The organism is Galbibacter kalidii (assembly GCF_026241135.1).
Classification (GTDB): Bacteria; Bacteroidota; Bacteroidia; order Flavobacteriales; family Flavobacteriaceae; genus Galbibacter.
This window is the reverse complement of the sequence record NZ_JAPFGA010000005.1, coordinates 57,672-233,958: the sequence shown is the minus strand read 5'-3', so window position 1 is coordinate 233,958 and position 176,287 is coordinate 57,672. Positions and strand designations below refer to the sequence as shown.

At 38.9% G+C, this 176,287-nt stretch carries 141 protein-coding genes and 6 tRNA genes; 53 read left to right on the top strand and 94 right to left on the bottom strand.

Features of this window, described 5'->3' with window-relative positions; translation table 11 throughout:
* Nucleotides 1–449 precede the first annotated feature (449 nt).
* Both OOZ15_RS07750 and OOZ15_RS07745 read left to right on the top strand, forming a co-directional pair.
* The gene (locus tag OOZ15_RS07750) at nucleotides 450–2,012 is read left to right on the top strand and encodes a Fic family protein (protein ID WP_265955573.1); all 1,563 of its coding nucleotides are present in this window, start codon (nucleotides 450–452) and stop codon (nucleotides 2,010–2,012) included.
* 230 nt (nucleotides 2,013–2,242) lie between these two features.
* Complete coding sequence (locus OOZ15_RS07745; protein WP_265955571.1) at nucleotides 2,243–2,455, top strand: T9SS type A sorting domain-containing protein; 213 nt, start codon at nucleotides 2,243–2,245, stop codon at nucleotides 2,453–2,455.
* Nucleotides 2,456–2,831: 376 nt separating this feature from the next.
* Here OOZ15_RS07745 and OOZ15_RS07740 read toward each other — a convergent pair whose 3' ends face one another.
* The 14 genes from OOZ15_RS07740 to OOZ15_RS07675 form a co-directional block, all read right to left on the bottom strand.
* Nucleotides 2,832–5,309 (bottom strand): glycosyl hydrolase 115 family protein, encoded by a 2,478-nt coding sequence (locus tag OOZ15_RS07740; protein ID WP_265955569.1) that lies wholly within the window; start codon nucleotides 5,307–5,309, stop codon nucleotides 2,832–2,834.
* Nucleotides 5,310–5,750: 441 nt separating this feature from the next.
* Nucleotides 5,751–7,124, bottom strand: coding sequence for a DUF4998 domain-containing protein (locus OOZ15_RS07735; protein ID WP_265955567.1), 1,374 nt, complete (start codon nucleotides 7,122–7,124; stop codon nucleotides 5,751–5,753).
* Between the two features lie 60 nt (nucleotides 7,125–7,184).
* Nucleotides 7,185–8,942, bottom strand: a complete 1,758-nt coding sequence (locus OOZ15_RS07730) for a RagB/SusD family nutrient uptake outer membrane protein (protein ID WP_265955566.1) — start codon at nucleotides 8,940–8,942, stop codon at nucleotides 7,185–7,187.
* A gap of 24 nt (nucleotides 8,943–8,966) precedes the next feature.
* Entirely contained in the window at nucleotides 8,967–12,131 is a 3,165-nt protein-coding gene (locus tag OOZ15_RS07725) for a SusC/RagA family TonB-linked outer membrane protein (RefSeq protein WP_265955564.1), read from the bottom strand.
* Nucleotides 12,132–12,152: 21 nt separating this feature from the next.
* On the bottom strand, nucleotides 12,153–13,610 hold the full coding sequence (locus OOZ15_RS07720) for a fasciclin domain-containing protein (RefSeq protein WP_265955562.1): 1,458 nt from the start codon (nucleotides 13,608–13,610) through the stop codon (nucleotides 12,153–12,155).
* Nucleotides 13,611–13,708: 98 nt separating this feature from the next.
* Nucleotides 13,709–15,400, bottom strand: a complete 1,692-nt coding sequence (locus tag OOZ15_RS07715; protein ID WP_265955560.1) for a fasciclin domain-containing protein — start codon at nucleotides 15,398–15,400, stop codon at nucleotides 13,709–13,711.
* A gap of 11 nt (nucleotides 15,401–15,411) precedes the next feature.
* Nucleotides 15,412–16,905: a RagB/SusD family nutrient uptake outer membrane protein gene (locus OOZ15_RS07710; protein WP_265955558.1), complete on the bottom strand. Its 1,494-nt coding sequence runs from the start codon at nucleotides 16,903–16,905 to the stop codon at nucleotides 15,412–15,414.
* Nucleotides 16,906–16,918: 13 nt separating this feature from the next.
* Nucleotides 16,919–20,200: a SusC/RagA family TonB-linked outer membrane protein gene (locus OOZ15_RS07705; protein ID WP_265955557.1), complete on the bottom strand. Its 3,282-nt coding sequence runs from the start codon at nucleotides 20,198–20,200 to the stop codon at nucleotides 16,919–16,921.
* A gap of 1 nt (nucleotide 20,201) precedes the next feature.
* Nucleotides 20,202–22,436, bottom strand: coding sequence for a fasciclin domain-containing protein (locus OOZ15_RS07700; RefSeq protein ID WP_265955556.1), 2,235 nt, complete (start codon nucleotides 22,434–22,436; stop codon nucleotides 20,202–20,204).
* Nucleotides 22,437–22,502: 66 nt separating this feature from the next.
* Nucleotides 22,503–22,763 (bottom strand): hypothetical protein, encoded by a 261-nt coding sequence (locus OOZ15_RS07695; RefSeq protein WP_265955554.1) that lies wholly within the window; start codon nucleotides 22,761–22,763, stop codon nucleotides 22,503–22,505.
* A gap of 54 nt (nucleotides 22,764–22,817) precedes the next feature.
* Nucleotides 22,818–25,814 carry a glycoside hydrolase family 2 protein gene (locus OOZ15_RS07690; protein ID WP_265955552.1) on the bottom strand — a complete coding sequence of 999 codons (2,997 nt, stop codon included), beginning with the start codon at nucleotides 25,812–25,814 and terminating at the stop codon, nucleotides 22,818–22,820.
* Between the two features lie 273 nt (nucleotides 25,815–26,087).
* Nucleotides 26,088–26,336: an SDR family NAD(P)-dependent oxidoreductase gene (locus OOZ15_RS07685; protein WP_265955550.1), complete on the bottom strand. Its 249-nt coding sequence runs from the start codon at nucleotides 26,334–26,336 to the stop codon at nucleotides 26,088–26,090.
* Between the two features lie 93 nt (nucleotides 26,337–26,429).
* Nucleotides 26,430–28,253 (bottom strand): rhamnogalacturonan lyase, encoded by a 1,824-nt coding sequence (locus tag OOZ15_RS07680; protein WP_265955548.1) that lies wholly within the window; start codon nucleotides 28,251–28,253, stop codon nucleotides 26,430–26,432.
* A gap of 203 nt (nucleotides 28,254–28,456) precedes the next feature.
* Nucleotides 28,457–32,131 carry a hybrid sensor histidine kinase/response regulator transcription factor gene (locus OOZ15_RS07675; RefSeq protein ID WP_265955546.1) on the bottom strand — a complete coding sequence of 1,225 codons (3,675 nt, stop codon included), beginning with the start codon at nucleotides 32,129–32,131 and terminating at the stop codon, nucleotides 28,457–28,459.
* Nucleotides 32,132–32,804: 673 nt separating this feature from the next.
* On the opposite strand from OOZ15_RS07675, the gene OOZ15_RS07670 reads away from it, so the two are divergent.
* The 19 genes from OOZ15_RS07670 (at nucleotide 32,805) to OOZ15_RS07580 (ending at nucleotide 54,065) form a co-directional block, all read left to right on the top strand.
* Nucleotides 32,805–33,071 carry a hypothetical protein gene (locus tag OOZ15_RS07670; protein ID WP_265955545.1) on the top strand — a complete coding sequence of 89 codons (267 nt, stop codon included), beginning with the start codon at nucleotides 32,805–32,807 and terminating at the stop codon, nucleotides 33,069–33,071.
* 33 nt (nucleotides 33,072–33,104) lie between these two features.
* Nucleotides 33,105–33,410 (top strand): helix-turn-helix transcriptional regulator, encoded by a 306-nt coding sequence (locus OOZ15_RS07665; RefSeq protein ID WP_265955543.1) that lies wholly within the window; start codon nucleotides 33,105–33,107, stop codon nucleotides 33,408–33,410.
* A 188-nt stretch (nucleotides 33,411–33,598) separates the two neighbouring features.
* Nucleotides 33,599–35,014, top strand: a complete 1,416-nt coding sequence (locus tag OOZ15_RS07660) for an aspartyl protease family protein (RefSeq protein ID WP_265955541.1) — start codon at nucleotides 33,599–33,601, stop codon at nucleotides 35,012–35,014.
* A gap of 16 nt (nucleotides 35,015–35,030) precedes the next feature.
* Complete coding sequence (locus OOZ15_RS07655; protein ID WP_265955539.1) at nucleotides 35,031–36,419, top strand: SMP-30/gluconolactonase/LRE family protein; 1,389 nt, start codon at nucleotides 35,031–35,033, stop codon at nucleotides 36,417–36,419.
* Nucleotides 36,420–36,428: 9 nt separating this feature from the next.
* Nucleotides 36,429–37,373 (top strand): YybH family protein, encoded by a 945-nt coding sequence (locus OOZ15_RS07650; protein ID WP_265955538.1) that lies wholly within the window; start codon nucleotides 36,429–36,431, stop codon nucleotides 37,371–37,373.
* Between the two features lie 25 nt (nucleotides 37,374–37,398).
* The gene (locus OOZ15_RS07645) at nucleotides 37,399–38,025 is read left to right on the top strand and encodes a dioxygenase family protein (protein WP_265955536.1); all 627 of its coding nucleotides are present in this window, start codon (nucleotides 37,399–37,401) and stop codon (nucleotides 38,023–38,025) included.
* Between the two features lie 71 nt (nucleotides 38,026–38,096).
* Nucleotides 38,097–38,672 (top strand): DUF1579 family protein, encoded by a 576-nt coding sequence (locus OOZ15_RS07640; protein WP_265955534.1) that lies wholly within the window; start codon nucleotides 38,097–38,099, stop codon nucleotides 38,670–38,672.
* A 13-nt stretch (nucleotides 38,673–38,685) separates the two neighbouring features.
* The gene (locus tag OOZ15_RS07635) at nucleotides 38,686–39,270 is read left to right on the top strand and encodes a hypothetical protein (RefSeq protein WP_265955532.1); all 585 of its coding nucleotides are present in this window, start codon (nucleotides 38,686–38,688) and stop codon (nucleotides 39,268–39,270) included.
* An 8-nt stretch (nucleotides 39,271–39,278) separates the two neighbouring features.
* Complete coding sequence (locus OOZ15_RS07630) at nucleotides 39,279–40,223, top strand: alpha/beta fold hydrolase (RefSeq protein WP_265955530.1); 945 nt, start codon at nucleotides 39,279–39,281, stop codon at nucleotides 40,221–40,223.
* Between the two features lie 97 nt (nucleotides 40,224–40,320).
* Entirely contained in the window at nucleotides 40,321–40,830 is a 510-nt protein-coding gene (locus OOZ15_RS07625) for a DinB family protein (protein WP_265955528.1), read from the top strand.
* Nucleotides 40,831–40,841: 11 nt separating this feature from the next.
* Complete coding sequence (locus OOZ15_RS07620) at nucleotides 40,842–41,768, top strand: hypothetical protein (RefSeq protein WP_265955526.1); 927 nt, start codon at nucleotides 40,842–40,844, stop codon at nucleotides 41,766–41,768.
* Nucleotides 41,769–41,788: 20 nt separating this feature from the next.
* Complete coding sequence (locus OOZ15_RS07615) at nucleotides 41,789–42,547, top strand: LytR/AlgR family response regulator transcription factor (RefSeq protein WP_265955525.1); 759 nt, start codon at nucleotides 41,789–41,791, stop codon at nucleotides 42,545–42,547.
* The gene (locus OOZ15_RS07610) at nucleotides 42,544–43,617 is read left to right on the top strand and encodes a sensor histidine kinase (RefSeq protein ID WP_265955523.1); all 1,074 of its coding nucleotides are present in this window, start codon (nucleotides 42,544–42,546) and stop codon (nucleotides 43,615–43,617) included. The genes OOZ15_RS07615 and OOZ15_RS07610 overlap by 4 nt, the downstream gene beginning before the upstream one ends.
* A 366-nt stretch (nucleotides 43,618–43,983) precedes the next feature.
* Nucleotides 43,984–47,226 carry a SusC/RagA family TonB-linked outer membrane protein gene (locus tag OOZ15_RS07605; RefSeq protein WP_323053822.1) on the top strand — a complete coding sequence of 1,081 codons (3,243 nt, stop codon included), beginning with the start codon at nucleotides 43,984–43,986 and terminating at the stop codon, nucleotides 47,224–47,226.
* Nucleotides 47,227–47,250: 24 nt separating this feature from the next.
* The gene (locus OOZ15_RS07600) at nucleotides 47,251–48,963 is read left to right on the top strand and encodes a SusD/RagB family nutrient-binding outer membrane lipoprotein (protein ID WP_265955522.1); all 1,713 of its coding nucleotides are present in this window, start codon (nucleotides 47,251–47,253) and stop codon (nucleotides 48,961–48,963) included.
* Nucleotides 48,964–48,992: 29 nt separating this feature from the next.
* The gene (locus OOZ15_RS07595) at nucleotides 48,993–49,886 is read left to right on the top strand and encodes a hypothetical protein (protein ID WP_265955521.1); all 894 of its coding nucleotides are present in this window, start codon (nucleotides 48,993–48,995) and stop codon (nucleotides 49,884–49,886) included.
* A 67-nt stretch (nucleotides 49,887–49,953) separates the two neighbouring features.
* Nucleotides 49,954–50,727 (top strand): hypothetical protein, encoded by a 774-nt coding sequence (locus tag OOZ15_RS07590; protein WP_265955503.1) that lies wholly within the window; start codon nucleotides 49,954–49,956, stop codon nucleotides 50,725–50,727.
* A gap of 24 nt (nucleotides 50,728–50,751) precedes the next feature.
* Nucleotides 50,752–51,114: a VOC family protein gene (locus tag OOZ15_RS07585; RefSeq protein WP_265955501.1), complete on the top strand. Its 363-nt coding sequence runs from the start codon at nucleotides 50,752–50,754 to the stop codon at nucleotides 51,112–51,114.
* A gap of 824 nt (nucleotides 51,115–51,938) precedes the next feature.
* Nucleotides 51,939–54,065: a Tex family protein gene (locus OOZ15_RS07580; protein WP_265955500.1), complete on the top strand. Its 2,127-nt coding sequence runs from the start codon at nucleotides 51,939–51,941 to the stop codon at nucleotides 54,063–54,065.
* Nucleotides 54,066–54,708: 643 nt separating this feature from the next.
* Here OOZ15_RS07580 and OOZ15_RS07575 read toward each other — a convergent pair.
* The 3 genes from OOZ15_RS07575 to OOZ15_RS07565 form a co-directional block, all read right to left on the bottom strand.
* Nucleotides 54,709–58,065, bottom strand: a complete 3,357-nt coding sequence (locus OOZ15_RS07575; RefSeq protein ID WP_265955498.1) for a DUF5107 domain-containing protein — start codon at nucleotides 58,063–58,065, stop codon at nucleotides 54,709–54,711.
* A complete protein-coding gene (locus tag OOZ15_RS07570; protein ID WP_265955496.1) occupies nucleotides 58,049–59,470 on the bottom strand; it encodes a sugar porter family MFS transporter in 1,422 nt (473 codons plus the stop codon). The genes OOZ15_RS07575 and OOZ15_RS07570 overlap by 17 nt, the downstream gene beginning before the upstream one ends.
* Nucleotides 59,471–59,708: 238 nt before the next feature.
* Nucleotides 59,709–62,579: a DUF8487 domain-containing protein gene (locus OOZ15_RS07565; protein ID WP_265955494.1), complete on the bottom strand. Its 2,871-nt coding sequence runs from the start codon at nucleotides 62,577–62,579 to the stop codon at nucleotides 59,709–59,711.
* Between the two features lie 237 nt (nucleotides 62,580–62,816).
* Between OOZ15_RS07565 and OOZ15_RS07560 the strand changes: the two genes are divergently transcribed.
* From OOZ15_RS07560 to OOZ15_RS07530, 7 genes are all read left to right on the top strand, one after another.
* Entirely contained in the window at nucleotides 62,817–63,704 is an 888-nt protein-coding gene (locus tag OOZ15_RS07560) for a helix-turn-helix domain-containing protein (RefSeq protein WP_265955492.1), read from the top strand.
* 56 nt (nucleotides 63,705–63,760) lie between these two features.
* Entirely contained in the window at nucleotides 63,761–64,756 is a 996-nt protein-coding gene (locus OOZ15_RS07555; protein WP_265955490.1) for an alpha/beta fold hydrolase, read from the top strand.
* 159 nt (nucleotides 64,757–64,915) lie between these two features.
* Nucleotides 64,916–66,481, top strand: coding sequence for a carboxylesterase/lipase family protein (locus OOZ15_RS07550; RefSeq protein ID WP_265955488.1), 1,566 nt, complete (start codon nucleotides 64,916–64,918; stop codon nucleotides 66,479–66,481).
* 49 nt (nucleotides 66,482–66,530) lie between these two features.
* On the top strand, nucleotides 66,531–67,565 hold the full coding sequence (locus tag OOZ15_RS07545; RefSeq protein WP_265955487.1) for a glycoside hydrolase family 53 protein: 1,035 nt from the start codon (nucleotides 66,531–66,533) through the stop codon (nucleotides 67,563–67,565).
* A 75-nt stretch (nucleotides 67,566–67,640) separates the two neighbouring features.
* Nucleotides 67,641–70,082 (top strand): glycoside hydrolase family 2 TIM barrel-domain containing protein, encoded by a 2,442-nt coding sequence (locus tag OOZ15_RS07540; protein ID WP_265955485.1) that lies wholly within the window; start codon nucleotides 67,641–67,643, stop codon nucleotides 70,080–70,082.
* Between the two features lie 29 nt (nucleotides 70,083–70,111).
* The gene (locus tag OOZ15_RS07535) at nucleotides 70,112–73,081 is read left to right on the top strand and encodes a glycoside hydrolase family 2 protein (RefSeq protein WP_265955483.1); all 2,970 of its coding nucleotides are present in this window, start codon (nucleotides 70,112–70,114) and stop codon (nucleotides 73,079–73,081) included.
* 198 nt (nucleotides 73,082–73,279) lie between these two features.
* Nucleotides 73,280–74,848, top strand: coding sequence for a 3-keto-disaccharide hydrolase (locus OOZ15_RS07530; RefSeq protein WP_265955481.1), 1,569 nt, complete (start codon nucleotides 73,280–73,282; stop codon nucleotides 74,846–74,848).
* Nucleotides 74,849–74,991: 143 nt separating this feature from the next.
* Here the strand turns inward: OOZ15_RS07530 and OOZ15_RS07525 are convergent, their stop codons facing one another.
* From OOZ15_RS07525 to OOZ15_RS07410, 24 genes are all read right to left on the bottom strand, one after another.
* Nucleotides 74,992–75,549, bottom strand: a complete 558-nt coding sequence (locus tag OOZ15_RS07525) for a dihydrofolate reductase family protein (protein WP_265955479.1) — start codon at nucleotides 75,547–75,549, stop codon at nucleotides 74,992–74,994.
* On the bottom strand, nucleotides 75,542–76,021 hold the full coding sequence (locus OOZ15_RS07520; protein ID WP_265955478.1) for a GNAT family N-acetyltransferase: 480 nt from the start codon (nucleotides 76,019–76,021) through the stop codon (nucleotides 75,542–75,544). The genes OOZ15_RS07525 and OOZ15_RS07520 overlap by 8 nt, the downstream gene beginning before the upstream one ends.
* 198 nt (nucleotides 76,022–76,219) lie before the next feature.
* Complete coding sequence (locus OOZ15_RS07515) at nucleotides 76,220–76,348, bottom strand: nuclear transport factor 2 family protein (protein WP_265955477.1); 129 nt, start codon at nucleotides 76,346–76,348, stop codon at nucleotides 76,220–76,222.
* Nucleotides 76,349–76,386: 38 nt separating this feature from the next.
* Nucleotides 76,387–76,776 (bottom strand): VOC family protein, encoded by a 390-nt coding sequence (locus tag OOZ15_RS07510; protein ID WP_265955476.1) that lies wholly within the window; start codon nucleotides 76,774–76,776, stop codon nucleotides 76,387–76,389.
* A complete protein-coding gene (locus tag OOZ15_RS07505) occupies nucleotides 76,773–77,207 on the bottom strand; it encodes a hypothetical protein (protein ID WP_265955474.1) in 435 nt (144 codons plus the stop codon). Before OOZ15_RS07505 ends, OOZ15_RS07510 begins: the two co-directional genes overlap by 4 nt.
* A 1-nt stretch (nucleotide 77,208) precedes the next feature.
* Complete coding sequence (locus tag OOZ15_RS07500) at nucleotides 77,209–77,730, bottom strand: dihydrofolate reductase family protein (protein WP_265955473.1); 522 nt, start codon at nucleotides 77,728–77,730, stop codon at nucleotides 77,209–77,211.
* Nucleotides 77,731–77,748: 18 nt separating this feature from the next.
* Nucleotides 77,749–77,913, bottom strand: coding sequence for a hypothetical protein (locus tag OOZ15_RS07495; RefSeq protein ID WP_265955471.1), 165 nt, complete (start codon nucleotides 77,911–77,913; stop codon nucleotides 77,749–77,751).
* A 5-nt stretch (nucleotides 77,914–77,918) separates the two neighbouring features.
* Nucleotides 77,919–78,473 (bottom strand): dihydrofolate reductase family protein, encoded by a 555-nt coding sequence (locus OOZ15_RS07490; RefSeq protein WP_265955470.1) that lies wholly within the window; start codon nucleotides 78,471–78,473, stop codon nucleotides 77,919–77,921.
* A 49-nt stretch (nucleotides 78,474–78,522) separates the two neighbouring features.
* Nucleotides 78,523–79,131, bottom strand: a complete 609-nt coding sequence (locus OOZ15_RS07485; RefSeq protein ID WP_265955469.1) for a dihydrofolate reductase family protein — start codon at nucleotides 79,129–79,131, stop codon at nucleotides 78,523–78,525.
* Between the two features lie 114 nt (nucleotides 79,132–79,245).
* Nucleotides 79,246–79,482, bottom strand: coding sequence for a methyltransferase type 11 (locus tag OOZ15_RS07480; RefSeq protein WP_265955468.1), 237 nt, complete (start codon nucleotides 79,480–79,482; stop codon nucleotides 79,246–79,248).
* 160 nt (nucleotides 79,483–79,642) lie between these two features.
* The gene (locus tag OOZ15_RS07475; protein WP_265955467.1) at nucleotides 79,643–80,140 is read right to left on the bottom strand and encodes a DUF1440 domain-containing protein; all 498 of its coding nucleotides are present in this window, start codon (nucleotides 80,138–80,140) and stop codon (nucleotides 79,643–79,645) included.
* A 124-nt stretch (nucleotides 80,141–80,264) separates the two neighbouring features.
* Entirely contained in the window at nucleotides 80,265–80,906 is a 642-nt protein-coding gene (gene msrA, locus OOZ15_RS07470; RefSeq protein ID WP_265955466.1) for a peptide-methionine (S)-S-oxide reductase MsrA, read from the bottom strand.
* A gap of 144 nt (nucleotides 80,907–81,050) precedes the next feature.
* Nucleotides 81,051–82,475 (bottom strand): SusD/RagB family nutrient-binding outer membrane lipoprotein, encoded by a 1,425-nt coding sequence (locus OOZ15_RS07465; RefSeq protein ID WP_265955465.1) that lies wholly within the window; start codon nucleotides 82,473–82,475, stop codon nucleotides 81,051–81,053.
* 10 nt (nucleotides 82,476–82,485) lie between these two features.
* Nucleotides 82,486–85,716 (bottom strand): SusC/RagA family TonB-linked outer membrane protein, encoded by a 3,231-nt coding sequence (locus OOZ15_RS07460; protein ID WP_265955464.1) that lies wholly within the window; start codon nucleotides 85,714–85,716, stop codon nucleotides 82,486–82,488.
* Nucleotides 85,717–86,306: 590 nt separating this feature from the next.
* A complete protein-coding gene (locus tag OOZ15_RS07455) occupies nucleotides 86,307–87,404 on the bottom strand; it encodes a helix-turn-helix domain-containing protein (protein WP_265955463.1) in 1,098 nt (365 codons plus the stop codon).
* 782 nt (nucleotides 87,405–88,186) lie between these two features.
* Nucleotides 88,187–88,528 carry an L-rhamnose mutarotase gene (locus OOZ15_RS07450; protein ID WP_265955462.1) on the bottom strand — a complete coding sequence of 114 codons (342 nt, stop codon included), beginning with the start codon at nucleotides 88,526–88,528 and terminating at the stop codon, nucleotides 88,187–88,189.
* Between the two features lie 2 nt (nucleotides 88,529–88,530).
* Nucleotides 88,531–89,853: an L-fucose:H+ symporter permease gene (fucP, locus tag OOZ15_RS07445; RefSeq protein WP_265955461.1), complete on the bottom strand. Its 1,323-nt coding sequence runs from the start codon at nucleotides 89,851–89,853 to the stop codon at nucleotides 88,531–88,533.
* 15 nt (nucleotides 89,854–89,868) lie between these two features.
* Nucleotides 89,869–90,651: an L-fucose dehydrogenase gene (locus tag OOZ15_RS07440; protein WP_265955460.1), complete on the bottom strand. Its 783-nt coding sequence runs from the start codon at nucleotides 90,649–90,651 to the stop codon at nucleotides 89,869–89,871.
* Nucleotides 90,652–90,662: 11 nt separating this feature from the next.
* Nucleotides 90,663–91,997: an alpha-L-fucosidase gene (locus OOZ15_RS07435; protein ID WP_265955459.1), complete on the bottom strand. Its 1,335-nt coding sequence runs from the start codon at nucleotides 91,995–91,997 to the stop codon at nucleotides 90,663–90,665.
* A gap of 13 nt (nucleotides 91,998–92,010) precedes the next feature.
* Nucleotides 92,011–94,419, bottom strand: coding sequence for a glycoside hydrolase family 95 protein (locus OOZ15_RS07430; protein ID WP_265955458.1), 2,409 nt, complete (start codon nucleotides 94,417–94,419; stop codon nucleotides 92,011–92,013).
* Nucleotides 94,420–94,492: 73 nt separating this feature from the next.
* Nucleotides 94,493–95,305, bottom strand: coding sequence for an amidohydrolase family protein (locus OOZ15_RS07425; protein ID WP_265955457.1), 813 nt, complete (start codon nucleotides 95,303–95,305; stop codon nucleotides 94,493–94,495).
* Nucleotides 95,306–95,351: 46 nt separating this feature from the next.
* Entirely contained in the window at nucleotides 95,352–96,206 is an 855-nt protein-coding gene (locus OOZ15_RS07420) for a fumarylacetoacetate hydrolase family protein (RefSeq protein WP_265955456.1), read from the bottom strand.
* A gap of 17 nt (nucleotides 96,207–96,223) precedes the next feature.
* Entirely contained in the window at nucleotides 96,224–96,997 is a 774-nt protein-coding gene (locus OOZ15_RS07415; protein ID WP_265955455.1) for an SDR family NAD(P)-dependent oxidoreductase, read from the bottom strand.
* Between the two features lie 81 nt (nucleotides 96,998–97,078).
* On the bottom strand, nucleotides 97,079–98,698 hold the full coding sequence (locus OOZ15_RS07410; protein ID WP_416337312.1) for a UxaA family hydrolase: 1,620 nt from the start codon (nucleotides 98,696–98,698) through the stop codon (nucleotides 97,079–97,081).
* A gap of 256 nt (nucleotides 98,699–98,954) precedes the next feature.
* Here OOZ15_RS07410 and OOZ15_RS07405 point away from each other — a divergent pair, with 256 nt between their 5' ends.
* Nucleotides 98,955–99,803 (top strand): AraC family transcriptional regulator, encoded by an 849-nt coding sequence (locus tag OOZ15_RS07405; protein WP_265955453.1) that lies wholly within the window; start codon nucleotides 98,955–98,957, stop codon nucleotides 99,801–99,803.
* A gap of 161 nt (nucleotides 99,804–99,964) precedes the next feature.
* Here OOZ15_RS07405 and OOZ15_RS07400 read toward each other — a convergent pair whose 3' ends face one another.
* The 8 genes from OOZ15_RS07400 to OOZ15_RS07365 form a co-directional block, all read right to left on the bottom strand.
* The gene (locus OOZ15_RS07400; protein ID WP_265955452.1) at nucleotides 99,965–100,525 is read right to left on the bottom strand and encodes a GNAT family N-acetyltransferase; all 561 of its coding nucleotides are present in this window, start codon (nucleotides 100,523–100,525) and stop codon (nucleotides 99,965–99,967) included.
* A 225-nt stretch (nucleotides 100,526–100,750) separates the two neighbouring features.
* The gene (locus tag OOZ15_RS07395; RefSeq protein WP_265955451.1) at nucleotides 100,751–101,812 is read right to left on the bottom strand and encodes a sulfatase-like hydrolase/transferase; all 1,062 of its coding nucleotides are present in this window, start codon (nucleotides 101,810–101,812) and stop codon (nucleotides 100,751–100,753) included.
* A 22-nt stretch (nucleotides 101,813–101,834) separates the two neighbouring features.
* Complete coding sequence (gene rfbD, locus OOZ15_RS07390; protein WP_265955450.1) at nucleotides 101,835–102,665, bottom strand: dTDP-4-dehydrorhamnose reductase; 831 nt, start codon at nucleotides 102,663–102,665, stop codon at nucleotides 101,835–101,837.
* A 2-nt stretch (nucleotides 102,666–102,667) separates the two neighbouring features.
* Nucleotides 102,668–103,219, bottom strand: a complete 552-nt coding sequence (rfbC, locus tag OOZ15_RS07385; RefSeq protein WP_265955449.1) for a dTDP-4-dehydrorhamnose 3,5-epimerase — start codon at nucleotides 103,217–103,219, stop codon at nucleotides 102,668–102,670.
* A gap of 173 nt (nucleotides 103,220–103,392) precedes the next feature.
* Nucleotides 103,393–104,262, bottom strand: coding sequence for a glucose-1-phosphate thymidylyltransferase RfbA (rfbA, locus tag OOZ15_RS07380; protein ID WP_265955448.1), 870 nt, complete (start codon nucleotides 104,260–104,262; stop codon nucleotides 103,393–103,395).
* Nucleotides 104,263–104,322: 60 nt separating this feature from the next.
* Nucleotides 104,323–104,676 carry a four helix bundle protein gene (locus tag OOZ15_RS07375; RefSeq protein ID WP_265955447.1) on the bottom strand — a complete coding sequence of 118 codons (354 nt, stop codon included), beginning with the start codon at nucleotides 104,674–104,676 and terminating at the stop codon, nucleotides 104,323–104,325.
* Nucleotides 104,677–104,853: 177 nt separating this feature from the next.
* Nucleotides 104,854–105,954 carry a dTDP-glucose 4,6-dehydratase gene (gene rfbB, locus OOZ15_RS07370; RefSeq protein ID WP_265955446.1) on the bottom strand — a complete coding sequence of 367 codons (1,101 nt, stop codon included), beginning with the start codon at nucleotides 105,952–105,954 and terminating at the stop codon, nucleotides 104,854–104,856.
* Nucleotides 105,954–106,250, bottom strand: coding sequence for a GIY-YIG nuclease family protein (locus OOZ15_RS07365; RefSeq protein WP_265955445.1), 297 nt, complete (start codon nucleotides 106,248–106,250; stop codon nucleotides 105,954–105,956). The genes rfbB and OOZ15_RS07365 overlap by 1 nt, the downstream gene beginning before the upstream one ends.
* 215 nt (nucleotides 106,251–106,465) lie before the next feature.
* Between OOZ15_RS07365 and prmA the strand changes: the two genes are divergently transcribed.
* Together prmA and OOZ15_RS07355 are read left to right on the top strand one after the other, a co-directional pair.
* A complete protein-coding gene (gene prmA / locus OOZ15_RS07360; RefSeq protein WP_265955444.1) occupies nucleotides 106,466–107,299 on the top strand; it encodes a 50S ribosomal protein L11 methyltransferase in 834 nt (277 codons plus the stop codon).
* A gap of 15 nt (nucleotides 107,300–107,314) precedes the next feature.
* Complete coding sequence (locus OOZ15_RS07355; RefSeq protein WP_265955442.1) at nucleotides 107,315–107,590, top strand: ATP-dependent Clp protease adaptor ClpS; 276 nt, start codon at nucleotides 107,315–107,317, stop codon at nucleotides 107,588–107,590.
* A 4-nt stretch (nucleotides 107,591–107,594) separates the two neighbouring features.
* Here OOZ15_RS07355 and OOZ15_RS07350 read toward each other — a convergent pair whose 3' ends face one another.
* The 6 genes from OOZ15_RS07350 to OOZ15_RS07325 form a co-directional block, all read right to left on the bottom strand.
* On the bottom strand, nucleotides 107,595–107,783 hold the full coding sequence (locus OOZ15_RS07350) for a YgaP family membrane protein (protein WP_265955440.1): 189 nt from the start codon (nucleotides 107,781–107,783) through the stop codon (nucleotides 107,595–107,597).
* A 181-nt stretch (nucleotides 107,784–107,964) separates the two neighbouring features.
* Nucleotides 107,965–109,374, bottom strand: coding sequence for an MBL fold metallo-hydrolase (locus OOZ15_RS07345; protein WP_265955439.1), 1,410 nt, complete (start codon nucleotides 109,372–109,374; stop codon nucleotides 107,965–107,967).
* A gap of 105 nt (nucleotides 109,375–109,479) precedes the next feature.
* Complete coding sequence (locus OOZ15_RS07340) at nucleotides 109,480–110,280, bottom strand: sulfite exporter TauE/SafE family protein (protein ID WP_265955437.1); 801 nt, start codon at nucleotides 110,278–110,280, stop codon at nucleotides 109,480–109,482.
* Entirely contained in the window at nucleotides 110,280–110,693 is a 414-nt protein-coding gene (locus OOZ15_RS07335; protein WP_265955435.1) for a DUF6691 family protein, read from the bottom strand. The genes OOZ15_RS07340 and OOZ15_RS07335 overlap by 1 nt, the downstream gene beginning before the upstream one ends.
* Nucleotides 110,693–111,253 carry a YeeE/YedE family protein gene (locus OOZ15_RS07330; RefSeq protein ID WP_265955434.1) on the bottom strand — a complete coding sequence of 187 codons (561 nt, stop codon included), beginning with the start codon at nucleotides 111,251–111,253 and terminating at the stop codon, nucleotides 110,693–110,695. Before OOZ15_RS07330 ends, OOZ15_RS07335 begins: the two co-directional genes overlap by 1 nt.
* A gap of 69 nt (nucleotides 111,254–111,322) precedes the next feature.
* Nucleotides 111,323–111,955, bottom strand: coding sequence for a Crp/Fnr family transcriptional regulator (locus OOZ15_RS07325; protein ID WP_265955432.1), 633 nt, complete (start codon nucleotides 111,953–111,955; stop codon nucleotides 111,323–111,325).
* Nucleotides 111,956–112,089: 134 nt separating this feature from the next.
* On the opposite strand from OOZ15_RS07325, the gene OOZ15_RS07320 reads away from it, so the two are divergent.
* A tRNA-Arg gene (locus OOZ15_RS07320) sits at nucleotides 112,090–112,163 on the top strand.
* Between the two features lie 519 nt (nucleotides 112,164–112,682).
* Here the strand turns inward: OOZ15_RS07320 and OOZ15_RS07315 are convergent.
* The 4 genes from OOZ15_RS07315 to OOZ15_RS07300 form a co-directional block, all read right to left on the bottom strand.
* Nucleotides 112,683–113,111 carry a nuclear transport factor 2 family protein gene (locus tag OOZ15_RS07315; RefSeq protein ID WP_265955430.1) on the bottom strand — a complete coding sequence of 143 codons (429 nt, stop codon included), beginning with the start codon at nucleotides 113,109–113,111 and terminating at the stop codon, nucleotides 112,683–112,685.
* Nucleotides 113,112–113,240: 129 nt separating this feature from the next.
* On the bottom strand, nucleotides 113,241–114,287 hold the full coding sequence (locus OOZ15_RS07310; protein ID WP_265955428.1) for an AraC family transcriptional regulator: 1,047 nt from the start codon (nucleotides 114,285–114,287) through the stop codon (nucleotides 113,241–113,243).
* Nucleotides 114,288–114,385: 98 nt separating this feature from the next.
* On the bottom strand, nucleotides 114,386–116,773 hold the full coding sequence (locus OOZ15_RS07305) for a TonB-dependent receptor (RefSeq protein ID WP_265955426.1): 2,388 nt from the start codon (nucleotides 116,771–116,773) through the stop codon (nucleotides 114,386–114,388).
* Between the two features lie 133 nt (nucleotides 116,774–116,906).
* Entirely contained in the window at nucleotides 116,907–117,965 is a 1,059-nt protein-coding gene (locus OOZ15_RS07300; RefSeq protein WP_265955425.1) for an AraC family transcriptional regulator, read from the bottom strand.
* Between the two features lie 171 nt (nucleotides 117,966–118,136).
* Between OOZ15_RS07300 and OOZ15_RS07295 the strand changes: the two genes are divergently transcribed.
* Nucleotides 118,137–118,739, top strand: a complete 603-nt coding sequence (locus OOZ15_RS07295) for a nuclear transport factor 2 family protein (RefSeq protein ID WP_265955423.1) — start codon at nucleotides 118,137–118,139, stop codon at nucleotides 118,737–118,739.
* 1 nt (nucleotide 118,740) lies between these two features.
* Nucleotides 118,741–120,909: a DUF5916 domain-containing protein gene (locus OOZ15_RS07290; protein WP_265955422.1), complete on the top strand. Its 2,169-nt coding sequence runs from the start codon at nucleotides 118,741–118,743 to the stop codon at nucleotides 120,907–120,909.
* A 522-nt stretch (nucleotides 120,910–121,431) separates the two neighbouring features.
* On the opposite strand, the gene OOZ15_RS07285 is transcribed toward OOZ15_RS07290, so the two are convergent.
* Nucleotides 121,432–125,097: a metallophosphoesterase gene (locus OOZ15_RS07285; protein WP_265955421.1), complete on the bottom strand. Its 3,666-nt coding sequence runs from the start codon at nucleotides 125,095–125,097 to the stop codon at nucleotides 121,432–121,434.
* Between the two features lie 199 nt (nucleotides 125,098–125,296).
* Between OOZ15_RS07285 and OOZ15_RS07280 the strand changes: the two genes are divergently transcribed.
* The gene (locus OOZ15_RS07280; protein WP_265955419.1) at nucleotides 125,297–126,490 is read left to right on the top strand and encodes a Pycsar system effector family protein; all 1,194 of its coding nucleotides are present in this window, start codon (nucleotides 125,297–125,299) and stop codon (nucleotides 126,488–126,490) included.
* Between the two features lie 105 nt (nucleotides 126,491–126,595).
* Nucleotides 126,596–128,944 carry a GAF domain-containing protein gene (locus tag OOZ15_RS07275; protein WP_265955417.1) on the top strand — a complete coding sequence of 783 codons (2,349 nt, stop codon included), beginning with the start codon at nucleotides 126,596–126,598 and terminating at the stop codon, nucleotides 128,942–128,944.
* A gap of 87 nt (nucleotides 128,945–129,031) precedes the next feature.
* Here the strand turns inward: OOZ15_RS07275 and tpiA are convergent, their stop codons facing one another.
* From tpiA to OOZ15_RS07255, 4 genes are all read right to left on the bottom strand, one after another.
* Complete coding sequence (tpiA, locus tag OOZ15_RS07270) at nucleotides 129,032–129,781, bottom strand: triose-phosphate isomerase (RefSeq protein WP_265955416.1); 750 nt, start codon at nucleotides 129,779–129,781, stop codon at nucleotides 129,032–129,034.
* Nucleotides 129,782–129,889: 108 nt separating this feature from the next.
* Entirely contained in the window at nucleotides 129,890–130,978 is a 1,089-nt protein-coding gene (locus OOZ15_RS07265; RefSeq protein ID WP_265955414.1) for a BT_3928 family protein, read from the bottom strand.
* Between the two features lie 127 nt (nucleotides 130,979–131,105).
* Nucleotides 131,106–131,462 carry a four helix bundle protein gene (locus tag OOZ15_RS07260; protein ID WP_265955412.1) on the bottom strand — a complete coding sequence of 119 codons (357 nt, stop codon included), beginning with the start codon at nucleotides 131,460–131,462 and terminating at the stop codon, nucleotides 131,106–131,108.
* A 48-nt stretch (nucleotides 131,463–131,510) separates the two neighbouring features.
* On the bottom strand, nucleotides 131,511–132,050 hold the full coding sequence (locus tag OOZ15_RS07255) for a DUF1599 domain-containing protein (protein ID WP_265955411.1): 540 nt from the start codon (nucleotides 132,048–132,050) through the stop codon (nucleotides 131,511–131,513).
* Between the two features lie 219 nt (nucleotides 132,051–132,269).
* On the opposite strand from OOZ15_RS07255, the gene folP reads away from it, so the two are divergent.
* Nucleotides 132,270–133,058 (top strand): dihydropteroate synthase, encoded by a 789-nt coding sequence (gene folP, locus OOZ15_RS07250; RefSeq protein ID WP_265955580.1) that lies wholly within the window; start codon nucleotides 132,270–132,272, stop codon nucleotides 133,056–133,058.
* Nucleotides 133,059–133,100: 42 nt separating this feature from the next.
* A complete protein-coding gene (locus OOZ15_RS07245) occupies nucleotides 133,101–133,886 on the top strand; it encodes a diadenylate cyclase (protein WP_265955410.1) in 786 nt (261 codons plus the stop codon).
* A gap of 23 nt (nucleotides 133,887–133,909) precedes the next feature.
* Here the strand turns inward: OOZ15_RS07245 and OOZ15_RS07240 are convergent, their stop codons facing one another.
* On the bottom strand, nucleotides 133,910–135,679 hold the full coding sequence (locus OOZ15_RS07240) for an ABC transporter ATP-binding protein (RefSeq protein ID WP_265955409.1): 1,770 nt from the start codon (nucleotides 135,677–135,679) through the stop codon (nucleotides 133,910–133,912).
* Nucleotides 135,680–135,682: 3 nt separating this feature from the next.
* Nucleotides 135,683–136,426, bottom strand: coding sequence for a tRNA pseudouridine(38-40) synthase TruA (gene truA, locus OOZ15_RS07235; RefSeq protein WP_265955407.1), 744 nt, complete (start codon nucleotides 136,424–136,426; stop codon nucleotides 135,683–135,685).
* 119 nt (nucleotides 136,427–136,545) lie between these two features.
* Here truA and OOZ15_RS07230 point away from each other — a divergent pair, with 119 nt between their 5' ends.
* Both OOZ15_RS07230 and OOZ15_RS07225 read left to right on the top strand, forming a co-directional pair.
* Nucleotides 136,546–137,043 carry a metallophosphoesterase family protein gene (locus OOZ15_RS07230; protein ID WP_265955405.1) on the top strand — a complete coding sequence of 166 codons (498 nt, stop codon included), beginning with the start codon at nucleotides 136,546–136,548 and terminating at the stop codon, nucleotides 137,041–137,043.
* A gap of 105 nt (nucleotides 137,044–137,148) precedes the next feature.
* The gene (locus tag OOZ15_RS07225) at nucleotides 137,149–137,868 is read left to right on the top strand and encodes a DUF4197 family protein (RefSeq protein WP_265955403.1); all 720 of its coding nucleotides are present in this window, start codon (nucleotides 137,149–137,151) and stop codon (nucleotides 137,866–137,868) included.
* Nucleotides 137,869–138,040: 172 nt separating this feature from the next.
* On the opposite strand, the gene OOZ15_RS07220 is transcribed toward OOZ15_RS07225, so the two are convergent.
* From OOZ15_RS07220 to OOZ15_RS07090, 27 genes are all read right to left on the bottom strand, one after another.
* Entirely contained in the window at nucleotides 138,041–138,355 is a 315-nt protein-coding gene (locus OOZ15_RS07220; RefSeq protein ID WP_265955401.1) for a DUF3467 domain-containing protein, read from the bottom strand.
* A 456-nt stretch (nucleotides 138,356–138,811) separates the two neighbouring features.
* A complete protein-coding gene (locus tag OOZ15_RS07215) occupies nucleotides 138,812–141,136 on the bottom strand; it encodes an FdhF/YdeP family oxidoreductase (protein WP_265955399.1) in 2,325 nt (774 codons plus the stop codon).
* 301 nt (nucleotides 141,137–141,437) lie between these two features.
* Nucleotides 141,438–145,739, bottom strand: coding sequence for a DNA-directed RNA polymerase subunit beta' (gene rpoC, locus OOZ15_RS07210; protein WP_265955397.1), 4,302 nt, complete (start codon nucleotides 145,737–145,739; stop codon nucleotides 141,438–141,440).
* A gap of 89 nt (nucleotides 145,740–145,828) precedes the next feature.
* A complete protein-coding gene (gene rpoB, locus OOZ15_RS07205; protein WP_265955578.1) occupies nucleotides 145,829–149,638 on the bottom strand; it encodes a DNA-directed RNA polymerase subunit beta in 3,810 nt (1,269 codons plus the stop codon).
* 137 nt (nucleotides 149,639–149,775) lie between these two features.
* Nucleotides 149,776–150,153: a 50S ribosomal protein L7/L12 gene (rplL, locus tag OOZ15_RS07200; RefSeq protein ID WP_265955395.1), complete on the bottom strand. Its 378-nt coding sequence runs from the start codon at nucleotides 150,151–150,153 to the stop codon at nucleotides 149,776–149,778.
* A 56-nt stretch (nucleotides 150,154–150,209) separates the two neighbouring features.
* A complete protein-coding gene (gene rplJ, locus OOZ15_RS07195; RefSeq protein WP_265955393.1) occupies nucleotides 150,210–150,731 on the bottom strand; it encodes a 50S ribosomal protein L10 in 522 nt (173 codons plus the stop codon).
* 26 nt (nucleotides 150,732–150,757) lie between these two features.
* Complete coding sequence (rplA, locus tag OOZ15_RS07190) at nucleotides 150,758–151,450, bottom strand: 50S ribosomal protein L1 (RefSeq protein WP_265955391.1); 693 nt, start codon at nucleotides 151,448–151,450, stop codon at nucleotides 150,758–150,760.
* Between the two features lie 19 nt (nucleotides 151,451–151,469).
* Nucleotides 151,470–151,907, bottom strand: a complete 438-nt coding sequence (rplK, locus tag OOZ15_RS07185; protein WP_265955390.1) for a 50S ribosomal protein L11 — start codon at nucleotides 151,905–151,907, stop codon at nucleotides 151,470–151,472.
* 81 nt (nucleotides 151,908–151,988) lie between these two features.
* Entirely contained in the window at nucleotides 151,989–152,540 is a 552-nt protein-coding gene (gene nusG / locus OOZ15_RS07180) for a transcription termination/antitermination protein NusG (protein ID WP_265955389.1), read from the bottom strand.
* 19 nt (nucleotides 152,541–152,559) lie between these two features.
* Nucleotides 152,560–152,745, bottom strand: coding sequence for a preprotein translocase subunit SecE (gene secE / locus OOZ15_RS07175; RefSeq protein WP_265955387.1), 186 nt, complete (start codon nucleotides 152,743–152,745; stop codon nucleotides 152,560–152,562).
* A gap of 20 nt (nucleotides 152,746–152,765) precedes the next feature.
* Nucleotides 152,766–152,836: transfer RNA gene (locus OOZ15_RS07170), tRNA-Trp, on the bottom strand.
* Between the two features lie 69 nt (nucleotides 152,837–152,905).
* Nucleotides 152,906–154,093 (bottom strand): elongation factor Tu, encoded by a 1,188-nt coding sequence (gene tuf, locus OOZ15_RS07165; RefSeq protein WP_265955385.1) that lies wholly within the window; start codon nucleotides 154,091–154,093, stop codon nucleotides 152,906–152,908.
* A gap of 56 nt (nucleotides 154,094–154,149) precedes the next feature.
* Nucleotides 154,150–154,221, bottom strand: a tRNA-Thr gene (locus tag OOZ15_RS07160).
* Between the two features lie 251 nt (nucleotides 154,222–154,472).
* Nucleotides 154,473–154,545 (bottom strand) — tRNA-Gly (locus OOZ15_RS07155).
* A gap of 62 nt (nucleotides 154,546–154,607) precedes the next feature.
* Nucleotides 154,608–154,690 (bottom strand) — tRNA-Tyr (locus tag OOZ15_RS07150).
* 417 nt (nucleotides 154,691–155,107) lie between these two features.
* Nucleotides 155,108–155,181 (bottom strand) — tRNA-Thr (locus tag OOZ15_RS07145).
* Nucleotides 155,182–155,270: 89 nt separating this feature from the next.
* Nucleotides 155,271–155,573, bottom strand: coding sequence for a ribosome hibernation-promoting factor, HPF/YfiA family (hpf, locus tag OOZ15_RS07140; RefSeq protein WP_265955383.1), 303 nt, complete (start codon nucleotides 155,571–155,573; stop codon nucleotides 155,271–155,273).
* A gap of 36 nt (nucleotides 155,574–155,609) precedes the next feature.
* Nucleotides 155,610–156,503, bottom strand: coding sequence for a tyrosine-type recombinase/integrase (locus tag OOZ15_RS07135; protein WP_265955381.1), 894 nt, complete (start codon nucleotides 156,501–156,503; stop codon nucleotides 155,610–155,612).
* 110 nt (nucleotides 156,504–156,613) lie between these two features.
* Nucleotides 156,614–156,808 (bottom strand): 30S ribosomal protein S21, encoded by a 195-nt coding sequence (gene rpsU / locus OOZ15_RS07130; protein ID WP_265955379.1) that lies wholly within the window; start codon nucleotides 156,806–156,808, stop codon nucleotides 156,614–156,616.
* Between the two features lie 118 nt (nucleotides 156,809–156,926).
* The gene (locus OOZ15_RS07125) at nucleotides 156,927–158,066 is read right to left on the bottom strand and encodes an acyl-CoA dehydrogenase family protein (RefSeq protein ID WP_265955575.1); all 1,140 of its coding nucleotides are present in this window, start codon (nucleotides 158,064–158,066) and stop codon (nucleotides 156,927–156,929) included.
* Nucleotides 158,067–158,101: 35 nt separating this feature from the next.
* Nucleotides 158,102–158,947, bottom strand: a complete 846-nt coding sequence (locus OOZ15_RS07120; RefSeq protein ID WP_265955375.1) for a ComEA family DNA-binding protein — start codon at nucleotides 158,945–158,947, stop codon at nucleotides 158,102–158,104.
* A 31-nt stretch (nucleotides 158,948–158,978) separates the two neighbouring features.
* Nucleotides 158,979–160,631: an alanine/glycine:cation symporter family protein gene (locus OOZ15_RS07115; protein ID WP_265955370.1), complete on the bottom strand. Its 1,653-nt coding sequence runs from the start codon at nucleotides 160,629–160,631 to the stop codon at nucleotides 158,979–158,981.
* Nucleotides 160,632–160,794: 163 nt separating this feature from the next.
* Nucleotides 160,795–161,022 carry a PspC domain-containing protein gene (locus OOZ15_RS07110; protein ID WP_265955367.1) on the bottom strand — a complete coding sequence of 76 codons (228 nt, stop codon included), beginning with the start codon at nucleotides 161,020–161,022 and terminating at the stop codon, nucleotides 160,795–160,797.
* A 35-nt stretch (nucleotides 161,023–161,057) separates the two neighbouring features.
* The gene (locus OOZ15_RS07105) at nucleotides 161,058–162,326 is read right to left on the bottom strand and encodes a DUF2851 family protein (RefSeq protein ID WP_265955364.1); all 1,269 of its coding nucleotides are present in this window, start codon (nucleotides 162,324–162,326) and stop codon (nucleotides 161,058–161,060) included.
* Nucleotides 162,327–162,609: 283 nt separating this feature from the next.
* Nucleotides 162,610–162,924, bottom strand: coding sequence for a rhodanese-like domain-containing protein (locus OOZ15_RS07100; protein ID WP_265955362.1), 315 nt, complete (start codon nucleotides 162,922–162,924; stop codon nucleotides 162,610–162,612).
* Nucleotides 162,925–163,013: 89 nt separating this feature from the next.
* Nucleotides 163,014–163,628 (bottom strand): thioredoxin family protein, encoded by a 615-nt coding sequence (locus tag OOZ15_RS07095; protein WP_265955360.1) that lies wholly within the window; start codon nucleotides 163,626–163,628, stop codon nucleotides 163,014–163,016.
* 18 nt (nucleotides 163,629–163,646) lie between these two features.
* Nucleotides 163,647–164,198 (bottom strand): TlpA disulfide reductase family protein, encoded by a 552-nt coding sequence (locus OOZ15_RS07090; RefSeq protein ID WP_265955358.1) that lies wholly within the window; start codon nucleotides 164,196–164,198, stop codon nucleotides 163,647–163,649.
* 215 nt (nucleotides 164,199–164,413) lie between these two features.
* Between OOZ15_RS07090 and OOZ15_RS07085 the strand changes: the two genes are divergently transcribed.
* The 13 genes from OOZ15_RS07085 to trpA all read left to right on the top strand — a co-directional run bounded on the left by OOZ15_RS07085 (nucleotide 164,414) and on the right by trpA (nucleotide 175,552).
* Nucleotides 164,414–164,863 carry a MarR family winged helix-turn-helix transcriptional regulator gene (locus OOZ15_RS07085; protein WP_265955356.1) on the top strand — a complete coding sequence of 150 codons (450 nt, stop codon included), beginning with the start codon at nucleotides 164,414–164,416 and terminating at the stop codon, nucleotides 164,861–164,863.
* Between the two features lie 50 nt (nucleotides 164,864–164,913).
* Nucleotides 164,914–165,546, top strand: a complete 633-nt coding sequence (locus tag OOZ15_RS07080) for an NAD(P)H-dependent oxidoreductase (RefSeq protein ID WP_265955354.1) — start codon at nucleotides 164,914–164,916, stop codon at nucleotides 165,544–165,546.
* Between the two features lie 137 nt (nucleotides 165,547–165,683).
* Nucleotides 165,684–166,256 (top strand): YceI family protein, encoded by a 573-nt coding sequence (locus tag OOZ15_RS07075; RefSeq protein WP_265955352.1) that lies wholly within the window; start codon nucleotides 165,684–165,686, stop codon nucleotides 166,254–166,256.
* A gap of 339 nt (nucleotides 166,257–166,595) precedes the next feature.
* Nucleotides 166,596–167,789 carry an NHL repeat-containing protein gene (locus OOZ15_RS07070; protein WP_265955350.1) on the top strand — a complete coding sequence of 398 codons (1,194 nt, stop codon included), beginning with the start codon at nucleotides 166,596–166,598 and terminating at the stop codon, nucleotides 167,787–167,789.
* Nucleotides 167,774–168,163 carry a DUF1573 domain-containing protein gene (locus tag OOZ15_RS07065; protein ID WP_265955348.1) on the top strand — a complete coding sequence of 130 codons (390 nt, stop codon included), beginning with the start codon at nucleotides 167,774–167,776 and terminating at the stop codon, nucleotides 168,161–168,163. Before OOZ15_RS07070 ends, OOZ15_RS07065 begins: the two co-directional genes overlap by 16 nt.
* Nucleotides 168,164–168,426: 263 nt before the next feature.
* Nucleotides 168,427–169,890: an anthranilate synthase component I family protein gene (locus OOZ15_RS07060; protein ID WP_265955346.1), complete on the top strand. Its 1,464-nt coding sequence runs from the start codon at nucleotides 168,427–168,429 to the stop codon at nucleotides 169,888–169,890.
* A 73-nt stretch (nucleotides 169,891–169,963) separates the two neighbouring features.
* Nucleotides 169,964–170,599, top strand: a complete 636-nt coding sequence (locus OOZ15_RS07055; RefSeq protein ID WP_265955344.1) for an anthranilate synthase component II — start codon at nucleotides 169,964–169,966, stop codon at nucleotides 170,597–170,599.
* Between the two features lie 125 nt (nucleotides 170,600–170,724).
* The gene (gene trpD, locus OOZ15_RS07050; protein ID WP_265955342.1) at nucleotides 170,725–171,717 is read left to right on the top strand and encodes an anthranilate phosphoribosyltransferase; all 993 of its coding nucleotides are present in this window, start codon (nucleotides 170,725–170,727) and stop codon (nucleotides 171,715–171,717) included.
* Nucleotides 171,718–171,788: 71 nt separating this feature from the next.
* Nucleotides 171,789–172,148 carry a four helix bundle protein gene (locus tag OOZ15_RS07045; RefSeq protein WP_265955340.1) on the top strand — a complete coding sequence of 120 codons (360 nt, stop codon included), beginning with the start codon at nucleotides 171,789–171,791 and terminating at the stop codon, nucleotides 172,146–172,148.
* A gap of 48 nt (nucleotides 172,149–172,196) precedes the next feature.
* Nucleotides 172,197–172,982 carry an indole-3-glycerol phosphate synthase TrpC gene (gene trpC, locus OOZ15_RS07040; RefSeq protein WP_265955338.1) on the top strand — a complete coding sequence of 262 codons (786 nt, stop codon included), beginning with the start codon at nucleotides 172,197–172,199 and terminating at the stop codon, nucleotides 172,980–172,982.
* A complete protein-coding gene (locus tag OOZ15_RS07035; RefSeq protein ID WP_265955336.1) occupies nucleotides 172,979–173,596 on the top strand; it encodes a phosphoribosylanthranilate isomerase in 618 nt (205 codons plus the stop codon). Before trpC ends, OOZ15_RS07035 begins: the two co-directional genes overlap by 4 nt.
* Entirely contained in the window at nucleotides 173,593–174,774 is a 1,182-nt protein-coding gene (gene trpB / locus OOZ15_RS07030; protein ID WP_265955334.1) for a tryptophan synthase subunit beta, read from the top strand. Before OOZ15_RS07035 ends, trpB begins: the two co-directional genes overlap by 4 nt.
* A gap of 16 nt (nucleotides 174,775–174,790) precedes the next feature.
* Complete coding sequence (gene trpA, locus OOZ15_RS07025; protein WP_265955332.1) at nucleotides 174,791–175,552, top strand: tryptophan synthase subunit alpha; 762 nt, start codon at nucleotides 174,791–174,793, stop codon at nucleotides 175,550–175,552.
* Here the strand turns inward: trpA and OOZ15_RS07020 are convergent.
* Nucleotides 175,549–176,214, bottom strand: coding sequence for a uracil-DNA glycosylase family protein (locus OOZ15_RS07020; RefSeq protein ID WP_265955330.1), 666 nt, complete (start codon nucleotides 176,212–176,214; stop codon nucleotides 175,549–175,551). The two genes, trpA and OOZ15_RS07020, sit on opposite strands and share 4 nt — an antisense overlap.
* Between the last annotated feature and the right edge of the window lie 73 nt (nucleotides 176,215–176,287).

Here is a 176,287-nt window from a genome sequence, read left to right as displayed (position 1 = left end):
TGTTCGGCATCCCGAAGGGCTCGGCCTTGCAAATGCGGTTGGCGTGTGGCTACCTTTGCCAATGGTTTGGGATGCATTGCTAACAATTGGCAAAATTAAAGGGGTTTAAATGGAATTTATGGGAAGGGATAAATAAAATAGAGAAGCACCAAAAGCAAGTAGTTATAATTCATGAAAGAATCAATAAAATAAATGTTTTTCATGAAAAGTAATTGGTTTTCATGCTATCCTATCAAAATAATCATTCCTTATATATGTTTGTAGGTAACTTTATATTCAGCCTTTAATCCTTGTTAAATTTTGTGCTTTCCAAAGCATGCCGATTTATATTTACTAATTTTATCACGCTTATGTTTACTAGATTTAGTACATTTGATCTTGCTAAGATTAGCACAATAGGAAAAACTGATTTTAGCCCAAAGAAAAAATTGATAAGTAAATACAAAAACATGGCAACACCCAGAGAACGATTTGTAGAAGCCCTTACCTTTCTTAAAGGGATACAGGATCAAGGCATGGTGGGAATACATACTGATGATATTCCTAATGTTAAACATCGCCAGTTGCTTGTTAAAAATGGTTTTATACGCGAAGTTACCAAAGGATGGTATATAGCCACAGATCCCAATGAGAAAGATGGTGAAACCACTGCATGGTACAGTTCATATTGGGAATTTATAGCACGGTTTCTTCATCGGAAATATGGAGGCGATTGGTGCCTTTCGGCAGACCAGTCCTTGCTACTTCATGCAGGAAATCGAACAGTACCACAGCAATTATTTGTACGGTCGCCTAAAGGTAATAATAAATCAACTCCGTTACCACATAATACCTCCCTGTTCAATTTGAAGACCGACATTCCACCTGCTGAACAGACCATAACAGAAGAAGGTATCCGTATGTATAATTTACAGGCTTCCCTCATCTATGCCGGGGCACCGGTGTATGTACACAACGCGATCGATGCCCGTACCACATTGTCCCTGATAAGGGATGCTTCGGAATTACTGCCTATACTATTAGAAAATGGACATACCACATTGGCTGGACGGCTGGCAGGGGCTTTTCGTAACATCCAACGTGACAGGATAGCTGATCAGATTGTGGAAACCTTCAAACAGGCCGATTATGATATCCGTGAAGAAGATCCTTTTGACATGAGATTGGAATTAAAATTGTCCCCAAGGGAGCGTTCGCCCTATGCCAACCGTATCCGCTTGATATGGTTACAGATGCGTGAGGTAGTAATAGCCAATTTCCCCCAAGCCCCAAGTATACAGACCGACCATGAATCGTATATGAAGGACGTGGACGATATATACGTAACAGATGCTTACCATTCGCTGTCGATTGAGCGATATCGGGTAACCCCCGAATTGATTAAAAAAGTGAGTTCGGGTGAATGGGACACTAAGGAAAACGAAGCGGATCGGAAACAACGTGATGCTATGGCTGCCCGGGGTTATTATCAGGCATTTCAATCTGTAAAGGAGAGCATCAAAGCAATATTGGGAGGCGCAAATGCAGGGGCACAGGTCGATAAAGATCATGCTGTATGGTACAGACAGCTGTTTGACCCAAGTGTAGTGGTAGGTTTGTTGAAGGCTTCCGATTTATCCGGATACCGCAACCACCAAGTGTATATCGGTAATTCCAAACATGTTCCATTAAATGTGGATGCCATGCGTGATGCTATGCTTATCTTATTTGAATTGCTAGAGGAAGAGTCTGAGGCTTCTGTACGTGCTGTACTGGGCCATTTTGTCTTTGTTTTTATCCACCCGTATATGGACGGTAACGGTCGTATGGGCAGATTCCTGATGAATACAATGTTGGCTTCAGGTGGCTATCCATGGACGGTGATCCCTGTAGAGAATCGAGACGAATATATGCAAGTATTGGAAGAAGCCAGTGTGGAACAGAATATCGAACCGTTCGTAAAGTTCTTGGGACATTTGGTCAGCGAAAGAATGAAAGGTAAAAACGCAGCGGAATTACCAAACAAAAAATAGCCGTATAATATTATTTGAAATCATTTGATTAGATTTGTAACATAGAAAGCGTAAAACGCTCTCGTTGATGTCTTAATTGATGTCCTATTTTCAAAATAAAGACATAAAATACTGGTATAGAGAGGGTTGTATTTAGAGTTTAAATCCTGTCATCCCGACCAAGAAAATCCAATCGCGAAAGTGGTTGGATTTTTTATTTTTAGGGTGTAGTACTGCCAAGTACTTAAGCGATGAAAATAAAAAAGACAGTCAGGCGATTGCCTGATGGATTTTCAGGAAACGAAACGATTAGTATAATTGATATAACAGGGAAAAGAAGAATGATAGTGTCCGCAACTTCTCATAAAACAGTTGTAAATATAAACTTTTTAGCTGTGGGTGTTTATATTCTAGAGATTAATAGAGAAAAAGGGAGAGAAGCACAGTTATTAGTAAAGAAATAATTTTTTGCAACTAGAAACGAAACTCTCAAATAGAATTAGAGGTTATTCCTAATCATAGGGGTAACCTCTAATTTGTTATAGGGAAGAGCAAGAAGGTAACACGCTAAAGCGATATTACTGATTCTGATTTCTTCGAAATCCCCTTTGTTCATATAGATTTCGAGACTTTCAGTAATTTATCAATGTAACGTTTTTTGATTTATTTTTGACTAAAAAGCCTAGGCAGCCCAGTAAAATCAGGGCATTTTTGACTAAAAAATGGGATTTATAGCTTTTGTATTACTGTGAATTTTAGGTCTACAAAAGAAGATTTATCGAAATGGATTTGAGCAATTTTGAGAAGTTTTTCACAGAAAAATGAATAGGAGGCCTAAAATTATATGCCCTGTTTAGAAATTATCAACTTTCCAATGACCAACCCCGGATCAAGCAGGTGCAACTTGATTTGTTGTTTTCCTACTTTGGTTATGGTAAACGAACTTTTTTCAGATGAATAACCTCGCAATACGTTTGCGGACCATTCCCTGGTCTGACTGCGACTGTGGACATCTTTTAATTCGGTTTTATTCCCATTTACAGCTACTGCATAAGTCAAGTTGAAATTCTTGTTGATTTTATGAGTTGGCAGGCATCTTACTTCTAATTGATAGGTTCCAGGATCGAGATTTACCTCATAGGTTGCAAAAGGCGCCTTGTCCAATTCTTCTTCCTTGTACGACTCACCAAGCAGATCTGTACGCGTTATGGCTGCTTCTGCCGGTCCTAGTTCTTTGATAATTTCCAGTTGATCTGATTGTGCTACCGGATTATTTACATTTACCACAATTGTTTTAGGGGATCTTTTAACCTCCCCTCCTTCAACTGTTTTTTTAATATCTCCTTCAGAAGCAACTTTAGGCATTTTGAAAACCCCAAGGTCTCGTGGTTTCCAATCCATTATGCCATTCCACTTCCCTCCTGCTATTTCTTCGTTATAAACTCGCGTCAATCTTTTGATCTCTTCAAATGCTGTTTCAGCTTTTTGACTGTATTCTATAGCAGTATCGTCTCCCTTGGCGGCCAAGTCAAGGCTTTTACGAGCGTAAAAGATTTTTTCATTCATCAATCTTGCACCATGAACAGGGTAGTAGATTAACTGAAAATAGGCATCTTGAAGTCTTTCAGGAATATTATTTTTAAGTGTATCCACCCGAGCAGATAGTTCTTGATATCCTACAAGTCTTTCTTTGGCTTCCTCTTTGGTAAATTCCAAATCGCCCAAATGTTCCGGTTTTCCTGCTTGTGCCAACCGGTAATAATCTCTTTTTATCCCGGATATCTGTTCAGCATATTGCGCTCCGAAAGTCCGTTTTGCCCATTCTAATGTATATTGATGTGCCCTTTTCGGACTCCATTTGTCTACATCCCAGGCTAAATCTAATGCAAATTCCATTTCCAATTCGGCTGGCTTGATATCCCCCACATTAATAACCCATAACCTGTCGGCTCCATAGGTATAAGCTTTGGTCATTTCATAAGAAATCAAACTTGGGGAAATGCTCGACAACCATAAATAATCCCTTGGTCGTCCCCAATAGGAAAGGTGATAATAAACCCCACTTTTACCACTTCTCGCCCGTTCTTCCGGTGTTGATAACTGACGGATATAACCATGGTTATCATCAGCCCAAACAATAGTGATATCTTCAGGTAAATCTAATCCGGATTGGTATAATCCCAGCACCTCTTTATACGGACAGAAAATCTGGGAAATTTTCCCGACTTCCTCTTTAAATTGATCGAGAAAGATACTGCGCTGATCCTGTATCACTTTTTCAAGCAGTTTGATCTTTTTATCCCGGTTTTTTGGTCCGGGCATACTACCATCGTGAATACCGCGCATACCAATAGTGTAAACCGATTCAAAACCTTTTGATTCCTTGGCCCTGTCCTCCCAATATTCATGAATCTGCTCTTTATTCAGGTCATAGCGCCATTCTTTAGGCTTGTTTCCATATTCATTTTCATAGTTCTTTTTCCATTCAAACACATTATTCCTCAACATAGGCTCACAATGGCTTGAACCAACAACAATGGCATATTTATCGGCTACCACAGGATTTTCTTTGTAATAATAAAATGCCCTAGTACTGGGGTGCATTGCCGGCCAGATATAGTTTCCTTTTAACCTTAACAGCAATTCAAAAATACGTGCATAGGTTTTAGGACCAATATCTTTTACATCGGTATCCATATTCTTCGCCGCCCAGGGCTGAAGCCCCCAATCTTCGTCGTTTAGGAAAATCCCCCTGAATTTTACAGAAGGGGTTTCCGATGTATAGCTCCCCGCTGTGAGGTAAAGTTCGTTTCGTTTTTCCGGTAAAACATCTGCCCACCAAACTAAGGGGGAAACTCCCAGTATTTTAGAAAGATGAAACACCCCGAAGGCCGTTCCCCTACGGTCGCTACCCACAATAACAAGCGCTTTTTTTACTCCTCTTATTGGCTTATCTACCGTGATGAGCTTAAAATTTTCCCAGTTTCCTTTAATATCGGTTACATCAATCTTACCTGAAGCCACCATTCTGTCTATCCATTTGGATTGCCCCAAAGTGCCGATAATGAGTGATGTGCGCTCCCCTTTTTTATTTTGCTGATTTACGGCAGGTTTCTTCCCGGTAATCAATTCAATGTCTTTTGCAAGTGCTTTAGAAGCAATCCCCACCACCTCAGCATCAGAGCCATCTATAAAAATGGCTGTGGTTTCCGACGCCGTAACCAAAGGAAAATCATTTTTCTGCTCACTTAGTTGAATGCTTTGGGCAAAAGTTAAACCGACCCAGAAGTTACATAGTATAAAAAGTATGTTTTTCATGTGTGTATTTTATTTCTTTTCAAATGTTTAAAAACAGTGAAAAAGTAGTTATTATCTCACTTTTTCGTATCCTGCTCTATCCTTGTTAACAAAAATTCCCCTATCTAGTAAAGGATTTTAAAATAATCTCGTTAAAAAAAATGATATCTTTAAAAGAACTGCCCATATCTTTTACGGTATGGGCAGTTTTTGAATACCTCTGTGGTTCCATGTCCACAGAAAATTTAAATTAACCAAACTGCATGGAATGTTTTTTATATCTCTTATTGATTGATATGCCAGATATTAAGCTGTATCCCTAAGCCTACCAAAGTATTTTTCAATATTTGAAACTGCTGTACATTGAAATTACTTCAAGCAGGCATTCAGGATAACAACTAAATAAAAAGCTAACTAACAATCAAGTTCAATTGATTTTTAATTAATAGCCCGGGTTTTGCTTTAAAACAGTTCCAGCATTCTTTTGATTTCATTAAGGTAAACCTGCTTTGTCTCATCAGTAAGCTGCCAGTAGTAAGAAGCATCCGTATCAGCTCCAAAACCAAAGTAGGTTCTGGGTCCGGCAGGTGCATCACCAGCTCCTGTATAAAACTCTGTCCCTAGCTCGAAGCGCACAAACAGCATAGCTCCGCCCTCTTCACTCTCGGCATCGCCGGGAGCGCCTACTGCCAAAACTTCTCCATTGGTTGGAGTTGTACTATCAACGTATAGCAAGTTTACGGGTGTATTTAACCATGGCAGTAAATTATTATCAAGGGTAACACCTTCAAAAGCTATATCGCCCGGTTGCTGAATTTGGGCTCGAACAATAGCTCCTCCTCCGGGGTCATAAGCTGCAGGGTTCCCATCATTATTAAACCAGTTCATCCGATTATCCCTTGCTGCCCATTGGCTGTTCAGGATAAGGGGAACTGTTAACGCATTCCAGCCTGTTTTTTCCTCTCCATCAAAATCCCCTGAGTTACCGCTACGTCCAATGATAACCAAATCCACAGCGTTTAACATATCAATATCTTCCTGGGGAGCAGAGCCAAAGGAGGAATTATAATAGGTGGTCACATGAAAGCCTTGTTCCCGCAACCATTCAATTTGCTCATTATCATTGGAATCATCCGTTACAAACACCAGCTTAGGCATAGGAACCGGTGTAGATTCAGCATACTCACTATAAATCGTATCTATGGCTAAAAGTGATGGAACAAAAAGTGAACGGTATTTATAAGACGACCCGCTTTTAAAATCGGAAATGGAAATAGAATTATCATCAGGACCTAAAAAAAGTTCCTTACTTTCTCCGGAGGTGTTTTCATAAATAAATTTTGTACCAATAATCCCACTGGTTTTATCAGCCAGACTATAAGTAACATCAAGGAGGCTATCGACTAATGCATTCCCAAGCACCTCTCGATTCCCTGCATTATTGACAAAATCAGAACCAAAAACCTGTGCCCCTGCTGAAACAACTTCAGAAGATTCACCTGCATCGTTAAAAGTCTGAGCTTCAAAAATATAAATTTTCTCCTCCAGATTATCAATTATTTCTTGTATTGTGTCTACTTTGCTAGAGGTGCTCACAGGAACAACAAGAGATTTTGATCTCCCATTCCAATAGATCTTGACCTCTGAAACATTTGGGTCTTTTACCACACCCTTCAACAGAACCTTATTGAGGCCGGACCTGATTTCCAGGGATTCTAATCCACCTAAAGAGGTTTCCTGATTATTCAACACAGGGTATTCATCCTCACAGGAAAACGTACTGATTAATAGAAAAAACAGTAGTAATTTTATTAAATGCTTTTGTTTAGGTATCATTGTTTTATCATTTTAATGTAATTGAAATAACTGATTATTGCTGTGCATGCATATTTTTCATCACTCTACTCCCCATTCAAATGGTAAATACCAGTTTTCAGGATTCATAAGTTTAGACCTAACTGCACTTGCGTTAGAATTTCCTTCACGGCTTAATTTCTGATATATTCTGTCTGCCAAAAAGGAGGGATCATTTCTTCTTCTTGCAATACGTACTAGATCGCCCCAACGGTTACCTTCGAAAGCCAACTCCTTGGCAGATTCATTGATAAGGTTACCTTCTATAGAAATCAAACTATCCCCTACTACTTCTGTACGCTCTAAATATGCACGTCCCCGTATACCTCCATTACGATGCCAGTCTGCCCTATATCGTGGGAAATCCCCATTTCGGGCATCAAAATCATAAGGGAATGGCAGATGTGTTTGCTCTATATCTGTTTTATCGGTTTCTCCTTCAACGGTATAAGCAGATCGAACTCCATAGTTCAATAAGGCATCTGCAATTTTGTGTTGGTTGTCGCGATTTGCTGCTTCAGCATATCGTAAATGTAATTTAGCAGCCCGGTATAAAAACCAGTCTCCTGCAGTTTGGAATTCATCAACAGGTAACTGACTAATTGGATCAAGGTGCTTAAAGAGATATTTCATGATGACCGGTTGATCATTAATCATATTATAAGAGAATTTCTTTCCCCTGGCGTCATATGGAACACCATTTTGCTGCACTTCCTCTTCCCATATGTCCATAGCATGTTGTGATGGCTTTAATAAATAATCCCCTCCACTGTTTGAAAACAAATTAAGGAATGGATTCTTTGGGGCAAAATTACTATCAAATGGTAAAGACCATATCCACTCTGTATTCCATAAGCGATCTTTCTCCCTTGCAAACATCGATCTCCAACCTTGGGTATTGTTATTGACCAATGATGAAGCATCTTGTTCAGCAAACCTGGTATATCCAACTGCAAAATCGTTGTGGTTAACAACATCGGCATATTTGATACGATAAATATCAAAACGGTCTGAATCATTACCGCTCGAACTTGCTGTTTCCAATACGGTTTTATAGTGTGATGCTGCTTGTAAATAATTACCATCCCATAAATAAATATCTCCCAAAAGACAATTTTTATTGATAAAAAACTTAGCAGTATTATACCCATCTACATCAATAACAAGTGTGCTATTAGTGTTGTAAGGATCAGTGTAAGGAAGGGATTCTATATAATCGACAAGTTCTTCAAGTAACTGATCAAAAGGAATTCTCGGATATTGGCTTATGTCTTGTACATCATCAATGTTTTCTACCGGTTCAGTAATATAAGGGATTTCCCCGTAGTGCATGCCCAATTGTAAATAAAGCCAACTGCGTAAAGTGCCTATATCGGAATAGCGTTCATTAAATTCACTGATCTCCATTTTGTTTTCTTCAACCATAATCTTAAAATTCTCAAGTGCATCATTACAGTTGTTGATTACTTCGTAAAAATCCTTGGGATTGGCATAAGTGTTATTTTTACTAACCGAATGCTCATTCAATTCCCGTAGGTATCCATCGGCATTATCAGTTGGGCTAACTAAATCTGCCCTTAATTCGTTAAGGATAATGTGTTTTTTGGCCAGTCCCATAAATTTACCATAAATACCAACTACGATTGCATCTGCATCAAAGATGTCGTTGTAAACCTGGTCTTCGTTCAATTTGTCTTGGGGCTCTACTTCAAGATACTCTTGGCAAGAAGTAAAACATAAAAGAACTGCTAAGGCTCCTAAAGCAATTTTATTCCCGGTATTTTTAATTATTGTCTTCATCTTTTACTCTAAAAATTTAAATTATTATAGTCCTAAGCGTAACCCCAGTTGGATGGTCATAAATTGAGGCATAAGCCCCAGATCGGCTCCTTGTCCAAAAATAGACGATGTGGCACTAAACTCAGGATCGTAACCTAGGTAATCTGTCAGGGTAAATAAATTATTACCACTGGCATAAAGTTTCATGTACTTAATATGGTTTAAGTCTACATCAACATCATAAGACACTACAAGTGTTTTTAACCTTAAGTAGGAGCCATCTTCTATCCATCTGCTGGAAAAAGAAGCATTCCCCAAAGGATCGCCCCAAGTTGCTTTTGGGATTGAAGTTTGTTGCCCTTCAGCCACCCAACGGTTTTTTACAGCATAACTCTGGTTTTCATAACCGCTCATTTGCTCTAAATTACGGCGTACACCATTGTAGAGGTCGTTTCCAACTGAAAAGTTGAACAAACCTGAAATACTCAATCGTTTATAACTGAATTTAGCACTAAAGCTTCCTGTAAAATCCGGATTGGGATTACCTATAACTTTGCGGTCGTTTTCATCAATTATTTTATCGCCATTTAGGTCTTCAAAAATAATATCACCACCTCCAAATGGCATTAAACTTCCATTTTCCATACGACGTAACAAGCCAGCCGCATCAGCTTCAGCAGTTGTGCTGTAAACACCCTTGGCTTGATGACCGTAAAATAAATTAGCATCTTGCCCTTCTTGGGTTATGTAGGTAGCACCTCCAAACTCTGTCAATATTCGATCGTCTGGAATACTTCGGATTTCATTTTTATATCTTGCTATATTAACGCCCAGGTCAAAACTTATATCAGCTGTGTTTAGCAGCCTGCCGTTAACACCAAAATCGTAACCGTGGGTTATCATACTACCACTATTAGACACTACATAATCAAAACCACTTATTGAATTTGTAGACGCATATGTAATCATATCTGTAGTTTTGTTTTGGTAAACATCAAAAGTAGCATTGAGGCGCTCGTTAAATAAGGCTATATCGATTCCTAAATTATATTTGATAACATCTTCCCATTTTAATTCCGGATTCCCGATGTTATCCCTGACCAAACCTTGGAGGCCCAATAGATTTTGAGATACATAAAGTTGCTGTGCTGTATAGTTGCCTATATCATCATTGCCACTTACTCCAATACTAGCTCTTAGTTTAAATAAATCTATATTGGATGCATCCTTCATAAAATCTTCAGAGGACAGTAACCAAGCTCCCGATAACGATCCCAAGCCTGAAAAACCAATTTTTTCCCCAAAACGGCTGGAACCATCATAGGCTGAGTTAAGTGTTAAGTAGTACTTGTTTAGGTAGTTGTATTCTGCACTCAAATATCCATTAATCCATTTCCACTCTCCTATAGCACCTCCGACAATTCTTAAAAGGTTGCTTCCGGAACCAACAGTGGTAAAGTCATCTGTAGCAGAGTTAAAGCCTAAACCAAGATCACTCTCAGACTCGTTTGTTTGTGTACGTAGGCCAAGACGTACATCAAAATTATGTTTGTAATCTAAACTGCTCTTGCTATAATTTAAATATGCATCAGTAAACAGCGAATAATAACGTTGTGTTTCACTACCACTACGGTTATTTGCAATTGCTGTAGGCAGTGTAATATCTGCAATACCAAAATCCGGAATAAAAAACCGCTCACGCTCCTTATTATAAGTCAATCCTCCTATAAGGTTTGCTGTAAAGGAATCACTAAAACTATATTTAAAATTCAAATTTCCGCTAAAACGGTAATTTTTGTTTATCCCTATACCGTTTTCAATAATAGCAATAGGGTTTCCTATATTAAAAATATCGACGTCTGATAAATTAGGGGATACCTGACCACTGCTGTTTATAGCATTTGTGTGAGTGAAAGGGGATTTGGTGAGTGCCAGATACATAGGACTGGTCTTATATGCGAGCCCTTGGTTGTATTGGTTCTCTTCGTTATAAATAAAAGAGAGGTTAGTATTTACCAAAAGTTTTTCACTAAGACGTAAAGCAGCATTAAGTCGTGTATTATATCGCTTTAAGCCTGAATCACCTATAACTCCCTCACTATTAAGGTACCCCACAGAAAGACCGAATTTAGCAATATCATCCCCACCTCTGACTTTTAAATAGTAGTTTTGGTTGGTACTGCTTTTAAATACTTGGTCTTGCCAATCTGTATTGTTGTGGTACTGATAGAAAGATTCACCTAGACGGCTATCATTCATCCAGGGCATATTGGCAATTTGCTCTTGGCTATCCCCCCGGGTAGCCAATAATTGTGATAAATAAATCCTGTGTTGTGCCGCATTCAATAATGGCAATTGTTGCGGATCTTCATTGATACCACCATACATGGTAAAATCAATTTTTGTACTTAATTCAACTGGACGTGTAGTAGTAATTATGATTACACCATTGCCCCCTTTTGTACCATAAAGGGAAGATCCGTCTTTTAAAACTGTAATATCTTCTATATCTTTTACGTCTATCATAGATAGAGGGGAAGAACTGTTATATTGAAGAATACCTGAACCGTAATCTTCTTCATCATAGACCATCCCATCAACTACTATTAATGGTTTGTTGGTTGCATAAAGCGAGTTAAAACCCCTTATTGTTAAATAAGCCCCGGCTCCGGGAACACCGGAATTCCGAACACTATTAAGGCCGGCCATACGGCCTTGTAAAAAGGGCGCTATTGATTGATTAACAGGATTTCCCCATTGATCTTCCTCTAAATTTGTAACCTTAACTGCATTTGGTGTGGTATATTGTAATTGCTCTTTACCGGGCAGCGTAGCAGTTTGATAAAATTGAGAATAATTCTCTTCAAAAAGGCATATTTCAATACCGCTTTCTCTATTATTTAAAGGGAAAACCTTAGTTTGATAGCCTTCACCACTTACTGTAAGTAGTACATTTAAATGTGGGACATTTATAGAAAAATTCCCGTCGTCTTCTGATATTGCCGCAGAAAAATCCTTTACAGAAATATTAATCCCTGAAATCCCTTCACTTGTCTTAGCACTTTTAATTAGTCCTTTAACTTCTATACCCTTATTGGATTGAGAATTTATCGAGGTAGAATCTGAAACATTTTGAGCATATAGATTCGAACCGGCACTACCGATTAGCAGTATGCAAAATAGACCGGTTAGTTGTAATATTTTGAACATAATAGTTGGTTTAAAAGACATTTATTTAATAACTGGAACTAGTTTCAAGTAATCCAAGGTTAACGTATTATCGCCATTACTACCCGTGTTGGCAGCAATGAGCGATATTAGATCCAGGTCGCCTGATTCTTCCAGGGTAAATTCTCCTATAAAAATTTCGTCATAGACATCTGGCCCTACATCAGTATAATCCAATGTGGCAATAGGATCGACAACCTCTCCTTCTAAGTCAAAAGTTCCTCCAAAGCGCAAACGCTGTTCAAATGTATTTTCCTGAATATCGTTAATCGCCCTCCAGTATACTTCATACGTTGTGCTGTACAGGTCCCTTGTATTGTAATAAATTGCAAATTCCGGCTCACCGTGATTTTGAACCATGATATCATAAAAAAGAATACCATTTAAATCTTCTTTTTCCCTGTAATAAGTATTGCCCCGTTTATCACCATGACTAAAGCCTTCCGGATCTTCACCTTCAATTTGTGTAGTGAGCAATCTTGTTTCAAGGGGTACATCCAAAGTACTCATAACGTAAACAACACCATTACTTAAATGTACTTCTTCTACAATATTATCGGTATCAATAGGTACTTTAACCCCAAAGCGCGACTCAAGGGTGTCAGGAAGGTTTTCACGGGCTATGGCCTTATGAAAAACATAATCCCTTGCTGTAAAATAACTAGTATAGGTTGTAGTGGAATCTTCATTGCTCTTTATTAAATAAGGTTTTAGTTTTTCAACTTCTGCATCGTAGCCATCATCTTCCAATAAGAAAAAGGTGTACTTATTTTTCTCATTGTTAAGGTTAAGAACATTTTTTAAATATGAATTAGATAATGAATCTGCATATAAACCGGGTTCTGACTTAGCCCTGACCTTAGCTGTACTATCTGATTGGTAAATATTGAATTCATCAAGGGACAACAGATAGGAACTCATTTTATTACCTGCGTTACTTTTTAGATATTCCCAAACATTCTGTTGTGGCACCAATGCCTTATCTATAACATGGTATAATCCATTTGAAGCATATTGATCTGTCGTAATCACATTAGCATCAAATATTACAGCACCGTTTTTAAATTCTAAATACTTATTGGAAAGCATTTGCACGGTAACTGTATCTTGTTCTGAAACGGATGAAAAAGCCGTTAATGTTATATGGTTTTGTACAAACAGCTTTTTACTTTTCATGTCACTAAGCGCCTCTTGAGGCACGGATGCAAGAGCTTCATTGGTCGGAGGCCAAACCGTATAGGTCTTTGAACCTGACAATATGCGATCGTAACCGGTTTCTTCAAGTAGTTTTCCAAACTCCGTGGTTTGAGAGTCATTTGTTAAACGATCACCTAAAGTTTGTTCGATGTTTTCATCGGAATTTGCGGAATGATCGTCCCACGGATTTGAACATGAAACTACAGTCAGAAGGGTCATACCTGCCAACATCGCTTTCGAATATTTGTTTATTGATATCATCATCCTTGATGGAATATGTTTAATATTTGGTTTCATCTCTTAATATTTATCGTTTTTTCAAAGGACAGGTGCCTGCCTGTCGGCAGACAGGAAATTCACATTTATTCTTCTCCTTCATAGATAAGTCCGTCCCCTCCAGCTTCAAATTTTGGATATAATTGATCCATATCGATAGGCCTAAACTCTATAACATCTATCCAGCTATTACCTCCGGAACCTGTTAACGACTCTAGCCTAATCTTATGTCTTCCTGTTGTTTCAACAGTTATAACACCTAGTAATTTTGAGTTGTATCTAGTTGTGTAAGGCGTAATGTGGCGTTTATACCCTTGAGATTCTAAAACACGTTCAGGGGTCTGACTATCACCCCACTCCGTAAAGTCAAATAATCTTGCTAAGGGTTCATCGTTAAAATATGTACGGACTGAACTCGGCGCTTTACCATTTCTACGATAAGATATCCAAACTTTGTATTGGCCTTTAATAATTACCGGTGTTGTAAATTCTATGTTGTTTATATACGAATCGCGTAAACGAAGTATGTCAAATACGTCACCGTGCCATGCAGGTCGGCTAGAACTACTAAGATCAAAGCATTCATAAGTAACACTAGGGCTTCCTTCCCATGTAACATCGGCCAGTTCATCATCTGATAGAGATGCAGACATCCCCGGAACCCCATAGACTGAACTCAACTGCCTGAACTCTGGTTGATCACTCGGTTCAAAATAAACGGGTGCCGGTAATCGTTTCTTAATAAAAAAGTTGTCTTTAACGAAGTGAACAACCCCATTAGAGGCAGTTACGTCACTAGGAGGTCTGTTTATTTCAACTCCTTTTTCAAATACACCATTAAAAGTTTCTTCATTAATCAAGAGGGAATCTGAAGCAAGTTTGATACTTATTACTTCAAGTGGTGCTTTTGTAAGCATTGTGGGTGTTACAGCCAAATCGGCTAAATAATTTAATCCCGGCAATATACGGTAAGCTACATATAGGTTTAAACTGTCTTCCGGATTAGTGGGCTCATTTAAATGGCTATAACGTGCCTTTAATTCTTCAAAATTATTAAAACCGGCTTTCATAAAGACTTCGTCTGTTTGTGCTATAACACTTAAATGACTGGAAACACTATCCTGGTCATAAGTAACAGGTTGATTTAATTTATCATACCATCCGGTTGCTTTTATCGCTTCTGTAAAAATGGAAAGCGAGGCATCACTTTCTATGGTTTCTGTCAGGGTTTTTACTGCAACCCTTAATGTTTTGTCTATTACATGTATAATACCATTGCCCACTTCTATATTAGACTGGGTTATTAAAGCTTCTTTGTTTACTGTAATACTGGAACCTTCACTAGTGTTTGTTGCACCGGTAATTATGAATTGTCCTTGCATACTGGGAGTGGCTATTTTTCCATCTGTAAACGATCTGGTTTCAAATTTTTCAGCCAGGATATGTAATTTTGCCAATTCTTGTAAATCTTCTAACGGAACGTCCTTAAGTGAGCTTACGCCTATGTCTGTCATGTAGTTGTCAACAGCCCCATTTGTAGGCAAAAACAAAGTGTAAGTGCCATACGTATTCATAAATTCAGAATACCCTGTAATATCTAAAATTTCAAGAAATAACGAGTATTGGTCTGTATTGTCCTTTAGATATTCAGTAATATTTAAGGTTTCATCTGTAGACTCTTTATATGTTTCCGGGGAACAATTATTAAAAATCACAACTGCCAAAAGAGTCAAAAACATAAGTCTCAATAAACCGGATAATTTGAATATTTTTCTCATGACTTAATTTTTTATTTGTAAAATGGGTTTTGCTCAAGAGCTTTATTGGTATACAGCTCATATTCATTTATTGGAAGGTAATGGCTGTTAGGATCCTGAAGTTTTGCAAGAATACTTTGTTGCTGATTGGGAGGAGCACTTTGAAGCGCTACACCTAATATAATATCAATATTGGCATAATTATCTTTACGGGCATTGCGCAAAACATCGAACCAACGTTTTCCTTCAAACGCCAATTCCCTTGCCCTTTCTGCAAGGATATACAGCCGTACCCCATTTTTTTCATTGCCGGATACTGGTTCTTCGGTTAATTCGATAGCTTCCCTGGACTCGCGTATTTGGTTTACTATTACTAAAGCTTCATCTCCCCTGTCCAATTCGTTAAGTGCTTCTGCCTTCATTAAAAGCACGTCTGCATAACGGTAAATGAACCAATGTGTGTCAGATTCTTCTAATGACTTTCGGTTATCTTCATTAAGTCCTGTAAACTTGTAGATTTCATTAGTCCCCGGTACCAATGAAGCCCGTTCTCCACGAATATCCTTATTTTCAGGATCATTAAAATCAATCCCGAACACTTGATCCAAAACTGAGGCTTCAGCTATAAACTGAGGCCGTTGTAAAAAGATAGAATAGAATGGTCCCCTGTTTTCCGGAGTATATTGCAACTCGAAAATACTTTCTGTTGAATTTCCTCTTGCAAAAACAGTAGTAAACCATTGAGGGCTGGCATCTATGAGGCTATATTTACCGGTATTGATTACTTTGTTTGCTGCTTCAAGTGCTGCAGTATAATCTTCCATCCATAAATACAGGTCTGTTTGCATGGCATTTATGGTACTTTTTGTAACTCGCCCTTTGTTATGGGGTATAGACCCATAATCTTCAACAGCATGGCTTTCTGCTTCTAATAAATCTGTAGCTACCTGCTCAAAAATTAGGGCTTGGGGCGAGGTAGGGATTTGAAAGTTATCTTCATCAGATAATGTGGCATCCAACTTTAAAGGTACATCCCTAAAGGTACGTGCCAGTGTAAAATACAGATAGGCACGGATGGCCAAAGCTTCAGAAAGGTAATTGTTTAGCTGTTGTTGTGTAAATGTAGGATCCAAGTTCAAAACATCGGGAGCTAGATCGATAACCGTATTACAATAGTTGATAACACGGTAAAAAGCCCTCCAACTTGTTACCCCATTAGATGATAGTATATTGGTGGTTATTATATCTCTTTGATCATTACTTGAAAAAGTACCGGGTGAAACCATTCCACCCCTAAGCTCACCATACATAAACAGGTATTCCGGAAGAGTTAAATCTGATTCAGTAGGAGGTGTATTCAGTAGTGCTGAGTAAATGCCTGTAACAGCAGCATGTACATCCTCTTTGGTTTTCCAGAACTCCTCACGGATAGTACCATCTTCTGGTTTTAGATCTAGATAATTGTCGCAAGACTGTGTTAGTAAAGCAACGATTAAGACTAGTTTAAATATTATTTTAGTTTTCATAATTCTAATTTTTTTAAAATCTAATTTGTAAACCTAAAGAGAAACGACGGGTAGGCGGTGTACGCGAATAATCTATTGCAATACCAAACGGATCTCCACTGCGCATATTTACTTCCGGATCCTGTCCACGATACTTTGTGAAAGTTGCAAGATTATCGACTGTAATGTAAGCGTTTACATCATCCAGCTTTAAACTTTTCAAAAGACTTTTGCTAAAATTATAGCGGAATGTAACCGATCTAAGCCTTAAAAATGATGCATCTTCTACATAGCGGCTAGAACCCAACCAGTTGTATCCGCCCCTGTATATTGCCCTGGGCATATCTGTTTGATCCCCCGGATTTCTCCATCTGGACAATACAGCTTTACTTTGGTTGTCAAAACCATACATATTGGTAGTTAACATGTCTGTCCCGTTTATAATATCGTAATCTATACGATAGGTAAAGAACACTAGCAATTTAAACTGGTCGTTATAGGTTATCGTCGATCCAAAACCACCGGTGAATTTTGGGTTACTATTACCTAAATAAACTACATCGCGACTGTCTATGTTTCCATCTTTATTAACGTCTTCATACATCGCATCACCGGGTTGGAAAGTATAATCTGTATTTGGATAATTAAACCGCATATAAACAACCTCACCACTAGGCCCGGTAATTATATTACCATTTTCATCACGTGCCTGTGTGGATTCTAAGTCAGGGTATACCCCCAAAAACTTATAACCATAGAAAGAACCAAATGGGTTGTCAACTTGCAAAAAGCGTTTGTATTCCCCATTTCGATCAACATTTCCATTTTCATTTGGATAAAATTCTGAAATTTCACGTATAATGTTTTCGTTGCTGGAAATGTTAAAGTTGAAGTCTACTTTCCACTTTTCAGACCTGAACGGCGTTGTATTCAGTCCTATTTCCCAACCCTGATTATCTAAAACCCCGACATTTTTATCAGATAGTTCAGAATAACCTGAAATTGTTGTTAAATCAATGTTTCTGAAAAGAAGGTCTTCGGTACGGTTCTGATAAAGATCGACATCAAGCATAAAACGTTGCCTAAACATTCGAAGGTTAAAACCTAAGTTTTTCCCCGTAAGTGTTTCCCAACGTAGATTGCTTAACAGAATGTTTTGGGGATACACCCCGTTTGAACCTAAATATTCGGTGTTATAGTTGCTATAAATATTAAAATAGCGATAATCGTAACGCGGTGCTCTACCTGATTTTCCGTAACTGGCGCGAATACTGAAATCATCTATAAAATCGTATTGTTCCATAAACTTTTCGCTGGATACCCTCCAACGGGTAGAAATAGAAGGAAACAGTGCATAACGGTTTTCCGGACCAAATTTGGAGTTACCATCGGCTCTCAAACCTACATTAATTAGATAGCGGTCTAAAAATCCATATTGTGCATTGATCAATGCAGCTGCACTCCTTGATTGACTATTATTTGTATACAGCCTTAATCCCGAATTTTGGGTTCTAGAAGGAACAGAAGGATCAGTCAATAGATAAGAAGCTGTATTTGAGGTAAGTGCTTGATGGGATTCGTATGTGTAATCATTGGTCTGAAACGATAGAATTGATTGTAAACTATGTTTATTGCCTAAATCAGGTGTATAAACAAAATTTGTTTTAGAGGTTATACTTGTCGCATCTATATCGGCATCAGAAGCGCGGTTTACAACTGTTTCTGTAAAAGGCCTACCGGTAGCATTTTGTGGTAAAAATGATTTGACTTTTGTACTGTTAAAATCAAACTGAAGGTCGAATGTGGAAATTAACCGGTTTGGGATTAAATCAATTTTTAAATTAAAGTGCGGCACAATACGCTCCCCTATTTGATTGTTTGTAGCAAATTCGGCCATGGCAACCGGGTTATAGGTACTGGAGTATGACCCTTGAATGTTTTCGGCCGGTGAAAAATAATTAGGTGTAAGATTGCCCATTTCATCATATTCATAAACACTCATATTAGGCATTTTTGTATAAGCAATACTTCTTAAACGATCCCTGTCTCTTGTGCCAAAGGTGTTTACATAATTCCTGTCAGTATTAGAATGTGTATAAGAGATATCCGTTCTAAACCGGATACGGTCTGATACTACATAATCCAAGTTTAACCTACCATTGATACGTTCATAACCGGTCCCTTTGGTCACCCCCCGTGAGTTATAATAACCTACAGAGGTAAAATAACGTGCTTTTTCACCACCTCCTTGTAAAGAAAGGTTGTGTTCTCCGGTAACACCTGTTTGTGAAATAGCCTCTACCCAATCGGTATTATTACTATAATTTTTGTAATAGTAAACTTCTTGTGGGTCGTACATAAACTCTTTAACATCAAGTGTGTTTAGTGGAGTTCCTGTTCGATTCATATAGGCTTCCGGAATCAATTGTGAATATTGATCTCCGGTCAGCATGGGTATCGCATTTGGAAGTTTAGAAAAAGTTCCTCTAAAAGTATAGCTGATTTTGGGTTTTCCTACAGCCCCCCTTTTGGTATTAATAATCAGAACCCCGGCGGCTGCACGAGCTCCCCACATAGCAGTAGCAGCAGCATCCTTTAATATAGTAATACTTTCAATATCTGATGGTGCAATGTTTAATAAGGCTGCATAACCTTGTTCGTCTGCCGTACCAAAGTTAAAATCTTCCGGAATGGATGTTTCATAGGGCATACCATCTACTACTATAAGCGGGTTTGACGACCCAGTAATGGAAGAAGTTCCTCTAATACGTATTTGCATGCCGGCACCCGGATCTCCGGAATTAGCCACAATATCAACCCCGGGCACTCTTCCTTGAAGTGCTTCATCTATAGAGGCTGCTTGAGTGGTTTCCACATCTTGGGCTTTAACGGTTACGGCACTGGTGGTTAAATTACGTTCGGCTATGCCCATCAACCCATCATCTGTTGATTTTTCTGCCATAATTACAACTTCATCCAGGTCTTCAACAGAAGAAACCATTTTCACGTCGATATCTTCTTGGTTATTAATAGGTATGGTTTGTGTCGTGTAGCCTATAAATGAAATAACCAATCTATTGTTAGGGTTTTTTATGCGAATAGCGTAATTCCCATCAAAGTCGGTTGTAACACCGGTTACAGTCCTGTTTTCTGCATCCTGTTCTATTACGGTTGCCCCGGGAATTGGTTCGTTGGTCCCTGCATCGATCACTAACCCTCTTACAACTCCACCAGATGTTTGGGCCGATATGTTGAAAGAAGTTAAGATTGTCAATACAGTAAATAAACAAAGTAATTTGGTATTAATATGTTTCATTTTATTCGGTGTATAAAAGATAGTTGTCTACTAAGTGTATAAGAGAGCGATCGGCAAGGTGGTTGCTTTGTTCAGGAATATAAACAGCTTCCCTTTGTGATTCACCAACAAAACTAAGTGCTCCGGGTGCTGAGATTACAGAAACATAAGTTTCATCACCTAACTCTGTTTTACGTAAAGTTTCTGTTAAACCGGTTATCAATCCATCATCAGAGGCTGTACGGGTAGCTAGGATATGGTATTTAATAAAATTTGCTACTTGCCCTTGTTCCAAGGTCGATTCTAATGTAAAATTGGGTTCCCCTGTTAATGGATCACCGGGAAGCATTCCGTCCATAACAGCTTGACTAATGGCATCGTTATTTGGTATAACAAATGTGTAGAATGTTCCTAATTCTACACCGTCAATAGCACCGGAATCATCATCATACATACCGGAGCTCCTTAAGAACTCAAAGAAATAAAGAAATTGAGAATCTGGTTCTGAAGCAAGTTGGGACAAGTCAACTCCTTGGAATTCTTCACTAAACTCCAAAATGTTATCAATATAGTAGGTACGTCCGTTTTGTCGATCTTCGTACCCTAAAATATTCACACGATTTTCCAACACTTCGTTTCCTGCGGCAAACACTTGGTTATTTTCCCATTTGATATATTCACCGGGAAGGGTAAAATCACCTGAACGGATGATACCGGATCCGGATAAGTCATTTAATTCGAGGTCTGGTGTAGAAATAATACTGTTATACAAAACCCTTAACAAACGGGATCTTGCTAAAGTACCCCGCACGGTATTTCCGGTTTCGGGAGAGGTATATACCCATTCGGAACGATCTATATCGTAATCATACCCTAAGTCCATTAAAACTTCGTCTGAAGGAAGAAACAATGTATAATTGTTGTAAATATTGCTTATAATCTCACGAAACCCTGATCCGTCATTAAAAAGACGTGTAGCTAAGGTAAATGCCGGATCCAAGTAAGCAGAAGTATAAACACTGTAAAATAAATTGGAAGCCTGTATTTTGCTTGTTCCAAAAAAGAATCCGTTACTTAAAATTTCAGCTTCTATAACGTCAGTTCCCATATCTATCCGGATATCCTCTTCCAAAGCATTGCTGTAACCTCCGGCTTTAGAAGGCCAAACAGCATTCGGAACCATATGGGCATTAAAAAAGTCTTCGAATACATATTTGGGCAATTTATCCAAAGAAGGATAATTTTTTAACAGAACCTCATCTACAAATGTCTGAAAGGCAGCATTTTCCGGAACAATTAAAGTATAAGCATCTATTTGCCCATCGTTATCTTCTTCCTTTAGGTAGTTTTCGTTATTAGGAGAGAATGACAACGCCGGATCATAAACTTTAACATAAACTTCATCTGACTTTTTAGTGAAATTTTGATAGGTAGTCGTAGCCTCTTCATCAAAAACATAATTGACCAAATTGGCTTCCAACATATCCCTAAAGAGACTGTAATCAGGGCTTTCTTCAAGCTTTTGATCTAAATTTATTGGTGGGAGGGATACTTTGTCAACTTCGTGAATGATCCCGTTTTCAGCTACAATGTCTGCTTGAACGGTTTCGGCTCCTAGCACATTAAACCCTGTATAGGCTGAGTTAGGGAAAAAATAGTTGTAATCAGAACTCCCGACCCCTAAAGCAGCCATATATTCTTCCGTAAAATAAGTAATGTACTTGTTGTTGTTGTCTCCTGAAATATAGGGATCGCCTCCAAGAGAATTATTGCGGTTTGACCCCACAATAACCATGGGACTACCGTTTATGTTTTTGGTTTGAAAACCATCGTAATAAGCGGTTCTTCTTCTAAAGGCCAAATCTTCTACCCAACCAATAATAGACTGATAATCTGAAAGTCTTTCTGTACGGAAGGCATTGTATATAAGTGCATATTTCACAATTTTGGAAGCCGTTAGGGAATCGACACTCGACGCATCTGAAATTCCTTGTTCTTGAAAGAATTGGGTAAATGCTTCATCATTTGGTGCCATCATGGTCCAATAACCGGCTTTTCCCAGTATATCTTTATATCCTGATTTGTCGATGAGGGTAATTAAGTTGGTAAAATTGCCCCTTGCATCTAACTGTTGATAAATAGGAGCCTCAAGATCGTCAGGTCTCGAATAATATTCTTCAACTTCATCATTACTACAACTGGCCGTAAAAAAAATCAATGGCAGGAAAAGTAAATAGTAGCTTATCTTTTTCTTCATTATATTAGATTTAGTATTTTTTTTAACATAATTTTTTGATAAAATTAACATAACAAAAATGAGACTCTATCCTGCCGCATCCTGTTTTATTGAATTATTTACATTTTTTTCAAATATTTGTTGATGAAATAAAAGTAAAGCGCCATAATTTTTATCAAAATAACTTTTAGTGGCATTAGAGGTGTCTTTGACGTAAATACCGGCACCTAATGGCAATCCATTGTCAACTGTTACCCTACCGGATATTTCTTCCGTTTGCCCATAACAAATGCTTGTAAGCATCAGAATGAGCAACAAACTGCATTTAAAAATATATTTGTCTTTCATAAAATAATGGTGTTGGTTAAATTAATCAGTTAGTTTATCTGTTTATCTCTGTTTCTATTCTCCTACATCGCTAATAGAATTTGAAACGGGTTCATAAAATTCTATCTCGATAATTCGCAACTTTCCGGTAGTCCTGTCTCTGGACTTTAATCCGGCCTGATCCACTTTTCCGGTAATCTCTATTATGTTGATGTTGTCGCTATCCTGGGCACGACCAACCAATTCTACGCGAACTCTTTTTCCTGTAGTTGGTGGAAAAGTAAAGGTGACATAACCTAAGCTAAGCGGACTCATCCCATGATATACTTCCTTATCGTCTACATAAATTTTTAACGGGTAGCTTCTTCTTCTCCAACCGGCAAATTTGATAACCGCTTGATTGATATCAGCTTCCCGTTCCAGTTCATATTCAATTACAGCATTTTTATTGCCTTCGTTACGCCATTCGGTAAACTCATTGTCATCATAACTTTTATCAACATCAGATACATGGGTTACTGTTTCTGCTCCCACTATTTTAATCGGTGTTCTGCTTACTTGATATGATGGAATTGTCGGGGTAGGTCCTTTCTCCAAATTGGATGGCAGCTCGTCATCGGGCATTACTTCTGATAGTTTCTGAATATCTGTTTCAATCGTTTTAATGCCTATTTCATCACTTTTAAGTCCTTCAGAAGTAGCTTTCACCTTGATCTCCCCTACTTTTTCCGTAGACCTTACAAAAATGCGGTTAACACCTGCTTCCACCGGAAGTGATTCTGCTCCTACATAATTATCAGGCCCTTGTGCTATCCCACCTATAAAAACCCCTTCACCTTCAACATCAAAATCGATCATATTTAATGCCGTTGGACAACGGTTTCCGTCTTTGTCTACAACTTCAACCTGTACAATAGTCAGATCACTGCCATCGGCCAACATTCCTCCGGGTCTTTCGACGGACGTTAGCTTAACACCATAAGGCGCCCCTGAAGTTGTTTTTCCTGTTTCACAAACGACCTCTCCTTCTTTGTCATAGCCTACGGATTTAATACTTCCCGGCTTAAACGCTACATCTTTGAATGTAAACAGGAAGCGTTTGCTTTGTTCTCCTTTGCCAAGGCTTTCATTATTGACAAACAGTTCAACCTCATCTGCAGTAGAAACTACTGTGATATCTTTGACAACCCCGGCTTCATAATTCCAATGACCTATAATGTGTATATTGGGCGTATCGGTATCTACCCATCCATCCCAAATCACTTTATGGGCAAAATAATTTTCCTTCGGAATCCGCATCGGGTCCACTTCCCCACTTCTACGGTAATTTTCTTCTCCCCTGTGATGAGTATTGGTATCACTAAATATAATATTAACTCCTCCGGAACTTACCCGCTCTCCGGTACCGGGTCTCATTTCCCAGTAATCAAACCAACGAACCACGTCCTCAATCGCATGGGAATCCTGATTTCTATTATAGATTGATGCATCCTCTCCTTTGTATAATGGTCCATCGCCATCTTTATGGTACGGGGGCGTAAATTCGTCCCAATACTTACGTAGCCCTTCATCCCTGCTGTATTCCATAGCCCAAAACGGGATGTCGGCACTCTTGTTGATGTAAAGCATTTCGCCTCCATATTCAGCAACTTCACTATCCAGCATCTCCCTGCTACCAATGGCTCGTCCGCCATTTGAATCGTATTGATTCCGAATTTCCCGCATTTCGCTCATATGTTCTTCGGAAATACTTTCATTCCCACATTCATAGAAAAGGATACTCGGATTGTTCCGGTTATAGATGATGGCGTCTCTCATCACCTCTTTTCGTTGTTCCCATCTGCGGCCTTTTACATCCCCTTCAGAATCTCCCGCGGGCATGGCTTGTATCAAGCCCACCCTGTCACACGACTCAATATCTTGTTTCCATGGAGTGATGTGCATCCAGCGAACCAGATTCGCACTACTCTCAATCATCAATTTGTTACTGTAATCGCTCAACCATGCCGGAACAGACATCCCTACTGCCGGCCATTCATTACTTGTACGCTGGGCATATCCTTTCATCATTATTACACGATCGTTGAGCCATATCATTCCGTCTTGAAATTTGGTTTTTCTAAACCCGGTGCGGATTTCCACCCTATCTACAAGCTTATCATCTATCAAAAGTTCTGAATACACATTGTAGAGGTAGCCATATCCCCAACTCCAAAAATTTAGATTTTCTACCGAAGAAGAAGCCGTTAAGTCCATGATAACATCCGGATCCATCGTATATGTTTCCCCGGGAAAAGAACTTACTGTGTTCCCTTCCATATCCTCTATACTGATCCTTAACTGTGCGTCAACAGATTTTGAGGATTCGTTTTTAACCTGAGAGGAAACATTCACTGTCGCCTTTTTTTCTTTTATATTGATATCTGAGGCATATACATAGGTTCCCGTGGTTCCCAATGCTGAATACAATGGCAGGGTTTGATATACCTTAGGCGTAATATGCAGAAAAACATTTTTGGGGATGCCACCGTAGTTCACATTGAAGTTTCTGTCGCTCCACTGAAACCCCGACCCGCTACTTTTTTCCTTATAACCCCAATCATTATCTGTTTTTACAGCAATTATATTTTCATGAGGATAAGGTTTCACATGGGGGGTTAAATCAAAACCAAAAGCCATTACCCCGTTTTCACTTCTACCTACAAATTTCCCATTCACATATACTTCTCCCATCTGCCGTACGCCTTCAAATTCTATAAAAACCTTTTCTTCGGTAACCCCTTCAGGTAATTGAAAGGTTTTTCGGTACCAGGCTATCCCGGTTGATAGGTCTCTTATATCCAATTTAAATGCCTCTGATTGGTTCCAAGCATAAGGAAGGTTTATATCTGTCCAACCAGTATCATTGTAATCGACGGATTTTGCTTCTGCCACATCCCCTATATGCAATTTCCAGCCATGGTTAAAATTAAACTTGTCCCTCTTGTTTTCCCCATCAGGAAAAGAAAAAGAACATCCATATATTAAGAATGCTAGTCCACAAATGATTAAATATAATTTTTTGATTTTCATTTATTAATTTTTAAATGTTTGTTACTTGATAAGATCTTATTGAGGATCATTTAATGCTTTCAAATTTAATTTCTATCCTTTCTTTTTGGTTATCAATAGCTGCTAATGTTTATCATAGTTTGACATGGCAGGATATGATATGTTTTGGCAGGATATGACAACAATGCCCAAGACCTTGTCTCTGTGGAAACAAAAAAGCTGCCTTAAAAAGACAGCTTTTTTTAGTTTTATATACCCCTTGAGGGTTCAGAACCCTCAAGGGGTCGGCTCTTATTATTGACCAATTGCACTTTTCCTAATCCCCAATACCAAACCTCTCAGTTCAGCCAATCCCCTTAACCTTCCTATGGCGGAATAACCGGGATTGGTTATTTTATCTGCCAATGTATTGACTTTATCTAAATTCCGGCCTAAAATGGCTACTTTGGCTCCCTTCGAGGCCAAAGCCCTGGTTATGGTTGAACTCAAAACTCCCGTTCCACCGGTTACAACTATTACTTTGTCTTTTACTCCTTTGAACATTATTTATAGCTTTAATTTTTATGTTTTTCAAAAGTAATTTTCCATTCTTTTTCGGCATTATCAATCATTGCCAATCTTTACAAAATAGCTGGATTAATCGTTTTGTTCATTACTTTCCCCAATAAAAAAGTCTGGATGTGGAGGTTGATTATAAGCAACATTTTGCCAAGCTATACTTAAACGGTATTGCGGATTGTGCATTAACGTATATAAGCAGTGATTGGTATAAAACACAGTTGAATATAGACGAAGGGATTGATTGTCTTTAGACCTAAAAATAACCTCTTCCCTCCAATCTCCAATAATATCCGCACTAAGTGCCGGTGTGGCTTTTGTACCATTATTGGAAGTAGCTCCTTCAGCAACCAACATTTTTTTTACTTTTTCATCTTTATAATTCCATTTATAAATGGTGTTCTTATCTAAAAGCTCCCTAAGCAAATCCCCATCCCACCAAATAGCAAAATTCATAGGTAACCTCTCATTCGATATTTTTTCACCTGAAGCATTATGCAAACCACCTACAGCTCCCCACATTTCGTTTCCTTCATAACGCGGATCTACATTTGCAGATAGACCTCTACCAACATCTCCTCTTGCTTTAACACCCCACAGCGTTTCACCGGTATTCGCGTCTCTTAACCAAAGACCATGACCTCTATAACTACTTCTGTCTTCTTGAGCCGTCCAGATCTCAAGCCCTTCTCTTTTCGGAACCAAATCCCCAACATGCATAGCATCTCCATGACCCAAACCGGATGAATATAATCCAGTCCCGTCATCGTCAATAGTCATGGCTCCATAAACAACTTCATCTTTACCATCGTTATCAACATCTGCTATAGCCAACTGATGGTTCCCTTGACCTGCATAAGCTTCATTCCCTTTATCGTTACTATCAAATTTCCAACGTTGATGCAGTTTCCCGTTTTTAAAATCCCAGGCTACCAACACACTGCGTGTATAGTAACCTCGTGCCATTATTAAACTAGGCTTTTTTCCATTAAAATAACCTACACCAGCTAAAAAACGATCTACTCTATTACCATAACCATCTCCCCAAATTTCTTTCAGCTGTCTTGCATCAGGGTTTTTTATTTTCGGATGCCTTGACGGTATATAGTCAACCGTTGATAAAGCTACACCTGATTTACCCTCAAAAATACTGAGATACTCTTCACCTTTTAAGATTCTTCCCTCTTTATTTCTATAATCAAGTTTAGGATCACCTATTGCATTTCCTTCTCCATCTATAGTACCGTCGGCTGTTTTACATGCAACTTCGGCAAAACCGTCCCCATCAAAATCATACGCAATAAACTGTGTATAATGAGCCCCAGCTCTAATATTTTTACCCAAATCTATTCGCCATAATCGGGTCCCGTCAAACTCATATGCATCCAGAAAAACATTTCCGGTATAACCTTCGTGGGAATTATCTTTAGCATTGGTAGGATTCCATTTTAATATTATTTCATACTGTCCGTCCCCATCCAAATCTGCTACACTACAATCATTGGCTGTATATGAATATTCAACCCCATCGGGGGTTTTACCACCCAGTGGTTGTTGAATGGGTATTTCCAAATACGGTTTACTCCAAACCTTTACCGCTTTGGAATTTGTAACCCTGTCATTTTCTATAGCCTCAATTCTGTAGGTAGTATCTTCTTTGGTTTTATCAATAAAATTTGTAACATTAGCAATAGGTTCCTCGTTAAGTTTTTTTGTCCCCCTGTAAATATTGAACTTTGTGTTTTCTGAGTCGGTACCTAAAAGTCTCCAGCTAATAAAAACTTCTTCTTTATCCTTTCTTATAGCAACTGTCCCGCGATCTAAATCTTCCATCAACCTTTGAGCACCGCCTGAAAAACCATAAAGGGCGACGATAAAGAATGCTAAGATATTTCTAATCATTATTTGATTTTTTTTCATAGTGTGGTAATTATGTAAAACGTTAAAAAATAAGTTTTAGGTAGTTTCTATTTGTTTGAATTTTATCTTTCCCAAAAGTAAGCTGTAAAGCTCTTCACCACATTATCAATCATTGCCAATCTTTATCAAAAACTGTCATTCTACGGTATAGTTATACAAAATCAGACCTTTTAACGAAATTGTTATCAGACAATTTTACCTTTTACATATTGGGAAGGACTGCAACCAAAACGCTTGGAAAACGTTCGGGAAAAATTAGATGGTTCAGAATATCCAACCTTATATGCTACTTGGGATACATTCATATCTGAATTCAAAAGCAGGTTTTCTGCGTGATCCATACGAACCCGGGTGATATATTCGTGAACGGTGCTACCACTCACGGCTTTTAGTTTTCTGTACAATTGCCGTTGACTTATTCCCAGAGTTTCAGCCAACTTTTCAGCATTAAAATCTATAACTTCCATACCTTCTTTTATGCGCTCAGTAACTTTTTTGAGAAAAACGGTATCCAGATCGGTAGTTTCCTGTTGAAGTTGATCTATTGAAGTTATTTTGGAAAGTCGCTGTTCCAAAAGCATCCTGTTTTCAAGCACACTGTGAACCTGAGCCTTTAAAATCCCTACGTTAAACGGTTTTGTTACATAGGCTTCCGCTCCATACTTATAGCCTTTAATCTGATTTTCATCAGAATCTTTTGCCGTAAGAAGGATAACCGGAATATGACTGGTTGCTTCCTTTGTTTTAATACTTTTACAAAGGTCTGTCCCTTCCATAATGGGCATCATGATATCAGAAATAATTAAATCCGGGATATTACTTACGGCCGACTCCAATCCCTTTTTTCCATTGTACTCCTGAAGTATAGAAAACTCATTGCTTAACTCTTTGCTTAGGTAGGTCTGTACATCGGGGTTGTCTTCCACAATAAGAACAGTTGGTTTATTCGCCTTATTGACCACCTTCTTTTCATCTTCATTAAAATAGTGTTTGTAGGTAGCTTCCTGTTGAATTTTACTAAGGGTTTCTTTTTTGCCTTCTATATATGGAAGCTTAATGGATACCTTGGTTCCGATATTTGGAAGACTATCTATCGATATTTTTCCTTTTAATAACTGAATAAGGTTTTTGGTGAAAGACAATCCTATTCCCGAGGAGTTCCCGTGAAAAGGCCTCGAACCTACATTATTAAACGGTTTAAATATCTTTTTTAGTGCCTTTGCTTCTATCCCTACACCATTGTCTATAATCCCTATTTTCAGATAGGTCTTTTTTGAATTCAGTTTTGCTGATAAGACTACTTTTCCACCATTTGAGGTATATTTAAAAGCATTGGACAGTACGTTCATTATAATCTGTTCGGTTTTTTCCAGATCGAGGTAACAATATAAGGGCTCGTCATCCACTTTAAGATCAAATTGAATGTCTCTCTTTATGGCGATAAACTTAAACGATCTATAACAAGCCCGTACCAATTCATTAAAATCCCATGAAGTAGGATGTGATTTCAGTTTTCCTTTTTCCGACTTACGGAAATCCAATATCTGATTAATAAGTCGCGATAAGTTTTTAACATTCCTATTGATGATGGAAAAATAGATTTCCCTGTCATCCTGCTTTAAATCCCCACTCTGAAGTCGGTATAAAGGATCGGAAATCAAACTCAAAGGAGTTTTTAGTTCATGGGAAACGCTGGTGAAGAATTCCAGTTTTTCTTTTTTCAGCTCTTCATGTTTTTCAGCATTCATCCGCTCCATTTTGATTTCGTTCTTTAAACGTTCCCTAGAGAGTATTTCCCGGAGTATCAAATACAAAACACCCAAAAGAAATACCACATAAACAACAATGGCTAAAGGCGTAGCATACCACGGGGAAAGAATATTTACCCCCAATGTTACCACAGAGGTTCCTGATCCATTTGGGAAAACGGGTCTGGCTTTAAAAGTATATGTCCCCGGGGGCACTTTGTTATAGGCCACTTTACTCCCAAAAACTTGATTCCAAGTATCTTCGTGCCCTTCCAGCATATATTCAAATATCCCTTCTCCATCATCGATATAATCAAGTAAGGATAACTCTATAGCAAAGTTCCGGTTTTGGTAATCGAGCTCTATCGATTTGGTTAGCAGCAAGGATTTAGTCAATATTGGCTTGTTCTTGATCTTTTTCATCGGAACTACCTTTTCGTTGGATACATAAAGTGATTTTAACACCAGCTTATCATGGTTTGAAACCGCTTTTATCCTTTGCGGATCAAAGGATACATATCCGTTTTTAGCGCCAAAATAAATCTTGCCATTTGTCGTGTCTTTATACAAAGCCCTTTCCATAAATGTCCATGAGCTTACCTGATCCTTTATATGATAATTTGAAATTTTTCCTGTCCCGGCTTCAATCACAGTGATTCCCCTTTTGTGTGACACCCATATATTTCCATCGTTATCACCTGTTATAGCCGAAATATAAATGTTAGGCATATCGGGAATTAGAGGTGTTTTGTTAATCTGAACGGAAGTTCCTTTTGTTTTTATATTGTTGAGTCCTTCACTGCTTCCCATCCAAATAGCACCTGTTTTATCCTGATGTAAAGCATAAATCATATCTCCGGAGATTTCATGCATCCCTGTTTGAGAAGTATTAATTAATGATCTGTCTGAAATGTCACCTTTAGTATTGAACATCAACCGAACAATACCATTACCCTCTGTTGCTAACCATAATTGATTATCGTCAACAACCAATATATCCATGATACTTTTATCGTTAACTTCTTTCGATAGATTAAAGAACTTAATGCTATAATCTGTTAAACTGATTCTGGCCAGTCCATTATACAAGCCTATCCAAACAGTATTTTCTCTGGACGATTTTATGGCATAAACAGACCAAATCTCTAAATCAGGATGCAATTTCCTCGATATATAGGTCTTACTTTCATTGGTTTCTGCGTTGTAATACTCAAGCCCTCTTACACCGCCTATCCATATCCCTCCTTTACTGTCCATTAGCAAGGTGCGCACCTCTGTGATTTCACTATTCGAGCTATAAAACGGATGATCTTTTACCAATCCATTATTGTTGTAAATCAGTATTCCTTCGTTTGTACCCAACCAAATTTTATCATCCACTTTAAGAATAGCCCTTACGGATGCCAATTTGGTTTTCTCATTTTCCCTACTGTATCCATAATACAATTCGAAGGGATTTCTGTTGGTATTTACTTTATAAATATCCCCACCACGGGTTCCCAACCAAAGTATCTGTTCGTCATCAATAAAAAAAGTGGTAATATAATCGTCCAACAATCCACCGGGGCGGTTCATATTTGCCGTGTATTGATAGGTTTTTCCGCTCTTTATATCCCTTTCCCTTAGATGATGGGATGACAGATAATACTCTTTTCCGTTTAGATTGTTATTTCGGTTCAGCTTGTTGGAATCATTACCTAATTTAGTTATAACAATTTCAGGAACCAGATCATCATTTACAATCTTAAAATTGTTCAGACTATAATTGTATTTTACATATTTCCAATCGAAAGTGAGCAACCAAAGACCGTATTCTTTATCAGAAATGATATTACGGATACGATTGTTGGGCAGTGAGGTGTTGTCGTTGGAATCGTGATAATAAAAATCGAAGGTTTTCCCGTCATACCGGTATGCTCCGTTCCAACTCCCAAACCACATATATCCGGTAGAATCTTTGGCTATACCATGAATAGGCGTAACCGGGTTTATCTTTTCCCCTGTTACCTTTTCAAAAAAAAGATCCTGTGCGCTGCATACCCCACAAGACAACAGCACAACAAACAAGTATAGCATATAAGGTAGTCTAAGCACCTTGTCAGCTTCAATCATCTTTTTATGAACATTCTTCTTCAATTTAACATACTTATGTTATAAATTAACTACCAACACCCTATTATTAATAATAATAATGATTTTAAGTCAAAATATTATTAGATTATGATATATTAGAATTTAATTCATTATATACTTAGATCCTTCATGGCAATTACCTTAAAATTATGTTCAGACATATATTTCAAAAGTTCCGACAGTAATGTCTTAGTAAGGTAGAATACCCTGGGTTATAAGATCCTAAACGCCATGAAAAGTAAGCATTATATCCCTTCATGCTGTCCTGTTCTATCCTGAGGGGAAAGATTAATTAAGAAGCTCATGGTACTTAAAACACCTGTTGCGTATTTTAAACAATGCTGATTTAATATTATTGAATTTCTATTGAAAATGAATTTATAGATGTACTGAATTACAGTAAACACCGTTATTTTTGGCAACACCCTTGTTTTGAATCCCCTTAACTCCAGAAACATAACACGAAAAAAGAAAACAGTATAGATAAACATTCAATTTTGTATCTTTACCCTAGGAAAAGCTTTCCATATCCCAACGGCTAGAAGCCCAATACCAATCAGAAAAAAAATATCTTGCCCTTAAAGCTGCCCAACAGGAAGCAACCTTTACAAAAAAACTAAACCGTTATTATTTTATTTTAATAGCGGCCGGGGTGTTAGGACTGTTTTTCCTGTTTCGTTCCTATCATTTTAAACTAAAAGCATCTCAACAGCGACACTTATTGCTTGTTGGTGAAAAAAATGAAGTAGAACTGCAAGCCAGCCTTAAAGTTGAAGAAACTGCACGCTTGCGCGCCGAACGCAAACTTATGCGAGAACGTCTGGATCGGTTGGAGAAAGAGCTTTTGGCAGGTACCCTTCAAGTGGAAGAGAAGAACACGCTTTTACAAGATCTTAAAGAAAAACTTGATTCACTGTAAAGTAGTGATCCGCTACATCGGCAAATTAAACGGTTGATATCCAAAAGCCATGAGGTCGATAAAAGCTATAATGAAATAAAAACAAAGTTTGCCGAAATACGTCCTGAGTTTATCGCCAGACTTCAACAAAAAGCAGAAAACAAGCTTACCCGTCTTGATTTAAAATATTGTTCCTACATCCTTATGGAACTCACCAATAAAGAAATGGCATCAAAGTTAAATGTTGCCCCAAAAAGTATCCGTATGGCACGCTATAGGCTTAAACAGAAGCTGAATCTACAAAAAGATGAAAACCTTGATAAGTTTATCAACAATTTAGGAAGTAATAAAGTTAAATAGTTACCTCCCTCCTCTTTTGTTAATCATTGTAACTCTTAACACCTTGTTAAAACCAAGTTTGTTTTTAACGTTTCAATAACAATCCTTGGTTTAAAACATTTTTATTTACTTCAAAATATATGATATTCACTTCAATTAAAAAGTGATTAACTGCAAATTAGAACGTTGGAAGACATAGCAAGTTATATTTGATACTAGATCAAAACCTTCCAAAATGGGTTCTTGAAATAAAGAAACAAGAACAAAGTATCAAAGTGGAACGCTCCTGCATAAAACATATATTTGTCAACACATTAATTACTATAATGTTATCCTGTTCGTTTTCATACGGACAGGACAGTTTTATAATAGCTGATGGTAAGCATTCTGAAAAATTGCGCTTCGAGTTTATCAACAATCTGATAATTATACCTGTCGAAATTAATGGTGTCCCGTTTTCCTTTATTCTCGACACCGGGGTGAGCAAGCCCATATTGTTTAATCTCGCAACTGATTCACTTCAAATATCCAACGCCCGCGAGATCATTATCAAAGGTCTTGGCGAAGGCGAGCCGGTAAAAGCCATCCACACCAAGGGAAGCACCATGAAAATTGGCGGACTTAGTAATAAAAACCAAGATTTATACATATTGTCCAACACCGATTTTAACCTGTCGTCAAGGATAGGTAAAGACGTGGACGGCATAATGAGCTATGAGTTGCTGAAGGGTTTTGTGGTTAAAATCAACTTTCCGCGCGAGGTAATGAAGTTTTACAATCCCTCAAGATACAAGTACAAAAAATGTAGAAAATGTGAAACAAAAACGCTTGCTTTAGAGCAGGACAAGATCTACATAAAGGCCATGGTTACACAACATCCAACAAGCAAGCCCAAAAAAGTAAAACTGCTTCTCGATACCGGCAGTAGCAATGCCATATGGCTTTTTAAAAACAAAAAATACAACATTGCCGCCCCCACTAAGTATTTTGAAGACATCTTGGGTGTTGGCTTAAACGGGAAAGTATCAGGCAAAAGAAGCCGTATTGAGCAGTTAGTCATCGGAAAATACAACCTACAAGACGTGAAAGTGGCTTATCCCGATTCTTCTAGTTTACAATACATGCCACCAATTAGAGATCGTAACGGGCCGATAGGTATGGAAGTTTTAAAACGGTTTCACTTAATATTAGATTATCCCAATAATCGAATTACCTATAAAAAGAATTATCTTTATGACAAACCGTTTAAATACAACATGAGCGGTATCGACTTAAGACACAACGGACTACGGGCAATAAAAGACTTGGTTGGTGGACTTAACGATGTGACAAGAAAAGAAGAAGGTAACCACAATGGTGTGGAAATCATGATGCAAAAAAGCATTCGCTACGAACTCCTCCCCGCCATAGAAATTGCTGATGTGCGCGACCAAAGCCCTGCCCACAAAGCCGGTTTGCAAGAAGGCGACATTGTGTTAAAAGTAAACGGCAAGGAAACCCACAAATATTCGTTGCAAGAAGTCACCGAAATACTCAATGAAAAAGTAGGCAAGAAAATAAAGCTGATTATTGAACGTGGGGGCTCTGAATTGAAATTTTCGTTCGTGTTGAACAAGGTTCTATAACATAAAAACCACAAGCATGCATAAATCTACATTTTTAACGAAAGGCTCTTTAGCCCTATTCTGTATTGCTTTTATGGTTTCAGGGTATTATGTCATGGCTCAAAGCGAGATTAACATTCAAGTAAAAACCTTGTTTGAGCTCAATGCCAGCGGTGGTGTTACGGCCGACAAATACGGCAATATCTACATCGGCGATTTTGGTAAATATCTCGAAAAATTTGAAAAGCCAACCAAAGTGTACAAATGGAATCCTAAAACAGAAAAGCTTACGGTTTTTGCTAAAGGTTTTAAAGGGGCTTCAGGGGCTTGTTTTGATTCCAAGGGAAATTTTTACCAATCCAATAACGCCGGAAATGCCGTGAGTAAGGTTGACACCAATGGGAAAGTAATTCATAAATGGGTTCACGATACCACCAAGATTAAAACCCCCATTGGCCTTGAAGGAGATAAATCGGGAAACATCTACGTGGCTAACTGTGGGAAAAACGAAATTGGTAAAATTTCCCCGGACGGGAAGTATCAAACCTTTGCCCAATCGGAACATTTTATGTGCCCCAACGGGCTCACTCAAGATGATAAAGGAAATTTATACACCTGTAATTTCAGCGATGGTAAGATACTAAAAATAACACCCGATGGTGCGGTATCGGTTTTGGCGGAATTGCCTACATTAACCCTAGAGTCGAGGACCATTGGCAACGGACATTTAATCTATTCCAATGGTTGGCTGTTTGTGGTTACCATTGGTCCGGGCAAACTCTATCGTGTGGGTCTGGACGGTTCCGTTTTAAAAATAGCCGGCAAACATTCCGCTTTTAAAAACACTGACGGCGATGCCAGTACAGCCACTTTCAACAAGCCCAACGGCATTGCCACAAGCAAAACAGGCGACACCTTGTATATTAATGTGTATAAACCTATTTGGAAAAAAAGACCAATAGTGCTACATCCGGGCAAGGTAGTAATGGTTATGGGAATTCTGTCCTTGCCAGACACTCAAAACAATTGGTCAAAACAACAGGAAGAAATCATAGAAACCATTAATAAATTTTCCCAAACCACTACCCCCAATGGTAAAGGCGCCGATGCTTATGCAGGGTTTCTAACAGAAGATTTCAGCCGATGGACCATAGGAAGCGATTCCATTGACAATAAGAAGTCGTGGGTCGAAGGCGTTCGCGGTTGGTTTGATGACGGCTGGCGGGTATCTAACAGGGGCCAACAAATCATTTCTATTGATATTGAAGATAATGAAGCCTTCACCCGGAGAATCGTCTCCGAAACCTATACCGGACCTGACGGAGAACAATCAACTTCAAAAGCCGGGATTTCTGAAGTTTGGGTAGATAAAAACGGGAAATGGTTGCTTTATCGGGTAACGGTAAAAACCTTAACAAACGAATAAACTTTTATTATGAAAATCATATATATAAAATCTCTTCCTACCCTCATTTTAATATTGGGTATTTTATCGTCCAACCATTTAACCGGTCAGTCCACATGTGACTCGCTCCCGGAATACCGAGCCTTCGATTTTTGGGTGGGGGAATGGGATGTCTATCTAAACGATGAAAAAATAGCGGAAAGTACCATTTCCCATACTAGTGGTAACTGTGGAATAATAGAAAATTACCGCCCCCTCAATCGAGCAGGGGGAAACTCCATCAGCTATTATGATCCCGCAGCTAAAAAATGGAAACAGGATTGGGTTACGGTGGGCCAGGTATCGCACTATGTAGAACCGGATGATTATACCGAAGGTGACATGCAACTCATAGCCCGACATCATACCAAAGAAGGGGATCCATTTCTATTGCGTATGATCTACTATGCAGATGAAGTCAATAATACAGTTCGACAACTTATGGATAGATCCGATAATGAGGGGAAAACATGGAAAACTATTTTTGATGGATTGTATAAGGCCAAAACCTCCGAAAACAAATCATCAGGACAGGCTGAGTCCACCATAAGACAAATCCAAAAAGACTTTGTCAACGGCTGGAAGACCATGGATGAAGAAAAAATTATGGCCCTGATGGATAAAAATGCGAGACTTCACCCCGATGGGATAAATCCTATAACAGGCAATGCTGATATACGCGAGTATTGGTTTCCAAAAGACGGCTCAAAGACCATCATCAACGAATATAATACAGAAATTTTAAGTTTGAATATCCTTGATACCTTGGCAGTAAGTACCCAAAAATCGATGCTTGACTGGACATACGAGAAAGACACGATTCGCTTTAGCAGATTGCAAAAAGGAATCGGGTCGATGATATACAAAAAACAACCCGACAACAGCTGGAAAATCTGGCGGTCGATCTGGATGAATCTATCTATGGAAAAGAAATAACATCAACAATGAAAAACACAATACCATGAAACCATTAATCACAACCATACTATTAAGTATCTTATTTGCATCCTGTGCTAATTCCCAAAGGCAGCAAAAGACACAATTGGTGGGAGGCGGCGAAGGAACCGAAGCTATTCTTGAATTTGGCGACAGGCCATTGACACCCACAGATACTTTGCCCGATTTTCACGATCGCGGTATCCAAATAAAAGTACAGGGAAAGGTCTATCAACAGGATGGTAAAACACCGGCAGAAGGTGTGATACTTTATGTGTACCACACCAATCAGGAAGGCATCTACGCCCCAAAAGCAGATTCAAAAGGCTGGGAAAAACGGCACGGCTATATCCGCGGCTGGGTTAAAACAGATAAAAACGGGCATTATGCCTATTACACACTGCAACCCGCAGCCTATCCCAGCGGCAGAGAAGCGGCCCATATCCATTACACCATTTTAGAGTCCAATGGTAAATATTACTGGCTCGACAGTATCGTGTTTACGGGTGACCCGTTACTAACGGAAAACGAAACCAATCCTGAAGCGCCTCGTGGTGGCACGCCCCGCTTGCTCGACTTAAAAAAAGAAGGCGACCTGATGGTAGGAACAAAAGATATTATTTTAGGTAAAAATATTCCCGGGTATAAATAGTAAAAACATTAAGGAATTAAGAATAGTTAAGATAGCTCTTAATATCTTAATGGTTCATAAAAACAACAACCATGAAACAACAAATTCAAATTTTTATTGCAACAATGATTTTCACAATAACTGCGTTCTGTGCATCTGTACAAGCACAGGAAACGGTCGACTTACAAGGCGATAATCCGCCCTGTTTGCAGGCAGAGCATAAAACACTTGGGTATCTGGAAGGAAATTGGTTTGTGGAATCTAAACAAAGAGTAGATTTTACAGGCAACCAATGGGAAGAATCCGTTGGAAAATCAATTTGGACACCCATTATTGGCGGATGCGTCTTTCAGGAAGAATGGTCTGGCACTATTGACGGAAAAGAGCTGGAGTGGATTCAAATTCTTTCTTTTGACAATCGGGAGGAAAAATGGGAGCTTGCAATGGTTGATTCAGCTCATGGTAATTTAATTACCTCAGAGGGTCACCGGGAAGAAAATAAGCTGGTGTTCTATTCACCTCAAATGCGAAAAGGCAAATTACTGATTGATAAAACAACTTTCGAGAAAATTGATGACAACCATTTTCTATGGTTTTTAGAAACTTCTTTGGACGGAGGACAAAGCTGGTTAAAATTCTGGGAAATGAAGTACTCTAAACAAAAATAGAATGTACAAAACCATGAAACAACAAATTCAAATTTTTATTGCAATAATGATTACAATAACCGGGGTCGGTACATCTGTATATGCTCAGAAAAATTTACCCTATCGGGAATTACCCAATCATCCCGACACCTATACCGCAGGCAGTATGGCTTCGCGAATGGTGGACGGCCTGGGCTTCCGGTTTTACTGGGCGACTGAGGGATTACGTAAAGAAGATTTGGTTTACAGTCAAAGCAAAGAGACCCGCAATGTAACGGAAACCATAGACCACATCCTGTTTATGACTACCATGCTCGTAAACTCAATCAAACAAACTGAGGAACGCCCAAAAGAAGGTCTGTCGTTTGACGAAAAAAGAGCTATTGTACTCAACAATTTAAAAACAGCAAGTGAAATATTGCGAAAAAGTGATGTAGAAGACCTGGAAACCTACACCATTGAATTGCGCAATGGCGAAACTTTTCCGTTTTGGAATTATATCAACGGTCCCATAGCTGATTGTATCTGGCATTGCGGACAGATAGCTTCGTTCAGGAGGTCGTCGGGAAATCCGTTTAATTCAAAAGTAAGTTTATTAAGAGGAACTGTAAGAGATTAAATAAAATCATGAAACGACAAGTTCAAATTATATCTACGCTAATTTTTTTCCTGCTCATTGGAAACTACAGTTTTTCACAGGAAAGTAATGAAAATTTCAGAACTGTTTCAAATTCCGGTTTTGCACCTTCAAAAGGTGTCAATATCCATTACCGAATTTTTGGCTCAGACCAACCGCTCTTGGTCATCAACGGTGGACCGGGTTTTAGCAGTAAGGGATTCACAAAGCTGGCCAAGCAACTGGCTCAGCGCTATCAGGTGATTTTGTACGACCAACGCGGTACGGGAAAATCGAAAATGACAGACATAGACAGTACCAATATGACCATGGATTTCATGGTGGAAGATATGGAGGCCCTGCGAAAACATTTGAACCTTTCAAAATGGACAATCCTTGGCCATTCGTTTGGTGGTATTATGGCTAATTATTACACGTCAAAACATCCCGATTGTGTATCTGGCATAATCGCTTCATCCTCTGGCGGGGTGGATTTGGAACTATTGGATTATTTCGACATAAGTCAACAGCTTTCACCCACAGAAAGCGACTCGCTTAACTACTGGATCAGCAAAATCAATAATGGAGATACATCAACCTATGCTGATAAAAAGCGAAGGGAATTTTTTGCCTCGGCCTATGTGTACAACGATAAGCACATACCAGAAATTGCAGAGCGCATGACCCAGAGCAACCCCACAATCAACGGCTTGATCTGGAATGACTTACGAAGGATTGGATATGATGTGTCTGAAGAGCTTTCAACATTCGAAAAGCCCGTCCTTATTATGCAGGGCAAACAGGATATTTTACAGGAACGCACGGCAAAAAAAAACCATAATGTTTTCCCAAATTCCAATTTGGTTTTGCTCGATGCGTGTGGCCATTACGGCTGGTTAGATCAACCTGAACAATATTTTAAAGAAATTGATGCCTTTATGGAAAGTATCGAATAGTTCACCTAACAGTAAAGTATTTTCAAAAAAACACAACCATCAACAGTAATTGTGAAACATCATCAATCAATAATAAATCATTTAAAACAAAAATGTAATGAACTACATAGCTATTATAAATCAACTGTCTAAAAACAAGGCGGTTTTTAAAGACCTATTGTCGGTAGTGGACGAGGATATGGCTTTGTGGAAACCAACCCCCGAAAAATGGTGCCTACTTGAAGTAGTATGCCATTTGTACGATGAAGAACGTGAAGATTTTAGGGCAAGAACCAAGCATGTGCTTGAAATACCCACTGCGCCTTTGCCCTCTATAAACCCTCAGGGTTGGGTAACACTAAGGAACTATATTGGACAAGATTATAATCAAAAATTAAACTGTTTTTTAAATGAACGGGAGCAATCCGTGCAATGGCTGAACAGCCTTAAAAACGTCAATTGGCAAAACGCCTACGAGCATTCAAAATTTGGCGATATGACCGCCCAAATGTTTTTGTGCAACTGGCTGGCGCACGATTATTTTCACATCAGGCAAATCAACCGGCTCAAATATCAATATCTAAAGTACCTAACCAGCGAAGACCTACAATATGCCGGTAATTGGTAATAACTAATATCATGAAAAACACTTTTACAACAATCGCACTTTGCTTTTTACAAGCCTTTGCCTTTGGACAAAACAAAGCCCAAGTAAAACAGTTCGACACCGGTCTCGAACCGTACATAAACATACGCGACTTTTGTATGTCGCAAGATAAAACCGAAGCCTATTTTTCCGTACAAAGTCCCATGCAGAATGTTTCGCAAATCGCCTATATAAAAAAAGAAAATGGAACCTGGACAGAACCCCAACTAATGCCTTTTTCTGATCAATTTATGTACATGGAGCCTTTTCTTCATCCCAATCAAAACACGCTTTACTTTGTTTCTGACCGTCCGCTTAACGAAGCTAAAAACAAAAAGAAAGACTTTGACATTTGGTATGTTACCCGAGAAAACAAAACCGCAGCGTGGTCCAAGCCCGTCAACATGGGTGCACCTATAAATACTGAAAGCGACGAGTTTTACCCCACCATTTCAGAACACAACAATTTATACCTCACCAAAGTAGCCCCCGACGGTATGGGCAAAGACGATATTTATGTTTGTAAATGGCAAAATGGCACATATTTACCGCCCGTTCTGCTAAGTGAGCATATCAACAGCCAGGGTTATGAGTTCAATGCCTTTATTTCAAAGGATGAATCGTTTTTGCTCTATTCTAAGTACAATGCAAAAGGAGCACAAGGCAGTGGTGATTTGTTTATGGCCAAAAAAGACAAAACCGGACAATGGCAAAAAGCCGTTAATCTGGGCGACCAAATAAACACAAAATACATGGAATATTGCCCGTTTTATGACGAACAGAACAAGGTGTTGTACTTTACAAGCAAGCGAAATAGTCTTAAAGGCAAAAAAGTAAAATCTTTGGCTGAACTTCAGCAATACATCGCCACAGGTGAAAACGGATTGAGCAAGATTTATTACAAATTCATTACATTGTAACGTCTATACAACACACAACGATGAAATACAAAACCATACTTGTTGACGACGAAGAACTGGCACGAAAACGCATTGCCGATTTGTTAAAAGGCAACCCCGATTTTGAACTTGTAGAGCAATGCAAAAGCGGGCAGGAAGCCATAAAGTGCATTAACAGCACCCAACCACAGGTCGTTTTTTTGGACATCCATTTAAAGGACATGAACGGTATTGAGGCCCTAAACCACCTTACCGTTAAGTCCTTGCCCATAATCGTTTTTATTACCGCATACGACGAGTACGCCGTACAGGCCTTTAACCTCCACGCCATAGACTACATTTTAAAACCCTTTAAAAACGAACGTTTTTTTGAATGCCTCGACATCCTTAAAACCAAACTCAGCAACAATTACGAACAAAAACTGAACGACGTCATGGCACTTTTGGAAAAAAAGCCCAAAGGCAACGACAAACTGTTGATTACCCAAAACAACAAAACCCTGTTTGTTGATGTATTAAAAATAAAGTACATACTGTCCTCAAGTTACTATGCTGAAATCTATACCGATGATGAAAAAAAGTACGTGATACGCGAATCCTTAAAAAACCTGATTAAAAACTTGGATACAAGCATATTCCATAGGATACACCGTTCGACCATTATCAATATAAATTTCGCTTCTGAACTCTTACACTCGGGCTTTAACGAAACCGACATCCGCATGAAAGACAACAAAGTGTTCAGGATAAGCAAATCGCACAAAACAGACTTTTTAAAAAAAATAGGAGCAAAAGAATGAAGAGACTATTCAATAAATATTTTGAACCCGGGTTGTTTAAAAAAATAGCACTATTCTATCTCGGCATCAGTATTTTGATGGTGCTCAGACACCTTTATATGTTCAAATCCGCTGGGCGTGAGATGCCTCCCTTTGGAGAAATGTTCACGGTATATACCATAGATTGGATATTTGTGATAAGTTTTATGCTCATTGTTATGATGCTTACAAAATGGTTGTTGGAAAAAGAAGTTAAATGGCGGTATATTTTTTCTATACACCTGTTGTTGGCTCTAACACTCTCGTTTTTGGCCGGGGTTATTGCCCCTTTAGTAATACCAACTAACGAACCATATGCCTTAGAAAGTGTTATGTATTATTTTGTGCTTAACATTCATTTGAATATTTTAATTTATACCAGCATCGCCCTAATTACCTATAATTATTTCCACCTTAGGAAAATAAAAGAAGAAACAGCCCGAGCCGAAGCCTTGGAGAACACCTTGTTGCAATCCAAAATAAAAGTCTTGGAATCACAATTGGAGCCTCATTTTCTCTTCAATACGCTCAATAGCATATCCAGCTTGATAACCCAAAACCAAGTAGGGGCCCAAAACATGGTGGCTGATTTGAGTAGTTTTTTAAGAAAAGTACTTGAAATGCGCAATTTTGAAATGATTACTGTAGAAAAGGAAATGACCATTTTGGAAGATTATATGGCGCTAATCTTAAAACGCTTCCGCGACGATTTAAAGATAGAAACACAAATAGATCCCGATACCCATCAGGTAAAAATCCCCGGGATGCTCGTACAACCTTTAATTGAAAATTCCATCAAGCACGGCTATTCGTTAAAGCACAGCCTGTTGAAAATAAAATTAAGCATATTCAACAAGGTGGACAAAACCCATATTGTAGTTGAAAACGATGGAAAAAAGATGCCCAATACCGGTTTAAAGGGGTTTTCCGGCTTTGGACTCAGCAATGTTCACAACCGCTTGCAGGCCTATTATAAAGAAGATTTTTCGTTGGAAATAAAAAATGTTGACGGCGGCGTGAAAACGGAAATCGTCATTCCCAGCAAAACCTGAAGGTTCGAAAAGTGAAAATGGTCTTCGCTTTAAAAATAATCTTTTTCACTTTATATCAAAAAAAAGCCATTCACATCAAATTTAGTTTGGTTGGCATCATTTTACCACAAACAAGTATGTTTCCGTTTTACATTTGGGTTAACAAATAGTTGTTCAAGGTTCCACTAAACTTTGATCTCATTATGACAATTATTTGAGATTAGCCAAAAAAGCAGTACTCGTGAGTACTGCTTTTTTTTCAAAAACCTGTTTTTTTTAATTCATAAAATAGGGTGTTGACTTCTAAATACAGCCGATCCACATCATTATATCCGATAAAGCAGTATAAGAAACTACATTTGATTTGTTAACTAAAAACTAATTTATATGAAGATGGGAACAATAGTGAAACTGTTCTTTTCCGTGCAACTTCTATTCATGTCGTATTATGGGTTTGCACAAGAAAAAGAAATTACTGGTGTGGTTACAGATAGTGAAGGTCTGACCTTGCCTGGTGTAAACATTATTATTAAGGGTACTACAGGGGGTACCCAAACAGATTTTGAAGGGAATTATAGTATCAACACAGCTGTTGGCTCAACCTTGGTGTATTCGTACATTGGGTTAACAAGTGTCGAACGAGTTGTGGGTTCCGATAACATTATTAACATTCAAATGCAAGAAGACGCCCAAGCTTTGGGCGAAGTTGTAGTAACAGCTTTAGGTATTCAAAAAGAAAAGCAAGCATTGGGATATGCTGTTTCAGAAGTTACATCTGAAAGCATTGAACAACGTGCGGAAGGTGATATTGCTCGTGTTCTTACAGGCAAGGCTTCCGGGGTACAAATAAACCAACAAAGTGGTTTGTCGGGGTCTGGGACCAACATTATTATTCGAGGACTTAACTCGTTTAGTACCAGCAATCAAGCATTGTTTATAGTAGATGGTGTGCCGTTTAGTGGGGATACCAACGCACAAGGTAATTTTATTGACGGAAACAATGGATCAAGCCGGTTTTTGGATTTGGATCCTAACAATATAGAAAGCGTGAACGTTTTAAAAGGCCTTGCTGCTGCAACATTATATGGATCGCAAGGTAAAAACGGAGTTATTTTAATTACTACAAAATCTGGTTCTGCAAAAAAAGGAGCTAAAAAATCTGAAATCACAATCAACAGTTCAGTATTTTTTAATGAAATAGCTTCCTTGCCGGACTATCAAAACGAATATGGTAACGGATTTGACCAAGCCTTTGGTTGGTTCTTCAGTAATTATGGACCAAAATTTGAAGAAGAAGGGGTGGCCGGTTACGGCAATGATCCTGCCATTGACGGAAATGCAACTTTACCACACCCCTATTCAACCGCGGCGGCGGCTACAGGAATTCCTCAGGCCTTTCCTGAATTTCAGGGAGTACGCTATAAGTGGCAGCCGTACAACAGTGTAGAAGATTTTTTTAGAATGGGTACTGTTTTAAGTACTTCGATCAACGCTAAAGGTTCATCAGACAATGGAAAAATATCGTATAATGCTAACTATAGTCACTTAAATGACGAAGGGTTTACCCCGGGGAATTCCTTAACAAGAAACACACTTTCAGTAGGTGGTAATGCGGAGTTAAGCAATAGTTTTACCATCAATGGAACCTTAAACTTTTCCAGAACAGATTTTGTCTCTCCACCAGTAGCATTAAGTCAAGGTAATGGAGCAACAGCAGCCGGCTCGTCTATTTTTGGCGATCTGTGGTTTACCCCCAGAAGTATCGACATCCAGTCGTTGCCCTATGAACATCCCGTAACGGGAGGTAGTGTTTACTACCGTCAGGACAACTCGATTCAACATCCCTTATGGACTATACACAATGCAGGCTCCAACCAATTAACCAATCGGGTGTTTGGGCAATCCAGCATCAACTATAGTATTACAGACAACTTAAACTTGACCTATAGGGCTGGAATTGACGTGTATAACGAAGCAAACGTAAACTACCAAAACAAAGGCGGTATAAACAGCAACAGCGGCGATGCCAGATTAGCCAGTGGTATATATTCCACTTGGAACAATACCAATACCATTTGGGACCACAACTTAGTGTTTACTGGCGATTACGATTTGACTGATGCCGTAGGGTTTTCGTTTAACGTTGGTGCAACGTCAAGAAGAGAGGTTTTTGAGCAAAACGGTGTTGCAAGTGATGGTCAACAGGTGTTTGGTGTATTAAAACATTTCAATTTCTTAAATCAAGATGAAATTGAGTTGTTTACTGAAAGAAACATTGCAGGAGTGTATGGTCAGTTTGATTTTGATTACAACGGGTACTTGTACCTTACCTTAGCGGGGAGAAACGATTGGGTGTCAAACTTCTCGGTTGACAACCGTTCAATCTTCTACCCGAGTGCCAGTATATCCTTTATCCCTACTAAAGTATTTGAAGGTTTAAAATCAGATAAAGGGATTAACTATTTAAAACTACGGGCTGGATACGGTACCTCAGCTGGGTTTAACACATTTAATCCATTTCCCATCGCTTCTACCTTAATCTTAAACACACAGGATTTGCAAGACAGAGGTGGTAGTAATGTGGTTACCAATACTACCGGACAGGCATTGGGAAATCCGAATTTAAAACCAGAAACTGTTTCCGAAATTGAAGTAGGACTGGAATCCGCTCTGTGGGACAACAGGATTACGTTGGATTTATCACTTTACAAAAGAATTACTAACGACTTAATTGTAAGTCGACCTTTGGATCCTTCAACAGGATATTCAAGCACAGAAACCAATGTTGGTGAAATACAGGGTAGAGGGCTCGAAGCTGATTTAGGCCTAAACTTAATAAAGAGTGAAAGCGATGGTTTTAACTGGAACACTAATATGAATTTTACTACATATGAAACAGAAGTAACAGACCTTGGCCTTGATACAGAAAGGGTTATTTATGCCGGATTTATCAACTTAGGTAACGCAGCCATTGTAGGTGAACCACTGGGTGTTATATACAGTACTGCTATTGCAAGAGACCCTGATACAGGAGAATATCTTGTGGATGCACAAGGTAATTATCTGCAAGATCCGGAAGATCAAGTAATAGGCGACCCCAATCCCGATTGGACGGCTAACCTAAGTAATTCTTTCTCTTTTAAAAATTTCTCGCTTGGTTTTCAATTGAATTATGTTCATGGTGGCGATATCTACTCCAGTACCATATCCACCCTCTTGGGGCGTGGGCTTATTCCCGAAACCCTGAACAGGGAGGCCACTTACATCCTTGATGGTTTGGGCCCCGACGGGCAACCAAACAGCATACAAATCAATAACTCAGATTTCTATTTTACCAATGTACTGTTTGGCCCGAGTGAATTACAGGTTTATGATGCAACTACTATTAGGTTACAGGAACTGTCACTTGGATACTCATTACCCAAAAAAATCTTGGAAAAAACACCTTTTGGAGAGCTGTCCTTTAAAATATCTGGGAACAACCTCTGGTACGATGCTGTAAACACTCCGGATGGAGCTCGATTTGACCCAAATACATCAGGTACAGGGGTAGGTAATGGCTTTGGTTTTGATTTCTTGAACGGGCCAAGTTCAAGACGATACGGTTTTAGTGTTAAAGCTACTTTTTAATCAAAAATTTGAAAAATGATAATCATGAAAAAACATATAATGATCGCGGTTTTGTCCGTTTTGGCATTGTTTACCTCGTGTGAAACAACAGACTTGGATAAAACACAAAATCCCAACGCATTAACCCCTGAAAGTGCTAATACTGATTTCTTTTTAAATTCCATTCAAGAAGACTTTGTAAGGCAACTGGAAGGTGATGCAGATAATGATCCTAATGACAATTGGCCATCAGGTGGAGCGGTTAATGGTGATGGGTTTTCCATATTTGGTGCCCAACTTACCCGTATGATGGCAATGACAAATACGAACTCTCAAAATTATGCCGCTACCTTCCAGCCAACTGATTTTGATGACGAATGGCTAAATGCATATACCGGCATTATCAAGGACATTAGAACGATGACTCCCTTGGCAGAAGAGGCGGGACAAACAAGACATATTGGTATAGGTCAGTTTATAGAGGCATATACTATGGTTACCCTAGTTGATTTCTTTGGAGATGTGCCTTATTCTGAAGCGTTTCAAGGTGAGGAGGCAATACTTAATCCTAACCTGGACAGTGGCGCCGATATTTATGATGCAGCCTTGGTATTGTTAGATAATGCCATTGCAAATTTCACAGGTGGAGTATCCACAGAACCCGCGCTCGATGTTTTTTACGACAACGATTATTCAAAATGGGTAAAAGCGGCTAATACGCTCAAAATGCGTATATACTTACAACGTAGACTGGTTGACCCAAACGCCATGTCCAGCTTTAATGCTATTGTAAATTCGGGGAATTACATTCAAGATACTTCCGATGATTTTGAGTATCAATGGCCAGGGACAAATGCTTCTAACCCCGATTCGAGACATCCTAGGTATGGTTTGAATTATACCGGTGTAGGAGTAGCTGATTTTCAATCCAATTGGTTTATGAACCTAATGGATACCACAGACGATCCTCGTATCAGGTATTACTTTTATAGACAGGTCAATGCTGTACCAGGACAAGAAATACCATCAGATCAGTCACTTATCAGGTGTTCTACCCAACAGGCTCCTCAACACTATATTGATGGGGGTTACGTATTCTGTAACCTGCCTAACGGTTATTGGGGTAGAGATCATGGGCAAAACGACGGTCGCGATCCCGATGCGTTTCATGTAACTGCACACGGTGTATATCCGGCGGGTGGCAAGTTTGACGACAATAGATTTGAAGGTGTTAGCCTTGTTACAGGAGGGCAAGGAGCCGGTATAACGCCAATACTTACCGCTGCTTGGGTCGATTTTATGAAAGCTGAAATGGCTTTAGCCAATGGTGCTACTCTGCCTGCAAAAACAGCGATGATGGACGGTATTTCAAAATCCATCACAAAAGTACAGTCATTTGGAGCATTAGATCCTGAAGCAGACCTTTCTTTTGAACCTTCAGCCACTGATGTAAGCGATTATATAGACGCTGTGTCAGCCAATTGGGATGCGGCCAGTACAGCTGGTAAATGGGATGTTTTAGCTGAACAGTTCTTTATAGCTACATATGGTAATGGTGTAGAATCCTATAACTTTTACAGAAGAACAGGTTTCCCCACAACCTTACAACCCAATCGTTCCCCATCACCGGGTACTTTTGTAAGGTCAATCTATTATCCGGCAATTGCTGCTACCACAAATTCAAACATACAGCAAAAATCAGATCAGACGCAACCTGTATTTTGGGATAGTAACGCTCAACCGCCGGCTGCTAATTAATATTAACTGTGGAATTAAAATATAATAGTATGAAAAAAATTATAAGATATAGTTTATTGACAGTAGTTGCATTGATTGTAAGTTCGTGTAGTACCGAAGATAAAACAGTAGATGATGTAATCGAAAATGTAGAACGAGGTGCCTTTTTAAGAACCATAGCAGTTAACAACCAAACTTTCGACTTTAACGATACTTCTTCCATGTGGTCTATTACTGTCGAAGAACAAGATCAAGAAAATGGTGCATTGCTTGAAGAAGTTGAAGTGTACGCCATGCTTATTGCCGCAGACGGGAACAGCTCAGAAGAGCTCGTTAAAACCATTCCGGCCTCACAGTTTAGCCCTGGTCCGTTAGAGCTACCTCGTGCAGACATTGAAGTGGCTTTCTCAGAAGCCCTAAGTGCTTTGGGGCTACAGTCTGGTGATTTTGAAAGTACAGACCAATTTAACATCAGGTTGAATTTAAAGCTTACCGATGGTAGGTCTTACACCCAAGGCGATGCCAACCCTAACATTACTGGCGGGCAATTTTTTCAATCGCCCTTTGCGTACCGGGTACAGTTTTTCTGTGCGTTGGCAGACGCCTCATTATTTTCTGGCTCATACACCGTAACAGCCGATGCCTGGGCAGATTACGCCCCGGGCGACCAAGTGCCTGTTGTTGAGGGCGACGACCCATATACGTTCAGGATTTTATCGACCAACAATCCGTTTATCAACAATACTGATACATCTTATATAGAAGTAACCATCAACCCCGACGATGGGTCTGTAACAGCAATGGCTAACGAAGTTTTCGATTATGGAGTACCTGTTACTGTGTCAGGCTCTGGAACGGTAGGCACCTGTACCGGCGATATTAACTTGATATTGGATTTTGTTCCCTTCGCTACAGATCAATTGTTTACTTTGACTAAAAATTAATGTTGATCTTTAAAATTAAAAAGGGCCTCTTTCTGGGGCTCTTTTTGTTTAAAAAATTTTATAGAACATGAAAACCTCAACACCATATTCAAAACAAAGGTTTGTCTTAGGCCTGATACTGTTTTTTACGACCATGACATCAAGTCAAATATCAAAAAACTATGGTCAACGACTGGACAACACCCAATATGCAACCTCAGCTGCCGAGGCCGCCCTCTCTGAAATGTTTGTACAGGGTCTTGGCAAAACAAGTGAAACTCTTGAATTAGAAAACATCAATGGGTCACCTTATTTAAACGAATCCTTTACCAAAGGGAAAGTGTTTTATAAAGATTCTTTGATGGGAGAACATTTTTTGCGCTACAATGCCTACAGCGACGAAGTAGAGTTAAAAAGAACGGTCTTAAAAGAAGAATCGATCAAGGCCTTGCTAAAGGACAAATATATTTATTGTACAATTTCGGGAGTTCCCGTCGTCTATACATCGTATAGCAACGACAAAGAACAAATGCTTAACGGTTACCTACTTAAAATAACCGAGGGCAGTCAGTACAGCCTATACGTTAAAAAGACCAAAATATTTAAAGAAGGAAAAATATCAACCAACTCATTGGCACAGAGTATTCCGCCAAAATTTGTTGACGAAACGGAATATTATATTGGAAAGCATCACGATAATATCAAAATACATCTACCTGTAAAAAAAAGAAAGCTGTTGCAGGTTTTTAATATTGCACTACGCCCCAAAATAAAAAAGTATATAAAACAACACAAAATTAAACTAAAAGATAAAAACGAATTGGTTAAACTGATAGCCCATGTTAATACACTGCATTTGTAGCACATTAAGGACAAATCAAAAAATATGAAAACTAAATTCTTTGAAATATCACCTGTTTTGCCAAGTCAAGACATAGACAGAGATGTCGATTGGTACGAAAGAAAAGTAGGATTTAAGCTTTTGCATAAAGACAGTATGTATGCTGTCTTGAGAAGAGAAAATCTCTGTATCCATTTACAGTGGCATGCTGATACAGAAGACGACCCACTTCTCGGAGGTTCGGTAATAAAGATTTTCTTAAAGAACTTAATGCCGATTTTTGAGGAATTAGTGGAAAGGGGAACTGCAAAGAGAGATAAATTAAGATTAAAAACAGCTTGGAAAACTAACGAATTTGGGGTTCATGATTTGAATAATAATTCTATATTCTTTGTTGAAGACTTGTAAGCAGGCAAGATTGAAGGTATTTCAGAGAGTTTGATGGAGGTTCAAGAGTCTTGAAAAGGTAAATAACATGCTACAACAGAGTGTAAAAATAATTGATTGGTTCTAGCCTACTCTGAAAATCCTGTTTATTGTTATATTTAAGAGTATGTTTCTGCCTATTAGCATCCGGATTAAGCCCTAGATAAGTCCATACATGTATGAAAAGAATGTGTATTTATCTAAAAAATATCCGTGAGTTACACCTTACAGGAAAAAGGTTTATGTAAATTTGGGGCTTATAAATTGTTTTGATTTTTTAATCCTACTATATTTGCGTTACCGGAATGATAGCAATTTCCTTTGGAGGTTCATTTACTTTGTCGTCAACAAATCGGATAACAAATTGTTTTTTAATTTAACAATCTACTGATATATAATAAGTTATAAGAGTCAGGAGTCATCCTGTCATCCCGACCAAGAAAATCCAATCGCGAAAGTGGTTGGATTTTTTATTTTTAGGTTAATGACATATGACAGAAATATTTCATCATTCACTTTTAAATATTCCTGTCCTATATAAACCATGCAACATCCAAAAATACTTTTCACGCATTTCCCTCCCCTCTTCAAAATTGTGTCAAGTCTTATCAAATTAAAGTAAAAAGCCATTAATTTTATCACTATAGAATTTCTTTTGTACAGGACAATAGGTTTACTTTTAAATATTTCAGCATTTTTGTGCTTGGATATAATGGTTGTTGGTTGTATTATTAACGATTTTTGATTGATGATTAACAAAACATAATTCTTAACCAGCTATATCATTGACACATTAACAAATTCATATGAAACTATTAGAATACATTATAAAGCACTCCAAATTGCCCGAAAAAGGGGTGATCAATACTATAAAGTTACTCAACGAAGACAGTACCATTCCGTTTATTTCTCGTTACCGGAAAGAAATGACCGGAAACCTTGATGAAGTACAGATAACCACTATTGCGAAGCTACAACAAACCTTCGAAGAGCTTGAAAAAAGGAAACAAACCATCTTAAAAGCCATCGAAGAACAACAGGCGCTTACACCAGAACTCCAACAAAAAATTGAACAAAGCGAAACGGCTTCGCAACTGGAGGATCTCTACCTTCCGTTCAAAAAGAAAAGAAAGACCAAGGCCTCTACAGCAAGGGAAAAAGGTTTAGAACCGCTGGCAAAGATCATCATGAAACAGCATGATGACGATGTCGGTCTAACTGCCAAACGCTACCTGAACGATAAAGTGAAAAATGTGGAAGAAGCACTGCAGGGTGCCCGCGATATTATGGCCGAATGGATAAACGAAAACCAGTGGGTACGTAACAAACTCCGCCGTTTGTATTCCAGAAAGGCTGTTATAAAAACCAAAGTGGTCAAGGATAAAAAAGATACCGAAGAAGCCCAGAAATTTCAACAGTATTTTGACTGGAGTGAACCTTTGTCCAAAACACCTTCGCATCGTTTATTGGCAATGCTGCGTGCCGAGAATGAAGGCATTGTTCGTATTAAAATTGAAGTTGACAAAGACGATTCCTTGGACATTATTGACAATATCATTATTAAAACCGATATCCAAAGCAGTACCGATCAGGTTTTTATAGCTATTGAAGATGCCTACAAGCGTCTGCTCGATCCGGCTATCTCCAACGAAGCTCTAAAAGAGGCCAAATTCAATGCCGATGAAGCTGCCATTAAAGTGTTCTCTAATAATCTCCGTCAGTTGCTTTTGGCTGCTCCCCTGGGCGAAAAACGTATTCTTGCCATAGACCCGGGATATAAAAGTGGATGCAAAGTGGTTTGTTTAGATGAGAATGGCGACCTGAAATACAACGAAAACATATACCCACATCCACCCCAAAGACAAACAGGACTAGCAATCAAGAAGATAAAAACGCTGGTCAGTGCCCATAAAATTGAAGTCATTGCCATTGGTAACGGTACAGCATCCAGGGAGACGGAAGCTTTTATTAAAAAGATTGCCTTCGACAGGGATTTACAGGTCTTTGTAGTGAATGAAGCCGGGGCTTCAGTATATTCAGCATCTAAAATTGCACGAGACGAGTTTCCAAATTACGATGTCACCGTACGCGGGGCAGTGTCTATTGGTCGCCGTCTGGCTGATCCCCTGGCTGAGCTCGTAAAAATAGATCCGAAAAGCATTGGTGTGGGGCAATATCAACACGATGTGGATCAGACCAAACTCAAAGAAGAGCTGGATATGGTGGTCATGAGTTGTGTAAATAGTGTTGGGGTGAATGTAAACACTGCCTCTGCTCCACTGCTGAGTTATGTTTCTGGTATTGGTTCAGGCTTGGCAGAAAACATCATAAAATACCGCACCGAAAACGGAAGCATTCAATCGCGGAAGGATTTATTGAATGTCCCCCGATTGGGTAACAAAGCATTTGAACAAAGTGCTGCATTTCTTAGAATTACGGGTGCCGATTATCCTTTGGATAATTCGGCAGTGCACCCTGAGTGTTATAAGCTTGTTGAGCAGATGGCAAAAGACCAAAAGGTGTCTTTAGAAAAACTTATCGGCAACAAAGAACTTATAAAGCAAATAAACCTCAATAATTATACTACCGACACCGTCGGGCTTCCCACACTAACCGACATTGTAAAAGAATTGGAAAAACCGGGATTAGATCCACGGAAGAAAGTCAAAGTTTTTGAGTTCGATCCGGCTTTAAAGACCATTGAAGATGTCAATGCCGGTATGAAAGTACCCGGTATTGTAAACAACATCACCAATTTTGGGTGTTTTGTAGATATAGGCATTAAAGAAAGTGGATTGGCACATATCTCTAAACTCGCCAATGAATTTGTAAGCGATGTCAATGCTGTAGTACACCTACACCAGCACGTCATGGTAAAAGTCATTGAAGTTGATCTTTCCAGAAAACGGATTCAGCTTTCGATGATTGATTAGTAAGAAGCATATTTTTTAAAGTGAACTATTATGACCTCCTCTGATGAATTGTAGGAGTGCTAGCTCAGCTTTGGCAAAAGGTAATATGGCCTAACCCAAACCATTTGCTATCAGCATACACTAAACTAAGTACTTTCAGAAGTAAGCCGATTTTATATAATTCGTTTTTAGTAATAAGAGCATTTATTAACTTTTCATTTCCACTGTTCAAATTTCCCTCTCTTAAATTCAAATATTTTTTCCGAGACTAAATGATCTCCTGTTTCATTAATTTCGCGAATGGTATTTTTTAATTTCTCAATATTTTCTTTATCGTTTGTTCCAGATGTCAAATAAAATTAAACTCACCTCATAATCTCCACCAGAAGTCAACATGAAATAACCATTTTCTCCATGTCTTTCCATTTTTGAAACGACAGAATTTAGGCTTTCAATCGCTTTTTCTTTTAGCTTATCAAGCCCGATGTATTAGTTCTTCAAACTTTCCTTGGCTAAATGGAACGTGCAGTCTTGTCAGCGAAGGAAACCGATCAAAGGATTATGAAAGGGATTACAGGAAAACAGTCCCTTTACGATTTATCCATTTCTCATGGTATAGTCGCAAATAAAAAAACTATAAAATTACGGAAAGGGACTGTTTGCTTTAAATTCCAAAATCAGTCCGGTTTTTCAGGAGAAGGACTCCCTCTAAAAAGGATCGCTTTGCCAACAGGTTTAAATGTATTCTGGCCCCTGTATGAGAATTATTCATCTTCAGGACATGCTCCATATGCCTTTTTGCAGTATCCCATTGTTTCAGGCCCATATTCCCCAGACCTTCCAGATAATGACTGTGAGCCCGATTCTTCTGATCGAGATCTTCCTCAAATATCAATAGGTCTGGCAAAGACACAGCAAAGTAATCTATTTTTACGGTATCATTCCCATGGTCTTTCCCATAAGCGATCAACTTTTCAAATCGCTCCCGGGCTTCCCTTTCACTACCCAGTTTAAGTAGGGCCAGCCCTTGGTAGAATATTTTATCGGGTTGCTGGTCATTATAGAACGTTGCAGGGCTCGGATCACTTAAGCCAACAGAGGCCGTTCTAAAATATTCTGCCGCCCCGGATGTATCCCCGAGCTTTTCACAGGCAATTCCGAGCCAATAATCAATGTCGTTTTCCTGAGTTCCGAACAATTTACCCTCGCCCAGGTTTTCCGGATATATCTTTGCTGTCTCCAAATGTGCAATAGCCTCCTGATAATCTCCACGGATAATGAGTTTTTTTGCTATTTCTATTTTTGCCGTTACGTATTGAAACGGTACCTTTCCTTCCCCTCCTTCCCACGGATGGAATTTTCTCGATTCGATAAGATGTAACGCCCGCTCACTATCATCGAGAAGATTGTGCAAGGTGGCAAGCTCCAGATAGGTATCGTCCCTTGAATTGCAGAGTTCCCTGTGCTGTTCAAACAATTGCAGCCGCGTTTTAACGGAAATGTTTCTCTTTTTATAGAGCTGGTCCAGTTCCATGAGTATCCTTGCATTTTTTTTACCTATGGAAAAGGCTTCTTCCAGATGTGTCTGTGCCAAATCCTTCTCATCGGTCTTATTATAGTATAAAAGGGCCAGGTTTCGGTGACAAATGGCATTGTCTGGATCTAACCGAATCGCTTTTTCCCAGGCTTCCCTGGCGTGATCGTACTGTCTCGAAGCATACCAGAAATTTCCCAGATAGTAATGGGAATGACTGTCCTCCGGATTGTCCTTTATAGCGGTTTTGAGCACAACCACCTCCTCCAAACGGTTCGGAAAGCAATAATCCACAGGCATTTCTACTGCGATTTTATAATAGGCATCGGATTTCTCCCGTTGCCCTGTTTTAGCGTAGAAATAAGCCATAAAATAGGCTGCCATGGGGTAAAACTCCTTTTTTCCGTCGGAATACAATTCAAGTACTTTGATCGCCGAAAGATACTCCCCGGCCTCAGCATAGTCGATAGCCAACTCTATGTAATTGTGAACGTAATCCCTCATCATCGATTTAAAATATTCCAGATCCTGTTCCGCAAGGCTCAGCAGGTACTTTTCGAAAAGCATTCCAAAATTGAACCGGTCTATTTTCAGGGATTCACTGATCAGTTGTTCGATGGCCTTCGATTGGCCAAGTTTTCTCAATATAATGGCTTTAAGGTGACGGGCTTTGTGATTGTGCCAGTTCCTAATAAGAGATTTTTGTACCAGTTCCAGCGCCTTTTCTTCCCTGTTCCTACAACAGATCTGTGCAAGATTAAAGTACCCTGCATCCTGCCATGCCGCATTCCAGCAGGATTTGAAAAAGGCTTCGTAAGATTTATCCAGGTTCCCTAAAAATTTCAGGCACATCCCCTTGTTAAAAAATGCCTCCCCGTCATAAGGGTTCGGATTTCTGTCTGTGAGTGTTGCAATGGCCGTCTCAAAGAATTTCAATGCCTTTCTAAAGCGCCCTCTCCTGAGATACCAAAGTCCCATTGCATTATTGTTTCTCACATCCCCGGGTTCCCTGGACAGAGCTTCCTTATAATAATCCTCTGGATTATAAGTGGCATGACGGTATTGTTCAAGATGTAATCCGGTTAGATATAATTGTTCTGTTGATACAATATCACCGGGAGCTTTTGCAGCTTTGGCCGCTTTGGGAATTGCAATCTTTTCTTCAGGTTCGGGGACCCACGTAAGGAGTATATTACCATGGTCGTCCCTAAGACAGAATTCAAGTTCTTGAAATTTGTATCCCCGAAGGTTTATCATGACCTGATATCCTTTTTCCGGTCTCAAATCTGTCCGCTCCCTGTAAAGGGTTTCCTTTTTGGCTGAGAGTACTATATCACTATCAGGGTAAACAGCTGTTACGTATATTTTTAAAACTACTTTATCACCTTCCTTTTCCATGTTCACCAAGGCATTCTTTGTGGCATTTTTAACGACTCCCACACTGTGATAAGGCATAAAATATTGACGAAAGCTCTTTTCCTCATAGGGATGCAACCAGGAGAAGTCGGGTTGATTGTCGGTATAGACCCCGCACATGAGCTCTATATAGGGGCCGTCTGTCTCTGTGAGGTTTCTGTCCCAGGCATGCCCGAAATCTCCATTACCCCAGGTCCACTGCTTTTTACCGGGTGAAATATGGTGATCTGCAATATGTAAAAGCCCTGCTTCGGTGTCATTTTCGTAGCCCCCCACAAAATCGTATTTGGATGTAATGGCCATATAGGAAGTGGGGACAGGAATATTTTTATACCGGGAGATATCGGTTCCAGGAGAATAATCCACTTTATAATATTCCCCACTAGCTATCGGAAATTCGGAAACGTCACGCTTACCGTGATCAAATACGGCATGAACATCCGGAGGAAATACCGATTGATAATGATCGTTGACCGCTACGGCCGGATTGGCCCACCAAAGAAAGGTCTGGGGGTGCGGTGTGCGATTGTAAACCCGCCCTTTTATTTCCAGATAAGCTTTGTCCGGGTACAGGGTAAATCCGGCCATTCCCTTCGTCCTAGACATGCGTTCGGTCTCACTCACCCAGACCGTCACACTACCGTCGGTATTTTCCTCAATACAGGAGTCAACGGGTTCATAGGTACTGGGACGGTGGTGTTGCGGCCAGTTAAATTCTATTCCCCCAGAGATCCAGGGACCCGTCAATCCAACCAGGGCAGGTTTTATAACATGGTTGTAGTACACAAAGTGCCGTTGCTTTATTTTATCAAAAGCCATTTGAATTCTCCCACCCAACTCCGGCAACACCATGATCTTCAGGTACTGGTTTTCCAGGTATATAACATTCCACTCTTTTGCTACAGGATGATCGGATATCTGTTCTATTACCGGGTTCGGATAAACAACCCCGCTACTCCCCTGGTACACTCTTTTTTCCAGAAAGAAAGGGTATTTTTCAGGGGATCCCGTTTCATAAGTAGGAATGTTAATTTTCGCTTTCCAGGCTTTTACTTTATTTGCTGTTCTCATTTTTTCCAGTTAATTCAATCTCTATTTCTTCGAGGCTTTTTTCTTTGGTTTCGGGAAGCTTCCTTTTGATAAAAACATATCCTCCCAGGCATATGAGGCTGTACAGCCAAAAGGTACCATAAGATCCCAGTCCTTTATTCAGTACCGGGAATGAAAAAGTAAGTGTGAACGAGGCCACCCATAGTGAAAAAGTAGCTATGGACATGGCCAGTCCCCTTAAACGATTCGGGAAGATCTCCGAAAGGATCACCCAGGTGATCGGTGCGAGCGACATAGCATAAATGGCTATGGCCACTATCACCAAAAGCAATACGGGCCATCCGGAAAATCCGAAATAATACGCACTGCCGAGCATGGCATATACCAAGGTAAGTCCTAATGCCCCGAATAGCATTAACCTCCGGCGCCCCCATTTATCAACGGTATTCATGGCCACCAATGTAAATACTAGGTTAACACTGCCGGTTATGACAATATTAAACAGCATATCTCCCACATTGTAACCTGCGGCGGCAAAGATCTCATCGGCATAATTAAAGATAACATTGATTCCGCACCACTGCTGAAAAAAAGCCAAGATCACCCCTATGGTCAGGATGGTTAAAAGTTTAGGTTTCTTTAGTTCGGAAAAAGTAACCCTCCGGTTGTTTTTTTCTTTGACAAGTGTTTTCTTCATGTTGTCCAGTTGTTCCCTTGCATAATCCGCGCCGCCGATCCGCGTTAAGATGTGCCCGGCTCTCTGATACTGATGATGTTTGACCATAAACCGGGGACTTTCCGGAACAAGCAGCATGGTGAAAAGAAAGACAGTGGCAGGGATCATTTCCGCCCAGAACATCCATCTCCAGCCCTGTTGTCCGTTCCAGGAAGAAAGGAGGTCGGCAGCTTCGAAATCCGCAGGAACAGGTTCGGCAATCAGGTAATTTACGATTTGTGCAAGCAATATCCCTATAACAATAGTGAGCTGATTTATGGAAACAAGCCTTCCCCTTCTTGCGGAAGGTGCAATTTCAGCAATATACATGGGTGACAAGGTAGAGGCCAAGCCTATTCCCAGCCCCCCGATCAGGCGGTATATGATAAATACAGTAAAGCCATCCGCATAACCCGAACCAAATGCGGAAACCAGAAAAAGCAATGCAGACGCCATCAATGGCCATTTACGACCTATGGTGTCCGAGACCACCCCCGAAACCATGGCCCCGAATATACACCCTACCAATGCGCTGCTGACTGCCCACCCCTGTAAAGTAGCGGACCCCGTAATACCAAAAAACAATTCATAAAAGGGTTTTGCTCCTCCTATCACTACCCAGTCATATCCGAAGAGCAGCCCCCCCATCGCAGAGATAAGGGCAAGGGCATAAACATATTTCAGGTTGAAATTTCGATTGCTTATAGCCATTTTATTAAGCGTAAAATTGACAGGGAGCCGTTGAAAAACTCCATAACAGTATCCCCGGTATACTACTTTTTATACCTGCTAATTTAAACTGTTCGGAGTTCTCTATACATAGAATATCCTTTTAAAATAATGGATTATCTTATATCGAATTCCAGTACAGTTATTCATATTTGGGAAAATACAATAAATAAATTTGAGGGTACAATTACCAATCCGGATTTTGCTCGATCTGTTGATTTTACTTTAGAATTGATTTGACCTTATCAAAGGCTATCTGCGTTTCAGGAGTGAACGCATCACTGTTCATGTAGCGTTCCAGACTGTATAACAACTGCCTGGCTTCCGGCCGGCTCTGTTGATCTTTCATAAGGTCTATACCGGAAATAAGCAGTTTTCCCTCGCCTACCTTACATTCTACCAGCAATCCGAGTGATTCGGAGGTGAACCAATCGTCAATTACTCTTAGAACAGGTTTAATACCGTTGCTTAAATGGTCCAGCCGGATAGCATTTGAATGACTCATGGCATCCCACCATTGCCAATTGCTGTGGTTTTGCGTAGGGAAATAGGCGAACGCCGGATGTTCCGGGTCGCAAAGGATACCCAGGGTATGAGGGGCCTGTCCATTGGTCCAGGCCGTATTCCAGAATATACTGGAAAACCCGACGGCGATATCACCACCGGCTTCATATTTCAGGCTTCCTTTCGGGAGACTCAGAAGCAATGTGCCCCCGCCTTCGAGATATTTTTTCTCTTTTGCACCCAGTTGCCGGGCTATACGAACCTTACTTTCTCCCTGTAAATCCTGCTTTTCGGGATAGACCCATATGGTCCAGGAATTCACAAAATCGTTGACTGATACTTCAAGGGTAAGCATTTCCGGTTTCTGAATACCGGATAAGGAATGACGTATTTTCCCCAGAGAAATTCCATTTCCAAGAGGTATATCCGTTTCCGGTAAATCGCCTCGGGCAAAAACCACTCCATCGGAATGTTTTATTTTCCACTTCGGAACAATGGCATTCAAAGCCTTTTCCCCAAAATGTGCAACTTCTATTGCAGCATCAAGGGATTCACTATTGACAAAAACACGTTGGGATAACCGCACCAAAGGAACTGTAGAGTTACAAAACCTGCTATACTCTTCTGCACTGATATATCCCTTTTCTTCCCAGAACGGGTCCAGCACACCAACAAGTGCGGTTCCCTGCCCGGGAAAATCGTGTAAATCGAGTAGCTGAAAACCGCCAAAACCCGGAGTTCGAAGTGCTGCTTCTATATCGGCCTTATAACAGAGCACCTGTAATTTTCCGGAAGCCATTAAAAAGTCCTTTTCCATCCCACCCAAGCCGTTTTCATACAACCGTTCCTTAAATATTTCGAAATTCTTCGGTTTGAGTACGCCGGTATATTTCGATATTTCCTCAAAATTGGGATATACGCACCACTGCCCTATTTCATGACTAATGGTCGGTTGTTCCCATTGCGATGTGATGGTGCTCCAGTCATAATCCGTGCTGGGTGCTTCTTTATTGATAATACTGTTTAGTCCCTGACCCCATCCCTGAATACGCGGATCTGAAGTGCTGTTAAAATCATTTTGATCGATCACAGGCCATCCTGCGGCTGTCGTATATAGTCGCCGGGGATCCTTTATTTTCCAGTACTCTACAAAATCTCTCAGATACTCCTTGTGGTGTTTTCCTCCCGGCTCATTGCCATAGGCCATAAAACAAAACGACGGATGATTTCCGTAGGCCTTTATTATACGCTCGCTTTCCTCCATGATATAGGTGTCCAGGGGAGAGCCGTCGCCGATGGTTGTCGAAAAATTTGCCCATGAGCTACATTCTACCTGGAAGTAGAATCCGAGTTCGTCTGCTGCATCAAACGCTGCTTCGGGAGGACACCAGGAATGAAAGCGCATATGATTAAGTCCAAAGGACTTGCATACATTTATGATCCGCTTCCATTCCTCCTTATCCGTAGGCGGGTAACCCGTTTTCGGGAATATGGCACATTCCAGGGTGCCCCTCATAAATGTAAGCCTGTTGTTTATGGTAAACCGGGAGCCTTTGGTTGCAAATTTTCGCATCCCGAATTGCTCTTTCCTGATGTCTTCAAAACCATCCCCATTTAATTGAACGGACATTTCGTATAAATTGGGAGTGAACTCATCCCATAAAGCCGGGGAATCGCCCATGGCATAATTCAATTCAAAATTGTTCTTTCCCTTTTCTAATGCGATTTCCGCTTCTTCCCTCGGCTGGTTTTCTTCTCTGCCGGTAACTTTAAACAGCGCCTTAACGGTCTGCTTGCTACTCGATCCATTGGCAATGATAAGTTTTACATTCACTTCCTTTTTATCTACATCCGGGTATAGGGTCATTTCCTCGATATGGACAAGTGGTTTTGCTTTTATGGAGAGTTCCCCCACCATACCATTCCAGTTGGATTGTGTGTGGTCTGAGATACTGTGGGAGTTAATGCCTACATCAATATCTTTGACCCGGTTGTCCACTTTAACAGATAGCGTATATGTTCCGGGGTCCAAATTTCCCGGGAGCTCAAATACCTGAGGTGTTCCCAGGCTATTTTCAGTTCCCAGGAGTTGATCGTCCAGCCATACCATGGTTTCCCAATGACCCCTTTCTATTTTAAACTCCAGGGATTTTCCTTTCCAGTCGGAAGGGATCTCAATTTGTTTCTGATACCACGCCACCCCTTTGTAATATTTTTCGGGTTGTAACCAAAAAGGCACCTTTATATTTCCCTCTTGCCTGTATTTTTTATAGGAAGCAGCTTTAAAATAGGAGGAATCCAGAAAAGATCCCGTCCAGGGCGTGGAAAGTCCTATATCATTCCCTTTTCCGTTGGTGGTCATGGAGCCTGGAAGGGTTACAACATCTTCGAATTCCTGATTAAACCACTGCTGATCGGTCCCCACATCCGTGGAATCAATCCTGAATGCCCATTTTCCGGATAAATCCAGTTTTGATAATGTGTCCGAATGCCTCGTGTTGCAGGAAAAAAATAATACTGAAAAGCACCATATCAGCAGTAAATTCCTGATATCATTGATCCTTTTTTGTCGATCAGGTGTTATCATAAGTTTGTTTTGGATTAGTTAATTACAGTATTTCCTCAACTGTTTAGCTAACAAAATTAACGGCATTCCCTTCCCGTCAACATGGATATTCATAGCAATTAAATGGATTATTTTACGATTTTATTATTTTTTAGCTTTTATATTTTAATTTCAATCAAAATCAATGATCTTATTTTAACAAATAGCAAATTTTCCGTAGCTTGTACAAATAAATCCAACTGTCAAGTACCCTTAATTATGGACAATGAATCCCTGAAGATCAAAGAAGGTTTTGTAGGTCAAAGGATGATCGTCTTGCCTCCTGATGTAAGGAAGAAAATTGAAGTGAACCCGATTATAAATTCCCTGTATATAACCGCTATCGGGTACTACCCTTTTGCCAATTATCACGACCGTGAAAGAAAAAAAGGGTGTGACGAATATATCCTGTTATATTGTGTGAAAGGGAAGGGAGTTATTTTTATCGGGAACGAAGAATTAGAACTTCAACCTAACGAGTTTTTTATTATTCCCGTTGGCATTCCACATCATTATAAAAGTTCCCTATCCAATCCATGGAGTATTTACTGGATTCACTTTATCGGAAACAATGCTGATTCAATATACGAAAGGTTATTGAAATACAATTCGGAAAAAACGATCAAAATTCCTTACGACGAGCAGAGAACAGAATTGTTCTTAAAAATGATCAAACTTTTGGAAAACAGCTTTGATGACGCCTCTCTGGAGCTCTCCAACATATATCTTTTACATTATATAAGTTCCTTTATTTATCAATCCCGGACCAATGATCCGACAGAGCGGAAAAACCCGGTGAATGAATCCATAAATTTCATGAAAAAGCATATTGACAAATCGCTTTCCGTCAATGACCTGGCGTCTGAACAGTTTCTATCGGTATCACGTTATTCGGAGTTATTTAAAACAGCAACCGGAACATCTCCGATCAAATATTTTATCCATCTGAAAATTCAGAAATCCTGTCAGTACCTGTACTTTACCAATATGAATGTAAAGGAAATTGCCAATGCCCTGGGATTTACCGATCCCTTTTATTTTTCCAGAATGTTCAAACAGGTTTTGGGACTTTCACCTTCAAAATATAAAAAAGACTATAAGAGATAATTCAAGTGAACAATGTTTATACAATTAAATTAAAAAAGCAGAAAGGAGTAATTAATATGAAAAAAGCAAAAAAAATCTACATCTACTTGCGAATGTTGGGTCTATTGATCCTGTTACCTGCCATTGCAAACGCCAAGGATACCCCGGAGATCCCTGACGGATGGTCGGACGGCTATGTGTACGCAAACGGAATTCGCATCCACTATTACCATGCCGTTCCGGCACCGGAAAAGCCGGTTATCGTGATGGTTCATGGCGTTACGGATATCGGACTTAGCTGGACCACGCTTACCTGGAAGCTACAGGACTCATACAACATATATATGCTTGATGCCCGGGGGCACGGTCTGTCAGATCCATTTACCCCTGCCGATGACGGTAACACGTTGGTAAAAGACGTGGTAGGGTTCGTGCGTGCGATGAACTTCGAAAAGCCTATCCTGATGGGACATTCCATGGGCGCTGCTACGGTGATGCGGGTTGGTGCAGAGTATCCTGATTTGGCGAAAGCAATTATCATGCTGGATCCCGGTCTGGGGCCCAGAGGTCCACGCCCACGGCGAAATACGGAAGAACGCGATACATCGGATAAGGAATCCGAAAGCAATGAGGCAAAAAGTGAGAAGCAGGAACCGGAACCCCTTTCAGTAAGTATGTTTGGCCCTCCTGAAACCTTAGTAGCGCAAAATAATTACAATTATGAAAAACTGGTAGAGACTTGCAAAATCAACACACCAAAATGGGATTTGGTGGATTGCCAATATTGGGCGCTCTCAAAAAAACAATATCACGGCGCCTATTCAGATGAAACATGGCAGGCCATGTCGGGAACGATGAGAACCGGCGAATCGCTGGCAAAGATCCTTGTACCAGCCCTTATTCTTAAAGCTGACGCCTCGCCAGAGCAGCGCAAAGTACATAAGGAAGCGGTCAGTGTGATGCAGAATGGTAAGCTCGTACACATCGATGACGCCGGACACAATCTGCATCATGATCAACTGGAACGAACAGTAGAAGTTTTAAATGGGTTTTTGTACGGATTAAAGCAATAGTGCTTTGCTCACATTAAAGATTGAAAGAAAAAAAATGAAACGACCATGAACTTTTTTAATCAAAAATTTCACGCAGAGTGATGATTAAAATAAGTTCATGAGAGTTCCTGAATGTATTTAAATTTTTTGAACATTCAGAAATCAAAAAATTTTAAACAGATGAAACGAGGAAGTCTATTATTTTTATTAGTTGTATCAGTATCTGTATTCTCTTGTTCAACACAGCATCCTGCCCAGGTTGAAGTTGAAGAGGGAATTTTACAGGGAACATTAGAAAATGGTTTACGTGTTTTTAAAGGCATTCCATTCGCGGCTCCCCCTGTTGGTGACCAGCGCTGGAAAGCCCCGCTTCCTGCTGAAAAATGGAAGGGAGTAAAGCAGGCGACGGAATATGCTCCTTCACCCTATCAGGGCGGTAATCCACGATCTGGTAAAAGCGAAGATTGCTTATACCTGAATGTATGGACACCGGCAAAATCGGATCAGGAAAAGCTGCCGGTAATGGTATGGATCTATGGTGGTGGATTTTCTGTTGGAACGACAGCAGATCCCGTTTGCAGTGGCGTAAAACTCGCAGAAAAAGGAGTTGTAGTGGTTACAGTAGCATACCGCGTTGGTCAACTTGGTTTTTTGGCCCATCCTGAATTAAGTGCAGAAAATGCTAACAAAGTATCAGGGAACTATGGTTTGCTCGATCAGATTGCAGGTCTTCAGTGGATACAGAAAAATATAGCTGCTTTTGGCGGTGATCCCGACAAAGTGACCATTTTTGGTGAATCAGCTGGCGGAATATCCGTGAGCATGTTGTGTGCATCACCTTTGGCCAAGGGGTTATTTCAGGGGGCTATCTCTCAAAGCGGTGGGTCGTTTGGCCCTACCCGTCCAACCACTTATCCCGGAGAAAACATGAAAACACTTCAACAGGCTGAAGGCGATGGGGAATCATATCTTCAAAAAACAGGGTTTTCTTCTATTACAGAATTGCGAAAGTTACCACCGGACAGTTTGCCAATGGGGTTTGGTATGGGAGGCGGGTGGCCTATTACCGACGGCTATGTAATTCCCGATGTTCAGTCCAAACTATACGAAAATGGAGATTACAATGACGTTCCTGTAATGATTGGATATAATTCAGACGAAGGGATCAGTTTTACCCGTACTAACTCACCTGAGGAATTTGTCGCAGGTGTTCAAAAGCGTTATGGGAAATTTGCGGACACACTATTATCTGTTTATCCAGTTGGTAAAGAGCGTATTCCCAAAACAGCTCGTGATTTAAACCGCGATGCTGCCTTTGGATGGCAAACCTGGATTTGGGCACGTTTGCAGTCTCAAACGGGAAAGTCCAACGTTTTTTATTACTATTTCGACCAGCATCCGGAATACCCCGAAGATTCTCCAAAGCATGGTATGGGATCACCTCATGGACAGGAGGTTGCTTATGCCTTTATGACGCTGGACACCCTAAAGCCTGACGATCTCACCCAATCAGATCTGGATCTTTCTGAAATAATGGGTACCTATTGGACCAACTTTGCCAAATATGGCGACCCAAATGGAGAAGGGGTGCCAGAATGGCCACCATTCAGTGATGCAAACCCTGAAGTAATGTATTTAGATGCAGACCCTCATGTGGGACCTGTTCCAAGTGAGAAATCGATGAAAGTCTTGGATGCCTATTTCAAATGGAGGTTGACTCCCGAGGGTAAAACCTGGGCCAATTAACCTTTAGAAATCAGTAGCAATTCCAAGCCTAATGCTAAATTTTAAACACATGAAATATAAACACTATTTATTTATCGTCTTAATCTTATTGACAGGGCTTCTTCCGGTCAATGCCCAGGATTATGCCATTGGCGCTGACCTCTCATTCTTAAAAATGTCAGAAGACAATGGTTCTGAATTTAAAGAAAACGGAGTAACCAAACCCGGCCTTGAAATTTTCAAGGACCACGGGTACAACTGGATACGTTTGCGCTTGTTCCATTCACCGGACAGGCTTCCTAATAATCTTGAGTACACCATAGCATTAGCTAAAGAAGCCAAACAAATGGGATACAAATTCTTGTTGGATTTTCACTATTCCGACACCTGGGCTGACCCAAGCAAGCAGTACCTTCCTAAAGCTTGGCAGAACCTGCCATTTGATGAACTGGTGAAAGCAGTTTATGATTACACACTGGAGACCATGACCGCTTTTAAAGATTCATTAGTCTATCCCGATATGGTACAGGTTGGTAATGAAATTAGTAATGGTTTTTTGTGGCCTCATGGAAAATTACCCGATAACTGGGACAACTTTGCTCAACTCATGCAGGCTGGTGTCAACGGTGTTTTAGCAAGTTGTGGTGACCAGCCATGTCCACGATTAATGGTCCATATTGATAGAGGGGGAAATAAAGAATTTACCAAAAACTGGTATGACAAATTTCATACGTATAATATCCGGTATGATATAATAGGTCAGTCGTATTATCCCTGGTGGCATGGCTCATTACTTGATTTAAAGGAAAATATGTATTTTATGGCTACTGAATATAAAAAAGATATCATCTTAGTGGAAGTAGCATATAATTGGGCACCGGCCGAGTATAAAGAAAAAGCGGCTCCCTTCGAGGAGTCTCCGGAAGGGCAAAAAGAGTTCCTGGAGGAGGTTAACGAAATTGTCCTGAATACTCCTGACAATAGAGGCAAAGGCATTTTTTGGTGGGAACCTGCCGTTGGCCGATGGGGCACCAGGGGCTTCTTTGATAAAGAAGGTAATGTCCTGCCTGTTATTACGGTTTTTGATAAATACACTCGTCATTGACCGGGGTTTTTGACAGAGATGTTGCTCATAGGGTAATCATTTTTGCAAATATATGGTTTTAAACAATTTAAGCTAATGGAATATAAATATCAATTGCTTTTTTTAGTAATTATCTTGCTTTTTTCCTACCGGTCTGTTGCTCAGGTTTCTTTTGGTGAGCCGGTTAATATCAATGATCAATGGAAGTTCGAGCTCAACGATGTGGAGGGGGTGCAGGAGGTAGATTTTGATGATGAAAAGTGGCAAAGCATAGATTTGCCTCATGACTGGAGTGTTGAGCAACATTTAAGCCCCACATTGGCCAGTGCCATGGGTTATCTTCCCGGGGGCATAGGCTGGTACAGAAAATCCATTAACATTCCCGAAGAAAGACGGGGAGAAAAGGTGTTTTTATATTTTGAAGGGGTCTATAATCGTAGCGAAGTTTATATCAATGGTCACCTGTTAGGGAAACGTCCTAATGGATACATCTCCTTTATGTATGATGCGACACCCTATATAAAACCGGGCAAGGATAATGTCATAGCAGTTCGGGTAGACCACAGCCGTGACGCAGACTCACGATGGTATACCGGATCTGGCATTTACCGGGATGTATGGATGGTTTATGCTAATCCCGTTCACATCGCACAATGGGGCGTTTTTGCTTATCCTGAAAATGTTAATACCAAACAAGGGACCCTGAAATTAGCGGTGGAGATAAAAAATGAGTCAGAGGAAAACAGCAACCTGATCGTGAGGCATGAACTCGTTTCTCCGGAAGGAAAAGTAGTAGGTAAAAGTGATGATAAACTTTTGGTACCGGCAAGGGAGGAAAGTAAGGTTTCGCTAGATATAAAAGTAAGAAATCTACAATTGTGGAGTATCGACAGCCCTGACCTTTACCGTCTGAAAACGTCATTGCTTAAAGATGGAAAAGTGATTGATGAAACGATAACAACAATGGGGTTCCGGTCACTCACTTTCGATCCCGATAAAGGTTTTGCCCTTAACGAAAACTGGATGAAGGTCAAAGGAGTATGTCTTCATCACGATGCAGGGGTGCTAGGCTCGGCTGTACCACGCGAAGTATGGAAAAGGAGACTGCTTACCTTAAAGGAAATAGGAGTAAATGCCATCCGCACCAGCCATAATCCGCAGGCGCCAGACCTTTATGAGTTGTGTGATGAGCTTGGAATGCTTGTTTTAAATGAAGCCTTTGATGAATGGAAATTTCCGAAACGGAAATGGCTCGAAGGTTGGAATGTCGGTACACCAGGATTTGAGGGCTCTTTTGATTTTTTTGAAGAATGGGCAGAGCAGGACCTTGCGGACATGGTCCGGAGAGACCGCAATCATATTTCCATTTTTGCCTGGAGCATCGGCAATGAAGTGGATTACCCAAATGATCCTTATTCTCATCCCGTGTTAGATGGTAATGTAGAAGACGGTTTTACACAGCCGATTTTTGGCGGTTATAAAAAGGATGCACCGGACGCCACGCAGCTGGGGACAATTGCCAAAAAACTGGTAGCCGTAGTGAAAAGCCATGATACTTCCCGCCCCGTTACAGCTGGTTTAGCGGGTGTAGCCATGTCAAATGAAACCGAATATCCTTCCGCATTGGATATTACCGGCTACAATTACACGGAAAAGCGGTATGCATCAGATCACGAGAAGTATCCCGGACGAGTGATCTTTGGAAGTGAAAACAGACACGATTTAAAAGCATGGGAAGCGGTGACAGAGAACGATCACATTTTTGGTCAGTTTCTCTGGACAGGAATCGATTACCTGGGAGAGTCCGGAAGGTGGCCATCCAGAGGGTTTTATTCCGGATTACTGGATTTTGGCGGCTTTATTAAACCGAGGGGCTACTTCCGGCAGTCTCTGTGGTCAGATAAGCCAATGGCCTACATAGGTACTTATCCGGCTAGTGCCGCAAAAGGGAGGAACAGGCTTTCAATTGACGCATGGCCTATCTGGAATTATGATGAAGATCAAACCATACGGGTAGTATGTTATACGAATGCATCAAAGGCCCGGCTGGAGTTAAATGGTGAGGTGGTCGGAGAAACGAAAAATTATGATCAGCAAACGGGAGTGATCCATTGGGATATTCCTTTCCGTCAGGGAAAACTGGAAGTAATCGGTCTTGATGAAAGTAACAATGAAATAGCACGATACGCCATACAGACTTCACAAGCTCCTCATGCAATTTCCATTATCAGCGGAGAGAAAGAGATTAGCAAAGATGGAGGCCTGGCGCAAATAGCAATCCAGGTAGTAGACGAGAACGGTATTCCCGTGATGCTGTCGGATAATGAAGTTGCCTGTCAGATCGATGGTCCTGCAGAGTTGCTTGGTCTTGAAGCCAGCAACAACCGGGATATGAGTGACTACACCGATAATGAACACCGGGTTTATCACGGAAGGATGCTTGCTTACATCAAAGCTACCGGAGAAGAAGGAAAGGTGAATGTGAAGTTTACTTCTCCCTGGCTTGAGCCGGTGGAAATGACCATTGATGTCCGATAGTTGCCATGAGTCTTAAAAAAATAAGTTTGATGAGAATTGAATTAATCACAGTATTTATTTGCCTTTTCACTATTCAAGGCATATCACAGAGCATTCAGGAAGAGCCTCTGCGTAAAAAGTATAATTTCAATTCGGAATGGAAAGTCTACGTTGGTGATCCTGAAGACGCTGAATCAATCGATTTTGACGACAGCCAGTGGGAAAACGTGACGCTTCCATACGCCTGGAATGAAGACGAGGCATTTAAAATAGATATCCACCACCTCAGTACCGGGATTGCATGGTATCGCAAAACGTTTACTGTACCTGAACACTATAGTGGACAGAAGATTTTCCTGGAATTTGAAGGCATCAGGCAGGGAGGCGATTTTTATCTTAACGGCAAGTTCATAGGCCATCATGATAATGGCGTCATGGCTTTTGGTTTTGACATCAGCGAATCGATAGCATTCGGTTCCGGGGAAAATACCATCGCCGTCCGGATAGACAATTCCTGGGATTACCGTGAGCTTCATACCAACACAAAGCACCAGTGGAACAATGATAATTTCAATGCCAACTATGGCGGAATTCCCAAAAATGTGTACCTGCATGTTTCAGACAGACTGTATCAAACACTTCCTCTTTATGCTACACTAGGGACAACCGGGGTATATGTTTATGCCCGGGATTTTGATATTCCAGGAAGGAAAGCGCTGATAACGGCGGAATCGCAGGTGAAAAATGAGTATCCGGAAGCCAAGGCGTTCCAGTACGAAGTGGAGATACGCGACATGGAGGGGCAGATCATCAAGGTTATGGAAGGAAACAATGTCACCGTTTCACCCGGAGGTATGGCAACTGCCAGAGCTGAAACTGAAGTAGAAGGGCTCAACTTCTGGAGCTGGGGGTATGGATATTTGTATGATATATATACCAGGCTGAAAATTGATGGAAAAGTCGTCGACGAGGTAAAGACGCGGACAGGTTTTAGGAAAACGGAATTTACCCATGGAATGATAAAGCTGAACGACCGGGTGATCATGATGAAAGGGTATGCCCAGCGTACCAGCAATGAATGGCCTGCCGTGGGTATGAGTGTGCCTGCCTGGCTGAGCGATTACAGCAATAAGCTTATGGTGGAAAGCAATGCCAACCTCGTAAGGTGGATGCATGTAACACCCTGGAAGCAGGATGTCGAATCATGCGACCGGGTGGGACTTTTACAAGCCATGCCTGCGGGGGATGCGGAAAAGGACGCCAGTGGAAGACAATGGGAACAAAGAGTTGAGCTGATGAGAGATGCCATCATCTATAACAGGAATAATCCAAGTATTATTTTTTACGAGGGGGGCAATGAAAATATCAGCGAAGCACACATGCAGGACCTTAAAAATATTCGGGATCAGTATGATCCGTATGGAGGCCGGGCGGCTGGTTGTCGTGAAATGCTGGACAGTGAAGTAGCAGAGTACGGTGGGGAGATGTTATACATCAACAAAAGTGCGGATATACCTATGTGGGCTATGGAATATTCCAGAGATGAGGGGTTGAGAAAATACTGGGATGAGTATAGTCCACCCTATCACAAAGATGGGGATGGGCCGTTTTATAAAGGTAATGAAGCCAGTGAATACAACCGGAACCAGGATTCCCACGCGATTGAAAATGTAATACGATGGCATGACTACTGGCGGGAAAGACCCGGAACGGGCAAAAGAGTGAGTTCCGGTGGGGTCAATATTATTTTTACCGATACCAATACCCATTACCGGGGCGCTGAAAACTACCGGAGAAGCGGTGAAGCCGACCCGATGAGGATTCCAAAAGACGGTTTTTTCGCGCATCAGGTGATATGGGATGGCTGGGTAGATACGGAAAATCCATCTGTTCACCTGTTGGGACATTGGAACTATAAGAAAGGAATCGTAAAAGACATGTTTGCTGTGTCCTCAGCTGACAGTGTGGAGCTGTTTGTCAACGGTCAGTCGCAAGGATTTGGTGAAAGAAGTTATCACTTCCTGTTTACATTCAAAGACATCAAATGGGAATCAGGTGCTGTCAAGGCAGTAGGTTATGACAAATCGGGCAAAGTAATCTGCGAGGATGAAAATGTTACAGCAGGCGAACCAGCTGCTATTCGCTTAAAAGCGATAACGGATCCTAATGGATTCAAAGCGGATGGGGCAGATATGGCGCTGATTGAAGTAGAGGTTGTGGATAAAGAAGGCCGCAGAAATCCTGTTGCTTTTAATGAGATAGACTTTACTTTAGAAGGTCCTGCAGAATGGCGGGGAGGTATTGCCAAGGGGCCGGACAACTACATTCTGGCCAAAAACCTTCCGGTAGAGCTGGGCGTGAACAGAGTGATAATAATATCTACTACTGAGTCTGGTAAAATAACTTTAAAGGCTAAATCAAAAGGACTTAAAAGAGCTTCATTAGAATTGGAGACGTTGCCAATACCTGTCGATTTTGGGCTTTCTGAAATGATTCCAGGGGAGAATCTTCCTTCCAATCTGGATAAGGGACCTACACCTCAGACTCCTTCTTATACAGTCACCCGAAATCCGGTAAACATCGTTTCAGCTACAGCCGGACTAAACAGTGATCAGGCTCACATGAGTTTCGATGACAATGAAATGACCAATTGGTCCAATAATAGCATTGTTGAAAAAGGATGGATAAAATATGATTTCGACTCCACCTATCAGGTAAGTGAGGTTGTCATGAAATTGAATTCCTGGAGACGCAGAAGCTATCCCGTCGAAATAAAAGTAGACGATGAGGTAGTATTCAAAGGAAAAACCCCGAGAAGCCTGGGCTACGTAACCTTCCCTTTCGAACCTGTCTCAGGTAAGAGCCTTACAGTGAAATTGATAGGGACGACGATCAATGAAGACGCCTATAACATCGTGGAAATAACCGGGCAGAAAGATTTTGTAAAGGATGGTTTCAGAGAAGAGGAGACGCCTGAAGGCATATTGAGCATTGTTGAAATTGAGGTATATGAGAAATAATTCCTTTATTCCTGTGCTGAAGGATGTAAATGGCGATTCCCATACATGTAATCAATTGTAAATAAAACAAGCAGATGAAAACAATATACTTAAGCACCGTATTGTTAGTCCTAAATAGTTATAGTAGTTTTATCTTGATTTACCTTCACAAGACCAGGATAAGATTTACTCTCATTAACAACAAATAAAAAAACTGATATGCGTAAAACCTGTAAAATTGTGCTTACACTTTTAATTGTGCTAAGCACCTGCGATATTTTACTATCACAAAATCTCGCAACCGACAAATATGAAGTAGTTTTGTCAGCCATTAAAGGTTCTGCAAGCCGACCCGATACGCTTCTTCTCACTTCCGAGAAAGGAAAGGTAGGCATTAGTTCTTTGCAGATTAAAAGTGATAAAGACAATTTCTTTAGGATACTTTCCAACAAACCTCAGCAGGTGACTGCCGGGAAAACGGAAGCTGTTGTGATAGTTTTTGAACCTTCTGAACATTTTATTGGGAGGGCCGGGGCTGTTTTAGAGATTGAAAGCAGAAACCAAAAACTTCCCATAAGGCTGACAGGACTTAGCACAAAGGGACTGGAAGGTGAAAATGAAGCACCTTTGGCCGATATAGTGGATGCTTTGGGGTATAAAATTGATGTTGGATGGACCACATTGGCAAACCAGCTTCGGCCTGAATTACAAGGAGAAGAGCTGGCGCCAACCTTATTTAAAAAGGCGGGCGCAGGAAGTGTGGAAATGATTCCCGTTGCGAGATATTCGCCGGATTTTCCGTTAAACTTTGGGTATTACACCCAGGCGAAAACCGGTCCTGTTCAGCATCAGTTAGGAATACTGTCTAAGGCCAATGATTTTCCCGAGCACCAGATACTTTTTCCAACCGTTGCCGTGGGTCGGACTTCTTTTGACCCCGGAGTTGATAAGTTTGGTTTCTATGCCATTAGTCCAGGACATTCACTATATTCTGAAGACATTTGGAATATTTTATTCCATCCCGAAAATGCTGCACACGCTATGCGTATTTATCCGGTTCGTACCAAGCAGGATGTATTGTTAAATAATACTTATCTGGTTTGTATGGAAGAAGCAGCCAATGGTGACTACAATGATTATGTTTTTCTTGTCAAGAACGTTGAGCCGGTTTTCAATGAAAAGGAATATACTTCTCTTTTCAATGGGGAGGACCTTACCGGGTGGTACTCATGGCTGGAGACCAAGGGGAAAAATAACGATCCGGAAAATATCTTTACAGTCAAATCAGATGGTATTTTGCGCGATTTAGGGAAAGAACTTGGGTACATCATGACCGAGAGGAGCTTTGGTAATTATGTTTTCGAACTGGAGTTTAAGTGGGGTGAAAAGAAATGGCCTCCTCGTGATACTATGAAGCGGGACAGCGGCATTTGTTACAACATACCTGAAGATGAAAAGGACGGAATATGGCCAAAATCTGTCGAATGTCAGATTCAAGAGGGTGATGTCGGAGATTTCTGGCTGCTGGGATACAGTACCATACAGGTAGATGGTAAACAAAATCCACCCTATGAACACTCTCAGATCGTGAAGAAGAAAGACGCTGAAAAACCTAATGGGGAATGGAATAAAGTTGAGGTAATTTCATTTAATGGTAAATGCGTGCATATTGTCAATGGCGTGGTGGTGAATTATGGTGAGAACTCAAGCCTGATAGGAGGAAAAATCCTTCTGCAATCCGAATATGCGGAATTGTACTATAGGAATATTAAGATCAGGGAATTGTAAAAAAAGGATCAACGACAGAAACGGAGATGATTGTTCAAAACATATTACTCTTTTGCCCTCTTCTTTAATGCCCAGCACTTTAACATGACAGGAAAATCAGTTTGTTATTTTGACTTGAGATAGAGATAAATTATCCAACATTTTTATTTCTTACTATATATCAATAATACAACCCCTGACTTTGATTTTTTTGTTTCAATTAATTCCAAGCCAACCTGCTGAGTAATGTCTTTAAAAAGTGGTATTCCATTTCCCAGAATAACCGGTTGAATCGAAAGTCTGTATACATCGATCAAACCTAAATTGATAAATGTGGTAATCAGTTTCCCACCACCGTAGAGCCAAATATTTCCTTTCTGGTTCTTTTTTATTTCTAAAACACTCTTTTCAATATCAGACTTGATGAATATAGCATTTGTATGATCACTTTCCATGGTTTTTGAAAAAACATATTTGGTTTTGCTATGCAATAAACCATAAGCCTCTTTTAATTTTGCACTTGCTTGTTCCGGTGGCTGATAATTTCCCCAAAGTTCATAACTTACCCGCCCATAAAAGATGGCATCAATACCAGATAATATTTCGGACAAAATATCTCCGAAATCCGTACTGTCATCTTCCACAATCCAGTCGATTTCACTATCTGGTCCCGAGATATACCCATCTAAAGTCGTCGTTAAATCCAATATTATTTTACTCATTATTTTTCGGTTTTTGCCATCTTACTTTTATTCCGTTAATATCATTTTTTTTCGATTGAATACCCGGTACTATTTCAAAATCGTTCTTTTTATAAAAGCCGGTGGGAGACTTGTAGTTTTGCCCGTTTTGCTTTTGTTGTTCATCATTGTCAATGACCCAACCGTTTAATTCTGAATTGGTTTGTTTGGCCAAATTCAAAAGTTTAGTACCGTATCCTTTTCCTTGAAGTGATGTATGTAACAACATGGCAAAACATCGTTCATTATCCCTTATAAAATCAATAAGCCAACCCACAACATCTGTCTTTTCATTGATAACCAAGAGATGATGCTTGTCAGACAGACCTTCCAGATAAATATCAAATGCATTTACATCTGACAGGGATAAAGCCTCTGGATATTCTTCATTCCAAAGTTCGATAATGTTCTTTTTTTGTTTTTCTGTTAAATGTTCAGACTGTATAATATTCATTTTACTGAAATTTAAATTTTGTTTCTGTTAAGCATGGTCAAACATAGATAGGCAAGTACAATGGACATCACTACGGATAATCCTGCCGCCCAATACCCCCAATGGAATCATCAATCCTGCAATGACAAAACTACTCTTTTGTTCCTATTTTTTTTACGGTAAGCTCTTTTTGCATAACAGGTTGGTTGATCTGATGAATTATTTTATAGGATAGGAATGGTGTTCATGACTAATCCACCAGTGACCTTCAATCTTTTGAAAACCCATGGTCAGGCGTAAAAGAAGCTCTGCGTTTTTTAACGTTTTTAATTCGATACCGTTTTTCATTAAATTCAATGTTTAATTGTTATATAAAAATTTTGTGTTTAGCCCAACGAGTATTCGGAGCTTTCTTTTCCAATAATGAATACCGTGCCGGACGGATCCATTATCCAATGGTTTTCATTCGGTATTTTTTCCAATTCATCGCAGGTTTCTATGCCGTTGTTTCTTAAATACTCAGTCGCTTTTTCGACATCGGGTGTCTTTATTTCTAGCCAGGTTTCCGAGTGGGTATAATTGTCTACGCAGTCAAGCCAAACAGTATTATTCCCAAATTTCACTTCGTGCGTTCTCGATACCGTTGGATTGTCAATTGGTTTTTCTGTTACTTCTAACTTTAAAATATCCTTGTAGAAGGAAACCGTCTTCTCGTATTTGGATTTTGGAATTTTGACGGCAATGTTGATTCCGCCTGTAAATTTGATATTACTCATACTGTTACTATTTTGGTTAATGTTTTATCATACCAATAATTCCATTTGCCCGATTTATCTTTAACTTCCCATTTGCCTGTGATTGTATCGTTCGATGCATTGATTGTTCCTGTAAATCGCATGTTCCTGTTCTCGATGATTAAAACGCCTTTATTGAAACTGAACACCCATTCACCACTGCCAATTATTTTCGCTTCTTCTTTATCGTAAACAATGTCCATTGAGTTTTTGTACACATCTTTATCTTTTGGCCAAATGGTAATAGTTTCCCATTCGCATAAAAGGGTAGATCCTTCATCTATCACTTTGTAAACCTCCCAACCTTCAACATGTTTGTCCGGATTGTTTTTAAAGCTCCCTTTGATTGTCCATTTGCCAATTAATGGATTGAGTTGGGCTAACTCTTTTACTAAACTTGATTGCTTTTCCATTTCAAGATTGTTTTTTTATTTCATAGTGCAGTTGAACAGTGTTCTCATTTAATTTCGTTACACTTTGTAGATTGAGTTTTGATTCATGTTCAACATCTTTTAACATTGGCAAACCACTTCCGAAAAGCACAGGTTCCATTACAAAATAGATATCATCTACCAATCCGACATTTATGAACTCACTCATTGCCATTGCACCTCCAATAATTACGGCTTCAGTGTGACCTTTCTTCTCAAGCATTTCAGTTATTTCAGTGGCTTTGCTTTTTGTAAAAACCACGGTGGGATTATCAGATTTCGCTTGTTCGTCTGTTGTTAGCACTACTGTTGTTCCTTCCTTTTGAAGTGGCAAATGGTCTGGAGTAAGAATGTTATAGGTTGTTTTGCCCATAATTACTGCTCTCATTTTTTGACAAATGGATACAAAACCCTGACCGTATTCAGGAGACAGCCAATCGGGTACGTTTCTTGAATTTGAAATCAATCCGTTTGCTGAAATTGCGATATAGATACTTATTCTCATAATTTTCACTCCCGTTGTTTAGTGACTTATCCTATAATTAAGGGTCATTTCTTCTTTTGAAAGTTGCCTCGTACTTACTAACTCAAAGTTTTCGGGACTTTGATCAAAGTGGTCAAACGACCCGTCTTTCCCGGCTACAAAGCCATCCATTGAAGTGTGTATGATCAAGATCAGTTGTCCCATTATTTTTATGGTTTTTCTGTTGTATATTTTAAAATAGCCCCACCACTTGAGAGTTGTTGGGTAGAAACAAGAGTCAATTTGCTTGAAGGCATTCCTTTTCGAAATAAAGGTCTTCCATTGCCCAAAATAATAGAAGCTATCCCAATCCTGTACTCATCAAAAAGATGGTCGTTAACAAATGTCTCGGAAAGGTTGGCACTGCCAAATACAAAGATATCCCCATCACCTTGGGCTTTTAATTTTAAAATTTCAGCAGATGTATTTCCTTTTACCAAGGTGGCATTGTTCCAGTCAACCGATTTCAATGTTCGGGAAAAAACGAGTTTTGGAATTTTATTCATGAGTCCGGCAATTTCACCTTCTGCTGTTTTCCAGTGAGCAGCCATGCCTTCATAGGTCACTCGTCCAAAAACAAGAAAGTCGGCTGATTTTAATTGTTCAATACTCAACTTCTTAAGTTCTTCTCCCCAAATGGCTTCGTGAAAGGATAAATCCCAGTTTTTGCCCCCCTCAAAACAACCGTCAAGCGTGATGATGTTCCACATGATTAGTTTTCTCATAATATTCTGTTTATTTAATGATTAATAATGTTTATGGTATATAAAATGGTTAAACCCCGGACTTGACGAGCCCATAACACACAAGCATTGCACCATGTTCTAACGTTTGGGTGCTTAACAGCTTAAGGTCTTTATGGCCAACAATGTTATTAAACAAGTATCCACCTTCACCGACGATAACGGGGTGAACAAGGATACGGTACTCATCCACCAAGTTCGCATTGGTCAGAGATTGTACGAGCTTGGGACTGCCAAATGTAATAATGTCCCCACCTTCTTGCTCTTTCAGTGCTTTAATCTGGGCTTCAATATCATGGCCCGTTAGCTGTCTAGGCGTTTCAAATTCGCCCCATTTTGGATTATTGATTTTGTGCTCGCCGGCAACGATGATCTTTGGCATATTGTTAATGATGTTTGCCAGGTGCAGGTTCTCCTCAGTTACGTTTGGCCAATCTTTTGCAAAAGGCCACTTCTTGGACAAGTCTTCATATGTGCCACGGCCAAGCATAATAGTGTCAACGGTGTCAAAGTTTTTAGAAAACTCTTTATAATCTTCAATACCAGTTTGCGCCCAGGTCATAAAATTGGTTGGGTCATCGGCTGGTCCGGTCACCACTCCGTTAAAGGAGCTGTGTATGGAAACAATTATTTTTTTCATTATTTTTTTGTTAATGATTAATTCCTTTAGTTTGCTCCTTCACCATTTGAAATAATATTTTATTTTGTTGTATTTAATTTATGATAATGAATAGTATAATGCCATAAAATAATCCTAAGTTTTATCCGGTAATACCGTCGCCGACAAACCCAAATTCTTTACGGTTTTTAAAACCGCCCTGACGTCTATTTGACCATTGTAGCTTTCCACACGAAGGATGCTGTCACAATCCTCCAGATCAAAATTGATGTGATAGGCGGGATGTCTTTTTTGGAGTTGATCCAAAAGCTTATCTGCCTGTTTTTCTGTACTGATGTTAGTGCTAAAAACCTCTATCATATATAAGATCAAATACCCTTATTTTGTTTTAAACAAAATTAAGAGCCGTGTATTTTTATCGGTTACAATTTATAAATTGCAACTTATTTTAAGAATATTTTAATATTCAACAAATTCCAAATGCATCATTATACAACATGTATAACTGGTTCAGAATTACTTAATACTGTTTTTACCCCGTATATTTTTTATACATTAATGAAACAGGAAATCCTACACATAATATCAAGATAACCATGCCAATAATATCTTGAGTATAGGTGTTACTGAGTTCAGGGGTATTACTCAGCGGAAGAACAATAAGGTTCATAATGCTCCATACAATCACGCCATAGACACTCCCTATGAAATAGACATTGACTTTGCGTAGCTTTAATTTAGGATAAAAATAAAAGAACAGTGCCGTCCATAAAAAAGCTATCAAATAATGAAAAAGTCCCCCCATAAAAATCATGGGACTCCCTCTTTCAAATGCAGCCTGGCCAAAGACCCCACTAGCTATAAACCTAAAAATCCCTGAAATATGTTCTCCCCCTTGTATCAAAAAGTTAAAAATGGCGGCCATAATATCAGCAGTACCGACCACCAATGCGGTAATTCCCAGCTTTTTTAAAGGCAGTTTTTTATTTTCTGTTTTGATCCAATTGGTTTGATTCATAATGATTTTCATCTAAGTGACTTTACATAAAATCACATAACAAACAAAATGTTTGTGTTACCACAGTTCTGATTTTTCAGCTAGCCACTTTTCATCCAAACAAATTCTTTGATTTAAGGCCCAGGTTTCAGAACAATTACTTGTCCGTTTGGAGGGTGTCACGTGTTTGCTCATGATCTAATTTTTTAAAATCTTTTATCAATAAGGGCAAGGGGCAGGTTTGTTTAAACCGTTGCATCCTTGGATTGGAGACCTGAAGAATATAAGGGTGGTCAGGGTTACGTTCTTCAAAATCCTGATGATAATCATCGGCGGGCCAAAACTTTTTAAACATAACAATTTCAGCTGCAATTTTGACATTCAGTTTTTTGGCCCATTCCGCCTTTTTTACTTCGGATATCTTTTTTTCAGCTTTATTCTGATAAAAAATAATGGATCGGTACCTTATCCCCAGATCTGGTCCTTGGCTATTGACCTGTGTTGGATTTTGTGAGCTAAAATAAACCTCTATTAAATCAGAAAAGCTAACTATTTTAGGGTTGTAGGTTACTTCTACGGTTTCAGCGTGATTCCCTATGTTTTTATCTGAAGGTCTTTTTGCCCCTCCTGAAAAACCGGAAACCACTTCTTCTACCCCTATTACACTCTCATAAATAGCTTCTACACACCAAAAACAACCACTGGCAAAATAGGCTTTAGCCATACCATCCTGCACAGGGATGTTTATAGATTTACATGAAACTAAAATCAAAAACGGTATATAAAATAACACTTTCATTTTTTAAAGGATGGTTAATAAGTTCATGTAATTACTTTTAAAACAATTTAAGGGCAACTTCTTAGAAATTGCCCTTATCTTTTCATCTAAAAATTCTCATCCAAATTTATAATGAAAAGACTAACTACACTGACATCTATACTTTTAGTTCACATCCCAAAAAAGTTTCGTAGTCTGTGCATCCCCACCTATAGCAGTAGATGCAGCTTCCCAATTAACTTTATTTAGGTTTTGCTCATTCACAGGGTACGTATATCTTGTCGGAACCGGATTACCGGTATTGACAGGCAGGTTAAATGTTGGAGTATCAAATTTCCTCCAAACCGTCCAACCTTCAAAGCCACGGTTGTACATAGCCAGCCAAAATTGATTCCCTATTTTTTCCTTCCAGTCACCTGAAGCGGTTGCATAATCAACAGCAGGGTCGGCTAAATACGTGACGACATCAGCAACTCCCCAATACTCAAAGGATGCAGTAATCCCGTTGTTGTAGTGTTCTTCAGCCGTACCACCTACAGACCATCCTCTGGCTGCGGCTTCAGCGAGGTAGAACGATACTTCAGCAAAGTCCATTAAACAAGTAGGATTTACTGGATCGTGCATAACATCACCAATATGCGTATAGCTGGAAAAACCATTGTTGTCACCATATGGTCCTCCTTCATATATGCCTTCACCTAAATTATCATCAAAATAAGTACTACGCCTGGGGTCGTTTAAGTCATTCATAAAATCAACAACTGTATTGGCAACAATAAAATCGCTTCGGCCCGATTGTACCAAAGAACTCCAAACCGGATTAGGATTGGATGTCCCAAGGTAAACAAACGAAGCATTATCAGCATTTGAACTAAATACGCCAGCACTATAGGCACTTTCAACAGTTGTTTGGGCAACAGACGGATCCACATCGGCCAAACGTATGCCTAACCTTAATTTTAATGAAATGGCAAATTTTTGCCAAGCGACCAAATCGCCATGATATAAGTTATCAATACCAAATCCACTACCGTTGCCCAAATCAGATATGGCAACATCAATGCGAGCCAATAAATCAGTATAAATACTAGCCGCATCATCATAAGCAGGTAATATAAATTCCTCGGCATTAAGAGCTTCAGTATATGGAATATTCCCAAATGTATCAACCAATTGTTGCCATGTATAAATAGACAATACTTCGGCTTGTGCTATTCTCGCTGTTTTTTCAGCTTCTAATAGGTCGGGATCGGTCATAACGTATTCTTTAGCTGTAGCTAAATCCAACAACACATCCCGGTACAACTCGGACCAATGACTTTGTGGTATATTCCTTTCTGTTAAATTATAATTAGCTTCATCAATGTATGTGGTTTCGGTCCAGTATTGGGCCAACAATCTGTAAACATTTAGGTTTACACTTGTATTGGTCATTTGATCCACCAAACTCTTTGTAGCTGCGTTAAATAAAAAATCTGCTTCAACTTCAGTAGGATTCTTTGGATCTTTATTGTAATCCTCAAGTTTATCATCACTCATGCACGATGACAATAGGACTAGCGAAAAAACGGTTATAAATACTTTTTTCATAATTATTTTTTTAGAACTGTAGTTTTAAATTCACTCCTATTTCTTTGATGGATGGGTATGTACCGGAATGGTAGCCTTGAACATTACCGGCTCCTAAACCTGCTTCCGGGTCAGCGTAAGGAACATCTTTGTCGATTATCCAAAGGTTTTTACCTATCACTGATAAAGATGCATTGGTAAATGGTGTCCTGCCAAGAACTTTTTCTCCAAAGTTATAGGTTAAACTAGCCTCCCTAAGTTTTATAAAACCGGCATCGTAAACATGCTGTTTATTGGCTGCTCTTGCATAGCCCCATGGGTTTGCATACCATCCGGCATAGGCTCTTACATCGTTAGGTGCCCCGTCTTCTTGAACACCGGGCAATATTACACCACCACTATCAGCTCCGTCTGTTACCGGGTTTCTTACAGGGTTTCCAAGATCATTAGTCCCGGCAGTAAAGTCATAAAGACCTGTAGCATAACCGTACCAAGTATCAAGCGAGAATAAATTGCCGCCTTTTTGAATATCAATCAAAAAACTAAAATTGAAATTTTTATATTTAAAACTGTTGAAAACACCTGCAGTCCAATCTGGGTTGATATCGCCAATAACCTCATTACTGGTTACTGTTGTCAAGTAATATCCATTTGTTCCAACTATGGGTTGACCATTATCTTCATGGTAAACTAAATCTGTACCCCTAATAGTTCCATAAGGTTGACCCGGAGTCGCATTTATTGAAATACCTCCTTGGAAAGAACCCAATACTAAGTTGTCGATACCATTAAACAACTCTACAACCAAACTTTCGTTCTTGGCCCAGTTAAGGTTTATGTTCCAAGAAAAATCTGCTGTCTTCAATGGTGTGGCATTAAATTGCACTTCCCATCCCTTGTTTTCAATGGTACCTGCATTCTTCAATGTGGTTGAATAACCTGTACTATTAGAAACAGGTATTGCTGTAATTTGGTTGATATTTTGTGCATTGTAATAGCTAATATCAAAACCTAAACGGCGTTTAGCAAATTGCATTTCCAGGCCAACTTCCCAATTTTCTTGTTCCTCAGGAAGCAAATCAGGATTTTTTAAAGAGCCATTATTACTGGCTAGACCTCCATTAAAAGGAGGGTTGACAATAGCAAACGTGTTAAACACATTATAAGGGCTAGTATCATTACCTACTTTACCGTAATTGGCCCTTAACTTACCAAAGGATAACCAATTGGCATCAATAAACTGAGAGAAAAGCAACGACCCGGTTACAGACCAATAATCATAGGTGTTGTTGTGTTTAGGGAGTGAAGATGACCTGTTCCTTCTGTATGTACCCTCTATGTATGCAAAGTCATCATAGCCCAAGCTAGCCTGAACATAGGCACCGTCCACTATTTTGGTAGCGTCAAATTCAGAAGTTATCACCGGCCCCGCACTATTGGATAACGAATAAACGCTTGCTAGCAATAAACCATCACTGGTAGTCCCTGCAATAGTATTCCAATCGTTCCTTCTTAAATTAAAACCAAGCGTACCGGCAAAATCCAGCTTATCATTTAATTCTTTATTGACGTTGAACATCAAATCGTAATTGTACTCAGAGACATTTCTGTTTCTCCTGATATAACCGGGAATATTAGAACTTCCCACATTGGTTCTTTCTTCTTGCAATTCAGCATAAGAATCGAAAGTAAAACGTCCCATTACCGATAACCAATCGGTCAATTCATAATCCAATACTACATTACCATAAAATCTGTTCCTGGTATCGGTTTGGTAGTTTTCATAAAATGTCCAATATGGATTATCAGAATATTTGGGCGCAAGATTATCATAGGCACTAACGTTCCAAGTAGTATTAAGTCCAGTTTGGAAGTAAGTCCTTTTTTGTTCTGCAAGGTCAATGTTGGTTTGCCACCATTGCCTAAATTGTTGCATTACGTTGTTTGAGTCATAACCTGTCCCATAACGCCCTTTACCATCAGTTTTGGTAAAATTGAACAGTGTAGAAACGGTCAATATGTCAGTAAAATCAAGAGACCCGTTAAAATTTATGGAATTTCTTTTAATTTGGCTATTAGGCAGATTACCTTGTTGCATCATATTAGTGTAACCCAATCTAAAAGCACCTTTTTCAGTTCCGCCATCAAAAGATACGGAATTCACCGTTGTAGATGAGGTTTGCCATACATAGTTTGGGTCATTGGCTCCTGCAACCCAAGGGGTTGCTTGTTGATAAGTATCTAGATCAGGGAAAAGTGAATTCCATTGATAAACCATTAAATTAGGGTCAAAAGCTGCACCAAATGAAGCGTCTTCAGTATAGCGAGGAGTTAGGTCGATAACTCCATCTCCATTAATATCATACATATCGTCGAAATACTCACATTCGCAGTCACCATAAAATGGCCCATATCCGGCACCATATTTTTTTTGGTATACTGGAAGGGTTTCCTTATCAGCACTACCGACCATAAGACTGGAGTTAATCGTTACACCAATACCTTTACCCTTGCGACCTTTTTTAGTAGTAATCATAATAACCCCATTGGCTGCCCTTGAACCATAAAGCGCAGAAGCGGCAGCACCTTTAAGCACGTTAATGGATTCAATATCATCCGGGTTAATATCTGAAGCAGCATTACCGTAGTCATAACCACCCCTACCCATCATTTGAGAACCTGAATTAGGGGTGTCGTTGTTAACTGGTACTCCGTCTATAACAAATAGGGCTTGGTTGTTTCCGGCAACAGAACTATTACCCCTGATAACCACATTGGTAGAACCACCAAGTGTACCTGATGATTTGATATCTAGGCCGGCAACCTTACCGGAGAGGGAGTTGACAAAGTTCTGGCTTTGTACTTTAGAAACTGCTTCGCCATCAACTTCTTGAGTTGCATATCCTAAAGTTTTCTTTTCCCTGCTAATACCTAAGGCCGTAACCACTACTTCATCCAAGGCCTGGGCATCTTCTTCCATTTGTACATTAATTACATTGGAATTGCCTACAGTACGTTCAACGGTCTTTAACCCCACATAGGTGAACGATAAGATAACCCCGGGGGTTACTTCAATAGTATAATTACCATCAAAATCAGTTTGAGTCCCTGTTGATGTACCCTTAATCAAAATGTTCACACCGGGCAAAGGAACACCCCCACCGTCTGTTACGTTACCGGAAATTGTTTTTTCCTGAGCATAACTTGATGTTATTCCACACATCAGCAATGCTATGAAAATTAAATGAATTTTTATTTTCATAAATGTTTGAGATTAGATTATTTGATTAGAACCTTGAAAATGAAAGGCAGAGGGGATTTATATTAAGAGCTAATTCAAATAATTTGGAACAAAATTGTATGAAGAACTTTTGTTTTTTGATTAAATGAAATAATACATTCCATCAACTGCCTTTCTTTTCATAATTGTGTTACAAAAAAAACTAAGAATAAAGACAATGTTGTTAAGCTTTATAGAATGCAACGTTACATATCATAAGGTGAAACATATACAGGTAATGCTCCCGAATGAACGACTTGTTTAAAAAATTAGCTTATGGATCAAGATGGGGGAATAAATGATCGAAATAAAATGGGGTCATTTCCGTTTCAAAGAATTTTTCGATAATGAAAATAAATGGTTTATATGGCTACAATCCCTAGGGCATATGAATTGAAAAAAGTAAGTCGATAAATAAAATCCTATTGCTGACTATACTTAGAACTTGCTGGATTTAATGAAAAAGAGGAAAGTAACGGGATTCTGAATTATAGCTTATTATGAATAAAAAAGAGGAGCATCAAAAAAAGACAAACGATCAACAAAATTTATTGATGACCCAATCCAAGGGGTTATGAAGCCTGGTTGTGTTCCCTGAATTTAGTAGGGGACACACCTTCATTCTTTTTAAAAGCCCTGTAAAAAGAGATGCGGTTATTAAAACCACATCGAAATGCGACATCCTCCACATTGAGCCCCCTTTCCTCTTTCAACATGGTTTTTGCTTCATCAATCCTGTATAGGTTGACGAATTCATAAAAGTTCTGATTGAAATGTTCATTAATCAATTGAGAGGCATGATGCCTTGATATGTTCATCATCAAAGCTAAATCGTCCAAATGCAGATCGTGATCCAAATAGGGTTTTTCAGATTTCATCAATTCTTCTAACTGGTTTTTTAATTCTTTGGCAAACTGTAAGGGCAAACCAGAAGTTTCATATTTAACAAATGGTAAAACCTTACCTATAGGTTTCCCATTAAAAACTTCAGGCTGAATAATACAAAAGTAAGACGCTACACCGATAAATAATACCATTGCATAGGCTATGAAATAGTCATATTCCTTGATCATTGTTCCAAAATAAATGATGATATAATAGACCACGAAAGATAAGCCAAACAACATGAAGGTAATATTAATTGTTTTGAGCCATACCCTCAAATCAAAGTCTTCCCCATATGTTTTAACAAATTTTCCATAAGTGAAAATACCGTATGCTATGACCAAAAAGGCAAGAAAGTACCCTAAATAAGGGATGTCAATTATGTACTGTCCAATTTGACCGTGTTGCTTTAGATTTAATTTTTTTTCAATGGGGAGGAAGATAAATCCTCCATAGCACACCAATACACAGATTGCCGGGATAAAGTGATAGATATCCCTTAAGGTAACTCTGCTGTTAGTGACAACATTCCTTACATAAAAATAAAATATAGGCCCAAACAAGGCAAAAGGAATATAGAAGGTAAAGGCAATGACTGTTTTTATGGTATCACTATAGCCAGACCAGTACATTATAACAAAGTAGATCCCATAACCAAACATAAACAAGAAAATGGCAAACAATCTATTGGCATAGGAATAGCCTCTGTTTTTGATAAACAAAAACAGTCCCAAGATTAACGATTGAAATGAAAAAAACAATAATAGTATTTCCCAAACAGTCATTTTATAACTTTTATGTTTATAAAATTAATAATTACAACCCATATGTAATTGAAAATTAACAATATAAAGAAGTAAGTGAATTTGTTTTATTTTGGTTTACAAATGTTTGGCTTGGCAAAGTAAACATAGTGATTAGTTAAATTAGTTACATACTATAATGTGTAACATTTATTTATTGTTGCTTAATCTAAAAATGTAATCTACTATTTTAGTTACAAGCTGAATTGTTGTACATTGAAAAGTAATGCAAAAGCGCATAACATAAAGATAAATTTCCTTGATCGAGAGACGACTTTATATAAACTGAGTAGGCTTTTTATGTAGTTCAAGGAAGTAATTGCTCCAAAATGGCGAGAATTATTTTCTTTATCACATAGATAAATAATCTTTATATCTGCTTTATTTTTCCACTAAAAAGCATCCGCCGATTCTTATCGCCTTGTATGGACATTTCATTATCCAACAGCCTATATTTTTTGGGAAAACTGTTCTTCTCCGATAACATCTTCTATTTCTTTATAGAGAAATTGTAAATGGGTTTTTGTCATATGATCCTTAACATAGGGAATGCTTTTATTGATTTTATCTTCAAGTTCAATCAAGTTTCCTAAAGCAAGAGCTCTAACATCCGCAAGGTCATCCCCTCTGATAGTTTAGCGAACAAGCCCTCTATAAATCCTCCCTTGGGCTTTCCGGGCTTGTATAAAATAAGCATATTGGCGACATATGTTTTTTTAAGACTTCTCCTACAGGCATTACGACCATTATACAGCTGTCGGGGCTTAGTTAGTGATTGAAAAAATCTTTTCCATTAAAATCCATTTTTCATCGGGTTTGGCTACGGGCAGGGCTTTTTGATATTTCCACATCAGGTTTTCCCATTCCTGTACTTTAGGATTATTTGCGTCGTTTTTTGCTTTTTCTTCAAAAGAAAAAGTTTCATCAACTTCCATAATCATAAAGAGTCTGTTCCCTACATTGTAAATTTCCATATCGACTATCCCTGCATCTTTAATACTTTGTATTATTTCCGGCCAAACATTTTCGTGATACTTTTTATAATCCAATATCAACTCAGGATCATCTATTAGATCCAATGCGAAACAATGTCTCTTTGTCTTCATGATCAATCGTTGTATTTTACATATACCAATCTTCCATATAAGGCTATAAATACAAAACAAACAAGCGGGAGGATAAATGAAAAGTTAACTTCAGAAACCCCTACAATTTGGATGTCATTTACACCTGTTCCTCCAGCATCAATAATTATCCCCTGAAGTTTAGGCATTAAAGCACCACCCACAATGGCCATGATCAATCCGGCAGAACCTACTTTTGACTGTTCTTCGGTAAGATCACCCAGGGCTATTCCATAAATAGTTGGGAACATCAGCGACATAAAGAACGAGACACCCACCAAACAATAAAGACCTACAACACCTTGTATCCAAATAGTACCAAGTACACATACCATTGCCAAAAGGGCAAAATACATTAAAAGCTGCCCTGAGCTAATAAAACGAAGCAAGTAAGTGCCGACAGCGCGACCAACCGTAAATATGATGAAGGCAGTCATTTGGTAATACCCTGCTGTTACACTATCTATACTAATGGCTTCAGCATACTGATAAATATAGGTCCAACACATAATTTGTGCCCCTACATATAATATTTGGGCAACAACCCCTAAAACATATTTTTTATTTCCTGCCAGTGAAGCAAAAGTGCTCCCTATGCTTGGCATTCCATTTTCATCTTTTGCTTGTGGCATTTTGTTCACCAAAAACAATATAAATACCCCTATCAGTACCAAACCAAGAATCACATAAGGATCACGGATCACCAGTAAATCAGTAGTTCTTATCAAGGCTCTTGAAGCTTCATCCAAAGCACTAAAATCTTCTATATCATCAGATTGTAACTTCTTCAAAACAAATTGTTGCGCCACAAACAGACCGGCTATCAGACCTACCGGATTAAAAGCCTGAGCTAAATTCAACCGTTGTGTGGCTGTCTCTTTGGCTCCCATTGCCAAAGCATACGGATTGGCAGCAGTTTCTAAAAATGCCAGACCGAAAGTGAGAATATAGAGTCCGATGCAAAAAAACGTAAAACTCTCTGTTTGTGCTGCCGGATAGAATAACAATGCCCCGGTAGCATAGAGAGCAAGCCCGATCAACACTCCTACTTTATACGAATATTTACGCATAAACATAGCCGCCGGTAGCGCCATACAAAAATAGCCGCCGTAAAAAGCCATTTGCACCATGGATGCTTGTGAATTAGACAGTTCTAACACCTTTTTAAATGCCTGTACCATAGGATCTGTTACCGCATTGGCAAATCCCCATAGGGCGAATAATGATGTAATAAGGATAAAAGGTATAAGCACCTTTCCTGAAACAACTGGAGCCTTTTTTTGAATTGGTTGATTAATTTCTTCCATAATTTGTTTATATGCTTAGGTTAAAGATCTGTCTAAATGTAAATACCCACCATCTGGGGAGATAAACTGTCCTGTGGTATGGGCTGATTTATTTGATAAAAGAAAAACAGCCATTGAAGCTATTTCTTCTGCGGTGGTCATTCGTTGTCCCAGTGGTATTTTTTGCTCTATTTCTTTTTGTTTTGCTGAAGGATTATCAAAAGTGTTCAACCAACTTTCGTACAAAGGGGTCATCACTTCAGCAGGTAAAATGGCATTTACCCTGATGTTGTATGGCAATAATTCTGATGCCCATTCTCTTGTTAATGCCAATTGAGCTCCTTTAGAAGCTGCATAGCCTGAGGTTCCGCCCTGACCAGACAATGCTACTTTGGAGCTGATGTTTACCACACTTCCCTCCGACTCTTTTAAAGCAGCTAAGGCATAATAAAGCATTTCATAATAGTGGAACAAATTCTCCTGAACTGATTTGGCGAATGCTTCCGGAGAGCCATTTTCCAGACCTACTCCATCATTTCTACCGGCATTGTTTACCAAACCGTCTATCCTTCCATATTTCTCAATGACTTCAGCTATAATCTTTTTACAGTTGTCGGTTTTATTTAGATCGGCTTGAATAAAATACCCTTGAAGTTTTTTCGCTTTTAGATCATCTTCCAGTGCTTTTCCGGGCTTTTCACTTCTTCCAATAAAAACAGCGATACCCTCTTCTTCTGCCACACAGCGGGATATGGCTTCGCCAATACCTTTGGTACCTCCTGTAATGATTACCACTTTATTTTTTAATCCTAAGTCCATTTATTTTTCATTTAATTGCTTTCTATCACTGCGCCGTCTTCTCTGTATAAATCAACTTCCCCATCCAACAGTAAAGCCAGCACAGTTATGTTCTCATCCAATACTTTTTCCGGTAGTGGTATATAGGTTATACCCGGATATTCGTTCCAATACACTTTACCGACCACCTTATGCGAAAGTTTGGTTCCTTCACCTACTACCCAAATACGATTGATCTTATTTTTTAAACCTCTTAACACTACCTCACCATTTGGATCACCTTTCACAAACAAATACAATATCTTTTTATCCTTTGATAAGGTCGTAGGTCCATAAAAATGTTCTTTTGGAATACCGGCTACAGTGCCGTAAATGGCTTCCTTGTGTTTATTTGTCCACCGCCCTAATCCGTCGAGTATATCTACTTGTTTTTCAGGGATTATACCATCAGCCTTAGGGCCAATATCCAAAAGTAAATTACCCCCATTACCAATTACATCAGCAAAGATTCCGATGATCTGATTAATTGTTTTATAATTGTGGTCGTTGTGTTGATATCCCCAAGAGTTGTTCATGGTCATACACAACTCCCAATAGTTACTTTTTGGTCGTGTAATAGGCATTCCCTGTTCCGGAGTTTCATAATCACCTTCTCCCTTTAACCTTGAGTTCAGGATGGTGCTCGGATTTTTATCCAACAGCATTTCCCTTACTTTGGGGGCTTCCCATTCTTCTGAGCTATGTTCCCAATCGCCATCAAACCAATACAGGTCAGGATTATATTTTTTTGCAAGTTCTTTTAACTGTCCCTGATAATACTTCAGGAACTTTTTCCATCGTCTTGGTTCATCAGCAATGTTATAGCGTTGGGTTTCCCGAGTAAAGTGGGTATAATCATCATAAGACCAATCGGGCAGGGAATAATAAATCCCTACTTTTAAATCGTTCTTGCGAAGGGCATCAACAAACGGACTTAACACATCTTTCTTTGCAGCAGAACTTTCAACGGCATTAAAGTCACTGTGTTTTGTTTTCCACAGCGCAAATCCGTCATGGTGTTTTGAGGTAATAACAGAATATTTAGCCCCACTTTTTTTTATGAGTTCCGCCCAAGCTTCCGGATTGTAGTTTTTGGCGGTGAAACCTTTGGTTTGTTTTAGGTAATCTTCATGCGAGATATAGCCATTGAAAAACGACCAGGATTCATCAATCCCGTTTACAGCATACAAGCCCCAATGAATAAAAATACCCAGTTTAGCATCTTTAAACCATTGCATTTTTGCATCGTTTTCTTCACTTACCCCATTATTTTGAGCAAAAAGTGAAGCCGAAATTAAAACCAGTAATGCAGTAATTATTTGTTTCATGCTTTGGCTAAATTTATTCCACAACATTTAAATTGTTATCAAGTTTTATTTTTTTATCCATCGCTAAAGTTACTTCAATTTCCTTATAGGCATACTTCAACTGGGCTCTCTTGTCTTTTTGGGAGCTTAAAGTAAGGGTTTTCAGCTTTCCATCTTCCCAGCTTATATCCACTTCAATATTCCCTCGGGCTTTTAAGCCTTTTATGCTTCCATTTTTCCAATTGGCAGGCAAAGCAGGTAAAATCCGTATAAAGCCTTCATGTGATTGCATTAAAAGTTCTGTCACCCCGGCCGTATAGCCAAAATTTCCATCGATTTGAAATGGCGGGTGCTCATCGAACAAATTGTCGGCTATGGATATTTGAAAAAGTTTTTTGATATTTTCTGCTGCGGCTTCAGCATTTAACAATCGAGCATTAAAATTGATCATCCACGCCCTGCTCCATCCGGTTCCCGCACCACCATGTTGTAATCTGTAATCAATTACTTTTTGGGCAGCTGCAAAAGCTTCGGGGGTTCCTTCAGCAGTTATATCATCACCGGGGTGCAATGCGTACAGATGTGACATATGCCTGTGCCCCTTTTCAGGTTCATCGTAAGCTTTGTTCCATTCAAGTATACGTCCGTCTTCCCCTATAACAACACCCGGATACAGATTTTCCCGTTTTTCTTTGACTTCAGCTATAAAATCATCTTTAATACCGAGAATTTTTGCTGAAGCCAAAGCATTGTCAAACACCTCAGCAATAATTTGGTGTCCCATAGCCGCACCATAAGCAACGGCAGCTTTTTTACCATCTTCTGCGATATATGAATTTTCCGGTGAGGTTTCCGGATAGGAAATCCATTTTCCTGTTTCAGGATCTTTTTGGAGCCAATCGAGATAAAACTCAGCCATTGCCTTGATGGCAGGATAAGCTCTTTCCTTTAAAAAAGTTTCATCCTGAGTATATCTGTAATGCTCCCAATAATGCTGAACGATCCATCCGCCACCGTGAATCCACGAGCCCCAATAAGGTTGCTCGGCACGCATCCAGGGCGTTGCCCAAAGATCGGTGGTATGATGGATTACCGCTCCCCTTTCAATCCCGTATTGTTCTTTTGCCGTTATCTTTCCCCGTTCGATTACTCGGTCTATAAAATCGAAAAGCGGTTCGTGCAATTCATCAAGATTGGTAACATTGGACGGCCAGTAGTTCATCTGTAAGTTGATGTTCAGGTGATAATCAGCATTCCAAGGCGCTTGTATATGCTCGTTCCATATTCCCTGTAGATTTGCCGGATTTGTACCGGGACGCGATGAGCCTATCAGTAAATATCTTCCGTATTGAAACAATTTTGCAGCCAGATCAGGATCATCTTCTCCTTCTTTGATACGGGCTAAACGTTTATCCGTTGGTAACGAATCTAATTCTTTCCCTCCTAGGTCAAAATCAACCCTTTTGTATAATTTCTGATAATCTTTTATATGATCTTTTAGCAGTTCGTCAAATCCTTTTTGTGTAGCCGAAGTGAGTGTTTTGGTATTCCTTTCTTCAAAATCATCGTCATAAAAAGAAGTGTTACCAACAATATAAACCGTGGTTTTTTTAACTCCTTTTAGTTCTAAGCTTCCATCTTTTGCTATGACTGTTCCGGATGAATTTTCAACCTTTAACCTGGTTTCAAAATTCACCCCATAATCCAAAGGAGTGGGCTCTGAAAATTTTGCTCCTCCATACTGAGTTACGGTACCCTTCATACTGATTTCGTTATCAGAAGGATTGCTCACCTCCACTGTTGGATGCCCTTCATCTTCCGGACGAGTTAAGCGAAGCTTAAAGTCCATTCCCTCATTTGCTGTGGTTTCCAGTTGAATTACCAAAACATCATCGGGAGCTGATGCGAATACCTTTTCGGTGTATTCATTGCCATTGGAGGTATAGCTTACAGAGGACAACGCATCATCCAAACTTAACGAGCGTTTATAATTTTCCACTTTTTTATTTTCATCTGAAAAATCGATAAACAGATCTCCCATGGTCTGGTGTGAGCGTGCAACTCCTTTGTAAGAAAAACGCTCCACAATTTCTTTATCGGCTTCGTGAACTTTACCATCGCGAATTAACTGCCTAATATGATCCAGATCTTCTTTAGTCCCTTTGGAATTTCCCCAATCGGGCCTGCCTGCCGGCGAGGCAGGTCCGCCTGGCCACATCGAATCTTCATTTAGCTGAATGCGCTCACTTACGGGATCCCCAAACACCATGGCACCCAGACGCCCGTTACCCACCGGTAAGGCTTCCATCCATTTTGATGCCGGCTGAGTGTACCAGAGAACAGTTTGACCCGTCTGTTTTTCTTCTGAAATTACTTCTTGTTGGCATCCTGTAACCAGAATGATGAAGAGGAAGTAGAATGGGATTTTAAGTATAGTTTTCATTTATATTTTTTTAGTTATCATTGGAAGTCCGAAGCTCAAAATACTTCGGTCACCGGTCATCCGTCACCTGTCTTTACAAACTATAAAATTCAACAGCATTTTGGTGAAATACTTTTGGTTGGTGTTCTTTTGGAATATAATCCTTTATAATTTTCAACACCTCCTCATAACTGCAAGACAGCAAACATACCGGCCAGTCCGATCCAAACATGATGCGATCTACACCAAATGTATTGACCACCACATCCAAAAACGGCTTGAAATCGTCTGCTTTCCATTTAAAGCCCTCTGTTTCTGTAACCATTCCAGAGAGTTTGCAATACACATTTCCGTTTTTGGCCAATTCTTCTATGTTATTTTTCCAATTGTTATCTACTCCTTCGGAAATTTTTGGTTTGGCGATATGATCCAATACAAAAGCTTGATCAGGAAATTTTTCTGCCAATTTGATAGCAGCCGGAAGTTGTTGCTGAAAAACCAGAATATCATAGGTAAGCTTGAATTGTTTTAGTTTACTTATCCCATGTTGAAAATCGGAACGCAACATAAAATCGTCTGCTTCTGCCTGAACAATATGACGGATTCCCTTTAAGTTTTTGTCTTTTGAAAAATGAGTCAAACGCTCCTCTACCGAAGATGATAACAAGTCTACCCAACCCACAACACCTTTGATAAAGCTGTGTTTCTTTGCTAAATCCAACAAAAATTGGGTTTCTTTTTCAGATTGATCGGCCTGGACGGCTATACATCCATCAACATTATTTTTTTTAAGGACGGGTTCTAAATCCGAAGGAAGAAAATCCCTCCTGATCGCCTGCATAGAATCGTCTATCCAAGCATCCCGTACCGGATCGAATTCCCAAAAATGTTGATGTGTGTCAATCATTGTTTGTTAATTGTTATTGGTTAATAGTTTAATTGGATTTATACTATTAACCCTCAAAAGCTTTTGCTGTTTGTTTTGAACTTCCAAGTCCTTCGATTCCCAATTCCACCACGTCTCCGGGTTTTAGGAATTTCTGCGGATTGAGTCCTAAGCCAACTCCAAAAGGTGTCCCTGTTGAAATTACATCCCCTGGCAATAAGGTCATAAACTGACTGATATAGCTTACCAGCTTCGGAATGTTAAACACAAAATCGGATGTGTTGCTGTTCTGCATCATTTCCCCATTCAGTTTTAACCAAAGATCGAGGTTGTGCGGATTTGGAATTTCATCCCTTGTTGCCATAAAAGGTCCCAAAGGCGCAAAGGTGTCGCTACTCTTTCCTTTTACCCATTGTCCTTCACGTTCCAGTTGATACTCCCTTTCACTGTAATCGTTGTGCAGCACATAACCGGCAACATAATCCATGGCATCATCCTCGGTTACATACGACGCTTTTTTCCCGATAACAAACGCCAATTCTACCTCCCAGTCGGTTTTAGTACTTCCTTTTGGAATAATCAGGTCATCGTTAGGTCCTACAACTGCCGAAGTTGCTTTAAAAAACAACACCGGCTCTTTCGGGATGGCCATGCCACTTTCTTCTGCATGTTTGGCATAATTCAGCCCAACACAGACCAATTTCGACGGACGACATGTCGGAGGTCCCAAACGCACATCATCTTCTACAAGCGGACAAGCGCCTTTATTGGTTTCCAACCAGGTTTTTAAGCGCTCAACTCCGTTGGTTTCAAAAAATTGTTCGGTGTAATCGAATCCAAATGCAGTTACATCCAATCTTTTTCCGTCTATCAAAACTCCCGGTTTTTCTTTGTCGGGCTCACCAAATCTTATTAGTTTCATGTGTTTAAACTTTTCTTTTATCCATTCAATTTTATAAATCCGCCATCGATAGGAAAGTCGGTTCCTGTAATGAAGGAGGCCTCATCAGAACACAGATACAATGCCAAATTGGCCACTTCTTCCGGTTTTCCCATGCGCCCAATAGGTTGGGTTTTTGACAAATTCTCGAACATTTCGTCTTCTTTTCCGGGGTAATTCTTTTTAATAAATCCGTCTACAAAAGGCGTATGAATACGTGCCGGGGAAATAGAATTACAACGAATACCATAATCGAGATAATCTTTTGCCACCGAGTAGGTCATGGTCAAGACCGCTCCTTTGGACATGGAATAGGCAAATCTATCCGAAATCCCTACGGAAGACGCTATGGAGGCCATATTCAAAATAATACCACCCGCTTTTTTAAGGTGAGGCACCACCGCATACATACAATTGTAGACTCCTTTTACATTCACATTGTAAATCCTATCTAAATCTTCTTCTGATGTATCCTCTACATTACCAATATGGGCAATCCCAGCATTGTTGATCAGAATATCAATTTTTTCTTTTGCTGCTATGGAGTCTATGATTTTCTTTACCTGTCCTTGATTGGAAACATCACACTGATGAAAAACAGCTTCGCCACCATTCTTTTCTATTTCAGCAACTGTTTGCTCACCGTTTTCTTCATTAAACTCCAATATATGAACCTTTGCCCCTGTACCGGAAAATTTAGTGGATATTGCCTTACCAATCCCGCTTGCTCCACCAGTAACGATGGCTATTTTATTTTTTAGGTTGAAACTCATGATATTTTTATTGTTTGTTCAACATTTTTCTGTTTTTAGAAGCTGTACAACCCTGTCTTTACCGTCAGGCAGCGTACGGCTTTACAATGAAACCCCTCTTTTCCACGGAATAAAATCATCCTGACTTAATTGATCAGCACAAGTTAAGGTTTTACCGCTAGCGATGTCAATGATCAAGTCAATTAATTGATTAGCTAATTCTTCCTGCGGAATTTTTTCTGAAATCAATCTTCCGGCATCAAAATCGATAATATCTTTCATTTTTGCCGGTAACATGGAATTTGAAGCGATTTTTATCACCGGACAAATGGGGTTCCCCGTTGGGGTTCCCAAACCGGTTGAAAACAAGATGATATTAGCTCCGGATCCTGCCAAGCCCGTGGTAGATTCTACATCATTCCCGGGCGTACACAACAAATTCAATCCGGGTCTGTTTACATATTCGGCATAATCTAATACATCAGCAATAGTGCTTCGTCCTCCTTTCGTTGCTGCTCCAGCTGATTTTATAGCATCGGTGATGAGTCCGTCCTTTATATTTCCGGGGGACGGATTCATATCAAAACCCGATCCTACTTCATGCGCTTTTTTATTGTAGCTTTCCATAAGGCGGATAAACTTATCGGCTACCTTTTTATCAAGACAACGGTCTATGAGATCCTGTTCTACTCCACACAATTCAGGGAATTCAGACAAGATACTTTTGCCACCTACGGCATTGATTTTATCGGCTACGAGTCCTATTAACGGATTTGCAGTAATCCCCGAAAAGCCATCAGACCCTCCACACTCCAATCCGATGGAGAGCTTACTAAGCGAGGTCGGTTTTCTCGTAATATTATTCGCTTCAGCTAGCTCTTTATAACTCTTATTGACCACAGTAGACAGCATTTCTTTTTCTGAACTGAACTGTTGCTGTTCAAAGTACAATACCGGTTTCTCCGTTTTAAATTTTTCACTTAAGGCTTCCTCCAACATACTCATTTGTGCATGCTGGCATCCAAGACTTAGTACCGTAGCACCTGCAACATTGGGATTTTTTATATATCCCGCCAGAAGATTGACCAATGCCTGCGCGTCATCCCTTGTACCTCCACATCCCCCTTCGTGAGTGAGGAATTTAATTCCATCTATATTTTTAAAGACTTTATTTTCGTTGTTTTCTATATCTTCAATAAAAACCTCATCGGTATTACCGCCTGCTAATTTTCGCAATTGTAATTTATATGGATTCCCTTTTTTATATCCCAGTTCTTCTTCAAAAGCATCTTTAAGCACCTTTAGATTCCTGTTCTGACAAAATACCATGGGGACAAATATCCAGTAATTGGTCGTCCCTACTTGTCCATCTTCTCGATGATACCCTAAAAACGTTTTCTCTTTAAGTTGAGCGATATTTACTTGAGGTGGATTGTATTTTTTATTTCTGAATTGATATGGCGCTGCAACATGCTTAACGTTTTCAGTAGAAATCATACCTCCCTTTGGGATGGATTTCAATACCTTGCCCACCGGAACACCATACATGGAAACAATATCCCCTTCGGTAAAATTGTTTAATGCAAATTTGTGTTTTACCGGTATATCTTCGGTCAAAATCAAAGTTTCGCTTTCCAACACAACACTTCCACCCTTTTTTAAATCCTTAAGGGCAACAGCAACATTGTCAGTTTCAGCAATAATCAGATAATCCTTCAAAATATTTTTTGTTTAACTCCCTTCCCTACAAAAGCGAAGAACTTGGTTTAGTATAAAAGCGACTATAAGTCCTCCCCCCAACCCCTCCAAAGGAGGGGAGTTTTATCGGCACAAGCATCGGAGTATTGATGAGTCAAAATTAAGACTAAAGTCGAGCGCTGAGTTATACGAAATTTGCTTATACTTGTACAATATTTGCAATATTTAAAAATTCATTCAAAAAAAGCACAAAAAATATCAAAATCACTCCTTTTGAACCATGAAACTGCATTATTTACAAAAAAACCTTGAAAGCGATATCAAGCTGTCGAAACACAAGCAAAAGGAATTTTTAAAATTATGGCACTATCACCCTGAAATAGAACTTGTTTACATTATTGAAGGTGAAGGTACATTGTATGCCGGAGATCATATTGGGAATTTTCAAAAGAACGATATTTTTTTCCTTGGAAAGAATGTCCCCCATATGTTTGATAGCAAGCCTTTTTCCTCGGAAACAGACAAATTGTCCATTGCCTATGTGATTCATGCTAACGCAGATTTCTTCCCCGGTGTTAATTCTTCAAAATCAGCTTATTCATATGTAAGTCAAATGATGGAGGTGAGTAAAAGAGGGATACGCTTCAGAGGGGATGAAAATATAGTATTATTGCAAATTTTAGACAAAATGAACTCCAATTCCCTATATCAAAACGGGGTGTCATTTTTGTCTTTGCTCCTAGAATTACATCAAAAAAATAATAAGAAACTGTTGGGGAGTAACGACTGGCTGTCTAATTATCAGGTTAAAGACCTAAGGTTAAACAAGGTGATACAATACATTATGCAAAATTTTCAAGAAGAGATAAGTTTGGACACCATTGCCAATGTTTCGGGTATGAATAAAACCGCATTTTGCAGGTATTTTAAGTCTAAAACCGGAAAGTCTTTTGTAGAATTCCTGAATGAAATCAGAATTGGTTATTCCTGTAAATTACTGTCTGATACCAATCCGCAAAAAACGGTCTCGGAGGCCTGTTACCAGTCAGGATTCAATAGTCTTTCCTATTACAACAGAACCTTTAAAAAACTGAAAGGGATTTCTCCAAGTCGGTTTAACAGCGTGTAGATTTAGTTTAGAATTGCGACCATCAACTCAACAGTATCTTGATAAAAAAATTGCAATAACAATTCTAATATTAATAAAATAACTTTTAGCATATAAAATTGGTTTATGTTAATTCAAAAGTGGCATCTGTTGTTGCCATAGTTGGTGATAACATAACAACATCATTTTTTAAGGAGATATAATTTATATCCAAGTTCATCAACGGTATCGATTACTTCAAATTCAAACTTTCTGTAAAACGGCAAGTTTCTTTCGGTAGAAGTTTCCAAATAAACAGGTAGTTTGACGGATTGCAATACAGCATTCATCAATTCAGTTCCAATTCCTTTTGATTGGACTTTAGGATCAACCCCGATATACCATAAATGTGCAAATTTCTCTTTGGGGTACTTCGTTTTTAATAATGCCTCTCTTTTCATGATCTTAAAAACTTTTTTAAGGCCGATCGTTCCAAAAACCAATTTAACATCCCATAAAAGTGCTTTTAAAGAGGTCTTTTTCTTATGATGATATAAAATTATTGCACACGCTTTCTTATTCTCTGACATAAAAACATCGCCAAACTCCATTCCCATAAAAAAAGAATATTCAATCAGTCGCCTGAATCTTTCTTCTCTTTTTGAATCTTGTTTAATTACAAAATTTGTAGACTGGTTTTTATCAAAGGAAGATGTTAATATTTCTATTACTTGCTCTTTATCATATTCTACAGCTTTAATCATTACTTATTAAAATAAGGGTATTAGTTTGTTTTATTTCAAAAATAGCATATTTACCTTAATGTAACATACAAAAATATCTTATTGAAGTTTTAAATATTGAGTATTTAAGTATGATTATTATTTGAACCTATATTAGAATAATCTATCAAATCTATAACAGAATGGTGCAAAGAATCCCTGATAAGAATGGTTTCCCAAAACTCACAATAATATAGAAGACTTCCCTTACAATTTTATCACTTTACCGGACATTAAGTCTTTATCAACCTTAATCTTAAAAAGATCCAATATTGTTGGTGCAATTTGATTGGAGTATAACTGACGGGAATTTACTTCTCCTTTTGGCTGGACACCGGCACCGTATGTGATAAACCAAACTTCAGCTGCTCCCTCCACGTCACTTCCGTGGCTTCGCCAAGTATCAAGGGGGTCAGTTCCCCTACCGTGGTCTGTGGTGATCAAGAAAGTAGTTTTATCTTTATAAAAAGGATCTTTTTGTACAAAATCCCATAAATCTTTCAGAAAATCATCGGTGGTATGAGCTGATTTTAAATAGGCTTCATAATTACCTCCGTGAGCAAAATCATCGGTTTCTCCATAACCGATATAAACCACTCTAGGATGATTCTTTTTCATGTATTCCATCGCAAAATGATGCGTAAAAGCATCCAATCTAACATTTTCCCACGGACTCGGAATCTGAGGTTGTAACTCATTTAAAAAAGCTTCTCTTTCAGTCAGATCTCCTTCAGCAGATGCAAATCCGGCATTTACAGGAACTCCGCTTCGCTCATCATTAATTATAAAGGGAAATACATCCCAACTGGCAAAAGCAGCTACTTCTCCTTTGAAATTATTATTCAAAATCTCTAAAACCGTGGTGTTCGGATTGTATATTTTATCGTTACTGCGGATATTCTTATCGTCTGCCTTGCCCGTCAATATTTCGTTGTAACCGGGATATGAAAATAACATGCTGTTGGTCAGATTCACCTTGCTTCCCAGTTCTCTGTTCCCGTGAATTTCTCCTTTGTTGACTATCACACCCCAAACAAATGGCAACAAGGCTTCCCTTCTTTCTTGGGGGTTTTCCTTCCAGAATTTTTCTTTTAATTCTTCCGGGTGACCTACATAATCTGCGTTCATAATCAACTTTTCATCAGCTCCGGTAAACAATTCCTGCCAACGGAACCCGTCTAAGGTAATCAGCACCACTTTTTGTTCATTTTCCTGAGCATTCAGAAAAAGTCCATAGAATATTGCTATTAAAACACTTATTTTTTTCATTGAGGTAGTTTATTAATTATTATCATAAAACTTCCAACACACTATATTCCGGGCGCTTAGCTATGGCTTTATAACTATTGTCTTTTACCACTTTTACATGGTCAATTTGATTTTCTTTTAGGATGTCTACAGCAAAATCATACCAAGTCATCACCTTTTGTCCTGAAAAATGACGGATACCGTAAGCCTCCCCCAACTCCTCCTTCGGAGGGGAGGTGATTATCAAATCTAATATATACATCGCTAGATTTTCAGCATCTGTTGGGCATCCGGTTTGATTGTCCACAACGTAAAGTTCTTTTTCAGTTTTTGCCTTTTCAAGAATGGTTCGATAAAAGTTCTTTCCAAACTCTTTACTGTACAACCAAGAGGTTCTTACAATAAAATAGTTTTTTAATATTCCCTGAATATACTTTTCCCCTTGCAGTTTTGACTTTCCATATATATTGATGGGATTTGTAGCATCAGCTGTTGTATAGGGCGTTCTCTTTTTTCCGTCAAAAACATAATCTGTGGAAATATGGATCAAAACAGTATTGAATTCCGAAGCAACCTCAGCCATATTTTTTGCACCTTCTGCATTGATAAGATATGCTCTTTCAGGTTCTTTTTCAGCTTGCTCCACACGGGTATATGCTGCACAATTGATACAAAAATCCGGTTGGAACTTTTGAAATGCCTTGAAAACACTTTCTTTTTTGGTGATATCCAATGTTTTGGCATCGCAAAACATAAATTCTACCTCGGGATATTGATCCTGATGTTTCTGAAAGGTTCTTCCCAATTGTCCACTTGCCCCGGTCACCAATACGGTTGTTTGTTTATCGTTCGTTGCTGATTTATCGGAACCCATGCTTAAAAATCGATTATTGCGTCTTTCAAAAACGGTAATTTCTTGTCTTTTGCTGAAATTATCAATTCATCCTCAGGAAATGACCAGTCCACCCCTATTTCCGGATCGTTGTAAATGATCCCTCCTTCGGCTTCTTTACAATAGAAATCATCGCATTTGTAAAAGAACTCCGATGTTTCACTCAAAGTAAGAAAACCATGGGCAAAACCTCTGGGTATAAACAATTGTTTTTTGTTTTCAGCTGATAATTCTATGGCTGTATATTGTCCAAAAGTTTCTGATTCTTTCCGTAGATCAACAGCGATATCCAACACTTTTCCTTGAATCACCCTTACCAGTTTTGCTTGTGCATATTCCCTTGTTTGGTAATGCAGCGCCCTGACAACTCCTCTTTTTGAAAATGACTGATTGTCTTGTACAAAATGGACCTTCCTACCTATCCCTTTTTCAAATTCCTGCTGATTAAAACTTTCAAAAAAATAACCTCTTTCATCATGAAAAACTTGAGGTTCTATAATAAAACATCCGCTTAATTTAGTTTTTTTTATTTTCATTTATTCTGTTATCATGTTAAGGTGTTACCTTGTTATGATGCTATCTTGTTATGATGCTATCTTGTTATGGTGCTATCAAGTTACGGAGTTACGATGCGGTATCCCTTTAAACTTCATAACCTTGTAACAGCATAACTTCTTAACTTCATAACAACATTTTGTCTCCTGAATTTTCATTTATGTTCTTTTATCAACCCCAACAACTTTTCTCCATACCCGCTTTTCATCAAGGGTTCAATCAATTGTTTAAATTCTTTTTTGTCAATATATCCCATTTCATAGGCTGTTGCTTCTATTGAGCCAACCTTTAGTCCTTGCCGTTCTTCGATAACCTCTACAAACTGTGACGCTTGCATCAAAGACTGAAAAGTTCCGGTATCCAGCCAGGCGGTGCCCCGATCGAGGATGCTCACTTGTAATTTCCCTTTTTTCAAATAGGCTTTATTTACATCAGTAATCTCTAACTCTCCACGGTCGCTGGGTTTGATGTTTTTCGCTATTTCCACCACCTCATTATCGTAAAAATAAATTCCGGGAACGGCATAATTGGATTTAGGAACTCTCGGCTTCTCCTCTATGGAAACGGCTTTTTCATTTTTATCAAACTCCACCACTCCATAACGCTCTGGATCGTGGACATGATAGGCGTAAACAATACCTCCATCGGGATCGTTATTGGCACGTAATTGTTCGCTCAAACCCGTTCCATAAAAAATATTATCGCCCAAGATCAGGGCCACTTTGTCTTTTCCTATAAAATCGGCTCCAATAACAAAGGCTTCCGCTAGTCCGTTGGGATGTGCCTGAGCTGCATATTCAAAACGACATCCGTATTTTTTTCCGTCTCCCAACAGATTTTTAAACAAAGGCAAGTCTTTGGGTGTAGAAATAATGAGAATCTCCTGAATACCGGCACTCATCAAAGTGGATAAGGGATAATAGATCATCGGTTTATCATAAACAGGCATGAGTTGTTTGCTCACTGCCAATGTCAATGGGTGCAGGCGTGTTCCTGAGCCTCCGGCGAGTATGATTCCTTTCATGTTGTGATATTGTTATGGTGTTATCAAGTTATGATGTTATCCAGTTATCTTGTTACGTTGTTATATTGCTATGCTTTTTATTAGTTTAGACAACATTCTCCTAATGTAAATTACTTGATTATCTAATTCTGTTACATCTTCTGTATATTTCAATCTATATGATATCTCTATCTGGGTTTCAAGTTCAGACAGAGACCCCATTGCAATATAAAGAAATCGAACAAGTTCTTTACTCCCTTTTCGTCCCGATCCTTCAGCAATATTAGATGGAATCGATATAGCACATCTTCTCATTTGAACTGTCAATCCATATTGTTCATAACTAGGGAAAGTGGCAGTAAGTTTATAGGTTTTTTCAACCAAATCCATAGATTCTTGCCAAACTTTTAAATCTTTATGTGAATTGATCTTCATTATATTTTATTGTTTTGTTATGCTGTTATCTTGTTATGATGTTATCAAGTTACGGAGTTATGATGCGATATCCTTTTAAACTTTATAACTCCTTAACTCTGTAACAGCATAACTCCATAGCCACGTAACAGCATAGCTTCATAACTCCATAACCTTTTAGCAACTTAGCCTCACAAACTACCTATCCCCATACTGCATTTGATAGTACTTCTGATAATCGCCACTGGTTAAATGTTTTAACCATTCCTCATTTTGCAAATACCAATCAATTGTTTTATCCAATCCCTCTTCAAAAGTAACTGAAGGTTTCCACCCCAATTCTTTATTGATCTTTGTAGCGTCTATGGCATAGCGCAGGTCATGACCCGGGCGATCTTTTATATAGGTGATCAGTTTTTCCGAAGTGCCTGCTTTTCTTTTCAGTTTTTTATCCATCAAACTACACAAGAGTTTTACCAAATCGATGTTCTTCCATTCATTGAATCCGCCGATATTATAGGTTTCATGATTCTTTCCCTTATGAAAAACAAGGTCTATCGCTACGGCATGGTCTATCACATACAGCCAATCGCGGGTGTAATTACCATCGCCATAAACCGGTAAAGGTTTGTTATTGATGATATTATTGATAAAAAGGGGAATCAGTTTTTCAGGGAAATGATTCGGACCGTAATTATTCGAACAATTACTGATCACATAAGGCAATCCGTATGTTTCTCCGTATGCTCGAACAAAATGGTCTGAACCTGCTTTGGATGCTGAGTAAGGAGAATTAGGGGAATAGGATGTTTTTTCTGTAAAAAAGCCGCTTTCTCCCAAAGCTCCATAGACCTCATCGGTGCTTATGTGATAAAAACGAAGCCCCTCCCGGCCTCTCGGCCATTGGCGGAGAGGTGTGTTTATCCACAATTCCTTAGCAGCGTTAAGCAGGTTAACGGTTCCGATTACATTGGTCTTGACAAATGCCAAAGGATCGGTTATCGAACGATCTACATGACTTTCGGCCGCCAAATGGATGACGCCATCAAATTGATGTTGGTCGAACAATCCATTTATAAAATCAGTATCCGTGATATCACCTTTTATAAAAGTATAATTGGGAGCACCTTCTATATCTTTCAAGTTTTCAAGGTTCCCGGCATAGGTCAGCGCATCTAAATTGAATATGCTGTAGTGCGGATATTTATTGACAAAACGCCTTACCACGTGCGAACCAATAAAACCCGCACCTCCCGTAATTAATAGTCTTTTATTTTTTTTAGAAACTTCTCTTTTCATTATTGGCTATTCTGTTCCCGACCTATGAAATACGATTTGAGGCGATTGCCCAAATACATCTTACCATAGTGGGTTTTTAAATATTTTTCCCGTTTTAAAGCATCCTTTTGATTCAGACAACCTTCAAAATAAATCAATTTAAACGGCCGTCGGCTTTTCGTTGATGTCACCTTCCCTTTTTGGTGTTCCTCAAATCGTGATGACAAATCTTTGGTATAACCCGTGTATTTCTTGCCGTCTTTTAACGACAACAAAACATATACATAATAATATTCCGCAAAATCATTTGTCATCATTTCATGGGTTAAAGCCTGCTCCACCTGTTATCAATATCTTTTTATTATTTGAAGAATCTATTCTATCCATTTTTCCTTTCATCCACCCGTAATGGGTTTTCCAAAAATAAAGATTTAAAATCAATACAGCTTTAAAATGAGGATTTGTTCTTTTCCTTAGGACTATTCAGTAAGAAAATCTTTTAATTCGATATCTTTACCACAAAACAACGGCTATGCCCAATACCTATATAGAATACCAATTTATTATTATACCCAAAGACCCGGCTGCTGAAATCCTAATTGCTGAATTGGGGATGGCTGGATTTGAAAGTTTTGTTGAAAATGATGAAGGTGTGGTGGCCTATATCCAAAAAGCGGAATGGGATCAAAAGGTGTTGGACGATATTCAGATATTAAAAAATAACGAATTTAAAATTTCTTCAACCCATCGGGAAATCGAACAGCAAAACTGGAATGCTGAATGGGAGAAGAACTTTCATCCCATAGAGGTTGATGGTTTGTGTACGGTAAGGGCTCCTTTTCATGAAAAACCGAATACGAAATATGATATCATTATCGAACCGAAGATGAGTTTCGGAACCGGGCATCATGAAACCACCCATATGATGATTCAGTTTTTATTGAAAAACGACCTGAACGGTAAAAAGGTACTGGATATGGGCTGTGGAACAGGGGTTTTGGCTATTCTAGCTGAAAAAGAGGGTGCCGCTGAAATTGACGCCATTGATATTGATAATTGGTGTTATCTGAATTCTATCGAAAATATAAAACGGAATCATTGTACTAAAATCAATGTCTATGAAGGGGATGCGGCTCTACTGAAAGATCAAAATTATGATGTTGTCATAGCAAACATCAACAGAAATATCCTTTTGGAAGACATCCCGACTTATGTAGCTCGTTTAAATAAAGGTGGAATATTATTATTAAGCGGATTTTACAAAGAGGACATCCCCCAAATTCAAGAAAAATGTGAGCAATTTTCGTTAAAATTTGTCGAAAATCTTGAAAAGAACCATTGGGTTGCTGTAAAATTTTTAAATTAGCACAAAATACTGAATATGAGTACCAAGGAGAAAATATCAGAAGAATTATTACTTGACGAAGATGTCTTAAAGGAGAACGAAATTGTTCTTTACAATGACGATGTGAATACATTTGATTATGTCATAGAAATGCTTATCGATACCTGTGACCATACTCCCGAACAAGCGGAGCAATGCTCCCTTATTGTGCATTATAAAGGCAAGTGTACTGTGAAAACAGGTGACTTCAAAGACCTGAAACCTCGCTGCTCCAAATTACTTCAAGCAGGATTGAGTGCGGAGATTGTGTGAAAAATCACTTTTTACAACTTGAATACCCAAAGATTTTATAGAACGGGCATATTCTGAAAATACAGGTAAGTAATAACACAATGGCAAGGAGCATAAAGGCAATCCCCAGATAGCCTCGCAAAATATTGTAGTAATATAACACCCCGATCGAAAAGGCTATCACTACACGGATCAACTTATCTATTTCGCTCATGTTTTTCTTCAAAAGCACTCTTTTTTTATAATGAACTCATCTTGACTTTTTTCAATTGGCTATAAAATTGTTCTTTTTTGTCCATGCGCCGACTGGATATATACCTATGCGGCAAGTCGGTAGTTCCATTTGCCTACGCACCGGCTGGCTCCTTCGCTAAAAACATCCACCGGATGTTTTTTTAACGCTCGGCCCTACTCGGACAAATATAATCGGTTTTTGGGATTTGGGTTTGTTTTAACGCTCCATATCCACCTTTGATATCCACTAAGTTTTCAAAACCACGGGCTTTTAGTATGGAAGCCGCGATTACCGAACGGTATCCCCCGGCACAGTGCACAAAATATTTCTTGTCTTTTTCCACTTGATCCATATTTTCATTGATAAAATCCAATGGAAAATTGGTAGCGGTTTCCAAATGTTCTGACGCAAATTCATCCGGTTTTCGGACATCCAAAATAGCAGCATCTTTATCATACTGATTTTCAAAGGCATCTACATTAATAGAAATAATCGTGTCTATTTCTTTTCCGGATTTTTTCCAATTTTCAACACCCCCTTCTAAATATCCTATAGTATTGTCATACCCCACCCTGGACAAGCGTGTAACAGCTTCGGTTGATTTCCCTTCAGGAACGATTAACAAAATAGGTTGATGAATATCTTTTATCAAAGCTCCTACCCATGGCGCAAACGAGCCGTCCAACCCTATAAAAATTGAATTCGGAATGTGTGCCCTTACATATTCATCTTGAGTACGCACATCAAGCACCAAAGCTCCTTTGTGATTGGCTATAGCTTCAAATTCATCAGGAGTTAAAGCCACATTCCCTTTTTGCAATACGTTATCAAAAGCCTCATAGCCTTCTTTGTTCATCATCGCATTTTTGGAAAAATATTGAGGCGGAGGCATAATCCCTTCCAGCACTTCTTTTATAAACTCCTCTTTACTCATATCAGAGCGAAGTGCGTAGTTGGTTTTCTTTTGATTGCCTAAGGTATCCATGGTTTCTTTGCTCAAATTTTTTCCGCAGGCAGAACCGGCTCCGTGCGCCGGATAGACCATAATATCGTCTTCCAAAGGCATTATTTTTTTCCTAAGGGAATCATAAAGCATTCCTGCGAGGTCTTTTTCAGTAATATCTTGTTTGATGGCCAGATCGGGACGCCCCACATCCCCTAAAAACAAGGTGTCTCCGGTAAAAATCGCATGATTTTTACCATTTTCATCAATAAGAAGATAGGTAGTGGACTCTAAGGTATGCCCCGGTGTGTGCAAAGCCTGAATAGTGATTTTCCCTATGGAAAAAGTTTCGCCGTCTTTGGCCTGATAGATACTGTAATTGGTATTCGCATTGGGACCATAAACAATGGTTGCCCCTGTTTTTTTAGCCAGATCAATATGCCCGGAGACGAAATCGGCGTGAAAATGCGTTTCAAAAACATATTTGATCTTCGAACCTTCTTTTTTGGCACGTTCTACATAGGGATCGGTTTCCCTTAACGGATCGATAATGGCCGCTTCACCTTCAGATTCAACATAATAAGCGCCTTGTGCCAAACACCCTGTATATATTTGTTCGATTTTCACTTTATAAGGTTTTTAATCGTTCCTTCTGCGGAAACGAGACAAAGATAATAAACTACTTATTTTTTGAATGTAATAAAAGTCACATTCGGTTTTGTATATCAACTTCTAAAAGTGATATAGTTCCTTCATCAGAATATAAAAACTCATCAGCAATATCAAATACCCAAAACCTTTTTTCAAAGCTTTATTAGGAATATACTGTGATAATTGTCCGCCAATCAGTATCCCAAGGATGGTTATCGCAGAAAAAGTCAGTAAAAATCCCCATTCAATATCCAATGTTTGTATATCACCTATAAACCCAATCAGGGAATTGATACATACAATAATTAAAGAGGTTCCAACAGCTTTCTTCATGGAAAGATTTGCCCATAAAACCAAAGCCGGGACATAGAGAAATCCACCTCCCGCACCTATAAGTCCGGTAATGGTCCCAATCGCAAGCCCCTGAACAAAAGTTTTTACGTAGGCTTGTTTGTAATCTGGATCCTTCTTTTTCTTTTTTTGATTTTTGATCATGGATACTGCTGCCACAAACATAATCACAGCAAAAAAGGTCATGATGAGGATTTCCTTGGTAAAAGTAAAGGTTCCAAGTCTGAACAATTCCTCGGGTATCCACGGAACAAGAAAACGTCTGGAAAGATAGACTGCCAAAAAGGAAGGAAAGGAAAATGCCAATCCGATTTTAATATCGACAACACCTTTTTTATATTTCTGAAAAGCCCCCACTAGCGAAGACGACCCGACTACAAAAAGAGAATATGCGGTAGCCACAACGGGGTTATATGCCAGTAAATAGACTAACAAAGGAACCGTTAAAATAGAACCCCCACCGCCTAAAAGCCCTAGAACAAGTCCGATAAAAAGTGCCCCTGCATATCCGATGGTTGTTTCAAATGTCATCAATGCGGAAGTTTATTCTTCAACAATCCGTAAACAAAAGTTCCTGCAACAGCCGCAGCAATGACAATCAACATTGAAAAAACACCTGTTCCCACCAAAATATACATAGGTCCCGGACATGCTCCTGCTAATGCCCATCCGAGTCCGAAGATCGACCCGCCAAGCAGGTAACGGGTGATACTTTTATTTTTATCAGGAATAGCAATTGGAGTCCCTTCGATACTTTTCAAGTTTGTTTTTTTGATAAGCTGAACGAGAATGATTCCGGTGATCACGGCAGTTCCGATAATTCCATACATATGAAAAGATTCAAAACGGAACATTTCGAAAATCCTGTACCACGAAACCGCTTCCGATTTTACGAGAACAATTCCGAAGAAAACACCTGTCAGTATAAATTTTAGATACTTCATTATTTAAAAATTAAGGGGATTATAAAGTGTGTCATGATCAAGCCTCCGATAAAGAAACCGACAACAGCAATAAGCGACGGAATTTGCAAGTTGCTAAGTCCGCTAATGGCATGTCCGGAAGTACATCCGCCGGCATATCGTGTTCCGAAACCGACCAAAAATCCGCCTACGATCAAAATAAGCAAGCCTTTCAGACTTAAAACAGCATCCCAACCGTATATTTCCTGTGGAAGCAATGTTTTCCCGGTGTTTTCAAAGCCAAAAGATTGTAATATCTGAACAGTATTGGAATTGAGATCAATATTAGTAGGATTAGACAAGAAGAAATGCGCAATAAAACCGCCAATAACAGCACCAAGGACAACCATAAGATTCCATTTTTGCTCTTGCCACTTAAAATTGAAAAAATCACTCTTCTTTCCTGCGCCGCCTATCGCACAGAAAGTCCGAAGATTGGAAGACATGCCAAAAGTTTTTCCGAAGTAAATAAGCAAAAACATGACCATAGCAATCAAAGGGCCTGACACATACCAAGGCCACGGATCTAAGATAAACTCCATAATTATTTGTTTTATATCAAGAGTGCAAAGGTAATGGAGCTGTATGAAATGTTATGTAATGAATGTTACTCAAGAGTTGAGTACTTCAATTTTATTTCTGTGAAGTTTGATCAGCTGGTTGTTTTCTAGTTTTTTAAGTAATCTTGAAACCACCACTCTTGAGGTATTCAAATCGTCTGCAATCTCTTGGTGAGTAATGTTTAGCGTCCAATTACCGTTTAACTTAACCTTATCTGTAAGATATTTTTCCAAGCGCTCATCCATTTTCAGGAACGCCAAGGCGTCTATGGTTTCTATCATTTCATCAAAACGAACTTGGTAGCTTTCCAAGATAAAACTTCTCCAGCTTTTATTAGTATGGAACCATTCTTCCATTTTTTCAGACGGAATCATAAAGAGTTTGACATCATCTGCTGCTATGGCTCTTATTTTACTTTTTGAATGATTGAGACAACTGGTGAGCGACATAGCACAAGTATCTCCCTCTTCTAGAAAATAAAGTAGTATCTCATGTCCATTACCATCTTCACGAAGCACCTTAATGCTGCCTTCTAAAAGTAAAGGAATGAAACCTAATTTTTGACCAATATCCATAATGATATCGTCTTTATAAAAAGACTTCACTCTTCCGATTCTTAACAATTCTTCAATAATCGTATCATCTAGAAGGTAGTTCAATTTCTCTTTGATGGTATCCAGCATGAATCAAAAATACGCTTTATAAATTTTATAAAGGAGATTGATTTATTTTTAATAAAATATATTATATTTGCACCCGCCTTCGCACACATACATGGTGTGCTCCATCGGGCAAGCCCACAAAGGGTTGAAAAATCGGCCTCGTGGCGCAACTGAATAGCGCATCTGATTACGGCTCAGAAGGTTCCAGGTTTGAATCCTGGCGAGGTCACGAATAAATCAACAAAAAGTTGAAAACGAAGCAAGCTAAAAAACATAGCTTGTTTTTGTTTTTTTAGTGCAGTGAGTTTTCTTTTGTTGATTTTCAAGTTTTGAACAAAATATTCGGCGATAGCCGAGAGACTTTATATTTTCACAAGAAAGCGCCAAGAATCACCAACAGATAGTCCCACCTTTTGTTTTTGGAAAAGTTGAAAACGAATGTAGTATATAATGCCAAGAATTTTGACTTTTTGTTTATATATTTAATTTTGAAAGGCGGTTTACTATATTTCCTAAACTTTAATTAAAATGACTTTCGAAAACCCAGTTTTGTTCTTCTTTGGTGCCCTTGGGGTTTTTAACGGGTTCTTGGTCAGTTTGTACCTTTTATTTTTCAGCAAACAAAAACGAGCTCAAAACTTCTTTTTTGGATTGTTGGTGCTGATGCTGAGCCTGCGGATAGGAAAATCGGTATATGCCCTTTTTACGAGCATTTCAGGCAGATTGCTAATTCGTCAGTCGTCAGGTTTTAATTGCCGGGATACTTAACATACGTAAATGACTTATGAATTATTTGCCAATTTCCCCCGGTTTTTAGCAGGAGTAAATAATCGGTATAAACTCTTTTTTTATCCGGCATATCCACTTCTATTTTCGCACTTGCAGCATTGTTCTTATAATCAATAGAAATAATTTTACCTATCCGGTTACTTTTTTCACCTAACTTAACGTTACTAATATATTTCTGGCCTGACCAAACAACTATACTGTCATTTGTTACGTGATAAAGGTTCAAATCTTTATGAAAAGCATTTTTTAGTCTTTCCGGCTCTCCATTTGCTGTCCCTTCAATATAGTCCATTAGTGTCTTGGTAATAAGTTCTTTTTCAGTTTGTGCCCCCAAGTTTAGGGTACTGAAAAAAGTAAAGGCGATAATTAAGGTGGTAATGTATTTCATTTTCTATGTATTTAAAACTATGTGCAACATTACAAGGATGCTAGTAAAAAGCAATAAAAAATAATGAAGAAGAAATACAGATTTATAAATCTGAAGAAAAACAACAAAGTATCTTAACCTGATACAACACTAAGTGTTTTCTTTCTTAAATTTTGCAGGCGTAGTGCCTGTAAGGTTTTTAAAGGCCAAATAAAATGTGGTGTTCGATTTGAAACCGCATTCATGGCCAATGGCCTCTACGGTAAGGTGATGGTTAGATAACAGCATTTTTTCTGCTTCTTTTACCCGATACTCATTGATAAAAGTTGAAAAGCCCTTGCCCAGATTATCATTTAAACATTGCGACAACTGATGAGAAGGTATGTCCAACTCGTCAGCGATATCTGCCAGTTTTAAATCCGGTTTTTTGTAAAGCCCATTTTGTTCAAAGAGTGTATGTAATCTGGAGAGAATTCCGGTGGCTTCATTTGCTTTAATTTTCTTATTGGCATATTTGGTTTGTTCAGCAAAGAAAAAAGGCGTAGTTTTCCTTCTTTTAAAGAACCAGAGAAGCAGTATCAGGTAAAATATAAAAGAAAACGATAAGGCACCTACAATATATGAGGTATATCCTGATGTTTTGTAAGCAATCCAGATGATGGCCACTCCGACCACCAAGCTGATGAGCCAGATTTCTTCATCGGTCACTTTCTTCCCTTTTTTAATGAGGGAGGCAAAAGCATTTTTTATAACGATTCCCGAAAGAATAATATAAACCAGCCACTGCATATATAAAACCTTACTGATAAAAAATGGCCAGAATGCCCTGTACTGCCTATACGGATAGAGGTATTCAATTAGTATCATGACCAATACCGTGGGCACAATATGATAGAGCCAATACCGGTTGCGAAAGTTTTTACGGGACGTGGTATTTTTTACGTACAGATACAAAAATGGCCCAATGAGTGCACAGGCAACTAAGCCTATATGTATAAACAGCTCGGAAAGGGAAGGATAAAAAAAGAAAAAAACAGACTTTATGATCCTTATACTAAGCACCAGCATCAATGCCGAAAGAAAATAATTGGCCTTGTTCCTGTGCTTTACAAAAAAGGCAAAATAGATGCTCAAAACAAGCCCGTTAAAAGCACCAATGGCACTAAAGAAAAATAAGAGTTGATGTTCCGGTTCCATAAGAATATTTAGAACTCAAATATACTAAAACAGGAATTCAATTCTATACTTCATTCCCTATCCACATTCCACAATACGTTTAAAAAGCATACATGATTTTAATTGGCTCTCTGCTGCTCTTCTGTATTTCCAAAATCTCTTTGTTTAACACTGGTGTCATCATTTCCAAAGGTATAGGTCAATGAAAAACGGAAAAAACGGTTGCTGTTATCTTCGTAGTACGACTGTTTTATTCCATTTACCGCAGAGTTATATTCCCGTAATTGCGACCTATTGAAAACATCATTAAAAAGAAGCACCAATTGAAGGTTGTCCCCCAATATACTTTGTTTTATCCCTACGTTAAAGCTGGATTGTGGCTTGCCGATTTCAAACAGCCCCGTTTTAAAGGGAGAGCTGTACCAATAGTCTAACTGTAGCTTGGTAGATGTGAATAGTGAAATGGTATTGTTTGATGAAAAATAAATTTGCATACCGTTTAAGGGAGTGGCATCTATAACGTCATAAATTTTTGTTTCACGGTTTGTAAGATTGATTGCATTTCGGCTTTGCCACCAGCTGGTTATATCGGCCGTGTAACTTTCTGATATTCCATATTGATATTGTTTGTAATAATTTTCCCTCGTTATTGTTTGTATATTTTCTTCAGGGTCTGAAGTAAAAATAGTTCCATAGCCGTCGTTTAATATGTTTAAGAACACATTGGTTCTCAATTTACTGTTATACATATAAGTAAATTCAAAATTATCGGAAAACGAAGGTTGCAAAAACGGATTGCCTTCAGCATAGGTATTACTGCTTGTATAGATACGGTAGGGGTTCAACATCCAAAATGGGGGGCGGTTTACCCGTTTGCCATAATTAAAAGAAAAGCTATGGTCATCGCTCTTTTTGTACATCAAATAAAACGAGGAAAACAGCTTTGCATACTCTTTTTTATTGGTTTCACCTGTCGTTTTTGAATAGCCTTCCGTTTGTGTTGCTTCATACCGCAGCCCCAGTTGCAGGCTCCATTTATCGTTAAAGCTCTTGGAACCGTTAACGTAAACAGCCTGATTGTTTTCCTGATATTCAAACTCGTTGGATTGATCCGGATCCAGTATGGGATTCCCTGTAATGGTATTAAAAAACTTAGCATCTGCCTGCGTGTTTATAAAACTGAGTTTGCCCCCATACGACAGGTTTATAAAATCCAAGGGGTGTTCCATATCTGTCTTGAAGCTAACATTGTTAATTGTAACGTCTGTCGTGTTTTTCGCAGCCATATCTACCTCTATAAATTCCATTTCGGGCGTAAAAGACTCTGCAAAAAGGTCGGTTTCCATATCAGAATCAAAGGTAAAATAGTCAACATCGAAAGATAATTTTCTGCCAATGGTATCCAAGGTAGCGATAAGGTGTGCATTTGCAGAATGACTTTTCTTATCCCTATCAATAACAATCGGGTTAATGAGAATGGATTCCAGTTGATGTTCTGTATTGAAAATATCTGTTTTTGCATCTAATTGTATCTCGCCATAGTTGTAAACCCCCATATATTGGCCTCCTATGGTAATGTTGTCTGTTAGGTCATAATCTATACTAAAACGCCCGGACAGGTTGTTCCTACTGTTTTTTGAGACGATATCCAACTCCCAGGGACCATTGGGATACTCTGTATCTATCTGTTCTATTCGTCTCACATCCCCTACTTTCCCTCCGACACCGGCGGAAAACTGAAGTTTATCTTTGTTGTAGAAAAAGTTGTTCCGAATCGAAAAAATACTATATGTGTTTTGATCATAGGCTGTGGTGATTGTGTTTTTCCAAGAGTTCAGAGCGGCTTTTCTCAGGTTAATATTAACAAGTCCGCCACTGCCTTCGGCCTCGTATTTTGCCGGTGGAGTAGCGATAATTTCAACGTTCTTGATATCGTCGGCAGATAAGGAACCCAGAAAACCCACTAATTCATCTCCCGTTAATTCAAGCATTCGTCCATCTATCATCACTCGGGGCGTGCCCTTGCCCAGCATCGTTATGGTGTTATTGATGACCATAAGTCCCGGGGCTGTACCCAAAACATGCATTGCATCGCCCCCAATGGCCGAAACACTGTTTTCCACATTGTACACCAAGCGGTCTGCCTTTTGCACAATCAACGGTTTTTTGGCGGTAATGATTACCTCCTCCAGTTGGCCAGTGTCCTCTTTCAATACAATTGTACCAACAGCGATATCCTTTTCCAGAAGAATATCCCTTTCGTTATTTTCATAGCCTAAATAGCTGATAATTAACCTATATTCACCTTCAGTTGCCTGAATTTTAAAGTCTCCGTTTTCATCGGTAATTGCTCCGGTTATTGGGTGCCCTTCCGTATCTTGAAGCACAATATTGGCATAGGCAATGGGACTGTATTCGTCTTTTACACTTCCCGTTATATTTACCTGAGAGAAACTAAATAATGGTAATAGGAGGAATAACAAAATATTTTTTTGTCTGTTTTTCATAGTATATTCTTTGCTTTTTTTGGAGCAACAACATTACTATTACATTCATTAAAAGCGACAAAAAATAGCGGAAAAGAAATACAGATTTATAAATCTGAAGAAAAACGACAAGGTATCTTAACCTGATACAACACTAAGTGTTTTCTTTCTTAAATTTGGCAGGAGTAGTGCCTTTTATGTTTTTAAAAGCCGAATAAAATGTGGATTTTGAAGAAAATCCGCATTCGTATCCTATGCCCTCTACGGTTAGGTGATGGTTGGAGACCAACATTTTTTCTGCTTCTTTTACCCGATACTCATTGATATAAGTTGAAAAGCCCTTGCCCAGATTATCATTTAAACATTGCGACAACTGATGAGAAGGTATGTCCAACTCATCAGCGATATCTGCCAGTTTTAAATCCGGTTTTTTGTAAAGCCCATTTTGTTCAAAGAGTGTATGTAATCTGGAGAGAATTCCGGTGACTTCATCAGCTTCAATTCTCTTATTGGCATATTTGGTCTGGACGGCAAAAAAGAAAGGAGTGGCCTTTTTCCGTTTAAAAAACCAGAGAAGCAGCATCAGGTAAAAGATAAAAGAAAAGGATAAAGCCCCTGCAAGATAGGAAATATATCCCGTTGTGTTGTACGCAATCCAGATGATCGCTACTCCGACTACCAGGCTAATGAGCCAGATCTCTTCATCGGTTAGTTTCTTCCCTTTTTTAATGAGGGAGGCAAAAGCATCTTTTATAACGATTCCCGAAAGGAGGATATAAATGATCCACTGTGCGTATAAAAACTTGCCAATAGAGAATGTAGCAGATAATAGCCAATATGACCTGTACTGTTTGTATGGATAGAGATATTCAATTATTATCATAGCCAATACCGTGGGCACAATATGATAGAGCCAATGCCGGCTGCGGTAGTTTTTACGGGAAGTGGTGTTTTTTACATATAGATACAGAAATGGCCCTATAAGTGCACAAGCTACTAATCCAATATGTATAAACAGTTCTGAAATGGAAGGGTAGAAAAACAAAAAAACAGATTTTATAATCCTCACACTAATAACAAGCATCAATGCTGAAAGAAAGTAATTTGCTTTATTTCTATGCTTTACAAAAAAAGCAAAATAGATGCTCAAAAAGAGACCATTAAAAGCACCGATAGCACTAAAGAAAAACAACAATTGATGTTCCGGATCCATAAAGGTATTTTGAATACAAAGGTATTGATTCGGCAAAATTTAAGTGGCTTTTAAAAAGCAATTTCCTCGTTTTTTTATTCAGATTTATAAATCTGTACACTTCCATTATAACCTAACACACCATTTTCATTTTGTTTAAAGATGTTTGCTAGGAATTTAAACATCAACAAAATGAAACATTTATTTTTTGGAGTATTTGCCACACTCTTATGTTTTCCTGCTACAGGAATTTCCCAAACCCATAAAAATGACAGTATTGAAGCCGTAAAACAAGAATTGCTGATACGAATATACGGCAACAGGAATGAACGGAAAGTCATTAACTATGACAAAAGCTTTGTGAGCGACAGCAAGCTTTATTATGAAAGCTTAAATGCACCCAAAACTTCCACCTATACGTATACAGATAAGGATTTAATTGAAAAAACACTTCAAGGTTATATAGAAGGCAGCTCGTACAACAAGCTGGATATGCTGGAAAGCGCATTTGCCAAAAATGCGACTTTATACCTGACTATTAAAAAGGAGTTTAAAGTGCTTACCCCCAAAGAATACCTAACTTTTTTTAAGGGAACTCCCGGTACATTCAATGGTAGAAGAGGAAAAATTTTGGACATAGATATTACGGGTGATATTGCCACGGCAATAGCCGAAATTTTAATCCCTGAAAGAAAAATGCGGTTTATCGACCTCTTTTTGTTAAAGAAAATCGGGGACGATTGGAAGATTATCAGTAAGACAGCTACACAAACCCTTGTAAAACAAGCGAACTAAAATGAGGCTTTTTTTGACATTTTTCTCGGGCTGTATTATGTTTTTCGGGTATGCACAAAACACCGCTACAATCCCATTTTCTGACAGTCCTATTACAATAGACGGGAATCTCAACGAATCTGTCTGGCAACAATTACCGGAATATACCGGGTTTTACAATCACCTCCCTACCGATGAAGGCCTGGCCGAAAATCAAACGTCGGTAAAATTGTTTCACAATGGGGAGTATTTGTATATCAGCGCAATTTATAAGGACAGTACTTTAAAAACGCAGATAAGTTCCTTAAAAAGGGATAACTCAATAGGTTTCAGTGATGCGTTTGTGCTTATTCTGGATACACAAAACCAGCGACAAAATGCCTACTATTTTGCAGTTAATGCGGGCAATGCACAGGTGGATGGACTGATAGAGCGTGTGGGCGACGGCGACAGCTATGGCATAAATACCAGTTGGAATGTTGTTTGGAAAACCAACACTTCCACAGCAGGAAATTTAAAGAAATATGAAATGGAAATCCCGCTAAAAGCATTGAATTACAATAAAAACAATCCTGTTTTCGGGATACAGTTTTATGTGCGGGATATCAAGAACAATTCGTGGACCATTTTTAAAAATGTAAAACGAAATTATAGGCTTTTCGACCTTCGGTTTACCGAAGCATTTGAGGTGGAAAATTTACCCGATATCTCCGCTTCCCGCTTTGCGGTAACGCCATCGGTTACTGTAAACCATCAAAATGATGTGGTAAATGATACCGAAACAACCACGGTAAAACCAAGTTTGGATGTGCAGTACAACCTGAACTCCTCATTAAAACTGGACGCCACCGTAAACCCGGATTTTTCCCAAATAGATGTGGATCAGCAGGTGACCAATTTAACGCGTTTTGCCGTCTTCTTCCCCGAACGGCGCAATTTCTTTTTAGAAAATTCAGACCTGTTCTCAAATTTAGGCACCGATGAAGTCAACCCCTTTTATTCGAGACAGATAGGTGCCGGTACCGATATTCAATTCGGCTTGAAGTTATCCGGGAATATTTCGCCAAAAACACGATTAGGAGTCTTAAATGTACAAACGGAAGAAGAGGGAGCCGTCGCATCTCAAAATTATAGTGCTTTGGTTGCAGAACACCAACTCTCCAAAAACTTTACGGCTACCGGTTTTTTAATCAACAGGCAGGAAACCGATAAATTTAATTTTATAGATGAGTACAACCGGGTAACAGGCGTTAATCTCAACTACAAATCGAGCAACAACAAGTGGACCGGCTTGGTAAATTACGCAAAGAGTTTTAACGATGGTGTTTCAAAAGACAACGGCTTCTACAATGCCGAAATTTGGTACAACAAGCGAGGGGCTTCTTGGAATGCTTCGGTAAAGAATGTTGGCAAAAACTATCTAGCAGATGCGGGCTTTATCCCCCGGTTAAATAATTACGATGCTTTAAACGATGTGGTGGTACGTGAGGGATATACCCAATTTTCAACCGGAGCTGTGCTGACCAAATATCCTGAAAATTCGAAGACTGTTAATTCCTATCGCTATGTTAATTTTTTAAACGACACCTATTGGGATGACGACGGAACGGTGACACAGTCTTCTACCTTTTACAATACTGCCGTTTTTTTTAAGGACCTGTCCGCTGTTTATTTCAGTGCTTATCACGATTATATAAACCTGAAGTACGCCTTTGATCCCTTAAGAAATGGCAATGTTTTAATGCCTGACACATATCAATTCTTCAGGGGTAGACTAGGGTACAATTCGGTAACCAACAAAAAGTTTGTTTATAGAGGATACGTCCACCACGGGGAATATTATAGTGGAAAAAATTCAGCGGCATTTGCCAGCCTGACCTATCGGTTATTACCTTTTGCCAATCTGGAAGCTTCATACGAAATCAATTCACTGGATTTAAATGAATTAGGAAATAAAACCTTTCATTTGGCACGTTTTACGGGAGAAGTGTTTTTCAATAACCGCCTAAACTGGACCACCTATGTTCAGTACAGTACCCAAGTAGACAATTTCAATATCAATAGCAGATTGCAATGGGAATATAAACCACTTTCGTATATTTATTTGGTGGTTACCGATAATTATAGCGATGCTATTTCCCGGACTAATTGGGGCGTGGCTTTTAAGATGAATTACAGGTTTGATTTTTAACCCTTTTAAGAACAAGGTCACCTCTCACCTCTTCAACAACAGAGCTTTTTGCTTATTAAGTGAGATTTGATATCCCAATCCCGATTAACTATCGGGAGTTCCGACTCCTACCTATCGGTAGATAGGCTTGCGACGAAATGTTATTTAGGTTTTCAGCCAATTCTGTCCTAAATAAATTTTTATCTGTTCATTTTTTCCATTGATGAAAAAACGAACCAAAAAAATCTAGGCTAACGATAAAAACATAAGAAAATACTACGGAATCCCCAGCCACAGATAAAAATAACTCATTCCGCCTTCGGGCGGAACTCAGACAGATTTTTATCTTTAACCCACCGCTGCTTCCTTGATTTTCAATATTTTTATCGTAGGCCCGAACCAAACCACAAACGTTGAAATTTCATCTAAACCTCAGCAGATTCAGTATGTTTAAAAAATTCAATAAAAACGTTTTGGACGCTATTAGTTTTCAGCCTAATACCTCGTGAGCTTGAGGCTACGGTTGTAAAGTAATCAAGGGTATCAAAAATCAAACCCGAGCCTGAAAGCAAACCGAAATCCTTCGGTACTGTTGAAAACGGATAGGTTGCCGGAAAACATTTGCAAGCTATACATAAAAACACCGCCTCCTACAGCATTATGCCATTTTTTAGAAACATCATCATCCATCCAAACCCGACCATAGTCAAATCCGCCATAAAGACCTATATTAATCGGAAAGAGTCCGGTTTTTAAACGACTGAAACTCCATCTCAGGTCTGTTGACTGCACAAACGACTTATCCCCTGTAAAGCGCTCTCTTCTATAACCACGGAGTCCACTATTGGCTCCAAGTTGAGCCGCTTGATAAAATTCAAAATCATCACCGAGATTAACTTGACCTGCAAGTTTGGAAGCCAGCACCAACTGTCCCTCCGGCACCAATCTGTAATCAAACCCTAATTCGGGAATGATATAACCATAACCATCGGATGTTTTGATACTGTTTTTATAGCCGGTTTCCAACTTGAATAACATCCCCAGTGTTGGAAACGATTTATCATCCTGATTTTTATATTGATAAGACATATTAATTCCGTAGAAGTCCTGAGCGCTAAAAAAGCCTTCTTCCTCCGGAAAAGTAGCTATAAAACGTCCGGTTGTTCGTTCCACCTGATTAGTTTCATACGAGGCTCCAACTTGAAACCTACTGCCATAATCCCCTCTCCACACCAAAGAAGGAGCCGCCAGAAAAGTTTTCAGCCTCACACGGTTGTAATCCATATCAAACAAGTCGTCGTCTACATCGTTTGGATTTACAGATTCATTTCCAAATCCAAAGAAATTCACTGCATAATTCGGACTGGTAAACCGAAGATCAACGGCTAGGTTGGCAGCCCCAACTATATTAGCAAACTCTCCTTTATACATAAGGTCATATCCACTTGTAGCAAAATAATAAGCTGCGGAAATAGCGTGTCTGGCAGTAAACGGATTCTGTTTAAAACCATGTCGCGTGTGTATGTTTTGAACTCCGAGTTTCACCCCGTCATCCGGGTTATAACCAATAGCCGGCAGTATTTGATTGACTTTCTTTTTTACCTTTTTATGGTTATATACATTGATTTTATAATTGTCTGTTAGTCTCCCGTGTTGCTTCCCGCTTACCACATCATTTTTTTTGGATTTATAATCATAAAACCTAAGGCGCTTTCCGTTTATGATATTATAGGTATCGTTATTTTGTCCGCCAACGAGACGTATTTTGATCGGATCACTCCCCTGACCGAAAACATGAAAGACATCATCGTCATCCAGGGCATACACCCATATCTCTTTGGTTTCTTTTTTGGAGAAAATCCTGTGGAAGAAAACATCGCTCTTCTCCCCTTTTTTTATTCTGAAGGCAGTGATTTCTGTTTTTCCGTTTGGCAAGCGTTCTATGTCGAACCAATCGTCTTTATTCGTTCCCTTTACAATTGAAAACTTGTTAATATGAGCAAAATAGGCATCAGAAATAGATGGCAAACGATCCCGTCTTCCTTTTAATTTTTGTTTGATCTCATCGATGGTCTCATCTTTTAATTCCTCAGGAATATTGCTAAAAGCCTTTTCAATAACACTATCTGTAATATGGGTTTGGATGTGCTTCACCTCATCATCCCAAATATCTTTCCCAGCTTGATCGATGATAAACAAATCAAGCGGATAAGGTTCGGTATTGAACCATTCAGGTCTTTTTAAATCTTTATCATAAGCTTCCAACAAACGTGTTGAAGGAAATAAAAGATTTCCAATCCCCATCAACAAACCATCAGACATCACAGAAAAAGCCTGATCCCGATCTCTGGGAACAGGACGGTATATTGTTTGACCATCTTCTTCAAAGACAGCCCACCTCCATTGATCTTCGTGCCTGTCCCAATCCCCGATGAGCATATCAAAAAGCCTTGCCCTGATATAGGCTTTTTCATCCACGATATTGTCTTCGTCTTTCAGCACATCTTCAAACATATCGTCTGTACTCACTATCTCATCGGAAAAACCAAAATTAGATTTATCTCCATGTCCGTCGGCGGGGCGCTCTTCAATCATATAGAGTTCGTTACCAAAATCATCATTAAAGCCACCAAGGGCGTTTTGTTTCGGCACATAATACAATTCAGGCTTGGTGTGATATACACCGATAGCTTCCGACAAAGGCGTCAAAGCAAAAGGCGCATAGGGATAAGCTCCGGTAAACACATCCAGGACAAGGTCTTCTGTATAGGTATCCTTAAATTCATCTTCAATATACTGGTCTTTAAAAACACCCGTCTGCAGATATTGAATCGCTTGTTTTCTGAGGGCACGCATCATGTATTCACGTCCTTCGTCATCTTCCAACCTAAGGGTTTTTGATTGATGCCCCCCTCCTTTTCTAACGGGTGTCAACCCACCGAGCAAGGAATCGAGGTCTACTGTTGGAGCTTTAATTTTTGTACTGTAATAGTTTCTGTAGCGTTCTCCCCATAACAATTTGTGCAAACCTCCTTTTGTCGTCTCTTCTTTAGTATAAACCCCTGCCATTTGCTGTTCCGGGAATTCATCAGGATAGCTTTGCGAACGCGGTTCCTCTTGTTGGAATATTTCAGTTTGAAATACTACCTTATGATCCTTGGCCGTATAGAAACGAACAAAAGAAGAACCATCGGTAAACACATCCAGTCTGGCGTATCCTGGAGCTCCGTATGAGAATTTTCCGTTATTTTGATTTCTGGTCGCAGTTAGTTTTGAACCAGAACCGCTTATTATCTGTGGAAGATTGTTCTCTAAAAGATATTGCAAATTGTGTTCGTGACCGGAAACCAAGATGGTTTTATCATTTTGTTGAGCCAAGGTAGTCAAATGATTTGTCAGTTCCCGATACCGGGCGTTTTGCATATCGACATTCACAACCCCTCCTGTTTTACGAATCAGATTTTTTAAAGAGCCTAACACCGGAAGTGGCTTCATATAACTCATAAAAGAGTATTGCCCCGCATGTGGACCATTACTGTACATGGGATGATGCAAAGCAATAACAGTGGTCTTACCACGGGCCTTTTTTATCTCCCCTTCCAGTTCTTCCAAGAATTTATCTCTGGTTTTTATCTCACAATCATCATTAATGGTTGGATGTTTATCCCAGTCGGTGAGATACCATTCTGAATCAACAATTATCAGGACAATATCATCCGTTATTTTAACACGCTCCAGCGGACAGCCATCTTCAGGTAAAAAGGCATCTTTACCCAATTTGTCTTCAACATATTTCTCTTGCCTTTTCAAACCCTTTAGTCCGCTATACCAGTCGTGGTTCCCGGGAATAAAAATACTTTGCCCCTTATAGTCATTGGCGACAGCCGTTTGCTCATTAAGCTGATGTTCGGCAAAAGCCCTCCCTTTATTATCTTTTTTTGGCAGACCTTTTGGATAGATATTGTCCCCCAGAAAAAGAAGTGTACTGTTTTCCGAAGCCTTGTTCAAATCTTCGTTTAACGTTTGCAAAGCTTTGGTTGAAGTTCCAATAGGCGAATTCCCTCCATCTCCTATCAGATAGAATGAATGGACTATTTCCTTGCTTTCAGGAAAAAGCTGACTCCCTGTGTTTTCACTATACTGAGGTTGATAAGTAGCACATGAACTGAAAAAAAAGATGATAAGTGTAATGGGAAAATATTTATACATATTCGCCTTATTGATTTCTATTTCAACTAAAATTAAAACATTATTTTTATAATGTTGAAAATAATATTGGTAATTTTATTTTCCTCACCCGGAACTGCCGAAGATGGCAGTTTTGATCCGCCCTGGGCGGAAGAGGTAGATAGGTAATCCCGGTGCATGCATACGGGAAATATTAAGATTCTAAATAAGTAACATCTATATGAATACCCTCGTAGAAGAAGCTGAAAAATATGTTGTTCAATATTTGAATGAAAATCTCGATAAGTCGTTCGTGTACCATAACCTGTCGCACATTATACACGTGGTAGAAAAGGCGCAGGAACTTATTGAGGCTATGCAGATTGGCGACGAACAAGCTCAGGAATTGTTGTTGGCAGCTTGGTTTCATGACATGGGATATTCAAAAGTGAAGACCGACCATGAAAAAGAGAGCGCGAAATTGGCGGTTAATTTTTTGAAAGAAAAAAATGTTCCTGATACCACCATTGAAGTGGTGCGCAAATTAATTTTATCCACCAAAATGGGGTATGAGCCCCAAAATGAATTGGAGCAGATTATTTGTGATGCCGATTGTGCTCATGTAGGCAGCGAAAACTATAGCGAGTTTACTGAACTCCTCAGAAAAGAGATCGAACTGACACAAAACAAAGAGATCGACGATTCTGAATGGCTTTCAGAAAACATCAATTTTTTAGCAAACCAACACCGATTCTACACACGTTATGCTTTAACCCACTGGGGAAAGGTCAAGAGTAGAAACTTGGCCCAATTGATAAAAAAGGAAAATAAACTCCTTCAGCAAAAAGATAAGCTAGAACGTAAAAAAGAGGAATTTGCTTTTAAAAAAAAGAAAGTCAAATTACCGGAAAGAGGAATCGAAACCATGTTTCGTGTAGCTTTGCGCAACCACATCACACTGAGTAACATTGCAGATACCAAAGCAAACATATTGCTATCGGTAAACGCGATTATCGTCTCTTTAGTTCTGGCTAATTTAATTCCAAAACTCGACAATCCTTCAAACTCATACCTTATTTACCCCACCGTAGTTTTTGTGATTTTTACGGTTGTGTCTATTGTTTTATCGATTGCAGCTACCCGACCAAACGTTACCCAAGGTGAATTTACAAAACAAGATGTAGCCAATAAAAAGGTGAACCTAATCTTTTTTGGAAACTTTCATAAAATGAAATTGAACGATTTTGAATGGGCAATGAACGAAATGATGAAAGACCGCGATTATTTATATGGATCATTGACAAAAGATTTATATTTTTTAGGGTTAGTACTCCATAGAAAATATAAAATTTTAAGGATCACATATACCATTTTTATGACAGGGATTATCATTAGTGTGATAGCATTCGCGATTGCTTTTCATTTTTATGCATAAAACTATAAGGATTGGCAGTAAAAATCGACTTACTAAAGAAATCTTAAAACAGTTCAATTAAAACAACAACTACTAAGCTTAATTTTACACAAACAAACCATTAGAATGAACCAAATTTCAGATAATATTCCCTTTAAGTACAAGGTTAGCTTCAAAAAGCTGTTTGACGAGTATGCAAAACTAAAAGACTCGGCAAACCCTTTGTTGAAAGCTAAGTCTGAAAAAATCCTTTCGCTGGCAAAAAAACACCCTGAATTCAGTAATGGCAATTTGCAACCGGAAGAAGTGTCCAAACATAAGCAAGAGGTACAGTTTATTTTAGAAGATCTGTTTCCGCCCATGCTTACCAATAATGAGATCAAAGTAGTTACTTTACCCCTTCAATCTATCATTTTTTCATCTTCAAAACGTTTTGACAACATTTTGAAAACCTCCGGCTGCAAGTTTGAAATCGATATGACAACCATGTCGGAAGACCAAATATATATCTTGGCATGTAGTATTATTTTATCCCGGTATTACGGATATGACCTTAAATATGAAACGCCGCTCTATTTTAGGGCTATTGATCAAAATAAAACCATAAAACACTATCGAATCCTTTATAACGGGGACTTTATGAACCTTTACCCTACCGAAAAGGCAAAAGATATCACTGAAAATGATATTAAACGCTTGTTGAAAGGGTATAATGATGTTTCTTTATGGAAAGAAATGTTCCCGCCCGGAAGTTGGGTTTCAGAAGGCTTTATAATAGCCAATATGTACGATTCTACTATAGAGAATTCGATTTCTGACCTGAAAACCAATTTATTGTCGCAAAAACCGAATGAAAAACCCTCCTTAAAAAAGTTTGAAAACATATTTCAAACCTTATTCAACTTACCTGATTTAAAGGTGGGAATGACGCTGTATAACAAAAAAGATAATGCGGTCGAACACATCATAGGAAGTGATTTTTCAAGTTATATCCTAAATGATAAAACGGAAAAGGTTTCGGTCAACCTCGTTTGTAATGAATCAAAGGAAAATATCATGGAAGGGCATTATTTTTATGCTGTTCCTGATATTGACGAGCTCACGGAAACCTCTTCAAGTAAAGTATGTTTAACAGAATTGAGATCTCAAGGCTTTAGGAGCGTAATCCTCACCCCGGTAATCAGCAACAATGAACTTATCGGGGTTTTAGAGTTGGTTTCAAAAGAGCCATATGCGTTAAACACAGTAAACGCAAATAAACTGATGGATATCATGCCCTACATCAGAACGAGCGTGAACCGTTATCGGGTGGAACAAAAAAACCGAATAGAAGCCATTATCCAAAAAGAATGTACTTCCATACATCAAAGTGTTTATTGGAGATTTGAACAAGAGGCGAAAAACTATTTGAAGCAAACCATTTTGCAGAAAAAAGCCGTTTTTGGCGAAATTGTTTTTGATGAAGTCTACCCACTTTACGGGCAAATAGACATAAAAAACTCATCAACTACAAGAAATAGGGCCATCCAAAAGGATCTGATCATTCAGTTATCAAAAATAATGGATATCCTAGAAGTTTTAGATTTCGACCGCCATAAAGACAGTATACAAAAAACAGAAACATACATTGAAAACATTTCTACTGAATTAAAATCAGATAGTGAACAAACGGTATTGATCTTTATTAAAACGGTTATCCGTCCTATCCTTGATCAAGCAATTGCAGAAGACACAAACAAAGAAGCAACCCAACTGATCGATGCTTATTTCAACACCCTAGAAAACAATATCATCTACAGTCACCGAAAAAACTATGACAAAACGGTGGCAGAGATCAACGACACATTTGTTAGTGTTTTGGATGAAAGACAAAAATCAGCACAATCGACATATCCTCATTTCTTTGAAATGCACAAAACCGATGGGGTTGAGCACAATATGTATATCGGTGAATCGATTACAGAACCAAATAGTTTTGAGCTGAAATATCTGTACAGCCTGAGATTTTGGCAATTACAAGTCATTTGTGAAATGGAACGCAAACACGCCGCTTCACGAAACAAAATGTTAATCGATTTTGATGTGTCATCCCTGATTTTGGTTTATAACATCCCTATGGCCATTCGATTCAGGATGGACGAAAAACATTTTGATGTAGATGGAGCATACAATGCGCGATATGAAATTCTAAAAACTAGAATAGACAAAGCCCTAATAGAAAGTACAAACGAACGTATCACCAAACCTTATTTTTTGACCATCGTCTATTCCCACTATTACGAGGAGCGGGAATATTTGGAGTACATTCACTTTTTACAAGAAAAAAAGATCTTGACGGAAGATGTAGAAGTTGTAGAATTAGCGAGACAGCAAGGAATTAGTGGCTTAAAAGCTATTAGAGTGGGAATTTGTCACGATTACCAAGGTGACGAATTTTATGATTATGATGAAATTCTTAAAGTGAAAGTGAGTTAAAAAAATAAGACCTGACAGGTTTCACATGTCCCAACATTTATCGTCGGGAAAACCTGTCAGGTCTACTATATCATAAATTGTTGGGAATTATATCGCTTTAATGATTCCTACAAAATCTTCAGCTTTTAATGAAGCCCCTCCAATAAGTCCGCCGTCAACATCCGGTTTTGAGAAGATCTCTTCGGCATTGTTTGGTTTTACACTTCCACCGTAAAGAATGGAAATACTATCTGCTAAAGTAGCATCATATTTATCGGCAAGGGTTTTTCTGATAAACTCATGCATTTCCTGAGCTTGCTCCGGACTTGCGGTTTCTCCTGTCCCTATGGCCCAAACCGGTTCATATGCTAAAACAATGTGTTTCCAATCTTCAACCCCCAAATGGAACAAAGCATTTTTCAACTGGCTTTCCACCAAACTAAAATGATTGTCTGCTTTCCTGTCGGCCAACTCTTCACCAAAGCAGAAGATCACATCCATATCATTTTGAAGCGCTGCATCTACTTTTTTAGCCAACAATGCATCATCTTCCCCAAAATAGGCGCGACGTTCTGAGTGTCCGAGGATTACTGTCTTCACTCCTATACTTTTAAGCATATCAGCAGAAATCTCACCGGTATATGCTCCACTTGCTTCTTGGTGCATGTTTTGGGCTACAACTTCGATAGCCGCATCACCTACAGTTTCTACAGCCGCATGCAAGTTAGTGAAAGTAGGTGCTATTTTTACCTCAGCATCCGTGTTTGGCAGGCTATTCTTTAAATCGTTGATAAGCGCTTTGGTTTGCGCCAAATCGTTATTCATTTTCCAGTTTCCCGCAACAATCTTTTTTCTCATCGTTTTGTTTTAGTTTTTTATTCAGTTGTTGTATTGCAAAAATAGGAATTCGTCTATAGTTTCCGTTTTACACTAGGGTCTTTTTACAATATCGTAACAAATCGTTATTTATTTGAACTTGAATTCATCTGCATCATTGTTATGCAATTTTTGGATAATCGTACCTTTGTTCAGCTCTAACAAGGCCGGATTGGACCGTACAATCGTCTTTACCGTGGTCAGATCACAGAAATAGAAATCAAAATCCAAGCCGTACTTTTCTTTTATCGGAGCGATTTCTTCTGGGCTGGAAGCAGACAGACCGATCACTTTATAACCTCTATTTTTTGCTTCGTCTGCCACTTCTTTTATATCCTGTAAACCTTCCCTATTCGCCTTGATTATATCTCTGGAAACCACTACAACGACATTTTCCCAAGTCATAATCTCTGCGGTAAAATCCGTTCCGTTTTTTTCCATCATAAAATCGTGGATAGGTGGCACATAGCCTTCTTGGATCAGCGTAGTTTCAACATCTACAAACTCTCCGTCAACAGTAGGATAATCACCATTGGTAGTCACTATTTTTTCTTCTCCATCTACATCAAATTTCCATGCGTATTCATATACCGCTTCCGGAGCGCCTTCGGGTACTTGCATTCCGTCAAAAATATTAGCTCCTATTTTATACGGACGGAAATCAACTACCGGTAAATGGTTATACACATAATAAACATAAATCACACACAAGGCCAAAGCCAGATAGCTTCCGATCCTAGCAATCTTAAACGTGGAAATATATTTCCTTCCGAAGAATAATATCAGAATCAACAGTAAGAGGACAACATCTTTTGAGAAGGACTCCCAAGGTGTTAATTTGATAGCATCTCCAAAACAGCCACAATCGGTTACTTTATTGAAATAAGCCGAATAGAACGTTAAAAACGTGAAAAACACGATCATCAACAACAGGCTCCACACCGTAAACTTAGGTTTGTAACCCAGTAAGAGCATCACCCCCAATACAGTTTCAAAAATGACCAAAGCAATGGCAATAGCCAGTGCAAAAGGGGTCAAGAAATCGAGATTCAACACCCCCGGACTAAAATATTCTTCCAATTTGAAGGAAAAACCAACCGGATCGTTCAATTTTATAAGTCCGCTTATAATGAACAAGACCCCTACTAGGATTCTGCTTATGTTTACTATGTGTTTCATAAAAATTTAAATTTCATGTTACAAATTCCAAGCACCAAACTCCAAGTACCAAGTTACAAATACCAAATTCCAAATGACAAATTCCAAACTATATGTTGAAAAATTCCAAGTACCAAATTCCAATAATTCAGTCTTGATGTTTGTTGATGATGGTTGATAAGATTTTCCTTAATTCATTGGCTTCAGTAATCAAAGAATCTATAGTTGTAACATGTTCTTGATTCATCGTTTTTAACAAACGTAACCAATATCTGCTCTCCTTGGCTTCTTTTCTTGCTATTTTCAATCTAAATAAAAAATCTTTTTCACCTAAATTTTCATTTGCTTCGATATAATTTGCCCCAACTGAACCGGAAGCTCTAATCAATTGTTTCGAGTCCTCAATATTTGAAATTGTTTTTTTCAATTTGGAAACAAATAACCTGCAATCCCTTGCAAACTCAAATGTTCTTTCTTCAAGATCGTAGGGTTTTTCGTTTTTCATGATTAATTTGGCTTTTTGGAATTTGGGTATTGTATATTGGAAATTACTCTAATTTTGTTTTAACAAAATTAGAGCAAATACTGCATAATTGATCATATCCTGATAATTAGCATCAATACCTTCACTGACCAGTGTTTTCCCTTTGTTGTCTTCTATTTGTTTTACACGAAGTATCTTTTGAAGGATCAAATCGGTTAGTGAACTCACTCGCATATCGCGCCAGGCTTCACCATAATCGTGATTTTTGTTTTCCATCAACGCTTTGGTTTCAGTTATTTTTTCATCATACAGTTGCACAGCCTTTTCAGGATCCATGTCAGGGTATTTTCCTATCCCTTTATCAATCTGAATAAGTGCCATGATAGCATAGTTGATGATTCCGATAAATTCAGATTTCTCTCCCTCATCTACTTTTCTCACCTCGTTGTCCTGAATGGAGCGAATGCGCTGCGCCTTGATAAATATCTGGTCTGTTAATGAAGGTAACCTTAAAATACGCCAAGCGCTTCCGTAGTCTTTCATCTTTTTTTCAAACAATTCACGACAAACGGCGATCACCTTGTCGTATTGTTCTGATGTGTTCTGCATGTGTTTGATACTATTTTGTGTAAATTTCGCTTAAAAAATTCAACCTTCAAAGTTTTTATCGTGAAGCATCCGTCGTTTTGTTCTTCTTCTACTGTTTAAAATAGGCATTTCTTGTCACATTTTTAACTATTTTTGATGATCATTAACAGATAATTTTAACTTGTGACCTCAACCATCAATTGTAACGGACAACTTATAGACTTAAGCGTTCCCAAAATCATGGGAATCCTCAACACCACGCCCGATTCTTTTTTTGATGGCGGGAAATACACCCAGGATTCGGAAGTTCTCCGTCATGTAGAGACCATGCTTGAGGAAGGAGCCGATTTTATTGACCTCGGAGCCTATAGTTCACGTCCCGGAGCTGAAGAAGTTTCCGTTGATGAAGAATTAAAACGAAGTGTTCCGGTAACCGAACTCATTCTCAAAAACTTTCCCGGAGCCTTGGTCTCGATAGACACTTTCCGTACCGATGTAGCCAAAGCCAATATTGAGGCCGGTGCTTGTATGGTCAATGATATTTCCGGCGGAATGTTGGATGAAAATATGCTTTCTGTTGTTGGGGAACTGCAAGTGCCTTATATCTTAATGCATATGAAAGGCAACCCAAAATCCATGCAGCAAAAAACCACCTACGACGATTTTATAAAAGACCTGCTCTATTATTTTTCTGAAAGGGTCGCAGCCGCCAAGGCTCATAAAATCAATGATATTATCGTAGACCCCGGTTTTGGTTTTGCAAAAACTCTGGAACAGAATTACGAACTCATGGGCAAACTCGAACTCCTGCACATTTTGGAACTCCCTATTTTGATTGGTGTCAGCAGAAAATCCATGATCTATAAATTGTTTGAAACCAATGCCGAACAGGCTTTAAATGGCACTACCAGTCTCAACACCATAGCCCTTGGCAAAGGCGCTCGTATTTTAAGGGTGCACGATGTAAAAGAAGCTGTGGAATGTGTGAAAATCTATGAAATGACAACAAAAAAAGTCAAGGAGCTCTAAACTAAATTTTATATTTTTATTTTTACATAAAACCAATACGCTTTGGAACTATTTGATTTTGTCGAATTCAAAATTGCAGATATCATTGATATCATTTTGGTAGCATTTCTGTTTTACTACCTCTACAAACTGGTAAAAGGAACCGTTGCCATCAATATTTTTATAGGAATTGTTGTTATTTACTTTATTTACCTCTTGACGGAAGCCATGAATATGCAGATATTGAGCAATATTTTCGGTAAGTTCATCGGAGTTGGTTTTTTTGCGCTCATTGTTGTTTTCCAACAGGAAATACGAAAGTTTTTACTCATGGTAGGCTCTACCAATTTCGCGAGCAAAAAAGGACTTATGAGACATTTAAAATTTCTAAAACAAGATAGTGTCACCACCGAAACTGATGTCGATGCCATCCTGTCTGCCTGCGAAAAAATGAGTCTTTCATATACAGGTGTGCTTATCGTTATCGAACGAAACAACTCCCTGGATTTTGTAAAACATACCGGTGATTCAATGAACATTGAGGTGAACCAACCCATTCTTGAAAGTATTTTTTACAAGAACAGTACGCTCCACGATGGTGCCGCGATTATAGAAGGTAATCGCATTGTAGCCACACGGGCTATTTTACCGGTTTCCAATGAACGGAACATCCCCTTGCGTTTTGGGTTGAGACACCGTGCCGCCGTAGGTATCACTGAAAGAACAGATGCCGTAGCACTAGTCGTTAGTGAAGAAAACGGACAATTATCTTATCTGAAAAATGGTGAGTTTGTTTTGTTTAAAGACAAAGAAGACCTTAAAAATACTATGCTTAAAGATCTTATTTAAAGAGACCTGTAGGCCTACCCATTTCATACAGCCTCTTCAGCCAAGAATTGGACTTCATATAGATTTTTATAATAGCCGTCCTGCTTTTTAAGGAGTTCGTTATGTGTACCCGCTTCTACAATCCTACCTGCATCCATCACCAATATCTTATCGGCTTTTTTAATGGTTGCCAATCGGTGTGCGATCACAATGGAAGTTCTTCCTTTGGTGATTCTATCCGTTGCTTTTTGAATGAGTATTTCTGAATGTGAGTCAACTGATGATGTAGCTTCATCCAGCACCAATATGCTCGGGTTACTGACATAAGCGCGCAAAAAAGCAATCAATTGTCGTTGCCCGCTTGATAACATCGTCCCACGTTCTTTCACATTGTAGTGATATCCTCCCGGCAGACTCTTGATAAATTTGTGTATCCCGATATCCTTGGCCGCCTGTATCACATCTTCTTCTTTTATACTCGGATCGTTAAGCGTGATATTGTTCAATATGGTATCTGCAAAAAGGAATACGTCCTGTAGCACCACAGCGATTTGCAAACGCAACGACTGCAAAGTGAATTCATTGATATTCACATTATCTACCAAAATTTCACCCGATTGTATATTGTAAAAACGGTTCAAAAGATTGATGATTGTTGATTTTCCCGCTCCGGTAGCTCCTACTATCGCAATGGTTTCGCCTTGTTTTACTCCAAAAGAAATGCCGTGTAATACTTCTTCATCCTCCAAATATCCAAAACGAACATCCTTAAAAGCAATCTCTCCCTTAAGATTTTCAGCAATACGGGTTCCATTATCTTCTATCCTACTTTCAGTATCTATGATATCAAACACCCTATTGGCAGCGACCATTCCCATTTGCAGGGTATTGAACTTATCGGCTATTTGACGAAGCGGTCTGAAGATCATCTGCGAAAGCATGATAAACATAAAGATATTACCCAAATCACTCGCCCCGTCTGACACAGCACGTAAACCACCAAACCAAACAATAAGACCGGTGGTTATAGACGACATCAATTCTACTACAGCAATAAAAATGGAGTTATACCAAACGGTGTTGATCCATGCTTTTTTATGCTTGTCGTTGATGATTTTAAACTGTTCGTATTCTTCCTTCTCGCGAACAAACAACTGAACGATCTTCATGCCCGTTAAACGTTCCTGAACAAAGGAATTCAGGTTGGATACTTGTCTGCGCACTTCTATAAAAGCTTTTTTCATCGCTTTTTGAAACAAACGTGTCGCATAGAGCATCAACGGTAAAACGGCAAAAATGATCAAGGACAACTGCCAATCGAAATAGATCATGACTCCGGCCACAACGATCATTTTCAATAAATCGCTCACGATCATGAACAAACCATCGCTGAAAATAGCAGCAATCCGTTCTATATCGCTCACTGCCCTGGTTACCAATATCCCTACGGAAGAATTATCAAAATACTTCATTCTGAAGTTAAGCATATGCTTGAACAGCTTCACCCGGATATCTTCTATCACCGATTGTCCGAGCCAATTGGCATAATAGATAAAAGATAGCTGACTTGTGACTTCTAAAAACAATACGATGGTCATATACACCACAAACATCAAGAGTCCATGGCTATCCTTAGTCAAGATATAATCGTCTACCGTATATTTCAAAAGGATAGGCCTCACCGAAGCAAACACCGACAGGAGAATCGCCGCAAAAGCAACTCCCACAAAGGTCAACCTATATGGTCTTGTATAGCGCATGAGCCTGTTGAACAAACCCAGATCGAATGTATTCCCTGTTTTATCTTTACTCATTAATTATTTAAATATTGTTTCAGGATATAAAACCTCTGTCAAATATAAACCATGTGCCGGAACTGAAGCTCCTGCATTACTCCTATTTTTACTTTCTAAGATATTTTTAACATCTTCAAGCGATGATTTTCCCATACCTACGTCCAATAAAGTCCCCACGATGGCGCGTACCATATTCCGAAGAAATCTATCCGCAGAAATATGAAAAGCCAAACGGTTTTCTTCCTGAACCCAAATCGCTTTTTCGAGCTTACAAATATAGGTTTTCACATCAGTATTTGATTTTGAAAAACACTGAAAGTCGCTGTATTGCAATAAGGCTTCGGCCGCTCCATTCATTTTATCCAATTCCAATTCCGCTCTTACATAGTGAGCATAATCCTGCATAAAAGGATTTTTCTCCTGCACCACCCAATACTCATAGCTTCTTTTTACCGCATCAAAACGGGCGTGAGCATCATCAGTTGTTAAAAAAATATTTTTGATCGCGATATCAGTCGGTAAAAGGCTATTCAACTTATAGATCAGGCTTTGAGTCTTGATTGTTGTTTCCACATCAAAATGTGCAAACATCTGTTTGGCGTGCACCCCGGTATCGGTTCGCCCGGCCCCCACAATCGGTGTTTTTTCCCGTAAAAGGGTCGATATAGCTTCTTCTATAACTTCTTGCACCGAAATGGCGTTGGGTTGTATTTGCCAGCCGTGATAGTTCTTTCCTTGATATGAAAGCTCTAAAAAATATCTCAAATCAAAATGCTATTTTTTCTCTGTAAAAACTGATGTACTTTTGTAACAAGACACAAAGATATCGAATTAACCAAACCTCGCTGTCGAGACTCTTTAATTTTAATTTATTTTTAAGTTTTATGCGGAAAATCCTTTTGCTCTCTGACACTCATAGTCATATAGACCAACAAATCATAAAGTACATCAAACAAGCTGACGAGGTGTGGCATGCGGGAGATGTTGGAGACCCCAAAGTGACCGATACCATCCAGCAGCTCAAACCCCTGAAAGCTGTTTACGGAAATATCGACAACGATGAAATACGCTTGGAATTTCCTGAAAACAATCGGTTTATGTGTGAAAAGGTAGATGTCTGGATTACCCATATTGGTGGTTACCCCAACAGATATGACAGAAGGGTGCGAGAAGAACTTAGAAAAAATCCACCAAAACTTTTTATCTGTGGCCATTCGCATATTCTAAAGGTGATGTGGGATAAAAAACTAAACTTCCTTCACATGAATCCGGGGGCTGTCGGAAAATACGGCTTTCACAAGGTAAGAACCATGCTACGTTTTGAAATTGACGGTGATCAAATCAAAAATTTGGAGATTATCGAATTGGAAAAAAGGGCTTAACCCAATTGGTCAAATATGTCGCCCCTATTTGGGCTATTAATATTGTACTCCTATCGGAGCTTTAAATAAAAAATCACTAATTTTAATTATACAAAAACACAAACTATGCATAAAAGAATAATCATTCTGTTCGTTATCGGACTTCTTTGTCCATTAAGTTTTAGCAGTTGTACAACCATGGGAACTGCCGGTGGTTCAACGCAAAACAGCAATATGATGCTCAACACCGTTCAATCGGTTTTAAACAACGGAACACAATCTGCTTTCACCGTTTTTGGGGATTCAGATTCATTCCTGACCAATGCTTTGATAGAAGCTGCCATGCCTCAAAAGTTGAAAGACATCAATCAGAAATTACAATCCATGGGATTAAATCATATCGTTGAAAAGGAAAAGGTACTCATCAGTGAGATTGCCAATTCAACTATAACCACTGCTCGCCCTGTGGTAAAAAAAGCTATCAACGAGATGACTCCTCAAGAGGCTATCAGCATAGTTTCCGGAGGTCAAGGTGCAGCTACACAATATTTAAAGAACAAGACGCATGACCAACTTGTGAGTGCGATTACTCCTGTGGTGAATCAACAAACAGAAAGATTGGGTGTTAACAGTTTACTTTCGAATGCTTTGGGTGGTAACAATATGCTGAATAGCATCCTTGGTGCAGTTATGGGAACTAACGATGCCGCTTCAAGTACTACTGACATGTTACAAAGTGCCATTACCAATCAATTAGTGGATGGCATGTTCAATATCGTAGAAGACGTGGAAAGAGATGCTCGTCAAAATCCGGGTACTGTTTTGAATGCGATTCTGATGAATTAGGGGAGTTAAGAAGAAATTATAAAGCAAAAAAGAGGGTGTCTAAAAAGATTGTTTTTATGTCAGTTCGAGCGCAGTAGAGAACTAAATAACTATTGAAAGTCAATAGGTTTCGACTGCGCTCAACCTGACAATATCCAATTCATATTACTTTTTAGACACCCTCTTTAATATTTTAAGCCTCTCCCGTAGGTCCAAAGTTTAACGGGATTGGAGGTTGTTCATAGTCTTTGATCTCTCCATGGGCACTTTCAAAACGTGTTACATTATCGTTCAATGCTTTTAAAAAGCGCTTGGCGTGTTGGGGTGTCAATATGATTCTGCTTTTTACTTTTGCTTTGGGTCTTCCCGGCATAATACTCACAAAATCCACTACAAATTCTGAAACCGAATGATTAATGATTGCTAAATTGGCATAGATCCCCTCAGCCGTAGCATCATCTAATTCTATATTGATCTGATTTTTCTTTTGTTCTTTTTGATCGCTCATAATATCTGTTTTATTGAGTTCATTGCGTTTGTAATGTACTAAAGTTTATATATTCTGGAAAGTAAAGTTGTAAAATCGTGAAATTATATACTGCTAATGGGTTATTTAGCGTTCAAATAGCATTGCTACCGGTTCCTTTTCCGTTCCTACTTGTTGATTTTCGACTGTTTCCTATCGTTCTTCGGTTGTTTTACGTGACTCTTCGACTACTTGCTATCACTTTTTGATTTCTTCGTATTGAATTTCGGCTGTTTTCACCATGTTTTAGCTTGTTTCATGCTGTATTAATTCTGTTTTCTCTTTATTTTAAGATTTTATCAATGGTTTTGGTGTTTTTTTACAGCTCTGCGAAGAAACCCCGAAGCGTCGGGGGTATCAAGAAGCATTTTAGCAAAGGGGCTCGATACAATTTTCTTTCAGAATGACGTTGTTTTATAAAAATGAACCAAAACCATCTTAGTGGATTTTTTCAACAGTGATTCGAATCGATTTGCTCATGGGTTGTTCGCTATGCGGATCATATTGATCGCACGGCACTAATAAGTTTGTTTCAGGAAAATAGGCCCCGATATTTGACTTAGGGATATTGTACGGAACTACCAAAAACTGTTCAGCCGTTCTTTTTTTTCCACCATATTCGCTGTGAAGATTAACCACATCCATTTTTTTCAGATTCCTTTCCAGCATATCTTCTTCATTCATAAAAACAACACGACGCTCATTATAAACTCCACGATAACGGTCGTCTAATCCGTAGATAGTTGTGTTAAACTGATCATGTGAACGAAAGGTCGTTAGCAACAACTCCCCTTCTTTCAAATTGGTTTCCGATAAACGGTTTACAGTCAATTTGGCTTTTGCGTTTGGCATCATACTAAAATCACTTTCCCGGGAATTATTTGGGAGGTAATAGCCAAACCCCTTAGAGCGTTCCCCTGTGTTTTCAAAACCTTTGACTGTTTTGTCAATATATTTACGAATAAGGTCATAGTCATTGGCCATAGCTTCCCAATCCACAGGGTGACCTCCTTTAAAGTAAGCATGTGCCATTGAAGCAATAATTTCAGGTTCACTCTTTATATTCCCGGATGCCGGCTTGAGTAACCCACGGCTTTGTCTTATTTTACCTGTACTGCTCTCCATTGTTAGGAATTGAGTCTTTCCCATTTTTATGTCCTTTTCAGACCGTCCGTAAGTTGGCAACAATAGGGCTGTTTTTCCTGTAACCAAATGACTCCGATTCAATTTGGTACTGACTTGTACTGTAAGTGCACAATTTTGTATGCCCTCGGCCGTATACTCGGTATCCGGTGCTGCCATTAAAAAATTACCTCCTAAACAGAGAAAAACCTTTGATTTGCCTTCATACATGGATTTGATGGTATTTATTGCATTATGACCATGTTCTACAGGAGGATCAAAACCCATGTGTTTTTTAATCCTTCTGTTGAATTCTTCATTTACAAAATGCATTATACCCACACTTCGATCTCCTTGAACATTGCTGTGTCCGCGCACCGGAAAAGTCCCCGTGAATGGTTTTCCTATGGCTCCTTTAAGCAATAAAAGATTAACAAATTCCTGAATGGTTTCCACAGCATTCTTATGTTGGGTTAATCCCATAGCCCAGCATACTACAATTTTAGATTTTGAAGCCAGCAATTCAACAACTTTATCAATTTCCTCTTCTAAAATACCCGTTCGTGCCAGCAAATCGGCTTCGTCATAATTGGCTAAGTCATTCATCAATTCAGTATAGCCATCAGCATATCTTTTTAAAAATTCATGATCAAACACATTCCCTGCCCTTTCTTTGTCAAGTGCTGCTAATTTTTTCAGGATGAGCTTCATCAAAGCCATATCTCCGTTTATTTTTACAGGAAGATGAATATCGGCAATAGCAGTACCGCTTCCCAACATATCAGATACTTTTTGCGGGTTTTTGAACTTGACCAATCCGGATTCTTCCAATGGATTGATACTGATGATTTTTCCGCCATTTTTTTTACATTCTGAAAAAGCAGATAACATTCTGGGATGGTTGGTTCCCGGATTATGTCCGACTGTTAGCACCACCTCTGCTTTATGTAAATCCTCTACAGTTGCCGAGCCTTTCCCGATACCAAGCGTATTTTTGAGAGCAACTCCGGAGGATTCATGACACAAATTTGAGCAATCCGGCATATTGTTAGTACCGAAGGCCCGCGCAAAGATGCCATATAAAAAAGCCGCTTCATTACTCGATCGGCCCGAGGTATAAAAACACGCTTCATTAGGATCTTTTAATTTGTGTAGTTCTTCTGCGATAAGTTCGTAAGCCTCTTGCCATGCAATAGGCTCATAATGCAGTTTGCCGGGACGCAAAACCAATGGTTCGGTAATTCTACCTAATTTATTGAGTTCATAGTCTGACAATTGAGATAACTCCTCTACAGAATGAGTAGCAAAAAATGAGGCTCCTATATGTTGAATTGTGGCTTCATCTGCCAATGCCTTGGCACCATTTTCACAATACTCAGCAATCTTAGAAGTTTCTTTAGGCACCGGCCAAGCACAACTTGGACAACGAAAGCCATCCGGTTGATTCATGTCCAGCAACGCCCGGGTTGAGCGTACAATACCCATTTCTTTAAAAGTATGCCGTAACGTCTCTTTAATCCCTAACAAACCTGCAGCCGTACGTATAGGATCTTTGAGTTTGATCCCGGTAAATTTGATTTTTCCGGTAAGAGAAACGTTTCGTTTAAATGTCTTTTCTGAAGTTTTGGCATTTGTACTCATCTTATGGGTGTTTAACATGCGTTCGAATATTGTTATCTGACAATCAATTTATCAACACAACTACTGTCAGGTCGAGCACAGTCGAGACCTCATTTTTAAAATACAAAATCCGATAACCTCTCGACTGCGCTCGAGGTGACAGCTAGATAATCAAGAGTTTTAGTCTTATATTATATCCAATCCAAGTTGTTTAAATTATTCCACGGCAATATTCAAAAATAATCGTTTTAAAAAGAAAACCCCGAGCCTTCGCCCGGGGTTCTCAATTTAAACAAACTTTATAATACTTATGAACCTAATCTTAAAGATTCACATGCTCTTGTTTTCCAGCCATAATCTCGTTGTACTCTTCTTTTGATCCTACGATAATATTATCGTAGTCTCTCATTCCGGTACCTGCCGGGATTCTGTGTCCAACAATCACATTTTCTTTCAATCCTTCAAGATGATCAACCTTACCGCTTACTGCAGCTTCGTTCAGTACTTTTGTAGTTTCCTGGAACGACGCGGCAGAGATAAACGATTTTGTTTGAAGCGAAGCTCTGGTAATACCTTGTAATACCGGTGTAGCAACAGCAGGAACAGCGTCCCTTGCTTCTACAAGCTGCTTATCAGTTCTTCTCAAGATCGAATTTTCATCTCTTAGTTCGCGAGGCGTAATAATCTGACCTGCTTTCAAGGTTTCTGATTCACCTGCATCTTCGATCACTTTCATTCCAAAGATTCTGTCATTTTCTTCAATGAAATCATCTTTATGAATTAATTGTTGCTCTAAGAATGTAGTATCTCCTGAATCCTGGATCTTCACCTTACGCATCATCTGGCGTACTACCACCTCAAAGTGCTTATCGTTAATCTTCACCCCTTGCAGACGGTATACTTCCTGAACTTCGTTCACCAAGTATTGTTGTACTGCAGATGGGCCTTTGATTCTCAAAATATCTTCCGGAGTAATCGATCCGTCAGACAATGGCATTCCGGCGCGAACATAGTCATTTTCCTGAACCAAAATCTGGTTGGACAATTTCACCAAGTATTTCTTGATATCTCCCAATTTGGATTCTACTATGATCTCGCGGTTACCTCTCTTGATCTTACCAAAAGAAACCACCCCGTCAATTTCAGAAACAACGGCAGGATTTGAAGGGTTACGTGCTTCGAAAAGCTCGGTTACCCTTGGAAGACCACCGGTAATATCACCTGCTTTGGATGATTTTCTAGGAATCTTCACAAGTACTTTACCTTCTTTGATCTTCTCACCGTTATCCACCATAATGTGGGCGCCAACCGGCAAGTTGTATGAACGTAAGGTTGTTCCTTTACTGTCTTTGATCAACAAGGTCGGGATCAACTTTTTGTTTCTCGATTCAGAAATCACTTTCTCCTGGAATCCGGTTTGTTCATCGATTTCCACTTGATAAGTAACCCCTTGCTCGATATTTTCGTAAGCGATTTTTCCTGAGAATTCAGAAATAATCACTGCGTTATACGGATCCCACTGACAAACCGTGTCGCCTTTACTCAGTTTCTGTCCTTGTTTTACAAAGATCTGAGAACCGTAAGGCACATTGTTTACAGCCAGTGTAATTCCGGTTTTTCCATCGATAAATTTCACCTCTGCAGTTCTTGAGATCACAATATCAACCTCTTTTCCTTCAGCATTGATTCCTTTTACGGTTTTAAGGTCTTCGATTTCGATCTTGCTATCGAACTTGGCAATAATTTTATTCTCTTCGGAAATGTTTCCTGCAATACCACCCACGTGGAAGGTACGTAGTGTAAGCTGTGTTCCCGGCTCACCAATAGATTGAGCGGCCACAACCCCAACGGATTCTCCTCGCTGTACCATTTTTCCGGTAGCCAAGTTACGTCCGTAACACCTCGCACAAATACCTCGTTTTGCTTCACAAGTCAATGGCGAGCGTACTTCAATCTTATCCACAGGAGAGGCTTCAACTTTCTTAACGATTTCTTCTGTTACTTCTTCTCCTGCACTTACCAACAATTCTTCGGTAAGCGGATCGTAAACATCTTGTAGGGAAACACGCCCTAGAATTCTTTCTCCAAGCGATTCTACAACCTCATCGTTTTTCTTCAACGGTTCTACTTCAACACCGCGAAGTGTTCCACAGTCTTCCGTATTCACGATCACATCTTGAGAAACATCCACCAAACGACGTGTCAAGTAACCCGCATCAGCCGTTTTCAATGCCGTATCCGCAAGTCCTTTACGCGCACCGTGAGTAGAGATAAAGTATTCAAGAATTGAAAGCCCTTCTTTAAAGTTTGAAAGAATCGGGTTTTCAATAATCTCTCCACCACCAGCAGTTGATTTTTTCGGTTTCGCCATCAATCCACGCATACCGGTCAACTGACGGATCTGCTCTTTAGATCCCCTTGCTCCGGAATCCAACATCATAAACACAGAGTTGAACCCTTGGTTGTCTTCACGAATTCGCTTCATCGCCAATTCGGTCAACATCGCGTTGGTAGAAGTCCAAACATCAATCACCTGATTATAACGCTCATTATTGGTAATAAGCCCCATGTTATAATTTGCCATAATGCCGTCCACCTGTTCGTTGGCATCCGCAATCATCGGGTGTTTCTCTTCAGGAATGATAATATCACCTAAACTGAAAGACAATCCACCTTTGAATGCGAAATTATATCCCATACTCTTGATCTTGTCGAGGAATTCCGCTGTTGTTGGAACGTCTGTCGCTTTAAGGATCTTACCAATAATATCCCTTAATGACTTTTTGGTCAATATTTCATTAACATAACCTGCTTGTTCCGGCACCACTTGGTTGAATAAAATTCTACCTACTGTGGTTTCTATGATCTGAGAAACAAGCTCTCCCTCTTCATTAAAGTCTTTTGCGCGAACTTTTACCGTAGCATTCAAGTCAACTTTTTTCTCGTTGAAAGCAATATTCACTTCCTCTGCAGAATAGAATGTCAATCCTTCACCTTTAATTGGGTGATCTTTAGTTGATTTTCTCGCCTTGGTCATATAATACAATCCAAGAACCATATCCTGAGAAGGTACGGTAATCGGCGAACCGTTTGCAGGGTTCAATATATTGTGAGAAGCCAGCATCAACATTTGCGCCTCCAAAATAGCTTCAGGTCCAAGTGGCAAGTGAACTGCCATCTGGTCACCATCGAAGTCGGCGTTGAATGCCGTACACACCAATGGGTGTAACTGGATCGCTTTACCTTCGATCAATTTAGGTTGGAATGCCTGAATTCCCAAACGGTGAAGCGTAGGAGCACGGTTAAGTAGTACCGGGTGTCCTTTTAGTACGTTCTCTAAAATATCCCATACTACCGGCTCTCTCTTATCTATAATCTTCTTAGCTGATTTTACTGTTTTTACAATACCTCTTTCAATCAGTTTTCTGATCACAAAAGGTTTGTACAGCTCGGCAGCCATATTTTTAGGAAGACCACACTCATACAGTTTCATTTCAGGACCAACAACGATTACCGAACGTGCTGAATAATCCACACGTTTACCCAAAAGGTTTTGACGGAAACGTCCTTGTTTTCCTTTTAATGAATCTGAAAGTGATTTTAGCGGTCTGTTTGATTCTGTTTTAACAGCAGAAGACTTACGTGTGTTGTCGAACAATGAATCGACAGATTCCTGAAGCATACGCTTCTCGTTACGCAAGATTACTTCCGGGGCTTTGATCTCCATCAATCGCTTCAAACGATTGTTTCTGATGATCACCCTTCTGTAAAGGTCGTTAAGGTCGGAAGTTGCAAATCGCCCTCCATCCAACGGCACCAACGGACGCAATTCCGGCGGAATTACAGGAATCACTTTCATGATCATCCACTCCGGATTGTTCTCTCTGTTCTTTTGCGACTCACGCAAAGCCTCTACAACCTGTAAGCGTTTTAGCGCTTCTGTTTTACGTTGTTTAGAAGTTTCATTATTCGCTTTGTGTCTCAATTCATATGAAAGCTCGTCAAGATTGATTCTCGAAAGCAATTCGATAAGGCATTCAGCCCCCATTTTCGCGATGAACTTATTAGGGTCTGTATCTTCTAAATATTGATTCTCGGCAGGAAGGGATTCTAAAACATTCAAGTACTCTTCCTCCGTTAGGAAATCCATTTTTTCAACAGGATCCCCATCAGCATTTTTTGCAGTTCCCGGTTGGATCACTACGTAACGCTCGTAATAGATAATCATATCCAACTTCTTAGACGGTAATCCAAGAAGGTATCCTATTTTATTTGGCAATGAACGGAAATACCAAATATGTGCAACCGGCACTACAAGGTTGATATGTCCAACTCTGTCCCTACGTACCTTTTTCTCGGTAACTTCTACTCCACATCGGTCACAAACAATTCCCTTATATCGTATTCTTTTATATTTTCCACAGGCACATTCATAATCCTTTACTGGACCAAAAATACGCTCACAGAAAAGACCGTCACGCTCCGGTTTGTGTGTACGGTAGTTAATGGTTTCCGGTTTAAGCACTTCTCCTCTGGATTCTGCCAAAATAGACTCCGGAGATGCCAAACCGATTGAGATTTTATTAAATCTCTGTATTGTATTCTTATCTTTACTTCTAGCCATAATATATGGTGATAATGAATTAAGTGTAATTTAGTATTACATTTTCAACCTTGGCACCTGTTGTTGAACAGATGCCGAGGTTAAAATATTTATTCTTCTAATCTGATATCTAATCCGAGACCTTTCAATTCATGCATCAATACATTGAACGATTCTGGTAATCCCGGTTCCGGCATCATCTCTCCCTTAACGATTGTTTCGTAAGTTTTAGCTCTACCAATAACATCATCAGATTTCACAGTCAAAATCTCTCTAAGCGTACTTGATGCACCGTATGCTTCAAGTGCCCACACTTCCATCTCACCAAAACGCTGACCACCAAATTGAGCTTTACCTCCTAATGGCTGTTGTGTAATCAATGAGTATGGACCAATAGAACGGGCGTGCATCTTATCGTCAACCATGTGACCTAGTTTAAGCATGTAGATAACACCTACTGTTGCTGCCTGGTCAAAACGCTCTCCTGTTCCACCGTCGTACAGGTGTGTATGTCCGAATCTTGGAATACCTGCTTCATCTGTCAGTTCGTTGATCTGATCTAATGACGCACCATCAAAGATTGGCGTAGCAAACTTCTTACCGAGGTTTTTACCAGCCCATCCTAACACCGTTTCATAAATCTGACCGATGTTCATACGTGATGGCACCCCTAGTGGGTTCAATACGATATCTACAGGCGTTCCGTTTTCCAAGAAAGGCATATCTTCTTGACGAACAATTCGTGCAACGATACCTTTGTTACCGTGACGACCTGCCATCTTATCTCCTACTTTCAATTTACGTTTCTTAGCGATGTAAACTTTAGCAAGTTTCATAATACCTGCCGGAAGTTCATCTCCCACGGAAATCGTAAACTTATCTCTACGCAACGCTCCTTGAAGGTCGTTCAGTTTGATCTTATAATTGTGAAGAAGATCATTGATCAAGGCATTCGTGTTTTTGTCTGTTGTCCAAGTTCCACTTACCAAGTGAGCAAAATCGTCAACAGCATTCAACATTTTCTGTGTGTACTTCTTACCTTTAGGGAATACTTCTTCACCTAGGTCGTTAAATACCCCTTGTGATGTTTTCCCGTTTACGATAGAGAACAACTTGTCTACCAATTCATCTTTAAGTTCGCTGAATTTTGTTTCAAATTCCAATTCCAACTTAGCGATGTCTTCTTTATCTTTAGCTCTCTTGCGTTTATCTTTAATCGCCCTAGAGAACAATTTCTTGTTGATAACCACACCGTTTAATGATGGTGAGGCCTTCAATGAAGCATCTTTAACATCTCCAGCTTTATCACCAAAGATCGCACGAAGTAATTTCTCTTCCGGAGTTGGATCTGATTCTCCTTTTGGAGTAATCTTACCAATCAGGATATCGCCCGGTTTCACTTCGGCACCGATACGAATCATACCGTTTTCGTCAAGGTCTTTTGTTGCCTCTTCAGAAACGTTTGGTATGTCATTGGTCAATTCTTCAGCTCCCAACTTGGTATCTCTCACTTCAAGAGAATACTCATCGATATGAATGGAAGTAAAGATATCTTCCCTTACTACTTTTTCAGAAATTACAATCGCATCCTCAAAGTTGTACCCTTTCCATGGCATAAACGCCACCTGTAAGTTTCTACCCAAGGCCAATTCTCCTTGCTGCGTTGCATATCCTTCACAAAGTACTTGTCCTTTACTTACTTTATCACCTTTTCTAACGATAGGCTTCAAGTTGATGGAAGTACCTTGGTTGGTTTTTCTGAATTTAACAAGATCGTATGTTTTGAAATCGTCTTCAAAACTTACCAATCTTTCATTATCTGTTCTTTCGTATTTGATAACGATCTTCTTGGCATCTACATAATCTACAACCCCTTTCCCTTCAGCATTTACCAATACTCTGGAGTCTGAAGCCACACGACGTTCAAGTCCTGTACCTACGATAGGCGATTGCGGTCTTAACAACGGCACTGCCTGACGCATCATGTTTGATCCCATCAATGCACGGTTCGCATCATCATGTTCCAAGAACGGAATTAATGAAGCCGAGATTGAAGCGATCTGGTTTGGTGCCACATCGGTATAGTGAACCTCTGCCGGATCTACTACCGGGAAGTCACCTTCTTCACGGGCAATTACCTTTTCAGTGTCGATGGTCCCATCTTTTTTCAAAGGGATATTTGCCTGTGCAATTTTTCTTTCTTCTTCCTCTTCAGCACTTAGGTAAAGTATTTCTGAAAGATCTACTTTTCCACTATCAACTTTTCTATATGGAGTCTCGATGAATCCCATATTGTTCACTTTTGCAAACACACTCAAAGAAGAGATCAAACCAATGTTTGGTCCTTCAGGTGTTTCAATCGGACAAAGACGTCCGTAGTGCGTATAGTGAACGTCACGAACCTCAAACCCTGCTCTTTCACGAGAAAGTCCTCCTGGCCCTAAAGCCGATAAACGACGTTTGTGTGTAATCTCTGCCAATGGATTGGTTTGATCCATGAATTGAGACAACTGGTTGGTACCGAAGAATGAGTTAATTACCGATGACAATGTTTTTGCGTTGATCAAATCGATTGGCGTAAACACTTCGTTATCACGAACGTTCATACGTTCACGAATGGTTCTTGCCATACGAGCCAAACCAACACCAAACTGAGATGACAACTGCTCTCCTACTGTTCTAACACGACGGTTGGACAAGTGGTCGATATCATCGATCTCTGCCTTAGAGTTAATTAATTCAATCAGATATTTTATAATAGTGATAATATCTTCTTTGGTTAGTACTTGTTTATCCATATCGATATTCAAGCCTAACTTTTTGTTCATTCTGTAACGTCCAACTTCACCTAAGTTATAACGTTGATCTGAGAAGAACAATTTGTCGATAATACCTCTTGCCGTTTCTTCATCTGGCGGTTCGGCATTACGCAATTGACGGTATATGTGTTCTACAGCCTCTTTTTCAGAGTTTGTAGGGTCTTTTTGTAATGTATTGTAGATAATGGCATAATCCCCGGTTTGACTATCTTCTTTGTGCAACAAGATCGTCTTCACATCGGTTTCAAGGATCTCTTCAATGTGATCTTTTTCAAGAACAGTATCCCTGTCTAAAATGATTTCGTTACGCTCAATAGAAACTACTTCTCCTGTATCTTCATCAACGAAATCTTCGTGCCATGTTTTTAAAACACGGGCTGCCAATTTTCTGCCCAGCACTTTTTTCAATCCTGTTTTGGAAACTTTTACTTCTTCAGCAAGGTCGAATATTTCCAGGATATCCTTATCGCGTTCAAAACCAATAGCGCGGAAAAGTGTTGTAACAGGTAATTTTTTCTTTCTATCGATATAAGCGTACATCACGCTGTTGATATCGGTAGCAAATTCTATCCATGAACCTTTAAAAGGAATCACACGGGCAGAATACAATTTTGTTCCGTTAGCGTGGAACGATTGACCAAAGAATACACCCGGAGACCTGTGTAATTGTGACACAACTACCCTTTCGGCACCGTTAATGACAAAAGTACCACTAGGTGTCATATAAGGAATCACCCCCAGATATACATCCTGTACAATAGTTTCAAAATCTTCGTGCTCTGGATCTGTACAATACAGTTTCAACCTAGCCTTTAACGGCACACTATAGGTCAAACCTCTTTCTATACACTCTTGGATAGAATAGCGGGGAGGATCTATAAAGTAGTCTAAAAACTCAAGTACAAATTGATTGCGCGTATCAGTAATGGGGAAGTTCTCCATGAAGGTGTTATAAAGACCTTCGTTACCTCTTTCCTCAGATTTTGTTTCCAGTTGAAAGAAATCCTGGAATGACTTGATCTGAATGTCCAAGAAATCCGGGTAATCCGGTGTATTCTTAGCAGAGGCGAAATTAATTCTTTCAGTCTGATTTGTGAACATCAATGGACAATATTTTGATTAAAATGAAAATTGAAAAGCGTACACATTCATATACGCAAAAGGGTTTAGGTCTCAACCCGCATATTTTCGGGAAGGACCTAAACCGTGTTTTTACAGCTTGGAGCTGTCGAGGAAAATTACTTTAACTCTACCTCAGCACCAGCTTCTTCTAAAGACTTCTTAAGACCTTCGGCCTCGTCTTTATCAACGCCTTCTTTGATAGCTTTTGGAGCGCTATCTACCATTTCTTTAGCATCTTTAAGTCCTAAACCGGTTAGTTCTTTAACCAATTTAACAACTGCCAATTTAGAGCTTCCAGCAGCTTTAAGGATCACATCAAATTCTGTTTGCTCCTCAGCTTCTTCACCACCTCCGGCAGCAGCTCCACCTGCAACAGCTACAGCTGCAGCAGCAGGCTCGATACCATATTCTTCTTTTAAGATATCAGCTAATTCGTTTACTTCTTTTACTGTCAAATTAACCAATTGTTCTGCAAAATCTTTTAAATCTGCCATTTTTCTATCGTTTTAATAAAAATTTTAAAATATAATTGTTTTAAGTGCGTACTACTTTATGATTCTTTTTCTGATAAAGTTTTAAGGATACCAGACAATTTACTACCACCAGATTTAAGTCCGCTAATAACATTCTTAGCAGGTGATTGTAGTAATGTGATGATATCTCCAATAACTTCCTCTTTAGATTTGATGCTTACAAGAGTCTCTAATTGATTATCTCCAATATAGATCGCTTCTTCTATAAAAGCACCTTTTAAAACAGGTCGCTCAGATTTCTTACGGAAATCCTTGATAAGTTTTGCAGGCGCATTTCCTGTTTCAGCCAACATTAAAGAAGTGTTTCCTTTAAGTACTGTAGGTAATTCGCCAAAATCTTTATCAGAAGCTTCCATTGCTTTGGAAAGCAATGTGTTTTTTACAACTGCGAGTTTGATGTTTGCTTTAAAACAAGCCCTACGTAAATTAGAGGTTGTTTGAGCATCCAATCCTGAAGTATCTGCTAAATAGATATTTGTGCTATCTCCTAACTGCGCAGTTAAATCTTCTATTACCGTTAACTTTTCTTCTCTAGTCATGATTAAAAAAAATTTATAACTACCAATTAAACTACTGCCTTAGGATCTACAGGAACACTCGGACTCATCGTACTTGAAATAAAGATACTTTTGATATATGTTCCCTTAGCCGCAGTTGGCTTAAGTTTCATTAATGTTTCTAACAATTCATTTACGTTACCAGCAATTTTCTCTGCAGAGAAAGATGCTTTTCCTATAGCAGTGTGAACGATTCCTGTTTTATCAACTTTAAAGTCGATTTTACCGGCTTTTACCTCACCTACTGCTTTAGCTATATCCATAGTAACTGTTCCCGTCTTCGGGTTGGGCATCAATCCTCTTGGACCAAGAACTCGTCCTAAAGGTCCTAATTTACCCATTACGCTTGGCATAGTGATAATCACATCAACATCTGTCCAACCGTCTTTGATCTTTTGCAAGTATTCATCTAACCCTACATAGTCTGCTCCGGCTTCTTTAGCTTCAGCTTCCTTATCAGGAGTTACCAAGGCCAATACCTTTACATCTTTACCGGTTCCGTGAGGCAATGTAACCACCCCTCTCACCATTTGATTTGCTTTACGAGGATCTACTCCAAGACGTACAGCCAATTCTATAGATGCATCAAACTTAACGTTAGTGATCTCTTTTACTAATTCAGAAGCTTCTGCTACAGAGTAAAGTTTACTTCTGTCAATTTTAGCTACTGCTTCTTTTTGTTTCTTTGTCAATCGTGCCATTTCCAGATTCTTTTAAGATTTAAAAAGGTTTAGCACCTTTAACCGTTAGACCCATAGATCTTGCTGTTCCCGCAACCATGCTCATAGCTGATTCTACAGTAAACGCATTAAGATCCACCATTTTGTCTTCTGCGATGCTTTTTACTTGATCCCAAGTAACGCTCGCCACTTTTACACGGTTTGGCTCTCCGGAACCCTTTTTAACCTTAGCCGCTTCCAATAGCTGAACTGCCGCTGGCGGTGTCTTAACTACAAAGTCAAATGACTTGTCTTTGTAAACGGTGATAACAACTGGTAATACTTTACCTGGTTTGTCCTGTGTACGAGCATTAAACTGCTTACAGAACTCCATAATGTTAACGCCGGCAGCACCTAGAGCGGGTCCAACTGGTGGCGACGGATTCGCAGCACCTCCCCTAACTTGTAGTTTAACTACTTTACCTACTTCTTTTGCCATTGTTTATGTTCAAATTTTAGAATTTCGAAACGCCTCTATCTACTGGAAGCAAAGACGAATCTGTATATAAATGTGTAACAATTATACCTTTTCTACTTGCATATAGCTCAATTCTAATGGTGTCTTTCTTCCGAATATCTTCACCATCACCTCTAGCTTACGCTTCTCTTCGTTTATCTTTTCAACAGTTCCATTAAATCCGTTGAAAGGTCCATCTATAACTTTTACCGTTTCACCAAGAACATAAGGTATAGCCACATTGTCTGTTGTTACCGACAATTCGTCTACTTTACCTAACATTCTGTTCACTTCAGCTTTTCTCAATGGTATAGGATCACCTCCTTTTACCTCACCGAGAAAACCAATCACTCCGGTTATTGATCTAATCACGTGAACGATTTCCCCTCCCAAATTAGCTTTCACCATCACATATCCTGGGAAATACACACGTTCTTTATTTATCTTTTTTCCGTTACGTATCTGAACTACTTTTTCTGTTGGTACCAAAACCTCATCTACATAATCAGAATAACCAAGACGAGCGATATCTTGCTCTATGTAGCCTTTCACTTTGTTTTCCTGACCACTTACAGCTCTTACCACATACCATTGTTTTGCTAACGCTTCTGCCATTGCAATACCCGTCTTATTATTAATTAATTACGCCAAAATATAGTTTGATCAGTCTTGCAAAAACTGTATCAACACCCCAAATTGCCAATGAAAAAAGTATAGAGAAAATAGCAACTACAACCATCAGATTTTGCCCTTCGGCCCACGATGGCCAAGTAACATTTGCTCTTAACTCTTCAAATGATTCTTTTATATAATTTACCATTTTATCTCTATTTCTATTTGCACGGGTGGAGAGATTCGAACTCCCATCAACGGTTTTGGAGACCGCTATTCTGCCATTGAACTACACCCGTTTATTCAAGTTCAAAGGCGTCCTACTACTTTAAAAGCAGGACACCCTTTCCCTTGTATGCTTGTTGAAATTAGTCTAAAATTTCAGTAACCTGACCAGCTCCTACAGTTCTACCACCTTCACGGATAGCAAAACGAAGACCTTTGTTCAAGGCAATTGGCTGTAGCAAATCAACAGTAATTGTCAAGTTGTCACCAGGCATAACCATTTCAACTCCATCAGGTAATGAAATAGTACCTGTTACGTCAGTTGTACGTACGTAGAACTGAGGACGGTAGTTGTTGTGGAATGGAGTGTGACGTCCACCTTCTTCTTTTTTAAGAACGTAAACCTCTGCTTTAAATTTAGCGTGAGGAGTTACAGAACCAGGTTTACAGATAACCATACCTCTTTTGATATCAGTTTTCTCGATACCTCTTAGAAGAATACCTACGTTATCTCCTGCTTCACCTCTATCCAATATCTTACGGAACATTTCAACACCAGTAATGGTAGAACCAAGTTTTTCAGCTCCCATACCGATGATGTCTACAGCGTCACCAGTTTTAGCAACACCAGACTCGATACGTCCAGTAGCTACTGTACCACGACCTGTAATTGTAAACACGTCTTCGATAGGCATCAAGAAATCTTTATCAACATCTCTTTCTGGTAATTCGATCCACTCATCAACAGCTTCCATCAACTTCATTACTGAGTCAACCCATTTTTGCTCACCGTTCAATGCACCAAGAGCAGAACCAGGAATTACAGGAGCATTATCTCCATCATATTCGTAGAAGCTCAACAATTCTCTTACTTCCATGTCTACAAGCTCTAAAAGCTCTTCATCGTCAACCATGTCAACTTTGTTCAAGAAAGTAACAATCCTTGGAACACCTACCTGACGTCCTAAAAGGATGTGCTCGCGCGTTTGTGGCATAGGACCATCTGTAGCAGCAACTACCAAAATAGCACCGTCCATTTGAGCAGCACCTGTAACCATGTTCTTTACGTAATCCGCGTGACCAGGACAGTCAACGTGCGCATAGTGACGATTAGCAGTTTGATACTCTACATGTGAAGTATTAATGGTGATACCTCTTTCTTTTTCTTCTGGAGCGTTATCGATAGAATCGAATGAACGTGCATCAGAAAAGCCAGCATCAGCCAATACTTTAGTAATAGCAGCAGTTAAAGTAGTTTTACCGTGATCAACGTGTCCAATAGTACCTATATTTAAGTGTGGTTTGGAACGATCGAAAGTTTCCTTTGCCATGATTTAATAATTTTAATCTTAGTTATATATTAGTGTTCAAATTTAAACGCAACTAGAGCCAATGACGAGAGTTGAACTCGTGACCTCTTCCTTACCAAGGAAGCGCTCTACCCCTGAGCTACACCGGCTTATTCATGTTCAAAGCTCCAAGTTTACAAACCATCTTCAAAACCTCAAACAAGAACCATAAACTCAAAGTACTAGAACGAGAGAAGAGAACATACCTTTTTTCTTTAAGATAAATTTCTCATCTCTACTTTTCTTAAACTCAAATCTTACAATTTAAGCTATTTTCTCAATTTAGAGCGGGAGACGAGGTTTCCCTCGACTATGCTCGGGATAAACTTCTCACCTCGAAAGGCATTGAGCTTATCTTTAGAGCGGGAGACGAGGTTCGAACTCGCGACATTCAGCTTGGAAGGCTGACGCTCTACCAACTGAGCTACTCCCGCATTATCAAATTCCAATTTTCAAACTCCAAATTCTAATTTTGGAATTTGTGATTTTCAGATTGTGGGGGGAGCAGGATTCGAACCTGCGAAGGTAAAAACCAACAGATTTACAGTCTGTCCTCGTTGGCCGCTTGAGTATCCCCCCGTTATTTCAATTAAAAATGCACCATTAATAATTGATAGTTATTTTTTTCAATATTTTAAGAACTTTCCCGGAATCAACCCTGAACAACACACATCCCACAAACAAGATTCGATCCGCCTGAGGCGGAAAAAACCAACAGATTTACAGTCTGTCCTCGTTGCCGCTTGAGTATCTCCCCTATCCAATATTTTTATGAACCGGCATTAAAAATTTAATGCTTTTTTATGCCTTAGTGAAAATTTGAGTGCAAAATTAAATTTTATTTTTCAAAAAACCACTACTTTTCTATCTTTTTTTGAGCCGATGGAGGGACTCCCTTCGACTTCGCTCAGGACAGGCTTCTCACCCCTACTATGAAACAAAGAACCAAACATCTCCACCTCTCATATTTCCCTTGAGCTAATTTCAATATTTCTGAGCCGATGGAGGGACTCGAACCCACGACCTGCTGATTACAAATCAGCTGCTCTAGCCAGCTGAGCTACATCGGCATTTACAGTAAAAAAGTCCGCTATTTCTAACGGACTGCAAATGTATATAAATTATTCTTTTTACAAAATAAAATATGTAAAATTTTTATCTAAATATGACTCCTCAATTTATGCTTCCTTTTTTTAAGTACTCGCTCTAATGAATTGGCTGCACAATCAATTGCCTCTTCAAAGGATTTGCACTGTTTTTTCACCATAAATTCATCTCCGGGCACATGCACTTTCACTTCGGCAATTTTATTCTCTTTTTCGCTGGTGTTCTGAACCTTTAAATACACATCAGAATAAACAACCCTATCATAATAATGATCTAGCTTATCTAATCTTTTTTGGATAAAGTCCAGTAACTTCTTATCCACATTAAAGTTGACAGATTGAGTGTTTACTTCCATTTCGTCTAAATTTTAAGGGTTAAACAATAATAGCGGTTAGGATTTTTGATTCCTTGGGTGTGCTATACCATACTGCTTTTTTAACTCAGCCATACTATTGTGTGTGTACACCTGTGTCGATGATAAACTCGAATGCCCCAACAACTCTTTTACTGAATTCAAATCAGCTCCTTGATTAAGCAAGTGTGTTGCAAAAGTGTGCCTTAGTATATGTGGGCTTTTCTTTAATTTAGTTGATACCTCACTAAAATAATTATTTATTATGCGATAAACAAGTGTTTCATAAATTTTATCACCCCCCTTACGCAAAAACAAGTAATCTTTAGAGTTGGGCGTGCTTATCGCTTTCCTGCTTTCCATATATTCTTTTGCAATGGACTCTATATATGGTAACAACGGTACAAAACGTTCCTTATTTCTTTTTCCCAGCACTTTTATGGTCTTATTGGAAAAATCTACATCGCCAACTTTCAAATTTACAAGTTCACTGCGGCGCATTCCGGTAGCATAGAACATCTCTATGATCAATTTGTCCCGCTGACCTTCATAATCGTCCCCGAACTCCATTTCTTCCAAGACTTTTTTCATTTCTTCTTGTGAAAAAGGGGCTTCTATTTTTTTTGGAGTTTTTAAAGCTTTGTGTTTGGAAAGCGGATTAATCTTAATTTGCTTGGTCTTCAGCAAAAATTTATAGTATGCTTTTAGCGAAGCTATTTTCCTGTTGACACTTCTGTTGGAAATATTATTGTTGACCAACATCACAATCCAAGAACGGATTTGTGAATAATTGACATTATCGATTGATTTTTCGTCAAATTCCTCTTCACAGAACCCTAAAAACGATCCCAGATCATTTTTATAGGCTGTAACCGTATGCTTGGAATAATTTTTTTCAAGCTGAAGGTATTCGAGAAATTCTTTAAAAGCCATATTTCGGGTTTCTATCAAAGATACTAAAAACAATTTCTATAGTGAATGCAACAAAAAAATCCCACCTTATTCAAGTGGGATTCAAATTGTATAAGCTTGATGAGGGAATACTAGATTTCCTCTTGGTCTCTTAAATTTTGGATATAAGCAGCTTTTTGTATTTGTGCTCTTCTTTCTACAGAAGGTTTTACATACTGCTTACGGGCACGTAGTTGACGCATCCTTCCGGTTTTATCAAATTTACGCTTGTAACGCTTAAGCGCTCTGTCTATATTTTCTCCTTCTTTTATTGGTATAATTAACATAAGTTGACCACCTCCTTTCTTTTACGGCGGCAAAGATAAAAATTAATTTAAATTGAAAAACAAAAAAATAAAAATTTTACACACCCTCAACTTCTGTATATCAACAAACTACATATTGTTATTTCAAAATATTCCGCGAGATCACCAATTTCTGAATCTCGGTAGTTCCCTCACCTATGGTACAAAGTTTGGCATCACGATAGAATTTTTCCACGGGAAAATCTTTGGTGTAGCCATAACCGCCATGAATTTGTACAGCTTCATTGGCCACTTTAACACATACTTCCGAGGCATACATTTTTGCCATGGCACCAATCTTGGTCATCTTTCTCCCCGCATTCTTTTCAAAAGCAGCTTTGTGCAGTAACAATTCAGAAGCTTCTATTTCGGTAGCCATGTCTGCCAACTTAAAAGAAATTCCTTGGAACTCTGAGATAGGTTTCCCAAATTGAACCCGTTCTTTACTATATTTTAAAGCAGCTTCATAGGCCCCTTTGGCTGTCCCCAAAGAGAGTGCGCCGATGGAAATTCTTCCACCATCCAATACTTTCATGGCTTGAATAAAACCATCGCCTACCTCTCCGAGCCTATTGGCATCGGGAATACGGCAATCTTGAAAGATCAGTTCTGCTGTTTCGCTGGCACGCATACCGAGTTTGTTTTCTTTTTTTCCGCTTGAAAAACCGGGAGTGCCTTTTTCAACAACAAAAGCTGTTATTCCATGGGAATCACCTTTTTCTCCGGTTCTTACAACGACCACAGCTATATCGCCACTAATACCGTGGGTAATAAAATTTTTGGCGCCATTGATCACCCATTCATCACCATCTTTTACAGCAGTGGTGTCCATCCCACCGGCATCAGATCCTGTGTTGTGTTCGGTCAAACCCCATGCACCGATCCACTCAGCAGTCGCCAATTTCGGCAGCCAGCGCGATTTTTGTTCATCATTAGCAAACTCAAGGATGTGGTTTGTACATAACGAATTGTGGGCTGCAACCGACAGCCCTATCGCCGGATCTACTTTTGAAATCTCCTCCAGAATGGCAATATATTCGTGATACCCCAGTCCAGCACCACCATATTCTTCAGGGACAAGAATCCCCATAAAGCCAAACTCGCCTGCTTTTTTAAAAACCTCGATCGGGAAAGTCTGGGTTTCATCCCATTCCATGACATGAGGTTTTATATATTGATTGGCAAAATCCCTTGCCGAATCAGCAATAAGCTGCTGTGTTTCAGTATAGTCAAAATTCATTTGTGCCGCTATATCCAGTTCCATTTTTCACAATTTTAATCGGTCGTCAAATATAATTGAATTCTATTTAATTTTTCATCAGGAAAACCCTGAATTTTTGCTAACTGTTCAATTGAATCAATTTTTAAGCGGTCGGTTCTATAAGATACAATTTTTTCAGCAATAGCGTAATCAATATAAGGCAAACGGCTCAGTTGTTTCAACGAGGCTTTATTCACATTCAGCTTTTCGATCTTTGGAGGTTCTTTAATTCCAAACTGCTTTAAAACCATAGCGATTGTTTCTTCCGACAGGCCATAAACCTCGTTCAACTGGCCATCAACAGAAAATCCGCCGAGCAGAGTCCTGTATTTCACTATCCGTTCTGAAAGCTTATCACCTATTCCGTAAACGACTTTCAAATCTTCAAGCGTGGCCGTGTTCAAATCCCTTTTCTCAACAACTTCATTCTTTGGAGTGTAATTGTGAACGAATTTCTTTCGTTTTGGGAATTTAAAATAAGGGGAAATGATCTGTAGCAAAGAATCAGAAACTCCGGTTATTTCCTGAAATTCGCCGGTGGAATTCACATATTTATTTTCAGCCCTGTAGGTTAAAAGCTTGTCTATCTCTTTTATATTCATTCCTAAAACATACCCTTTGAAATCATTCAGGTAATTGGGATTGAATGGATAGATTTTTAGCGTATCACTATGCTTCGTTTCAATATTCTTCTTATAGATGTCCTCCTGCTTTTGAAGCGCCAAGAGTTTCTCTTCAGGTACATCAGAAAAATCAATAAAAAAACAAGCAGATTGAAAAACTACAATAAGGAACAGTAAAAAGAAAATCCCATTTCGCTCTTGTTTATTAAAAACGAAATGGGATTTTATGCTCTTCACAAGGAACAATTATGTTAAACCATTGTCTTTTTTAGCCCTCAAGATCCTTATAGCTTTTCGTCCTGTCTTCGGCACCGTTTTTAATGGCCCTCTCTTTTTTATTGATGGCAGTCATGTATCTTTTCAGTTCTTTACGAACCACAGGTGTTAATAATAGAACACCTATAATGTTAGGCACTACCATAGCAAAGATCATAGCATCGGAGAAATCTATTACAGCGCCTAAACTGATTGATGCTCCAACAACAACTGCCAATAAGAAAAGTATTTTATAGATTAGGTCGGTAATCCTACCTCTACCAAAAAGGAATTTCCATCCTTGCATCCCGTAATAAGACCATGAAATCATAGTAGAAAAAGCAAACATGATTACCGCTATGGTAAGCACGACAGAAAAATGCGGTATTGCTGTATCAAAGGCCTGTGTTGTAAGCTCTACTCCTTCGGTAACTTCAACTCCATACTCCATATAACCAGCTCCAAAATTTGTTATAATAATAACCAAGGCAGTCATAGTACAAATAACAACTGTATCTACAAACGGCCCTACCATAGCTACGACACCTTCACTTGCAGGGTATTTTGTGCGTACAGCCGCGTGTGCTATTGCTGCTGAACCCACCCCGGCTTCATTAGAAAATGCTCCCCGGCGGATCCCTTGAATCATAACTCCAACCAGACCACCTGCAATCCCTAATCCGGAAAAGGCACCTTCGTAAATCAAAGCAAAAGCATCATCTATTGCATTAAAGTTTATACCTAAAATCACTATTCCTGCCAATACATAGATCACAGCCATAAAGGGAACTATTTTTTCTGTAACCGAAGCAATTCTTTTAATTCCTCCAATAATGACAACCCCTACCAATATAGCCATGACTATCCCAAAGTAAAGTCCGCCATTTGCATTTTCTATACCTGCCAACTTCACAAACTGAGCCGCTGCCTGGTTGGCCTGAAACATATTTCCACCACCAAAGGAACCTCCAATAACAAATATAGAGAATAACACTGCCAATATTTTACCAAAACCTGCAGCTCCTTTTTCTTTGAGCCCCTTAGTCAAATAATACATCGGACCTCCGTATATGGTACCGTCCTCTCCTACATCCCTATACTTTACACCAAGCGTACATTCAACAAATTTGGATGACATTCCTAATAATCCGGCTATAATCATCCAAAATGTAGCCCCGGGACCTCCAATAGATAAAGCCACAGCCACACCGGCTATATTACCCAAACCAACTGTTGCAGATAATGCTGCTGTTAAAGCCTGGAAGTGGGAGACTTCACCTTCTGCTTTATCTTCATCCCTAAGGGTTTCCGGGATATCTCCACCTTCATTAGAGGTAGGATCTCCATATAAAGTATCTACTCCATGTTCTTCAATATCTTCATACCTACCTCTTGTTACCCTTATTGCTGTCTTGAAATGGGTAATATTCACCAGTTTAAAATATATGGTAAAGTAAGTCGCCCCACCTATTAACACAATTAACACCCATGGAACCTGAAAATCGTCTGTAAAGGGAATTTCGTAAAAAATAGCATCAACAAACCATTGTGTGTATTGCTTAAACGTTTCATCTATTTGTGCTGAAGTACTTTGTTGCTCTTGCGCAAATAATGCAATTGGAGAAGAAAGTAAAATTGTGAAAATCGAGAGAAACACTTTTCTCATAAAAATGAAGTTTAGGTTAAATTTTTATTATTTTAAACTGACGGGCAATATCATAAAAAAAAGATTCTTATTCAAATTTTACCTATTAAATATGATTTTCAAGTATATAAAAACCTAACACCTACGTTTTTATTTCACGTTTTTTTAACAAAAAAGGCGCTTTCTATAGATCAAAAACTGAAGTTCGTTTTGTGTACACCATATCTTTGAGTTTCAGTACGAAGGCTAAAGTAAGATAAACTGCAAACCACACGCCCAAAGTAGCAAAGGAGACATATATAAAAAACAAGCGCACATTTTTGGCTTTCATCCCAAGCCGGTCTGCCAAACGGGAAGAAACTGCATATCCGTGTTTTTCAAAATAGGATCGTATGTTTTGGAAGAAATTCAATGTTGTTTTTTAAGTCTTTTACAAATATACCACACTCATCCCATTAATTTTACACCTATTTCACATTGCAGGCATTTATTTTTTGTACAATAGTTGTTATAGAGCTGCAACAGTCCTTGGCTTTCCAGTGCCGAGCTGGGTAGCAAGCCTGTGTTTTCAAAACTGGAAATGATGGTGTTTTCCTCTTTCTTCACCCCTTCAATCAGCTTTAAAAGTGCTTCGTTTGCGTCTTCCCCTTTAGATTTTGCGTAACAAAATTTTAACGGCACCACGGTATTTACAATCAGAAGATCAATGAAATTCCGGGTGAGTTTCTTTTTCCTTTGGGTTTTACTTTCCTTGTCAAAAGTATAATGTGTATCCCAATAGGTCGAGGCCGATACCTGAAACAACTCATAAAGTGCTGCGGGTGATTTTGCCTGCATCAGCTGCTGAAAAAGACTACTCTCTTTATGATACAAAGCTGCTATTTGTGACAAACGAATGGTGGGAAAATTAGACGGACGCAGCTTGAAAAACTGAACAGCAACCGACGAATTGGTGAGTTGATACTTCTTCTTCAAATAGGTGTATTCTTTTTTTAATGTGGTGAAATAAGTATCGACCGACTCCCCTTCCAACAAACCGGAAACCCCAAAAAGCAAAGCTTCCAGGGCAAAAAGATTATCCTTGTTTTTCCGCACTACGGAAAAAGGCAAATGACAGGCTATATCATGAAACGCATCAGCGTTGACCTTGAGTCCGAAGTTCTTCATCAACATTTTAAACAACACGGCTTCCCAATCCTGTGTTGCATCTTCCAATTCCTGATCTATAAATGCTGATTTTGAAGCGAGGCGTTCAAAGAACAGACGTTCCAACCAACGCTTCCGAAGGAATTCATCTATGGTATTTATTGATTTTTCACAGTTGATAAAACCCGTTTTTTGATGTAAAAACTGTTGATAGGTCGTTAGGGTTTCTTCTTTAACCCTATCTTTCAGCACCAAGGTGGGTATCGCTACATTACTCTGATTGAAAACCTCAACATCATGTTCCCATACCACATGAAGGATAACATTGTTATAGGCCGGGTCCTTTTCGTGGTTGTGCAAATACCAATCAGACGATTTTAAATGTATTTCCACATTCCCCGCCCAATGTTGTTCACCGATGCGAAGTTGTGCATTCAAAAAATCGGGGCCGGCATTCCTGTTATGAGTCCCTATGGAAATAAGAGTTATGTTTTCTCCTTCTTCTGTAGACAACTGTGATGTTGGAAGCTTTTTAAACTTCCAGATATAATGCAAAAAATCTTCTTTCAAAATAATAACTTAAAAACTCACTTCGTATGCAAACCATACCTCGACAAGCGAGACACTAGGTAGAAACCTAAAAAAACATTTCGACATAATTATCGGGGTAAAACCTCACTTAGTGAGTAAAATTTCGAAAAAAGATACTGATTTTTTATTTAATCTCGCCCGGAACTGCCAAAAATGGCAGTTCTGATCCGCCTAAGGCGGAAGAGGTGAATAGGAACCCCGATACAAGTCTGTCTACTGATAGGCAGGCTTGCGGGAAATTTTTAGTATCAGAAGAAAAAGTTTATTCTTCAATCACATCACCTTCCCATTCCTTAAAACCACCAAGCAGGTTGTAGGCATTTTCAAAGCCCAATTGTTCCATCAACATGCAGGCTTGTCCACTCCTGTTCCCGGAACGACAATACACATAATAGTTTTTGGATTTGTCCAATTCTTCAACCTCATCCAAAAACCCTTGTCCTTTATAAATATCTATATTGATAGCATTTGGTATATAGCCTTCATCTACTTCTTCTTCGGTACGAACGTCCAATATCACAGCATTGTCGTCATTTTTTAACTGTTCTACCCACTCTTCCTGAGTTAAATCTTCCATAATTTTGATTAATAGTTTTCCAACAATTACGATTAAAAAAATCCGAAGCTATTAAACTTCGGATTACAAAATTAAACAAATCCTGTGGATTATACTTTAATTGAACAACCAATTGCTTTGGTGTTCTTGATCTCTATTTCTTTATTGTCAAGCATAGCATTGATGGCATCCTCCACGTAGGTGACTTCAACATCATCCGCATCCTGATAATTATCATCAACGGCACCTATATATTTCACGATATTGCCTTCATCTGTTTTTTCAAGCAGAAAACAATGCGGTGTTCTTTGTGCTCCATAAACGGGAAATATCTCTTGCCCTTCGTCCAAAAGGTAGGGAAATGTAAAGCCTTTATTCGCAGCCCTTACCTTCATCTCTTCAAAACTATCCTTAGGTTGCACCTCCGGATTATTCGGATTGATGGCAATTACGGGAACGCCTTTCTCCTTATATTTTTTATCTAATGCAATGATCCTGTCTTCATAAGCCCTCGCATATGGGCAACTATTGCAGGTAAAGATCACCAAAAATCCTTTAGCATCTTTATAGTCTGATAGAGACACCGTGTTGCCATCTACATTCTTCAATTCAAAATCGGTCGCTTTATCACCAACCTCATAACCGTCGTTAAATTTATCCGGCGGTGAGAATGCTGATAAAAACAATGCGACAACAACGATTATCAATGTGTTTATTGTCCTCATAATGTATTGGTTTGCTGGTTATTTAATAAAATCTTTCACTTCATCCTCTAGTTCTATAAAGGTAAAAGATTTTTCATAAAAAGAACGTTTATTTTCATTAATTATTACAGTTGCCGGTATGGCACCCGACCAATCTTTATCTACTTTTGGTATCCAATGATTCTGTTTTGGGTCGTCCAGCAACACCACATTACTGTTGAGTTTTTTTTCTTCCAAGAAAGGAATAAGTATCTCATTTACTTTTTTAGGGAAATCCAAACTGACCAAAATCACTTCTACACCCTCTTTTTTATATTCTGTATAAAGCTGTTCAAAATAAGGCAATTCGTTCACACAAGGTTTACACCAAGTAGCCCAAAAGTTAACAACATAGGTTTTGTCTTTGTTGTTATTCATCAACTTCTCAAAGCCATCAAAGTCGTATACAGGTATCGAGAAATTTTCTGCCTCAATAATATTCATGGGCTGTACTTCTGAAAACTCACTTAAAACAAAGCTTTTGTCTTCTGTCTTCTCGCTTTTACACCCCACGACAAAACATAAGGATGTAACGACAATTATCCATTTCATTTTCAACATGTTTAGTTAGCGCCTTTAAATGTATGAATAGGAAACAAAGCAAGATGAAATTTAACATTTTTTTATACGTTAAAAAATTTGGTGGTTTCATTTTTTACAATACATTTGTACATACAATTATTGTAAATACAATTGAAATGAACATTAATAAGTTTTAGACATTTTTTCACAAAAGGTGATGTTTAAAATTATTAAAATTCAAACGCGTGAAAATAGAAAACATCATAAAGACAAATGCAATGACCGATCATTCAAAAACGGTTGTTAACCTTATGTACACTGCCAGCGTGATAGGTGACAGAATATCGGATGTACTCAAACCTTTTGATGTTACTTCACCACAATTTAATGTGTTACGGATATTAAGAGGACAAAAAGGGAAGCCTGCTAATTTAAGTACCATTCAGGAACGAATGATCCATAAAATGAGTAATACCACTCGTTTGGTTGACAAACTTATCGCAAAAGATTACGTAAACCGTTGCACCTGTGAACAAAACAGGCGTAAGATAGAAATTTACATTACCAATGAAGGTCTCAAAGCCCTCGCTAAGATGAGTGAGGCTGTTCATAAGGCAGAAAAAGAGATTATTAAAGACCTTTCACCAAAAGATCTTGAAGAATTCAATATGCTTTTGGAAAAACTTAGAAATTAAAAAAATTTAAATAAACATTTGTATATACAATTAAAGTTAAAACAACAGTTATGAGCACATACAACGAAAACTTGAACTGGCGATATGCCACTAAAAAATTTGACGCTACTAAAAAAGTATCAGATCAGGACATTGAAACACTAAAAGAAGCCATCCAACTTTCTGCTTCTTCTTATGGATTGCAACCTTATAAAGTATTAGTGATTTCAGATCCGGAAATCAAAGAAAAACTAAAACCGGCTGCTTGGAATCAACCTCAAATTACTGATGCATCACATATCGTAATATTTGCCAACATCAACAATTTTGGTGAAGTAGATATCGATCATTACATCAAAAACGTAAGCGAAACTCGCGGACTGGAGCTCGAAGCACTACAAGGCTATTCAGATTTGATGAAGAATTCCATCAACCCTCTTCCCGAAGACTCAAGGAATGCATGGACAGCCAAGCAAACTTATATTGCTCTTGGGAATTTGCTATCAGCGGCAGCTGATCTTAAAATAGACACTTGTCCGATGGAAGGTTTTGATGCAGCTCAATTAGCCGAAATTTTAGGATTGAACGAAAAGAACCTAACCCCTTCGGTAATTGCTACAATTGGTTATAGATCTGAAGAAGATGAAACCCAACATTATAAAAAAGTAAGAAAACCAAAAGATGAATTATTCATCACTTTATAAATAGAATCTTAAATTATAAATCGCAATAAATAAATTAAACAAACATGAAACACCCACAAAAAAGCTTCTTTTAATACAAACAAGCAAAATATTGGGTGTTCCATGTGACCTTTGTAAAACAAATAAATAATATACACATGAAAAAGAGAATTTTTAAATCTGTTATGGTTTTAGCCGTTGTATTTGGAACAGCTGCATTTACCGACATTGAAACTAAAAAAGTAGACACTGAAAAAAGTAAAGTCACTTGGAAAGGTTATAAAGTAACCGGTTCCCACGAAGGTACTGTTGCGTTAAAGAGTGGCGAACTTCAATTTGACAGTGACAAACTTGTAGGTGGAAACTTTACGGTAGATATGACTACACTTGGATCTACAGATCTTGAAGGAGACTACAAAACCAAATTAGACGGTCACTTGAAGTCTGATGATTTCTTTGGTGTCGAAAACTACCCTACCGCTACTTTGGAAATCACAAAAGTGGAAGCAGCCGGTAAAAACGCCTATGAAGTAACAGGAGACCTTACTATAAAAGGTAAAACAAATCCGGTAACTTTTGATCTTTCTGTTTACGGAAATAAAGCTACTGCTACAGTAAAAGTTGATCGAACTAAGTATGACATTTCGTATAAATCCGGAAACTTCTTTGAAAACTTAGGAGATAATTTAATTTATGATGAGTTTGATATAGAAGTATATTTGTTTTTTTAATTTTTTTTCCTTCCTTTGTTAAGAACATAATCAACATATGTATATGTATTTCATGAAAAATTTTATTGGAATCTGTTTTTTATTATCAATTCTCATAATAAATAGCAGCTTTTATAAGCTTAATTACAATCCAGAGAAAAAGGATTTTTTTATAGAAAACTTAAGAGACACGTCATGTTATTGTAATCTAGGCGGCTATTGCGAATCAAATGGAAGTGGAAATCAGTGCGGTTCAGTAAGAGATCCTGGAAAAGGTTATCATTGTAGTGCTGGAACTGGAGATTGCACAAATTGAATTTTATTATTGTCAGAAGTAAAAATCTCTTCATGATTTAGAAAATGAAATTGTATTTCCCTGTTTGGTTAATTATATTTTTGCTTTTTTCTTGCAAAAAATTGGATGATAATTCAAAAAAAGAATCCTTTTTTTTATCAAAAAATTATTCAAACACACAATTACTCTCCTTCCATAAGGTTAAAATGGATACTTTACGCTTTGAAAAAATTAATTCTTCTTATGAAGGAGATATTGCTTACAATAAAAATGAAATTTATTTTATAGATTTTAGATTTGGTTATGTATTTTCGTTCAATTACGATGGTAAATATTTAAATAGGTATTTAGGAATTGGAAATAATACAGATGAAATAAACCTTAATCAAATTAAAAGGTATTATTTCTTTCCGAATGGTATGAAAGTTTTTTACGGAACCAAAAATGATGTTCATATTTTCAATAAAAGTTGGGAAAAGATAACGGAAGGTTTTTTTAATTGGAATAGTGATATACCATATGGTCATGCTAAAAACTATAGAGATTTAAATCCTAATGAGAAGGCTATATATTCTTTTGACTTCAACAATACAGAAACAAAAGGATATAAATATAAAAATTATGTGCCAATATACTCAGAACACAAAGATTTTAACGGTTTAATTCATGAAAAATATTATAAAGAAAGTAGAATTATTGCCGAAATTGATTTTTCAAATGTTTATAATGTATCTGTTAATCGTATTTTAGGGAGAAGAACTCCCGAATTAAGTAATTATCATTTTTTACCTCATTATTCTTCGACATATTTTGACATTGATTCACAAAACAACTTTTATGTTTCATTTGAAATTGATTCTTTAATTTATAAATATAATAGAGATTTTAAAATTCTACATACATTTGGAAATTCAGGTACAAATATGGATAATACTTATTCAGAAATAAGTTCATATAATCCTCAATTATTTAGGCAATTAAATAACAAAAATCGACATTTAAAAGGTCTTTATTCAAGTATAAAAATTTTCGAAAATAAAAATGATATTATATTATTTCGGAGCTATACCAAAAATGATGAATCTATTGACGGGTTACAAGTATATAAAAACATGTCCTTAATCCTCAATATTGATGTTCCTAAAAAATTCAAAGTAATGTATTACAAAGATGGATATTTTTATTCCAACCCCTACATTAATGATGAAAAGGAAATAATATATGTACTCAAATTTAAAGCCCCATGCTATCTAAGATAATAATTACTATAAACATTTTATTATTCTTTGGATGTGCCAAACATACAAAAGAAGCAAAAGAGAATACTCCTACTACAAATATAGCTTTTAATACAAAAATTATAACAGTAGAAACAATTTCAAAAAACGACACTATAAAAGCTGAATATAATTTTAAAAATATAGGGGATGTCCCACTCATTATTGAAAGTGTTATACCAGATTGTAGCTGTATCGATTTTGAATATTCAAAAAATAGCATCTTTCCAAATGATTCGGGACATATTAAATTAAAGTATATAAGTACAAACAACTATATAAAAAAAAAGCTACATACTGTTGTCAAAGCAAATACTAAATCCAAATTTCATAAGTTAACTCTTAAAATAAATTAACTTTCTTGGATAAATTAAATTTCATTCCTATATTTGGTTCATCAATGAGAACAATAAGAAGAAATACTTGGTGGTGGTTTAACTTACGTCAGAAGTCGTGAGGGAACATTGCTATAAGTATTTTTTAATAAAAATATAAAAGGCTTGTCATCACGACAAGCTTTTTTTTTGTCCCCACCCCTAACTCCTCCCCAAAGGGAAGGGGGAAACAGACAGAGGACATATAAAAACCTAACGCATCATAAAAAAATTAAAAAACAACCATGGAAAAAGATAAAAACAACAGGCAGACAAACTCCACCTCTCCGAAAGAGAGGGCCCCAGGGGGTGAGGGCTATCAGTTAAAAACCCATTACAAACAAATACTGGCAGACACCATAACCCCTGTTAGTGTTTACCTTAAGATCCGGGATCGCTTTCCGAACAGTATCCTTTTGGAAAGTAGTGATTATCACGCCAACGACAACAGTTTTTCATACATCTGTTTTAACCCCATTGCTTCCATTAAGGTTGAAAACAATATAGTTTCAAAAACATATCCCGACGGAAGCAATTCCGAAGAAGAAATAACCAAAAAAATGAATATTCCGGCTGTTATTGAAGCTTTTGCCGGGGATTTTAAGGCCGATAAAAACGATTTTAAATTCATCAACAATGGTCTTTTCGGATATATGGCCTACAATGCGGTGCAGTATTTTGAAGATATCGAAATTACCAATGATAAAGAATCCTTGAACATTCCGGATATCTATTATGCCATCTATCAAAATATCATCGCCATCAACCACTTCAAAAACGAAGCCTATATTTTTTGTCACTCACATGATGACAACAACAATATTGATGCTATTTATCAACTCATACAAGCCAAAAACTTTGCTTCATATAATTTTCAAAGAGAAGGAGATCCTGTTTCCAAATTGAAAGACGAGGATTATAAAACCTTGGTCGATTTGGCAAAAAAACACGCTCATCGCGGTGATGTTTTCCAATTGGTGTTGAGCAGACGCTTTTCACAAAAATTCAAAGGTGACGAATTCAATGTTTACCGAGCGCTTCGATCTATCAATCCGTCACCCTACCTTTTCTATTTCGACTACGGAAACTTTAAAATTTTTGGAAGTTCGCCGGAAGCCCAACTGGTGGTAAAAGACAACAAAGCTGAAATTCATCCTATCGCAGGGACATTCAAACGTACCGGAAACGACGAAAAAGATGCCGAATTGGCCAAACAACTCTCTGAAGACGAAAAAGAAAACAGCGAACATGTAATGTTGGTTGATCTCGCGCGAAACGATTTGAGTAGAAACGGCAATACCGTAGAAGTGGAAACTTATCGTGAAGTACAATTTTTCTCTCATGTTATCCATCTGGTTTCCAAAGTTACCGGACAAAAAAAGAAAGAAATACCAACCATGCAGGTGGTAGCCGATACATTTCCAGCAGGAACACTAAGCGGCGCACCAAAGCACATGGCCATGCAGCTGATCGATAAATATGAAGCTACCAGCCGCGATTATTATGGCGGAGCCATTGGATTTATGGATTTTGATGGGAATTTTAACCACGCCATTATGATACGCACATTTTTAAGTAAAAACCACGAGTTGTATTATCAAGCCGGCGCCGGAATTGTTTCGGAGTCAAAACCGGAAGATGAGTTACAGGAAACATACAACAAATTAGGTGCATTGATAAAAGCCATGCACATGGCTGAAAATATATAATCCCCACCCCTAACCCCTCCCCATGAGGGAGGGGAACTGTACCAAACTTGAAAAATTAAAATTTTAACATATAATGAATACAGAAAAAACAATCGGTTCATCATCTCCCTCCTCCTTTGGAGGAGGGTTGGGGAGGAGGATTCTAGTCATAGATAACTACGACAGTTTTACCTACAACCTCGTTCACTATTTAGAGGATCTGGGGTATGAAGTTACCGTAAAAAGAAATGATCGTTTAAGCCTGGAAGAAGTAGAACCTTTTGAAAAAATTGTGCTTTCCCCCGGACCGGGAATCCCGGACGAAGCCGGTCTTTTAAAACCCATTATTGAAAAATACGCTCCGACAAAAAGTATTTTTGGGGTGTGTTTGGGACAACAAGCCATCGGAGAAGTTTTCGGGGGAGAACTTATTAATATCGAAGAAGTATATCACGGGGTAGCCACTAAAATCAAAATTGTAGAAGACGATCCCATCTACAAGGGGCTTCCAAAAGAAATTGAAGTGGGAAGATATCACAGTTGGGTAGTCGATCCCAAATTACCCGATGTTTTGAAGGCAACTTCTTATGATAAAAACGGACAAGTGATGTCACTACGGCATATAGAATATGATGTAACAGGTGTACAATATCACCCCGAATCTGTTTTAACACCCGATGGAAAAAAGATTTTAGAGAATTGGTTAAGGAGTCAGAAGTCGGGAGCCTGAAGTCCGAAGCAAACCAAATAAAAACGAAGATTAGATTAGGGTATAATAAAATTAAAATACGCTTGTAGAAGAAACACCAAATAACTTCCGACTTCGGACTTCCGACCTCGGACAATAAAATTGACATGAAACAAATACTCAACAGACTCATCAATCACGAAACCATTTCGAGAGAAGAGGCCAAGAATGTACTGGTTAATATTTCAAACGGATCGTACAATCACAGCCAGATTGCCGCATTTTTAACCGTTTATATGATGCGGAATATCACTATCGATGAACTGGAAGGCTTCCGCAATGCTTTATTAGAACTGTGTCTCCCTGTAAACCTGGATGGCTACAACACCATCGACCTCTGCGGAACAGGGGGTGATGGCAAAGACACCTTCAACATTTCCACTTTGGCGTCTTTTGTTACGGCCGGTGCCGGAGTACATGTCACCAAGCATGGGAATTATGGCGTTTCCTCCAAATGTGGTTCCAGCAACGTGATGGAATCTCTCGGCATTAGATTCTCCAACGATAATGATTTCCTGAAAAGGTCTGTCGACGAAGCAGGTATCTGTTTTTTACATGCTGCCCTCTTCCATCCGGCTATGAAAAATGTAGCCCCAATTAGAAAAGAATTAGGAGTTAAAACCTTTTTCAATATGCTCGGCCCCATGGTGAACCCGGCTTTTCCGAAAAATCAAATGGTGGGTGTTTTTAATTTGGAATTGGCACGCTTATACAGTTATTTGTATCAAAAAACGGATAAAAAATACACCATCCTTCATGCTTTGGATGGTTATGACGAAATTTCCCTTACCGGACCGGCCAAAGCCATTCGGAATCACACCGAACAAATGTTAACTGCAGAAGATTTTGGCGTGAAAGAACACAAACAGAATGATATTTCCGGAGGAGAAACTGTTGAAGCCTCTGCAAAGATATTCATGGATATCCTAAGCGGAAAAGGAACCGAAGCCCAAATCAATGTGGTCTGTGCTAATGCCGGAATGGCCATCGCCACCGTAAAAGATTTAAGTCCGAAGGAAGGTTTTGAAACCGCAAAAGAATCCCTGCTTTCCGGGAAAGGCTTGGGTGCATTCCAGAAATTACAGGGGTTGAGTGCGTGATGAAAGTCGGGAGTCGGGAGTCGGGAGTCGGGAGTTAAATGATTAAAAATTAAACATGGTATATTAAAATTATGGAACCAAAATTTAAGTTTGAAAAGATCATCATTTGGCAGAAAGCCATGGATTATGGTGAAACCATTAATGATATAGCTGAACTTTTTCCGCAAAAGGAAATGTACAACCTTAGCTCTCAAATAAGGAGGGCGGCAGACTCAATTGCATTAAATATAGCTGAAGGCTCTACTGGGCAAACCAATCCCGAGTTTAAAAAGTTCATGGGGTATGCTATACGATCTCTAGCTGAAGTTATCACCTGTTTACATAAGGCTAAAAGGAGAAAATATATACCGACAGAAAAATTTTATATGCTTTATGATGAAGCTTTTAACTCAATGAACATGATGATTGCATTTAGAAAAAACATCAAATAATATAACTTCGGACTTCGGTCTTCCGACTCCGGACAACAATAACAACATATGAACATTTTAGACAAAATAGTAGCCGATAAACGCAAAGAAATTAACCTCAAAAAGACCCTCATTCCTGTTTCACAGCTGGAAGCTTCGGTTTTGTTTGACAGAAAAGCAAATTCGCTGACTGAGAAATTAAAGGCAAGCAATACGGGAATTATTGCTGAACACAAACGACGTTCGCCTTCCAAATCAGTTATCAACCAATCTTTGAATGTACAGGATGTTGCAAAAGGCTATGAAAATGCTGGGGTTTGTGGCATGTCGATCCTCACCGACGGAAAATATTTTGGAGGTTCTCTTGATGATTTATTGCTGGCAAGGGCATCAGCCGATATTCCATTATTGCGAAAAGAATTCATTATTGATCCTTATCAAATTATTGAAGCTAAAGCCTTTGGTGCTGATGTCATTCTGTTGATTGCAGCCATTCTCAGCAAAGAGAAAATCAAAACCTTTTCAGAAATGGCAAAAAGCATTGGTTTGAATGTATTACTGGAAGTTCATAACGAAGAAGAATTAAACAAATCGATCATGCCAAGCCTGGACATGATCGGTGTTAACAACCGCAACCTAAAAACTTTTGAGGTGAACCTCGACATTAGCAAATCCCTTTCTGAAAAAATCCCGAACGATTTTGTAAAAGTATCAGAAAGTGGCATTAGCAATATAGAAGCCATCAAAGAGTTACAACAATACGGATATCAAGGTTTTTTGATCGGAGAGAATTTTATGAAAACCGACAATCCCGGAGTAAGTGCGACTGAATTTATAAAAACGCTAGCGCAATGAAACTGAAAATCTGCGGAATGAAATACCCGGAAAACATGAAATCCGTTGCAGGATTGCAACCGGACTACCTTGGGTTTATCTTCTACGAAAAATCCGCTCGTTATTTTGAAGGTGAAATCCCCAAACTTCCTGAAAACATTAAAAAGACAGGAGTTTTTGTGGATGCTTCAGTTGAAGATATTGTATCAAAAATAAAAACCTACGGACTCGACGCTGTTCAGTTACATGGAAATGAATCGCCGGGGTTTTGCGAGGAGATCAGGGAGCGATCTTGTGAAACCGAGTTGATCAAAGTATTCTCCGTCAAAGACGAATTTGATTTTTCTGTATTGAGCCCTTACGAAAACGTGGTTGATTATTATTTATTCGATACCAAAGGAAAGCTTCCCGGTGGAAACGGTTATGCGTTCAACTGGAAACTCCTATCCGATTATCCCTCTAAAAAACCTTTCTTTTTAAGTGGTGGTATCGGTTTGGAGCATACTGAAAAGCTAAAACAGGTCGACCCGAAGCTTCCCATTCACGCTATTGATGTGAATAGCAAGTTTGAAATAGCCCCGGGGCAAAAAAACATAGAACAACTAAAGCAATTTATCGATAAAGTAAAAATATGAGTTACAATATCAACAATAAAGGATATTACGGCGAATTTGGCGGGGCTTACATCCCGGAAATGCTCTATCCAAACGTGGAAGAGTTACGCCAAAACTATTTAAAAGTGATGGCAGAACCGGAGTTCCAAAACGAATTCCAACAATTACTAAAAGATTATGTAGGGCGTCCTTCCCCGCTTTATTTTGCTGAACGATTATCAGAAGAATACGGAGCAAAGATCTATCTGAAGCGGGAAGACCTCAACCATACCGGTGCGCATAAGATCAACAATACCATCGGACAGATTTTAATGGCGCAACGCCTTGGAAAAAACCGTATCATTGCCGAAACCGGTGCCGGACAACACGGTGTGGCCACAGCTACGGTTTGTGCCTTGATGGGAATTGAATGTGTGGTGTATATGGGTGAGATCGATATTGCCAGACAAGCGCCAAATGTAGCCCGTATGAAAATGCTCGGTGCCGAAGTAAGGCCAGCCTTGTCAGGGAGCAGAACCTTGAAAGATGCGACCAACGAAGCCATTAGAGATTGGATCAACAATCCGGTGGATACCCACTACATTATCGGTTCGGCTATTGGGCCACATCCCTACCCTGATATGGTGACCCGTTTTCAAAGTATTATTTCCGAAGAAATAAAATGGCAACTGAAGGAAAAAGAGGGACGTGAAAATCCCGATTATGTCATCGCTTGTATTGGCGGAGGAAGTAATGCTGCCGGAGCGTATTATCATTTTCTCGACAATCCCGATGTGGGTATCGTAGCCATTGAAGCTGCCGGAAAAGGAATCAATTCAGGTGAGAGTGCTGCTACATCTGTACTCGGGAAAGAAGGCATCATTCACGGTTGTAAAACACTGTTGATGCAAACCGACGACGGACAAATAACAGAGCCTTATTCCATTTCTGCCGGATTGGATTATCCGGGAGTCGGCCCGTTACACGCCCATTTGTATCGTTCGGGAAGAGGTGAGTTTTATTCGATTACCGATGACGATGCCATGAAGGCCGGATTGGAGTTATCCAAAACCGAAGGGATCATTCCTGCCATTGAAAGTGCACATGCGTTGGCAGTTTTTAAACACAAAACATTTAAAGAAAATGATGTTGTGGTGATCAACCTGTCTGGTAGGGGCGATAAGGATTTAAACACGTATATCGATTATTTCAATTTGTAATATCAATACCGAAACAATGAACAGAATCAATCAGAAATTAGAAGAAGATAAGAAATTACTTTCCATATATTTTACTGCCGGATATCCGCAATTGGAAGATACCGTCCCTATTATTGAAAAGTTACAGGAAAGCGGTGTTGACCTATTGGAAATCGGACTCCCCTTTAGCGATCCGCTTGCTGATGGGCCTACCATTCAAAAAAGTTCGACTCAAGCCTTAAAAAATGGTATGACAACCGAAAAATTGTTCGAACAACTCAAGAATATTCGAAAAACAGTTCATATTCCATTGATTATTATGGGGTATTTTAATCCCATACTGCAATATGGAGTTGAGAATTTCTGTAAAAAATGTTCAGAAATAGGTGTCGACGGACTCATCATTCCTGATTTACCCGCTGATGTTTTTCACGATGAATACAAAGCTATATTTGAAAAATACGGACTTATCAATGTGTTCTTAATTACTCCGCAGACTTCAGAAGAACGCGTTCGGTTTATCGATAAGGTTTCCAACGGATTCATTTACATGGTGAGTTCTGCCAGTGTTACGGGAGCTAAAAACACCTTTGGCGATATTCAAACTGATTATTTCAAGAGAATTGCCCATATGAACTTAAACGCCCCACAAATTGTCGGTTTTGGAATCAGTAATAAAGAGACCTTCAACTCAGCTACACAGCATGCTAAAGGCGCTATTATCGGTTCGGCTTTTATCAAATTCATTAAAGAACACCCCATTGAAGATATTGACGTTTTTGTAAAGACCATCCGTTAAAAATATTCAGCATATTGCAGCACCCTGAAATCAATCGTATTGAATTCAGGGTTTTTCTTTTTTAATGTTTTATACTTCGGAATAGCTCCCACTGCCCTATTCGCTGCTCCGGATGGCGCTATTAACGAAACGGTTTTAATTCGCCTAACACCCATCTCCAGATCAAATTTCAACTCATGAATTCTCGGGACTTCATCTGAAAGGGCATTCAGTTTCAAACCATAATCTTTAAGATGCCTTCTGAAGAGATATTCCGGACCATTTTTGCTGTTCCCTCCGGTGAATAGCAAGGTATCTATTTTTGGATATTGTTTTAAGTACCCAACTAAATCCCTGCATTTTATACGCGTCATTCCCAAGTCTGATGCATCTATTTTAGCCCTTTCAGCCGATGCTACAATGTCACAAACCCCAATGTTGTACTTCAATAGAAAATCTTTTCGTTGTTGAACCGCCTCATCGGTAGTTTCAAATACTAAATTCAGTTTAAAAATCCGATTCAAAATTTGCCATAATTGCCCATCCCGACTTCCGTAGCAAAAATCAACATCACCTTCTTTAAATTCTCCTGTGGAAAATCGTGGAGGCGGCAAGGTTCCAACAATAAGCTTGGTCGTATTTTCAGTGATAAATGGCGGATAAGGATGCTGGTGTAAAAACATGGATTTGTCTTGATGTCACAAATTAACTAACTTTATACGACAATGAAACCCTCATAGAGGGATTTAGTATAGC

Bases quoted from the DNA above. Each gene is read 5' to 3' on its own strand.
- OOZ15_RS07750 (WP_265955573.1), top strand. From the start codon at position 450: ATGGCAACACCCAGAGAACGATTTGTAGAAGCCCTTACCTTTCTTAAA.
- OOZ15_RS07745 (WP_265955571.1), top strand. From the start codon at position 2,243: ATGAAAATAAAAAAGACAGTCAGGCGATTGCCTGATGGATTTTCAGGA.
- OOZ15_RS07740 (WP_265955569.1), bottom strand. From the start codon at position 5,309: ATGAAAAACATACTTTTTATACTATGTAACTTCTGGGTCGGTTTAACT.
- OOZ15_RS07735 (WP_265955567.1), bottom strand. From the start codon at position 7,124: ATGATACCTAAACAAAAGCATTTAATAAAATTACTACTGTTTTTTCTA.
- OOZ15_RS07730 (WP_265955566.1), bottom strand. From the start codon at position 8,942: ATGAAGACAATAATTAAAAATACCGGGAATAAAATTGCTTTAGGAGCC.
- OOZ15_RS07725 (WP_265955564.1), bottom strand. From the start codon at position 12,131: ATGTTCAAAATATTACAACTAACCGGTCTATTTTGCATACTGCTAATC.
- OOZ15_RS07720 (WP_265955562.1), bottom strand. From the start codon at position 13,610: ATGATGATATCAATAAACAAATATTCGAAAGCGATGTTGGCAGGTATG.
- OOZ15_RS07715 (WP_265955560.1), bottom strand. From the start codon at position 15,400: ATGAGAAAAATATTCAAATTATCCGGTTTATTGAGACTTATGTTTTTG.
- OOZ15_RS07710 (WP_265955558.1), bottom strand. From the start codon at position 16,905: ATGAAAACTAAAATAATATTTAAACTAGTCTTAATCGTTGCTTTACTA.
- OOZ15_RS07705 (WP_265955557.1), bottom strand. From the start codon at position 20,200: ATGAAACATATTAATACCAAATTACTTTGTTTATTTACTGTATTGACA.
- OOZ15_RS07700 (WP_265955556.1), bottom strand. From the start codon at position 22,436: ATGAAGAAAAAGATAAGCTACTATTTACTTTTCCTGCCATTGATTTTT.
- OOZ15_RS07695 (WP_265955554.1), bottom strand. From the start codon at position 22,763: ATGAAAGACAAATATATTTTTAAATGCAGTTTGTTGCTCATTCTGATG.
- OOZ15_RS07690 (WP_265955552.1), bottom strand. From the start codon at position 25,814: ATGAAAATCAAAAAATTATATTTAATCATTTGTGGACTAGCATTCTTA.
- OOZ15_RS07685 (WP_265955550.1), bottom strand. From the start codon at position 26,336: ATGTTCAAAGGAGTAAAAGACAAAGTAATAGTTGTAACCGGTGGAACG.
- OOZ15_RS07680 (WP_265955548.1), bottom strand. From the start codon at position 28,253: ATGATTAGAAATATCTTAGCATTCTTTATCGTCGCCCTTTATGGTTTT.
- OOZ15_RS07675 (WP_265955546.1), bottom strand. From the start codon at position 32,131: ATGATTGAAGCTGACAAGGTGCTTAGACTACCTTATATGCTATACTTG.
- OOZ15_RS07655 (WP_265955539.1), top strand. From the start codon at position 35,031: ATGCATAAATCTACATTTTTAACGAAAGGCTCTTTAGCCCTATTCTGT.
- OOZ15_RS07650 (WP_265955538.1), top strand. From the start codon at position 36,429: ATGAAAATCATATATATAAAATCTCTTCCTACCCTCATTTTAATATTG.
- OOZ15_RS07645 (WP_265955536.1), top strand. From the start codon at position 37,399: ATGAAACCATTAATCACAACCATACTATTAAGTATCTTATTTGCATCC.
- OOZ15_RS07640 (WP_265955534.1), top strand. From the start codon at position 38,097: ATGAAACAACAAATTCAAATTTTTATTGCAACAATGATTTTCACAATA.
- OOZ15_RS07635 (WP_265955532.1), top strand. From the start codon at position 38,686: ATGAAACAACAAATTCAAATTTTTATTGCAATAATGATTACAATAACC.
- OOZ15_RS07630 (WP_265955530.1), top strand. From the start codon at position 39,279: ATGAAACGACAAGTTCAAATTATATCTACGCTAATTTTTTTCCTGCTC.
- OOZ15_RS07625 (WP_265955528.1), top strand. From the start codon at position 40,321: ATGAACTACATAGCTATTATAAATCAACTGTCTAAAAACAAGGCGGTT.
- OOZ15_RS07620 (WP_265955526.1), top strand. From the start codon at position 40,842: ATGAAAAACACTTTTACAACAATCGCACTTTGCTTTTTACAAGCCTTT.
- OOZ15_RS07615 (WP_265955525.1), top strand. From the start codon at position 41,789: ATGAAATACAAAACCATACTTGTTGACGACGAAGAACTGGCACGAAAA.
- OOZ15_RS07610 (WP_265955523.1), top strand. From the start codon at position 42,544: ATGAAGAGACTATTCAATAAATATTTTGAACCCGGGTTGTTTAAAAAA.
- OOZ15_RS07605 (WP_323053822.1), top strand. From the start codon at position 43,984: ATGAAGATGGGAACAATAGTGAAACTGTTCTTTTCCGTGCAACTTCTA.
- OOZ15_RS07600 (WP_265955522.1), top strand. From the start codon at position 47,251: ATGAAAAAACATATAATGATCGCGGTTTTGTCCGTTTTGGCATTGTTT.
- OOZ15_RS07595 (WP_265955521.1), top strand. From the start codon at position 48,993: ATGAAAAAAATTATAAGATATAGTTTATTGACAGTAGTTGCATTGATT.
- OOZ15_RS07590 (WP_265955503.1), top strand. From the start codon at position 49,954: ATGAAAACCTCAACACCATATTCAAAACAAAGGTTTGTCTTAGGCCTG.
- OOZ15_RS07585 (WP_265955501.1), top strand. From the start codon at position 50,752: ATGAAAACTAAATTCTTTGAAATATCACCTGTTTTGCCAAGTCAAGAC.
- OOZ15_RS07580 (WP_265955500.1), top strand. From the start codon at position 51,939: ATGAAACTATTAGAATACATTATAAAGCACTCCAAATTGCCCGAAAAA.
- OOZ15_RS07575 (WP_265955498.1), bottom strand. From the start codon at position 58,065: ATGAGAACAGCAAATAAAGTAAAAGCCTGGAAAGCGAAAATTAACATT.
- OOZ15_RS07570 (WP_265955496.1), bottom strand. From the start codon at position 59,470: ATGGCTATAAGCAATCGAAATTTCAACCTGAAATATGTTTATGCCCTT.
- OOZ15_RS07565 (WP_265955494.1), bottom strand. From the start codon at position 62,579: ATGATAACACCTGATCGACAAAAAAGGATCAATGATATCAGGAATTTA.
- OOZ15_RS07560 (WP_265955492.1), top strand. From the start codon at position 62,817: ATGGACAATGAATCCCTGAAGATCAAAGAAGGTTTTGTAGGTCAAAGG.
- OOZ15_RS07555 (WP_265955490.1), top strand. From the start codon at position 63,761: ATGAAAAAAGCAAAAAAAATCTACATCTACTTGCGAATGTTGGGTCTA.
- OOZ15_RS07550 (WP_265955488.1), top strand. From the start codon at position 64,916: ATGAAACGAGGAAGTCTATTATTTTTATTAGTTGTATCAGTATCTGTA.
- OOZ15_RS07545 (WP_265955487.1), top strand. From the start codon at position 66,531: ATGAAATATAAACACTATTTATTTATCGTCTTAATCTTATTGACAGGG.
- OOZ15_RS07540 (WP_265955485.1), top strand. From the start codon at position 67,641: ATGGAATATAAATATCAATTGCTTTTTTTAGTAATTATCTTGCTTTTT.
- OOZ15_RS07535 (WP_265955483.1), top strand. From the start codon at position 70,112: ATGAGAATTGAATTAATCACAGTATTTATTTGCCTTTTCACTATTCAA.
- OOZ15_RS07530 (WP_265955481.1), top strand. From the start codon at position 73,280: ATGCGTAAAACCTGTAAAATTGTGCTTACACTTTTAATTGTGCTAAGC.
- OOZ15_RS07525 (WP_265955479.1), bottom strand. From the start codon at position 75,549: ATGAGTAAAATAATATTGGATTTAACGACGACTTTAGATGGGTATATC.
- OOZ15_RS07520 (WP_265955478.1), bottom strand. From the start codon at position 76,021: ATGAATATTATACAGTCTGAACATTTAACAGAAAAACAAAAAAAGAAC.
- OOZ15_RS07515 (WP_265955477.1), bottom strand. From the start codon at position 76,348: ATGAAAAACGGTATCGAATTAAAAACGTTAAAAAACGCAGAGCTTCTT.
- OOZ15_RS07510 (WP_265955476.1), bottom strand. From the start codon at position 76,776: ATGAGTAATATCAAATTTACAGGCGGAATCAACATTGCCGTCAAAATT.
- OOZ15_RS07505 (WP_265955474.1), bottom strand. From the start codon at position 77,207: ATGGAAAAGCAATCAAGTTTAGTAAAAGAGTTAGCCCAACTCAATCCA.
- OOZ15_RS07500 (WP_265955473.1), bottom strand. From the start codon at position 77,730: ATGAGAATAAGTATCTATATCGCAATTTCAGCAAACGGATTGATTTCA.
- OOZ15_RS07495 (WP_265955471.1), bottom strand. From the start codon at position 77,913: ATGGGACAACTGATCTTGATCATACACACTTCAATGGATGGCTTTGTA.
- OOZ15_RS07490 (WP_265955470.1), bottom strand. From the start codon at position 78,473: ATGAGAAAACTAATCATGTGGAACATCATCACGCTTGACGGTTGTTTT.
- OOZ15_RS07485 (WP_265955469.1), bottom strand. From the start codon at position 79,131: ATGAAAAAAATAATTGTTTCCATACACAGCTCCTTTAACGGAGTGGTG.
- OOZ15_RS07475 (WP_265955467.1), bottom strand. From the start codon at position 80,140: ATGAAAATCATTATGAATCAAACCAATTGGATCAAAACAGAAAATAAA.
- msrA (WP_265955466.1), bottom strand. From the start codon at position 80,906: ATGAAAGTGTTATTTTATATACCGTTTTTGATTTTAGTTTCATGTAAA.
- OOZ15_RS07465 (WP_265955465.1), bottom strand. From the start codon at position 82,475: ATGAAAAAAGTATTTATAACCGTTTTTTCGCTAGTCCTATTGTCATCG.
- OOZ15_RS07460 (WP_265955464.1), bottom strand. From the start codon at position 85,716: ATGAAAATAAAAATTCATTTAATTTTCATAGCATTGCTGATGTGTGGA.
- OOZ15_RS07455 (WP_265955463.1), bottom strand. From the start codon at position 87,404: ATGACTGTTTGGGAAATACTATTATTGTTTTTTTCATTTCAATCGTTA.
- OOZ15_RS07450 (WP_265955462.1), bottom strand. From the start codon at position 88,528: ATGAAGACAAAGAGACATTGTTTCGCATTGGATCTAATAGATGATCCT.
- fucP (WP_265955461.1), bottom strand. From the start codon at position 89,853: ATGGAAGAAATTAATCAACCAATTCAAAAAAAGGCTCCAGTTGTTTCA.
- OOZ15_RS07440 (WP_265955460.1), bottom strand. From the start codon at position 90,651: ATGGACTTAGGATTAAAAAATAAAGTGGTAATCATTACAGGAGGTACC.
- OOZ15_RS07435 (WP_265955459.1), bottom strand. From the start codon at position 91,997: ATGAAACAAATAATTACTGCATTACTGGTTTTAATTTCGGCTTCACTT.
- OOZ15_RS07430 (WP_265955458.1), bottom strand. From the start codon at position 94,419: ATGAAAACTATACTTAAAATCCCATTCTACTTCCTCTTCATCATTCTG.
- OOZ15_RS07425 (WP_265955457.1), bottom strand. From the start codon at position 95,305: ATGATTGACACACATCAACATTTTTGGGAATTCGATCCGGTACGGGAT.
- OOZ15_RS07420 (WP_265955456.1), bottom strand. From the start codon at position 96,206: ATGAAACTAATAAGATTTGGTGAGCCCGACAAAGAAAAACCGGGAGTT.
- OOZ15_RS07415 (WP_265955455.1), bottom strand. From the start codon at position 96,997: ATGAGTTTCAACCTAAAAAATAAAATAGCCATCGTTACTGGTGGAGCA.
- OOZ15_RS07405 (WP_265955453.1), top strand. From the start codon at position 98,955: ATGAAACTGCATTATTTACAAAAAAACCTTGAAAGCGATATCAAGCTG.
- OOZ15_RS07400 (WP_265955452.1), bottom strand. From the start codon at position 100,525: ATGATTAAAGCTGTAGAATATGATAAAGAGCAAGTAATAGAAATATTA.
- OOZ15_RS07395 (WP_265955451.1), bottom strand. From the start codon at position 101,812: ATGAAAAAAATAAGTGTTTTAATAGCAATATTCTATGGACTTTTTCTG.
- rfbD (WP_265955450.1), bottom strand. From the start codon at position 102,665: ATGGGTTCCGATAAATCAGCAACGAACGATAAACAAACAACCGTATTG.
- rfbC (WP_265955449.1), bottom strand. From the start codon at position 103,219: ATGAAAATAAAAAAAACTAAATTAAGCGGATGTTTTATTATAGAACCT.
- rfbA (WP_265955448.1), bottom strand. From the start codon at position 104,262: ATGAAAGGAATCATACTCGCCGGAGGCTCAGGAACACGCCTGCACCCA.
- OOZ15_RS07375 (WP_265955447.1), bottom strand. From the start codon at position 104,676: ATGAAGATCAATTCACATAAAGATTTAAAAGTTTGGCAAGAATCTATG.
- rfbB (WP_265955446.1), bottom strand. From the start codon at position 105,954: ATGAAAAGAGAAGTTTCTAAAAAAAATAAAAGACTATTAATTACGGGA.
- OOZ15_RS07365 (WP_265955445.1), bottom strand. From the start codon at position 106,250: ATGATGACAAATGATTTTGCGGAATATTATTATGTATATGTTTTGTTG.
- prmA (WP_265955444.1), top strand. From the start codon at position 106,466: ATGCCCAATACCTATATAGAATACCAATTTATTATTATACCCAAAGAC.
- OOZ15_RS07355 (WP_265955442.1), top strand. From the start codon at position 107,315: ATGAGTACCAAGGAGAAAATATCAGAAGAATTATTACTTGACGAAGAT.
- OOZ15_RS07350 (WP_265955440.1), bottom strand. From the start codon at position 107,783: ATGAGCGAAATAGATAAGTTGATCCGTGTAGTGATAGCCTTTTCGATC.
- OOZ15_RS07340 (WP_265955437.1), bottom strand. From the start codon at position 110,280: ATGACATTTGAAACAACCATCGGATATGCAGGGGCACTTTTTATCGGA.
- OOZ15_RS07335 (WP_265955435.1), bottom strand. From the start codon at position 110,693: ATGAAGTATCTAAAATTTATACTGACAGGTGTTTTCTTCGGAATTGTT.
- OOZ15_RS07330 (WP_265955434.1), bottom strand. From the start codon at position 111,253: ATGGAGTTTATCTTAGATCCGTGGCCTTGGTATGTGTCAGGCCCTTTG.
- OOZ15_RS07325 (WP_265955432.1), bottom strand. From the start codon at position 111,955: ATGCTGGATACCATCAAAGAGAAATTGAACTACCTTCTAGATGATACG.
- OOZ15_RS07315 (WP_265955430.1), bottom strand. From the start codon at position 113,111: ATGAAATACATTACCACCTTAATTATCGCCTTTACTTTTTTCAGTACC.
- OOZ15_RS07310 (WP_265955428.1), bottom strand. From the start codon at position 114,287: ATGGAACCGGAACATCAACTCTTATTTTTCTTTAGTGCCATTGGTGCT.
- OOZ15_RS07305 (WP_265955426.1), bottom strand. From the start codon at position 116,773: ATGAAAAACAGACAAAAAAATATTTTGTTATTCCTCCTATTACCATTA.
- OOZ15_RS07300 (WP_265955425.1), bottom strand. From the start codon at position 117,965: ATGGATCCGGAACATCAATTGTTGTTTTTCTTTAGTGCTATCGGTGCT.
- OOZ15_RS07295 (WP_265955423.1), top strand. From the start codon at position 118,137: ATGAAACATTTATTTTTTGGAGTATTTGCCACACTCTTATGTTTTCCT.
- OOZ15_RS07290 (WP_265955422.1), top strand. From the start codon at position 118,741: ATGAGGCTTTTTTTGACATTTTTCTCGGGCTGTATTATGTTTTTCGGG.
- OOZ15_RS07285 (WP_265955421.1), bottom strand. From the start codon at position 125,097: ATGTATAAATATTTTCCCATTACACTTATCATCTTTTTTTTCAGTTCA.
- OOZ15_RS07280 (WP_265955419.1), top strand. From the start codon at position 125,297: ATGAATACCCTCGTAGAAGAAGCTGAAAAATATGTTGTTCAATATTTG.
- OOZ15_RS07275 (WP_265955417.1), top strand. From the start codon at position 126,596: ATGAACCAAATTTCAGATAATATTCCCTTTAAGTACAAGGTTAGCTTC.
- tpiA (WP_265955416.1), bottom strand. From the start codon at position 129,781: ATGAGAAAAAAGATTGTTGCGGGAAACTGGAAAATGAATAACGATTTG.
- OOZ15_RS07265 (WP_265955414.1), bottom strand. From the start codon at position 130,978: ATGAAACACATAGTAAACATAAGCAGAATCCTAGTAGGGGTCTTGTTC.
- OOZ15_RS07260 (WP_265955412.1), bottom strand. From the start codon at position 131,462: ATGAAAAACGAAAAACCCTACGATCTTGAAGAAAGAACATTTGAGTTT.
- OOZ15_RS07255 (WP_265955411.1), bottom strand. From the start codon at position 132,050: ATGCAGAACACATCAGAACAATACGACAAGGTGATCGCCGTTTGTCGT.
- folP (WP_265955580.1), top strand. From the start codon at position 132,270: ATGGGAATCCTCAACACCACGCCCGATTCTTTTTTTGATGGCGGGAAA.
- OOZ15_RS07240 (WP_265955409.1), bottom strand. From the start codon at position 135,679: ATGAGTAAAGATAAAACAGGGAATACATTCGATCTGGGTTTGTTCAAC.
- OOZ15_RS07230 (WP_265955405.1), top strand. From the start codon at position 136,546: ATGCGGAAAATCCTTTTGCTCTCTGACACTCATAGTCATATAGACCAA.
- OOZ15_RS07225 (WP_265955403.1), top strand. From the start codon at position 137,149: ATGCATAAAAGAATAATCATTCTGTTCGTTATCGGACTTCTTTGTCCA.
- OOZ15_RS07220 (WP_265955401.1), bottom strand. From the start codon at position 138,355: ATGAGCGATCAAAAAGAACAAAAGAAAAATCAGATCAATATAGAATTA.
- OOZ15_RS07215 (WP_265955399.1), bottom strand. From the start codon at position 141,136: ATGAGTACAAATGCCAAAACTTCAGAAAAGACATTTAAACGAAACGTT.
- rpoC (WP_265955397.1), bottom strand. From the start codon at position 145,739: ATGGCTAGAAGTAAAGATAAGAATACAATACAGAGATTTAATAAAATC.
- rpoB (WP_265955578.1), bottom strand. From the start codon at position 149,638: ATGTTCACAAATCAGACTGAAAGAATTAATTTCGCCTCTGCTAAGAAT.
- rplL (WP_265955395.1), bottom strand. From the start codon at position 150,153: ATGGCAGATTTAAAAGATTTTGCAGAACAATTGGTTAATTTGACAGTA.
- rplJ (WP_265955393.1), bottom strand. From the start codon at position 150,731: ATGACTAGAGAAGAAAAGTTAACGGTAATAGAAGATTTAACTGCGCAG.
- rplA (WP_265955391.1), bottom strand. From the start codon at position 151,450: ATGGCACGATTGACAAAGAAACAAAAAGAAGCAGTAGCTAAAATTGAC.
- rplK (WP_265955390.1), bottom strand. From the start codon at position 151,907: ATGGCAAAAGAAGTAGGTAAAGTAGTTAAACTACAAGTTAGGGGAGGT.
- nusG (WP_265955389.1), bottom strand. From the start codon at position 152,540: ATGGCAGAAGCGTTAGCAAAACAATGGTATGTGGTAAGAGCTGTAAGT.
- secE (WP_265955387.1), bottom strand. From the start codon at position 152,745: ATGGTAAATTATATAAAAGAATCATTTGAAGAGTTAAGAGCAAATGTT.
- tuf (WP_265955385.1), bottom strand. From the start codon at position 154,093: ATGGCAAAGGAAACTTTCGATCGTTCCAAACCACACTTAAATATAGGT.
- hpf (WP_265955383.1), bottom strand. From the start codon at position 155,573: ATGGAAGTAAACACTCAATCTGTCAACTTTAATGTGGATAAGAAGTTA.
- OOZ15_RS07135 (WP_265955381.1), bottom strand. From the start codon at position 156,503: ATGGCTTTTAAAGAATTTCTCGAATACCTTCAGCTTGAAAAAAATTAT.
- rpsU (WP_265955379.1), bottom strand. From the start codon at position 156,808: ATGTTAATTATACCAATAAAAGAAGGAGAAAATATAGACAGAGCGCTT.
- OOZ15_RS07125 (WP_265955575.1), bottom strand. From the start codon at position 158,066: ATGAATTTTGACTATACTGAAACACAGCAGCTTATTGCTGATTCGGCA.
- OOZ15_RS07115 (WP_265955370.1), bottom strand. From the start codon at position 160,631: ATGAGAAAAGTGTTTCTCTCGATTTTCACAATTTTACTTTCTTCTCCA.
- OOZ15_RS07100 (WP_265955362.1), bottom strand. From the start codon at position 162,924: ATGGAAGATTTAACTCAGGAAGAGTGGGTAGAACAGTTAAAAAATGAC.
- OOZ15_RS07095 (WP_265955360.1), bottom strand. From the start codon at position 163,628: ATGAGGACAATAAACACATTGATAATCGTTGTTGTCGCATTGTTTTTA.
- OOZ15_RS07090 (WP_265955358.1), bottom strand. From the start codon at position 164,198: ATGAAATGGATAATTGTCGTTACATCCTTATGTTTTGTCGTGGGGTGT.
- OOZ15_RS07080 (WP_265955354.1), top strand. From the start codon at position 164,914: ATGAGCACATACAACGAAAACTTGAACTGGCGATATGCCACTAAAAAA.
- OOZ15_RS07075 (WP_265955352.1), top strand. From the start codon at position 165,684: ATGAAAAAGAGAATTTTTAAATCTGTTATGGTTTTAGCCGTTGTATTT.
- OOZ15_RS07070 (WP_265955350.1), top strand. From the start codon at position 166,596: ATGAAATTGTATTTCCCTGTTTGGTTAATTATATTTTTGCTTTTTTCT.
- OOZ15_RS07065 (WP_265955348.1), top strand. From the start codon at position 167,774: ATGCTATCTAAGATAATAATTACTATAAACATTTTATTATTCTTTGGA.
- OOZ15_RS07060 (WP_265955346.1), top strand. From the start codon at position 168,427: ATGGAAAAAGATAAAAACAACAGGCAGACAAACTCCACCTCTCCGAAA.
- OOZ15_RS07055 (WP_265955344.1), top strand. From the start codon at position 169,964: ATGAATACAGAAAAAACAATCGGTTCATCATCTCCCTCCTCCTTTGGA.
- trpD (WP_265955342.1), top strand. From the start codon at position 170,725: ATGAAACAAATACTCAACAGACTCATCAATCACGAAACCATTTCGAGA.
- OOZ15_RS07045 (WP_265955340.1), top strand. From the start codon at position 171,789: ATGGAACCAAAATTTAAGTTTGAAAAGATCATCATTTGGCAGAAAGCC.
- trpC (WP_265955338.1), top strand. From the start codon at position 172,197: ATGAACATTTTAGACAAAATAGTAGCCGATAAACGCAAAGAAATTAAC.
- OOZ15_RS07035 (WP_265955336.1), top strand. From the start codon at position 172,979: ATGAAACTGAAAATCTGCGGAATGAAATACCCGGAAAACATGAAATCC.
- trpB (WP_265955334.1), top strand. From the start codon at position 173,593: ATGAGTTACAATATCAACAATAAAGGATATTACGGCGAATTTGGCGGG.
- trpA (WP_265955332.1), top strand. From the start codon at position 174,791: ATGAACAGAATCAATCAGAAATTAGAAGAAGATAAGAAATTACTTTCC.
- OOZ15_RS07020 (WP_265955330.1), bottom strand. From the start codon at position 176,214: ATGTTTTTACACCAGCATCCTTATCCGCCATTTATCACTGAAAATACG.